Origin of the sequence: Gordonibacter sp. RACS_AR68 (assembly GCF_030418485.1) — a bacterium.
Classification (GTDB): domain Bacteria; phylum Actinomycetota; class Coriobacteriia; order Coriobacteriales; family Eggerthellaceae; genus Gordonibacter; species Gordonibacter urolithinfaciens.
On sequence record NZ_JAIPUP010000001.1, the window covers coordinates 634,388 to 862,320 of the forward strand.

189 protein-coding genes and 3 pseudogenes (2 of these 192 running past the window's edge) are annotated in these 227,933 nt (G+C 66.7%); 121 read left to right on the forward strand and 71 right to left on the reverse strand.

What is annotated here, in order from left to right; all coding sequences use genetic code 11:
* On the reverse strand, positions 1-31 hold the 5' end (the start) of the coding sequence (locus K9U15_RS02700; RefSeq protein ID WP_301155558.1) for a DUF4418 family protein. The gene continues 410 nt to the left of window position 1, outside the view; only the first 31 of its 441 coding nucleotides appear in the window; it begins with the start codon at positions 29-31; its stop codon lies off the left edge, out of view.
* 267 nt (positions 32-298) lie between these two features.
* Between K9U15_RS02700 and K9U15_RS02705 the strand changes: the two genes are divergently transcribed.
* The gene (locus K9U15_RS02705; protein ID WP_301155559.1) at positions 299-2,386 is read left to right on the forward strand and encodes a glutamine synthetase III; all 2,088 of its coding nucleotides are present in this window, start codon (positions 299-301) and stop codon (positions 2,384-2,386) included.
* A 196-nt stretch (positions 2,387-2,582) separates the two neighbouring features.
* On the opposite strand, the gene K9U15_RS02710 is transcribed toward K9U15_RS02705, so the two are convergent.
* Positions 2,583-2,963 carry a multidrug efflux SMR transporter gene (locus tag K9U15_RS02710; protein ID WP_123672766.1) on the reverse strand — a complete coding sequence of 127 codons (381 nt, stop codon included), beginning with the start codon at positions 2,961-2,963 and terminating at the stop codon, positions 2,583-2,585.
* A gap of 2 nt (positions 2,964-2,965) precedes the next feature.
* A complete protein-coding gene (locus K9U15_RS02715; protein WP_301155560.1) occupies positions 2,966-3,283 on the reverse strand; it encodes a multidrug efflux SMR transporter in 318 nt (105 codons plus the stop codon).
* 72 nt (positions 3,284-3,355) lie between these two features.
* Here K9U15_RS02715 and K9U15_RS02720 point away from each other — a divergent pair, with 72 nt between their 5' ends.
* On the forward strand, positions 3,356-4,150 hold the full coding sequence (locus K9U15_RS02720) for a MerR family DNA-binding transcriptional regulator (protein WP_087190213.1): 795 nt from the start codon (positions 3,356-3,358) through the stop codon (positions 4,148-4,150).
* Positions 4,151-4,234: 84 nt separating this feature from the next.
* On the opposite strand, the gene K9U15_RS02725 is transcribed toward K9U15_RS02720, so the two are convergent.
* Entirely contained in the window at positions 4,235-5,524 is a 1,290-nt protein-coding gene (locus K9U15_RS02725) for a cell wall metabolism sensor histidine kinase WalK (protein ID WP_301155561.1), read from the reverse strand.
* A complete protein-coding gene (locus K9U15_RS02730; RefSeq protein ID WP_301155562.1) occupies positions 5,518-6,222 on the reverse strand; it encodes a response regulator transcription factor in 705 nt (234 codons plus the stop codon). Before K9U15_RS02730 ends, K9U15_RS02725 begins: the two co-directional genes overlap by 7 nt.
* Before the next feature lie 159 nt (positions 6,223-6,381).
* Between K9U15_RS02730 and K9U15_RS02735 the strand changes: the two genes are divergently transcribed.
* From K9U15_RS02735 to K9U15_RS02760, 6 genes are all read left to right on the forward strand, one after another.
* Positions 6,382-7,311 (forward strand): polyphosphate polymerase domain-containing protein, encoded by a 930-nt coding sequence (locus K9U15_RS02735; RefSeq protein ID WP_301155563.1) that lies wholly within the window; start codon positions 6,382-6,384, stop codon positions 7,309-7,311.
* Entirely contained in the window at positions 7,304-7,999 is a 696-nt protein-coding gene (locus tag K9U15_RS02740; protein ID WP_301155564.1) for a DUF4956 domain-containing protein, read from the forward strand. Before K9U15_RS02735 ends, K9U15_RS02740 begins: the two co-directional genes overlap by 8 nt.
* A gap of 410 nt (positions 8,000-8,409) precedes the next feature.
* Positions 8,410-10,137, forward strand: coding sequence for a carbohydrate-binding domain-containing protein (locus tag K9U15_RS02745; RefSeq protein WP_301155565.1), 1,728 nt, complete (start codon positions 8,410-8,412; stop codon positions 10,135-10,137).
* Between the two features lie 260 nt (positions 10,138-10,397).
* Positions 10,398-11,321: a branched-chain amino acid transaminase gene (locus K9U15_RS02750; RefSeq protein WP_301155566.1), complete on the forward strand. Its 924-nt coding sequence runs from the start codon at positions 10,398-10,400 to the stop codon at positions 11,319-11,321.
* Positions 11,322-11,335: 14 nt separating this feature from the next.
* Positions 11,336-12,931, forward strand: a complete 1,596-nt coding sequence (cimA, locus tag K9U15_RS02755) for a citramalate synthase (RefSeq protein WP_301155567.1) — start codon at positions 11,336-11,338, stop codon at positions 12,929-12,931.
* A 166-nt stretch (positions 12,932-13,097) separates the two neighbouring features.
* Positions 13,098-13,400, forward strand: coding sequence for a YerC/YecD family TrpR-related protein (locus K9U15_RS02760; RefSeq protein ID WP_087190205.1), 303 nt, complete (start codon positions 13,098-13,100; stop codon positions 13,398-13,400).
* 9 nt (positions 13,401-13,409) lie between these two features.
* Here the strand turns inward: K9U15_RS02760 and K9U15_RS02765 are convergent, their stop codons facing one another.
* Entirely contained in the window at positions 13,410-14,372 is a 963-nt protein-coding gene (locus K9U15_RS02765; protein WP_301155568.1) for a hypothetical protein, read from the reverse strand.
* A gap of 223 nt (positions 14,373-14,595) precedes the next feature.
* Between K9U15_RS02765 and K9U15_RS02770 the strand changes: the two genes are divergently transcribed.
* The 8 genes from K9U15_RS02770 (at position 14,596) to K9U15_RS02805 (ending at position 22,610) form a co-directional block, all read left to right on the forward strand.
* Positions 14,596-15,558: a DUF5692 family protein gene (locus K9U15_RS02770; protein ID WP_301155569.1), complete on the forward strand. Its 963-nt coding sequence runs from the start codon at positions 14,596-14,598 to the stop codon at positions 15,556-15,558.
* Positions 15,559-15,657: 99 nt separating this feature from the next.
* Positions 15,658-16,380, forward strand: a complete 723-nt coding sequence (locus K9U15_RS02775; protein ID WP_367316871.1) for a TetR/AcrR family transcriptional regulator — start codon at positions 15,658-15,660, stop codon at positions 16,378-16,380.
* Between the two features lie 206 nt (positions 16,381-16,586).
* Positions 16,587-17,657: a C40 family peptidase gene (locus K9U15_RS02780; protein ID WP_301155571.1), complete on the forward strand. Its 1,071-nt coding sequence runs from the start codon at positions 16,587-16,589 to the stop codon at positions 17,655-17,657.
* 120 nt (positions 17,658-17,777) lie between these two features.
* The gene (locus tag K9U15_RS02785) at positions 17,778-18,338 is read left to right on the forward strand and encodes an NAD(P)H-dependent oxidoreductase (protein WP_301155572.1); all 561 of its coding nucleotides are present in this window, start codon (positions 17,778-17,780) and stop codon (positions 18,336-18,338) included.
* A gap of 1 nt (position 18,339) precedes the next feature.
* The gene (locus K9U15_RS02790; RefSeq protein ID WP_301155573.1) at positions 18,340-19,023 is read left to right on the forward strand and encodes an HD-GYP domain-containing protein; all 684 of its coding nucleotides are present in this window, start codon (positions 18,340-18,342) and stop codon (positions 19,021-19,023) included.
* Positions 18,977-19,711 carry an HD-GYP domain-containing protein gene (locus K9U15_RS02795; RefSeq protein ID WP_301155574.1) on the forward strand — a complete coding sequence of 245 codons (735 nt, stop codon included), beginning with the start codon at positions 18,977-18,979 and terminating at the stop codon, positions 19,709-19,711. The genes K9U15_RS02790 and K9U15_RS02795 overlap by 47 nt, the downstream gene beginning before the upstream one ends.
* Positions 19,712-19,777: 66 nt before the next feature.
* Positions 19,778-20,335: a cysteine hydrolase family protein gene (locus tag K9U15_RS02800; protein WP_087190200.1), complete on the forward strand. Its 558-nt coding sequence runs from the start codon at positions 19,778-19,780 to the stop codon at positions 20,333-20,335.
* Between the two features lie 127 nt (positions 20,336-20,462).
* Positions 20,463-22,610, forward strand: a complete 2,148-nt coding sequence (locus K9U15_RS02805; RefSeq protein ID WP_301155575.1) for a molybdopterin-dependent oxidoreductase — start codon at positions 20,463-20,465, stop codon at positions 22,608-22,610.
* A 116-nt stretch (positions 22,611-22,726) separates the two neighbouring features.
* Here K9U15_RS02805 and K9U15_RS02810 read toward each other — a convergent pair whose 3' ends face one another.
* The 3 genes from K9U15_RS02810 to K9U15_RS02820 all read right to left on the reverse strand — a co-directional run bounded on the left by K9U15_RS02810 (position 22,727) and on the right by K9U15_RS02820 (position 24,844).
* On the reverse strand, positions 22,727-23,398 hold the full coding sequence (locus K9U15_RS02810) for an NUDIX hydrolase (protein ID WP_123672730.1): 672 nt from the start codon (positions 23,396-23,398) through the stop codon (positions 22,727-22,729).
* Between the two features lie 129 nt (positions 23,399-23,527).
* Positions 23,528-24,277, reverse strand: a complete 750-nt coding sequence (locus K9U15_RS02815; RefSeq protein WP_123672728.1) for an NAD-dependent protein deacylase — start codon at positions 24,275-24,277, stop codon at positions 23,528-23,530.
* A 102-nt stretch (positions 24,278-24,379) separates the two neighbouring features.
* Positions 24,380-24,844, reverse strand: a complete 465-nt coding sequence (locus tag K9U15_RS02820) for an Hsp20/alpha crystallin family protein (protein ID WP_087190197.1) — start codon at positions 24,842-24,844, stop codon at positions 24,380-24,382.
* A 1,241-nt stretch (positions 24,845-26,085) separates the two neighbouring features.
* Between K9U15_RS02820 and K9U15_RS02825 the strand changes: the two genes are divergently transcribed.
* The 5 genes from K9U15_RS02825 to K9U15_RS02845 all read left to right on the forward strand — a co-directional run bounded on the left by K9U15_RS02825 (position 26,086) and on the right by K9U15_RS02845 (position 32,159).
* On the forward strand, positions 26,086-26,781 hold the full coding sequence (locus K9U15_RS02825; protein WP_301155576.1) for a cytochrome c3 family protein: 696 nt from the start codon (positions 26,086-26,088) through the stop codon (positions 26,779-26,781).
* Positions 26,774-28,513 (forward strand): FAD-binding protein, encoded by a 1,740-nt coding sequence (locus K9U15_RS02830; protein WP_301155577.1) that lies wholly within the window; start codon positions 26,774-26,776, stop codon positions 28,511-28,513. Before K9U15_RS02825 ends, K9U15_RS02830 begins: the two co-directional genes overlap by 8 nt.
* A gap of 257 nt (positions 28,514-28,770) precedes the next feature.
* Entirely contained in the window at positions 28,771-30,231 is a 1,461-nt protein-coding gene (locus K9U15_RS02835; RefSeq protein ID WP_301155578.1) for a LuxR family transcriptional regulator, read from the forward strand.
* Positions 30,228-30,746, forward strand: coding sequence for a metallophosphoesterase family protein (locus K9U15_RS02840; RefSeq protein ID WP_301155579.1), 519 nt, complete (start codon positions 30,228-30,230; stop codon positions 30,744-30,746). The genes K9U15_RS02835 and K9U15_RS02840 overlap by 4 nt, the downstream gene beginning before the upstream one ends.
* A 102-nt stretch (positions 30,747-30,848) precedes the next feature.
* Positions 30,849-32,159 (forward strand): hypothetical protein, encoded by a 1,311-nt coding sequence (locus tag K9U15_RS02845; protein ID WP_301155580.1) that lies wholly within the window; start codon positions 30,849-30,851, stop codon positions 32,157-32,159.
* A 146-nt stretch (positions 32,160-32,305) separates the two neighbouring features.
* Here K9U15_RS02845 and K9U15_RS02850 read toward each other — a convergent pair whose 3' ends face one another.
* Positions 32,306-32,878, reverse strand: coding sequence for a carbonic anhydrase (locus K9U15_RS02850; protein ID WP_123672720.1), 573 nt, complete (start codon positions 32,876-32,878; stop codon positions 32,306-32,308).
* A 321-nt stretch (positions 32,879-33,199) separates the two neighbouring features.
* On the reverse strand, positions 33,200-33,808 hold the full coding sequence (gene ngr, locus K9U15_RS02855) for a nigerythrin (protein ID WP_157004667.1): 609 nt from the start codon (positions 33,806-33,808) through the stop codon (positions 33,200-33,202).
* Positions 33,809-34,447: 639 nt separating this feature from the next.
* Here ngr and K9U15_RS02860 point away from each other — a divergent pair.
* The 3 genes from K9U15_RS02860 (at position 34,448) to K9U15_RS02870 (ending at position 38,950) form a co-directional block, all read left to right on the forward strand.
* Positions 34,448-35,938, forward strand: a complete 1,491-nt coding sequence (locus K9U15_RS02860) for an aminopeptidase (protein ID WP_301155581.1) — start codon at positions 34,448-34,450, stop codon at positions 35,936-35,938.
* 167 nt (positions 35,939-36,105) lie between these two features.
* Positions 36,106-37,497 carry a sodium-dependent transporter gene (locus K9U15_RS02865; RefSeq protein ID WP_301155582.1) on the forward strand — a complete coding sequence of 464 codons (1,392 nt, stop codon included), beginning with the start codon at positions 36,106-36,108 and terminating at the stop codon, positions 37,495-37,497.
* A gap of 88 nt (positions 37,498-37,585) precedes the next feature.
* Positions 37,586-38,950: an RNA-binding domain-containing protein gene (locus K9U15_RS02870; protein WP_301155583.1), complete on the forward strand. Its 1,365-nt coding sequence runs from the start codon at positions 37,586-37,588 to the stop codon at positions 38,948-38,950.
* A gap of 17 nt (positions 38,951-38,967) precedes the next feature.
* Here the strand turns inward: K9U15_RS02870 and K9U15_RS02875 are convergent, their stop codons facing one another.
* From K9U15_RS02875 to K9U15_RS02900, 7 genes are all read right to left on the reverse strand, one after another.
* The gene (locus tag K9U15_RS02875) at positions 38,968-39,987 is read right to left on the reverse strand and encodes a 4Fe-4S binding protein (protein ID WP_301155584.1); all 1,020 of its coding nucleotides are present in this window, start codon (positions 39,985-39,987) and stop codon (positions 38,968-38,970) included.
* Positions 39,988-40,172: 185 nt separating this feature from the next.
* Entirely contained in the window at positions 40,173-40,418 is a 246-nt protein-coding gene (locus tag K9U15_RS02880; protein WP_301155585.1) for a 4Fe-4S binding protein, read from the reverse strand.
* Entirely contained in the window at positions 40,415-40,753 is a 339-nt protein-coding gene (locus K9U15_RS14505) for a 4Fe-4S binding protein (RefSeq protein ID WP_367316861.1), read from the reverse strand. The genes K9U15_RS02880 and K9U15_RS14505 overlap by 4 nt, the downstream gene beginning before the upstream one ends.
* 150 nt (positions 40,754-40,903) lie before the next feature.
* Positions 40,904-41,710: a DmsC/YnfH family molybdoenzyme membrane anchor subunit gene (locus tag K9U15_RS02885; RefSeq protein ID WP_301155586.1), complete on the reverse strand. Its 807-nt coding sequence runs from the start codon at positions 41,708-41,710 to the stop codon at positions 40,904-40,906.
* On the reverse strand, positions 41,710-42,297 hold the full coding sequence (locus K9U15_RS02890) for a 4Fe-4S dicluster domain-containing protein (protein WP_301155587.1): 588 nt from the start codon (positions 42,295-42,297) through the stop codon (positions 41,710-41,712). Before K9U15_RS02890 ends, K9U15_RS02885 begins: the two co-directional genes overlap by 1 nt.
* Positions 42,297-45,116 (reverse strand): molybdopterin-dependent oxidoreductase, encoded by a 2,820-nt coding sequence (locus tag K9U15_RS02895; RefSeq protein ID WP_301155588.1) that lies wholly within the window; start codon positions 45,114-45,116, stop codon positions 42,297-42,299. Before K9U15_RS02895 ends, K9U15_RS02890 begins: the two co-directional genes overlap by 1 nt.
* 63 nt (positions 45,117-45,179) lie before the next feature.
* Complete coding sequence (locus tag K9U15_RS02900) at positions 45,180-45,854, reverse strand: hypothetical protein (protein WP_301155589.1); 675 nt, start codon at positions 45,852-45,854, stop codon at positions 45,180-45,182.
* Positions 45,855-46,088: 234 nt separating this feature from the next.
* Here K9U15_RS02900 and K9U15_RS02905 point away from each other — a divergent pair, with 234 nt between their 5' ends.
* The 3 genes from K9U15_RS02905 to K9U15_RS02915 all read left to right on the forward strand — a co-directional run bounded on the left by K9U15_RS02905 (position 46,089) and on the right by K9U15_RS02915 (position 50,236).
* A complete protein-coding gene (locus tag K9U15_RS02905; protein ID WP_301155590.1) occupies positions 46,089-46,832 on the forward strand; it encodes a molecular chaperone TorD family protein in 744 nt (247 codons plus the stop codon).
* A gap of 61 nt (positions 46,833-46,893) precedes the next feature.
* Positions 46,894-48,486, forward strand: a complete 1,593-nt coding sequence (locus K9U15_RS02910) for a LuxR C-terminal-related transcriptional regulator (protein ID WP_301155591.1) — start codon at positions 46,894-46,896, stop codon at positions 48,484-48,486.
* 229 nt (positions 48,487-48,715) lie between these two features.
* Positions 48,716-50,236, forward strand: a complete 1,521-nt coding sequence (locus K9U15_RS02915; protein WP_087190187.1) for an IMP dehydrogenase — start codon at positions 48,716-48,718, stop codon at positions 50,234-50,236.
* 134 nt (positions 50,237-50,370) lie between these two features.
* Here K9U15_RS02915 and K9U15_RS02920 read toward each other — a convergent pair whose 3' ends face one another.
* The gene (locus K9U15_RS02920) at positions 50,371-51,297 is read right to left on the reverse strand and encodes a LysR family transcriptional regulator (protein WP_096227374.1); all 927 of its coding nucleotides are present in this window, start codon (positions 51,295-51,297) and stop codon (positions 50,371-50,373) included.
* A 622-nt stretch (positions 51,298-51,919) separates the two neighbouring features.
* Here K9U15_RS02920 and K9U15_RS02925 point away from each other — a divergent pair.
* From K9U15_RS02925 to K9U15_RS02935, 3 genes are all read left to right on the forward strand, one after another.
* Positions 51,920-53,236: an MFS transporter gene (locus K9U15_RS02925; protein WP_301155592.1), complete on the forward strand. Its 1,317-nt coding sequence runs from the start codon at positions 51,920-51,922 to the stop codon at positions 53,234-53,236.
* Between the two features lie 315 nt (positions 53,237-53,551).
* Positions 53,552-54,889 (forward strand): phenylacetate--CoA ligase family protein, encoded by a 1,338-nt coding sequence (locus K9U15_RS02930; RefSeq protein WP_301155593.1) that lies wholly within the window; start codon positions 53,552-53,554, stop codon positions 54,887-54,889.
* A gap of 197 nt (positions 54,890-55,086) precedes the next feature.
* Positions 55,087-55,749, forward strand: coding sequence for a LysR family transcriptional regulator substrate-binding protein (locus K9U15_RS02935; protein ID WP_087190183.1), 663 nt, complete (start codon positions 55,087-55,089; stop codon positions 55,747-55,749).
* A gap of 75 nt (positions 55,750-55,824) precedes the next feature.
* On the opposite strand, the gene K9U15_RS02940 is transcribed toward K9U15_RS02935, so the two are convergent.
* Positions 55,825-57,702, reverse strand: coding sequence for a lipopolysaccharide biosynthesis protein (locus tag K9U15_RS02940; RefSeq protein WP_301155594.1), 1,878 nt, complete (start codon positions 57,700-57,702; stop codon positions 55,825-55,827).
* Between the two features lie 534 nt (positions 57,703-58,236).
* Here K9U15_RS02940 and K9U15_RS02945 point away from each other — a divergent pair.
* From K9U15_RS02945 to K9U15_RS02990, 10 genes are all read left to right on the forward strand, one after another.
* Positions 58,237-59,184, forward strand: coding sequence for a 2-oxoacid:acceptor oxidoreductase family protein (locus tag K9U15_RS02945; protein WP_123672700.1), 948 nt, complete (start codon positions 58,237-58,239; stop codon positions 59,182-59,184).
* Positions 59,181-60,389: a pyruvate ferredoxin oxidoreductase gene (gene porA / locus K9U15_RS02950; RefSeq protein WP_301155595.1), complete on the forward strand. Its 1,209-nt coding sequence runs from the start codon at positions 59,181-59,183 to the stop codon at positions 60,387-60,389. The genes K9U15_RS02945 and porA overlap by 4 nt, the downstream gene beginning before the upstream one ends.
* Before the next feature lie 2 nt (positions 60,390-60,391).
* Positions 60,392-61,312, forward strand: a complete 921-nt coding sequence (locus K9U15_RS02955; RefSeq protein WP_096227368.1) for a thiamine pyrophosphate-dependent enzyme — start codon at positions 60,392-60,394, stop codon at positions 61,310-61,312.
* Positions 61,313-61,352: 40 nt separating this feature from the next.
* Positions 61,353-62,117 (forward strand): peroxide stress protein YaaA, encoded by a 765-nt coding sequence (gene yaaA / locus K9U15_RS02960; RefSeq protein ID WP_301155596.1) that lies wholly within the window; start codon positions 61,353-61,355, stop codon positions 62,115-62,117.
* Between the two features lie 346 nt (positions 62,118-62,463).
* Entirely contained in the window at positions 62,464-63,582 is a 1,119-nt protein-coding gene (locus K9U15_RS02965; RefSeq protein WP_123672692.1) for a protein kinase, read from the forward strand.
* 86 nt (positions 63,583-63,668) lie between these two features.
* A complete protein-coding gene (locus K9U15_RS02970; protein ID WP_206613313.1) occupies positions 63,669-64,691 on the forward strand; it encodes an FHA domain-containing protein in 1,023 nt (340 codons plus the stop codon).
* Positions 64,692-64,905: 214 nt separating this feature from the next.
* On the forward strand, positions 64,906-67,479 hold the full coding sequence (gene leuS / locus K9U15_RS02975) for a leucine--tRNA ligase (protein ID WP_301155597.1): 2,574 nt from the start codon (positions 64,906-64,908) through the stop codon (positions 67,477-67,479).
* A gap of 653 nt (positions 67,480-68,132) precedes the next feature.
* A complete protein-coding gene (locus K9U15_RS02980) occupies positions 68,133-68,936 on the forward strand; it encodes a hypothetical protein (protein WP_301155598.1) in 804 nt (267 codons plus the stop codon).
* Positions 68,937-68,953: 17 nt separating this feature from the next.
* Positions 68,954-70,006: an NADH:flavin oxidoreductase gene (locus K9U15_RS02985; RefSeq protein WP_301155599.1), complete on the forward strand. Its 1,053-nt coding sequence runs from the start codon at positions 68,954-68,956 to the stop codon at positions 70,004-70,006.
* Between the two features lie 190 nt (positions 70,007-70,196).
* On the forward strand, positions 70,197-70,841 hold the full coding sequence (locus tag K9U15_RS02990) for a vancomycin high temperature exclusion protein (protein ID WP_087190174.1): 645 nt from the start codon (positions 70,197-70,199) through the stop codon (positions 70,839-70,841).
* A 98-nt stretch (positions 70,842-70,939) separates the two neighbouring features.
* On the opposite strand, the gene nrfD (K9U15_RS02995) is transcribed toward K9U15_RS02990, so the two are convergent.
* The 5 genes and pseudogenes from nrfD (K9U15_RS02995) to K9U15_RS03015 all read right to left on the reverse strand — a co-directional run bounded on the left by nrfD (K9U15_RS02995) (position 70,940) and on the right by K9U15_RS03015 (position 75,554).
* Positions 70,940-71,818: an NrfD/PsrC family molybdoenzyme membrane anchor subunit gene (gene nrfD / locus K9U15_RS02995; protein WP_301155600.1), complete on the reverse strand. Its 879-nt coding sequence runs from the start codon at positions 71,816-71,818 to the stop codon at positions 70,940-70,942.
* 5 nt (positions 71,819-71,823) lie between these two features.
* Positions 71,824-72,444, reverse strand: coding sequence for a 4Fe-4S dicluster domain-containing protein (locus K9U15_RS03000; protein WP_123672684.1), 621 nt, complete (start codon positions 72,442-72,444; stop codon positions 71,824-71,826).
* 14 nt (positions 72,445-72,458) lie between these two features.
* The gene (locus K9U15_RS03005) at positions 72,459-73,295 is read right to left on the reverse strand and encodes a molybdopterin dinucleotide binding domain-containing protein (protein ID WP_367316872.1); all 837 of its coding nucleotides are present in this window, start codon (positions 73,293-73,295) and stop codon (positions 72,459-72,461) included.
* A gap of 189 nt (positions 73,296-73,484) precedes the next feature.
* A pseudogene (locus K9U15_RS03010) lies at positions 73,485-74,732 on the reverse strand (molybdopterin-dependent oxidoreductase); the annotation flags it as partial.
* Between the two features lie 45 nt (positions 74,733-74,777).
* Entirely contained in the window at positions 74,778-75,554 is a 777-nt protein-coding gene (locus K9U15_RS03015) for a twin-arginine translocation signal domain-containing protein (RefSeq protein ID WP_087190170.1), read from the reverse strand.
* A gap of 273 nt (positions 75,555-75,827) precedes the next feature.
* Between K9U15_RS03015 and K9U15_RS03020 the strand changes: the two genes are divergently transcribed.
* Complete coding sequence (locus tag K9U15_RS03020; RefSeq protein WP_301155601.1) at positions 75,828-77,363, forward strand: helix-turn-helix transcriptional regulator; 1,536 nt, start codon at positions 75,828-75,830, stop codon at positions 77,361-77,363.
* Positions 77,364-77,366: 3 nt separating this feature from the next.
* Here K9U15_RS03020 and K9U15_RS03025 read toward each other — a convergent pair whose 3' ends face one another.
* Entirely contained in the window at positions 77,367-78,992 is a 1,626-nt protein-coding gene (locus tag K9U15_RS03025; RefSeq protein WP_301155678.1) for a helix-turn-helix transcriptional regulator, read from the reverse strand.
* A 211-nt stretch (positions 78,993-79,203) separates the two neighbouring features.
* Between K9U15_RS03025 and K9U15_RS03030 the strand changes: the two genes are divergently transcribed.
* The 11 genes from K9U15_RS03030 (at position 79,204) to K9U15_RS03080 (ending at position 94,398) form a co-directional block, all read left to right on the forward strand.
* Positions 79,204-79,998, forward strand: coding sequence for a molecular chaperone TorD family protein (locus K9U15_RS03030; RefSeq protein WP_301155602.1), 795 nt, complete (start codon positions 79,204-79,206; stop codon positions 79,996-79,998).
* 150 nt (positions 79,999-80,148) lie between these two features.
* On the forward strand, positions 80,149-82,350 hold the full coding sequence (locus tag K9U15_RS03035; protein WP_301155603.1) for a molybdopterin-dependent oxidoreductase: 2,202 nt from the start codon (positions 80,149-80,151) through the stop codon (positions 82,348-82,350).
* Position 82,351: 1 nt separating this feature from the next.
* Positions 82,352-82,888: a 4Fe-4S dicluster domain-containing protein gene (locus K9U15_RS03040; RefSeq protein ID WP_301155604.1), complete on the forward strand. Its 537-nt coding sequence runs from the start codon at positions 82,352-82,354 to the stop codon at positions 82,886-82,888.
* 7 nt (positions 82,889-82,895) lie between these two features.
* Positions 82,896-83,762: an NrfD/PsrC family molybdoenzyme membrane anchor subunit gene (gene nrfD / locus K9U15_RS03045; protein WP_301155605.1), complete on the forward strand. Its 867-nt coding sequence runs from the start codon at positions 82,896-82,898 to the stop codon at positions 83,760-83,762.
* A 147-nt stretch (positions 83,763-83,909) separates the two neighbouring features.
* Positions 83,910-84,557 (forward strand): 4Fe-4S dicluster domain-containing protein, encoded by a 648-nt coding sequence (locus K9U15_RS03050; protein ID WP_096227355.1) that lies wholly within the window; start codon positions 83,910-83,912, stop codon positions 84,555-84,557.
* Positions 84,558-84,629: 72 nt separating this feature from the next.
* Positions 84,630-86,075: an NrfD/PsrC family molybdoenzyme membrane anchor subunit gene (nrfD, locus tag K9U15_RS03055; RefSeq protein ID WP_301155606.1), complete on the forward strand. Its 1,446-nt coding sequence runs from the start codon at positions 84,630-84,632 to the stop codon at positions 86,073-86,075.
* A 223-nt stretch (positions 86,076-86,298) separates the two neighbouring features.
* Positions 86,299-89,388 carry a molybdopterin dinucleotide binding domain-containing protein gene (locus K9U15_RS03060; protein ID WP_301155607.1) on the forward strand — a complete coding sequence of 1,030 codons (3,090 nt, stop codon included), beginning with the start codon at positions 86,299-86,301 and terminating at the stop codon, positions 89,386-89,388.
* 508 nt (positions 89,389-89,896) lie between these two features.
* Positions 89,897-91,435, forward strand: coding sequence for an MDR family MFS transporter (locus tag K9U15_RS03065; RefSeq protein WP_301155608.1), 1,539 nt, complete (start codon positions 89,897-89,899; stop codon positions 91,433-91,435).
* A complete protein-coding gene (locus tag K9U15_RS03070) occupies positions 91,432-91,917 on the forward strand; it encodes an HPP family protein (RefSeq protein WP_123672671.1) in 486 nt (161 codons plus the stop codon). Before K9U15_RS03065 ends, K9U15_RS03070 begins: the two co-directional genes overlap by 4 nt.
* Before the next feature lie 442 nt (positions 91,918-92,359).
* On the forward strand, positions 92,360-93,160 hold the full coding sequence (dapB, locus tag K9U15_RS03075; protein WP_096227351.1) for a 4-hydroxy-tetrahydrodipicolinate reductase: 801 nt from the start codon (positions 92,360-92,362) through the stop codon (positions 93,158-93,160).
* Between the two features lie 233 nt (positions 93,161-93,393).
* Positions 93,394-94,398 (forward strand): DmsC/YnfH family molybdoenzyme membrane anchor subunit, encoded by a 1,005-nt coding sequence (locus K9U15_RS03080; protein ID WP_301155609.1) that lies wholly within the window; start codon positions 93,394-93,396, stop codon positions 94,396-94,398.
* Positions 94,399-94,891: 493 nt separating this feature from the next.
* Here the strand turns inward: K9U15_RS03080 and K9U15_RS03085 are convergent, their stop codons facing one another.
* Positions 94,892-96,469 carry a helix-turn-helix transcriptional regulator gene (locus tag K9U15_RS03085; protein WP_114568138.1) on the reverse strand — a complete coding sequence of 526 codons (1,578 nt, stop codon included), beginning with the start codon at positions 96,467-96,469 and terminating at the stop codon, positions 94,892-94,894.
* Between the two features lie 224 nt (positions 96,470-96,693).
* On the opposite strand from K9U15_RS03085, the gene K9U15_RS03090 reads away from it, so the two are divergent.
* From K9U15_RS03090 to K9U15_RS03115, 6 genes are all read left to right on the forward strand, one after another.
* Positions 96,694-97,278, forward strand: a complete 585-nt coding sequence (locus K9U15_RS03090) for a 4Fe-4S dicluster domain-containing protein (protein WP_301155610.1) — start codon at positions 96,694-96,696, stop codon at positions 97,276-97,278.
* A gap of 232 nt (positions 97,279-97,510) precedes the next feature.
* Positions 97,511-99,928, forward strand: a complete 2,418-nt coding sequence (locus K9U15_RS03095) for a DMSO/selenate family reductase complex A subunit (protein ID WP_301155611.1) — start codon at positions 97,511-97,513, stop codon at positions 99,926-99,928.
* Positions 99,929-99,953: 25 nt separating this feature from the next.
* Positions 99,954-100,574, forward strand: a complete 621-nt coding sequence (locus tag K9U15_RS03100; RefSeq protein WP_087190159.1) for a 4Fe-4S dicluster domain-containing protein — start codon at positions 99,954-99,956, stop codon at positions 100,572-100,574.
* A 1-nt stretch (position 100,575) separates the two neighbouring features.
* On the forward strand, positions 100,576-101,439 hold the full coding sequence (locus K9U15_RS03105) for a DmsC/YnfH family molybdoenzyme membrane anchor subunit (RefSeq protein WP_123672662.1): 864 nt from the start codon (positions 100,576-100,578) through the stop codon (positions 101,437-101,439).
* A 99-nt stretch (positions 101,440-101,538) separates the two neighbouring features.
* Complete coding sequence (gene dmsD / locus K9U15_RS03110) at positions 101,539-102,192, forward strand: Tat proofreading chaperone DmsD (RefSeq protein WP_123672661.1); 654 nt, start codon at positions 101,539-101,541, stop codon at positions 102,190-102,192.
* Positions 102,193-102,201: 9 nt separating this feature from the next.
* Positions 102,202-103,092, forward strand: coding sequence for a DmsC/YnfH family molybdoenzyme membrane anchor subunit (locus K9U15_RS03115; RefSeq protein WP_123672659.1), 891 nt, complete (start codon positions 102,202-102,204; stop codon positions 103,090-103,092).
* An 8-nt stretch (positions 103,093-103,100) separates the two neighbouring features.
* Here the strand turns inward: K9U15_RS03115 and K9U15_RS03120 are convergent, their stop codons facing one another.
* Both K9U15_RS03120 and K9U15_RS03125 read right to left on the reverse strand, forming a co-directional pair.
* Positions 103,101-107,348, reverse strand: coding sequence for an EAL domain-containing protein (locus K9U15_RS03120; protein ID WP_161959699.1), 4,248 nt, complete (start codon positions 107,346-107,348; stop codon positions 103,101-103,103).
* A 165-nt stretch (positions 107,349-107,513) separates the two neighbouring features.
* The gene (locus K9U15_RS03125) at positions 107,514-109,313 is read right to left on the reverse strand and encodes a bifunctional diguanylate cyclase/phosphodiesterase (protein WP_123672657.1); all 1,800 of its coding nucleotides are present in this window, start codon (positions 109,311-109,313) and stop codon (positions 107,514-107,516) included.
* A 148-nt stretch (positions 109,314-109,461) separates the two neighbouring features.
* Here K9U15_RS03125 and K9U15_RS03130 point away from each other — a divergent pair, with 148 nt between their 5' ends.
* Positions 109,462-110,811, forward strand: a complete 1,350-nt coding sequence (locus K9U15_RS03130) for a serine dehydratase subunit alpha family protein (RefSeq protein WP_096227342.1) — start codon at positions 109,462-109,464, stop codon at positions 110,809-110,811.
* 47 nt (positions 110,812-110,858) lie between these two features.
* Here K9U15_RS03130 and K9U15_RS03135 read toward each other — a convergent pair whose 3' ends face one another.
* Together K9U15_RS03135 and K9U15_RS03140 are read right to left on the reverse strand one after the other, a co-directional pair.
* Positions 110,859-112,115, reverse strand: coding sequence for a putative ABC transporter permease (locus tag K9U15_RS03135; protein ID WP_096227341.1), 1,257 nt, complete (start codon positions 112,113-112,115; stop codon positions 110,859-110,861).
* A gap of 174 nt (positions 112,116-112,289) precedes the next feature.
* Positions 112,290-113,732 (reverse strand): helix-turn-helix transcriptional regulator, encoded by a 1,443-nt coding sequence (locus K9U15_RS03140; protein WP_123672655.1) that lies wholly within the window; start codon positions 113,730-113,732, stop codon positions 112,290-112,292.
* A gap of 376 nt (positions 113,733-114,108) precedes the next feature.
* Between K9U15_RS03140 and K9U15_RS03145 the strand changes: the two genes are divergently transcribed.
* A complete protein-coding gene (locus K9U15_RS03145; protein ID WP_123672653.1) occupies positions 114,109-115,926 on the forward strand; it encodes an FAD-dependent oxidoreductase in 1,818 nt (605 codons plus the stop codon).
* Between the two features lie 96 nt (positions 115,927-116,022).
* Here the strand turns inward: K9U15_RS03145 and K9U15_RS03150 are convergent, their stop codons facing one another.
* The gene (locus K9U15_RS03150) at positions 116,023-116,217 is read right to left on the reverse strand and encodes a hypothetical protein (protein ID WP_087190151.1); all 195 of its coding nucleotides are present in this window, start codon (positions 116,215-116,217) and stop codon (positions 116,023-116,025) included.
* A 282-nt stretch (positions 116,218-116,499) separates the two neighbouring features.
* Here K9U15_RS03150 and K9U15_RS03155 point away from each other — a divergent pair, with 282 nt between their 5' ends.
* Positions 116,500-117,579 carry a hypothetical protein gene (locus tag K9U15_RS03155; RefSeq protein ID WP_123672651.1) on the forward strand — a complete coding sequence of 360 codons (1,080 nt, stop codon included), beginning with the start codon at positions 116,500-116,502 and terminating at the stop codon, positions 117,577-117,579.
* 65 nt (positions 117,580-117,644) lie between these two features.
* On the opposite strand, the gene K9U15_RS03160 is transcribed toward K9U15_RS03155, so the two are convergent.
* A complete protein-coding gene (locus tag K9U15_RS03160; RefSeq protein ID WP_123672649.1) occupies positions 117,645-118,439 on the reverse strand; it encodes a 4Fe-4S dicluster domain-containing protein in 795 nt (264 codons plus the stop codon).
* Between the two features lie 295 nt (positions 118,440-118,734).
* On the opposite strand from K9U15_RS03160, the gene K9U15_RS03165 reads away from it, so the two are divergent.
* On the forward strand, positions 118,735-119,436 hold the full coding sequence (locus K9U15_RS03165; protein WP_123672647.1) for a DNA-3-methyladenine glycosylase: 702 nt from the start codon (positions 118,735-118,737) through the stop codon (positions 119,434-119,436).
* A 556-nt stretch (positions 119,437-119,992) separates the two neighbouring features.
* The gene (locus tag K9U15_RS03170) at positions 119,993-120,787 is read left to right on the forward strand and encodes a ZIP family metal transporter (protein WP_087190147.1); all 795 of its coding nucleotides are present in this window, start codon (positions 119,993-119,995) and stop codon (positions 120,785-120,787) included.
* A 239-nt stretch (positions 120,788-121,026) separates the two neighbouring features.
* Here the strand turns inward: K9U15_RS03170 and K9U15_RS03175 are convergent, their stop codons facing one another.
* Positions 121,027-121,191 (reverse strand): hypothetical protein, encoded by a 165-nt coding sequence (locus K9U15_RS03175; protein WP_170162979.1) that lies wholly within the window; start codon positions 121,189-121,191, stop codon positions 121,027-121,029.
* A gap of 337 nt (positions 121,192-121,528) precedes the next feature.
* Here K9U15_RS03175 and K9U15_RS03180 point away from each other — a divergent pair, with 337 nt between their 5' ends.
* The 6 genes from K9U15_RS03180 (at position 121,529) to leuB (ending at position 127,915) form a co-directional block, all read left to right on the forward strand.
* Positions 121,529-122,704, forward strand: a complete 1,176-nt coding sequence (locus K9U15_RS03180; protein ID WP_123672645.1) for an iron-containing alcohol dehydrogenase — start codon at positions 121,529-121,531, stop codon at positions 122,702-122,704.
* A gap of 303 nt (positions 122,705-123,007) precedes the next feature.
* On the forward strand, positions 123,008-123,913 hold the full coding sequence (locus tag K9U15_RS03185) for a peptidoglycan-binding protein (protein ID WP_087190145.1): 906 nt from the start codon (positions 123,008-123,010) through the stop codon (positions 123,911-123,913).
* A 181-nt stretch (positions 123,914-124,094) separates the two neighbouring features.
* Complete coding sequence (locus K9U15_RS03190; protein ID WP_123672643.1) at positions 124,095-124,574, forward strand: spore coat protein SP96; 480 nt, start codon at positions 124,095-124,097, stop codon at positions 124,572-124,574.
* A gap of 172 nt (positions 124,575-124,746) precedes the next feature.
* Positions 124,747-126,015 carry a 3-isopropylmalate dehydratase large subunit gene (leuC, locus tag K9U15_RS03195; protein ID WP_123672640.1) on the forward strand — a complete coding sequence of 423 codons (1,269 nt, stop codon included), beginning with the start codon at positions 124,747-124,749 and terminating at the stop codon, positions 126,013-126,015.
* 14 nt (positions 126,016-126,029) lie between these two features.
* Entirely contained in the window at positions 126,030-126,524 is a 495-nt protein-coding gene (locus K9U15_RS03200) for a 3-isopropylmalate dehydratase small subunit (protein ID WP_096227331.1), read from the forward strand.
* Between the two features lie 281 nt (positions 126,525-126,805).
* Positions 126,806-127,915 carry a 3-isopropylmalate dehydrogenase gene (gene leuB, locus K9U15_RS03205; RefSeq protein WP_096227330.1) on the forward strand — a complete coding sequence of 370 codons (1,110 nt, stop codon included), beginning with the start codon at positions 126,806-126,808 and terminating at the stop codon, positions 127,913-127,915.
* A gap of 151 nt (positions 127,916-128,066) precedes the next feature.
* Here the strand turns inward: leuB and K9U15_RS03210 are convergent, their stop codons facing one another.
* Positions 128,067-129,041, reverse strand: a complete 975-nt coding sequence (locus K9U15_RS03210; protein ID WP_096227329.1) for a CPBP family intramembrane glutamic endopeptidase — start codon at positions 129,039-129,041, stop codon at positions 128,067-128,069.
* 193 nt (positions 129,042-129,234) lie between these two features.
* On the opposite strand from K9U15_RS03210, the gene K9U15_RS03215 reads away from it, so the two are divergent.
* From K9U15_RS03215 to K9U15_RS03235, 5 genes are read left to right on the forward strand one after another with little or no spacing between them, the layout of a single operon-like run.
* Positions 129,235-129,984, forward strand: coding sequence for an ABC transporter ATP-binding protein (locus K9U15_RS03215; RefSeq protein WP_096227328.1), 750 nt, complete (start codon positions 129,235-129,237; stop codon positions 129,982-129,984).
* A 13-nt stretch (positions 129,985-129,997) separates the two neighbouring features.
* Positions 129,998-131,587 (forward strand): hypothetical protein, encoded by a 1,590-nt coding sequence (locus tag K9U15_RS03220; RefSeq protein WP_096227327.1) that lies wholly within the window; start codon positions 129,998-130,000, stop codon positions 131,585-131,587.
* Between the two features lie 51 nt (positions 131,588-131,638).
* Positions 131,639-131,971: a DUF1648 domain-containing protein gene (locus K9U15_RS03225; protein ID WP_096227326.1), complete on the forward strand. Its 333-nt coding sequence runs from the start codon at positions 131,639-131,641 to the stop codon at positions 131,969-131,971.
* A gap of 16 nt (positions 131,972-131,987) precedes the next feature.
* Positions 131,988-132,491 (forward strand): GntR family transcriptional regulator, encoded by a 504-nt coding sequence (locus tag K9U15_RS03230; RefSeq protein ID WP_096227325.1) that lies wholly within the window; start codon positions 131,988-131,990, stop codon positions 132,489-132,491.
* 7 nt (positions 132,492-132,498) lie between these two features.
* Complete coding sequence (locus K9U15_RS03235; RefSeq protein WP_096227324.1) at positions 132,499-133,623, forward strand: DUF1648 domain-containing protein; 1,125 nt, start codon at positions 132,499-132,501, stop codon at positions 133,621-133,623.
* A 158-nt stretch (positions 133,624-133,781) separates the two neighbouring features.
* Here K9U15_RS03235 and K9U15_RS03240 read toward each other — a convergent pair whose 3' ends face one another.
* Positions 133,782-133,988, reverse strand: coding sequence for a hypothetical protein (locus tag K9U15_RS03240; RefSeq protein WP_194073869.1), 207 nt, complete (start codon positions 133,986-133,988; stop codon positions 133,782-133,784).
* 152 nt (positions 133,989-134,140) lie between these two features.
* Here K9U15_RS03240 and K9U15_RS03245 point away from each other — a divergent pair, with 152 nt between their 5' ends.
* A complete protein-coding gene (locus tag K9U15_RS03245) occupies positions 134,141-136,027 on the forward strand; it encodes an ATP-binding cassette domain-containing protein (RefSeq protein WP_123672636.1) in 1,887 nt (628 codons plus the stop codon).
* 1 nt (position 136,028) lies between these two features.
* A complete protein-coding gene (locus tag K9U15_RS03250) occupies positions 136,029-136,748 on the forward strand; it encodes a DUF6198 family protein (protein WP_096227321.1) in 720 nt (239 codons plus the stop codon).
* A gap of 89 nt (positions 136,749-136,837) precedes the next feature.
* Here K9U15_RS03250 and K9U15_RS03255 read toward each other — a convergent pair whose 3' ends face one another.
* The gene (locus tag K9U15_RS03255) at positions 136,838-137,992 is read right to left on the reverse strand and encodes a helix-turn-helix domain-containing protein (protein WP_096227320.1); all 1,155 of its coding nucleotides are present in this window, start codon (positions 137,990-137,992) and stop codon (positions 136,838-136,840) included.
* Between the two features lie 438 nt (positions 137,993-138,430).
* Here K9U15_RS03255 and K9U15_RS03260 point away from each other — a divergent pair, with 438 nt between their 5' ends.
* Both K9U15_RS03260 and K9U15_RS03265 read left to right on the forward strand, forming a co-directional pair.
* Positions 138,431-139,627 carry a winged helix DNA-binding domain-containing protein gene (locus K9U15_RS03260; protein ID WP_123672634.1) on the forward strand — a complete coding sequence of 399 codons (1,197 nt, stop codon included), beginning with the start codon at positions 138,431-138,433 and terminating at the stop codon, positions 139,625-139,627.
* A gap of 386 nt (positions 139,628-140,013) precedes the next feature.
* Entirely contained in the window at positions 140,014-140,805 is a 792-nt protein-coding gene (locus tag K9U15_RS03265) for a Cof-type HAD-IIB family hydrolase (RefSeq protein WP_096227318.1), read from the forward strand.
* Between the two features lie 218 nt (positions 140,806-141,023).
* Here the strand turns inward: K9U15_RS03265 and K9U15_RS03270 are convergent, their stop codons facing one another.
* From K9U15_RS03270 to K9U15_RS03280, 3 genes are all read right to left on the reverse strand, one after another.
* Entirely contained in the window at positions 141,024-142,484 is a 1,461-nt protein-coding gene (locus K9U15_RS03270) for a cation:dicarboxylase symporter family transporter (RefSeq protein WP_096227317.1), read from the reverse strand.
* Between the two features lie 112 nt (positions 142,485-142,596).
* Positions 142,597-143,250, reverse strand: coding sequence for a TetR/AcrR family transcriptional regulator (locus K9U15_RS03275; protein ID WP_096227316.1), 654 nt, complete (start codon positions 143,248-143,250; stop codon positions 142,597-142,599).
* Positions 143,247-143,717: a hypothetical protein gene (locus K9U15_RS03280; protein WP_123672630.1), complete on the reverse strand. Its 471-nt coding sequence runs from the start codon at positions 143,715-143,717 to the stop codon at positions 143,247-143,249. Before K9U15_RS03280 ends, K9U15_RS03275 begins: the two co-directional genes overlap by 4 nt.
* A 692-nt stretch (positions 143,718-144,409) precedes the next feature.
* Here K9U15_RS03280 and K9U15_RS03285 point away from each other — a divergent pair.
* Positions 144,410-145,780: an MATE family efflux transporter gene (locus K9U15_RS03285; RefSeq protein WP_096227314.1), complete on the forward strand. Its 1,371-nt coding sequence runs from the start codon at positions 144,410-144,412 to the stop codon at positions 145,778-145,780.
* 187 nt (positions 145,781-145,967) lie between these two features.
* Here the strand turns inward: K9U15_RS03285 and K9U15_RS03290 are convergent, their stop codons facing one another.
* Entirely contained in the window at positions 145,968-146,480 is a 513-nt protein-coding gene (locus K9U15_RS03290) for a nitroreductase family protein (protein WP_096227313.1), read from the reverse strand.
* A gap of 147 nt (positions 146,481-146,627) precedes the next feature.
* Between K9U15_RS03290 and K9U15_RS03295 the strand changes: the two genes are divergently transcribed.
* The 6 genes and pseudogenes from K9U15_RS03295 (at position 146,628) to K9U15_RS03320 (ending at position 150,690) form a co-directional block, all read left to right on the forward strand.
* On the forward strand, positions 146,628-146,984 hold the full coding sequence (locus K9U15_RS03295) for a helix-turn-helix domain-containing protein (protein WP_096227312.1): 357 nt from the start codon (positions 146,628-146,630) through the stop codon (positions 146,982-146,984).
* Between the two features lie 72 nt (positions 146,985-147,056).
* Entirely contained in the window at positions 147,057-147,788 is a 732-nt protein-coding gene (locus K9U15_RS03300; protein ID WP_096227311.1) for a response regulator transcription factor, read from the forward strand.
* 118 nt (positions 147,789-147,906) lie between these two features.
* Positions 147,907-148,887 (forward strand): ATP-binding cassette domain-containing protein, encoded by a 981-nt coding sequence (locus K9U15_RS03305; RefSeq protein WP_096227310.1) that lies wholly within the window; start codon positions 147,907-147,909, stop codon positions 148,885-148,887.
* Positions 148,880-149,791: a hypothetical protein gene (locus tag K9U15_RS03310; protein WP_123649910.1), complete on the forward strand. Its 912-nt coding sequence runs from the start codon at positions 148,880-148,882 to the stop codon at positions 149,789-149,791. The genes K9U15_RS03305 and K9U15_RS03310 overlap by 8 nt, the downstream gene beginning before the upstream one ends.
* Positions 149,792-150,097: 306 nt before the next feature.
* Positions 150,098-150,172, forward strand: a pseudogene (locus tag K9U15_RS03315) (hypothetical protein); the annotation flags it as partial.
* A 98-nt stretch (positions 150,173-150,270) separates the two neighbouring features.
* Entirely contained in the window at positions 150,271-150,690 is a 420-nt protein-coding gene (locus tag K9U15_RS03320; protein WP_301155679.1) for an ATP-binding protein, read from the forward strand.
* On the opposite strand, the gene K9U15_RS03325 is transcribed toward K9U15_RS03320, so the two are convergent.
* Together K9U15_RS03325 and K9U15_RS03330 are read right to left on the reverse strand one after the other, a co-directional pair.
* Complete coding sequence (locus K9U15_RS03325) at positions 150,687-151,076, reverse strand: MmcQ/YjbR family DNA-binding protein (RefSeq protein WP_096227307.1); 390 nt, start codon at positions 151,074-151,076, stop codon at positions 150,687-150,689. The genes K9U15_RS03320 and K9U15_RS03325 overlap by 4 nt on opposite strands.
* On the reverse strand, positions 151,073-152,257 hold the full coding sequence (locus K9U15_RS03330) for a M50 family metallopeptidase (RefSeq protein ID WP_123672626.1): 1,185 nt from the start codon (positions 152,255-152,257) through the stop codon (positions 151,073-151,075). The genes K9U15_RS03325 and K9U15_RS03330 overlap by 4 nt, the downstream gene beginning before the upstream one ends.
* Before the next feature lie 226 nt (positions 152,258-152,483).
* Here K9U15_RS03330 and K9U15_RS03335 point away from each other — a divergent pair, with 226 nt between their 5' ends.
* Complete coding sequence (locus K9U15_RS03335; RefSeq protein WP_096227305.1) at positions 152,484-153,161, forward strand: TetR/AcrR family transcriptional regulator; 678 nt, start codon at positions 152,484-152,486, stop codon at positions 153,159-153,161.
* A 320-nt stretch (positions 153,162-153,481) separates the two neighbouring features.
* Positions 153,482-154,783, forward strand: coding sequence for an MFS transporter (locus K9U15_RS03340; RefSeq protein ID WP_096227304.1), 1,302 nt, complete (start codon positions 153,482-153,484; stop codon positions 154,781-154,783).
* Here K9U15_RS03340 and K9U15_RS03345 read toward each other — a convergent pair.
* The 3 genes from K9U15_RS03345 to K9U15_RS03355 all read right to left on the reverse strand — a co-directional run bounded on the left by K9U15_RS03345 (position 154,780) and on the right by K9U15_RS03355 (position 157,865).
* Positions 154,780-155,103, reverse strand: coding sequence for a heavy metal-binding domain-containing protein (locus K9U15_RS03345; RefSeq protein ID WP_087190114.1), 324 nt, complete (start codon positions 155,101-155,103; stop codon positions 154,780-154,782). The two genes, K9U15_RS03340 and K9U15_RS03345, sit on opposite strands and share 4 nt — an antisense overlap.
* A gap of 115 nt (positions 155,104-155,218) precedes the next feature.
* The gene (locus K9U15_RS03350; protein WP_241557564.1) at positions 155,219-156,508 is read right to left on the reverse strand and encodes a glycoside hydrolase family 3 protein; all 1,290 of its coding nucleotides are present in this window, start codon (positions 156,506-156,508) and stop codon (positions 155,219-155,221) included.
* Positions 156,509-156,650: 142 nt separating this feature from the next.
* Positions 156,651-157,865: a diphosphate--fructose-6-phosphate 1-phosphotransferase gene (locus K9U15_RS03355; protein WP_096227303.1), complete on the reverse strand. Its 1,215-nt coding sequence runs from the start codon at positions 157,863-157,865 to the stop codon at positions 156,651-156,653.
* Between the two features lie 191 nt (positions 157,866-158,056).
* Here K9U15_RS03355 and K9U15_RS03360 point away from each other — a divergent pair, with 191 nt between their 5' ends.
* Both K9U15_RS03360 and K9U15_RS03365 read left to right on the forward strand, forming a co-directional pair.
* Entirely contained in the window at positions 158,057-158,644 is a 588-nt protein-coding gene (locus K9U15_RS03360) for a TetR/AcrR family transcriptional regulator (protein WP_157780547.1), read from the forward strand.
* A gap of 130 nt (positions 158,645-158,774) precedes the next feature.
* Positions 158,775-159,392 carry a class I SAM-dependent methyltransferase gene (locus tag K9U15_RS03365; RefSeq protein ID WP_224768090.1) on the forward strand — a complete coding sequence of 206 codons (618 nt, stop codon included), beginning with the start codon at positions 158,775-158,777 and terminating at the stop codon, positions 159,390-159,392.
* Between the two features lie 61 nt (positions 159,393-159,453).
* Here K9U15_RS03365 and K9U15_RS03370 read toward each other — a convergent pair whose 3' ends face one another.
* Positions 159,454-159,771 carry a hypothetical protein gene (locus tag K9U15_RS03370; protein ID WP_123649911.1) on the reverse strand — a complete coding sequence of 106 codons (318 nt, stop codon included), beginning with the start codon at positions 159,769-159,771 and terminating at the stop codon, positions 159,454-159,456.
* A gap of 241 nt (positions 159,772-160,012) precedes the next feature.
* Between K9U15_RS03370 and K9U15_RS03375 the strand changes: the two genes are divergently transcribed.
* Together K9U15_RS03375 and K9U15_RS03380 are read left to right on the forward strand one after the other, a co-directional pair.
* Positions 160,013-162,457, forward strand: a complete 2,445-nt coding sequence (locus K9U15_RS03375; RefSeq protein ID WP_096227300.1) for a ribonucleoside triphosphate reductase — start codon at positions 160,013-160,015, stop codon at positions 162,455-162,457.
* Between the two features lie 447 nt (positions 162,458-162,904).
* On the forward strand, positions 162,905-163,915 hold the full coding sequence (locus tag K9U15_RS03380; RefSeq protein ID WP_096227299.1) for a YhcG family protein: 1,011 nt from the start codon (positions 162,905-162,907) through the stop codon (positions 163,913-163,915).
* A gap of 58 nt (positions 163,916-163,973) precedes the next feature.
* Here K9U15_RS03380 and K9U15_RS03385 read toward each other — a convergent pair whose 3' ends face one another.
* The 7 genes from K9U15_RS03385 to K9U15_RS03415 all read right to left on the reverse strand — a co-directional run bounded on the left by K9U15_RS03385 (position 163,974) and on the right by K9U15_RS03415 (position 170,945).
* Positions 163,974-164,900 carry a hypothetical protein gene (locus K9U15_RS03385; protein ID WP_096227298.1) on the reverse strand — a complete coding sequence of 309 codons (927 nt, stop codon included), beginning with the start codon at positions 164,898-164,900 and terminating at the stop codon, positions 163,974-163,976.
* On the reverse strand, positions 164,884-165,477 hold the full coding sequence (locus K9U15_RS03390; RefSeq protein ID WP_123672624.1) for an RNA polymerase sigma factor: 594 nt from the start codon (positions 165,475-165,477) through the stop codon (positions 164,884-164,886). The genes K9U15_RS03385 and K9U15_RS03390 overlap by 17 nt, the downstream gene beginning before the upstream one ends.
* Positions 165,478-165,558: 81 nt before the next feature.
* Positions 165,559-166,260, reverse strand: coding sequence for an anaerobic ribonucleoside-triphosphate reductase activating protein (locus K9U15_RS03395; RefSeq protein WP_096227296.1), 702 nt, complete (start codon positions 166,258-166,260; stop codon positions 165,559-165,561).
* 108 nt (positions 166,261-166,368) lie between these two features.
* Positions 166,369-167,478 (reverse strand): hypothetical protein, encoded by a 1,110-nt coding sequence (locus K9U15_RS03400; RefSeq protein WP_096227295.1) that lies wholly within the window; start codon positions 167,476-167,478, stop codon positions 166,369-166,371.
* A gap of 49 nt (positions 167,479-167,527) precedes the next feature.
* On the reverse strand, positions 167,528-168,187 hold the full coding sequence (locus K9U15_RS03405) for an RNA polymerase sigma factor (protein ID WP_227115017.1): 660 nt from the start codon (positions 168,185-168,187) through the stop codon (positions 167,528-167,530).
* Positions 168,188-168,343: 156 nt separating this feature from the next.
* On the reverse strand, positions 168,344-170,263 hold the full coding sequence (locus tag K9U15_RS03410) for a hypothetical protein (protein WP_096227294.1): 1,920 nt from the start codon (positions 170,261-170,263) through the stop codon (positions 168,344-168,346).
* Positions 170,193-170,945, reverse strand: coding sequence for an RNA polymerase sigma factor (locus tag K9U15_RS03415; RefSeq protein WP_227115018.1), 753 nt, complete (start codon positions 170,943-170,945; stop codon positions 170,193-170,195). The genes K9U15_RS03410 and K9U15_RS03415 overlap by 71 nt, the downstream gene beginning before the upstream one ends.
* A gap of 297 nt (positions 170,946-171,242) precedes the next feature.
* On the opposite strand from K9U15_RS03415, the gene recJ reads away from it, so the two are divergent.
* From recJ to K9U15_RS03430, 3 genes are read left to right on the forward strand one after another with little or no spacing between them, the layout of a single operon-like run.
* Complete coding sequence (recJ, locus tag K9U15_RS03420; protein WP_096228596.1) at positions 171,243-174,617, forward strand: single-stranded-DNA-specific exonuclease RecJ; 3,375 nt, start codon at positions 171,243-171,245, stop codon at positions 174,615-174,617.
* A gap of 24 nt (positions 174,618-174,641) precedes the next feature.
* Entirely contained in the window at positions 174,642-177,050 is a 2,409-nt protein-coding gene (locus K9U15_RS03425) for a bifunctional (p)ppGpp synthetase/guanosine-3',5'-bis(diphosphate) 3'-pyrophosphohydrolase (protein ID WP_096227293.1), read from the forward strand.
* Between the two features lie 14 nt (positions 177,051-177,064).
* Entirely contained in the window at positions 177,065-177,724 is a 660-nt protein-coding gene (locus K9U15_RS03430) for an MBL fold metallo-hydrolase (RefSeq protein WP_096227292.1), read from the forward strand.
* 30 nt (positions 177,725-177,754) lie between these two features.
* Here K9U15_RS03430 and K9U15_RS03435 read toward each other — a convergent pair whose 3' ends face one another.
* Complete coding sequence (locus K9U15_RS03435) at positions 177,755-178,909, reverse strand: MFS transporter (protein WP_096227291.1); 1,155 nt, start codon at positions 178,907-178,909, stop codon at positions 177,755-177,757.
* 291 nt (positions 178,910-179,200) lie between these two features.
* Here K9U15_RS03435 and K9U15_RS03440 point away from each other — a divergent pair, with 291 nt between their 5' ends.
* Positions 179,201-180,253, forward strand: a complete 1,053-nt coding sequence (locus tag K9U15_RS03440) for an inorganic phosphate transporter (RefSeq protein ID WP_301155612.1) — start codon at positions 179,201-179,203, stop codon at positions 180,251-180,253.
* A gap of 12 nt (positions 180,254-180,265) precedes the next feature.
* Positions 180,266-180,895 carry a DUF47 domain-containing protein gene (locus K9U15_RS03445; RefSeq protein ID WP_096227290.1) on the forward strand — a complete coding sequence of 210 codons (630 nt, stop codon included), beginning with the start codon at positions 180,266-180,268 and terminating at the stop codon, positions 180,893-180,895.
* A gap of 306 nt (positions 180,896-181,201) precedes the next feature.
* On the opposite strand, the gene K9U15_RS03450 is transcribed toward K9U15_RS03445, so the two are convergent.
* Together K9U15_RS03450 and K9U15_RS03455 are read right to left on the reverse strand one after the other, a co-directional pair.
* Positions 181,202-182,170, reverse strand: a complete 969-nt coding sequence (locus K9U15_RS03450; RefSeq protein ID WP_096227289.1) for a TRIC cation channel family protein — start codon at positions 182,168-182,170, stop codon at positions 181,202-181,204.
* 6 nt (positions 182,171-182,176) lie between these two features.
* A complete protein-coding gene (locus K9U15_RS03455) occupies positions 182,177-183,235 on the reverse strand; it encodes a zinc dependent phospholipase C family protein (RefSeq protein WP_231897351.1) in 1,059 nt (352 codons plus the stop codon).
* Between the two features lie 168 nt (positions 183,236-183,403).
* Here K9U15_RS03455 and K9U15_RS03460 point away from each other — a divergent pair, with 168 nt between their 5' ends.
* From K9U15_RS03460 to K9U15_RS03495, 8 genes are all read left to right on the forward strand, one after another.
* On the forward strand, positions 183,404-184,630 hold the full coding sequence (locus K9U15_RS03460) for an MFS transporter (protein WP_087190096.1): 1,227 nt from the start codon (positions 183,404-183,406) through the stop codon (positions 184,628-184,630).
* Between the two features lie 215 nt (positions 184,631-184,845).
* Positions 184,846-185,031: a hypothetical protein gene (locus K9U15_RS03465; RefSeq protein ID WP_087190095.1), complete on the forward strand. Its 186-nt coding sequence runs from the start codon at positions 184,846-184,848 to the stop codon at positions 185,029-185,031.
* 189 nt (positions 185,032-185,220) lie between these two features.
* Positions 185,221-186,393 carry a PucR family transcriptional regulator gene (locus tag K9U15_RS03470; RefSeq protein WP_096227286.1) on the forward strand — a complete coding sequence of 391 codons (1,173 nt, stop codon included), beginning with the start codon at positions 185,221-185,223 and terminating at the stop codon, positions 186,391-186,393.
* A gap of 169 nt (positions 186,394-186,562) precedes the next feature.
* Positions 186,563-187,843, forward strand: coding sequence for an aspartate kinase (locus K9U15_RS03475; RefSeq protein WP_087190093.1), 1,281 nt, complete (start codon positions 186,563-186,565; stop codon positions 187,841-187,843).
* Positions 187,844-187,958: 115 nt separating this feature from the next.
* Positions 187,959-188,090: a hypothetical protein gene (locus tag K9U15_RS03480; RefSeq protein WP_264465274.1), complete on the forward strand. Its 132-nt coding sequence runs from the start codon at positions 187,959-187,961 to the stop codon at positions 188,088-188,090.
* Positions 188,091-188,225: 135 nt separating this feature from the next.
* Entirely contained in the window at positions 188,226-189,275 is a 1,050-nt protein-coding gene (locus K9U15_RS03485) for an aspartate-semialdehyde dehydrogenase (protein WP_096227285.1), read from the forward strand.
* Between the two features lie 243 nt (positions 189,276-189,518).
* The gene (locus tag K9U15_RS03490) at positions 189,519-190,904 is read left to right on the forward strand and encodes an ABC transporter substrate-binding protein (RefSeq protein ID WP_227115021.1); all 1,386 of its coding nucleotides are present in this window, start codon (positions 189,519-189,521) and stop codon (positions 190,902-190,904) included.
* Positions 190,901-193,177: an EAL domain-containing protein gene (locus K9U15_RS03495; RefSeq protein ID WP_123672615.1), complete on the forward strand. Its 2,277-nt coding sequence runs from the start codon at positions 190,901-190,903 to the stop codon at positions 193,175-193,177. The genes K9U15_RS03490 and K9U15_RS03495 overlap by 4 nt, the downstream gene beginning before the upstream one ends.
* Positions 193,178-193,219: 42 nt before the next feature.
* Here K9U15_RS03495 and K9U15_RS03500 read toward each other — a convergent pair whose 3' ends face one another.
* The 3 genes from K9U15_RS03500 to K9U15_RS03510 form a co-directional block, all read right to left on the reverse strand.
* Complete coding sequence (locus K9U15_RS03500; RefSeq protein ID WP_087190090.1) at positions 193,220-193,936, reverse strand: response regulator; 717 nt, start codon at positions 193,934-193,936, stop codon at positions 193,220-193,222.
* Entirely contained in the window at positions 193,933-196,830 is a 2,898-nt protein-coding gene (locus tag K9U15_RS03505) for a sensor histidine kinase KdpD (RefSeq protein WP_123672613.1), read from the reverse strand. Before K9U15_RS03505 ends, K9U15_RS03500 begins: the two co-directional genes overlap by 4 nt.
* Before the next feature lie 129 nt (positions 196,831-196,959).
* Positions 196,960-197,088 (reverse strand): hypothetical protein, encoded by a 129-nt coding sequence (locus K9U15_RS03510; protein ID WP_264465275.1) that lies wholly within the window; start codon positions 197,086-197,088, stop codon positions 196,960-196,962.
* A 150-nt stretch (positions 197,089-197,238) separates the two neighbouring features.
* On the opposite strand from K9U15_RS03510, the gene K9U15_RS03515 reads away from it, so the two are divergent.
* The 4 genes from K9U15_RS03515 to K9U15_RS03530 all read left to right on the forward strand — a co-directional run bounded on the left by K9U15_RS03515 (position 197,239) and on the right by K9U15_RS03530 (position 199,510).
* Complete coding sequence (locus K9U15_RS03515; protein ID WP_096228594.1) at positions 197,239-197,976, forward strand: TlyA family RNA methyltransferase; 738 nt, start codon at positions 197,239-197,241, stop codon at positions 197,974-197,976.
* A 211-nt stretch (positions 197,977-198,187) separates the two neighbouring features.
* Positions 198,188-198,553 (forward strand): YccF domain-containing protein, encoded by a 366-nt coding sequence (locus K9U15_RS03520; RefSeq protein ID WP_123674456.1) that lies wholly within the window; start codon positions 198,188-198,190, stop codon positions 198,551-198,553.
* Between the two features lie 184 nt (positions 198,554-198,737).
* On the forward strand, positions 198,738-199,058 hold the full coding sequence (locus tag K9U15_RS03525) for a type II toxin-antitoxin system RelB/DinJ family antitoxin (RefSeq protein ID WP_096227281.1): 321 nt from the start codon (positions 198,738-198,740) through the stop codon (positions 199,056-199,058).
* Positions 199,055-199,510, forward strand: coding sequence for a PIN domain-containing protein (locus tag K9U15_RS03530; protein WP_123674457.1), 456 nt, complete (start codon positions 199,055-199,057; stop codon positions 199,508-199,510). The genes K9U15_RS03525 and K9U15_RS03530 overlap by 4 nt, the downstream gene beginning before the upstream one ends.
* A gap of 115 nt (positions 199,511-199,625) precedes the next feature.
* Here K9U15_RS03530 and K9U15_RS03535 read toward each other — a convergent pair whose 3' ends face one another.
* Both K9U15_RS03535 and K9U15_RS03540 read right to left on the reverse strand, forming a co-directional pair.
* Positions 199,626-200,990 (reverse strand): PFL family protein, encoded by a 1,365-nt coding sequence (locus K9U15_RS03535; RefSeq protein ID WP_096228593.1) that lies wholly within the window; start codon positions 200,988-200,990, stop codon positions 199,626-199,628.
* Between the two features lie 268 nt (positions 200,991-201,258).
* Complete coding sequence (locus K9U15_RS03540) at positions 201,259-202,230, reverse strand: biotin--[acetyl-CoA-carboxylase] ligase (RefSeq protein WP_227115022.1); 972 nt, start codon at positions 202,228-202,230, stop codon at positions 201,259-201,261.
* 556 nt (positions 202,231-202,786) lie between these two features.
* Between K9U15_RS03540 and K9U15_RS03545 the strand changes: the two genes are divergently transcribed.
* From K9U15_RS03545 to K9U15_RS03555, 3 genes are all read left to right on the forward strand, one after another.
* Complete coding sequence (locus K9U15_RS03545; protein ID WP_227115023.1) at positions 202,787-203,506, forward strand: TetR/AcrR family transcriptional regulator; 720 nt, start codon at positions 202,787-202,789, stop codon at positions 203,504-203,506.
* A 33-nt stretch (positions 203,507-203,539) separates the two neighbouring features.
* Positions 203,540-208,393: a 2-hydroxyacyl-CoA dehydratase gene (locus K9U15_RS03550; RefSeq protein ID WP_301155613.1), complete on the forward strand. Its 4,854-nt coding sequence runs from the start codon at positions 203,540-203,542 to the stop codon at positions 208,391-208,393.
* 116 nt (positions 208,394-208,509) lie between these two features.
* Positions 208,510-208,980: a LytR C-terminal domain-containing protein gene (locus K9U15_RS03555; RefSeq protein ID WP_123649912.1), complete on the forward strand. Its 471-nt coding sequence runs from the start codon at positions 208,510-208,512 to the stop codon at positions 208,978-208,980.
* Positions 208,981-209,288: 308 nt separating this feature from the next.
* Here K9U15_RS03555 and K9U15_RS03560 read toward each other — a convergent pair whose 3' ends face one another.
* Positions 209,289-209,825: a TetR/AcrR family transcriptional regulator gene (locus tag K9U15_RS03560; protein ID WP_096228590.1), complete on the reverse strand. Its 537-nt coding sequence runs from the start codon at positions 209,823-209,825 to the stop codon at positions 209,289-209,291.
* A gap of 217 nt (positions 209,826-210,042) precedes the next feature.
* Between K9U15_RS03560 and K9U15_RS03565 the strand changes: the two genes are divergently transcribed.
* From K9U15_RS03565 to K9U15_RS03585, 5 genes and pseudogenes are all read left to right on the forward strand, one after another.
* A complete protein-coding gene (locus K9U15_RS03565) occupies positions 210,043-210,807 on the forward strand; it encodes an EFR1 family ferrodoxin (RefSeq protein WP_096227278.1) in 765 nt (254 codons plus the stop codon).
* A gap of 106 nt (positions 210,808-210,913) precedes the next feature.
* Entirely contained in the window at positions 210,914-211,690 is a 777-nt protein-coding gene (locus K9U15_RS03570; RefSeq protein ID WP_301155614.1) for a nitroreductase family protein, read from the forward strand.
* Between the two features lie 112 nt (positions 211,691-211,802).
* Entirely contained in the window at positions 211,803-212,354 is a 552-nt protein-coding gene (locus K9U15_RS03575) for a glutathione peroxidase (RefSeq protein WP_096227276.1), read from the forward strand.
* A 653-nt stretch (positions 212,355-213,007) separates the two neighbouring features.
* Positions 213,008-213,100 (forward strand): annotated as a pseudogene (locus K9U15_RS03580) (helix-turn-helix transcriptional regulator); the annotation flags it as partial.
* A 131-nt stretch (positions 213,101-213,231) separates the two neighbouring features.
* The gene (locus tag K9U15_RS03585; protein WP_301155615.1) at positions 213,232-213,636 is read left to right on the forward strand and encodes an alpha/beta fold hydrolase; all 405 of its coding nucleotides are present in this window, start codon (positions 213,232-213,234) and stop codon (positions 213,634-213,636) included.
* 39 nt (positions 213,637-213,675) lie between these two features.
* Here the strand turns inward: K9U15_RS03585 and K9U15_RS03590 are convergent, their stop codons facing one another.
* Positions 213,676-214,776, reverse strand: a complete 1,101-nt coding sequence (locus K9U15_RS03590) for a LysR family transcriptional regulator (RefSeq protein WP_301155616.1) — start codon at positions 214,774-214,776, stop codon at positions 213,676-213,678.
* Between the two features lie 341 nt (positions 214,777-215,117).
* On the opposite strand from K9U15_RS03590, the gene K9U15_RS03595 reads away from it, so the two are divergent.
* Together K9U15_RS03595 and K9U15_RS03600 are read left to right on the forward strand one after the other, a co-directional pair.
* Positions 215,118-216,899: an FAD-binding protein gene (locus tag K9U15_RS03595; protein WP_154270652.1), complete on the forward strand. Its 1,782-nt coding sequence runs from the start codon at positions 215,118-215,120 to the stop codon at positions 216,897-216,899.
* Positions 216,900-217,066: 167 nt separating this feature from the next.
* Entirely contained in the window at positions 217,067-217,672 is a 606-nt protein-coding gene (locus K9U15_RS03600) for a cytochrome c3 family protein (protein ID WP_301155617.1), read from the forward strand.
* A gap of 310 nt (positions 217,673-217,982) precedes the next feature.
* Here the strand turns inward: K9U15_RS03600 and K9U15_RS03605 are convergent, their stop codons facing one another.
* From K9U15_RS03605 to K9U15_RS03630, 6 genes are all read right to left on the reverse strand, one after another.
* Positions 217,983-218,435, reverse strand: coding sequence for a bifunctional autolysin (locus K9U15_RS03605; RefSeq protein ID WP_123674460.1), 453 nt, complete (start codon positions 218,433-218,435; stop codon positions 217,983-217,985).
* Positions 218,422-220,002, reverse strand: coding sequence for a chemotaxis protein CheA (locus tag K9U15_RS03610; protein WP_301155618.1), 1,581 nt, complete (start codon positions 220,000-220,002; stop codon positions 218,422-218,424). Before K9U15_RS03610 ends, K9U15_RS03605 begins: the two co-directional genes overlap by 14 nt.
* A complete protein-coding gene (locus K9U15_RS03615) occupies positions 219,999-220,604 on the reverse strand; it encodes a GGDEF domain-containing protein (protein ID WP_241557754.1) in 606 nt (201 codons plus the stop codon). Before K9U15_RS03615 ends, K9U15_RS03610 begins: the two co-directional genes overlap by 4 nt.
* 23 nt (positions 220,605-220,627) lie before the next feature.
* Positions 220,628-222,205, reverse strand: a complete 1,578-nt coding sequence (locus K9U15_RS03620) for a methyl-accepting chemotaxis protein (RefSeq protein WP_123674462.1) — start codon at positions 222,203-222,205, stop codon at positions 220,628-220,630.
* A complete protein-coding gene (locus K9U15_RS03625; protein ID WP_123674463.1) occupies positions 222,202-223,020 on the reverse strand; it encodes a protein-glutamate O-methyltransferase CheR in 819 nt (272 codons plus the stop codon). The genes K9U15_RS03620 and K9U15_RS03625 overlap by 4 nt, the downstream gene beginning before the upstream one ends.
* 150 nt (positions 223,021-223,170) lie before the next feature.
* Complete coding sequence (locus tag K9U15_RS03630) at positions 223,171-224,670, reverse strand: aldehyde dehydrogenase family protein (RefSeq protein WP_301155619.1); 1,500 nt, start codon at positions 224,668-224,670, stop codon at positions 223,171-223,173.
* A gap of 472 nt (positions 224,671-225,142) precedes the next feature.
* Between K9U15_RS03630 and K9U15_RS03635 the strand changes: the two genes are divergently transcribed.
* From K9U15_RS03635 to K9U15_RS03645, 3 genes are read left to right on the forward strand one after another with little or no spacing between them, the layout of a single operon-like run.
* Positions 225,143-225,268, forward strand: coding sequence for a hypothetical protein (locus K9U15_RS03635; RefSeq protein WP_264465277.1), 126 nt, complete (start codon positions 225,143-225,145; stop codon positions 225,266-225,268).
* 18 nt (positions 225,269-225,286) lie between these two features.
* Positions 225,287-226,141, forward strand: a complete 855-nt coding sequence (gene rsmI, locus K9U15_RS03640; protein ID WP_123674465.1) for a 16S rRNA (cytidine(1402)-2'-O)-methyltransferase — start codon at positions 225,287-225,289, stop codon at positions 226,139-226,141.
* A gap of 5 nt (positions 226,142-226,146) precedes the next feature.
* Positions 226,147-226,782: a M48 family metallopeptidase gene (locus K9U15_RS03645; protein WP_123674466.1), complete on the forward strand. Its 636-nt coding sequence runs from the start codon at positions 226,147-226,149 to the stop codon at positions 226,780-226,782.
* Here K9U15_RS03645 and K9U15_RS03650 read toward each other — a convergent pair.
* Positions 226,779-227,933: the 3' portion of a lipase family protein gene (locus tag K9U15_RS03650; RefSeq protein ID WP_123674467.1), read on the reverse strand. 207 nt of this gene lie beyond the right edge of the window; only the last 1,155 of its 1,362 coding nucleotides appear in the window; its start codon lies off the right edge, out of view; its stop codon occupies positions 226,779-226,781. The two genes, K9U15_RS03645 and K9U15_RS03650, sit on opposite strands and share 4 nt — an antisense overlap.

Below are 227,933 nucleotides of genomic sequence, written 5' to 3' on the forward strand. Positions count from 1 at the left end.
CTGCCAAGACCATCCATGCCCGCCTGCCCATGTCGCAGCCTCTCTTCCCTATTGGTTTCTAGCACTTATTATCATAGCGCAAGTAGTTGACTTGCGCTATTTGAAACGGGGAAGGGCGGAGGGAGGTGCCTGCCCCTCGAAACCTCTCCGAAACAATAAACCGTTAGTTTGATGACCGGATGCTGAAAGTGCGTTTCGCCTGCGAAGCATGGTATCGTATACGGCGATCGAATCCGCGCGCACGCGGCGCGACGGCTCCGGTGGACGCCGGGCCGGCAAGGTGAGGAGCGAAAGCCCTATGGCACGAGTTTCGGATACGTACGGCTCGATGGTGTTCAACGAGCACACGATGCAGGAGCGTCTGCCCTCGGCGACGTACAAGAGCCTGCTCAAAACCATGAAGCAAGGCGAGCCGCTGGAGATAGAGGTGGCCAACGTCGTGGCCCACGCCATGAAGGAGTGGGCCATCGAGAAGGGCGCCACGCACTTCACGCACTGGTTCCAGCCGCTCTCCGGCATCACGTCCGAGAAGCACGACAGCTTCCTCGACCCGGTGAGCGACGGCCGCGCCATCATGAGCTTCTCAGGCAAGGAGCTCATCTCGGGCGAGTCCGACGCGTCCAGCTTCCCCTCCGGCGGCCTGCGCGCCACGTTCGAGGCGCGCGGCTATACGGCGTGGGACCCCACGAGCTATGCGTTCGTGAAGGACGAGGTGCTGTGCATTCCCACCGCCTTCTGCTCCTACACCGGCGAGGCGCTCGACAAGAAGACGCCGCTTCTGCGATCCATGAGCGCCGTCGAGGAGCAGGCGAACCGCGTGCTCGCGCTGTTCGGCTGGGAGCCGCAGCGCGTCGTGCCCACGGTGGGCGCCGAGCAGGAGTACTTCCTCATCTCCGAGAAGGACTACGCCAAGCGCCAGGATCTCGTGATGTGCGGTCGCACGCTGTTCGGCTATGCCCCGTGCAAGGGCCAGGAGCTGGAGGAGCACTACTTCGGCGCCATCCGCCCCACGGTGAACGAGTTCATGAAGGAGCTCGACGACGAGCTATGGGCGCTCGGCGTGCCCGCGCGCACGAAGCACAACGAGGTGGCTCCTGCGCAGCACGAGCTGGCACCCATCTTCACGAACGCGAACCGCGGCGTGGACGAGAACCTGCTTACCATGGAGAAGATGCGTCTGCTGGCATCGCACTACGGCCTGGTGTGCCTGCTGCACGAGAAGCCGTTCGAGGGCATCAACGGCTCCGGCAAGCACAACAACTGGTCGCTGTCCGCCAGCAAGAACCTGTTCGACCCGGGCGAGAGCCCCATGGACAACCTGCGCTTCCTCGTGTTCCTCACCGCGGTGATCCAAGCGGTGGACGACTACCAGGAGCTGCTGCGCATGTCGGTGGCCTCCGCCGGCAACGACCATCGCCTCGGCGCCGACGAGGCGCCCCCGGCCATCGTGTCCATCTTCCTGGGCGACGAGCTGGATGCCATCGTGGACGCGCTCGTGGACGACCACGAGTACGAGAGCGCCGAGAAGGTGGCCATGGACCTGGGCGTGGACGTGCTGCCGAACTTCTTGAAGGACAACACCGACCGCAACCGCACCTCGCCGTTCGCATTCACGGGCAACAAGTTCGAGTTCCGCATGCCCGGCTCGAACGTGAACCTGTCCGATGCGAACATGATCCTGAACACCGCCGTGGCGAAGAGCTTCAAGGACTTCGCCGACGCCATGGAGGGCAAGGAGGGCGACGAGTTCGAGACGGCCACCATCGCCTACATCCGCAAGACGCTCAAGGCCCACCGCCGCATCATCTTCAACGGCAACGGCTATGCGGAAGAATGGGAGCGCGAGGCCGAGCGCCGCGGGCTGGCGAACCACCGCACCACGGCGGATGCGCTGCCGTGCTTCGTGGACCAGAAGAGCATCGCGCTGTTCGAGGAGCTCGGGGTGCTTTCCGAGGCCGAGGTGCGCAGCCGCTACGAGGTGAAGCTGGAGAAGTACAACAAGCTGCTGAACATAGAGGCCCGCACCATGAAGCGCATGGTGCGCCGCGCCTACCTTCCTGCCATCAACGGCTACGCCGCCGAGGTGGCGCGCGGCATCACGGCCGTCCGCGCTGCGGCCGCTGGTGCCGAGGTGGGCCAGCAGGAGGCCCTGCTGCACAAGCTGCTCGCTGGCGTGAAGGAGATCGACGCCCAGCTGCAGGCGCTCGACGCCGCGCACCACGCGGCTTTGGAGCTGGTCGACCAGCAGCAGCGCGCGAACAAGTACGCCCACGAGATCGTGCCCATCATGGAGAAGCTGCGTGCCGCCGTGGACGAGATGGAGATCGTCACCGACCGCGACCACTGGCCGGTGCCCACCTACAACGACATGCTGTTCTACGTGTAGAGTTCCGCGGGCCTACGGCCCGCGGAACGACTCGACGCTGCGAAGGGCCCTGGCACCGATCCTCGCCCCTTTTTCGCTTGCCCTCACGTGCAAAGCACGCTCGGCCGCGAAACGGGGCGATTATCGGCACCAGGGCCCTTTTCGCTGACTTGCTACGCCAACCTGGGTGGTAATTTTCGCGCTTCGCGCGAAGGCGCTAGACGCCGACGGTCTCCTTCGCTTCCGCTTCCTTCGATCCCTGGTTGAGCAGCACGATGCCGCCCACCACGAGGGCGAGGCCCAGGCAGGTGGCCCAGCCGAACGGGTCGCCGAACAGCGCGATGCCGATAACGGCCGTGCCCACGGTTCCCACGCCGCCCCAGATGCCGTAGGCCAGGCCCAGCGGCAGGTGCTTGAGCGTGAACGTGAGCAGGGCGAACGTTGCCAGATAGCACGCGGCGGTGGCCAGGGTGAACGGCAGCAGCGAGAAGCCCTCGGACAGCTTCATGAGAGTGGCGCCCGCCACCTCGAGGGCTATGGACGCGCCCAGCAGCGCGTAGGGGTTGATGCGGTCGATACGCTCGGCTATGGCGTTCATGGTTATGCTCCCATCTTCAACAACACGACTCCGGCGATGATGACGGCGATGCCGACCAGCTTCTTCGCGCCCAGGCCCTCGCCCCAGAACAGCGCGCCCACCACGGCGGTGAGCGCGATGCCGGCGCTCGTCCACACGGCGTACACGAACCCGAGCGGCAGGCTCTCCAGCGTTTGCGCCATCAGCGTGAACGCCGCCACGTAGCCCACCACGATGCCGATGATGGGAGCCTTCCTCGTGAAGCCCCGCGAGAGCTTCATCATCGAATCGCCGAACACCTCAAACGCCACGGCCACGCCGAGCAGCACATAGGGAACCATCCGATCCCCCTCCTTTCCTTTGGCTTGAGAAGAGCTTAAACTATCCCCTAAGGGTCGAGTCAAAGGAGAATCATGAGAAACAACCTGCTCTCCATCGGCGAGGTGGCGCGCATGAAGGGCGTGGGCATCAAGGCTCTTCGCTACTACGAGCGCATCGGCGTGCTGCTGCCTGCCCACGTGGACTCGCAGACGGGCTACCGGTACTACGCGCTCAGCCAGATGCCGGAGCTCGACGTGGTGGTGACGTGCGTGGAGCTGGGCCTTCCGCTCAAGGAGCTGCACCGCTACCGAACCGCGGAGGGCCGGCTCGACCTCGAGGCGCTGCTCGAGCGCGGCCGGACGCTCGCGCTGGAAAACCTGCGGCGCGCCGAGGGCATCATGATGCAGGTGGACGGGTACCGGCGCGAGGTCGACGTGCAGCGCCGGCTGCGCGAGGGGCCTTCGCCCTACGAGCGCGCGCTCGATGCGTGGACGGCTCTTTCCGTTACCTGGGAGGACCGCGCGTTCCATGCGAAGCGCTATGCGCAGGCGGCGACCGAGCTGTACGACCGGGCGGCGGCGGAGGGCCTCGTGCCGCTGTACCTGCAGGGTATGGCGCGGCTGCCCGCGGCCGACGGCGGGAATGCGTGGCACGTGGTTCTTGAGGTGGCTGCTCCCGCCGGGGGCGGCGCGTCGGAGGGTCTGCTGAGGATTCCCGGCGGCATGTTCGCAGGCGAGCGCGTAGAACGGGACGACTTCGAGGCCGCGTTCGCCGCGGCGTTCGCGGCCGCTGCCGACGTGCCGCCCGAGCGCGCCGTGCTCGCCCTCGACGTGTGGGACGACGAGCTGAGCCCCGACCGCTTCACGCTGGAGCTGCTGCGCGCATGAGCCCGTAGGTGCCTAGCTTCATTCGCCATCGAGGCCCTCTTCATTGGCGGCAATGGGAAAGTGCCGGCTATCGGACGGGCGCGCTCAGCTTCCCGCTATCGGCAGCGCGAGCGTGAACGTGGTGCCGCTCGCCTCGTCGCTGGCTGCGGAAAGCGTGCCGCCGTGCTCCTCGGCGATGCTGCGGGCGATGGCCAGCCCCAGGCCGAAGCCGCTGTCGTCGCGCGTGCGCGCCTTGTCGGCCCGATAGAAGCGGTCGAACACGTGGGCCAGGTCCTCGGGCGCGATGGCGAAGCCGGTGTTGCGCACCGCGAGCTCCACGTGGCGCACGGTTCGGCGTAGCTCGACATCCACGCGCCCGCCCCTGTCGGCGTATTTGCAGGCGTTGTCCAGCAGCGTGCCCGCGAGCTTGCGCAAAAGGGGCGCGTTGCCGCAGACGGCCACGCCGGGCTCCAGTTGGGAGCACAGCTCCACCTTGCGTTCGAACGCCACGGACTCGAACTGCAGCAGCTCGCTTTCCACAAGGTCGGCCAGGTCGAGCCTCTCCATGGGCGGCTTCGCCGCGCCCTCGTCCGTCTGGGCGAGCAGCAGCAGGTCGCTCACTAGGGTCTGCATCTGCTCGGCCTCATGCTGGGTGCTTTCCACCCACTGGCTTTGGCTGGCCACGCTGCGCTCGGGATGCTCAAGGAGAATGGACGTGTTCGCCAGGATTACCGTGAGCGGCGTCTTCAGGTCATGCGACGCGTCGGCCACGAACCGGCGTTGTTGGGCCCATGCCCTCTCTACCGGCCGCAGCGCCCAGCGCGAGAAGAACACGTTTATCACCAGGAACGTTGCGAGCGCTACCATGCCCACGCCGGCAAGCGTGAGGGCGAGCGCCTGCCAGCCGTTCGCCGCGCTCATGTCTGCGAACGCGAGATATGCGGTGCTGCCCGCCACGCGCTTCGCGTAGAACAACCCTAAACCGTCCAAGCTGCCGAACCCTTCGGGCACGTCGGCCAGCTGCTCGGCGGCCTGGGCCAGCACGTCGTCGGCGAGCGAGGCCGTCGTGCGCGCCTGCACGGCCGCGAGCGCTCCGTCGCTATCCATCGAGAACACGGCCACGGGAATGGAAGGGTCCGATCCGCCGCGCTTGCCGCCGATCTCGGGAGGTGCCGCCCCCTCGCGCGCTGCGTCGCCGGGCATCTGGCTGCCGAGCGGGCTCGCACCGACGTTCGCATCGCCCGCATGCGCCACGGCGGCGTCGAGCGCCTCATGAACGCGGGCGATGCTCTGCTGCTGGTCGATAACGCAGATAAACGTGAACACCACCGCCAACACCACGGCCACGGTGGCCATGTTGAGCGCGATGAACTTGAGGCGCAGCTTGCTTAGCATGACGGCCCGTCCTCTCCGTGCGGCGCCGCATCGGCGGAGAAGCGATAACCTGCGCGTCGCAGCGTCTCAATGCGGGCTGTCGATCCCAGGAACTTCATCTTCTTGCGCAGAAACGACACGTACGCCTCAACGTTGTTGTCCTCGGCGGTGGATTCGACGCCCCACACCTTCTCGATGAGCAGGTCTTTCGACACTACGGCTCCGGCGTTGGCCATGAGCACCTTCGCAAGGCAGAACTCCTTGTAGCTAAGGTGGATGGACTTCGCGCTGCACGTGAGGTCGTGGCTTTCCAGATTGAGCTCGAGGTCGCCCGCGGGCAGCTTCTCGAACAGCACCTCGCTCTGGCGCCGGGTGAGCGCGCGCAGGTGCGCGAGCAGCTCTGCAGGGGAGAAGGGCTTGGTCATGTAGTCGTCGGCGCCGCTGTCGAGGCCCGTGATCTTGTCGGGCACCGCGTCGCGTGCGGTGAGCAGCAGCACGGGCGTGCTCACGCCCGCGCGCCGCAGGTCGGCCGCTACGGAGAACCCGTCTTTCTTCGGCAGCATGACGTCCAGCACGATCACGTCGTACCTTCCGCTTTCGGCCCAGGCCAAGCCCGTTGCGCCGTCATGCACGACGTCGGTGCCATAGCCGTTCTCCTCTAGGATGTGCGCGAGCGCCCGCGCCAGCCGCACGTCGTCCTCGACGATGAGAATCTGCATGCCTGGAACCGCCTTCCTCGCACTGTGCACCTTCCATTGTATCGCCGATGCTGAAATCTCCCTGAAAGAACCGGGGGATTGCCGGATCAAGCGGCCTTTCAGGGTTCTTTCAGCGTGGACGGCTAGGATGGCCGGCATGCTTGAAGGAAAGGAACCCACATGACCGCATTCACTGACGTGTTCGAGCGGAAGGAAGTCAAGTATCGCCTGGATGCCCGCCAAGCCGAGACGATGCGCCGCGCGCTCGAGGGGCGCATGGCGCCTGACGTGTACGGCTGCACGACCGTGCGCAGCCTCTACCTCGACACGCCCGAGCGCGCCCTCATCGAGCGCTCGCTCGACAAGCCGCTGTACAAGGAGAAGCTGCGCCTGCGCTGCTACGGCACGCCCACGGACGACAGCCTCGTGTTCGTCGAGATCAAGAAGAAGTACAAGGGCATCGTGTACAAGCGCCGCGTGGGGTGCTCCTACGCGGCGGCGCGCGCCTTCCTGGGCGGCGTCTCGTATGAGGACGCATGCGCTTGCTTCCCCTTGGCCGACGCAGGCGCGGCTGCCGAGTCGTGCGCGCCGCGCAGCCTGCAGATCGCCGCGGAGATCGACCAGCTCCTTGTGCGCCATGCGCCCCTCGTGCCCTCCATGCTCATCAGGTGCGAACGCGTCGCCTACGCTCCGGTGCCCAAGCCGCCTGTCGACGTGACCTGCAACCTGCGCATCACGTTCGACGAGCGCATCGTCTACCGTGACCTGTTCGCTTCGGGCTCCTCCACAACCCCGCTCCTGCGCACGGGTGAGGCCGTCATGGAGGTCAAGGCCTCGGGCCCGTTCCCTTTGTGGCTCGTTAGGGCGCTCGGCGAGGGTCATGTCTACCCGACGTCGTTCTCCAAGTACGGCGCGGCATACCGTGCATGCGAGCCGATGCTTCGACCAGTGGCGGAAGCGCCCGAGGTCGAACGCAGGGGCACACGCACGTCGCAAGCAGCTGCTGACCAGCAAGCCGAGCGGTTCGCGGCGGCTCCTCGTAGCAGCCATCCGCGACGCTTCCGCGCGCCGGCCATGACCTCTGCGAAGAAGGGAGGCCGTTGTGCTTGATGCGGCTTTGACCTCGATATTCGGCTCGGCGGAATCGCTCGTGGCGGGCGTTTCCACCGTTGACTTCCTGCTGTGCTGCGCCGCGTCCATCGTGCTGGGCGCGGCGGTGGCCGCCATCTACATGTTCCGGCACACCTACTCGAAGAACTTCGTGGTGACGCTCGCGCTGCTCCCGCTCATCGTGCAGATGGTCATCACGCTGGTGAACGGCAACCTGGGCGCAGGCATCGCGGTGATGGGCGTGTTCAACCTCGTGCGCTTCCGCTCCATCCCCGGCAGCGCGAAGGACATCGGCAACGTGTTTTTGGCCATGGCCATCGGTTTGGCCACGGGCATGGGGTTCATCGCGCTGGCGGTGCTGTTCACCGTTATCGTGGGCATCGTGAACGTGGTGTACGTGCTCACGCCGTTCGGCAGGCAGAAGGCACCGGAGAAGATGCTCAAGATCACCATCCCCGAGGACCTGGAGTACGACGGCGTGTTCGACGGCGTGCTGGCGCGCTACACTGACGAGCACGAGCTGGTGGAGGTGCAGACCACCAACATGGGCAGCCTGTTCCTTCTCGAGTACGCGGTGAGGATGAAGGAGCCCGGCGCGGAGAAGCGCATGATCGACGAGGTGCGGTGCTTGAACGGCAACCTCAAGGTGGTGCTGGGGCGCGCGGCGGCTAGTAAGGAGGTGCTGTGATGAAAACTGCTTTGTTGAACTGTTTCCGTGGGCGGCGCGGGGCAACGCCCAGTCGCTCGGACAGTCCTCGCTGCGCTGCGGAACTCGCTTGGTGGGCGTTGCCCCGCGCCGCGGGTTGCGGCATCGCTGTTGTCTCGGCGTGTGCCTTGCTAGCCGGGTTGCTTGGGGGGTGTTCTGGTCCGGCGGTTTCTGAATCTGCTGGGTCTGATGTTGTTGCTTCGTCTTCCGCCTCTACCGAAGAGGCGTCTTTCGAGGAGGTCGCGGCTGCGTTCGTTGCTTCGGCGCTCGATCTGGGCTATTCCAATAGGGACAAGGACGCTTCTTACGACGAGGCTTCGGCCACGCGCATCGTGCTCGATGGGGCGTCGGCTGCGGTCGATGGCGGCGGGGCGTCGGTCGAGGGGTCTACGGTGACCATCTTGACCGAGGGCACGTACGTCGTGTCTGGCACACTTGACGACGGCCAGCTGGTGGTGGACGCTGCGGACACCGACAAGGTGCAGGTGGTGCTGGCGGGCGCGGCCATCCATAACGAGGATGGGCCGGCGGTGTACGTGAAGCAGTCGGACAAGTGCTTCGTCACGTTGGCGGACGGGACGACGAACACGCTCACCGACGGTGCGGAGTACGTGCTCGAAGACGGTACGGACGAGCCCTACGCCACTCTGTTCAGCCGCGACGATCTCACGATCAACGGGTCGGGCATGCTGACGGTGACGAGCGCGTACCGGCATGCGATCTGCTCGAAGGACGATTTGGTCATCACGGGCGGCACCTACGTGGTGGATGCGGTGGAGGATGCGCTGCGCGGGCGCGATTGCGTGAAGATCGCGGACGGCAATTTCACGCTCACGGCGGGCGGCGATGGCATCAAGTCGAACAACGACGGAGACGCCACTCGCGGCTTCGTCTCTATCGACGGCGGCACGTTCGCCATCGAGGCCGGCGACGACGGCATCCAAGCGCAGACGTACCTGCGCATAGCGGGCGGCGAGCTGGACATCGTGGCTGCCGACGACGCGCTGCATTCCGACCTTGAGGGCTTGCTTGCGGGCGGCTCGCTTGCCATCGAGGCCGGCGACGATGCGTTCCACGCCGAGACGAAGCTTGTCATCGACGACGGTACGGTGGACGTGACCGGCTGCTACGAGGGCTACGAGGCCGAGAAGATCTACGTGAACGGCGGCAGCACGCATATCGTCGCGGCCGACGACGCCGTGAACGCGTCTGCGGCCGACCTGACGGGCGACGAGGCGGATGCGACAACGACGGCGGCGACCGAGGCCGACGCGGCCGGTGCTGCGGCGGCAAGTGGCGCGGCACCCGAGGCAAAGCCCGGCGATGGCGGCGAGCCACCCGCGATGTCGGATGGCGCGATGCCCCAGGACGGCGCAGTGGCGTCCAGCGGCGGGGGCATGTCCATGGACGAGCGGCAGCAGAACGGCGGCATGCCGGACAACGCCTTCGCCGAGGCCGGCGCGCCCACCATGGGCGACGAGAACTGCCTCATCCAGATCAACGGCGGTTACACCGTGCTCGATTCCGCGGGCGACGGCATCGACAGCAACGGCTCCGTCGAAGTCACCGGCGGCGTGCTGCTGGTGAACGGGCCCACGAGCGGCGGCGACGGCGCGTTCGACTACGACCTTACGGCTACGGTGAGCGGCGGAACGGTGCTCATGGTGGGTTCCACCGGCATGGCGCAGAACTTCACGAACGGCACGCAGCCCTTTGCTTTCGCCACAGCCGGCGGCAACGCGGGCCAGAGCGTGGCGGTGACGGACGCCGACGGCACGGTGGTGGCCTCGCTCACGGCGGCGAAGCAGTTCGGCATGGTGCTGGCCTCGAGCCCCGCGCTTGAGGAGGGCGGCACCTGCTCGCTCGTCATCGGCGGCCAGGTGAACGGCGCGAACGCCGACGGCTACACCGACTCCGGCACCGTGTCCGGCGGCGCGGCCACCCAGGTACCGCCTCCACGACGGCTACCGGCGGCACGGGCGGACTCGGCATGGGCGGCGGCCCCATGGCCGCCGGACAAGGCGGGGACGTCCAGCGCGGCATGCGCAGGTAGCCTGCCGGCCGGCGGTAGGCTTGGTGACAACGTTCATCTCGAACAGGGTTCGGTAGGAAGCGGCTAGCTCCTGGGGCTGCCCAGCTCTTGGAGGCCTCGGCCGGCCTTTGCTTCCGTACGTCTGCTTTCGGTGCCGGTTTTCTGTCTCTTCGCCGGAAACCGCAACGCACTTTAGTCTATTGGAGTACAATGGGCGAACGATCAAGAACGATACCCGCACGTCAGACCGCATGGGCTCGTTCGTCCGCCCGATTGCCGGCACGACCGGGAACGGGGCGAACGATTGCATGCGGCGGCGTCCGAACCGAGGCGAGAAGGGACGCGATCATGGCCGACATCACCGAAGTGGACTACATCTGGAAGAACGGGGAGATGATCCCCTGGGCCGAGGCCACCACGCACATCTTGTCCCACTCGCTGCACTACGGCTCCGGCGTGTTCGAGGGCATCCGCTGCTACAAGAATCCCGAGAACGGCAAGAGCTACGTGTTCCGTCTGCGCGACCACATGGAGCGTCTGCACCGCAGCTGCAAGATCGCCTGCATCGAGCTGCCCTACACGGTGGACGAGCTGTGCGACGCCACCGTGGAGCTCATCCGCAAGAACAACCTGCCGTCGTGCTACATCCGCCCGCTCGTGTACCGCGGCTACGGCGTGATGGGCGTCGATCCCACCGGCTCGCCCACCGACGTGGCCATCGCCGTGTGGCCGTGGGAGAGCTATCTGGGTGCCGACGCGCTGGAGAACGGTGTGGCCGTGGGCGTGTCGTCGTGGCGCCAGCGCTCGAACAACGCCATCCCGCCCGCGGTGAAGAGCACGGCTTCCTACATGAACTCCATCCTGGCGAAGCTCGAGGCCAAGAAGCACGGCTATGCCGAGGCTATCATGCTGAACGAGGCGGGCCTCGTGTGCGAGGGCACCGGCGAGAACCTGTTCATCGTGCGCGACGGCGTGCTGTCCACGCCGCCCCTGTCCGATGGCCTGCTCGAGGGCATCACGCGCGACACGGTGCTGTGCCTGGCCGACGACTTGGAAATTCCCGCCATCGAGGAGAGCCTCACGCGCAGCGACCTCTACATTGCCGACGAGGTGTTCATGACCGGTTCCGCCGCCGAGCTCACGCCCATCGGCAGCGTCGACGGCCGCGAGATCGGCAAGCCGGGCGAGGTCACCCGCGCCCTGCAGGACCGCTACTTCGCCGTAGCCTACGGCCAGATCGACGACTACGCCGACTGGCTCGCGGAAGTATAAGCACGACAAAGGCCATGACCCAGAAGATTCTCACCTACGACAGCACGCTGCGCGACGGGGAGCAGAGCGAGGGCATCACGCTCTCGCTCGAGGACAAGCTGCGCATCGTGGAGAGGCTCGACGCATTCGGCGTCGACGCTATCGAGGGCGGCTTCCCGGCGTCGAACCCCAAGGACATCGCGTTCTTCGAGCGCGTGCAGGAGCTGCCGCTCAAGCACGCGCGCATCGCGGCGTTCGGCTCCACCTGCAAGAAGGGCGTGGCGGCGGCCGACGACCAGGGGTTGGCCGATCTCCTTGCCAGCGGCGCACCCATCGTAACTATCGTTGGCAAGACATGGGACGCGCAGGTCACGCGCGCATTGCTCACCACGCTCGACGAGAACCTGCGCATGATCCGCGATTCGGTGGCGCACCTCAAGCAGCAGGGCCGCGAGGTGGTGTTCGACGCCGAGCACTTCTTCGACGGCTACAAGGCCAACCCCGCCTACGCGCTTGCCTGCGTGCGTGCGGCGAGCGAGGCCGGGGCCGACTCCATCGACCTGTGCGAGACGAACGGCGGCGCGCTGCCACACGAGGTGGGAGAGATCGTGGCCGCCGTCGCGTGCGAGCTGCCGGGCCAGCGCATCGGCATCCACTGCCACAACGACTCGGGCTGCGCCGTGGCGAACACGCTGGCCGCCGTGCGCGCCGGGGCGACCCAGGTGCAGGGCACCGTCAACGGCTTCGGCGAACGCGTGGGCAACTGCGACTTGCTCACCACGATCGCCGACCTGGAGCTGAAGATGGGCTGCACCACTGTCGGCCCCGACAAGCTGCGCCAGCTGACCAGCGTGTCGCAGTTCGTGGCCGAGACGTGCAACATGGCCGTGCCCGCGCACCATCCCTACACGGGCGCGTCGGCGTTCGCGCACAAGGGCGGCCTGCACGCCAGCGCCATCGCGCGCTTCCCCGAGGCGTACGAGCACGCGCGCCCCGAGAGCGTGGGGAACGCCACGCGCATGCTGGTGAGCGAGCTGGCGGGCAAGGCGTCGCTCGTGGCGAAGGCCGCCAGCCTGGGCGTCGACCTGGCCGAGCATCCCGAGCAGGCGCAGGCCATCCTCGACGACATCAAGGCGCGCGAGGCGCAGGGCTACTCCTACGAGGTGGCCGACGGCTCGCTGGCCGTGCTCCTGCAGTGGCATCTGGGCACCTACCGGCCGCACTTCACGCTGGAGAGCTTCCGCGTTATCGTGGACGATCACGAGGACACCGGCGCCCGCGCGAAGGACGCCATGAGCGAGGCCACCATCAAGATACACGTGGGAGACGAGCGCTTCGTGGCCACGGGTGAGGGCACCGGTCCCGTGGGCGCGCTCGACAACGCGCTGCGCCTGGCCATCACGCAGTTCTTCCCCGAGGTGGCGGGCATGGAGCTGGTGGACTACAAGGTACGCATCCTCGACGAGAACGTGGGCACGGGCGCCATCACCCGCGTCGTCATCACCACGCGCGACGCCGACGGCACCTGGGGAACCATCGGCGTCTCCGAGAACATCATCGAGGCATCGTGGAACGCACTGGTCGACTCGATAGAGTACGGCCTTATGAGATGCAACGTTCCGCCGTCCTGACGGACGGCGGAACTGCCCGACGCTGCGGTCTCCCGCAGTGCCCCGTCTTGCCTCTTTTGCGCTTTCCCTCACGTGCGAAGCACGCTCGGCCGCGCAACGCGTCAATACGGGGTGCTGCGGGAGCCCTCGCTGACATTAGTGGACAGGTAAGGGAAAGTAGGTTGGCATGAGCGATCTCAGGACGCCGGAGGTGGAGGACCTGCTGCGCGTGTTCGCCGCGCTCGACGACGAGGACACCGTCTATACGCTGCTGGAGGACTTGTTCACTATCCGCGAGATCAAGGAGACGTCGCAGCGGCTGGCCGTGGCGCGCCTCCTCGATGCGGGCAAGTCCTACGCTGCCATCGAGGAGGCCACGGGCGCCTCGGCCACCACCATCGCGCGCGTGTCGAAATGCCTAAGCTACGGCTCCGGAGGCTACAACGCCGCCCTCAACGCCCTGGATGACGTGCGGGCCGCGAGCCGGTAGGCTCGCCCGTCACCCTGCGGCGGGCGCGGCGTCGTCGTCCGGGAGCGCGGGGGCCTGCGGCTTGCCCGCGGCCGGCGCCGGCAGCGCCACGGGGTCGCCAAACTCGTCGATCGTGCCGTTCGCGCGTCCCTCCAGGTAGATCGCGCGCGCCTTGCCGCGGCGGAACGACACGTCGGCGCGGCCCGTGTGCAGCTGGTAGCAGTACCAGAACACGAACGGGATGCCGATGATGCCGTTGAACAGGCCCCATCCTGCCATGAAGTCGGGGTTGAACCAGGCGGCGCTGTTCATGATGGTGGGGAAGAGCGCCGGGAAGCAGCTGCGCAGCAAGAGGTGCGCGCCCAGCGTGTAGATGCGCCCGGTGATGTAGAGCTCAGGCCGGCGCATGACGATGGGGTACAGCTCGGCCGCCGCCAGGATGCAGCAGGTCGAGGCGAAGAACTCGTGGCCCTCGGCGTACACGAAGCACGCGTTCCAGGTGGTGTACAGGAAGTTCCACATGGGCACGGTGTAGGACAGGATCTCGCCGTGGCTCGAGGTGTCGTACTTCCAGAACTTGTCGCCGAGGGGCATGGTGACGCACAGGATGAAGCCGGCGAGCGCGTTCATCATGTTGCCCATCTGCACGTCGCGCAGCGTGGCCTCGGCGATGTTGCAGAACACGATGCCGTACAGCGCCCAGCGCACCCAGCGCTTGCGCATGGTCCGCCAGAACGGCGTGTCCTTCTGCTCCACGGCGGCGATGCGCCCGAGGCCGGCGAAGATGAGCGGCAGGATGACGGAGAGGTTCTTGGCCCAGCGGAACCAGTCGTCGCCGGGAATGTTGGCTATCCACAGCGGAATGGTGACGAGCGACACCACCCACACCCACATTGACGTGCGGTAATGCCGTCGCATGAACTCGGTGAGCAGCATGAGCAGCACGGTGTACGCAACCATCGAGATCGGTGTGACCCACACAGGCACGGTCATGGCGAGGCCCCTTTCCCCCGGTGAAGCGGCTGCTGCCGTGGAACGGCATGCAATGCCGGCAACGTTGACGCCGCCAGTCTAGCATCGCCGGCCTCGCCGCTTCTTTCACAAACCGCCCGGCTGTGTGAAAGACTTCGCGTGGGTGGGCTCCGTATACTGCGGGCAGGCGCGCGGCGGGCGAGGGGTCCTTCCGCGCAGGGACTCGCAGAAGGGGGCGATCCTCATGGGCATTCTGTATCAGGCCGAAGATCCGCTGTACTGGGCCATCTGGCTGTTCATCCTGTTCGCGCTCATGGCGTTCAACGAGCTGGGTCGGGTGAAGCTGTGGGCGGGCATCGCGCTGTTCGCGGTGGTGCCGCTCGTGCTCACCGTGTTCGTGTGGCCCACCACGGCCGCGCCGGGCAACCCGTACGGCACGGGCACGTGGTTCAACTGGGTGAAGACGTACTCGGCGCTGGCGGGCTGCCTCGGCTTCATCGCGCTGCGCTTCGTGAAGTGGCGCGGGGCCGACGGCCGCACCCATCACCTGTACGAGAAGCGCTGGGCGCTCTGCTTCCCGCCGCTCATCTTGGCCGTCAACATCGCCGAGGCCGTGATCCGCGACTTCCAGGTGTTCAGCTTCGGCTTGTGGCAGGGCGGCATCGTCGAGAACCTGTGGACCATCTCCGGGCCGTGGAACATCATGAACGGCATCGCCGGCATCCTGAACATCGTCACCATCTGCGGCTGGTTCGGCATTTTCATCTCGAAGGACTCCGCGCGCGACATGATCTGGCCCGACATGATCTGGGCCTGGATCATCGCCTACGATTTGTGGAACTTCGCCTACACGTACAACTGCATCTCCGACCACTCCGCGTACTGCGGCCTGGCGCTCTTGCTGGCGTGCACCATCCCCACGTTCTTCATCAAGAGGGGCGCGTGGCTGCAGCACCGCGCGCAGACGCTCGGCCTGTGGATCATGTTCGTGATGACGGTGCCGCAGTTCGCCGACGTGCTGGCGCCCATCCCCACCACGCACAACCCTGCGGCGTTCTTCATGGTCAGCCTGCTGGCGCTCGCGTCGAACGTGGCGCTGGCCGCCTACCAGTTCCGTCGCATCCGCCAGCGCAAGCTCAACCCGCTCAAGGACGAGCTGTACGCCGACACCAAGGCCTACCAGCGGGTCGTGGAGGAGAACCGCTAGGCGCGCCCCATGACCGACGCCGGGCATCTCCCGTATAATGGACGCGAGCAGCACCGTCCTGCGCGCGTCCATGCGCGCTTCGCGGCGAGGGGAGATGCCATGCGGCTGGGCACGAGGCAGACCAGGTACGAGCCCGCGCGGCGCGAATGCGGGCGCGCCCTCACCGAGAGCCGCCGCCTCACCGGGCCGGCCGGCGACATCATGCTGGCGGCGCGCTCCCTGTTCGAGCGCCAAGGAGTGGCGAAGACCACGGTGAAGGACGTGGCCGCCGAGGCCGGCGTCACGCGCGAGCTCGTGTACTACTACTTCGAGAACAAGCAGGCCGTCATCGACGCCGTGCTGGACGACTACGTGGAAGACCTCGTGGAGAGCGTCATCGTGTGGAACGAGTCGCGCCGCTTCGGCGACACGCCGGGGTCGCTGCGCGCGTGCATCGCCACGTTTCGCCGCGCGCTCTACGACGCCGAGGGCAACCAGCGTCCCATGATAGGCGTGCTGGAGGAGCTGGGCGTGCGCGACGCGTTCGACGTGCGCGCCGTGCGCGAGACGGTGGACTGCATCAACGACAACATCGTGGCCGAGTACGCGGCGTACCACCAAGTGGAGATCGAGTTCGTGTACGAGATGTTCTGCGTGGTCATCTTCGGCCTGGTGGGCCTTGTGAAGATCAACCCCGCCATCTCCGACGAGGCGCTCATGAAGGTGGTGGAGCAGACGCTGCATTTGGATATGGAGCCGCTCGAGGCGCCCGAGGCGGGGGGAGCCGAGGGTGCGGGCGAGACTGCAAAGGCCGGCTACGCTGCGGGCGAAGCGCCCCGATGAGCGCCGGGCGCTCGGCGAAGAGAGATACACCACCCCAACCCACCTGCGGCTACGTGCGAAGCGTGAAGATTGGCGCGCGCGTTGCCGGAGCGTGTTATAGTCGTCACCGACGCGTTGACTGTGGAACGCCCGGCATTTATATGCTTTTGACCTCGCATTACACCGAACGAGGCGGCGTATCCCGGATCGCGAGGGAGGTTTGACGAATGAGCGAATCCGCGCGCGGCCTTGATCGCCGCACGTTTTTGACAGGCGCTGCCGCATTGGGCGCGGCCGCGCTTTTGAAGCCGGCTCTGGCATTCGCCGAGCCCACGGCCGCCGACAAGCTGGCCGAAGCCGACGCCGTCCGCGCGCGCATCGTGGACATGCAGGCGCAGCTGGATGTGGTCACGGAGCAGTATTACAAGGCGCTCGACGAGCACGCGGCCGCTCAGCAGGCCGTCGCCGACGCCCAGGCGCGCATAGACGAGGCGACCGCGCAGATCGCCGGATTGCAGGAGAAGCTGGGCTCCCGGGCCCGCAGCATGTACCGCACCGGGCAGTCCTCGGTGCTCGACTTCATCATGGGCGCCGCCACGTTCGAGGAGTTCGCCCAGAATTGGGATCTGCTGGAGAAGCTGAACGACAACGACGCCAGCCTCGTGCAGCAGACGAAGAACCTGCGCGCCGAGGTTGAGGCTGCCAAGGCAGAGCTTGAGCGTCAGGAGCAGATCGCAGCCGAGGCGGCTGCCGAGGCCCAGCGCATCAAGGAGGATGCCGAGCGCTCGGTGGCGGAGCTGCAGGCATTGCTCGCCCAGCTGGACGCCGAGGCCCAGGCGCTGCTTGCCCAGGAGCAGGAGGCGGCACGCCAGGCCGAGATCGCCGCGGCGCGCTCGCGTTCGTACGGCTACTCGGGCACGACGTCGCCCGTGCCATCCCAGGGCTCCGTGGTGGACTACGCGCTCTCGCGCATCGGCTGCCCCTACGTATGGGGCGCGGCCGGGCCGGATACGTTCGACTGCTCGGGCCTGGTTCGCTGGGCGTATTTGCAGGTGGGCATGTCTCTTCCGCACCAGACCGAGGCACTGTACAACGCGGCGAAGGCTCGCCTTCCCGTTTCCCAGGCGCAGCCCGGCGACGTGCTGTGGGTGGGCTACGGCGACGGGTACAACGGCCATGTGGGCATCGCCTGCAATGCGGGCGGCACCCACTACGTGCACGCTCCCACGTTCGGCGCCCGCGTGCGCGATACCGACGGCCTCGGCTGGGCCGGTTTCACCCACGCGCTGCGGTTTTAAGCCGCCGCTCGGCTTTACTCGCTTTTCGCATCGCCCGCACCCGCGCCGCTCTCGGTGCGGGTGCGCTATTATAGGACGAGCGCCCTCGAAGGCGCACGATGATATACCGAAGGAGCTTTCATGACTACGTTGTTCGTGAACGCCTGCATGCGCGGGGAGGATTCGCGCACGCTGGCGCTGTGCCGCGAGTATCTGCAGGGCAAGGAAGATGTTGTCGAGGTCGACTTGGCCGCGCTCGGCCTCAAGCCGTTCGATGCTCAGATGGTGGCCTACCGCACCGAGAAGCAGAAGGCGAAGGAATGGGGCGATCCCATCTTCGACCTGTCGCACCAGTTCGCCGAGGCCGACGAGATCGTCATCGGTGCGCCCTACTGGGACCTGTCGTTCCCGGCGGCGCTCAAGGTGTATATGGAGCACGTGAGCGTGTGCGACATCGCCTTCCACTACACCGAGGACGCCCGGTGCGAGGGCATCTGCAAGGCGGCCCGCCTCACCTATATCGCGTCGTGCGGCGGGTTCGTGGAGGGCGCGAACTTCGGCTACGAGTACTTCTGCGGCATTGCCAAGATGTTCGGCATTCCCGAGACGCGGTTCGTGGCCGCCGAGGGGTTGGATATCGTGGGCATCGATGTGGAGGCCCAGCTGGACAAGGCCCGCGCGCAGATAGCCGCGCTCGACTAGCATGTCCGCGGCCGCCCATGACGCCGAGGGCCTCGTGGCCCTTGTGCCCCCGCACCTCGACCATCCTGTCCGGTTGTCCGACTACCTTGGTGCAGCTGGCGCGACCGTGATGATTCAGCGGGCGCTCAACTGCGTGGATTCCCGGCTGGTGGATCACGGCCTGCGGGTGGGCGCGATCATGGACGCCATGCTCGAGGCGGCTGGGTGGGAGCCGGCAAGGCGTCGCGACGCGTGCCTCATGGCGCTCATGCACGACATCGGCGCCTACCGCACCGAGGAAATCGACCGGCTCGTGGAGTTCGAGACGGGCGCCGTGTGGGAGCATTCGTTCTATGGCTACCTGTTCTTCAAGGAGCTCTCGCCGTTGGCCGGCTACGCCGAGGTCGTGCTCTACCACCATATGCCCGATCGCCTGTTCGCCAGCCAAGACCCGGCGGTACGCTTTCTCGCGCAGGTGCTGCAGGTGGCCGACCGTGTGGACATGCTGCTGCTGGAGCATCCCCGGGCAGGCGCCGACGAGGTGGCGCATGCGCTGGAGAACGCCCCTGCAGGCCAGTTCTCGCGTGAAGCGACGGGCCCTGTTCCAGGAAGCGGAACGGAGCACAGGACTGCTCGGACGGCTGCACGGAGGTTTCGATGTGGAGGACGCGCTGCGCAAGGTGTCGGCCGCGGCCGATCCCGATGATGCCACGGCCTTCCTCGACATGCTCGTGCATGTCATCGACTTTCGCAGCCGCCACACCGTCACCCATACGGTGACCACGGCATGGACGGCCTACGAGATCGCCCGTCGTCTCATGGAGGACGAGGCCGAGAGGGGCCGCGTGTACTGCGCTGCACTGCTGCACGACGTGGGCAAGATTGGCATTCCCCTCGGCATTCTGGAAAAGCCGGGGCGCCTCGATGCCCGCGAGATGGCCGTCATGCGCACGCACGTGACCCTGACCGAGTCGATCCTGGCCGGCTGCGTGCCCCTCGACATCGCCGCTGCGGCGGCGCGGCACCACGAGAAGCTCGACGGTTCGGGTTATCCGCGCGGTTTAGAGGCTGCCGACCTGCAGATGGCGGACCGCATCATCGCGGTGGCCGATATCGTGAGCGCCCTCGTGGGAACCCGCAGCTACAAGGAGGCGTTCCCGAAAGAGCGGGTGCTGGAGGTGCTGGCCGACCAGCGCGACGGCGGGTTGATCGACGATTCGTGCGTGGCGGTGATGGAGCGCCATTACGACGAGGTCATGGCCGTGGTGCAGCGCGCATGCCTTCCCGTCACGGCGCTGTACGAGCGCGTGCAGCAGGAATACCGTTGGCTTTTGGAGCAGCTGGCGCGCCATGAGGCGGGGCCTTTGGCGGAGTCGGCCGCGCCGGTCGGCTGAACGGCGGGTACCCGTGTACCGCTTCAGGCCGATAATGACGGCCGGATGAAGGGGAGGAACAGGATCATGAAACGTTTGCTCGTGGTGGTGGACTATCAGAACGACTTTGTGGACGGGGCCTTGGGTTTTCCCGGTGCCGAGAAGCTGGAGAAGCCCATAGCCGACAAGATCGCCGCATACCGCGAGGCGGGCGACGAGGTGGCGTTCACCTTCGATACGCACCGTCGCAACTACCTTGACACGCAGGAGGGGAAGAACCTCCCCGTGGCGCACTGCGTGGAGGGCACGCCCGGCCACGACCTGTACGGCCAGGTTGCGGACTGCTTGCGCGATTCCGACACCGTGTTCTGCAAGCCGGCGTTCGGCTCGGCTGCATTTTTCGAGCGCTGCCGCCAGTCGCAGCGTGCTGCGGATGCGGTGGGCAAGCTTCCGTTCGCGAGCATCGAGATCGTGGGCCTGGTGTCCAACATCTGCATCATCTCCAACGCCATCCTGGCGAAGACCGCCTGCCCCGAGGTGCCCGTCATCGTGGACGCCGCCTGCACGGCCTCGTTCGACCCCGACCTGCACGAGAAAGCCCTCGACGTCATGGAGGGCCTGCAGATACAGGTGATCAACCGCTAGGATCTGCCGGGTAGCGAGCCGTGGACGTGGGCGATGCGGCGACGCATCCTTGCGCATGCGGCGTTGCGCGCGTATATTCTGCCTTGTCAGGGGAATCATGCCGGTGGGCGACGTGCGAGGGGGAACCATGGAGACGAAGTATTCGACCTGCGTGTTCTGCGACGGGGGCTGCCAAGTCAAGGGCGAGATCGACGGCGATCGGCTGCGCGTGCTGCCGGCCGACCCGGACTTTCCGGCCATCTGCCCGAAGGCGAACATGGTGGACGCGTACCGGCTGCATCCGGATCGCGTGACCGTGCCGCTGAAGAACGTGGGCGAGCGCGGTGAGCCGCAGTGGCAGGAGGTGTCGTGGGACCAGGCGCTCGACGAGATAGCCGCACGGCTGCAGGCGGTGGTGGGCGAGTACGGGCCCGAGGCCGTGGCGTTCGCGGAGATGCCGCTGAACACGGGCTTCGGCGGCATTACCCGCCGCTTTATGAACTGCCTGGGCACGCCGAACTACACGGCGCCGGTGGCGCTGTGCATGGGCAACACCGCGCAGGTCCACCGCGCTGTGTACGGTTGGTTCGCCGGCGCCGATTGGGAGCGGGCCGACTGCATCGTCTACTTCGGGCAGGATCGCGACGAGGAGCGCTGGCCCGGCGAGTACCTGGCGCTGAACGCGGCGCTCGAGCGCGGGGCAGTGCTCATCGAGGTCGATCCCCGCGAGACGGCCACGGCGAAGCGCGCGCATTACCAGCTGCGTATCCGCTACGGCACCGACGCGGCGCTCGCGCTGGGGTGGATCAACGTCGTCATCGCGGAGGGACTTTACGACCGCGCCTTCGCGGAGGGCTCGTGCATCGGTTTCGACGAGCTGGCCGCCCGTGCGGCGGAGTATCCGCCCGAGCGCGTGGCCGCCATCTGCGGCATCGAGGCCGACCTTATCCGCGAGACGGCGCGCGTGTACGCGCGGGCGCAGGCGGCCATCATCCCCTGGGGCGTGGTGGGCGACATGCAGCGCAACTCCACGTCGCTCCTGCAGGCGCAGTGCATCCTGCGCGCCCTCTGCGGGTTCGTGAACAAGAGCGAAATGGTGTGCGGGCCTTCCCTGGGCGGCGTGACGAACTCCCAGCTGGCCGCGTTCGATCTGCTCCCGCCCGAGAAGCGTGTCCTGCAGCTGGGGGCGGAGGCGCACCCGCTGCTCACGTTCAGGGCGTCGGAGCTCTACCGGCAGGCGAACGAGCGCGTGGGCATAACCTACGAACCAGACCTCATGGCCGAGGCGTGCTCCTGCGACCCCTCCGCGCTGTTCGCCGCCATGCGCGGCGAGGGGCCGTATCCGGTGAAGGCCGTGTTTTCCGTGGCGAACAACACGGTCATGAGCTATGCAGGCCAACAGGGCATCGTCGAGGGCTTCATGAACCAGGATCTCGTGGTGGCCTTCGAGCACTGGCTCACGCCCACGGCGCAGTTGGCCGACTACGTGCTGCCGGGCGACATGTGGGCCGAGCGCGACGTGCTGTCGCCGCAGTTCGAGGTGGCGCCGGCGTTCGTGTGCGAGCAGGCGTTCTGCGAGCCGGCAGGCTCGTGCAAGAGCTGGTACTACGTGGTGAAGGGGCTGGCCGACCGCCTGGGCTTTGCCGATCAATTCCCGTGGGAGGACGAGCACGAGCTGTACGATTGGCGCCTGGCGCCGCTCGGCTTGACCTGGGACGAGCTTGCCGTGCGCCAAGCGGTGGAAACGGAGGTGCCGGCCGCGGGACGGTTCGTCACGCCCTCCGGCAAGGTGGAGCTCGCCAGCTCCGTGCTGGCCGAGCTGGGCTTCGACCCGCTGCCTTTCTACGAGGAACCGTCCGACCCCGGCTGCGAGGCGGCGCCGGAGGGCGCGTACCCTTACGTGGCGTTCGCGGGCTTCCGCGAGCGGAAGTCGTACAACACGAATTTGCACCAGATGCCCGCGCTGCGCGCGCAGGAACCGGAACCGCGGTTCTTCATCAACCCGGCCGATGCTGCGGCCGAGGGTATCGGCGAGGGTGTATGGTGCTCGGTGGAGACGGCGTACGGGCAGGTGGAGCTGCTCTCCCACCTGGACGAGGCGCAGCCTGCGGGTACGCTGCGCGTGCCGCACGGCTGGTGGAAGCCTGAAACGGCCCCGGGCGTTGCGGCCGGCTTGAGCGGCGCCTGCCTCCACAACGACGGCATGCTGTTCCCCGACGCGGATTGGAACCTCGACCCCGCCCAGGGCGTTCCGAACCTGCGCGGCGGCATCCACGCCTGCGTGAGGGCGAGGTAGCGGGCGGGCGTCGCTCGCTACCTCGCCCCAGCTGCTCGAGCGCCCTGGCAGCGGCCACGCGCGGCGGTGTCCGCGAGCGGTGCGGCCGGGGCGCGCGGGGGTCGAAGGTTCGGCACCTAGCGGCGGCGCGCGAACGCTTCCAGCACGAGTTGCGCGCGGGTGCCGATGGGCGTGTCGTTCTCGGCGAGGAAGCGCGGGACGTCGGCGATGGGCAGCAGGAACGGCTCGATGAGCTCGGAGGGTTCGGGCTGGGCATCAGCCACGCGCTCCACCTGCGCGAACACCACCTGCACCGTCTCGTCGGTGAGGCCGGTGGACGAGAAGCCCGCCTGCGGCAGCGGGTCGAGCGCCGCGGCGCCCAGGTCGGCGCGCAGCGCATAGCCCGTCTCCTCGCGCAGCTCGCGGTCCACGGCTGCCGCAAGGTCCTCGCCGGGGTCCACGAGCCCGGCGGGAAACGCGATGCACCAGCTGTTCAGCGGGTAGCGGAACTCGCGTATGAGCAGCAGCCGGCCGTCTGGTGTCTGCGGAACGATGCACACGGCGTCGGATGCCGCGCTCTCGCCGCGCGCGTGCGCCTCCAGCTCGGCGCGGTACGCCTCCGGCCCCTTGCGCGAGGCGCTCTCGTACTCGTAGGCCGAGCCGTCGGGCATCGTGTACGTCAGCACGTACTTCTTTATCCAGCCGTCGGACACTTGGCGCAGGCCGGCGAGCGTGGGCGTGGGCGTGGCAGCGCTGGCGGCGGCATCGGCGGCGGGGACGGCAGGGGCTTTGCTGGCGGCTTCGGGCATAGGGTTGCTCCTTCTCGGTAGCTTGACGTGCCATCCCGCTCGTTTTTCCGGGAGCAGGCGCCGATGTTTCACGTGAAACATTCGTTCGCGTTGCTCGGCGGAGCGTGGGAGGACGGGTTGCGGTTGCGGCTAGAAGTCGAACGCGTCGCCCACGTTCGCGGCCAGGCAGAGGTCGGCCTGGCGGTCGCGCGGGGTGGGGGTGCGGTTCACGATGACCAGGTGGTCGCCCTGGAAGAAATCGATAAGGCCCGCTGCCGGGTACACGGAAAGCGACGTGCCCGCCACCACCAGGAGGTCGGCATGGGCGATGGCGTCGACGGATCCTTGGAGCGTGCGCTCGTCGAGCGCCTCCTCGTACAGCACGACGTCGGGTTTCACGATGCCGCCGCACGCGGGGCAGCGCGGCACGCCGTCAGCGGCCTCGTCGCGTAGGCGCAGCAGCTCGTCTACCGGGTATGCCGCGCCGCAATCCATGCAGAAGTTCCGCAGCACGCTGCCGTGCAGCTCCAGCACGCGCTCGCTGCCGGCCTTCTGGTGCAGGCCGTCGATGTTCTGCGTGACCACGGCGGACAGGGTTCCGGCCCGCTCCAGGTCCGCCAGCTTCCGGTGCGCGCGGTTGGGCTGGGCGTCCAGCGCGAGCATGCGGTCGCCGTAGAAGGCAAAGAACTCCGCCGGATGCGCGTCGAAAAAGCTGCGCGAGATCATCTGCTCGGGTGGATGGGGGTACTTCTGCGCGTACAGCCCGTCGGGGCTGCGGAAGTCGGGGATTCCGCTCTCGGTGGACACGCCCGCCCCGCCGAAGAACACCATGCGTCCCGGCTTCGTCTCGTCCACCCAGCGCCGGAACGCCTCGATCCCGCGCCGCGTCTCGTCGTCCATGGTTCCTCCTCGATAGTGCTGCGAATGGCTTGCGTCCCATCATAGCAGGAAGGCGACCTTGCGGTCGCCTTCCCTTGCGCACTGGCCGTGTACCTCGCAGAACTAGCCCTCGATGGCGATGGTCTTCTTCTCCTCGAGCTTCGGCTGCTCCTGCTTCTTCGGCACGGCGATCTTCAGCACGCCGTCCTCGAACTTCGCCTTGATGTCGTCTTCCTCCACGTCGTCGCCCACGTAGAACGTGCGGCTGCACTTGCCGCTGAAGCGCTCCTTGCGCACGTAGGTGCCTTCCTCGTCCTTGTCCTCGGACTCGCTCTGCGTCTGCGCGTTGATGGTAAGGTAGCCATCCTTGAGTTCGGCCTGCACGTCGTCCTTCTTGAAGCCCGGCAGGTCGATGGTCAGCTCGTAGCCGCCGTCCGTCTCCTTGATGTCGGTGCGCATGAGCGTGGGCGACATCTTCTGCATCGCCTGCATCGGGGCCGAGGCCGCGTTGAAGAACGCGTCGAACGGGTCGGTCATCAGCTCGCTCAGCAGGTTGCGGTTCCTCCGCATGGGTACCATCATGGCCATACTAATCACTCTCCTACGTGTCGTGCGAGGCTCGGGCTCCCTTCGGCGGCGCATCCGGCTTGTCGGTCGGGTGCCGGGTCGAATGAGAAAACCTAAGCCTCTATCTGTGCGGTTTTCTCTGTACGAGACTGTTATAAAACGTTGCATTAGCACTGTCAAGCAACGAGTGCTAAAAGTTACGGTTTCGTCAACTTCCGAGTGCGAAAGCGGAGATGCCCGCAACCCTCGCCCAGAGTATCCCCCGCCGCGCCTGCCTTCCCGCACGTCTATCTGGGGCCGCCAAAGCGAATACCCCTCGCCACATCCCTGTCATGCAGATGCTCCCTTGGGATGAAAGAGAAGGATAGGAGGCGGGGTTGCCGGTCGCGCTCGAGCAACGGCTGGCTCTCCTTGGACGGTTCGGGCTTCAGCGGGAATCGGCTGCCGAAGATGGATGTGAAATATGGGTATAGACGTGCCCAAGGCTTCGATATAAGTGGCACGCGCTTTGGTTTTTTGCTATCATGCAAGTCGAGCCGCAGGGAGCTGTTGACTCCCCACGGCTCTCGAATCGCTTCGGCGGTTTGGCTTTGGTTAGCGCTCCTTGTCCTTACGGACGGGGAGCCTTTCTATTATAGCCGCAGATAGATGCACTGCGCTGGCGATCAGCTCAAGGATTGCCGTAAGCAAAACCAAATCGGTCATGGTTGCCACCCCCTTCCCGTTTCGCCCTGCAAGAGGGGATAAGGTTGGAGAGGGATGTGGTACCGCGCCGCCTCTGCGCTCCGTTCCCCTATCCTACCGCCGCAACCTTGCCGGGCGACCGCAATATCGCCGTCGGGGAATCGCCCCGATCTTGCCCAATCCTTGTGTATCCGCCGTGCCGATCTTGCCGGTATCTTGCATATCCGCCATGCACACCTTGCCGTTATCTTGCACGCCTTTGGCGCAGTTGCCGCATGGAGCGTCGACACCCCTGCGGCCGTAGGCGAAACGAGGCCCCTCCGCCGCTGCGGCGGGTGGCTTCGGCCGTGCACCCCCCCCCGACAACGGGAGGCTTTGGCTGCGCTCTCTCCTCGGCAACGGGCGGCTGCTTCTTCGGAGGGTGGTTCCCCTCCGTGCCATTCCCTTTCCATTTAAACCTCTCACCAGCAAAAACGTAAAAATGCCCCCACGGGGGTAATGGTCGGTTGCTCCGCTGGCCTGCATGATGCGGCCGAAGGGTTTCACCGATCGAACCAGAGAAGGAGAAGGAGGAGGACATGGTCGACAAGGATAGCGCAGACGGCGCGATCGGGGCTCCGAGTGCCCCGGCTGCTCCCGGTGCCGACAGCGCCCCGGGCGCCTCGAGTGCCCCTGGCACCCCGGCAGCCGGTGCCTCGCAGGATGCCAACCCGGCTGCCCCCGCGCCGAAACGCGCGCGGCGCGGCGTCATCGTGGCGGGCGTCATCGTGGCGGTGGTGCTGGTAGCCGGCATTGGGGCGTGGGTGTGGCATGAGCAGCCCAGCTTCTGCAACGCCATCTGCCACAGCCCCATGGACAAGTACGTGGAGACGTACAGCGAGGGCGACCCGGGCAAGCTGGTCACGCAGCATGCGGCGGCCGGCGACACATGCCTGAGCTGCCACGAGGCCGAGTTCGCCACGCAGGTGTCCGAGGCAATGGCATGGGCGAGCGACAGCTATCCGATGGACGAGGCCACGGGCATGTTGGCCACGGGCAAGGAGTTCGCCTCCGAGGAGTTCTGCGCGCGCAGCGGCTGCCACAGCATGGACGAGGTGGTTGCAGGCACCTGGGGCTTCGAGGGCAACGACGAGAAGTACAACCCGCACTCCAGCCACCAGGACTACGCGCTTGAATGCGGCGACTGCCATAAGGTGCATGAGAAGAGCACGCTCGTGTGCAACGAATGCCATGCGCTGACCGCGCCCGAGGGATGGGAGGCTCCCAATGAGTAACGAGCGCAGCGGACTTTCGCGCCGCAGCTTCCTCAAGGGAGCGGGCATCACCGCGCTGGGCGCCGCCGCGGCGAGCGCGCTGGCCGGGTGCGGCAACGGCTACGCCGTCGATGCCGCCGCAGCCCCCGCTAACGCACGCGTCGGGGAGACGGGCACGCCAACCTGGCTGGGATCGGCGCCCGAGGTGCCCGAGGCCGATATCGCCGAGACGCTGGACGTGGAGGTGTTGGTGGTGGGCTGCCGCACCGGTGGGCTGCCGGCCATCATCTCCGCCGCCGAGAACGGCGCTCGCGTGCTGGGCATCGACCGCGTGTCCAAGGTGGCGAACCCGCGCGAGGACATCGGCGCCATCGACTCTGCTCTGCAGAAGGCGTCGTTCGCAGAGTATCCCCAGTTCGAGATCGACAAGATGGAGGCCGTGGAGGACATTGTCCGCTATGCCAACGGCTTCATCAACTACGACCTGGTGAAGCTGTGGGCGAACGAGTCCGGCCCCATGCTGGACTGGATCACCGGCATCGTGGAGCGCGACGGCCGCATGGTCATGAACTTCGAGGGCTCCATCGGCACGACGGGACAGGGCGCGCGCGACAAGGCGTGGGCCACCGGCCACAGTCCCGAAAAAACTGCCCTCTCGAAGGACGACAAGAGCTTCAGCTTCGGCGTGTCGCTCATGGAATACGCGCAGGAGAAGGGCGCCGAGTTCCGCTGGAACACCGAGCTGGTGAAGTGCGAGCAGGATGGCTCCGGCCGCGTGACCGGCGTGATCGCCCGTGATGTGAACGACCGCCACTACCTGCGCATCAACGCCAGCAAGGGCGTCATCCTATCCACGGGCGGCTACGGCAACAACCTGGAGATGATGGAGGCGCGCCAGCCGTGGAACCAGGCGCTGCGCATCGCGGCTCCCGGCAAGGGCGGCAACCCCACCGGCGACGGCATCAAGGCGGCTCTGTGGGCAGGCGGCCAGATGGACCCGCTCGGCGCGGCGTGCACGTTCAACCGTGCGTGCTGCAAGCCCGACCAGACGGCTGGCAACGGCACGGTGGGCGAGTGGTTCTGGTTCGGCGAGCAGCCGTTCATGAAGGTGAACCTGAACGGCAACCGCTTCTGCAACGAGTCCGGCCCCTACGACTACATGCTGCATTCGGCCTATATGCAGCCGCACCACACGTACTGCGACATCTGGGACGCGAATTACGCCGAGCAGGTGCGCCAGATGAACGAGGTGGGCTGCTGCCGCCTGTACCCGTTCGACAACGGCGCGCCGTCGAACCGCACCATCGAGTCCATGGCCTCCGAGTTCGAGAAGCTCATCGAGGCCGGTTACATCCAGCAGGCCGACACCATGGAGGAGCTGGCCGAGAAGCTGAACATCCCCGTGGAGAATACGGTGAAGTCGTGGCAGCGCTACAACCACCTTGCCGAGCAAGGGCGCGACGAGGACTACAACAAGGAGGCGTACCGCCTGATGAAGCTGGACACGCCGCCGTTCTACGGCGTGCGCACCGGCGCCTGGTTCCTGGCCACGCTCGACGGCGTGATGATCGACACGGATATGCATCCCGTGCGCGAAGACGGCACACCGGTGGAGGGCCTGTACCTGACCGGCGACTGCTCGGGCGGCTTTTTCAGCGTGAGCTATCCGAACCTGTTCACGGGCCTGGCCTGCGGTCGCACGATGACCTTCGGCCGCCGCGCCGGCATGCTGGCCGCCACCGGCCAGGCATAGAGCCTGCTGGCCGTGCCCGCCGGCAACCGCAGCCGGCCGGCCCCCCGCGGCTTCCGGGCGGCGCGCTTCCCTTCGCGCCGCCCGTGCCACCCGCCAACCCCTGCGGCAGGCTCGGACTCTTTCCCTCTTTCACCCGAGCCTGCCGCTTTCCCTCCCTTCGGCGACGCCCCGCCACTCCTCCGGGGCGTCGCCGTCTGCTGTGCCTTGCCGGCAGCTGCGCACCTGTTGGGGAAGCCGTGCATGCTACAATGGCGGACATGACCGCTTCCCCGGAACAAGCCCCCTCCCTGTTCGCCGCGCCGTTCTGGCGGGTGTGTGCGGCGCTTCTGTGCGTGCTGCTCACCACGTCGCTCATGAATGTGGTGGTGTTCCCGCGCTTTGACGCGGTGTTCACCTACGCTCGCGACGTGTCCGTGCTGGCCAATGCCGCTACGCTCATTGCGGTGGGCCTTGTGGCCACGTTCAGGCCGCCGCTTCTGCGCATGCGAGCGCTCACGGCGGGTTGCCTCGTGCTGCTTGCGGTGGGCTCGGCACTGCTGCCGGCAGGGCTGTACGCCGGCAGCGCGGTGGCGCTTACCGCCGCAGCTTGCGCGCTGTCCATCGGGCGTGGATGGGCCATCGTGATGGTGGGTGCGGCAGCCTCGCGCTTGGAGGTGCGCCAGGCGGGAGCTTGCATTGCGTTGGCGTTCGTCGCGGAATACGCGGTGACGGCCCTGGTGTGGGTGATTCCGGCGGGGGCGGGCACGGTGCTGTTCGCGCTGCTGCCCTTCGCCACGGTGGCCCTGGTGTGGCGCTTGGCGCAGCCCGTGCTTCAAGCTACGGAGTGTGGCGAGGCGCCGGCCGATTTCTCCGTCACCCAGCCCTCCACGTTTCTGCCGCTGGCCAGCCAATTGTTCGTGTGCCTGTTCCTGTTCCGCGTGGCGTTCGGCTACTCGTTGCGCTTCGGCGAGGTGGGCGGCGTGCCGGTATCCGACTTCCTGGGTATCGTTCCCGTGGCGACGGTGGCGCTGTATGTGCTGTTGTCGCGCCGAACGTTTCCGGCCGATCTGCTGGCGCAGGTTTCTGTGCTGCTGGTGGTGGCTGGGTTCCTGGTGGTGTCGGCCGGCGGCGCATACGCGGCTGTGGGAAGCGTGACGCTGCTCGCGGCCGGCAACGCGCTGTTCGACATGGTGGCGTGGCTCGTGCTCATTGCCGTGGCGGGGCGCAACCCGCGTGCGGCCGTGGCCACGTTCGCCTGGGGCCGCGGTGTGTCCGGGCTGGGTTCCACCGCGGGTGCAGCGCTGGGCGTGTGGTCGAACGACCTGTTCGGCACAGGGTCTCCGGCGGTCGATTTCGTCACGGGCACGCTGATCCTCGTGTTCGTGGGCTATGCGCTCATCGGGCTCAAGCACTTCAGCTTCGCCGAGACTATCGCGGGCGTCACGCCGGTGGACCAGGCGGTTGCGAAGTCGCCCGAGCAGGAGTTCGCGGAGCGTTGCCACACGCTGGCCGAGCGCTACGGCTTGAGCCCGCGCGAGCTGGAGGTATTCATGATGCTGGCGCGCGGGCGCGACCGCGCCTACATCCAAGAACAGCTGGTCGTGTCGCGCAACACCGTGAAGGCCCACGTCAAGCACGTGTACGCCAAGCTGGATATCCACACGCACCAGGATTTGATCGACCTGGTGGAGGAGGAGCGCGCCGAAAGCGGGCGCGCGTCGGAAAGGAGTGCGCTATGACCGTCATCGGCATCATCTCGGATACGCACGGACAGCTGCCGGAGGCGGCGTATGTGGCCTTGGCCGACAGCGACCACATCATCCACGCGGGCGACATCGGCAACCCGCCCATCCTCCGCGAGCTGGAAACGCTGGCGCCCGTGACGGCGGTGCTGGGGAACAACGACTTCGACGAGTACGGGCAGGCGGTCAGCCGTTTCGCGCATCCCGTCATCGACGGCGTGAGGTTCCTGGTGGCCCACTACCCGCGCGACGTGAAGATAAACTTCGCGGGCTCGGGGGCGCTCGCGCCGGGCGATCCCATTCCCCAGGTGTGCGTCCACGGGCATACGCACGTGCCCGAGATCGTCACCGGCCCCGAGGCACGGCCGGCCACGTACGTCGTGTGCCCCGGAGCCGCGTTCCGCCCGCGCGGCGGTTTTCCCCGCTGCATCGCCAAGATCGACGTGGCCGACGGCCGCGTGAACAGCGTGCGTGTGGAAGCGCTAACGGGCGAGGTGCTGCTGGAGGCGTGAGGCGGGCGGCGGGGAGCCGCTATAATAGGCTCCGAAAGGCATGCCGCACGATGGAAGGGCCGTGGCGGCGGAGCGCGAAACGCAACAACGAGAGGCGGCGGCATGGCGGAAGGGTACAGCGCGATTGCGCGCACGGTTGCTCATATTATGGAGGCGGACTACGCGGGACAGCCCGAGTGCGCCCCGTGCGGTGGAGCGTGGTCGTGGCTGGCCGCGCTCGCGGAGGCCGAAGCGGCGGGTGCGCTCGACGACGAGCTGTTCGTGCAAGGCGTGAGGCGCTACTTGGCAGGGTTCCAAGATCCAGGCCTGGCATTCGAGGCGTCTGCAAAGGCTGATTTTCGACCGACGACGTGCGGTTTCTCGGTGCGTCGCCATGGCGACGCACTCTACGTGACCGAGGTGCGCGAAGACGACCGCCTCGCGCCCGGCGACGCCGTGGGCCTGCTGGACGGTCGGACGCCGGACGAGCACTTGGCAAGCCTGCCGGGCAACCCCGTGAACGGCGACGATCCCGAGCGCCAGCTCTGGGACGAGGAAGTCGCGCGGTGCATGCGCGTGCTGGTGCGCCATGCCGACGGCGCCGAGGAGGACCTGCCGGTGGAGCGCTTCCCGCGCCCTGGTCTCGCGGCGAGCCTGCGGCCTCCGACCATCGAGCTGCATGAGGGCGCAGGACCGCACGGCAACGAGCGGGCGGTGGTCATCGCGGCGCACCACTTCGCGGACGCATCGGTGCTGCAGGCAATGCAGGGCCGTTTCGATGACATCCAGCGCGCCGACCGCGTGATCGTGGACATCCGCGATGCGGGGGAGGGCATGATCGGCAACGCGTTCGGCCTGATGGCGCTTTTCTTCGACCGAGAGGTCAACCTGAGGGACCTCATGGGCCAGCAGATCGTCTACACGCGCTACACCGAGCGCAACGCACGGTTGCGCGCACGTCAGCTCACGCGCCTGCTGGAAATGAGCGATGAGGCGGGGAGGGCCTGGGTGCAGGCCGAGATCGATCACGTGGCCGCCTGCGCAGGCCAAGGCTTCGTGAAGGAGGCGGAGCTCGAGGAGGACATGCTGTTCCCGCCGGCCCCCGCGGGGCAGAGGACGCTGCTGCTCACCGACGTGCGCACGAGCGGCCCGGCCGAGCGGCTGGCGGCCATCGCCCGACGCGCCGCCGCGCAGGGCTGCGGCAAGGTGCGCTCCGTGGGCCGTGCGACGCGGGGCAGCCTGGACTACGCGAACCTCGTAGTCGCGCCGCTCGATGAAAGGTTCTCGCTCGTGTATCCCATAGCCAAGACGGAGGCAGCCCACGAGGGCCGCGGCCTGCGGGGCCGGGGTCTCGCGCCTGACGTGCACGTGCCGTTCACGCCCGAGGAATGCACGCGTGACCTGGTGTTGGAGCAGGCGCTTGTCGAGCCGTAGGCCGAAGGGTAGGGAAACGCGAACGAACACGCGGGATGCGAACCGGCGGGCGGGATGCGAGCGGGCGTGCGACGCCGAGGGAGAGCGCGGTGAGATGGATACGGAAGGCGCACAAGCCGTTTGCCCAGGCTCCTCGCTTGTGTCTGCTACGCCACTGCCACCAGCTCGCCGGTGACGGAGTCCATCACGAAGCCGGCCACGCGCACGTGGGGCGGCATGACGGGATGGTTGCGGATGAGGTCGACGCTCTTGCGCACGGACTCCTCGGTGTCGCCGAAGCCGGCGAGCCAGCGGTCGAAGTCGATGCCGCAGTGGCGCGCGAACTCGATGCGCTGCTCCGATACGCCCAAGCGGCGCATGCTGTCGATCATGGCCGCCCCGCTCATATGCTGTGCCCCGCAGTTCGTGTGCGCCACGACCATGATATCCTCTACGCCCAGCTCGCACACGGCGATCAGCAGCGAGCGCATGACGCTGCCGAAGGGGTGCGCCACCTCGGCGCCGGCCACCTTGATGATCTTCGCATCGCCGTTCTTCAGCCCGAGCGCCGCCGCCAGAAGCTCGGTGAGCCGCGTGTCCATGCACGAGACCACGGCCAACTTCTTGTCGGGGTACTTGTCGGTCGCATAGCGCGCGAACTCGCCGCCTTCCACGAACGCCCGGTTGTGCGCGAGCACGCTGTCGATGGTCCCGCTCCCGGTTCCGTCCTCCTGGCCCATGATGCCGCCTTCCCTCCGTTTTTTCGGTCGCCTCCATGGTAGCCCATTTGCCGTGCGGCAAAAGAAGAACAGATGTTTCACGTGAAACATCTGGAAAGATGGCGGCGGAACACGGCCGAAAAGGTGCTTGCGACTTCGGGGATGCGACCTCGCGATCGGGACGATGGTGCGGAGGGGCCATTGTACGGGCAAGTTGCTCCCAGTAGGTACGAGGCTTAGCAGCGCTTGCAACTCCGCGCATACGAGAGCGACCGCCGGCAGGCGGTCGCTCTCGGGGAAATGTGCGCTCGGCGGGAAGGCGAGCGCGGTTGCTCGCGCGGCTTAGAACGCGGTGAACGTGGCCTTCGGGCAGAAGCAGATGGGGCACTTTTCGAAATCCTCGCCCTTGTGGATGTAGCCGCAGATGGGGCAGAGGTAGAACGCGTCGTCGTCGGCGGCGTCGAGGTCGTTGTACGCGGCCAGGTAGCGCTCGGCATGCACGGACTCGGCCAGCTTGGCGCGGGTGAACACCTGGACGGCCTTCGCATTGCCCTCTTCCTGGGCCTTCTTGATGAATGCCGGGTACATGTCGGACGTCTCGTAGATCTCGCCGCAGGCACCGGAGATGAGGTTCAGGTCCGTGGCCTCGCCAGAGCAGTCGGGGGCGGCGGGCTTCTCGAAGTCAGGCTCGATCTCGCTCACGAGGGCGTACTCGAGGCCGATGTGAATCTGCTCGGCGGCCGACGTGGCCTCGAACAGGCGAGCGATCTGGTCGTAGCCCTGCTCCTTGGCGGCCTTGGCGAAGGCGGCGTACTTGGCGGAGGCGCCGGTCTCGCCACCGATGGCGGCCTTCAGGTTGTCGAGCGTGGTGCCGACGGCGGTTTCGCTGCCGGTGGCGATGCTGAAGTTGTTGCAGTTGTCAGCGGTGGGAATCTGGGCGCGTACCTTCATAGGTGCATTCTCCTTCTCGTCTGTTCGTGCTCCCATTGTTTCTCTTAATGAGAATCAATCTCAATAAGCATCATACCGCGGACGAGAATGCGATGCAAGAGGATAATCGAATTCACCCGCGTCTCCTTGGAACATTCACAGTTTGACCCTGAGGAGGAGCGCGGGTGGGGTTGCGAGAGGGGGTGCGGAAAGGCGAGCGCGAGGGGACGGGCGTGGTGAGAGCGGGCGAAAGGAAACAGGTGCGGAAGGGTGGCTCGAGGAGGGAGCGCGAGGAGAAACGGGCGCGGGCTTAGGTTGCTCCGAGGAGGCGCCCTGCGGCTCCTTGCCTTCTTTCGGCACAATAATGACAGCTTTTATACCGGTAGCCCGTTGGAAACGGTTCTGTGGCACGTGATGGGATATAAACGCTAGGTGTTTTCCCTGTTCGTAGAGAACAGGTTTGATGGTCAGGCGATTGGCATGTCAAAAACCGGTGAAAACTGTGTTTGAAACGCCATATGGCGCGGCTTGGTACGTCGCGAAACAGACGGCGCCTTTCCTCTGCAAAGAAACGATGGCAATCGGCATTTCGGCGGTGCATTTGGCGGATAATAGGCGCGATCGAAGAAAACCGGCGCACCCGATGTGAAAGGAAGCAGCATGGAACATGACGTGGCATGGAAGAAGTACGACGAGGCCGACCTCGAGGCGCTCGAGCAGCTGGCGTCCGAGTACATCGACTTCATCTCGGACAACAAGACGGAGCGCGAGTGCGCCGCCGCCGCAATCGCGCTGGCCGAGGAGCGCGGCTACCGCTCGCTCGATGAGGCCGTGCGCGAGGGCCGCGCGCTGCGCGCCGGCGACAAGGTGTGGGCGCAGGCGCACGGCAAGGCGCTCATTTTGGCGCACCTGGGCTCGGTGCCGCTTGCGGAGGGCTTCAACATCCTGGGCGCGCACATCGACTCCCCGCGCCTCGACCTCAAGCAGAACCCGTTCTCGGAGAGCAACGGCCTGGCGCACCTCGACACGCACTATTACGGCGGCATCAAGAACTACCAGTGGGTCACGCTGCCGCTTGCGCTGCACGGCGTGATTGCCAAGACGGACGGCACGGTGGTCGAGGTGAACGTGGGAGAGGACGCGGGCGACCCCGTGTTCTGCGTGACCGACCTGCTCATCCACCTGGCGGGCAAGCAGATGGGCAAGAAGGCGAGCGAGGTCGTGGAAGGCGAGGACCTGGATATCCTGATAGGGAACCGCCCGCTGGTCATCGAGAAGGACGAGGCTGACGGCGCGGATGACGGAGATGCCGCCGCGGGCGCCGACCCCGCTGCCACTGAGGCCGACGCTGCCGACAGGCCGGTGTACGAGAAGCTGGCCGAGAAAGAGCCGGTGAAGGCGTTCGCGCTCAAGCTGCTGGCCGAGAAGTACGGCATTGCGGAAGAGGACTTCCTGTCGGCCGAGATCGAGGCCGTGCCGGCCGGGCGTGCCCGCGATCTCGGGTTCGACCGCAGCATGGTCATCGGCTACGGGCAGGACGACCGCGTGTGCGCTTACACGTCGCTCGCAGCGCAGCTTGCGCTAGCCGACGCCGCGCTGGAGAAGACCGGCATGTGCGTGCTGGTGGACAAGGAGGAGATCGGCAGCGTGGGCGCCACGGGCATGGCGTCGCAGTTCTTCGAGAACGCCGTTGCCGAGATCATGGAGCTGGCGGGCGAGGGCGGCCCGCTGCTGCTGCGCCGCGCGCTGGCGGCGTCGAGCATGCTGTCGTCCGACGTGTCCGCCGGCTTCGATCCCGCCTACGCCGCCGCGTTCGAGGCGAAGAACAGCGCGTATCTGGGCCGCGGCCTCGTGTTCAACAAGTACACGGGCTCGCGCGGCAAGAGCGGCTCCAACGACGCGAGCGCCGAGTACGTGGCGCGCATCCGCCGCGTCATGGGCGATGCGGGCGTGTCGTTCCAGACCGCCGAGCTGGGCAAGGTCGACGTGGGCGGCGGCGGAACCATCGCCTACATCCCCGCCAAGTACGGCATGGACGTCATCGACTCGGGCGTGCCGGTGCTGTCGATGCACGCCCCCTGGGAGGTCACGAGCAAAGCCGACATCTACGAGGCCTTCAAAGGCTACAAGGCGTTCCTGAAGAACGTGTAGGTTCGTTTGACGGCTTGGCATGCTGGCTTCCGCCCGCATGCCAAGCCGTTTGCTGTGTCCTCGGCTCGCGCGTTGGCCTGGCAGGCGTTTTCCGCTACACTTTCCCGGTTGCATTCGTGCGCTCGGCGAGGTGGAACCGCCGGGTGCTTTTCGATAAGCGAGGATTCATGGTTCGAGAAAAATTCGGCTCGCGTTTGGGGTTCATCCTGATCAGCGCGGGTTGTGCGATCGGGTTGGGCAACGTGTGGCGCTTCCCCTACATCGCCGGCGAGTACGGCGGGGCGGCGTTCGTGCTCATGTACCTGCTGTTCTTGGTGGTGTTCGCGCTGCCCATCCTGGTGATGGAGTTCGCGGTGGGGCGCGCCAGCCAGAAGGGCATCGCGCGCAGCTTCGACGAGTTGGAGTCGGCGGGCACGAAGTGGCGCCGTTTCAAGTGGCCGGCGCTCGCGGGCAACTACCTGCTCATGATGTTCTACACCACGGTGGCTGGCTGGATGATCGCGTTCATGCTGTTCAGCGGCGCGGGGACGTTCGAGGGCCTGGATGCGGGCGGCGTGGCGGGCGTGTTCGACGGCATGCTGGCCGACCCGGTGCAGATGGTCGCGTTCATGCTGGCCGTGGTGCTGATCGGCGTGCTGGTGACGCGCGCCGGCCTGCGCAACGGCGTGGAGCGCATCACGAAGGTGATGATGATCGCGCTGTTCGCCGTGCTCTCGGTGCTCGTGGTGCGGGCGGTCACGCTGCCGGGCGCGCAGGAGGGCCTCGCATTCTACCTCATGCCCGATTTCGGCAAGCTGTTCGCGGGAGGCTGGGGAACGTTCGCCGACGCCGTGTTCGCGGCCATGGGGCAGGCGTTCTTCACCGTGTCGGTGGGCGTGGGCTCCATGTCCATCTTCGGCAGCTATATCGACAAGCGCTACCGCCTCACGGGCGAGGCGCTGCGCATCGCGGGGCTCGACACGCTCGTGGCGTTCATGGCCGGCCTCATCATCTTCCCCGCGTGCTTCGCGTTCGGCGTGGAGCCGGGAAGCGGCCCGGGCCTCGTGTTCATCACGCTGCCGAGCGTGTTCTCGCAGATGCCGTTCGGGCAGCTGTGGGGAACGCTGTTCTTCCTGTTCATGAGCTTTGCGGCGCTCTCCACGGTCATCGCGGTGTTCGAGAACATCATGAGTTTCAGCATGGACGAGTGGGGCTGGTCGCGCAACAAGGCGTGCCTGGTGAACGGCGTGGCGCTGGCGCTGCTGTCGCTGCCGTGCGTGCTAGGGTTCAACGTGTGGGCGGGCGTGGAGGTGCCGGGCATCGGCAACATCCAGGCCATCGAGGACTTCCTCATGTCGAACAACGTGCTGCCGCTGGGCGCGCTCGTGTTCCTGCTGTTCTGCACCACGCGTCGCGGCTGGGGTTGGGACGCGTTTGTGCGCGAGGCCGACACGGGCGAAGGTGCGCGCTTCCCCCGCTGGGCGCGCGGCTACGTGCGCTTCGCGCTGCCGGCGCTCATCCTGGCCGTGTTCGTGGCGGGGTACGTGCCCATCGTGCAGGTGTGGCTGGGGATGGGGTAGAAGCGTGCTCTCTTGTCGATTCTAACCGATTCTCACCACTATGATGGTCAGAATCGGTTAGAATGATGAGAATCGACAAGCGGCAGTAATGGGAAGGGGCGTTCCTATGCACGAAGGCCCAATGCTCGAACTTAAAAGGGAATGGTCCGACGGCATCAAGAAGACTATTGTCGCCTTCGCCAACAGCGAGGGCGGAACGCTGCTCGTGGGCGTCGATGACGACGGCCGGGTCGTTGGCGTCGAAGACTGTGACCAGTGCATCGTTCGCGTCATGCAGGCTGCGGGGAACGCGGTCAAGCCGGACGTCACCATGTTCGTGCATGCGGAGGTGGAGGAGCGGGAGGGAAAGCCCCTTGTGCGCATCGAGGTTCGTCGTGGGACGGCGCGCCCCTACTACCTTGCCGAAAAGGGGATTCGTCCGGAAGGCGTGTACGTGAGACACGGCGCGCTTTCCGCTCCGGCGTCGGAGGCTGCCATCCTCGCCATGATAAAAGAAGCTGCCGGAGACTCGTACGAGAACGAGCGCTCGCTCGTGCAGGAGCTCACGTTCGAGACGGCTGAGCGGGCGTTTTGCGATGGTGGGGTGCCTTTCGAGGCGCGGCACATGCGGACGCTCGGTTTGACGGACGAAGACGGCCTGTTCACGAACCTTGCCTTGCTGCTGTCCGATCAGTGCCCGGCCACGGTGAAAGCGGCCGTGTTCCAGGGAACGGTCAAAGCCACGTTCTTGGATCGATTCGAGTTCGAGGGGTCGCTTTTTCGCCAGTTCGAAGAGGTGCTGCGCTTCGTGGACCGCTATAACGCCACGCGCTCGGAGATCGGGAGCGACCTGCGGCGCGTGGATGCGCGCGACTACCCTGAAGTGGCAGTGCGCGAGGCGCTGCTCAACATGTTCGTCCATCGGGAGTACGCAATCCCCGGACCGGCTTTGGTGAGCGTGTTCGACGACCGCGTCGAGTTCCTCAATATTGGGGGCCTTCGCCCCGGCATCACCGAAAACGATATGAGAACAGGGGTTTCCGTTTCGCGAAATCCTCGCTTGGCGAACGTGCTGTATCGCCTGAAATGGGTCGAAGCGTACGGGACGGGCGTGCAGAAGATCATGGGCAGCTACGCTAGCTCGGGGCAAACGCCGATCTTCGAGGTAAGCGACAATGCGCTCAAGGTGACGCTCCCCTCGATGCGGGAGGATCGCCACCCACCTGAAGCCGATCGATTTTCCGTGGCCGGGCCTTTCTTCGGCACATCGCCTTCTTCGCCCGATCCTGCGATCTCGCGCGTCGAATACGCCGTTGTGCAGCTTGCGAAAGAGCGCGGCGAGATCACTCGCAAAGACGTGGAGAACGAACTCGGTACCTCCCAATCGGCCGCCATCCGCCTGTTGTCTCGACTGCAGGAGCGCGGCTTGCTATCCCGCGTGGGCAAGGGGAAGAACACGGTGTACCTAGCGTAGCTGGACAGGAAGCGGGGTTACTTTCTTTTCGGCAGCAGTTTGATGTCGATAGCACCGGCAGGGCAGGCTTCCACGCAGGCTCCGCACTTCGAGCATTCGGGGATGCGGGGGCTATGGGGATCGACCTGCTCGGGACATGCGTCGACGCAAACGCGGCAATCCGTGCCAGACGTGCGCAGGCACGCCTCGCGGCGCACACGGGGGCGCAGCGTGCGGTTCGTGCTGGCGATGAGCGACACGAGGGCGCTCACGGGGCATATCTTCGCGCACCATGTGCGTAAGAACACCACCTCCAGCACGAGGATGGCAGGGAAGATGACGAGTCCCCATGACGTTTCGTTGAACTGGAACAGGTGCCAGAGCCCTATGAACGTGGCGAACGTAAGGCCGATGGGGCATACAAGGCAGAACACTGGGAAGCCCAATACGGCCGTGGCGCCCAGTGCGCCCATCAGCGTGGCGTGACGCGTGTCGAGGCGGATGCCGTCACGCTTTCCGCCCACCGGGTCGAGCGCGCAGGTGGGGCAGTGGCGGGCATCGGCGCTCGTGCAGGAGCAAACCTCGTGCGGGGCGCACGCACCTGTGATAGCGTCGGTTTTGCAGGCGCGAGCGCTTTCTGCAGCGGAGGTGATGGCGAGGGGCGAGCGCGGCGCGACGGCGGCATGGTCGTTCGCGTTCTTCGTCGCTGGGATCTCTTCGTCGGCCGGAGAATCGAGCGGTGCCTCGCCCGCCTCATTGCGGCGTGCGCTCGCGTCGGCCTTCGTCTTCGCTCTCTCCCGCAGCTTGAATAACCGCGAAAGCCAAGGGGCGGGGCAGATCCAAGCGCAGAAGGCTTTGCCGACTACCGCCACGGCCACCACCATGCTGACAAGCAGCAGCAACGGATGCAGCATGACCTCGCGTGCGCCCAGCATGGTTTCGAGGGCTCCCAGCGGGCAGAGCGCGGCGACCGCGTCCCATCCAAACGACGAGGGCGTGCCCGTGCCGGTTCGGAAGGCGAGTCCCACCGCCACGAGCGCTACGACGAGCGCGAACACCAGGGCTCGTGCCCTCTTGAAGGGGAGGGCACGAGCTTTCCTGCCTGTTTGCACGCGATTACCGCCTCCGGTTATTTCGCGTGTATCGGTTCGTTTTTCGGGCAAAGCGGCTGCCTTTTCCGCCGCGTCGTCTGAGGCACCGGTGGGGCTTTGCGTCGCCTCGGGCCGCTTTGCGAGGCTTTTCATCAGGCGCTCCTTTCCACGTTGATGCCGCGTTTGCTGCCGCCGGCAAACGACCGATACGTGTTCGAAGGGCAGCGGCATTCGCACACGCCGCATCCGTTGCAGCGGTCGGCGTCCACCACGGGGCGGCCGGAGGCGTCGGCTGACAGCGCATCGTAAGGGCAGGCGTCCACGCACGCGCGACAACTGCCCTGTATCCAGGCGATGCAGCGCTCCTTATCGATGACGGCCGTGCCGATGCGGTTCACGGCGGCGTCGACGCCCGCAACGGCCTCGGTGGGGCAACATCCTCGCAGCGGCCGCAGAAATCGCAGAGCCCTCGATGGAAGTCCATGATGGGCGTGCGCCAGTTCAGGAGGCCGTCCTCCAGAAGCCCAGTGCGGATGCATCTCTGCGGGCACACGGATTCGCAACGGCCGCACTTCAGGCAGAGGGCGCGAAAACGCCCCTCGTCCTGCGCGCTGGGCGGCCGCAGGGGGGTTGCGCCGCTGTCGAGTGTCGTGGCCGCCCCGCCCACGGCGAAGCTCGCGGCGACAAGCGCGCCGCCGGCGACGAGAGATCTGCGTGAGAGCGATAGGGACATGTCGAGGCTCCTTGGAGCGAGGGAGGTCGGAAGGGGAAGAAGGGGTGGTTAGGGCTCGTTGCGAGGCGTTGCCGGAGGGAGGGGAGGAGGGGGCAGCGCCCCGCAACGAGCCATCTCCCCGGCAACGCTCGCCGGGGAGATGCGGCTTTGCTAGATCAGACCGAAGAAGTCGTACAGGCCCGCGCCGATCACCCACATGGCGCAGCGGAAGGCCACGGAGCCGGCGAGCGCAGCCACAAGGGCCACTGCGCCTCCGGCAATTGCGCTGCCGGGCTTCTTCCACGCGAAGGCGCCGCAGGCAGCAGGTGCCGCGCCGCCGCACAGCGCGGCCGCGCCCATCAGCAGCGCAGCGTCGCCGGCGAACGCGCCGGACGCCGCGCCGTAGGCCAGCACCAGCACGAGCGCTGCGCAGCCTCCCGCCAGCGTCATGAGGCCCGCGAACGACACGGCCTCCTCATCGGCCTTCTGCACGGCGATCAACAGCAGCCAGGCCGTCGCACCCGAGGCCGCCGCCGTGCCCAGGTAGCCCAGCGGCAGCAGCTCGGTGTTCCAGGCGGCGATGGCAGGCATGAGGTAGCTCTGCCCCGCCATAAACGACATGAGCACACCGAGCGCCATGCCAATGACGGCCACCGCCTTGAGCGGCGTGCCCGTCAGGGAGCGCTTCAACATGACCAGAAACGCCACCAGCACGATGCACAGAAGGCCCACGAGCACGGCCTCGGTGAAGATGCCCGAAGTGGGATGCTGCAGCGCGCCCAGCATGCGGTCGGGATGCGACAGGTGCGTGACCGAGGCGCAACCGCCCACGACGGTCAGCGCGAGCGCCGCCACCGTGCCGGTGAACGCTCCCTTGTCGGTCTTACCCAGTAGCACGTTCAGCCCCACGAAGAAGAAGAGCCAGCCGCCCAACCCGGTGAGGGCGGTGAAAAGCACGAGTGACCATTGGATATCCATTAGTCGATCTCCTCCTTCCAGTCAGCGTACTTTGCCGACAGGATGTAGGCCGTCTGCGGTGCGTTGCCCACGTCCTTCAAGCGGTGCACCGCGTCCGCGCCGGCGGCGGCGAGCGCCTTCGACGCGTCGGAGGCCGGATCGTCCAAGTCGCCGTAGAAGCGCGCCGAGGCGCAGCAGGCGGCCACGCACTTCGGCTGCTCGCCCGCGCTGGTCAGCTGGCCGCACAGCGTGCACTTCTCCACCACGTTCTCGGACGGGCTCCACGAGCGCACCCCGTAGGGGCAGGCCATCATGCAGTACTTGCAGCCGATGCACTTCTCCTTGTCCACCAACACCACGTTTGTCTCGGGGTCGCGGTACGACGCGCCCGTGGGGCACACGTGCGTGCAGGGGGAGTCGGCGCACTGCTGGCACATGACCGGCAGGAAATACTGCTGCAGGCGCGGGTAGTCCCCGAACGGGCCCACCTGTACCACTTTGCTCCAGAACGAGCCCAGCTCAACCTCGTTCTCGTTCTTGCAGGCGATCTCGCAGCCGTGGCAGCCAATGCAGCGGTCGAGGTCGACGACGATTGCGTAATGCGACATTATGCGGCACCTCCTCCGGTGTTCTCAGACGGTTGCGGCAGCCAAGGCGCGAAGTCGGAAGGCTCGTACCACACGCCGTCAGGGCGCGTGGCCTTCTCGATCTTCACGTTGATGCCCCGCAGGGTGTACGTACCGAACTCGGGGTTGTAGTAGCCCGTGTTCTTCGTGAGTACGTTCATGTTGCACGTGGTCCAGCTCTTGCGCGGATCCTGCCCTTCTTCCAAGAACTCCGGGTTCCAGAAGCGCTCCATGTAGGCGCAGTCCTTCGCGACCCCTTCGGTGACATGGGCCACGCCGTAGATTCCGCCGGACACGATGCGCTGGCCCTCGGCCGTGAGCTCCTCGCCGGTATCCAGGTTGCTGAACACGTCCAGGCCGTCGGTGCGGGGCGACTTCACGTTCACCCAGTCGCCGCTGTCGATGCCGTGCTCGGCGGCGTACTCGGGGCTGATCCACACTTCGGGGGCGGGGTAGATCTCGCGCAGGTAGGGGTTGTTGCGCAGCGTGCCGTGGTGGAAGTAGGGAATGCGGCCCTCGGTGAGCACGAGCGGGTACTCGTCACCGTACTCCTGGATGTCCTCCGGTTCCCGGTAGTAGGGCATGGGCTCGTACTCCACGGAAGCGGGCGGCATCTCGAACTTCTCGGCTCCGTGGCGACCGATGTAGATCATCGTGTCGCCATAGGGGCCGCACTTGAGCGGGTTGTCCTTGATGTCGCCGGCGGCACAGCGGCCGAAGCCGGCGTAGGTCTTCCCGTCGGGCGCGAGGCCCTTGTACGTCTGCTCGTACGGCGCGTTCCAGTACTCTTCGGGTTCCACGTCGTTATACGGCGCCTTCGCAACCAGCTCGTCCCAAGTCATGCCCACGTTGGAGGCCACAAACTCATAGTACTCCTCGATGGTGTTCCAATACGTCGGCGTCATGCCGCACGCCTCGGGGTCGAACGCCTTCTGCATTCCCTCGTGACCCCGCTCGGCGAGCGCTTTCGCCAGCATGGACCAGATGAACGTCTCGTCGATGCATTCGAACAGGTTCGTCACCGGCTGGCGGAGCAGCACGGTATAAAGGCGTCCTTGGAGAAACGCCGTTTCCAGCCATTCTGCCGTGGGCAGCAGCAGGTCGGCGGCCTCGGTGCTGAACGACGTGGGGTACATATACATGTGCACGATGAGGTCCAGCTTGGGGAACGCGTCCACCCACGATGCGGAGTTGCCCAGCATGGCCATCTTGTTGCCCGAGCGTTCGATCCAGATGTGCGGCTGGTAGGGCTCGCCCGTGAGGATGGCGTTCAGGATCGTGGGGATATGGCTGTGCATCCAGCCGCCGAGGCCCTTGTGCTCCACGTAGCCCAGGCGGTTCGTGATGTTCTCGGGCGTTTGGAACTGGTAGGGGGCCGAGCCCATGAAACCGTCGGGGAACACGGTCGACTCGGCGGAGTGCGGGAAGTTGTTGGCGGTGCTGCCCGGCTTGTCGATGAAGCCCATCATGCAGTCGAGCGCTGCCGCGCCTATGGCGGCCTGCGTAGACTGCGGGTACTGGTCGGTGGCGACGCCCAGGCTGATGCCGCCCGAGGCGCACTCGGCATACAGGCGGATAGCGCGCTCCAGGTCGTCGGCGTCCACCTTGCAGATAGCAGCCACGTGCTCCAGCGTGTACTCCTGCGCCTGCTCCTGGTAGGCCGTGAATGCCGTCTTGGCCTTCACGGCGGTGCCGTCGGCTAGCACCACGTCGTACGTGCCGAACAGCGCGGGACGGTACGACGCCTCGTTTTCGGGAGCGAGCGCGAAGGCCTTCGTCACCTTACCGGTGGCCTCGTCGTAGTACACGTAGCCTTCGTTCTCGGCCGTGACGTCGGCGAACACCTTGCTCGCGCGCAGCAGCGCCCCGGCGGGGTCGTTCGGGTCCACGAGGAAGGGCAGGTTCGTCCACTTCGCGCAGAACTCCTGGTCGTAGAGCTTGTTCTCCATGAGATAGCGCATCCAGCCCAGCATCATGGCCACATCGGTGCCGGGTCGAATGGGCAGCCACACGTCGGCGCGCGCCGCATCGGGCGTGAAGCGCGGGTCGATGACCACCGTCTGCGTGCCGGCGGCGCGCAGCTCTACCACGGCGCGGCCGGCCGACGAGGGCGCGTGCTGCGCCGGGCCGGTGCCCCACATGACGTAGGTGTCGATGGAAACCTTCGGGTTGTAGAGCTCGGCGCAGCCCGAGTCGGCGATGGACGTGTCGCCCGTGCCGTTGATGAGCGGCATGGTGTAGCTGCGCGGCAGGTAGCACTGGGCGCAGCCCGGTTCGAACACGTTGCCGGCGCCCCAGAAGTTGCGAAAGCGTGGCGGGCTGAAGAACTGCGGATTGCCGCCGCCTCCCGTGGAGCACAGCAGGCCCTCGAGCCCCGTCTTCTCCTTCATGTCCATGAGCGCATCGGCGATGGTGTCGATGGCTTCTTCCCAGGTGATACGTTCCCACTGGTTGCCGCCGCGTTCGCCCACGCGCTTCATGGGGTATTTGTTGCGGTTGGGGTGGTAGAGCGCCTGGATGCCCGAAAGGCCCTTAGGACATACGCGTCCCTCCGACATGGGGTCGGCGGGGTCGCCTTCCAGCTTCACCACGCGCCCGTTCTGCACGTGCGCGATGACGCCGCAGTTCGATATGCAGGCGCGGCACGACGTGTGCACAACCTTGACCTCGTCTGCCGCATACGCCTTGTCGCTTTCCACCAGGTTGCTCACCGTGGCGACGCCGCTGCCCAAGGCGGCCGCGCCGGCGGCAAGCGCCGAGGCCTTCATGAAGCTGCGTCGGGTGAGGTTCGTACTCGACATGTTCCCTCCTTCTCGTTCTCTCGTCTTGCTTGCTATGGGCTGGGCCCTGCGGACCCTGCCTCGTCAAACCGAGGCCAGGAAGCGTTCCCCGGCCTTGGTGGTGACCCAGGCTCCGTCCCAGACCAAGCCGCCGGCCTCGTCTAAGCGGTCGATGAAGTAGGCCGCGTGCAGGCGCTGCCCGCCCGAACGGGTGCTCGGCTCAAGTGCGGGATGCCCGTCCAACAGCTGCTTCACGCTGTCGAGCGAGCGCGGCTTGCGGCAATGTTCCAGCAGGCGGACGAAGACGTCGCGCCGCTCGGGTACAGCGTTTGCGCAGGCAGCGATGCGATATGCGGGATCCAGCAGCGTAACGGCTGCGAGGCCGGCCGGCGTGGTCGCGACAGCATGCCGCGTCGCGAGCGCGGCTATGGCGTCGTCGTCGAGACCCTGGTCCACCAGCTCGGCCTTCAGCGTGCCGTCGAGCAAGACGCCGTTCTCGTCGTAGGCGGCGCGCGCGAGCCCGCCGCATGTCACGAGCTGTCGTACGAGTGCGAAGGGTTCTTGGAGGGCTTGTGCGCATTCGGGTTGCTGTTCGATGAAGCGCTCGGCCTCGAGCTCGTCGCGCTCCTCGCTGCAGAACGCGAGCGTCTTGTACAGCAGCTCGCGGTGGCGTGGGTGAAGGTAGATGCTGTCCACGATGCGCGCGACAGCTTCCTCGGCAGGCTGCCCGGCGGTCGGCTTCGGTGCGGTATCGTTCATGTCGGCCCTCCCTTTGCTCTCGCTATTTCGACCGCATTCAGGTTACGGTGCGATGGGGATCGGCCGCATCGTCAACGGCGTTCTAAATCACGGCGGTCGGGTACGGTTCCTAGTCAATCGGTGACTAGTCCCTGTGCGGGCGGCGGCCAAGATAGAACGCGACGGCCGATTCGCCTCCGCTGCGGCGGGGTTAGCATGAGCGACGTCGAAAACGCAAAGCGAAGGGAGAGGGCAATGGACGAGAACGCGCTGGAGGAGCTTCGCGCCGCCTCCGAGGCCCGTGCGGCGTTTTACCGCACGTTGGCGTCGCTGTACTTCAAGGAGCTGGACCAAGAGGGTATCGACCGCTTGGCGGAGGCCGATCTGGCAAGCGTCGAACTGGACGATGCGCTCATGCATGAGGGGTATGCCGATATGGCCGCCTATCTGGCACGTCGCGACCGCGGCACGCGTCAAGAGCTGGCAAGCGATTTCGCCGGGGCCATCCTGGGTGCCGGCTCGTACGAGGAGCGCCGCGCCACGCCCTATGAGAGCGTGTTCACCAGCGAGGGAGGCCTGCTCATGCAGGGGTCGCGCGACGACGTGTACCGCCTGCTGTGCGAGGCGCATCTTGCGGTGGACGAGGTGCTGCGTACGCCAGAGGACCACTTAAGCTTCGAATGCGAGTACCTGGCCGTGTGCGCCGAGCAGATGGCCGAGGCGTTGGCCCGAGGCGACGCTGCACGCGCTGCAGATCTGCTGAAGGCACAGCGGGCGTTCCATGCCGCGCATCTGCTCAATTGGGTCGATGCGTACTGCGATTGCCTGAACGGCTGTGCACGCACGCGGTTCTACCGGGGCGTGTCGAAGGTCACGCGCGGCTTCATCCATGCGGACGAGGCGTTCATGGCCGAGGCGGCAGCAGCGCTCGGAGAGGTTGCCGTTTCAGGAGGGGCCTGCGGCGAAGCCTGCGGGAAGGCGGCGGCTGCAGTGTGCTAGGATTGCGGCACGAAGTGCGTGGGGGCGCAGCAGGAGGGTCGCGTTCAAGGGGGAGGAAGCCATGCTGGAAAGAGAGGGGCAGGGCGAGCGGCGGCGTGGGGCTGCTGGATGTCTGGCGTTGCTCGACGACCGCCTGCCGCTGTTGAAGTTCTTCGGGTTCGGGTTCTGGGTCGCGTGGTTCGGTGTGGCCTATAAAAGTTCCGTATGGGTGAACGGTGTGGAGGCCACGGCCTCCGTCGTGTCGGATATGTTCTTCGCATCCACCGTCGCCCACGCCTGCACGCTGCTCGTGATGGCCCTGCTGTACCGCCGGGTCGCGGCGTTCGCGCAGCGGACGTGGTTCGTGGTGGGCGGCGGCTTCGTGGCGGCGCTCGGTTGCGTGCTCGTCATCTTGGCGGGTCCTGCGTTTGTGCCGTCGCGCGTGGTGTTCTCGGTAGGAAGCGTGCTTACGGGCGTTGGCACGGCCGCGCTCAGCCTGAACGCCGGGTTGCTGCTGTGCTCGGTACGCCCGCGCCGAGCGCTTAACATCATACTGTACTGCGAGCTGCTGGCGGCGCTCGTGCAGTTCATGGTGCTGAGTCTTCCGCAGCCGTGGAGCGGGGCGCTGTTCGTGTTGCTGCCGCTCGTCTCGGCCGCCTGCTTCACGGTGGGCTTGGCGAAGCGCGTCGTGCCGGCCGTGTCCGAGAGCCAGCGGCTCGCGCCGGCGCGCGCGTTTTACCGGTTCCTCGTGGTGGTGGGCATCTTGGGCATCGCGGCCAACTTCGGCAAGGGGGCCTACCAGGCGGTTGTTAGCCCTGCGCAGCTTGCCGGCGACGGCAGCGTTACGACGTTCGTCACGGCGCTGTGCCTGGCGGCGTTTGTGGTGGCGGCGGCGCTGAAGTCGCAGGATCTCAACTTCGGACACCTTTTTTATCCCATGGCGCTCGTCATCATCTTCTCGCTGCTGGTGCCTTACTTCTTTCCCGGCAATGCCAGCATGGGGGTGGTGCTGGCGGGAGTTGCCTTCGAGTTGTTCGACGTGCTCATGTGGTACCTCTTCTCGTACATCGTGTTCCAATCGAAGGCGTCGGCCGTGCTCGTGGTGGCCTTGGGGCGCGCCGTCATCGCGTTCGGCGTGACGGCAGGCAACGCGCTGGGCACGCTGTGCGCGACCGTGCAGGTGGATGCGCTGCCGGTGTCCACCGTAGTGTTCGTCATATTGTTCGTGGCGGCCGTGGCGGTGTTTTTCCTGTTCCCGGAGAAGCAGGTCGACCGGTTGCTGCTGCCCATTCCCGACGAGGACGAGCCGGATGCGTCCGGCGAAGCGCCGACTGCGAGCGAGGGTGCGATGGGCACGGGCGTGGCAGGCGCAAATGCAGATGGCGGCGGCACTGCGGCGGCGGACATCGATGGCGGCTCGCGTCACGGTCGTTGGAAGCGCGCGTGCCTGCGGTTGGGAGACGAGGCGCAGCTCACCGAGCGCGAGAAGGAGGTGCTGGTGCTGCTGGCGTGTGGAAGAGGCTCGCAGTCCATTTCCGACGAGCTTACCATCTCGCTGTATACGACCCGTGCCCACACGCGCAATATCTATGCCAAACTGGACGTCCACTCGCGCCAAGAGCTGGCCGATCGCGTGAGGGCCTACGCAAACAGCGGGGAGCTCGCAACGCCATGAGCGTCGCCCTGTGGGCCCTTGTCCTCTCGCTGCGGCTCGTCCTGCGCGAATATTTCTTCATATTCGGCGCTCTTGCCCTCGGTTGCCGTTCGACCGTGGCTATAATAGCGGGTAACACCTAAGCAACGGATGCTTGACGGGGTGTCGGCGGTATGTGCCGCGCGGCGCCGATCGCATCCGCGCCGCAACCCGCCCGCGCAGACCGCGCCGACCGCAGATGGAGGAGTTCATGGCCTACTATTTCGATGAGCCGTCCCGCACGTTCAACGAGTACCTGCTGGTACCCGGTTACTCGTCGGCAAAATGCATCCCGCAGGATGTGAGCCTGAAGACGCCGCTCGTGAAGTACCGCCGTGGCGAGGAGCCGGCCATCTCGCTGAACATCCCCATGGTGTCCGCCATCATGCAGGCCGTGTCCGACGACGGCATGGCCATCGCGCTGGCCACCGAGGGCGGCCTGTCGTTCATCTACGGCTCGCAGAGCATCGAGGACCAGGCGGCCATGGTCGCCCGCGTGAAGGACTACAAGGCCGGCTTCGTGACGAGCGATGCGAACCTCTCGCCCGAGATGACGCTTGCCGACGTGGTGGCCCTCAAGGACAAGCACGGCCACTCCACCATGCCCGTGACCGAGGACGGCACGGCGCACGGCAAGCTGGTGGGCGTGGTGACGGATCGCGACTACCGTCTGTCGCGCATGTCCATGGACGAGAAGGTGGCCAGCTTCATGACGCCGCGCGAGAACATGATCGTGGCGCCCATGGATACCAGCCTGAAGGTTGCCAACGACATCATCTGGGACAACAAGCTGAACTCGCTGCCCGTGGTGGATGACGAGGACCACTTGATGTACCTGGTGTTCCGCAAGGACTACGACTCGCACAAGTCCAATCCCAACGAGATGCTGGACGCGCACAAGCGCTACCAGGTGGGCGCGGGCATCAACACGCGCGACTACGCCGAGCGCGTGCCGGCGCTGGTGGAGGCCGGTGCCGACGTGCTGTGCATCGACTCGTCGGAGGGCTACTCGGATTGGCAGAAGTTCACGCTGGAATGGATTCGCGAGCATTACGGCGACTCCGTGAAGGTGGGCGCGGGCAACGTGGTGGACGCCGAGGGCTTCCGCTTCCTGGCCGATGCGGGCGCCGACTTCATCAAGATCGGCATCGGCGGCGGCTCCATCTGCATCACGCGCGAGCAGAAGGGCATCGGCCGCGGCCAGGCCACGGCCACCATCGAGGTGGCGAAGGCCCGCGACGAGTACTTCGAGGAGACGGGCGTCTACATTCCCATCTGCTCCGACGGCGGCATCGTGTACGACCATCACCTGACCCTGGCCCTGGCCATGGGCGCCGACTTCGTCATGCTGGGCCGCTACTTCGCCCGTTTCGACGAGAGCCCCACGAACAAGGTGAACATCAACGGCTCCTACATGAAGGAGTACTGGGGCGAAGGCTCCGCGCGTGCCCGCAACTGGCAGCGCTACGACCTGGGCGGCGACAAGAAGGGCATGTCGTTCGAGGAGGGCGTGGACTCGTACGTGCCCTACGCCGGCACGCTTAAGGACAATGTGGACCTGACGCTTTCCAAGGTGAAGTCCACCATGTGCAACTGCGGCGCGCTGACCATTCCCGAGCTGCAGCAGAAGGCGAAGCTCACCGTGGTGTCGTCCACGTCCATCGTCGAGGGCGGCGCCCACGACGTGGTGCTCAAGGACAAGACGCCCTATGTGAGCAGCTCTATCCACTAGGCGAGACCTTCCCCCCTCCGGGAAGTTCTGCACAACAGCGTGTGGCCCGCCGGCCTCGGTTCCCGACCGAACACGGCGGGCCACACGCGCTTCATGGGCTTTGCAGCTGCAGACCGGGCAGGCGCCGTGCTCCTCTACGCAGGGCGCGCCTCCACGCTCGGGTTCGCCTTGATGATGGCGTGCAGCTCGTCGATGTAGCGCAGCAGCAGGGGGCTCGGGCGGCGCTCGTTGTGCATGATATAGCCCACCTGCATGCGCTCGTCCACGTCGAGGGGGATGCTGGCGATGCCCGACTGCATTTCGGCCGACAGCACGCCCGTGGAGAGCGTGTAACCGTTGTGGCTGGTCAGCAGGTTCGTGAGCGTGCCGCGATCCGAGATGCGGATGTTGCGCGCATGGGGCAGGTATGAAAGCGGCTCCTCCGAGTAGTAGAACGAGTTCGCCGTGCCCTGCTCGAACGAGTAGCGCGGGAAGGGCTCCAAGTCCTCGGGCGCCAGCAGCTGCGCGCCCGCCAGCGGATGGTGCTCGCCTACGAACACGTGCACGTGCGCGTCGAACAGCGGGGCGTACGCCACGTCGGCGTCGGCGAAGGCCTTCTGCAGCACGCGCCGGTTGAAGCCGTCGGTGTAGAGCACGCCCACCTCGCTGCGGAACGTGCGCACGTCGTCGATGATCTCGCCGGTGCTGCTCTCGCGCAAGATGAACTCGTAGTCGTCTCCCTCGCATTGCTCCACGACGTTCACGAACGCCTGCACGCTGAACGCGTAGTGCTGCGTGGACACGGCCAGCCGCAGGTGCTTGTCCGTGCCGGTGGCGTAGCGCCGCTCCAGCATGTCGGCCTGCTCGATGACCTGATGCGCGTACCCCAGAAGCTCCGTGCCATCGTTCGTGAGCGTGACGCCGCGGTTGCTGCGCGTGAACACGGTGATGCCCAGCTCCTGCTCCAGCTCCTTGATGGCCGTGGACAGGTTCGATTGCGAGGCGTACAGGTTCTGCGCCGCCGCGTTGATGGAGCCGTACTCGGCAATGGCGATGAGGTAGCGAAGCTGCTGAAGGGTCATGGCGGGCTTCCTTTTCTTGTGGCGGTTGGCGACTCGGGGGAAGGCGTCCAGTCGCTCGGCAGTCCTGCTCGCTCGGACAGCCCACTGGGCTGTCCGGCTCGTGCGGAACTCGCTTGGTGGACGCCTTCCCCCGAGTCGCCTTCAACCTGAAGGAATGCTGCAGAAACGGGGGTTCAGCAGCTTGCGCTGGGGGTGAGAGGGTCAACCTGCGAGAGTTCTAATTCTAGCTTGTTATCTGATGAAGCGGTAGCGGGATTGAGGGTTTTTACGGTAGCTTAGGGGGAGCTCACGTGAAGTGGGCGCTTATGCCGTGCGGTTTCACTGGCTGTGAGTGCGCGAGATATGCGGCGCGCGGCTTGGCGATCGGCCTGGCGGCGGCGACCGCCGTGGCGTGGGCGCTCCATCAGGCCACGGCTTTGGCTCGCTTTTATTCTGTGTGCTCTCTAGCTACCCCTGTATGAAAGCGCGGTTTCTCACTCTGAACGCCATATGGCTCGGCGGAGAATTCGGTGACAATGCGAGGGAAGGATTGTCGCTCCGCGGCCGTTCGACGTTTTTCGTCGCGGTCGGGGCAAAGGGGGCCTGCAAGGGGCGGCGTCAACTCGCACGGAGGGGGAGCACTATGTCCGAAACGACGGTTGCCCGGGTCAAGTCCGAGCGCATGCGCACGCTGGCGTGCTCGACGTTCGCCTTGCTGTTCTTAGGGCTCATCTACGCGTTCTCCATGTTCGCAGCGCCCATGGGCGCCGCGTTCGAACTGGAGAAGGGGGCTGTCGGCCTCACGTTCAACATCATGATGATAGCGTTCTGCATCGGCGCCGTGATAGGCTCCCAAGTGGAGCGGCGGATCGGCGTGAAGGGGACCATCGTCATCGCGGCCGTGCTGTTCTTCGTCGGATTCGCGGGCACCGGGCTGTTCGCGAAGGGGAGCATTGCGGTGGTATACCTATGTTACGGCACGCTGGGCGGTTTGGGCGTGGGCATGGGGTACAACACCATCGTGTCCACGACGAACCTGTGGTTCCCTGACAAGGTGGGGTTCTCGTCGGGTGTGCTCATGATGGGGTTCGGCCTGGGGTCGCTCATCCTGGGGACGCTCTCGGTGAACCTCGTGCCGCTGTTCGGCCTGGGCCCTGTGTTCGTGGGCGTGGGCGCGGCCGGCGGCGTGGTGGCGGCAGCTGCGGCGCTTATGCTGCGCCGTCCGCCCGAGAACATCGTGGCGCTCATGGCGCCCGAGCAGGCGGCAGCCGGCGGTGCGGCGGGCGGGGATGGCGCCGACGAGCCGTTCCTGCTCAAGACGCCCATCCTGTACCTGTTCTGGATCTGGGCCGTTATCGTGGTGGCCATCGGCTTGGCCACTATCGGCAACTGTGCGGCCAACGCGCAGCTCGTGGGCATCGACGCCGCCTTCGCCACGCTGCTCGTGGGCCTGGTGTCCACCTGCAACGGCCTGGCGCGCGTGGTGGTGGGCATGATCTACGACCGCACGAACGTGAAGGTCACCATGTTCGTGGACGGCGCGGTGGCAGCTCTGGCCTGCGCCTGCATCATCGGCGCGTTCGCCACGGGCACCCCGGCGCTCTACATCGCCGGCGCGCTGTGCTGCGGCTTCGCCTACGGCGGCGAGCCGGTGGTGGCGTCGGCCTTCGCCCGCCAGCGCTACGGGTCGGCGAAGTACCCGCTCAACCTGTCCGCTATCAACACGTCCATCATCTACGGCTCGTTGCTCAGCATGGCCGCGCAGGCGCTGGCCGGCGGCGTGGACAGCCCGCTGGCCGTGTTCACCATCCTGGGCGTGCTCTCGGTAGTGGCGCTGGTAGACGTGCTGCCGTTCTCGAAGAAATGGGACGCCGACCTGCGGGCGCGGTGCGCGGGCGGATTGCGCCCGCAGGTCGGCGCAGACGCTGCGGCAGCGGAGGAGGCGCTGGGCGCGAAGTAGCTTGTGCTAAGCGAGCGCGGGCGATCGGATACGTTCACTTCCGCATCTTGCTAAGCTATCTGTTTTAGCGATAGCAAAGCATCAGAACATCGAATGGCTTAGAAGGTTGTATTCGCCGCCCGTTAGTGGTTTCATGCAATGTACTGCTTTTAACTGCGAGAGCCCAGATAGCGAACGAATGTTTCATGTGAAACGTTCGGCGCGGGCAGGCGGGCACGGAAACCCCAAGCGGGCGCTCGGCGTTCGGTCGTGCAGGCGTTGTCCGCCGCGGGCGTGCAAGCAGCGGAGGAAACGAGAACCGATCAAGGAGCAACCATGGCGAAGGACATCCCCGCATCCCAGAAATACTACGATCCGGAGATCGAATGCATGCCGCGGCCCGAGCTCGAGGCGCTGCAGCTGCAGCGCCTGAAGGACATGGTGGCCTACGCATACGAGAACACGGTGTACTACCGCCGAGCGTTCGACGAGGCCGGTGTGGCGCCGGGTGATATCGAAACGCTCGACGATATCGCCAAGTTCCCGTTCATCGACAAGAAGACGGAGCGCGAGACGCAGCACGTGGGAAGCTTCTTCGGCGAGATGTGCTCCGTACCTGAGGAGGAGGTCATCTTCATGGCCACCTCGTCCGGCTCCACGGGCGTTCCCACGGTGAGCCCCTTCACGCAGGAGGACTTCGACCTGTGGCAGGACACCGAGGCGCGCCTGTTCTGGCAGGCCGGCATGCGCCCGAACGACCGCTACGTGCACGCGCTCAACTTCGCGCTGTACGTGGGCGGCCCCGACGTTATCGGCGCGCAGCGCCTGGGCGCGCTGGCCATCTGGGTGGGCGCCGTGCCCTCGGACCGCCTGCTGTTCGTGCTGAAGCAGTACCAGCCCACCGTCATCTGGACGTCGCCATCCTACGCGTGGCACCTGGGCGAGGTGGCGAAGGAGAAGGGCTACGACCCGCGCACCGATTTCAACATCCACACCATCATCGTGGCCGGCGAGGCGGGCGGCTCCATCCCGTCTACGCGCGAGAGCATCGAGAGCCTCTGGGGCGCGAAGGTCGTGGACTTCTACGGCCTGTCCGACATCTACGGTGCCTGCGCCGCCGCGTGCGAGGCGCACGACGGCCTGCATATCGTGGAGGACCAGATACTCGTGGAGACGGTGGATCCGACAACCGGCGAGGTGCTGGCGCCGGGCGAGACGGGCGAGCTGGTGTACACCACGCTCATGAAGAAGGCGCGTCCCATGATCCGCTTCCGCACGGGCGACATCGGCTACGTGTCCACCGACACGTGCGAGTGCGGGCGCACGCTGGCGCGCATCCACGTGACCGGGCGCAAGGACGAGATGTTCATCGTGAGCGCCGTGAACGTGTTCCCCACCGACATCGAGTTTGTGGTGCGCGGGCTGGAGGGCCTGACCGGCGAGTATTCCATCCGCGTATACGAGAAGGACTTCACCTGCAAGTACGAGGTGTCCGTGGAGCGCGCGCTGGGCAGCGACGAGCCCTACGACGAGGTGGCGAAGCGCACCATGGCCGCCATCAAGGCCCACGTAGGCGTGCGCCCGCAGAAGGTTATCGTGTATGATGCGGGCAAGCTGGGCACGTCGTCCGAGCACAAGGCGTCGCGCTTCATCGACGAGCGCGGCTGCCAGTAGGTTCAGACGGCTTGTCAGCCGTCGGAACGGGCCGACGCTGCGGCTGCCCGTGGCACCGAATCTTCGCGCGTTGGCGAAGGCTCACGTACCGAAGTACGTTTCACCTTCGCCAACCCACGAATCTCCGGCACCACGGGCACCCTCGCTGACTGATTTTGGACCCGCGAGAAGGAAATCTTGTTGAAAGGATTCCACCTATGACCACCACCGAAACCACGTTCGCCGTCTCCGGCCAGCACTACCTGTTCAACGTGCAGACGTTCGCCCACACCGTGTTGGCGTTGGGCGGCGACTCCTTCGCCTATGCGCTGCGCGACCGCACGACCCAGGGCGTCATCGACGACGTCGCCAGCGGGAAGAGCGAGCTGGGCGTGCTGTTCCAGACCTCGGCCACGGCCGACGAGGTGAACGCTGCGCTCGACGCGGCGGGCCTCGAGTTCGTGGAGCTCATCCAGTCGGCGCCGCGCGTCGCGCTGCCGGCGAGCCACCCCATGGTGAACGCCGCGAGCCTCACGCTCGAGGACATGGAGGACTACCCGTACCTCTACTTCGAGCAGGACGAGGACTCCCCGGTCGCCTTCGCCGAGGAGGCACTGGCCGGCGTGCCGCGCGCCAAGTCCATCGCCTGCACCGACCGCGCCTCGCTCTCCGAGCTGATCGTGGCCCTGAACGGCTACACGGTGACGAGCGGTATCCTCGTAGGTATCTCCGACGGCGCCGGCTTGAACACCGTGCCCCTTGAAACCGACGTGCGGCTGCATTTGGGCTACGTCGTGCGCAAGGGTGGGCAGCTGGGCGAAGTGGGCCAACGCTTCGTGGACACCCTGAAGAAGAACCTGGAGAGGTACGCACGGTTTTAGGGTTCCGCCAAGTCATCACCGCCGAAGTTCGCGCGGAAGGGGTTTGCTGCACGCCGGCTGAAAACCGATCCTCGCCTACTGCGGCAGCGGGCTCTCGTCGTCGGGGGTGCCGGCCGCTCCGAGGACATCCGCCGCAGCTCCCTCCTCGGCGCGCGCCCGCGCCTTCGCGTGGGCGGCTGCGCGGGCGGGGGACATGCCGCGTGCGGTCTCGCCCTCGGCTTCCAGCTCGGCCTCGATCGCGCGCACGCGGGCCTTCTCGTGGGCGGCGGCGCGTGCGGTCGTGGAGCGTCCGTGCGCGCTCGGGCTGGGGGCTATGGCGCTGGCCTCGGTTTCCGTCTCCTTGGAGAAGCCCAGGCGGATGCTCACGTACTCGCTCACCAGCAGCACCAGCAGGATGCACATCACAATGAGGTAGCCGATGACCGCGCCCGGCAGCCCCGTGAAGTTCACCAGCAGAAGCGGCACGAACAGCGAGAATCCGAACGTGATGACGTAGAGCTTCGTCACGGCGCGCTGCCGCCTCAGCACGGTGATCACCTGGTACAGAAAATCGATGGCCGCCGTCACGCCGCCCGCGGCGATCATGATGAACAGGAGGCCGCGGAATTGCTCGAAGTCCAGCCCGTACAGGAAGCTCATGACGGGGATGCCGATCCATCCCATGACGAGGGCCGTCGCTCCCGTGTACGCCACGATGATCACCATGATAAGGACGATGATCAGGTCGAACTTTCGCCGCTTCTCGGGGTCGCTCCACGCCTCGGCCATGCGCACGAGCAGCGGCTTGTAGATGAGCCCGATGGTCAGCAGAATGCCCTGCGCCGGGAAGTACAGCGCGTTGAAGTACAGCTGGTTGTCGTAGGAGAGCACGCCCTCCATGACGAACTTCGGCATGTTGTCGATGAGCGCGTACAGGAACAGCGCCAGGAACAGCGGGAAGCACTGCTTGAATAGCCGCGCGACGCTGGAAGGGCTCACGCGGCGCGACTTCGGCGTTTCGAACAGGGCCAGCGGGAACGTGAGCACCACGAACGACAGGGCTGCGGCCATGGCCATGACAATGCAAGCCACCGGCAGGTTGCGAGTGATGAGCAGGCACAACGAGAACGCCACGAGCACCACTACCGAGCGGAACGCCTGTGAAGCGCCGGCCAGGTACAGCTTGTCCACCTGCTGCAGCCGCCCCTCGTACACGTCGGCCAGGCCGTCCACCATCTTGTACACGTACACACCTAGGCTGATGGTGAACATGTCCTGCGCGTACCCGCGTATCGAGCAGTACGCCACGCCCACCGCCACCATGAGGGCGCAGGTTATCCAGCGGTTCAGCTGGTAGTCCGAGAAGGAGTGCGCCTCGTCCAGGTCCGACACCTGGTAGGTGCGCACGCCGTAGTTGGCCAGGAACATGAGCAGCATGCCCGTGACGAACGCCATGGAGAACATGCCGGCCTGCTTCACGCCCACGAGCTGCGTGACCACCACGGTGAGCACGGGGAACACCATGCCCCACGCGCCGATGCCCAGGGAGTTCCATACGTAGTCGCGCGTGGTGCGGTGCGCGGCGTACTGCTCTTCCTGGGCGGCCAGCGAGCGCTCCGACACGGCGCCGAGCAACCGGTTGCACCAGTGGTTCACCGTGCGCGTGACGAAGTTCGGCTTGCGGGGCTTGCGTGCCTTGGCGTCGCGGGCTCCCCGTCCGGCTTGGTCGCGGTCGCTCTCGCCGCGCAGCACGTCGCCGGTTGTTTCGACGTGCCCTTCCTGCGCGCCGGGCCCGGGAGTGCGTCGGCCATGCTTGCCGCGAGGGCTCTGCGCGCCCTCGCCCGAGGGCGCCTGCTCGGCGTTGTTGGCGGTCGGCAGGACGCGCGTTTCGACCTCGCCGGAACCTGCGGGTTCCCGATGCGTCGCCGGGCGCTTCTTGCCAAACGTGGGGCGGTCCATCACGGTGCTCGCCAACTCCTTCGCGGTGCCTTCTCGTCGGTTCTCTCTCCGAGCATTATATAGTTCGTGCACGGCCGCGCCCCGAAGATTCATAGCAGCAGCAAACAGCGAGTTGAGGGCGGGCTTGCGGCGTTGAAAGGCGGTCGAGGAGGGGATGGAAGGGGGGCGGATATGGGCTGAAGCGCTTTTCGCCGGGAAGAGCCAAGAAAGGGCTGGTTTGGCAATCGTGGGCGCCTGTTTTTTGGGCTGTTGTGCTGCGTGCGACGCCGATGGCGACATATCGCCTGATCGCGCCTCGGCCTGTCGGGGAGCTTCCAGCGCTCGGATTGCCAAACCGGCCTTTTCTCGGCAGTATCGGCCGGGAAAGCGTCATCCGGGCGAGAAATGCATCCCTTCCGGCAAAGGACAGCGCGACGAAGCGGGCTGGCATGATGGGCGGATCGCTGCCCATTTGCTGAAGAATACGGGCAGGCCGGCCGCCGCGCCGCCGTCTCGGCACGGCCGCAGCGCTATACTGGCACGATCAAATGCAAGAGAACGGGAGACTGCATGATCGAGGTACTCTGGCACGGCCGCGGCGGGCAGGGCGCGTTCACGGCGGCGCGGCTTCTGGGCGCGGCGGCGTCGATGGCGGACGGAAGGCACGCGCTCGCGTTCCCCTCGTTCGGGCCCGAGCGGCGCGGCGCGCCCATGCGGGCGTTCACCAAGATGGGCGACGCGCCCATCGGCGACCGCAGCGCCGTCGCGCAGGCCGACTACGTGGTGTACCTGGACGACACGCTGCTCGGCGACGGGTGGGAGCGCGAGCTCAAGTCCGGCGGGCTGGTGTTGGCGAACAGCACGCGCACGTTCGACGACCCGCGCATCGTGGCTCTCGACGCCGACGGCATCTCGAGCGCGGTTCTGGGTAGGCCCATTCCCAACACGGTGTTCCTGGGCGCGTTGGCCGCGCTCTGCGATCGGGTGGATTTGGCCGACGTGGAGGAGGCCGTCCGCCAATACATGCCTGCGAAGCTGCATGCGAAGAACATCGAGATCGTGCGGGCGGCATGGGAAGCCGTCTCCCGCCGCGACGAAGGCGGTTCGGCTCGTTGCCCTGAGCGGACGGAGCAGGTCGAAGAATCCTCTGCGGCGTCGGCGGAAAATGCAACGACGGCGCTCCAGCGCCCTGCGTCCTGCATCCCCACGCTGCGCTCCGGCGTGCTCGACCCTACCGAGTTCGCGCATTCCACGTGCTTCGAAGGCGGCTACCTCACGGTGAAGAACGCGGGCTGGCGCAACATCCGACCTGTGATCGACCCGGCCGCCTGCACGGGCTGCCTCCAGTGCTACCTCTACTGTCCTGACGGCACGGTCTTCAAAGTGCCCGACCCCGCTCCCGGCGGCGCCCCCGTCGCCATCGACTACGACTTCTGCAAGGGCTGCGGCGTGTGCGCGAAGGCGTGCCGGTTCGGTGCCATCACGATGATCCCCGAAAGCGAGGCGGATGCCCGATGAAGCGGTTCCTTTCCGGCGACGAGGCCCTTGCCGAGGGCGTGCGGCTGGCGCGCCCGCAGGTGATCAGCGCGTATCCCATCACGCCGCAGACGGTGGTGGTGGAGCGCTTGAGCGAGATGGTGGAGGACGGCTCGCTCGCCGCCGAGTACGTGCACGTGGAAAGCGAGCATTCGGCGCTCTCGTGCGCCATCGGCGCGTCGGCCACGGGCGCGCGCACGTTCACGGCCACGTCGAGCCAGGGCCTGCTGTACATGGCCGAGTGCCTGACCTACGCGTCGGGCGGCCGGTTCCCCATCGTCATGATGAACGCGAACCGCGCGACCGCCCTGCCGTGGAACATCTACGGCGACCAGCGCGACTCGCTCTCGCTTCTGGACCACGGCTGGATCCAAGTGTATGCCGAGAACAACCAGGAGGCGCTCGACCTGGCCCTCATGGCCTACGCCGTGGCCGAGGACCCTGCCGTGCGCACGCCGGTGATGGTGAACCTCGACGGCTTCGCGCTCACGCACACCTACGAGACGGTGGACGTGCCCACCTCCGAGCAGGCCGACGCGTTCCTGCCGCCCTACGACGGCGCGGGCAACAGCTTCGACTTCGAGAACCCGGTGAGCATCGGCTTCTCGGCGGGGCCGGACTACGACCGTTACTTCAAGTACTGGGAGCACCACGACATGCGGGAGGCCGCGCCGCGCGCCATCAAGGAAGCGGAGGCGCGCTTCGCCGAGGTGTTCGGGCGGCGCTACACCGGCATGATCGAGTGCGTGGACTGCGACGACGCCGACGTGGTGTTGGTGACGCTCGGGTCGGTGGCGGGCCTCGTACGCGGCGTGGTTGCCAAGCTGCGCGCGCAGGGCGTGCGCGCCGGCATGCTGCGCATCCGCTATCTGCGCCCCATGCCGAGCGTGCTCATTGCCACCGCGCTCGCCGGCGCGAAGGCCGTGGGCGTGCTGGAGAAGGACGTCTCGTTCGGCGCTGAGGGCACGGTGTACACCAACGTGAACTCGGCGCTGCAGCAGGCGGGAGTGCGCGTTCCCTCGTACAACTTCATCGGCGGCCTGGGCGGCGACGACATCTCGGAAGCCCAGGTTGAAGGAATGTTCCGCGCCCTCGCGCAGGCGGCCGAGGGCACGGCCGACCTGCCGCATGTGTCGTTCTTGGGGATCGACTCGCCGGCGGATGCCGTCTCGGAAGGAGGCCGATAGCCATGGCCGTCACTGCCAAGAACATGACCGACGACGAGCTGTTCTTCGGGCACAAGGCGTGCGCGGGCTGCGGCGGCTCGCTCGCCCTGCGCGCGGCGCTCAAAGTGCTGGGGCCGAACGCCGTGGCCGCGCTGCCCGCGGGCTGCATGAGCGCCGTCGGGTTCAATTTCCCGCAGCTCGCCTTCGCCAACAACGCGATGATCACGCCCTTCGCCGCCACGGCCAGCGTGCTCACCGGCATCGAGGCTGGCCTGCGCGCGCAGGGCAAGAAGCCCGACGACTGCACGGTGGTGGGCTTCGCCGGCGACGGCGGCACGGCCGACATCGGGCTGCAGGCGCTCTCGGGCGCCATCGACCGCAACGACGACGTGCTCTATATCTGCTACGACAACGAGGCGTACATGAACACGGGCATCCAGAAGAGCTCGCTCACCCCGTTCGGCGCCAAGACCACCACCACGCCGGCCGGCTCGAACGTGCACGGATGCCTCACGCAGAAGAAGAACCTGTTCGAGATCGTGGCGGCGCACGGCATCCCCTACGCTGCCACGGCAAGCGTCGGCTACCTGAACGACTTCATCCGCAAGGTGGAGCGGGCGCGCGACATCCGCGGCACCCGCTACATCCACGTGATTGCCCCGTGCCCCACCGGCTGGGGCTGCGGCGTGGACGAGATGGCGGACATCGCGAAGGATATCGTGGACACGGGGCTCTGGTACCTCGCCGAATACGAGGGAGAGCAGGTGTCCGGCCAGCCCGGAGGCCGCTTCCGCCTGAACCGCGACCCCAAGCAGTTCGCCAGCGTCGAGGCCTACCTGCGCCGCCAAGGCCGTTTCCGCGCGCTTTCGGACGACGAGATGGCCGCCGTCGAAGCCGCCCGCGACGCGAAGTGGGAGGTCATGCGGAGGGAGTGGCGCGACTGACGCCCGAATCGTGCAGCGGAAACAACGAAAGGGAGGAGCCATGCGCTTCATCGTTTCGCCGGCCAAGAAGATGAACGTGGTAGACGACGCCTTTGCGTGGCACGGTCTGCCTCGGTTTATCGACGATGCGGAGCAGTTGCTCGAAGCGTTGCGCTCGCTGTCGTACGGCGAGGCGAAGGCGCTCTGGGGATGCAGCGATATGCTGGCGGAGCTCAACTTCGAGCGGGTGCGCACCATGGACCTGCGGGCCGAGGGCGCGCTGACACCGGCGGTGGTCGCCTACGAGGGCATCCAGTACCAGCACCTAGCGCCGCGCGTCATGAACGAGGCGCAGCTGGCCTACGTGCAGGAGCAGCTGCGCATCCTCTCGGGCTTCTACGGGATGCTGCACCCCCTTGACGGCGTGGTGCCGTACCGCCTGGAAATGCAGGCGAAGCTAGCTGCAGGCGGCGCGCCTGACCTCTACGCCTTCTGGGGCGACCGTCTCTATCGCGCGCTTGCCGACGAGGCCGACATCATCGTGAACCTCGCATCCGTCGAATACGCCAAGGCCGTCCTCCCGCACGCCAAAATCGCGGGCGCGCGGGCGCCGCGCATCGTGACCTGCCTGTTCGGCACCGTCGACACGCAAGGCCGCCTCAAGCAGCGTGCCACCGCCGCCAAGGCCGCTCGCGGCTCGATGGTGCGCTGGTGCGCCGAGCGCAACGTCCAATGCCCCGAGGACCTGCGCGCCTTCGATCAGCTCGGCCACGTCTACGACGGGGCCCGCTCCACCGACGACTGTTTCGTGTTCGTGCAAGGTTGAGCTTGCGGGGCTCTTCCTTGGCTTCGCTAGGCTGTTCCCAGCGAACTTCATTTCGCCGGAAAGTGTCTCCGCGCGATTCCATTTGAATCCTTCGTCGGCGTTAGCACCGACGCTCCGTAAAGTTGCGCAACCCGTACAGGCGCCTCAACAGGCTATAGTGCGATAAAGGAAGGCTCCCGAAAACCAAACGGCCCGCATGGTCGACCATAACTCCAGAGCAACCTAAAGCGGTTCACGTGCGACCGCCTGCGTTAGCGCCCCTTGCTAGAGACGAGCCTGCGTAAGGGCCCTGTACGGAGCACGCGTCTTGACGGCTGATGGCGCGTCGGCGAAATGGAGGGTGGGTATGCATGTCCATTCTGCGCATCATCTCGATACCCCCGCCGTGCCCCAGCCTTTCCTGTCGATCGAGCTCGTGTCGAGAAGCAGCCGTTCAAGCGTGCATGTATGCCGCTTCTCGGACATGCTTCAGAGCCGCGCCTACTGCCTGAAAACACTGCGAGCGGACGGCCGCTACTTGGAGCATCAGAGAAGCCTTCTCGCGCGGTTGGTTGCGGGGTCGCGTAAAGCCGCGTCAGAGGAGAGAGGAGCTGGCGCGGTAGCGAGCAGGCGCGCGGCGAACGGAGAAACTGCTAGCGGCGACACCGAAGAAAGAGGAGTGACGGCATTCGGTGCACGCTTCGCTGCGACCGGGGTGCTTCGCGACTCGCGCTTGCGCCCTTCCCACGGGAAGTGGCTCTACTTGGTTTCTGCCTGGGCTGAAGGCGCTCCTCTTTCTCGCATTATTACGCAGCGTGCTCGCGAGCGTCGGCCGCTTCTTCTGGCGGACTCGTTGTCGCTGCTGCTCGCAGTGGCGACCGACCTGCACGATCTGGGACGCTGCGGGGGCTCCGGCGCCGCCCTCATCCATCAAGATCTCAAGCCCTCGAACATCATCGTATCGTCTTCTCCCGTCGAGCGAGCTACCGTCATCGATCTTGATACGGCCTTCTTTCTGGGCGAGCCGACGGACGCCGTGCCCTGCGGCTCATATGGCTACACGGCTCCGGAGGGTATCATGCGCACGCCCGGATGGGAAAACGAGAACCTGGACGTGTTCTCTTTCGGCATTGTGGCGCACGAAGTGCTCACGGGTCGCTGGCCGTATCCCTTTCCGCCGCGCCTGCGTGACGACCTCTCTTTCTGGTCGGCGTACTTCCGCGGGGGAGGCGTTCCGCGCGTCGATCCCTGCCTGCCCGATGATGTGCGCCAACTGGTTCGGTCGTGCGTTGCGCTCGATCCGGGCCTGCGTCCGAGCTCGTCCGAACTGATCGAGCAGGTGGGTCGGTTGGCGGCTCTTTATGCTGGTTCCGGCGCGTCTTGCCCCCTTGCCGCTGCCGCCGCACCGCTTCCTACGCCCGCGTCGACTGCCTTTCCCCTGCTTGATTTACCGCCCGATGAGCCAAGCAATAGTGTTGCGCAATAGGCCGACCTCGCCAAGACGAATAACCTAATAACGATTTACCGGTGCAAACGTATGCTTGACAAAGCAGTTGAGATAAAGGGGACAAGGTGCGGCTGACGACGAACACCGAACAGGCACGGTCATTCGACGTGTCGGGCGAGGATCGGGGATGGCACACGGCGTTGTACTATTTTGCCGAGCATATCCGATCGCTCTCGCGCGGCCGGGTGAACCACAAGGTCCTCTATTCCTACCTTGGGACGAACGGCCACTACATCAACCATGACAATCCCACCATCAGGAAGCGCACCGCGGCGGTGCTGTCGCGACTCGTCCACTCGCGACGCTATGTGGAGGACTTCCGTGCCAGCTACGAGAGAAACCCGCAGGTGTTCGACGATGCGGCGCGGCTGCTGAGCGCCGATCTCTGCAATGGCGCCGATTGCACTGTCGGGGACCTTGTCTTTTACTTCTGCGGTCCCTTGTGGACCGACGTGCAGCGCGGGTTGGAGCATGAGCGCGAGGACGGGCGTGTGGAGCTGCGTCTCGATCGCATCGCGAACGAGATGAACTCGCTGTTCGTTTGGTGCGAACAGCAGCCTGCTGTGCGTAGCGAAGACCTGCTGGTTGTGCTCGCATCCTCTTACTTCCACCTCATGACGTTCGGCCATTTGGACGAGCGCTTCGTGTGCGAGCTGGCCGATGAGACGCCTCTCACCATCCCAGATGGCAAGGCCAACGACCCGGATCGAGCCGTTCGGCGCGAAGGCTGTGCCTGCCTCGTCAAGTACGCGTGCGACGAGCCTGATGCCTTGAGCAACTGGTGGACAGTCGCATCCGACCGCCCGTTCTCCATCGGCCGTTACACCGATTGCGACATCATCGAGACGGATCCCTGCGTTTCGCGTCGGCATTGTCGTATCGTAGGGGAGGGTGGAAGATGGCTTCTGGAGGACCAAGGCTCGGTCCATGGGAGCCGCATTCTGCGCGAGGGCCGCGTTGTGTACGACAGCGCTCGCGACGGTGCCGAGCCGTTCGAGCTCGAGTTCGGCGACCACCTTGTGCTGGCCGGTGCATCTTCGTACTGGTTCGGAGCCCTGCTCGCCGATGATCGCCACGCGCGGCGCTGATCAAGGTTCCTGCGATCCCCAATCTACTCGGAACCCGGGACTTTGCCCGGCCTGATCGGCTCGAATTTGCGTGGAGGACTCCCGGTGCGGGGGAAAATCACTATAATGGGAGCATTCGCGAATCGAGCCCCCTGCGCGGACGCGCGCGGGCGGCATCGCCTTGCCGTGGCGCTCCCGTCCGACAGGGCGAGACCTGACGAGGAAAGACACCGCCATGAAACCTTACAACCCGCATGAGATCGAGCCCCGCTGGCAGAAGGCGTGGGCCGACGCCGACCTGTACAAAGTGACCGAGGACGCCTCCAAGCCGAAGCGTTACGTGCTCGAGATGTTCCCGTACCCCTCGGGCGACATCCACATGGGGCACGTGCGCAACTACACCATCGGCGACGTCATCGCGCGCTACTCCAAGATGCGCGGCTTCGACGTGCTGCACCCCATGGGCTGGGATGCGTTCGGCCTGCCGGCGGAGAACGCGGCCATCAAGCACCACAGCCATCCGGCGAAGTGGACCTACCAGAACATCGACACGCAGAAGGCGTCGTTCAAGCGCATGGGCTTCAGCTACGACTGGGACCGCACCGTGGTGGCGTGCGACCCCGAGTACTACCGCTGGGGCCAGTGGATCTTCCTCAAGATGTGGGAGAAGGGCCTGGTTGAGCGCCGCAACAGCCCGGTGAACTGGTGCCCCAACTGCGAGACGGTGCTCGCGAACGAGCAGGTCACCGAAGGCGAGTGCTGGCGCTGCCACGGCGCGGTGGAGAAGCGCGACCTCACGCAGTGGTACCTCAAGATCACCGACTACGCCCAGGAGCTGCTGGACGACCTGGACCAGCTGGACGGCTGGCCCGAGCGCGTCAAGCAGATGCAGGCGAACTGGATCGGCCGCTCCGAGGGCGCCGAGGTCACGTTCACGCTGTGCGGGCCCGACGGCGAAGCGCCCGCCGAGCCGACCGAGGACGACCTCATCACCGTGTTCACCACGCGTCCCGACACGCTGTTCGGCTGCTCGTTCTTCCTGCTGGCCCCCGAGTACAAGGGCCTCATGGACCTCGTGGCCGGCACCGAGTACGAGGCCGGCGTGCGCGAGGTGGTGGAGCAGGCCGCCAAGGTGAGCGCTGTGGAGCGCGCCCAGGGCGACCGCGAGAAGCACGGCGCGTTCACCGGGCGCTACATGGTGAATCCCATCAACGGCGAGAAGGTGCCCGTGTGGGTGGCCGACTACATCGTGAGCGACTACGGCACCGGCGCGGTCATGGCCGTGCCGTGCGGCGACCAGCGCGACTTCGAGTTCGCGCGCAAGTACGACCTGCCCATCATCCCCATCATCTTGGGCGAGGACGACCCGCTGTACCCTGAGCTCGACGGCGTGCAGGAGCGCCGCGTGACGTCGGTGGACTGGGACCATGCCTACGACGCCGAGGGCATCCTCGTGCAGTCCGGCACGTACACCGGCATGACAGGCGGCAAGCACAGCCCGGCCGTGGACGCCATCATCGCCGACCTCGAGGCGGCCGGCCGCGGGCGACGCAAGGTGGAGTTCCGCCTGCGCGACTGGCTTATCAGCCGCCAGCGCTACTGGGGCAACCCCATCCCGGCCGTCCACTGCCCGGAGTGCGGCCTGGTGCCCGTGCCCGAGAGCGACCTGCCGGTGCGCCTGCCCGAGGACATCGATCTGGCCGCAGGCGAGACGCTGGCCACGCACGAGGCGTTCGTGAACACCACCTGCCCCGTGTGCGGCGGCCCGGCCAAGCGCGAGACGGACACCATGGACACGTTCACGTGTTCCAGCTGGTACTACCTGCGCTACACCGACCCGCACAACGACCAGCTGCCGTTCGCGCCCGAGAAGGCGAACCGCTGGCTGCCGGTGGACCAGTACATCGGCGGCATCGAGCACGCCATCCTGCACCTCCTGTACAGCCGCTTCTTCACCAAGGTGCTGCGCGATCTGGGCATGGTGGATTTCGACGAGCCGTTCGCGAACCTGCTGTGCCAGGGCATGGTGAAGGACGAGCACGGCGAGACCATGAGCAAGTCGAAGGGCAACGTCATCGCCCCCGAGGACATGATCGCCGAGTACGGCGCGGACGCCGTGCGTGCGTACATCCTGTTCATGGCCCCGCCCGACAAGGACCTGCTGTGGGACGAGGGCGGCTTGGCCGGCATCTACAAGTTCATGAACCGCGCGTGGCGCATCGTGTGCGATCTGGCGGGCCAGGCCGGCGACGAGTCGCTCTACCAGCCGGGCGCGAGCGAGGCCGAGGGCGTCGAGGCGCTCAAGACCCTCGTGCGCGAGCGGCATCGCGTGGCGGGCAAGGTGGTCGACGACTTCGACCGCAACAACTTCAACACCGCCATCGCCGCCATCATGGAGTTGTGCAACGCGGCGGGCGACTACCTGCGCAAGTGCTCGCCCGACGAGCGTGCGGCCTGCGAGGGCTCCCGCGCCGTCGACCCCGAGGTGGCCGAGGTCATCGTGAAGCTCATGGCCCCCATCGCACCGCACTGGGCCGAGGAGCTGTGGCACGATGTGCTGGGCCGCGAGGGCTCCGTGCACGTGCAGCCGTGGCCGGAGTTCGACCCCGAGAAGGCCAAGGCTGACGAGGTGGAGCTGGCCGTGCAGGTGAACGGCAAGGTGAAGGCCAAGATCACGGTGGCTGCGGATGCTGCGGAGGACGACGTGAAGGCCGCCGGCCTGGCCGCCGCGGAGAAGGCGCTCGAGGGCAAGGACGTGAAGAAGGTCGTCGTCGTCCCCGGCCGTTTGGTGAACATCGTGGCGAAGTAGCGGGTATCCCGCTTCAGATTCTAGCTTCAAGAGGGCATACCGGGTATCCGGGATGCCCTCTTGTCATTTCGGCTTGCGGGCTTGCGCCGTGGGCTGCGCCCGGAAGCCGAAAGTGATTCATGGGGTCCGTCGGAGATGATCCTCGGTTCGTGAAGCCCCTACTGTTGCAGCGGATCGTGGCTTTCGGTGCATTCGGCGGCTGCGGGTCTCGGGTTGCGGTGCCTTCGATGGCTAATATGACGTCTCGGTTCTCGGCATCCCCCTTGCCGGAGGCGGCGTTCCGGTTCGCAAGTTCCTGGTTTTGGCAAGAATTTTGAGGTAGGGCACACGCATTCGCGTATGTTTCGCTGACTGCCTCTTTGACAGTGATCTGAACAGGGAATTTCTGGCGCCCCTATTTGCGAAGCGGTCGCGTTCCACACAGTTTTGTGCCCTACCTCGAATTTTTAGCCAAAAGAGCGTATCATGGGCGCATGGACATCGTTGTCGGATACGAATCGGCCCTCGAGTATTGGCGGGTCGTCGGACCGCGCCTCCTTCCCGGGCGCAGGGATCGCCGCGCGGCGACAAGGCGTGCTCATGTGGCGATAACCTCTCGGGAAAGGCCCAGCCTTAACGGGGGAAACCGCCGACCGGCAGGGTGTCGCCTACCCGTGCAGACGCTCGTCGGCAATGCGGAGACGCGCACGAGAACTCCGAGCGTCGTCAGCCACACGTGGGCCGAACTGCCCGACGGGTCGGTTGCCGATGCGGGGATGGGGTTTCTGGTGAGCACGCCCGAGTTCTGCTTCCTGCAGCTGGCAAGCCGGCTCTCTCTCGCGCACCTGATGCAGGTGGGGTTCGAGCTTTGCGGCACCTATGCCCTCGCGGAGGACGGCCCTGCGAAGCAACGCAAGGAACCCCTCACGTCGGTGGGCGAACTCAAGTCGTTCATTGAATCGGCCCCGAACGCATATGGACGCGCGAAGGCTCTGCGTGCGGTCCGCTACCTGATGGACGGCTCTGCCTCGCCTATGGAAACCGTGCTCGCCATGCTGCTGTGTCTACCGTACAAGCTGGGAGGATACGCTATTCCGCGGCCCGCGCTCAACTATCGGGTGGATGTTCCACCCAGCATGCGGAAGCTGGCTGACCGCTCGTTCTGCGTATGCGATCTCTGCTGGCCGGCAGCCAAGCTGTCCGTGGAGTACGACAGCAAGCGGTACCATACGGACCCCGAGCGCCAAGACAGCGACGCGCGTCGTCGCAACATGCTCATTGCTTTAGGGTATACCGTGGTCACGGCATCGTGGAACCAGGTGACGGATGGCGGTGCATTCAACCGTCTTGCACAGCAGGTCGCGAAGCAGACGGGCAAGCGGCTGCGGTACGTGGATCCGGCCTTTACGCGCAAGCACATCGCCTTGCGCGACGAACTGCTAGAATCGTTGCATCGATCCGCAGAAGACGGGTTATAGGAGAGGCGGGAGGCATTATGGGCACGCTGTTCGAGGAGATGTGCATCGGGAGCCTGCAGGCGAGGAACCGTTTGGTACGGGCGGCAACCTACGAGGGGCTGGCTACCGATGACGGGCACCTCACGCCGGAGCTGGCGGCGGTCTGCGAGGAGATGGCGGCCGGCGGGGCGGGCACCGTCATCTTGGGGTACGCGTACGTGACGCCCGACGAGCAGCCGAACCCGCGCATGTTGGGAATCTACGACGACTCGTTCGTGCCCGAATACCGCGAGCTGGTGGAGCGTCTCCGCGCCCGCGGCGCGCGTGTCGTGTCGCAGATCGTGTACGGCGGCTCCGCGACCAAGCTCGATCCCCCGAGCGCGTGCATCCTGGGCCCGTCGGCCGTGCCCAACCCTAAAACGGGCATCGTTCCCGTCGAGGCCTCCGCGCGCGACATCCGCCTGCTCGTGGAGGCGTTCGCCGCCGCCGGCCGCCGCGCGCGCGATGCGGGGTTCGACGGGGTGGAGCTGCATGCCGCCCATGGCTATCTGCTGAGCCAGTTCTTGAACCCGCTGCTGAATAGGCGTGCAGACGAGTACGGGGGCTCCGTCGAGAACCGCGCGCGCATTGCCGTGGAGGCGCTCGCGGCCATCCGGCGGGAGGTGGGAGCAGAATACCCCGTGCTCGTGAAGCTGAACAGCTCGGACGGGGTCGAAGGAGGCCTGACCGAGGACGACAGCCTTCGGGTGGCGCAGCTGCTGGTGGAAGCCGGCGCATCGGCTATCGAGGTGAGTGGGAATTGGCGCACCTGCCGTGCGCGTGACTTCGGTGGCGAGCCGTTCTTCGCCGCCTACGCGCTCCGGCTGGCGCGCGCCGTGCCGGTTCCGGTGATACTCACGGGCGGTAACCGCCGCGTCGAGGCGATGGAACGCCTGGCCGACGAGGGCATCGCCGGGTTCGGCCTGTGCCGCCCGCTCATCTGCGAGCCCGACCTGCCGATGCGCTGGGCGGCCGACCCGCAGGTCGTGCCGCGCTGCGTCTCGTGCAACGGCTGCAGCGCCACGCCGGGCCACCGGTGCGTGCTGCGCTAGCTGGCGACAGCGGGGCGCAGCCGAATGCCGTAGCGAGCTGCTGCCGGCATCGAGACATCGGTTCAACCGTTGTTTGTGGACAAGTCCGTGAGATTCGATGGCGGCCGTGTTGCGGCAGTCTATCGCCTGCGTGCGTTTGCTATCATCAAACCTTATGACACGTAACAAGAAACATGGATGGTTGAGGCGTATGGTCGGGTTCGTGATCGGGTGCGCGGTCGTTGCGACGTTGGTCGTCGCGGGAACGAACCTCGCCACGGTCGCTACGACGAGGGATGCCATCGTCGACACCGAGACGGCTGCGACCTTCGGCGCCGACGCCGTCGTGGTGCTGGGCGCCTCCGTGTTCGCTGACGGCACGCCGTCGGGCATCCTGCAGGACCGTCTGGACGATGGCATCGCTCTGTACCGCGCGGGCGCCGCGCCCAAGATGATCATGAGCGGCGACAATTCCACGGTGTCGTACAACGAGGTGAAGGCCATGAAGGACTACGCCATCGCCCAGGGCGTGCCCAGCGAGGACATCTTCTGCGACCACGCCGGCTTCTCCACTTACGAGAGCATGTACCGGGCCAAGCACGTGTTCGGTGCGGAGCGCATCGTGGTGGCCACGCAGACCTACCACCTGTACCGCGCCCTCTACTCCGCCCAAGGTCTCGGCCTCCAGGCCGTGGGCGTGCCGAGCGACTACCACGCCTACAGCAAGCAGACCCAGTACGACCTGCGCGAGATCCCCGCGCGCACGAAGGACTTCTTCAAGACGCTGTTCAAGGCCCCTTCGACGTTCGTGGGCGACCCCATCAGCCTGAACCAGTCGGGCGACGTGACGGACTAGCGGGTTAAGAGCGCCAAAGACAGCGTCCGCAGCCGCCGCGGGAGGGAGAAGCCGGCGGCTGCGGACGTGTCGAGCGAAAAGCTCGCCAGATCGGCGTGCTAGAACAGCACCACCGGCACGGCGGCCATGATAACCAAGTAGCGCAGCAGGAAGCCGCCCACCAGCACGCCCGCCTCGCCGGTCACGGCAAGGCCCGTGGCGCCTGCGCCGTCTGCGGCCTTCCTGGCCTTCGATGTCCGGTAGAGCTCCAGGCAGAAGGGCAGCGCCAGCCCTATCAGGACGAGTCCCAGCCAGAACGGCACGGCGTACGCGCCGAACGCAAGGCTGGCGACCGAGGCTGCCGCGGCAAGCGCCGCGCTGCCGCCCGTGCCGGCCACAACACCCAGCAGCGCAGCGATCAGCACGGCCTCCGCTACGGGAAGCACGAGCCCCGTCTTCCTTAGGAAGCCAAGGGACTCCAAGCCCTCCGCCTTCATGAGATGCGCGACCAGGAGCACGGCCGCGAAACCGGTCGACGCGGCCGACACCAGGAACAGCAGCGGCAGCACGACGGGGTTCCACAGCGGGAAGCCAGGAGCGTCGCCCAGCAGCATGCCGGTGTACACGGCCACGGCCACGGCGCACACGAGCCCCACGACGTCAAGTGCCTTGGGCGTGCTCTTCTTCACGAGCATGACCACCAACGCGATCACGCTCACCGCCATGAACGCGATGAGGATGACCACGCCCCACGCCATGATGGACGAGAAGTTGCCCAGCAGTCCGAAGAAGCGCAGCGGGTTCATGAGCCCTGCCTTGGCGTCCACCATGAGAAGCACCGTGCCCACGCCCACCGCAATGGGCGCGATGACGTAGCCGATGGTGCGCAGCTTAACGGCGTCGGGCTTGACGAAGCCCACGAGCGCGGCGAACGCGAACGCGCCAGCGCCCAATCCTGCCAGGAACAAATACGTTGCGATGATTCCATCCCATACCATGCTGATCACCTCTCGTACGGCTTGACGACGTTGCCGCCGCGGTGGATGGCGGACACGACGGGCATCTCGCTTATCTCAGAGAGGCCGATGTAGTGCAGCGACGGGTCCAGTCCCAGGTCGGCATGGAGCACGTCGGTGTCCGAGGCGGCGATTTTCTTGGCGATGTCGCTTTCGGGGTCGTTAAGGTCGCCGAAATAGCGCGCCCTGGTTATGCAGGTGCCCACGCAGGCCGGCAAGAGGCCATGGGTGGTACGATGGTGGCAGAACGTGCACTTGCCCACCTCGCCGGTCTCGTCGTCGACCCAGCGAGCCTGGTAGGGGCATGCGGCCATGCAGTATTTGCAGCCGATGCACTTCTCGGGGTCCGTCATGACCACGCCCTCGTCGGTGCGGTAGGAAGCCCCGGTGGGGCACACCTTCACGCAGGGGGCGGAGGCGCAGTGGTTGCACTGCTTGGGCACGTTGGCGCGGCGCACGATGCCGCCGTCGTCCACGTCCCAGCTCTCGACCCAGGTGTTGAACTTGGCCAAAGGCACCGCGTTCTCCTGCTTGCAGGCCACGGTGCACGCGTTGCAGCCCACGCAGAGGGACAAGTCGATCAGCATGCCGAAACGTTTCTCACTCATTGCTCACCCCTCCTTTATGCTTTCTCGATCTTGTACACGCCGCCGGAACGTGCTGGCGATGCCGCCTCGGGGTCGACGTACGGATAAGGATCCTCGACGGTAGGATCGAGGATGGTTTGCAGGTGGACGCCCGCGCCGATGGCCGGGTCTCCCGGTCGGCTTTCCCCGCCCTCGATCAAGACGTCTTGGGCTCCATAGCCGATGTGACCGTAGCCGTAGGCCACGCCGAACGTGCCGCGCGCGATGCCGGCGCGCACCATGGCCTCGCCCTCCATCACGTCGCCCGTCGGATTCGTGATGCGGATGGCATCGCCGTCCTCGATGCCCAGATCGGCCGCGTCGTCCAGGTTGAGCTCCAGGTAGTTGTGGGCGCACAGGTCCCGCATGATAGGACTGTTCGCCAAGAACGTGATGGAGCGGAAGCGCGGCTTGTAGTTCGTGGAGCGGAACGGCCATTCGCTCTCCGGGTACTTCTCGGCCAGCGGCGTGAGGTCGGCCAGCAGCTCGGGGGTGGAGCTAAGGGTGCCCGGCAGCTGCTTGCCGGAGAACGGGTTCGCATCCGTGGCCTTGCGCTCGCTGTAGAAGATGGTGAGGTGGTCCTTCATGTAGGCGGAACGTCCGCCTTCGCCCGTGCTCTCCTCGACAGGCCAGAAGCGCCCGCCGCGCGACAGCACGTTGAGCACCTTGGGCCATTCCTCGGCCGTGACGGCCTTCTCCCAAGCTGCGGGCAGCTCGTCGAGCGCCTGAGCCTTCACGTCCTCGCCGGAGACGTCGGCCACCGGCTCGGTGTCGTAGGCCAGGTTCGCCACGGCCTTCAGGAAGAAGTCGCAGGCGTCGTTCAGCGGCCACATCTTCCCGTCGGCGCCCTCGATGGCGTCCTCGCCGAAACCGGGCACGCCGCATTCCTTCGCCACGTCGACGATGAAGGCCTCGTAGCTGGCGTAGCGCCCGTCGTCCAGCTGGACGGTCTCAGGGGTCTTGGCCGGCCAGCGCACCGCGTTGCCCTTGCCCTTCCAGTAGCCCTCCTGCGTGACCACGCCGAAGCTCTCGAAGGGGTTCGTGTCGGGCACGAGGTAGTCGGCCAGGCTGGCGTGCTCGCCCACCACCACGTCGCACGCGATGTGCAGCGGTATGATGGCCGGGTCCTTCAGCCGGTCGATGATGGCGTCGCGCATGGCGCCCGAGGACGCCTGGAGCGTGTCGGTCATCCACGAAACCAAGATCTTGGCTTGGTAGGGATAGGCCATGGCGGCCGAGACGAGCGCCTGGTTGTCCGAGCCGCTCGGATGGCTGTACCACGGCAGCCGTGCCTTCGGATCCTTTTCGCCGGCGGCGACGCGGTTCTTGTACTCGTCGGTCTTGTCGAACGTCTTGCCGGTGCGCGAGATGTACGTGGCGTTCTTGGCCGAGACGCCCGGCTTGCCCTTGACGGTTGCCAGCTTGTACTGCGTTCCGTCCGCCGAGGTCTTGGCTGACACGCGGCGCGACATGGTGCCGCCCACCATCTGGTTCGATCCTACCATGGCGTTAAGGAACAGGTAGGCTGCCAGGCCGTTCACGCCGGTGGCGTTGGCCGTCGAACCCAGGCCCGCTGCGGACGATTTCACGCCGTGCGAGGCGAATTCCCTGGCCACGTTGGCGATGGTATCGGCGGGCACGCCGGTGATCTCGGCATACTCGTCGAGGGTGTTCGCAAAGGCCTCGTCCTTGAGGAAGAGGTAGCTTGCCCGCACCTTGATGCCGTTGACCTCTCCTTCGAACTCGATGTCGCCGGCGGTGGCCTGCGTGTGCACGGCAGGCTGGCCGGTGGAGGGGTCGACAACCACGTAGTACGTTGGCTTGGTCGTTGCCTTCGGATCGGCCTCGGGCTCTTCGAGGCCCGCGTCGGCCGGGCGCATCATCTTGCGGAAGTTGGGATGGCCCTCGTCATCGATGACCAGGTAGGAAGCGCTCGTGTAGGAGGCGTAGCCCCCGGCCACGGCAGCCTTCTGGTTTGGAAACGACAGGTAGACGGTGTCGTTCGCGTCGTTCTCCATCATCCAGCGGATCATGCCGAGCGCCAGCGCGCCGTTTGTTGCCGTCTTGATGGGATGCCAGGTGATGTTCTTGTCGAGGGGGTTGCAGCAGCCATTGCCCAAGACCGGGTCGAACACGTCGAGCTTGCAGGTGCCCCGATGCACATTCTCAAGCGTGCGCTTGGCTATGCCTTGGAAGCTCTTGCCGTTGGAGCCGGGCTGGGTGCCCAGCCATAGCACGTACTCCGCGTCCTCGATATCGGGCTGGACGCTGGCGGACGAAACCTGAAAGTGCGAACTCGCACTTGCGGAGCCGCCTCAAGTGGAGCCGTGGCCGTACTGGTTGATGGTGCCGAAGTTGCTGGAGAAACGCGTGCCGATGGTGGTGCGGCCATCACCACGCCCTCCCAGGAACACCACCTGGTTCGATATGGGGCCCAGATCGGGCTGATCGGGGTTCATGGGCTTCTCCGTGTCGTGGAGCGCCTTGAAGCCCTCGATATCCTGGTTCTCGCCGATGTCGGCGAACAGCTTGCCGCCTTCCGTGACCTCCGTGATGAGTTGGTCCCACGTAATGGGCCTCCACTTGCCCTCGCCGCGCTTGCCCGCGCGCTTCAGCGGCACGGTCACGCGGTCGGGCTGCGAGTAGCCGTCCTGGGTTCCCTGCCCGCGGCCGCATACCGTGGCGCGCACGATGTTCCCCTTGCCATGGGCGAAGCTCATGGTGCGGTACGCTTCCTCGAGGGGATCCTCGAAGTTCAGGTACGGATACGCGCAGCTGGGATGGTACGGGTTGCCGCCAACCGACAGCAGGCGGCCCGATGCGCGATCGAGCTTCAGCCGGTTGCCGCACGAGCTGTAGCAGCCGAGGCACGCGCTGTTGCGCACGATGACGTCCTCGTTGACGGTCACGTCCCCCGTCTTCGGGTCGATGGTGGCCTCGACGGGGTTCCCATGCTTCTGCTCGGGAAACGCGGTCTCGTCGGCGAACGCCCTTCGGTCAGGGGCTGCAAGGCCCGCGCCGGCGACCGACAGCGCTCCCAGGCCGCCAGCGGCTTTCAGGAAACTCCGTCGATCGAGGTTGATCGTTGCCATAACTCCCTCCTTCTCCTCCTTCGGTTCGCCGGCTGCTATGCGGCCGGCGCCCCCATCTTGCGCTGCTCGCGAGCCGTCGCCATCCCCACGTTGCCGTGAATGTTGCCGGGAGGGGTTCCCCGAACATGGTCACAATGTGACTATTTCGCTGAAAGCGCAGGTGGAAGGGTTGGGCACGCCACCCACAAACAAGGGGTATTGCGTTACCATTTCCCTGGAGGGAGGGGGATCGTGGAAGCTGATCCCCGAACGTGCGTAACAGGGGGCGATCAGATGGCTCGGTATCTGGCAAGCTGCATGGCGACGTATCGGAAGCAAGCGCTCGGGCTCGGGCTCTTCCTGGCATGGAACTACTATTCGTTCTTCTCGTGCGGGCTCGTGCCCGTCACTCGCATCATCAGGAGCAGCGAGCGCGTATGGATGTGGGTGGGCTTGCTCGTGGCGCTTGCCTCGGTGGTGCTGCTTCTGGTCTCGGCGCGCACGTCGTTGGTAGAAAGGCGGTGGTTCGGCGTGGCGGCCGCCGCCTTCTCGACGGCAGGCACCGTTATCGTGTGGATGGGGTTCGTGGAGGCCGGCACCTACGAGGCGCCTTCGGCGGTGGGCGGTATGCTGGCCGGCGTGGGCTTCGCCATGATGGCTATGGTCTGGGGCCACCGTATGAGCGGGTACAACGAGGCGGCCATCGAGTTCTCGGTGCCCGCCTTGTTCATCGTGTCGTTCCTGGTATACTTTGCGCTCCTGGCGCTCAAGGGGCCGGCGTCTTTCGTGGTCGACGCGCTCCTGCCCGTTGCATCCATGTACTTCGCATTTCGCTCGGTGGACTGGGGGGACGAGGAGGCCGTTCAGCCCTGCGTAGACGGCAGGCGCATGGGCGGCAAGGAGCTTGGGTTCGCGCTCGCCGCCATCGCGACGCTCTGCCTGCTGTTCGGCATGCTGTGGTTCCAGTTTTCGTACTTCCGTCTGCTTTCCACGCCGAACGTCATCGGCGACCGGTTCTTGCACTATCTGGTGCCGTTCTCGTGCTCGTCGGTGTTGTCCATTGTGGCGCTCGTGTTCTGCCTCCAGCTTTCACGATACTTGAACTTCACGCTCATGTTCCGCTGGGGCCTCCCGCTGCTCCTGCTCGGCTACGTGCTGTTGTTCCGTGACTACGATGATCCCGTGCAGCGGATCGTGGCGTACACGGCGAACTTCATCGGCATGTTCGGGGTGCAGTTCACGTTGTGGATCGCGACGCCGAAATACGTGCGGCGCTCGGGCCTGCCGTCGTCCGTGCTGTTCGGCGGGCTCATGGCGGCCGAAGGGGTGGGTATCTACTTGGGAACATGGTACGGGCTTTCGGTGATCGACGGCGTGACGGCGGCGAACGTGATGAGCGAGACGCTGCTGTTCTTCGTGGGCGTGCTGCTCGTGGCCATGGTGGTGGGATTCAACCCGCGGTGGTCGTTCTTCCGCACCAAAGGGCGGTGGGTGTCGGGCGAAACGGGGGATGCGGGCGGCAAGAACGGCGGAGCGTATGCCGACTCGGCCGCCGACGACATCGCGCACCTGTTCGTGAAGCAGGCAGGGGAGCTGCAGCGCAGGTACGGCCTGTCGAGTCGCGAGACCGAGGTGGCGGCCTTGCTGCTGGCCGGGCGCAGTCGCCCCTACATTCGCGACGAGCTGGTCATCTCGCTCAACACGGTGCATTCGCATGTCAGCAACATCTATGCAAAGTGCGGCGTGCACTCGCAGCGGGAGTTCATGGACTTGCTCGCCGCACCGCGCGAGGGCGCAGCCGGCGCAAGGCGCGACGAGGTGGAGGGATAGGGGTCAGCCGTACCGCTCGATCAAATCGATGACCTGCTGCTTGGAGTGGAGGTCGGTCTTTTCCAGGATGCGGCGGATATGGGTGCGTACGGTGCTCTCGGATACGAAGAGGGCTTCGGCGATCACCTTGGCCGAGCGGCCGCGGGCCAGGAAGGGCAGCACCTCGGCCTCGCGGCGGGTGAGGCCGTAGTCCTCGGCGATGGCGGCGTAGAGGGCCTGCTCGGCATCCTCGCCGGCCGCCGGGGCGGGGGTCGCGGGTGCGGCGGGTAACGGTGCCGGTGCTGCGGAAGGGGCCGCAGCTGGCACGGAGGGCGCGTGAGCGGCCGCCGTGGCGGGCGCCGCAGGCGCTGAGGCGGCCGCGGCGTCTGCGGGAGCGGTGGCGGCGGGCGCGGGCGCCCCTCCGACCTTAGGCGGAACTGCCACCCCGTCCAAATACGCATCGCCTTGGCCCTTGCCGCCGCCTGCGGCCAGGCGGCGTTTGCGGCGCAGCATGTTGAACAGCCCCAACATGACCAGCACGTACAGCGCGCCGATGGACACGCCCACGATGAGCGCCGACGGCTTGCCCGGCACGAGCGTGATGAGGAACCCGATGCCCATTCCCACCAGGCGCAGCAGCACGGACAGCGAGCGCACGATGCCGCCCACGATGTAGCCCGACACGGCGAAGTCGTAGGAGCAGGCCGCCACGAGCGACCAGATGATAACGTCGAACAGCCCGTAGCTGGCGCTCATGATGATGTTGAGCGCCACGGGGTTCGTCTCCCAGAAGAACGGCAGCACGGCGAACAGCACCACGATCACCGGCACGATGATGCGGTACGCCAGGTCCAGGTTGATGCGCGTGCGCGCGTACAGCACGAGCCCCACGAGCGCCGCAGCCACCACGAGGTTGGCCACGAGCGGGCTAAGGTGCGCCTCGTTCACGGACCCCACCGAAAACACGGTGAGCTCCCACACGAAGCCGAACAGGCACGAGAGCACCAAGCTGGCCACTATCAACCCCAGCAACGAACCCAGGGCGGCAAGCGAGCGGCGTGTTCCGCCCGAGGGTGCGGCGCGCCCGTCCGGCTGCTCCGCTCGGCACCGCAGCAGGCATGCGTACGAAGCCAAGGGCAGCGGCAGCATAAGCACGATGGCAGGCACGCCCAGGTTCTCGCTCAAGAGCGACACGGCCAGGAACAGCGCAGCGGTGAGCAGGAACGTCACCGGAAGGTAGAACGACGTGCGCGCGGGATGCATGCGTCCGTAGCAGTCGGCCCAGCTTCCCCAGAACAAGCCGTAGCCCACGCCCGCCACCACGGCCCCGCCCAAAAGCAGCGGCAGCAGCGCGCCGCCTCCTGCGCGCCCGGCGGCGAGCACCAGCAGCAGGCCGGCAACCACGAGCACGGGCAGGGGCCAGATGGGCAGGCGGTCGATGCGCACGGGGTCGTTCTCGACCCAGGCGGCCACCGCCAGCATGGTGGTCATGTTGGCCACGAACGACACGATGACCACCAGCGACTCGTATTCCGGCGTGTTGGCGGCACCCGACAGCAGGATGGAGCTGCGGAACGTGAGCATGCTGCAGGCCCAGAAGAAACCCATACCCAGATGGTGCAGGCGCATCGTCTTCCACACCATGCGCATGCTGCGCCGATCGCGTGCGACGGACACCGGATCCCCTATCTCGTGTGGTGCCGCAGGGGTGACGAGTGCGTAACGCCTCCGCTCCGCCCGTTTCGGCACGCTGCTTTCAACAAAGCGTTTAACAGGGGAAAGGGGCAAATCATCAATTATTGATGACAACCGTTTCCCGCCTCGCGCCTACGATGGGGCCACCGAGGAAAGGATGCCCGCCGTGGACGCGACTTCGAACGTAGTCACAATATTATCGCTCATTGCGCCTTTGTTTTCCGTTCTGACCGAAGCGGAATACGGCGACGTATCCAAAATCGCCATGCAGCCGGAGATGCGCGCGGCGGTAGCGGCGTTGGCCGAAGAGGCGGCCCGAACGGCTCCCTGCACGGGCGAGGACGGACCGGCGCGCACGGGTTCCGATGCGGCGTGCTCCGGCGGAGGGGCCGCGGGCGGCCTTTCCGCATGCGCTGCCGCGCTGCCCTCGTGGGAGGTGCGCTCGACGTTGCAGAACGAGGTGCTCCTGCCCGGCATGCCGCTGGCGGCGCTGCCGGTGGAGTCGCTCTACAAGCCGTGGTCGTCCGCGCCGGAGAATGCCTTCGGCGCCCAGCGCGGCCTGTACCTGGGCGATGCGGCGCGCCATCTGCAAAGCGTGTACGCGACGCTCCAGATAGAGGTTCCCGCGCGCTTCGCCGCCACGCCCGACCACTTGGCGCTCACGCTCGACTTGCTGGCCCTGTTTCTGCAGAACGGCAATGCCCAGGCGGCGGCCGATGTCGTCCGCGACCACCTGGACTGGCTGGACGACTACGACGCGGCCCTGGCCTGCAGTGCCGAAGGGGCCGCCCGCTCCGAGCGGCTCGACGGCGCGCGTCGCGCGGCGCTCGCAGAGGGAATCGTCCACCTGCGCGCCCTCGTCGCGTTGGCGGGCCGTGCCGCGCGGGCGGCACAACCGGGGCTTTCCGCGCAAGCCGCGCCGGGGGAGATGCAGCCAGCGGCCTGCGCGGCTACCGGCTAGATGGCGTGCGCAGCGCACGGCATCCGACAGCTATTCCGGCTCCGCCGACGGCACGGCTGCAACCGCACCTGCAACTGCAACGCCGCCCTGTCGACAGAGCCTGAACGAACCAAGACGACCGAACAGCACGAAACGAAAGGGAGGAACGGGATGTTCGAAGACGTTTCAAGGCGAACGTTTCTGAAGGGGACGGCCGCCACAGCCGCCCTCGCCGCCGCGGGCTCGCTCTCGCTCGGCGCCTGGCGCGCCGAGGCGCAGGCCGACGAGGCCGGCGGCGCGACAGCCGGCGAGACAAGGCAGGCGCCGTCGCTCTGCAACGGGTGCTCCAGCAAGTGCGGCCTCGTGGCCACCACGGTGGGCGGCAGGCTGTACACGCTCAAGGGCAGCGAGGTGCACCCCTACTCGAAGGGACGCATCTGCGGCCGCGGCCACGGCCTGGCCCAGCTGGCGTACTCCGACGAGCGCGTCACGCAACCGCTGCGCCGCAAGGACAACGGCGAGTTCGAGCCCATCGACTGGGACACGGCTTTCAGGGAAATCGGCGAGAAGGTGCAGGCCATCATCGCGAAAGACGGCCCCGAATCGCTCGCCATCATCCAGGACCCGCGCCCGTCGGGCAAGTACTACTCCAAGCGCTTCATGCATGCGCTGGGCTCCCCGAACGTGTACGCGCACTCCTCGTCGTGCAACCTGTCGAAGGAGAGCGCCTACATGCAGACCATGGGCGCGTCGAACTACTCCACCGACTTCGGCAACGCGAAGATGGTCATGTTCATCGGCCGCAGCTACGGCGACGGCATCCGCCCCTCGTCCGTGCAGAGCCTCGCGTCCGCCAAGGAGGCCGGAACGCGCATCGTGAGCGTTGACCCGCGCCTCAACAACTCCGGCATCTTCTCCAGCGACTGGGTGCCCATCAACCCGGGCACCGACCTGGCGTTCATCCTGGCGCTCTGCAACGTGCTCATCGAGGAGGACCTCTACGACCACGACTTCGTGGAGCAGAGCACCGCGGGCTTCGACGAGTTCGCCGCCCAGGTGAAGGAATACACGCCCGCGTGGGCCGCCAAGATAACCGATGTTCCCGCCGAGCGCATCCAAGAGCTGGCACGCGCGATGGCGAAGGCCGCTCCCGCCGCCTCCATCGAGGCGGGCTGGCGCGCCGTCATCGGCTGCTCGTACCAGAACTCGTTCGAGACGGCCCGCGCCGCCTCGGCCGTGAATGCGCTGCTGGGCTCCTACGGGGCGAAGGGCGGCGCGCTGCTCACGTCGTCGCCGAAGGCCGGCGCGCTGTCCGACGCCCGCTTCGCCGACCCGCCGAAGCCCGCGGCCAAGCGCGTGGGCAACAAGGAGTACCCGCTGGCCCTCGACAGTGCCGGTACGAACCTCGCCGCGCTCAAGGCGGCGCTCGATGGAACCATCAAGGGCCTCTTCTTCTACAACTCCAACGCTGCGAAGGGCTACGCGCAGCCGAAGAGGTGGACGGAAGCGCTGCAGAAGACCGACCTGGCCGTGACCATCGACGTGCAGATGTCGGAGACGGCGCTGCAGTCCGACTACGTGCTGCCCGAAGTCACGTACCTGGAGCGCCTGGAGCTGCCCGAGTGGATCGGCGGCAAGAAGCACTTCGTGGGCATGCGCACCGCAGCCATCGATAAGGTGCTGCCGGACGCCAAGACCTGCGACGAGATATTCAACGGCCTGGCCGAGGCCTGCGGCGTGGGCGAGTACTTCCAGTTCACGGCCGAGGACCTGGCCGCCGCCCAGCTGGCAACCGTGGGCGTGGATATCGACACCATGAAGAAGGAAGGCGTGGTGGAGCTGCCCGACCCCCGCTTCCAGTACGGCACGCCGAAGTTCAAGACGCCGTCGGGCAAGTTCGAGTTCTCCTCCGAGGCCGTGGGCGCCGCGGGCCTGAACCCGGTCATCAGCTGGATCCCGCGCAAGGTCATGCCGAAGGACGGCGAGTTCTATATCGTGGGAGGCAAGCAGGGCATCCACTCCCACACCATGACGCAGAACATCGCCTGCCTGAATGCCATCTCGCGCGAGTACCACATGGAGCGCCTCTGGATATCCGCCCAGGACGCCGAGAAGCTGGGCGTGCAGACGGGCGACACGGTGGAGGTGGCGTCGAGCGAGCACACCGGCCAGGTGGAGGCCCGCGTGACGCAGCGCCTGAAGCCCGGCGTGGTGTTCCTGCCCACGCACTACGGCGGCGATTCGCCGGCCCAGACGCGCGCGTACCGCTACGGCATCGCGCTCACGGATTTCATCCCGTTCGACATGGAACCGGGCGTGGGCTCCATGATGAGCCAGGAGGTTGCGGTTACGGTGAAGAAGGTGGAGGCATAACATGGCACGCTACGGAATGCTTATCAACACGAAGAAGTGCGTGGGCTGCTTCGCCTGCCGCCTGGCCTGCCAGGCGAAGAACCACCTGGAACCCACCGAGGCGTTCATCAAGTTCCACGAGATTGAGACGGGCGAGTTCCCGAACGTGTACAACGAGATCGTGCCCACCCAGTGTCAGCACTGCGAGGACGCGCCCTGCGCGGCCGTGTGCCCCACGCATGCCACGTATGTCACGGACTCCGGCGTGGTGCTGGTGGACCCCGAGAAGTGCATCGGCTGCAAGTACTGCATGGCCGCGTGCCCTTACCAGGCCCGCATCGTGCAGGAGTCGACCGGCGTGGTGGAGAAGTGCCGCTTCTGCTGGGAAAACGGTGAGCCGGGCAACCCGCCCGCCTGCGTGGGGACGTGCATATCCGGGGCGCGCGTGTTCGGCGACCTGGACGACCCCGAGAGCGACATCTCGCAGGCTATCGCGCAGTACCATGCGCAACCGCTCGCAAGCAACCTGACCGCTTCCAAGATCTACTACGTGAGGTGATGAAACCATGGTTTGGGGACCTTTGATCGCATGGTATCTGTTTCTGGCCGGCGCCTCGGCCGGAGCGTTTCTGACGGCCGCGTTCGTAGAGGCCAAGTATCCCGACAGCAACAAGATGCGCATCGCCGGTCGTATCATCGCGCCCGTGTTCTTAGGGCTCGGCCTGCTCATGCTCATGATCGACGCCGAAGCCGGCCTGCACAACCCGCTGCGCTTCTTCTGGCTCGTGTCGAACCCCGGCTCCGTCATGACGCTGGGCGTGTACTTCATCTGCGTCTATATGCCGGTAGCCTTGGCGGCGGCCGTGCTCGAGATACTGAAGAAGAAGGTGCCGAAGTGGCTCACGTGGATCGGCATCGTGTTCGCGTTCGCTGTGGCGGCCTACACCGGCTTCCTGCTGGGCGTTGTGAAGGCGTACCCGTTGTGGAACAACGCCATCCTGCCCATCCTGTTCGTGGTGTCGGCGCTGTCGGCGGGCCTCGCGGCCACGTCGCTTGTGGGCCTCGTCACCGATCGCGAGCGCTTCGAGCACATGTGGCTCATCAAGAAGTCGCACGTCATCCTCTCGGCTATTGAGATGGTGGTGTTGTTCACCATGCTCGTCATCGTGAGCGCCGGCAGCTTCGAGGGTGCGGCATCGGTGCACTCCCTGATAGCGGGGCAGTATGCTCCGGCGTTCTGGGGCGGTATCGTCGTCTTGGGCTTGATGGCGCCGTTCTGCATCGAGGGCTATCCGGTGTTCATTGCGAAGCGGGTGGAAACGTCTACCACGTCGCTGGTGGTGAGCCTCATCGGTGAGGCGGGCGTGCTCGTGGGCGGTTTCCTTCTGCGCCTGCTGGTCATCTTGGCGGCGTTGCCGGTGCTGTTCCTCTGACCTTTCTCGGCCTCGGCCCGCATTCCCCTCGGCAGCCGATGGCCGTTACCGCAGGCGGTCTCCTTCCCCCTGGGACCGCCTGTTCTCCTTTGGAGCACCGCGGCCCTCTCGGGTCGTGGTGCTCCCCGTTAGGAAAGTAGGTGCCGCATGGAAGATTCCTCCCGCCCGCATTGGGGCATGGTCATCGATCTGGCGAAATGCGTCGGGTGCGACTCGTGCACCGTGGCGTGCAAGGCCGAGAACCGCACGCCGCCCGGCGTTACGTACAACGTGGTGCTCGAGCAGGAGACGGGGACGTTCCCCAACGTGCGCATACAGGCGGTGCCGCGCCCGTGCATGCAGTGCGAGAACCCGGCGTGCGTGTCGGTGTGTCCCGTGCAGGCCACGTACCGCGGTGAGGACGGCATCGTGGTCATCGACGCCGATCGCTGCATCGGCTGCAAGTACTGTATCGCCGCCTGCCCCTACGGCGCACGGTCGGCCGACGAAGGCTCGTCGTACGCCGTCGAGATGCAGGCGGCCGACCAGGTGACCGCGCCCGAGTACGGCGTGGATCGTGGGGCGCGCGGGAAGTATCGCGGTACGTACGGCACGGTGCGCAAATGCACGTTCTGTGCGCACCGTATCGCCGAGGGCGAGGCGCCTGCGTGCTGCGAGACGTGCATCGGCGACGCGCGGTACTTCGGCGACTTGAACGACCCGGCGTCGAAGGTGGCGCAGCTGGCGGCCTCTCCGCGGGCGTTCCGCCTGCGCGAAGAGCTGGGTACGAACCCGTCCGTCTACTACCTGAAATGATCGAGGTGAAGAGCTATGACATCGAGCGCTGAGCGAAAGGCGCGAAAAGCGCGGGGTTCACGCGAGCCGCGGTTGCAGGCTTACGCGTTGCCGGCGGCGTTCTCGCGCCGCGCGACGGTAGGTTGGGCCGTTATCGTGGGCGTGCTGTTGGCAGCGGGCGCGTACTTCATGTTCGACCGGCTGGCGAACGGCCTGGGCATGGCCGGGGCCACGAACGCCGTGCCCTGGGGTTTGTGGGTGGTGGTGTACATCTGGTTCTCGGGGCTGGCGGGCGGTTTGTACCTGCTGTCGGCTTTGGTGTACCTGCTGAGGCTGCCGTGCTTCGCGCCCATCGTGCGCCTGTCGCTGGGCTTGAGCATGGTGTCGCTTGTGGTGTCGATGATCTTCATCGGCATCGACTTGGGCGCCATCCGGCACTCGCTGGGCACGCTGCTGTTCTTCCACTGGTCGTCGCCGCTGGCTTGGGAGATCAAGGCGTACGTGTTCTTCATGGTGATCGCCATCGTGCAGTTCGCGTTGGTGCTGCTGAACGACAAGCGCACGGCCGAGGCTGCGGCGGGCGGCGACGGGGTCGCGGACGCGCCGGGCGCGGGAGCGTTAGGTGCGGAGTTGTCGGGTGTGAAAGCATCGGCGGCGGGCGCGACGAGCCCCGACGTGCTCAGGCGGCGGGGCAACGTGAACTTGGCCATCCGCGTGTTGGCCGGCGTGGGCGTGGCCACCTCGTTTGTGGGGCCTCCGGGCGGCACGGGCATGTTCTTTGCCGCGGTGAAAACCCGCGGGCTGTGGGAGGGCGGCATCACGTCGGTGCTGTTCTACGTCATGGCTATCGTGACGGCGGCCGCGTTTCTGGTCGTTGCGTACCGGTTGCTGGCACGCTTGCGCGGGGCGCAGCCGGACGGCGGCGTGCTCGTGGGGTTGAACCGCGTGCTGGCCGCGTCGTTGTTTGCGCTGGCGTTCTGCATATTCTTCCAAGTGGCGCCGGCGCTGCTGTCGGGAGACCCGGCGGTGGCTGCCCCCGTACAGGCAATGGTGGCAGGTCCTTTGGCGCCGCTGTTCTGGCTGGGTGAGATCGGGCTGGGCCTCGTGGCGCCAGCGGTGCTGCTGGCGGTGGGCGCGGCGCGCTCGCGCGGCGCTCGTGATGGCGGCGCCGTTGGGGCCGATCGCGGCAGTGCTGGCGGCGCGTGGGCCGTGGCTGCCGCGCTGGCGGCTCTGGCGGGCGTGCTGGCGTTGCGCTATGTGCTGGTGGTGGCCGGGTTTTCGGTGCCGCTCTTGGCTGGTATGCCCACGCCGGTCTATGTGCCGAGCCTCGGCGAGGTGATGGTGGCGCTGTATGTGCTGGGGCTGGCTGTGGGTTGCTACGGCTTGGCAGTAAGGTTGCTGCCGCTCGAGCGCATGGGTGCGAGTGAGGGAGAAGTTTGGCTGGAGAGCGCGTATACAAAGGCGGTGCCCGATGCGGATGCGTCATCGTGCGGCGAAGGCTCGAGGGCTAAGGAGGTGCGCGATGGAAGCGCAGCGTAACGACGGCCGGTCGAAGGAAACATGCGGTGTCGGCGCGGAATACGCGCCAACGGTAGCAACGCCGTCTGCGTGCTCTTGTGCGAGCGGTATGATCGAGCCGAATTCCGCAAGCGTGTTCGGCACGCCGTCGCGGCGCGCGGTTGTGGGTGCGGGCTGCGCGGTGGCGTTAGGCGCTTTGGCGGCAGGAACCGGATTGGGGGCTTATATGGCAAGCGACGATCCTATGACCGACACACCACATGGACGAGGCACCGCCACCGGCGCGTACGCGGCCGACGACGTGATCCTGTCGATGTGCAACAACTGCAACACGTACTGCACCATCAAGGTGCGCGTGTGCGATGCGGCCGACGGCCCGCAGGCCAACGAGGGGGCCACGGCGCTCGTGCGCAAGATCGCGGGCAACCCGTACTCGCCGCTCAACTCGCAGCCCTACGCGCCCGTGCCTTATGGCACGCGGCCCGAGGAGGCGCTCGCTCCCGGCGACGGCATGGCGCGCGAGGGCCGCGCGACCAATGGCGGCATGATCTGCCTCAAAGGCCAGTCGGGCGTCCAGCTCGTGCACGATCGGTTCCGCATCACCCGTCCGTTGCGCCGTGTGGGCGCGCGCGGAAGCGACGAGTGGGAAACAGTGGACTGGGACACGGCGCTCGACGAGATCGTGCACGGCTCGCCGACCCTCGGCACGCCCGGTATTGCGGAATGGTACGCCTGGGCGCCGAAGAAGCAGGTGGAGGCCGAAGTCGCGCTTGTGGAGTCCGGCGAGATGACCCAGGACGCGTTCGACGTGAAGTGGGCCGACATCCTCATCGACACGTCGCACCCCGACCTGGGCCCGAAGTCCAACCTGTTCTGCTCGGCCGGCGGCGATCGCATGTTCCTCATCGGCGACCGCCTCACGCAGCAGGGGTTCGGCTCGGTCAACAACTTCAACCACGGCGGCGTATGCGGCATGACCGGCGTCATGGCCAACGTGCGCACGCACCCCACGACGAACCACAAGCGCATGTACGCCGACATCGACCACTGCGAATGCCTCATCATCTGGGGCACCGAGCCCATGACGGCGAACAAGGGGCCGTCGTGGCTGGCACCGCGCCTGTCCGTCGCGCGCGAGCGCGGCATGAAGCTGTACGTGGTGGACCCGCGCCAGGGCCGCAGCGCGTCGAAGGCCGACGTGTGGCTGCCCGTGGTGCCCGGCAAGGATGCCGAGCTGGCCTTCGCCCTGATGGCGTGGATCGTCGCCAACGAGCGCTACGACGCCCGGTATCTGGCGGCGCCCGGCAAGAGGGCGGCCGCGGCGCTCGGCGAGCCCACGTGGTCGGACGCGACGCACCTCGTGGCGGTCGATCTGCCGAACCGCCCCGTCGTCACCGCGAAGCTGCTCGGGTGTGCCGGAGAAGCCGGCGCCGACGGCCAGCCGCTGGCCGAGGACGCGCGGTTCGTGCTCGTCGACGGCGAGCTGACCGCCGCCGACGCCGTGGAGGGCGCGGCCGATCTGCTGGCGGACGCCCAGGTGGAGGTCAAGGGCGCGCCGACGCGCGTGAAAAGCGTGTTCCAGCTTTTGAAGGAGCGCATCGAGGAGCGGACGCTCGAGGAGTACGCCGCCGACGCGGGCATCGAGCCCGCCGTGGTGGAGGAGGTTGCGCGCGAGTTCACGAGCCACGGCAAGCGCGCCTGCGTCATGAGCTACCGCGGCCCGGCCATGCACGCCAACGGGTTCGACGCGGTACGCGCGGTGGGCTACCTCAACTTCCTCATCGGCAACCACGATTGGAAGGGCGGCCATATTGCTGCCGCCGCCAAGTTCGCCCCGTTCACGGGCCGCTACGACCTGCAGACGGTACCGGACGCGCACGCGGGCTGGGGCATTCCCATCACGCGCCAGAAGACGGAGTACGAGAAGACCAGCTACTTCAAGCAGGACGGCTACCCGGCACCCCGGCCATGGTACCCTCTGCCGGGAAACCTGTCGCACGAGATCGTCCCGACGCTGCGCGCCGGCTACGTGTACGACCACCTGGGCGCGCTGTTCATCCACCGCCACTCGCTCGTGGATTCCACGTCGGGCGGCGACCGCCTGGTCGACGTGCTGGGCGACCCGGCCAAGATCAACCTGCTCGTGTCGTTCGACGTGGAGATAGGCGACACGTCGCGCTACGCCGACTTCGTGCTGCCCGACAAGGTGTACCTCGAGCGGTTCAGCCAGGAGAGCATCTATCCCAACCAGCCCTACCAGCTCATCCAGCTGGGGCAGCCGGCCGTGCGGGCGTACGAGGGCCCGCGCTCGGTGGAGGACGTGTACCTGGACCTCATGGCGCGCCTCAACCTGCCGGGCGTGGGCGAGGGCGCGGTGCCGGTGGGCAAGGACGGCGCGGGTGGCACGGCGGCGCTGTCGAACGAGTACGACTACTGGCTGAAGATGGCCGCGAACATCGCGTACGCCGGCGAGCAGCCGGTGCCCGACGCCGATGCCGACGAGCTGGCCCTGTTCGAGCGCGCTCGCACCCGCGCGCTGGGCGGTGCCTTCGACCTCGCGACGTGGAAGGCCGCGGTCACGGAAGAGGAGTGGCCGAAGGTGGTGTACGTCCTCAACCGCGGCGGGCGCTTCGCGTCGGCCGACCCGACGAAGGGAGACGGTTACGAGGGCGACCTCATCAAGACGCGCTACGCCGGGCTGTGCGCGTTCTACGATCCGAAGACGGCTTCGTTGAAAGACGCGCTGACCGGCGAGAACTTCGACGGCCTGGCCCATGCGGCGCCCGTCGCCTTCGCCGATGGCACGCCGATGGAGCGCCCCTCCGAGCGCCCGCTCGCGTTCATCAACTGGAAGGCCCGCACGAACGGCACGCACCGCACCATCGCCTCGTCGTGGCTGCGCGAGCTGACCACCGAGAATTTCGTGTGGATGGCGCCGGCCGATGCCGCCGAGCGCGGGTTGGCGAACGGCGACGCCGTGGAGATCGTGGGACCCGAGGGCGTGCTGGCCGGGCATGTGCGCGTGACCGAGGGCATCCGTCCCGGCGTGGTGGGCGCAAACTACTCGTTCGGACATGCGGGCTACGCCGCGCGTCCGATCGTCATCGACGGCGAGTCGGTGGGCCCGGCGCCCGACTACTTGGAAGAGGAGGGCGTCCTCGATGGCAACGAGCCCGGCAAGCAGAAGACCGGCCTGGCCGGAGGACGCGGGCGCGGGTTCTGCATGAACGAGCTGCTGCCTGAGGAAAAGCTCGCCGGTGGAGGCGGCGTCTGCGACCCCATCGGGGGCGGCGCCGCGCAATTCGACCTCTGGGTGGACGTGCGGAAAGCGTAGAAGCGCCTTCTGCCCGATGGCGCTGGGCGGGTCGTGCGATCGATGCGGCTCGCTCCGCGCCCCGCGCCGGATAGGGCCCGGGTCGCGGCGGTTTTCCGTCGAAACCTGCCACGAACCTTCGGCTCCGATGCCCTGCTTTGCGGATCGTTGCCGTTTTTGCCGGACCTGTGGAAATCGCTTGAAGCGGGCTGCTTTCTCGAAGATACGGGGGTTTCGGCTTCCGGTATACTTGCCCGCTATGAAATCGCTTCTGAACCTATACGAACGCTACGCCAGCCTCGCCCAGCTTTCGCGGCGCCGCTCGCGCACGGCCGCGTTCCGCGCGCATGGCGAAGTGGACTACGGCGTGTGGCAGGGTTGGCGCTGAACGAGCCCCCTTTGGGTGATGCGCGTCCGCTGACGCGTCCCCGGCAGCTTTCATTCCCCTCGAAATCCCATACTCGACGATCGACCGCCGCTTCGGCGCGGCTTGGTCTTCGACGCGTTCGCAAAGGAAGTTGATGCGCTCTTGAACGAGCAACAATTGATAGCCCAGCAGCACAAGGTGACCCGCAAGGAGATCACCGTCATCGGCATCGTGCTGGCCGGTGCGTTCCTTGCCATCCTGAACCAGACCGTCCTGTCGCCCGCGTTGCCGAAGCTGATGGACGCGTTTTCCATCTCGGCCGGCACTGCGCAGTGGGTGACGTCCATCTACATGCTGGTCAACGGCATCATGGTGCCTATCACCGGGTTCCTCATCGACCGTTTCTCCACGCGAAAGCTGTTCTTCGTCTCGCTCGTCTCGTTCATCGTGGGCACGGCGCTGTGCGCAGCGGCCCCCTCGTTCGAGCTCCTCATCGTGGGCCGCGTGCTGCAGGCGGCCGGCGCAGGCGTGCAGCTTCCGCTCGTGGGCGTGGTGCCCATGCTCATCTTCCCGCCCGAGAAGCGCGGCACGGCCATGGGCATGGCCGGTATCGTGATGAGCTGCGCGCCGGCGGCCGGCCCCGTGCTGGCCGGCGGCATCATCGACGCGTGGGGTTGGCGCATGATGTTCTGGGCGATGATCCCACTGGCCATCCTCGTGCTGGTGGTGAGCTTCTTCCTGCTCACGAACGTGGGCGAGCTCAAGCGCCCGCACCTCGACGTGCCGTCCATCATCCTGTCCACGTTCGCGTTCGGCGGGCTGCTGTACGGCTTCTCCAGCGCCAGTACGCTGGGTTGGAGCAACGCCGTGGTCATCGGCAGCATCGTGGTAGGCGTGATCGCGCTCGCGTGGTTCATCCATCGCCAGCTGCACATCGACGAGCCGCTGCTGCAACTGCGCGCCCTCAAGACGCCCACGTTCGCGTACTCGGCCGTCATCGTGACGGTGGTCAACTCGGCGCTGGCCGTGGGCAGCGTCATCCTGCCCATCTACCTGCAGAACGTTTTGGGGCTGACGGCGTTCGAAACCGGCATCCTCATGACGCCCGGCGCCGTGGCCACCATTTTCCTCAGCCCTATCAGCGGCATGCTGTTCGACAGGTTCGGCCCGCGCGTCATCGCCATCGTGGGCCTGACGGGGCTCGCCGGCTCGCTGGCGGCGCTGTCCTTCGTCGACGACAAGACGACGGTCGCGTACCTCGTGGTGTTCTACGTCATCCAATCCTCGGGGCTGACGCTGGCGAACATGCCGGTGACCACCTGGGGCATCAACGCGCTGCCGAACGACATGATCGCGCACGGCAACGCCATCAGCAACACGGGTCGCCAGGTGGGCGGCGCGGTGAGCACGGCGCTCATCGTGACGGTGATGACCATGGTGACCGCGGCAAACGCCGAGGCCGGCCCCGTGGCGTCCACGGCGGCGGGCATCGACGTGGCGTACGGCATCTCCGCGGCGGTGGCGGCGGTCGCGCTGATCATCGCCATCTTGAAGGTGCGCAACGTGAAGAAGCACACCGCTACCGCGCCGGCGCCGCAAGTTGGGGCGTCCGGGAAGACGGAGGCCGAGGCGCCTGTGAAGGCGACGGTCGCCGTTGCGGCCGCGTGCATGGAGGAAGCGACGGAAGGGGCGGGACGATGAACCGCACGATAGGCGACATCATGGAGCGGGACGTGTACACGTGCCGCTACGACCAGAACCTCGGCGAGATCGTGGCCCTGTTCAACGACCTGGGCACGAGCGGCCTCGCCGTCATCGACGAGGACCGGCACGTGGTGGGGTTCATCAGCGACGGCGACATCATGAAGGCGGTGGCCGCGCAGAAGACGCGCTCCATCTTCGGCGGCGGCTACGCCAACATGGTGCTGTACGACAACGAGTCCTTCGAGGAGAAGGCCCGCGCGCTCAAGCACCGCAACGTCATGGAGCTGGCCGTGCAGAAGGTGCTGTGCGCAACGGCTGACCAAACCGCGGGCGAGATCGCCGACGTGCTGGCGAAGAAGAAGTTCAAGAAGGTGCCGGTCATCGACGAGGATGGCAAGCTCATCGGCGTGGTGCGCCGCGCCACCATCACGCGCTACCTGTTCGACGTGCTGTTCGGCGAGGAGAGCGCTGGGGAATAGGGCCGCAGGGACGGGCTTGACCCGGCGGCGATAGGGCCGAAGCCTGGGGCGATAGGGCCGCAGCTCGGGGCGATAGGGCAGTCGCTGTTCGGGGCGGCACCGTGGCAATCGCGCGGGGCCAATTCCCGATGGCTGTGCTCGTTGGTCGCTAAAAGTCCTTCCGGTGCACACTATTCACCAGTTTTATACCGTTTTCCGGTCTCAAGGCAGGAGATAGGGCGAGCTTTAAGGAATGGGTCGGGAAAGTACCTGATGGCGAAACTGCGGAAAGCGGGTAGCGCCCAAATTTTGCAATAATCGGTGATTAGTGTGCACCGGAAGGCGACCGGACCCAACCTTTGTTGACTCGCCATAGGTCATTTGCCGCTCGCACCGCTTATACTTGCGAAAATGGGCAGCGTGCCAATTGGCGATGCGGCCACGCGGTTGGAAGGAGCGCGGTATGAAGGTGATCGTCGTCGGATGCCATGGGCAGATGGGCCAGCCCATCTGCCGGTTCGTGGACGAGCGCGAGGGCATGGAGCTCGTTGGCGGCGTGGGGCCCGCAGGGCGCGACTACATCGGCCGCGACCTCGGCCAGGTGGCAGGCCTCGGGCGCGACTTGGGTATCCCCGTGGTGGACGACCTCGCGTCGATCATCGGCGAGTGCGACGCGCTCATCGACGTGTCCAGCGTGGAGCAATGTCTTGAAACGCTCGACCTGGCCGTCGAGCACGGGAAGGCTCTCGTCACCGCCAGCACCGGCTTCACGCCCGAGCAGTTCGAGCGCTTCGAGGCGGCGGGCGCGCGTATCCCCGTCATCTTCAAATGCAACACCTCCAAGATGGTGAACGTCATGCTCGCGCTCGTGGAGACGGCCGCGCGCGCTCTTGCGGACGAGTGCGACATCGAGATCATCGACCAGCACGACCGCGACAAGCTGGACGCGCCCAGCGGCACCGCCGTCATCATCGGCACCATGATCGCCGAGCTCAAGGGCACCACGCTGGACGATCTGGCCGAATACGGCCGCGGCGGCCACGGCGCGCGCAAGCCCGGCGGCGTGGGCTTCCACTCGCTGCGCGCCGGCGACATCACGAGCGACCACAAGGTGTACTTCGGCGGCCTGGGCGAGCGCCTGGAGATCACGCACTACTCCTACAGCGACGACTGCTTCGCCCGCGGCGCCGTCGATTGCGCCCAGTTCCTCGACGGCAAGCCCGCCGGCGTCTACTCTATCCAGGACGTCTTCGGGCTGCGCTAAATGCCTCTCGAAAACCGGAAGATCCTTTGGCGCCCCTCTCCGGGGCGCCCGCATGCGCTGAACCGCTTCTTCAAATGGGAGCCGCGAAGGCTCGCATCGCGGGAGCGCTTCGGCCCGGCAACGCCTTAGAGGAATCGGCGGGGACCTCGGAGCCACCTCCGCCGGGGCGCCTACGATAGCCGCGGATAATGACGGCATTCGAAGGAGCCTAGCGCTTCAAGGAGGTTGGTTCTATGGATCTGGTGTATCTGCAACTGCCGCTCGTGTTCTTCACGGCGGCCGCGCCCATGGCCTCGGGCGCGTTCATCGGCTTGGCCATTGCATTCCTCACGACGCGCTTCTCGGCGGAGACCTTGCGGCGCATCGACCGCTGGACGTTTTTTCCCCTGGTCATCCTGGCAGTGGGTGTGATCGCGGCCGTCGCGTTCATGAACACGCCGCAAAGCGCGCTTCTGGTTATCCAAGGGATAGATCCCGGGGCGTTCGGGTTCGCGGTGTTCATGGCCGTGGCGTTCGCCGTCGTGGCGTTGGTGTACTGGGTCGTGGCCATGGTCGGCCGGCTGTCCGACGGCGCGCGCAAGGCGTTCGCCACGGTGGTGGCCGTGCTGGCGGTGGTGTACTCGGTGGCCATCGGCGTGGCCTACATGATGTCGGACGTCCCGCTGTGGGCCTCGGTCATCGTGCCCCTCGGGTTCGCCGGCTTCAGCCTGGCAAGCGGTGTGCCGCTGGGAATGCTCGTGCTCGCTGCTTCGAGGGCCCTTCCCGAGGCGCGCGAGACGCGCTTCGGCACGGCAGCGCTCGTCACGGCGCTCGTGGGCGCGGTGGTGTCCATCTTCTCCGTCACGGTACAGCTCATGAACGCCCAAGCCACGGTGGCTGCGATCTTCCCCGGCGCCGATGCCTTGCCAGGCGCATGGGTGTACCTTATCGTGTCCATCGCCGGTTTCGTGGTGGCGCTCGCCTGCATGCGCGGAGCGTTGAGCGGGCCGCTCTCGGGCCGCTCCGCGGCACCCCTCGGCAGCACTGCGGGCGCTGCGGCCATGCCGTGGAACAGCGTCGATTCGGCAGCTGCCAGCCCGGCGGCCGAGGGCAACGTGGTCCCGGACCTCGAGGCGCGCTATCGCAGGCAGGCTGCGACCGATGCGACCAAGGCCGTTCCCTACCTGGTCCTGGGCAACGTGGCGGTGCTGGCCGCGCTCGTTGCCGCCCGCGTGCTGTTCTACGCCATGCAGTTCTAAAGGCGCAGCGTTCGTCGGGACCGTGCCGAAAGTCGCGAGATCGAGGCTCGCTTGGGCTCGCTAGGGTTCCGCACAGGCTCTGCCTTCGTTCAACCCGTGAAAGACGAATGAGACCGCCCCGCTGCTCGCGGGGCGGTTCCTTATGGAGGGCAGTGTCAAAGCCCCAATACACGAGAAAAGCGCTCTCCCGAATCACCGTTTCGATCGCTCTGAAGTGTTTTTATTGGGTTGGGGACCTGCTCCCGTGGCGTTCCAAGGCTTTAGATTGTGTTTGCCCAGTTCGGCGTAAACGGATTGCCCTCATCGAATCCGAGCGAGCTTCAAAGCGGCCAAAACGGTGACTCGGAGGGTCGAAATTCCGTAGAAGGGAAGAGCGAAGACCGCCCCCGGGCGCATCTGGCTGGAGCGACGCGGCCGCGAGTCGAAAGAAGGCGAGGGAAGAAGCTTCTGCGTAGCAGGCTGTACGGTCGGCGCAGGCGCCCTGCGAACTGCCCTAGTCCCCCAGCTCGCTCGGGTCGAACGAGTCGATGAGGTCCAAAAGCTCCTGCTTCTTGTGGATGTCCAGCTTGGTGTAGATGCGCTTGGAGTGCGTGCGGATGGTGTTCTCGGACACCACGAGGTCCTCGGCGATGCGGGCGACGGTATTGCCGCGCGCGATGAGCTCCATGACCTCGGTCTCGCGTGCGCTCAGGCGGTAGTGCTGGCGCAGCAGCTCGGCCTGCTTCGAGATGCGGTCCTGGTAGAAGGGCTCGCTTGCCACGGGCGTACGCTTCGCCTTCGCGACGGGGGCTGCCTTCGCAGCGGGCGCGGCCTTGGCAGCGGGCCGCGCCGCCTCGCCGGCGGGTCGCAGCGCCACCAGCTCGATGCTCTCCGCGTCGCTGCCGCGTGCGAATATCCGGCGGAACCCGCCCTGTCCCACGAAGTACATGAGCCCCAGCAGGTACACGGCCACCAGCGCCACCACGGCCACCGGCTCGATGCCGGTGACGGAGATCTGCTCGGCGAACGACCCGCCGATGAACCCCACGTCGTGCAGCGCGTACACCACGCCGCCGAAGAACCCGTACACGAACACGGGGTTGATGCCGCGGTCGCGCGATGCCTGCGCGCACTGTATCATCATGAGCACGATGGCCACGCTGTACACGGCGTACAGGATGGCCGCGAGCCACTGCGCATACGCCACCATGAGGAACGGCAGCAGCAGAAACGACGTGATGACGAACGGGAACACCACGCGGTAGGCGCCCACCACGTTCATGCGCAGGTTCTTGAACTGCCACAGCACCAGCACCGTGACCGCCGCCACGAGCGAGCCGGCCATGGACAGCACGTTCACCAGCGCTCCCACCTGCGGTTCGCCGATGGCCAACGAGCGCATGATGCCCGTGCAGAACCCGAGCGCTCCCACGCAGAACGCGCTGCGCCAGTAGTCGCGCACCACGGTGCGGTACACGTGCGGGTGGTCGCGCGGCACGTCTTCGAACATGGGCTGGTCGCGGTCGATCTCGCGGCTTTTCAAAACAATGGCCAGGCCGAACAGCGGCAGGAACACAAGCGGTATGAGGTAGGCCGTCACCGCCTGCGGTATGAGGTACAGCGCGAAGTACATGACGGCCGCATAGGCCGTGCCCACGATGAGGTCGCGGTTGCCGTGGTCGGCATCGAAGCTGGCGAACAGCCGCTGCCACAGCATGAAGAACCCGGCCGAACCCAGTCCCAGCAGGCCGCCGCCTACCACCACGAGCGGAAGGGCCCAGGCGTCCAGGTAGATGGCCGCAATGAGGCAGCACCAGCCAAGGAAGTAAGGCGCGGCGGCCAGCATGACCATGAAGCGCCGCGTGGGCCCGGGCAGGAAGTACACGCCGAAGGCGCTGGCGAAGTAGCTCGCCGAGAACACGAGCGATTGCGCCAGGAAGAACCAGAACACGATCTCGGGCGTCTGGAACTCCAAGGGCAGGAACGGAAACACGCCTCCCCATACGCCGGCGGCATTGATGGCCAGGAACAGCGCGTAGCCGAGCGACGTGACGTTCGGCTTCAGTATGCGGATGACGGCTGCTGGCTGCAAAGGGCTCCCCCCGGGTTTCATCGGACATGCGACGAGAGACAGGAGTGCAGTATAGCCGATTGGGCTCGCCCGTGCCTGCCGCAGGGCCGGGGCACGCGTTACGCCGGGGCAACGGGGCGCCCACGGTTCGTTGAATGCTCTGGTGATCGGCACCGTTGCAGAAGCGGTGCCCGATACCATGACGTGATGGGTTGTGGAGCGGAGGGGATGATGAAAGGAACAACGTGCCCTATGGATTTCACGTCGACGCCGTGCGCTGCGTCGGATGCCGCGCCTGCGTCGATGCCTGTTGCGCGCAGTGCCGCGTGCCGGACGAGCTATCCTGCCGCACCGTGACCTCCTACGAAGGCGGCGTTTGGGAGGAGGCGCCCGACGGCACCTGCTCGCTCACCTTGTTTGCGTACTTCATCTCGGTAAGCTGCCTGCACTGCGCCCGCCCTGCCTGCATGGCTGCTTGCACGGAGGAGGCGTTGCGCAAGCAGCCGGGTACCGGCCTTATGAGCGTGGTGACCGCCCTCTGCACCGGGTGCGGGGACTGCGCCCGGGCGTGCCCCTACGGTGTGGTGAAGATCGACCCGCGCCATGGCGTGGCCGTCATCTGCGATGCCTGCGCCGCCGTCGTAGAGGCGGGCAAGCAGCCCGCTTGCGTGGAAGCCTGTCCCGAAGACGCGCTCCATTTCGGCGAGATGCGCGACCTCCGCGCCTCCTATGGCGAGCTGGCGAGCATCCCGCCGCTGCCTCCTGCGGACGCCACGTACCCCAGCCTGGTGCTCACGGCGCCGCCGGCACTGTTGAGCGCCCTGCGCTGACGGTTGGGGCGGCGGCGGGGAGCGCTGTCACATACACCCTCACATGCAGGCAGTTGACCTGCGAATACTCAAAGTTCCCACATTTTATGTGACACGCGTTTTCTCCGATAAGGGTATGGTAGGCCCCGTTATGGAGCCGTTTCCGTCTTGGGGGGAACCCGAAAGGCGGACCGGCAAGGCGTCCGGCGCGGGAGGCGCGGGACGCATCGAGGACTACCGAAGGGGGAGTGTCATGTCAGACATCATGCCGAGTCTGAGCCGCCGTACGTTCATGAAGACGACCGGTGCGCTCGGTGCGCTGGCAGCCGTGGGCGGCAGCGTGGCCGCCACGAACACGCTCTTCGGGGCGGGCGTGCCGCAAGCGCATGCCGCCGCCGCCGAGGAGACCGTCACGTGGGGCCACTGCGCCATCAACTGCCCGGGCCGCTGCAGCCTGAAGTTCCACGTGCAGGATGACGAAGTGGTGTGGGTGGATACCTACACGAGCAAGGACGCGGGCTTCGACGACCCGCAGCCGCGCGCCTGCCTGCGCGGCCGCAGCTACCGTCGCTGGCTTGCCAGCCCCGACCGCATCAACTACCCCATGAAGCGCGTGGGGAAGCGCGGCGAGGGCAAGTACGAGCAGATCAGCTGGGACGAGGCCATCGACCTTGCAGCCACGAAGCTCAAGGAGGTCATCGACAAGTACGGCAACGAGGCCGTGTACGTGCCCTACGCCACCGGCGTGTCGGCCACCACGTCGCGTCCGTTCAACCGCTTCCTGAACCTCGTGGGCGGCTACCTGAACTTCTACAACAGCTACTCCACGGCGCAGATCTCCTGCATCACGCCCTACATGTACGGCTCCAAGGGCAACGGCGGCAGCTCGTTCAAGACGGCGGAGGACGCCAAGCTCGTGCTCATCTTCGGCTCCAGCCCCACCGAGACGCGCCAGGGCGGCCTGACCACGCACTACGACTGGGTGCACCTGCGCGAGCGCACGGGCGCGAAGATCTACATGATCGACTACCGTATGAACGACTCCATCTCGGGCCATTCCGAGCAGTGGCTGCCCATCAACCCGGGCACCGATGCGGCGCTCGTGGCCGGCATCGCCCACTACCTTATCAAGAACGACCTGGTGGACCTGGACTTCCTGCACACGTACTGCCAGGGCTACGACGAGGAGACCATGCCCGAGGCCTATAAGGGCAAAAACCTGTCCTACTACGCCTACATCATGGGCGAGGGCTACGACAAGGTGGAGAAGACGCCCGAGTGGGCTGCCAAGATCACCGGCATCCCGGCCGAGCGCATCGAGGAGCTGGCCGAGGAGATCGGCACGACGAAGCCCCTTTACGTGAACCAGGGCTGGGGCCCGCAGCGCCGCAGCAACGGCGAGTGGACGGCCTGGGCCATCATGGCGCTGCCCTGCCTGGTGGGTCAGATCGGCCTGCCTGGCACGAACAACGGCACCCGCGAGGACCGCACGAGCCCGGCGAGCGTGTCCATGGACGCCGGCAAGAACCCGGTGAAGACCTCCATCCCGTGCTTCCTGTTCACCGATGCCATCGACCATGGCACCGAGATGACGGCGAAGAACGCCGGCGTGAAGAACGCCGACGCGCTCAAGGTGAACATCAAGTACATGATCAACTACGCCGGCAACTGCCTGACCAACCAGCACTCCGACATCAACAAGGCGCACGACGTCCTGGCCGACGAGAGCAAGTGCGAGTTCATCCTGGGCATCGACACGGTCATGTGCGACTCGCTGAAGTACTCCGACGTCATCCTGCCCGACCTGTTCCGCTTCGAGCAGACCTCGCAGATCTCCACCGGCTCCGACACGGGCTACATGATCACGGGCACGGCCTGCACGTCGCCCAAGTTCGAGCGCAAGACCGCCTACGAGATGGCCACGCTCATGGCCGAGAAGTTCGGCGTGGCCGACGAGTTCACCGAGGGCAAGACCGAGGAAGAGCGCATCAAGGAGCAGTACGAGAAGGCGCGCGAGAAGAGCCCGAAGCTTCCCACTTGGGATGAGGCCGTGGAGATGGGCGTATACATCGAGGAGCACGCGCCGGTGGTGTCCATGAAGAAGTTCCGCGACGACCCGGTGGCGAACAAGCTGGACACGCCGTCCGGCAAGATCGAGATCTTCTCCGAGAAGCTGCTCAAGTTCACCGAGGGCTGGGAGCTCGAGGCCGACGACACGCTGCCCGGTCTGGACACCATGCCGCCGATCCCCGTGTACCTGCCCGAGTGGTACGGCGTGGAGAACACGACCGACGAGTACCCGCTCGCGCTGTCCGGCTTCCACTACCGCGGCCGCATCCACAGCTCGTGGGGCTTCATGCCCGAGCTCAAGGAGGTCAACCCGCAGGAAGCCTGGATCAACCCGGTGGACGCGGAGCCCCGCGGCATCGAGCAGGGCGACACGGTGCGCGTGAAGAACGAGTTCGGCGAGATCGAGCTGTTGGCCAAGGTCACGCCCCGCGTGGTTCCCGGCACGGTGGCGGTTTCCCAGGGCGCGTGGCACGACGCCGACATGGCGGGCGACCGCGTGGACAAGGGCGGCAGCATCAACACGCTCACGACCCAGCGTCCCTCGCCCCTGTCGAAGGGCAACCCGCAGCACACGAACATCTGCGAAGTCGTGAAGGCATAGCGGCGAGGAAAGGAGAGGATAGATCATGACGCATTACGCATTTTCTTTCGACGGCACTCGCTGCACCGGTTGCAAGACCTGCGAGATGGCCTGCAAGGATTACAAGGATCTTGACCTGGGCGTCGCGTACCGCAAAGTGTACGAGGTGACGAGCGGCGAGACGGTGAGGGACGCCAACGGCTGCTTCACCTCCACGTGCACGAGCTACCCGCTGTCGCTGTCGTGCAACCACTGCGACGACCCGGCGTGCACGAAGGTGTGCCCCACGGGCGCCATGCACAAGGATGCGGAGACGGGCCTCGTGTCCGTGGACGCCGACAAGTGCGTGGGCTGCGGCTACTGCCACATGGCCTGCCCGTACAACGCGCCGAAGGTGGACCGCTCCAAGGGCCACTCCGTGAAGTGCGACGGCTGCGCCGAGCGCGTGGCGGCCGGCGAGAAGCCGGTGTGCGTGGAGGCCTGCCCGGCCCGCGCGCTCGACTTCGGCACGGTGGAGGAGATGTCCAAGGTGGGCGAGCGCGGCAACATCGCGCCGCTGCCCGAGCCGCACTACACGAACCCGAACCTGTACATCAAGCCTTCCGCGGACGCCAAGCCTGCCGGCAGCGCCGACGGCAAGGTCGTCAACCCCCTGGAGGTGATGTAGCATGGAGGCCGCATTCGCCGAACTGCCTCTGGCGCTGTTCACGACCCTGGCCCCGATGGGCGCCGGCGCCTTCATCGCGCTCGCGCTGGCCTTCTTCACCACGACGTTCACCGACGACCAGGTGAAGAAGATCGACCGCATGACGCTCATCCCGTTCGTCGTGGTGCTCGTGGGCTTTGCCGCCTCGTTCTTCCACCTGGCCTCTCCGCTGCACGCGGCGGGCGTGTTCGCCGGCATCGGCTCCTCGCCGCTGTCGAACGAGATCCTCGTGGGCTCGCTGTTCGTGGTGCTGGCCCTGGTGTACGTGATCCTGGCACTGGCCGGCAAGCTCTCCGGCGGCGCGCGCAAGGGCTTCGTGGCCGTGGTGGCCGTGGCCGCCGCCGTGTTCGCCTGCTTCACCGGCATGGCCTACATGATGGAGACCATCGCCTCGTGGAACTCGCCGCTCGTGGTGGTGCAGCTGCTGGGCTTCGCCCTGCTGGGCGGTATGCCGCTGGGCACGCTGGTGCTGGGCCTTGCCGGCGCGCTCCCCGATGCGCTTAAGGGCTCGTTCAAGACGGCCGGCATCGTGGTGGCCGCAGCCGGCGCGGTGCTCGCCATCGGCGGGTTCTGCGTCCAGGTCATGGGCGTGGGCGGCATGGAGAACGCCCTCGTGTCCGGTGCCGACCTCGTGGCAGACGTCACCATCTACCTTGCGGTGGCCGCCGCCAGCCTCGTGCTGGCGGCGGCGGGCACCGTGGCAGCGCTTCTGGGCAAGAGCCCGGTGGCGATGGCCGGTTTCGGAGCGGTCATGGCCGTGATCGGCATCTTCGTCGCCCGCCTCGTGTTCTATGCCGTGCAGCTTTCCGTGGGCCTGAGCTTCTAGGGAAGGCGCGCCGGCACGGTTCCGAAACGAATACTTTGACGGAGGCAAGGTACGCTACAATGTGGCGTACCTTGCTGGTTTCGACGGAGGGGACGAACTATGGACGAGAACATGCAGGACGGCCGGGACATGCTCGAGGGCATCGCCTTCGTGGGCGAGACGCTGGGGCCGTTCTTCCTGCAGGACCCGAAGACGGGCGAGGCCGGCGCAGCGTTCCAGGCGCTGGCAGCGCTCGACGTGGATGCAGCCGCCGCGGAGTGGCCGTTCGCGGAAGAGGCCGAGGCGCATGGCGACCTGGCGCTCATGAAAGAGGGGCTTGCGCGCGGTGTCGAGGACGACGACCTGGTGTGGGAGTACCGCCGCCTGTTCGTGGGCCCGGCGCCGAAGCCGGCACCGCCGTGGGGTTCGGTGTACACCGACCGCGAGTGCGTCGTGTTCGGCGAGAGCACGCTCGCGCTGCGCGCCTGGATGCGCGCGCAGGGTATCGAGCGGCTCGTGGACGACAAGACCCCCGAGGACCACATCGGCCTCATGCTCGTGCTCATGGCGTGGATAGCCCGCAACCGTCCCGAGGCGTTGGACGACTTCCTGCGCCTGCACCTGCTGCCGTGGTCGTCGCACTTCCTGGACGAGCTGGCCGAGGCCGCGGAGCAGCCGTTCTACGAGGGACTAGCGCGCCTGGCGAAGGCGAGCCTCGAGGGCATCCAGTCCGAGCGCGCCCTCGACGTGGCCTACCCGCGGTTCTACCGCTAGGAGGGGGCCATGCTGTCGGGGATGGGCACGGCGCTGGGCGAGATAACGCTCGTCCTGTTCACGACGCTCGCACCGTCGGGCGTCGTCGCGTTCATCCTCATGGGCCTGCCGCTTCTTCGGACGGGCATGCCGGCCGACGCGCGGCAGCGCATCAACCAGTTTCTAAGCATACCGCTGGTCACCACCATGGTGGGGCTCGTGGCCTCGGCCACCCATTTGGGCAATCCGGCGAACGCTCTCTACGTGTTCCTGGGAGTGGGCCGCAGCCCGCTTTCCACCGAGGTGTTCTGCGCCGTGGTGTTCTTGGCTCTGGCAGGGGTTTACTGGCTCTACTCGTTCGCCGAGCAGCCGCGCGTCGGGCTGCAGCGCCCCTGGATGGCGCTGGCCATGGCGGCGGGCATCGTGTTCGTCACGTCCGTGGCCTTCGCCTACAGCGCCGAGACCATCGTGTCGTGGTACACGGTGTACGTGCCGCTGAACCTGTGGCTGAACGCGCTGGTGGGCGGTCCGGTTCTTGCGCTCGTGGGCCTGCGCGCCGCGCGTTGGGAGCCGGCGTGCGGCCGTTTCGGGCGCACGCTGCTGGCGCTGTCGGCGGCGGCCCTTGCCGCGAACCTCGTGTCGTTCGGGCTGCAGAGCGCCGACTTGCCGCGCATTGCGAACGCGTTCCTCGCCGCCTCGGACCTCGTGCCGTACTACGGTCTCATGATCGCCGCGTTCGGCGTGCTGGCGCTCGCGGGCATCGGCCTTGACGCGCAGGTCTTGCTAAACCGCGCGCTCGAGGGCCGGCGCTCCCTGGGCGTCGGCCGCGCCAGCGCGGCGTGCGTGCTCGTGCTGGCCGGCATCTTCGTCATGCGCTTCGCGTTCTACATGATGCACCTGACGGTGGGGCTGGGCGTGTAGGCCCAGGCTCAATCGGCGAGGGGCGACGGGATGCCGGGCTCGTAGAAGCAGAAGTGCGCCTTGCCCATCGACTTCGCCCGGTACAGCGCCGCGTCGGCGCGGTCGTACACCGTTTTGAACTCCGTGCCCTGCTTGGGCACGAGCACGACGCCGGCCGAGGCGGACACCTCGATGGTGGTGCCGCCCCTCACCTTGGTCGTCCACGGCTTGCCGCACAGCGTGCCCACGCGCCGCGCCAGGCTGGCCCGCGTGATGTCGTCGCAGTACACGATGAACTCGTCGCCGCCCCAACGGCACACCAGGTCGTTCTTTCGGAACGCGCTGCGCAGGTGCCGGCCCACGTCGGCCAGCGCCGTGTCGCCGGACAGGTGACCGTGGCGGTCGTTGACCAGCTTGAAGTCGTCCAAGTCGATGATGACGAACGCGCCCGCGGTGCCCTTGCGCAGCGTCTTCGCCAGGGCTTCCGGCAGCAGCGCCGCGCCGGTCTGGCGGTTCAGCAGCCCCGTGAGCGCATCGTGGCGAGCCTTGTCCTCCAGATCGAGCTCACGGCGCTTGCGCCGGTCGATGTCGGTCACGGAAAGGTAGGCGTACACGTCGCCGCCCGCCTCGATGCGGATAAGGCGGTAGCCCAGCTCCATCCAGCGCTCGCCCCGCTCGTCCTCCTGGCGGTACTCCAGCGAGTCGAACAGCACCCCGTCTTCGAAGCGTGCGAGCATGGCATCGAAGTCGAGGAACGACTTGACCGCCTCCGCGTCCTTCACGGTGCGCACCGTGCGCCCGATGCGCTCGGCCGGCGTGGTGTCCGTCCAGTCCTCCAGCACGGCGCCCACCGCCCGCCTCCACGCCCGGCGGTCCGACGCGTCCAGGAAGCTGTGCGTGCGCAGGTTGACGCACCAGTGGTCCACGGCCCGGCCCTTCAGCATCTCGAACAAATCGCTTTCCGTGTCGGGGCCGCTCTGGGCGACGTTCTCGATATAGCCGATCACGCGCACGGGCCTGCCGGTGCCGTCGGGCACGGCCTCGCAGGTTACGCGCAGCCGGGTTGGGTCGCCGTCCTCGGCCAGCGCCTCTATCTCGCGGACGGGCACGCCGTCGTGCAGGGCCTCGCGCGCCAGGCGCCTGAGCATGCGTCCCGCCCGGTCGGCGGTCGCAGCGCCCTGCTCGGGGGCAAAGCGGTCCGCGGAGGCCAGCAGCGCCGCCAACCCGTCGGACGAGAGGTTCTGGAACGTCAGGCGGTCGTGCTCCACGTCGTATATCCACACGTTCAGGCTGGCCTGGAGGATGATACGGTGCAGCATCTCGTCGTCCAGGGCCAGTTCCTGCTGCATGCGCACGGAGTCGTCGATGTCGAGGCAGACGCTGGCGATGGCCAGGCGACCGTTCTTCGTTCGGACGACCCTTCCGTGGTCGGCCACCCAGAACCAGGACCCGTCCTTGCGGGGCATGCGGTACTGGGTGGTGTAGTCGAGGCCCTCGTAGTAGTCCGGCCCGATGTCCTCCATGACGTGCGGCAGGTCGTCGGGATGGATGGAGTTGCCCACCTTGCCGTCGAGCGCCTCGATGAGCTCCGCCGACGTGTCGTAGCCCGCCATGCGGGCTATCTCCTCGTTGGCGAACAGGATGGGGAAGCCCTCCTCGCAGTAGCCCCCTATGAGGCCGCCCGGCACGTTTTCCAGGAATATCTGGGCTGCCACCTGGCGATTTTCGGACGACATGTCGTCGAGCGCCCTTTCGGCGGACGGCAGGCCCAGCACGTCGTTCAGCGCGGTTTGCGAAGAGCGCAGCTCCAGCTCCTGCTCCTTCTGGCCCGTCACGTCCGAAAGCGAGGCGAAGAAGATGCTGCGGTCCTGCTCGCGTCTGAGGAAGAACACCTTCATGTGCAGCCACATGAGGTCCCCGCACAGGCGGTAGCGGCGGATCGTTCCCTCGGAGCCCGACACGGGGTGCTGCTCGGCCTGCTCGAACAGGCTCATGACGAGGCCCCGGTCGTCGGGGTGCACCTGGCGGAAGATGTACCGCTGGCGCTCGTGCAGGTCGACGGCGTTGCAACCGGTCACGCGATAGTACGAGTTGTTCACCTGCAGCAGCTCGAAGCGGTCGGGGTAGACGGCGTACACGGCCATGCCGCCGATGAGGTTGTCGACGAGGGTTCTGCTCGTCTCGTTCTCGTTCAGCAGGGCGTCCATGTCGATAAGCTCCATCATGGGCGCGAGCACGCCGCGGAAGTCCACGGCGTCGGGCTGGGCGAGCAGGGCCTCAAGATGCTCGGTGTCCATGGGGCGGTGGAAGTAGTAGCCCTGGGCGTAGTCGCAGCCGATGTCCTGCAGAAAACCCACCTGTTCCTTCGTCTCGGCGCCTTCGGCGATGATGCGCAGGTCCATGAGGCGGGCCATGGACACGACGGCCTCGAGGATGCTCTCGCTGCGTCGCGTGTTGTCGTTGCGGTTCAGGAAGCCCATGTCGATCTTGAGTATGTCGACGGTGATGTCCTTCAGCATGTTGAGCGATGAGTAGCCGCTGCCGAAGTCGTCCATGAGGATGGTGAAGCCGAGCGCTTTCAGCCTGCTCACCGCCTCGGCCATCTTTCGGTCCTCGGCATAGGCGCTTTCGGTGATCTCCAGCTCCAGCAGGCTGTGGTCGAGGCCGTACGTGCCCACCAGGCCCTCAAGCGTGTCCACCACGTCGATGGCGTACAGGTCGGCCCTCGAGATGTTCACGGACACGGGGATGGGCCGGCAGCCGCGGTCGATCCACGAGCGCAGGTGCCGACACACCTCGTCCCATACGTACAGGTCGAGGCTGGCTATGAACCCGCTGCGCTCGAGCACGGGGATGAAGGCTCCCGGCATGACCACCCCGCGCTCCGGGTGCTGCCAGCGCACGAGCGCCTCGAGGCCCACGATGCGCCCCGTGCGGGTGCTGCACTGGGGCTGCCAGTACGGCACGAACTCGCGGTTCTTCAGCGCCTGCTTCACCTCCAGCAGCAGCTTCGCCTCGTTCTTCAGCTCTTCGGACATGGATTCCTCGTACCAGGCCACGCGCTTGGCGTACGTGTTCTTGACGGTGGCCATGGCCAGCATGGCGTGGTCGCAGGCGGTGCTGATGGAGCGTCCCGCTTCCTCGACGGAGCACACGCCGATGGCGGGGCGGAACCCGATGGCGTCCTCGGAGTCGAAGGGAGGCAGCTTCAGCTGGCGGTCGACGGCGTCCTCGGTTATGGTGCCGTGGGGCAGTACGAGCGCGAAGTCGTCGCCGCCCAGGTAGCCCGCCACGCCCTCGTAGCGCTCGGCCAGGTTGGAGAGGCGATTGGCTATGGCGCGCAGCATCTCGTCGCCGGCCTCGCGACCGTGCCACTCGTTGAACAGCTTGAAGTGCTCGATGTCCAGGTAGATCGCCTCGTGGCAGCGCTCGGGGTGCGCTTCGAGCAGCGCGCTGGCCTTCGCGTAGAACGTGGCGGCGTTGTAGATGCCGGTGAGCTGGTCACGTTCGCGAAGCTGCCTTATCTGGGCGTTCTCGGCGTGCTCCTCGCGGGCGCGCACCTCGGCGTCGATGTCGGCGATGAAGCACATGACCACGGTCTCGCCGCCCTCGCCGCGCTTCACCGGCACGACGGTCTGCGCCACCCACCCCCAGCTGCCGTTGCACCGCAGCTTGCGGAACTCGCCGCGCAGCGCGCCGTCCTCCTCCTCGATACGCTCGAGCAGGGTGTCGAAGTCCCAGAACCGCTGGAACCGCTCGCGGTCCTCGGGATTGATCATGTTCCTCAACACGTCGTCGAACATGGCGCCGAGCTCTCCCGAGAGCGGCGGCATGGCGTACTTGCCGGGCTCGTGGTACAGCACCTTGTACGTGTCGCCCGTCACGTTGATCTCGAACAGCTCGTCGTAGGACGACGGCTCCCTCAGCGTGGAGAACAGGCTGCGGCTCCGGTCGTCAACGGGCCGGCCCGAGAACAGCACGCAGGGGCCGCGGTCGAACCAGTCAACCTCGAGGCACGTGATCTCGTACCACCTATCGCGCCGCGCGCTGAAGATGACGGTCTGGGTGGCGTCCCCGCTGTTGCTCTCGTGCCCGTGCCAGGGGCAGTCATCGCAGGGCTCGCTTGCGCCGCGGAACGCCTCGTAGCAGATGGAGCCCACCTGGCCGCGGGGGAAGGCACGGTGCGCTGCCTGGTCCATGTACACGACGCGATGGTCGCGGTCGATGACGTACGTGTGCCGGTGCGTCGAAGGGTTCCCCGAAGCGTCGTCGCCCATGTACCTGCTCCTAACCGAGGTGGCCGATCTCCCGAAGCCGGACTGGGTGCTGCGGGGAGAACAGCTCCCATTGTATCCGGTTGTACGGTGCGTCGCCTGAGAAAAGGTGCATGGCTATGAAAATAGTCGGGTATCGCCGTGCCCGGTCAACGCGCGGTTCGGCCCTCAAAGTCCGTAGCGGGTGCGGAACTCCCCCTCCGGCAGGGGCTTGGAGAACACGTAGCCCTGGGCCACCGGGCAGCCCAGCTCTCTCAGCATGGAGGCCTGCTCCTCCGTTTCCACGCCTTCGCACACGGTGACCAGCCCGAGGTCGCCGGCCATGTCCAGCACGCCCTTCAGCACGGAGCGCGATCGGCTCGGGTCGGTGTTCTCGGAGAGGAAGCCGCGGTCGATCTTGAGCACGTCGATGGGCAGTTTGCGCAGCAGGTTGAGCGACGAGTAGCCGGTACCGAAGTCGTCCATGGCCAGGCGGAAGCCCATGGCCTTGAGCGTCTCGAGCTTGTTGATGACCGCGTCCTCGTCCATGACGAACGCGCTTTCGGTGACTTCGACCTCGATGGCCTCGTGGGGGATGCGGGCGCTGTCCACCACGTGCAGCAGGCGCTCGATGAAGCCCTCGCGCATGATGGTGACACGGGAGAAGTTCACGGACACCACGAGCGCTTCGCCGGTGCCGGGTACGGTCATCGGATAGGTTTGGCACACGCGCTTGAGCATGTAGAAGTCGAGCTGCACGATGAACCCGTTCTTCTCGAAGAGGGGGATGAACGAGTCGGGCGGGAGGAAGCCCAGCTTGGGCGAATTCCAGCGCACAAGCGCCTCCGCCCCGGCGAGCGCGCCGTCGGCCAGATGGTTCTTCGGCTGCAGGTACAGCTGGAACTCGCGGTTCGCCAGCGCCTCGTCCTCGTGCTGCTCGATGCGGTTCTTAAGCTCCACGGCGTTGCGGAACACCTGGTCGTAGCGCGAGATGCCCTCCTTGTCGGGCGACTCCTTCATCACGGCTATGGCGTTGCTCACCAGGAGCGGGATGCTGTCGCTGGGCTGCTCGACCTCGCACACGCCGCAGCCGAAAGAGAGGATGCCCGTGAAGTGAAGGTCGGGGGTGGCGCGCAGCTTCGCCTCGATGTGCCCGTGCAGCTTCTCGATGCGCTGCGGGTCGTTGCGCAGCAGCAGCACGAAGTGGTCCGCGTTGCCGTGCGTCGCCAGCTCGTCGCGCCGGCAGGCATTGTCCAGCAGGCGGGCCAACGTCAGGATGAGCTTGTCGCCGGACTCGTAGCCGTACGTCTCGTTGATGTAGCGGAAGTTCAGCACGTTCGTGTACGCCACCAGGTACGTGCCCCCGGGGGCGCTGGACACGAGCTGCTGCCCCTGCTCCTCGAAGGCCAGCATGTTCTTGCGCTTCGTGAGCGGGTCGGTGAAGTAGGCGGTCTTGAGCTTCGAGATGCGGTCGTTGCGCATGAACAGCATGATGGTGGCGGCGGTGAGGAACAGCACGGTGCAGATGGCGCCCGTCACGAGGAAGTCTCGCTCGGCGCGCTTCTGGGCGGAGAGCACCATGGCGTCGGCCAGGGTGAAGTGCGTCTCGCTCAGGTCCAGCAGCCGCTCGGCGGATCCCTCCCCGCGGTGCAGGGCATCGATCTCGTCCTCGATGAGCTTCCATTGCGAGTCGACGGCGGCCAGGTTGTCCATGAACTCGTAGGTTTCGGGGCCCTTGTACAGGCGGTTTTCCTCGTTCTCGGCCAGTTTCTCCAGCAGCGAGGTCACGCGCTGCTCGGTGGACGGCGCCGGCCGGCCGGCCAGCTCCATCTTCACCACGCGCTGCGTGCCGCCGCGCACGACGCCCGAGTCGTTGATGATGCCGGCGAAGTCGCGCACCTGCGCGAGGGTGAACATGAGTATGGCTACGCCCAGCACCCAGAAGGCGATGACGATAAACCCCTTGCCCAGCCTACTCCGCTTCTTCAAGCGGACCTCCTTGTTGTTCAGCGCGCGAGCGCAATTGCATCATATTATAGCGACGGCTCCCGGTGTTGCCGGCATCAATTTGACGTTAAGCGCCCAGCGGGGGTCGCGTGCTATCATGGGGGAATCGTAACCGGCGGGAAGGCGGATCATGGAGCGGACCGACGAGCGCTACGGCGCCTACGTTTCCATTTTGGAAGAAGAGCTTATCGCGGCGATGGGGTGCACGGAGCCTATCGCCATCGCGCTGGCGGCGGCGAGGGCGCGCGAGCTGCTGGGAGCCGAGCCGACCCGCGTGCACGTGGCGGCCAGCGGCAGCATCATCAAGAACGCGAAGAGCGTGGTGGTGCCCCATACGGGCGGCTTGAAGGGCATCGAGGCCGCGGCGGCAGCCGGCATCGTGGCGGGGGAGGCCGGCCGCAGCCTGGAGGTGATCGCCGACGTGTCGCCGGCCGACGTGGAGGAGGTCGTCGCCTATCTGGGGCGCACGCCCATCGCGGTGGAGCGCGCCGACTCGGGCCTCGACTTCGACATCGTCGTGCGCGCGTTCGCCGCGGAGGCTGCCGACGGCGCCGGGGCCGCGGGCGGCGGCGCGGGCGCCGGGGCCGCGGCGGGCGGTCCGGCGCGCAGCGCGCTCGTGCGCATCGCCGACTTCCACACGAACATCGTGCGCGAGGAGCGCGACGGCGAGGTGCTGCGCGATGCCGCGCCTGCGTCGGAGGGCGGCGCGGCCGAGGGCATGACCGACCGCGGCCTGCTTTCGATGGCCGGTATCTGGGACTTCGCCATGACCGTGGACGTGGACGACGTGCGCGAGCTGCTCGACCGGCAGATCGCCTGCAACGGCGCCGTGGCCGACGAGGGGCTGGCCGGCGACTGGGGCGCGAACATCGGCAGCGTCATGCTGGGCGCCTACGGCGACGACGTGAAGGTGCGCGCCTGCGCGTGCGCCGCAGCGGCGTCCGACGCGCGCATGAGCGGCTGCGAGCTGCCGGTGGTCATCAACTCGGGCAGCGGCAACCAGGGCATCACCGTGTCGGTGCCGCTCATCGTGTACGCGCGCGAGCTGGGGTCGAGCGACGAGCAGCTCTACCGTGCGCTGGTGCTCTCGAACCTCGTGGCCATCCATCAGAAGACGGGCATCGGCCGGCTGTCGGCGTTCTGCGGCGCGGTGTGCGCGGGCGCGGCGGCGGGCGCCGGCATCGCGTATCTGGACGGCGGCGGCTACAAGGAGGCCTGCCACGCCGTGGTGAACGCGCTGTCCATCGTGGCGGGCATGGTGTGCGACGGCGCGAAGCCCTCGTGCGCCGGCAAGATAGCCTTCTCGGTGAACGCCGGCATCCTCGGCTACGTGATGTACCGCGACGGCCAGCAGTTCTACGGCGGCGACGGCATCGTGAAGAAGGGCGTGGAGAACACCATCGACAGCATCGCCCGCCTCGGCCGCGACGGCATGCGCGCCACCAACGACGAGATCATCAGGATCATGCTGGGCTCGTAGGGGAGGGGAAGGGGGCGGAATCACGCCCCCTTCCCGAGAGATCCGGCCTAGTTCGCGCGCGTGGCGTTGGAGGGGTCTATCGACATGCTCTGGAAGCGCTCCTGCATGTACTCGTTGTCGAAGTTGCGGTCGAAGAACTGGGCCATGGCGGTCTCGGAGGGCTTGCCGGCCATGCGCTGGTACCAGCAGTCCAGCGACAGCAAGGTCATGGCGCCGTCCACGATCATGAGTGCCGCGCACACCGTGGTGAGGGCGTAGCGCCAGTTCCAGGGTATGAGGTTCACCAGCTTCAGCATCCAGGGCAGGCACAGCTTGATCCACACCACGCCCAGCACGCCCCACATGGCCATGAACATGCCGTTGGTGCGCCCGTCGATGGACAGGAACGTGCCCGAGTAGTCCCAGGCCACGATGCCGAACGCGAACTGCATGAACCAGCTGGTCAGATACTCGAACGCCCCGCCGATGACGGCGCTCACCAGGAAGATGAGGATGACGTTCTTGTCGTGGAAGCGGTTCAGCGCCACGGTCATGAGCACGGCGCCGAATCCGTAGATGGGCGAGAACGGCCCGAATAGCAAGCCGGCGCGGTCCTGGTAGTGGCCGGGATCGACCACGGCGAAGTGGTACACCGTCTCGATGATCAGCCCCAGCACGCAGCACACCGTGAAAATCCAGAACAGGTTGAAGAAGTTGAGCGCGATGAACCCCTTGCCCGTCTCGTCGCGTCCGAGCGTGCCGTCCTCGGCGTCCTCGCGCGTCTCCATGTCGCGTAGCTTGCGCTGGAGCTCGCGCTCGTCGGCGAGCGACGGGTCCAGGTAGCTGGTCAGCACCACGAGGAACACGATGAAGGCCACGAAGAACAGCACGGTGCCGTCCAGGCCGAACAGCATGATGTCGCACAGGATGCCGGCCACCATGAGGCCGGTGAGCAGCTCGGCGGTCTGCGCCGCAAAGCGTCGCTTGTCGCGCAGCAGGCGGATGCCGAACACGATGAACGCCACGGTGAGCAGGGCCAGGATGGCTAGCAGCGCGAAGAACAGCACCGTGGACGCCGTCGAGTCGTCTGCGAGCGCGCCCTCGCGGAACGCGATCACCATGGCCACGATGACGAACCCGATCATGGGCAGGATGGCGACGCCCGCCACGATGCACAGGATGGCGAACACTTTGAGCGGCAGGGGAATCTTCTTCTTGAGCGTTGCCGCCGCCTCGGCTTCCTGGGACGTCAGCGCCTCTATCTCGGCTTCGAGCTCGGCATCCGTCTCGGCGTTGCTTCGCTCGTCGCGGTGGTTGTGCATCATCGGTACCTCTCGTGCCCATGCCGGCGCGCGCCGCGCCGGCCGTGTCCAGCTTGCAGGCACCCACGATACCATAACCCGATGGGCGGACGGTTACGGGGCGGATGATGCGCATCGCGCGCCCATGAGCGTGCAGGTCGAGGTGGCTGTGTCCGGCAGGTTCCGGCGCGGCGTCGCTCAGGCGTTGCGCGCTTCGGCCTCTATCAGGTCGATGAGGCTCTGCTGGGAGTGCACGTCCACCTTGCGGTAAATGCTTTTCACGTGGCTCTTCACCGTCTCGTCGCCGATGACCAGCTCCTCGCTGATGTAGGCGCGGTTACGGCCCTTCGCCAGCAGGAAGAGCACCTCTATCTCGCGCGGCGACAGGCGGCAGCGCCGGGCGATGCGCGTGCCGGCCTTCTCGAAGTCGGTGGCGGCATCGGCCTCCTCCATGGGCTTCACGTAGCCCCAGCCCGTGCTGGCCTGCCCGCTGCCCAGCGCGAACAGCGCGATGATGAGGATGGCGAAGATGATTCCCGCCGAGAGCATGGCCATCCCCAGGTCGGTGTTCACCACGCTCACGGCCAGCGCCGCGGCGATCGACCCGGCGAACTGGCCGAGCTGGATGGAAAGAAGGCCCCAACCCGCTATCCAGCCCGCCGGCACGCCGCGCGAGGCCAGCACGGGCCAGAGCGCCCACAGCACGATGTAGAAGTACTGGTAGCCCGCCTGGTGCACCGCCGTGCCGATGACGTTCCACGGTTCGTGCAGCGGCAGGAACAGGAAACCCGCCGCCATGAGCGGCAGGGCCACCTGGTACGTCAGGTGGTCGAAGTCCATCTTCGCCCAGCTCATGGTTGCGAAGATGGCCACGGACCCGCCGACGATGGCCGCGATGTTCAGCAGGTCGCGCACGGCCAGCCAATCGCTCTCCACCGGCGCCATGAGGCCTTTCATCGCGCCGAACGACACGCCGAAAAACAGCGCCACGGTCACGAGCCGCAGCGGTGGGCGCGCCTTCACCCGCACGTTGCGCTCGCGCCGCGGCAGGCGGGGCACGCTGCGCTTGTAGTGCAGGAAGCAGCCCATGCTCGCCGCCGGCAGTAGGGCTACGGCCAGCTGCGCTGCGTCGACGGGCAGCAGCCGGATGGCGAAGTACGCGACGGCGGCGATGAGCAGGGCGACCACGGAGTAGTTCACGGTGCGCTTCGATCCGAGCGAGGCGAACAGCTCGGCCCACAGCATCACCACGATGGCGCTGCCCACTCCCGTGACCAGCGCGCCTGCCAGATAGACCGGCGCGGCGGCCCCGCCGGTTGCTACGAGCACCGGGTGCGAGAGGGCGAGCGTGCCGATGGCGGTGAGCGCGCCACCCGCGTGGGGCAGCCAGCGCACATCGGCCAGCGGGTTGCGGAAGTACGACAGCATGAGCAGAAACGCGATGGTCACGACGTTCGCCAGCAGCGAGACCACCCACAGCGGCTCGAGCGCGAGCGGGCCGGCAAGGCCGCTGAAGACGTCGAGCAGCGTTCCCTCGCCGTAGAACAGCGAGCTCCAGAACACGCACCATATCCAGATCCAATGCGCCGCGAACCCCAGCAGATCGGGCGTGCGCCACAGCTCGTCCTTGAACGACGGCATCGCCGCTCCCTCCCGTAGCGGGCCGCGAAGCGCCGGAGCGCGGCGCGGCTGATCTCCCCGTGCTCATTATAGCGCCTAGGTCGCGTGCCGCGCCCTGCTCGCAGGCTGACCGTCCGGCTTGTATGCCTCTGGCCCGTGGCGTTGTTCCGGGCCTCGCGAGCGCGCAGCGCCCGCCGCGCGCAGGGTAGCCTGACCGGACGCGTGCGGGCATCCCCCCGGCAGGGGGAAATGCACGTGGGGAGGCATTTCCCCCTGCCTGCGGGTTGATGACGGGCAGTGTCGGCTTTAAGGTGAGCCTGCGGGCAGCGGCAACGCTGCGCTCCGGTGCGCAAAAGGGGCGCGCCGGGTTCGCGAGTCGAATCAAGGAGGGATTCTCATGGAGGAAGAGAAGGGCATGGGGAAGAGGGGCCTGTCGCGTCGCGCGTTCTTGGGCCTGGGCGGCACGGCGCTCGCCGGTGCGGCCATGGCCGGCATGGCCGGCTGCGCGCCCCAGTCGAAGTCCGACGCCAAGGCCGACGCCGCCGCGGGCGGCGAGGGCGGCATCCCGGTGGCGGAGAGCGGCGCCTCGGCCGGCCCCGACGTGGCCGGCAAGCACAGCTGGGAGATAGCGCCCGAGCCCATCGCCAAGGACAAGATCAAGGGCACGGAGGAGTGCGACGTGCTCGTCATAGGCGCGGGCCTCGCGGGCTGCTGCGCCTCCATCTCGGCGCTCGAGAAGGGCGCGAAGGTCATCACCATCGACAAGAACCCCGAGACCGTGGTGGCGCGCGGCGTGCACATCGCCGGCTTCCACACCAAGGTCCAGCAGAAGCTGGCCGGCGAGGGCCTCGTGGAGGAGCCCGACTACAACAACGTCGTTCGCCGCTGGATCAACTGGGCGCAGGGCCGCGTGAAGGAGCCGCTGCTGTGGGAGTTCGCGCACAAGAGCGGCGCGTGCTTCGACTGGCTGTACGACCTGGCCACGAAGAAGGGCCTCGAGGCGCTGTTGTGGGACGGCTACTACAAGGGCCCCGACTACACCGAGTACCCGGTCACGCACATCTTCTACCAGGCCGACAAGTACGAGGAGACCGTGAACTTCACGTTCTACCAGGGCTCGGGCGTGGGCGACGTGTACGGCAACGCGGTGCTGGTGCCGGCGCTGTACGAGACCATCGCCGACATGGGCGGCGAGATCCGTTGGGAGACGAAGAGCGAGCAGCTCGTGCGCGACGGCGACGGCCCCGTGACGGGCGCTGTCGTTTCCACCGGCAAGGACGAGTACACGCAGATCAACGCCAAGTCGGTCATCATCGCCTCCGGCGACTACGCGGCCGACAACGAGATGTTCCAGTACTACTCGCCCATGACGGCCTACGCCATGGACGGCCGCTTCTACAACCCGCCCGACTGCGACACCGGCGACATGCACAAGCAGGCCATCTGGGCCGGCGGCGCCATGCAGAAGTCCGAGCCGCACGCGGCGGTCATGCACCTGGACTTCGGCGCGGCCAGCTACGGCTTCCTCCATGTGAACTGGGAGGGCAAGCGCTTCAAGAACGAGGACGTGAACACCCAGTCCAAGAGCGTGACGAAGGCCCTGCAGACGAAGAAGGACGCCTGGACCATCTACGATTCCCACGGCCTGGAGCAGGTGAAGGCCCAGATGGACGCCGGCTTGGGCGGCGGTTTGCAGTGGGGCCAGCTCACCCAGCCCGTGGGCGGCGAGTACAACCTGGAGGCGCAGAAGAAGGTGCTGGAAGGCGAGCTGGAGAGCGGCCAGACGGTCGAGGCGAACACGCTCGAGGAGCTGGCGGAGAAGATGGGCGTGCCGCCCGAGAACCTCGTGGCCACGGTCGACCGCTACAACGAGCTGTGCGATCTGGGCCGTGACCTGGACTTCGGCAAGCGCCCCGAGGTCATGGGCAAGGTCGTCGACCCGCCGTTCTACGCCGGCAAGCTGGTTGCCAGCATGCTCACCATGTGCGGCGGCCTGCGCACGAACCTGGACGCCCAGGTGCTCGACGCCGAGGACCAGCCCATCGAGGGCCTGTACGTGTGCGGCTCTGCCGCCGGCGAGTTCTTCGGCGCGGGAGACTATCCCACCTACGTGCCGGGCATCGGCCACGGACGCTGCGTGACGTTCGGCCGCATCGCGGGCATCAACGCCGCGGGCGGCAACGCCGACGAGGAGATCCCGAGCCTCGACCTCTAGCCATGGGGCAGGCGAGCGGGCGTCGTGCCCGCTCGCCGCTCCTTTTCCGGGCCGCCGATCCTCTCCCTCCCGATCGGCGGCCCTTTTTTGCACGACCTAGCGACCGTATGGATCCCACCCGCCGGGCGGCGTGACCTTCTCGGCCTGCACCACCGCCGAGGCGTACTGGATGCGGGCGACCAGATCGTGCTCCGTCTCCGACACGGACTCGTAGTCGTCGCGCGAGCGGAAGAGGGCGTACACGCCCTCCATGAGCGCTCCGATGGTGATGTTCTCCTCGCCGTCGTGCATGGGAATCCCCCGTCCCTCGCCGACGCTCCCCAAGGATCGCCGACGCCGTAGTGTGCCAACCGTTCCAGTATAGCCGATATGTAACCTGCTGAATACGTTGACGCTTATAGCGGCCGTCTGCCGCGCACCCCGTTCGACGGTTTGCCTGCGGGTGATGGGAGCGCAACGGTTGCGTCACGCTCGCGATCCACCCGTTCGGCGGCCTACGGCCGGGGCGACAATGCAGCGGATACCGAACCATCCCGCGGGCGCGCCCGTCCGCGGTCGACGAAAGGAACCGCCATGCCCGCATCGATCCACCCCGAACTGAAACTGAACATCGTGCTCGACGAGGAGAGCTTCCAGGGCGATGCCGACTCCGAGATCGAGCGTCGCTTCACAGCCGTCGCACCTACGGAGGTCGTTCGGGCCGAGAAGGGCTCGCAGCGCGCGAACGTCATCGAGTTCGACGTTGGGATGAACGCGGTGGACGAGGATGCGGAGGACCCGCTGTGGGAAGGCGCGCTCACCACGTGGCTCGACGAGGAGTTCGCCGAGACGTCGGCTCTGGTGGCGCGCGAGAACGACGCCCGCCGCAACAACGGCGACCCCGTGCTGCCCTTCTCGTGGGCCGAGGTGCGCTTCGGCACGGGCCCGGCCATCGCCGTGCGCATGGTGGAATCGTCCATACCGGAGGCGGCTGCCGGCTACGTGGGGCGGGCACGCACCCTGCTGCGCGCGGGTGCCCTGGGCGCGGATCCCATCGAGGTGATCCGCATTCCCGCCTGCGCGAGCATCGCGGCCCAGCGGCAGGCCGGCGCGCAGCAGGGCGACGCAGGGGCGGGCGCCGCTGCCGACGGTGCGGGCACGACGGCGGCCGTGCGCGCAATCGGCAAGGAGGAGCGTGGCTCGTCCTCGGCCTCGGACATCATCGCGGCCGTGACGGAGGCCGCCGGCATCGACGACGAGGCGCAAAGCGGCTGGACCGCTGCCGACCCCGATGGCGAGAACGCGTGGGAGGGTTCTGCGCGCGAGACCGAGGAGCCTACGCGCGCCGAGCTGGACGACGCCCTGGCCGAGGCCGAGGCGGCGCTGCGCCGTGGCGACGACCCGGCCGACGCATCGGCCGAGGATGCGGCGGTGGATGCCGAGGAGAGCGCGCCGCCGGCCTCGGTCGTCACCGACGAGCCCGCGCACGGTGGCGACGCGGTCTCCAGCAGGCAAGGCGGCGACGATACCGAGGTGGACACGTCAGGCGAGGGCTGCGCGCTCTCCGACGAGGACGTGCCCCGCTCGCTCGACTACCGCATCTGGAACGTGGCCTACGCCGACGGCACGTCCGTGCGCTTCGACTCCGTGCTGGGAGAGGCCATCCTGGACTAGCGGGCAGGGACAGGAGGGACAGGGTAAGGTTGTCTTGCCCCGTCCCTCCTGTCCACCTAGCTTCCCTACAGGAACAGCTCCGGCTCCTTGCGCTCCATGCAGTTGCCCTCGAGCATGGCCACGATGGCCGCCGCCTGCTCGCCCTCGAAGCGCTTCGCGCCCTGCGGGCACCCCTTGACGCAGGCGTTGCACTGCAGGCAGCCATCCGCGACTTTGGCAGGGTCGTCGGCGTCGATGATGCCCATGGGGCACAGCTTCACGCAGATGCCGCACTTCGTGCAGGCGTCCGTGGTAGCGGGGCGCGCGCCCGTGTCGGGCATGCCGTCGCGGTAGGGGCGGTTGCCCTTGATGGCGGGCGTTTCGGTTGCGCCCTGCTCGATGAGGGCGGCCACGTCGTGACCGAACTGCGCGGCTACGGCCAGGTCGTCCGCGTCGGGGCGGCCGGCGCCCACGCGCGGCGCCATGGAGTGTTCGCCGATGAACGCGCCGGCGGCGATGACCTTGAAGCCGCGCTCGCCCAGCAGGTCGGCGGCCTCCAGCAGCGCGTCATCGTAGTGGCGGTTGCCGTACACGCCCACGACCACGGCCTTCGCTCCGTCGCCCTCGAACTGGTCGATGCAGTCCATGAGCACGGCGGGGACGCGCCCGCTGTACACGGGGAAGGCGAACAGGAACACGTCGTTCTCCTGGCCGCCGGCGCGCACGGGACGGCTCTTCGGCTTCGTCAGGTTGATGGCGATGCTCGTGAGGTCGCGGTCGGCCGCGATGGCGTCGGCCACCTCGTAGGCGATTTTCTGAGTCGCCTTCGTCGGGCTGAAGTACACGTTGTAGATCGAGTTGCGAACCGGATGGTCCTTCATGGTTTCCCCCTCATACACCTCTCTGCTTTTGCTGCTGTCGGCGCAGCGGCCTTGCGGACCCGCTGCACTGCGTGTCCGATGGTACCCCTTTCGGCGCCGTCTGGCTATGGCCGGTGCGGCGTTTTGTCCGGCGACCGTTGCCCCTGCGCATCGGTCGGGTCCTGTCAACGTCCTGCGTCCGCCTTCGCGGGCGCCTTGCGCGCCAGGGCCGGTTATACTGGTGCCGAAGGCGGGGCCGTGCGGGGCCCGCGCGTCCTCGGCGCCGGTGCGCCGTTCCCGGCGGAGAGGAGCCCCCATGGGAGAGCAGCGTTATTTCGAGTACGACGAGCAGGCGATCGCTTACCTGAAAGCGCGCGACGAGCGGCTGGCCGAGGCCATCGACGCTATCGGGCCGGTGCGCCGCGAGGTGACGCCCGACTTGTTCGCGGCGCTGGTCAACTGCATCGTGGGCCAGCAGATATCCACGAAGGCGCAGGTCACCATCTGGAGGCGCCTGACCGGTGCGTTCGGCGACATCACGCCCGAGGCCATGGCCGCCTGCCCTGACGACGAATTGCAGCAGTTCGGCCTGTCGTTTCGGAAGGTGGGCTACATCAAGGGCGCGGCCGAGCGCGTGGTAGCCGGCGAGCTGGATCTGAAGGGGCTGGCCGACCTGCCGGACGAAGAGGTGTGCCGCCGGCTGTCGGCGCTGCCGGGCATCGGCGTGTGGACGGCCGAGATGCTCATGACGTTCTCGATGCAACGGCCCGACATCATGAGCTACGGCGACCTGGCCATTCTGCGCGGCCTGCGCATGCTGCACCACCATCGCCGTATCACGCCCGAGCTGTTCGCGAAGTACCGCCGCCGCTACTCGCCGTACGGCTCCGTGGCGAGCCTCTACCTGTGGGAGATCGCCGGCGGCGCCGTTCCCGGCCTGCGCGATTGGGCGCCGAAGGGCGGCGGGGCGAAGCGCCCTCGGCCGGGCGGGGCGAAAGGCGGGTCGCGGGGGGACTAAACGGGCGGTTGACGATCGTAACGGTTTCATTGCTCACGTGCACAAAAGAAGCCGAAAGGGTTCAGTTTGCAGGGAAAAGAGCCTATAATCCGGCTTGTCCGACAGTAGAACCAAACGCAATGGTAAGCGGAAAAGACTATCTTCGCCAAGTACAGTCTCGTGATGATTGCGGCGCCGCAGAGCGGCAGGGCTTGTGGGTGAGCTACGTTGAGGATACGCCAAGCACGCTGTCGGCATTCCTTTCGATGAGGCCGGGGTTCCCCCGGCCTCATTGTGCTCACCGGCGGCCAGCCGCTCGCGGCGCCTGCGTTTGCGTCGGGCCGCTCACCTGCGGCGCTCGAACTCGCCACGGCCAATTCATTCGCGATGCCCGCGGAGGCCTCAAGGAGCAAGCCCCGCCCCCCCCAAGAGGCGCACAACGTGCGGGGCAGCTCGGTAACGCTGGGAAAATGCGGACGCTTAAGCCGACGAAAAGGCTTACACTTGATGCCTCGAAGATGAAGGCGCCTGCCGCTGCGCTCCTGCGGCGGGCGAGCGATACGATAGGAGGGCGCTCATGCAAACCGCGCTTCTCTGGGCTGCGTCGGGCACCGGGTTCACGTTCCTGATGACCACGCTGGGCGCGGCCTCGGTGTTCCTGTTCCGCAAGCGCAACAGCATGGCTATCCAGCGGGCGTTTCTGGGGTTCGCGGCCGGCGTCATGATCGCGGCATCGGTGTGGTCGCTGCTCATCCCCGCCATCGAGCGGGCCGAGGAGGCGGGCCAGGTGGGTTGGATTCCCGCGGCGGGCGGGTTCGTCATCGGCGTGGCGTTCCTCATGGTGCTGCACCAGCTGCTGCCTCACCTGCATCCGGGCGAGAGCAAGCCCGAGGGCCTGCCGAGCAAGTGGGATCGGCCCACGCTGCTGTTCACGGCCGTGACGCTGCACAACATTCCCGAGGGCATGAGCGTGGGCCTGCTGTTCGCCATGGCAGCGCAGAACGGCGGCGACCCGGCCATGTTCGGCATGGCGGTGGCGCTGGCCATCGGCATCGGCATCCAGAATATCCCCGAGGGCGCCGCCGTGGCGCTGCCCATGCTGCAGGAGGGTATGAGCGCACCGAAAGCGTTCGGGCTGGGGGCGTTGTCGGGCCTGGCCGAGCCTGTGTTCGGCATCCTGGTGGTGCTGTTCGCAGGCCTCATATCGCCGTACATGCCGTGGATGCTGGCGTTCTCGGCCGGCGCCATGATGTACGTGGTGGTGGAGGAGCTGATCCCCGAGGCGCACCTGGGCGAGCATTCGAACGTGGGCACGCTGGGCGTCATGGCGGGGTTTTTGGTCATGATGGTGCTGGACGTGGCGCTGGGGTAGGCGGGCCTGCCGCTTGACTGCACTCCGGCGGGGAGGTGCAGCCGACCCCGGCGCATTTCGGCGAAAGCCCCGGCGGTGTTCCGGCGGCTCCCGGCAACACCTCGTTGGCGCTCTTGTGGAGAACCGCTATAAGCGGCATCGGCTCCTTCCGCGCAGCGTTTTCGTTTGCTATAATGCAGGCGAGCCGCAGGGAGCTGCTAACTCCCCACGGCTCTCGGATCGTCTTGGCGGTTCGGATGCTATGTGCTGTGCCCCGGATCGTCCTTGTTGGACGACCGGGGCAAATCTTTCGACACGAGCTTGACGACAAGCCCGGCCGCCCCGAGCAGCACGTTCAACAGCGCAACGTGCAGCCCGAGAACCTGCAAGATCACTCCGGTAAGGGCAAGCAGCATATCATCCATAGAGGGTCACCCCCCTTCCAAAATCGGAAATGGGTGTGAGGGGTGTCGGTCCTCCCCGCCTGGACGAATCCGTGTGGCCATCTTAGCTCCGCAACCTTGCCGCCCGACCGTAATTCGACCGTTGCGGAACCGCGCCGACCTTGCGCGTTCATCGCATTCCGGCCGTGCGAACCTTGCGGGGATCTTGCGACGTTTCAGCACGCTCCCATCGTGTTTTCACCGTTTCCGCTTGCCTGCCGTCGTCCGGCCCTGCTTCCGGCGAACGCGGCGCATGCCGGGGCGGGGGAGCGGTATACTGGTTGGCCAACGACGAAGGCTTGCGGAAAGGACTGCTGCCATGGAGGATTTCGAGTTCGTATCGCCCACGCATTTCGTGTTCGGCCGCGGGGCGGAAGAGCAGGTGGGCCCGAAGCTGGCCGGGCGCGGCGCGCGCAAGGCGCTCGTGCACTTCGGCGGGCAGAGCGCGGTTGCCAGCGGCCTCATCGACCGCGTGAAGGCGTCGCTCGACGCGGCCGGCATCGAACATGTGGAGCTGGGCGGCGTGCGGCCGAACCCGGAGATCGGCCTGTCGCGCGAGGGCATTGCGCTGTGCAAGGAGCACGGCATCGACTGGGTGCTGGCCGTGGGCGGCGGCTCGGTTATCGACTCGGCGAAGGCCATCGCCGTGGGCGCGCACTACGACGGCGACGTGTGGGACTTCTTCGAGACGAAGCAGCAGACGGACGACGTGCTGCCCATCGCGGTGGTGCTCACCATCCCGGCCGCCGGCAGCGAGGCGTCGAAGAACACGGTGATGAGCAACGACGAGCTGGGCCTGAAGTCGGGCTACCCGAACAACGCGCAGCGCCCGAAACTCGCGTTCATGAACCCCGAGCTCACGTTCACCTTGCCGGAGTACCAGACGGCGGCCGGCCTCACCGACATGTTCTGCCACCTGCTGGAGCGGTTCTTCGACGATGTGGGCGCCGTGCCCGTGACGGACAACCTGTGCCTCTCGCTCATGAAGACGGTGCGCGCCGAGGCGCCGCGCGTCATGGTGGAGCCCGATAACTACGATGCGCGCGCGAACGTCATGTGGGCGGGCATGCTGTGCCATCAGGGCCTCGCGGGCGTCGGCCGCCACGAGGACTGGGCCACGCACGGACTGGAGCACGAGCTGTCCGCCCTGAACCCGGGCATCACGCACGGCGCGGGCCTGGCCGTGATGTTCCCGGCGTGGATGGAGTTCGTCTACGACGCGAACCCGGCGCGCTTCGCCTATTACGGCCGCGAGGTGTTCGGCCTGGCGCCCACGGGAGACTTGGAGGCCGACGCGCTGTCGGCCATCGACGAGACGCGCGGTTTCTTCGCCTCGCTCGGCATGCCGGTGACGCTCGACGAGCTGGGCGTGGGCGAGGACGACATCGAGCGCATGATCCCCACGCTCAAGGAGAACAAGGGCGAGCCCTTCGGCAGCTTCAAGAAGCTCACCATGGATGATGCTCGCGAGATCTATCGAATCGCACTGGCCTGACGGCCAGCGCGATCGCCGACGCTGCGGCCGGCCGTGGTGCCCGATCTCGCGGCGATGCCGGAGACTCGCGTAATCCTACCCGGCTTTGCCGTGTAGGATGCGCCGGCTCGGGCGCACAGGCAGGTGGCGAACAAGCCGGGGGCTTGTTCGCCACCTCCGCCATCCCCACGATCTCGGGCACTACGGCAGGCCTTGCTGACTTACTGCGCCAACCAGGACGTTGCCGCTTCAACCTGCTAGCCGCTCTGTTCCTTTGGTGAAACCCCTGGAGTGGATGCCGGGGGGCGGGCGGCCTGCGGTACCATGGCCTCCATGGAAACCATCAAGCGACATGACACCGGTGCTGCCGTCGAGGACGTGCAGCAGCGCCTGGCCACCATCGGCCTGCTCGACCAGGCCGCCGTCGACGGCTCGTTCGGCGAGCAGACCGCCGCCGCCGTGCGGGCGTTCTGCATCCAGGCGGGCCTGCCCGCGGGCGAGGACGTGACCGGCAAGGTGTGGTCGACGCTCGTGGACGCCTCGTACTTCCTGGGCGACCGAACGCTGTACCTGCGCATGCCCCACTTCCACGGCCACGACGTGGAGGAGCTGCAGCAGGCGCTCGGCGCGCTCGGGTTCGCTTGCGGGGCGAACGACGGCATCTTCGGCGCGTACACGGAGCTCGCGCTGCGCAAGTTCCAGCTGAACCTGGGCTTGCCGTCCGACGGCATCGCCGGCGCGTACACGTACGCGGCCATACGCAACCTCCACCATTCCTGGGAGGGCAAGGAAGCCGTGCACGAGGCCGTGCACCTGGGCTTCGCGCGCGCGGCCGACGTGCTGGAGGGCAACGCTCTGTGCCTGTTCGGCACGCACGAGTTCACGCGCAGCGTGGCGTCGCGCATGTCGAACCTCGCGCTGGCCACCAGCCCCGCGTCCAAGATCGTGAGCGCTGACTCGCTGCTGGTGAAGCCCGACCAGGAGATGCTGCTCGTGCACATCGTGCTGGCCGAGGAGGCCACGGCCGAGGCCGTGCCGCGCGTGAGCTTCGACGACGAGGCCACGCTGCCCCTGCGCTTGGAGACGGCCATCGGCGTGGCCGACGCCGCCGCCCCGTCGCGCATCGCCGTGGAGCTGCCCGGCACCATGTGGGAGGACGCCGGCGAGGGCCGTTCCGCCCAGCACTTCGCCATCACCCTGCTCGACGCCCTCTGCTCCGCGCTCTCGTAGGTTCCGTCGGCCTGCCGGCCGCCGGAACTCCTCGACCGGCTCGGCAGCGCTTCCGCGCGCTCCTACACCAGATGGAGTAGTCAACGTGTCAGTTCGATGACGGATTTGCCGGTCGAAGCGGGGGTGCGCTAGGGGCCTTTTATACTTGCTGGCAAGCAACTTCGATGAAAGCAGGTTCATTATGGCCGACGATACGAACAACACCGAGCAGGGCATCCCCACGCCTCCTTCGTGCGACGCCCCGGAAGCCCCGTCCCAACCCGTTCCTCCCGCGCAGCCGCAGCAGCCGCCGATGGGCCAGCAGATGCCGCCGCAGCAGCCCTACCAGGCTCCGCAGCCCGGGTATCAGCCACAGCCGCAGCCGATGTACATGCCGGCGCCGCTCATGCAGCTTACTGGTGGCATGAAGTTCGGCTGGTTCGTGGTGGGCGCCCTCATGGGCATCCCGGGCATCGTCATCTCGTGGCTCGTGAACGTGGACAAGCTGCCGCAGGTAAAGAGCGAGGCCCTGAAGTGGACCATCATCGGCTTCGTGGTGTGGATCGTGCTGGGCATCCTCATCAGCCTGGCGATCGGCGGCATGATCACGGCGCTGGTTGCGGGGGCCATGGGCTCGGCCGGTTCCTACGGCTACGATTACGGCTACCACGGCTCCTGGTAAGCCGGCCTGAAAGGGCGCCGTTCCGGCGAAACATGAAAAATCGCTTCACAACGAAGGGCCCTTCGGGGCTCTTCTCTTTTGCACGCTAAAGCGAGTGCTACAATGGTGGGCGTTTTCCACCTGCCCGCCCCGCGCGGGCTCGCACGGCCCACCGCAAACCAAGGAGCAACCCATGCCACGTCCCATGACCATGGCGGAGAAGATCCTCGCCGCCCATGCGGGGCTCGACGAAGTGGAGCCGGGTCAGCTGATCGAATGCGATCTCGACCTCGTGCTGTCCAACGACGTTACCGCCCCCATCGCCGTCAAAGAATTCCGCAAGATTGGCGTTGAGAAGGTGTTCGATCCCACGAAGATCGCGCTCGTGCCCGACCATTACGTCCCCAACAAGGACATCAAGAGCGCCGAGCAGGCCAAGATCGTGCGCGACTTCGCGCGCGAGCAGGGCATCACCCACTACTACGAGGTGGGCTGCATGGGCGTCGAGCATGCGCTGCTTCCCGAGCAGGGCGTCGTCGGCGCGGGCGACCTCATCATCGGCGCCGACAGCCACACCTGCACCTACGGCGCGCTGGGCGCGTTCGCCACGGGCGTGGGCTCCACCGACGCCGGCGTGGGCTACGCCACCGGCAAGGCGTGGTTCAAGGTTCCCGAGTCGCTGCTGTTCAAGATCGAGGGCGAGCTCGCCCCCGGCGTCACCGGCAAGGACGTCATCCTGCACATCATCGGCATGATCGGCGTGGACGGCGCGCTCTACCAGGCCATGGAGTTCACCGGCAGCGCCATTCGGAACATGGGCATGGACGAGCGCATGAGCATCTCGAACATGGCCATCGAGGCGGGCGGCAAGGCCGGCCTCATCGAGGTCGACGACGTGACGCGCGCCTACCTGGACGGCCGCACCGAGCGCCCCTACACCGAGTACCACTCCGACCCGGACGCCCAGTACGCGAAGGTGTACGAGATCGACGCCGCCTCCATCGTGCCCACCGTGTCGTTCCCGCACCTGCCGTCGAACACGCGCCCGGCCGCCGAGGCGCGCGACGTACGTATCGACCAGGCCGTCATCGGCAGCTGCACGAACGGCCGCATCGTCGACATGCGCCAGGCCGCCGATGTGCTGCGCGGGCGCACCGTCCATCCCGACGTGCGCTGCATCGTGATCCCCGCCACGCAGGCCGTGTACCGCCAGTGCATGGAGGAAGGCCTCATGGACGTGTTCCTCGACGCGAACTGCGCCGTGTCCACGCCCACGTGCGGCCCCTGCTTGGGCGGCTACATGGGCATCCTCGCCGCCGGCGAGCGTGCCATCGCCACGACGAACCGCAACTTCGTCGGCCGCATGGGCGATCCCACGAGCGAGGTCTACCTGTCCTCGCCGGCCATCGCTGCGGCGAGCGCGGTGCTCGGCCACATCGGCCTGCCGGAAGATTTGGACTAGGAGGGACTGCGACCATGCAATTCAAAGGAACCGCGCACCGCTATGGGCGCGACATCGACACCGACGTCATCATCCCTGCTCGCTATCTGACCACGTCCGATCCGGCCGAGCTCGCGAAGCACTGCCTCGAGGACCTCGACACGTCGTTCATCGAGCGCGTGCAACCCGGCGACATCATCGTGGCCGACGAGAACTTCGGCTGCGGCTCGTCGCGCGAGCACGCGCCCATCGCCATCAAGGCGGCCGGCGTCGACGTGGTCATCGCCAAGAGCTTCGCGCGCATCTTCTACCGCAACTCCATCAACACGGGCCTCGCCATCATGGAGTGCCCCGAAGCGGTGGACGCCATCAGCCAGGGCGACGTGGTGAACGTGGACGCCGACGCGGGCGTCATCGTGAACGAGACGACGGGCCAGACCTTCGAGGCCCAGCCGTTCCCCCCGTTCATCCGCGAGATCATCGAAGCCGGCGGCCTGATCAACCGCACGAAGGCGAAGCTGGGGAAGTAGATTCGCATGCAATGCCCGTTCGCTTTGCTTTGCGTAAGGAGAATGGCGGATATTTGAGCAGAAATCACCAGATTGTTGCACATTTTTGCATCTGACGGTGTTTCTTCTCAGCCACTCGCCAAAGATGAGAGCATTTTCGCAGGTCGCTACAAGCTGATTGTGCGAGATGCTCTCGAAGCTGCAACAAACTGGTGATTTTTGTGCAATCGCGGCCCCTTTGCCATGCCCTAAGGGGTCACCGAGGTGCTTTTGCTGAAAACCTATATCCGAAAGAAGATGTCATGACCAAGAACTACCAAATTTGCCTGCTTCCCGGCGACGGCATCGGCCCCGAGATCATCGCCGAGGGCGTCAAGGTGCTCGACGCGGTGGGCGCGAAGTACGATACGGCGTTCGCCTACACCGAGGCGCTGCTGGGCGGGTGCGCCATCGATGCGACAGGCACCGCGCTGCCGGACGAGACGCTGCGCGCGGCCGAAGCCTCCGACGCCGTGCTGCTGGCGGCTGTCGGCGGCCCGAAGTGGGACACCACGGATCCGGCGAAGCCGCGTCCTGAGCAGGGTCTGCTGGGCATCCGCAAGGCGCTGGGCCTGTACACGAACCTGCGCCCCGTGCAGATCTTCGCCGCGCTGGCCGATGCATCCACGCTCAAGCCCGAGATCGTGGACGGCGTGGACATGATGATCGTGCGCGAGCTGACCGGCGGGTTGTACTTCGGCCGCCGCGAGCGCTTCTACGACGAGGAGTGCTGCGGAACGGACGGCACCGCCGGCCAGCGCGCCTACGACACGCTCGAGTACCGCGAGTACGAGGTGGAGCGCATCGCGCGCCAAGCCTTCGAGGCCGCGCGCAAACGCCGCAACAAGGTGACGAGCGTCGACAAGGCGAACGTGCTGGAGACGAGCCGCATGTGGCGCGAGATCGTGCACCGCATCGGCGCGGAGGAGTACCCCGACGTGGAGTTGGAGGACCTGCTCGTGGACAACACGGCCATGCAGCTCATCAACCGCCCGGCCGACTTCGACGTGGTGGTGACCGAGAACATGTTCGGCGACATCCTCTCCGACGAAGCCGCGCAGATCACCGGCTCGCTCGGCATGCTGGCCAGCGCCAGCCTCGGCGACGGCACCGCGCTCTACGAGCCCAGCCACGGCAGCGCGCCCGACATCGCGGGGAAGGGCATCGCGAACCCGCTCGCGCAGATTTTGTCCGTCGAGATGATGCTGCGCTACAGCTTCGACATGGGCGAGGCCGCCGACGACATCCGCCGCGCGGTGACCGCCGTGCTCGACGAGGGCTGGCGCACCGGCGACATCAAGGGACCCGACACACCGGCCGACAAGATGGTCGGCACCGTCGCCATGGGCGACCTCGTGGTGGAGCGCCTGTAGACGGAACGCGGCCCGGCAGATCGGCAGGTTTGGCGGTGCAGCAGGCATGGACAGGGCGGGGCCCGATCTGGCGGCAGATCGGGCCCCGTTTTTCGTTATGCCAGGGTCGGATGTTTCACGTAAAACATCCGTTCGTGTGCTAGCCGTTGGGCTACGCCTTAGGAGCGCGAGCCAGGTCGGCCTTCGTCACGTCATCGGGCAGTCCCGCCTTCGGCATGTCGAGCGTGCCCTCCTTTTCGCGACGATGCAGGTCGCGCAGCATGAAGGCCGCCACGACGACGAAGGCGCTGCCGCCGATGATGCCGACGGGCAGGGGGCCGACGAAGGGGTTGCCGCCCGTCACCGAGAACAACAGCGCCGCGCTCACGAAGCCGTTGATTGCTCCGTGGCCGATGGCCGCCGCCAGGCAGCTGCCCGTGCGCACGGTGACGTACGTGAGGAAGATGCCGACGACGATGCAGAACAGGCACATGGCCGCTATGCCGCCGATGGGCCAGGTGGGATAGCCGGTGCCGTAGTTATGCCCGATGATGGTGAGCGGTGCGTGCCAGAGCCCCCAGATGACGCCCGTGACCAGCAGCGTGGGGACGATGCGCAGATGCGTGGACACCTTCGGCACGAGGTAGCCGCGCCATCCCCATTCCTCGCCGAACGTCGTGAAGATGTTGAGCACGGGCGCCAGGAAGATGGCGAATGGCAGCTGAGCGAGCAGCATCATGGTGACGGTGTCGGCAGGCAGCTCGGCGCCGGTCGCCGCTGCCTGTTGCTGCGTCGAGGCGACGAAGGCGCCCATGGAGGGGTCGAAATCCTGCGGGAACACGAGGAAGTACACGGCTGCGCCGATGACGGACAAAATGGCCGGCCCGAACCAGGCGACGGCGAACCATGGTAGCGACTTCTTGAACCCGCGCGGTTTGACGACGCTGTTCTTGAACCCCTCCCGTGTGACGAGGCGCGTTACGAGCACACCGATGGCGGGGAAGAACATGGCCGCCCCGGTGACGAACTGCGCCGCGACTGGCGGGATGCCGGTGAGCGCCCCCGACGACGCCGGGTACACCACCCCGAACTCGTACGCCCACGTCAAGGCGAAGGTGACCGCCAGAAAAATCGCTATGCGCCTCATGGTCGTGCTCCTCTTCTCTCTTCATCGCCGGGTGCTTCACGCGAAATATCAGTTCGGGCAAACGGATTTCGCGTGAAGCACCCGGCGTGCGAGCGCCTGCTTCCGTGCAATCGATCGCAAATACGTCCCTTGCATCTTTGTTCCATCTGTTATAGCATAAATATAACAAGCAGGCAAGGGAAGGAAAATCGGCATGGCATCTCCGGTATTGTCAGTCAACCATGTGGTGAAGAAGTTCGGTGCGAAGCGCGCGGTGGACGACGTGACCCTCGACGTCATGCCGGGGGACATCTTCGGCTTCGTCGGTCACAACGGCGCAGGCAAAACCACGCTCATCCGCGCCATCGTGGGCGTCACGGGCTTCGACGAGGGCGACATCCGCATTGCCGGGCAATCGGTGCGCACCGACGCGCTCGCTTGCAAGCGCGTCACGGCCTATGTGCCCGACAACCCCGACATCTACGAGTTCCTCACGGGCATCCAGTACCTGAACTATATCTCGGACATCTTCCAGGTGCCCGCCGACGTGCGCGAGGCCCGCATTCGGCAGTGTGCCGATCGCCTGGGCCTCACCTCCGCATTGGGCGACCTTGTGTCCTCGTACTCGCACGGCATGCGCCAGAAGCTCGTGCTCATCGGCGCACTCGTGCACGAGCCGACGCTGCTTGTGCTGGACGAACCGTTCGTCGGCCTCGATCCCGAGGCGTCCTTCCAGGTGAAGGAGATGCTCCGCGAGCTGGCCGACGGAGGCGCGGCCGTGTTCTTCTCGAGCCACGTGCTGGAAGTGGTGGAGAAGCTCTGCGACAAGGTGGCCATCATCAAGCAGGGGCAGTTGCGGGCGTGCGGTCGCACGGCCGAGGTCGTGGGCGATGAGAGCCTGGAAGACGTGTTCCTCGACATGGTCGACCGCAGTGAGGCCGCTTCGGCCGCCGGCGCGCGGTAGGGGGGCGGTAAGCATGCGCTCGTTCATCCTTCTGCTGAAAATCCAGCTGTTGGGGCTTTTCGGCATCAACAAGACGCTGCACGCCGACCCGGCTAAGGCGAGGCGCACCTTGGCGCTCGCTGCGTTGGCCGTGGCGGCCATCGTGCTATTCGCCGCGGCGTACTCGTCGGGCGTCGCGCAGACGCTCGTGCAGATGGGGCTGCCCGAGGCCATCCCGCTTGTCGCGGTGCTCGTGGGCGCCGTTGCCGGCGCGGTGGCGGCGTTCCTCAAGACGAACGGCGTGCTGTTCAGCTTCAAGGACTACGATCTGGTGATGTCGCTGCCGGTGCCCACCTCGTCGGTGGTGCTCTCGCGCATCGTGTCGCTGTACGCCATGAGCTTGGCGTTCGGTCTGCTTGCGATGGTTCCGGCGTTCGCCGTGTACGCGGCGAACGCAAGCGTGACCGCGGCGGGCGTCGCGTGCATGGCGCTTTCGGTGGTGCTGGCGCCACTGCTTCCGCTGGCCGCGGCCATCGTGCTGGCGGTGCTCATCGCAGCGGTGTCGGCGCACTTCAAGCATGCGAACGTCGTGGTGATCGTGCTTACTCTGGCGGCCACGCTCATCGCGGTGTTCGGATCACTGGCGTTCTCGTCGCAGGCCGACGACATGGCGGCCATGACGGCGCTTGGCACCGAGCTCGTGGCCCAGCTTGCTGCCGCATTTCCTCCGGCGGCATGGGCGACGGCCGGCATCGTGGAGGGCGATCTCGAGCAGTTCCTGGCGTTCGCCGCCGTGAACCTCGTGGCGGCGTGCGCGGTGCTCGCGCTCGTCGTACGCCTGTTCGTGCCGGTAAACTCGATGCTCATGTCGTCGCGCCCTCGCGGGACGTTCTCTTTCGACGGCAAGGGTGCTGCGGCGGCGAAGGCGGGCTCCCCGCTGCGGGCCCTCATGGCGAAGGAGGTGCGCCTTCTCGTGGCCACGCCCATCTACTTCATGAACGCCTGCATCGGCTATGTGCTCGTGCTGGTGGCGGCCATCGCCGTGGCGGCGGGGACGCTCACGGGCGCGCTTTCGCTCGACCTGCTGCCGCCCGAGCTGGCCCCTGTCATCGGGCTCGTGCTCCCGTGGGGCCTGGCGTTCTTCTGCAGCATCTCGTCCACCACGGCCGCGTCGGTGTCGCTTGAGGGCTCTTCGCGCTGGCTCATGCTGACGGCGCCCGTGCCGCCGTCGACCGTGCTGTGGTCGAAAGCGGCGGTGAACCTGGCGATCGGCCTGCCGTTTTTGCTGGTGTCGGCCGTGCTCGTGGCGGTTTCGCTGCCGCTCGACGCGCTGTCCGTCGCCGCGCTGTTCGCGGTGCCGTCGGCATCGTGCCTGCTGGCCACGAGCTTGGGCCTGGCCATGGATGCCCGTCGGCCGCGCTACGACTGGACCACCGTGTACGAGCCGGTGAAGCGCGGCATGCCGGTGTTCGTGGTTGTCTTCGCCGGCATGGGCCTCGTGGCGGTGGGCATGGCGGCGGCGTTGTTCCTGGGCCAGGCGGGATCGCTGCTGGCGGCGTGCGCGGTGGCTGCGGTGTCGGCCGCGCTCTACCGCAGCACGGCGAAACGCGGGCTTTCCGCGTGAATCGGCGCAGGAGGCGGAAGCATCATCGAAGAGAGGGCGAAAGGCGGTATCATGGGAGCAAGGGAAAACGGGACGCGCAATCGGGGCACGGTGCTCGAAGGACGCAGCGGGCTCGTGGCGGCAATCGCGCTGGGAATCGCGGCAGTCGCGTTGGCCGTAGCCCAGTGGGTGCTGCTGCCTGAACAGGTGGCGACGCACTTCGGCATCACGGGAGACGTGAACGGTTGGTCGCCGAAGTGGTTCCCCGTCCTGCTTTCGGCGGGCCTGGGGCTGTTCGGCTCGGTGTGGCTGGGCGTTTCGCGCGAGAAGCTGGGACTGCTGTTGGCCGGCATCGGCGTGCTTATCGGGGTCATCGACCTTGCGGTGAACGGGATGCTGATGTAGCGAAGGAGGGAGCCGTATGATCATCCGCATAGACCAGAAGGCGGAGGAGCCGCTGTACCTGCAGATTCGCAGCCAGATCATCGCGGCCATCGCGCGCGGCGAGCTGGTTCCCGGCGCCGCGCTGCCATCCGTGCGGTCGCTCGCCAGCGACTTGGGAATCAACCTGCACACGGTGAACAAGGCTTACGCCGTGCTGCGCGACGAGGGCTACGTGCTCATGCGCGGCCGCAGCGGCGCCTACATCGCCGACCCCTGCGAGGACGATCGGGCCGACCGCGCGCAGATCGAGCTGGCGAAGATGGAGGACAGCCTGTTCGAGCTCGCGCTCGCACACCGGGCGCGCGGCGGCACGCGCGGCGAGTTCCTGGAATGCGCGAGCGCCCAGGCTGCCCGCGCCTATGCCGCCCTCGAGCGCGCCGATGCCGACCCCGTGCCATCCACCCAGGCTGCGCGGGCGGCCGGAGCCGGCAGGCTCCCCATCGAGGCCGGCTTCGCCCCTGCTTGCGGAAAGGACGCGTGACGCGGCAATGGAGGGAAACGCAACCGAGTTCGCTGCGACGATGCTCGCCTTCACCGTCGCGCTCGTGCCCTTGACGGGCATCATGACCATCGTAACGCCGTTCCTCATGAGGCGCGGCGAGGTGTTCGCCGTCACCGTGCCCGACACGGCGGCGCACGACCCCTACCTGCGTCGGCTCAAGCGGTGCTACGCCCTGATCATGTCCGCTCTTACCGCCGTGCTCACCGCGGTAGGCGCTTTCGGGGCGTTCACGGGCGATGCCGGTTTGGCGTTGGCCGTGCTGTGCGTGGGCATGCTGCTGCTGTGCGTCGGAAGCTATGGCCTCATGCTGTATTTCCGGGCGAAGGTGCAGTCCTACAAGAAGGAGCAGGGCTGGCAGGCCAGCGCACGTGAGTCGGTGGCCGTGGTGGGCGACGCGCCCGTGCCGCGCGCGGTCTCGCTCAAGTGGAATTTGCTGTACCTGCCCGTCATTGCCGTGACGCTGGCCATCGGCGCCGTCGGGTACGCGCAGATGCCCGACTTGATCCCGCAGCACATGAACTTTCAGGGCGAGGTGACGGAGTACATGGAGAAAACCCCGTTCACCATACTGGTTCCTGCGCTCATCGTGGCGTTCGTGGCGGCCTGCATGGCGTTTGCGCACTGGACCATCCTGCGCTCGAAGAGGCCGTCGAACCCGTCCGCACCTGCCACCTCGGCGCTGGCCTACGGCATGTTCGCGCGCGCCCAGAGCATCTTGCTGGTGGCAGGCGGCCTGGCTCTCAGCCTGCTGGGCCCCGTCATGGAGCTTTCGTTCATTGGCGTGATAGGGTTGGGGCAGGCAGGCGTGTTCGTGGTGGCCTTGGCGCTGGTGATAGTGGTGGGCTCCATCGTTATCAGCCTGGTTTACGGCCAGGGGGGCTCTCGCGTGTTCTCGCGCATGGCCGCTTCCGAAAGGCTGCTGGCCGACGACGACGAACACTGGAAGCTGGGCGTGTTCTACTACAATCCCGACGACGCCAGCCTGTTTCTGCCCGAGCGCTTCGGCATCGGTTGGACCATGAACTGGGCCCGTCCTGCTGTCTGGGCTATCATGCTTGCCGGTCTCGTGCTCACGGTGGCTTTCGTGGTGGTCGTGATGATGCTGATGTAAGGAGGCGCGGAAGGTCGGTTGGAAGAGGAAGGTCCTTTCGGACGGGTTGAACCTCGCTCTTGAGGGCGGCAACGCGTCGAATGCGGGAACCAGGCGCCTTGGCTCGAAAAGCGCCGAAAGCCCTCATCGCCGACGACGGCGTTCCCCGCCTGGTATTCCTACAGGTTGTCTTCCAGATCCATCTGCATGAGGGCCACGTTCTCGCGCAAGCGCTTGTACGAGGCGCGGGGTAACGATCCGTCCTCGTACCTCGACTGGATGGCCTCGAGTTCGAGCCGCAGGTTCTCGCGCTTGATGTCCGCCGCTTTGTCCACGGAGGTGGCGATTGCGGTGATGGAAGGGTTCGCGGCACGTGCCGTCTGCACGAGGCGCTGATATAAATGTTCGGGCTCGTTTTTATTGTAACGTAACCGTTCGTTGACGCCGCCGGCGTACGTGCAGTTTTGCGAATGGGAACGCCGTACCCGCGCAGTTTCGCTATCATGGGAGCGAACGTGCGAATGCGAAGGATGGATACATGGCGTTTCTGCTGGGTTGCGAGAAGGTGCGGGTGGAATTCCCCACGAAGACGGTGTTCGACAGCGTGTCGCTGGGCGTGGAGGAGGACGACCGCATTGGCATTGTGGGCCGCAACGGCGACGGGAAGTCCACGCTGCTGAACTTGCTGGCCGGCACGCTGGAGCCCGACGACGGACGCGTGCTGAAGAACGGCACGGTGCACGTGGGCGTGCTGGGGCAGGCCGACGCGCTGTCCGACGACGACACCGTCGAGCGCGCCGTGGTGGGCGACCTGCCGGAGTACCAGTGGGCAGGCGACGCGCGCATTCGCGACATCATCGCGGGGCTGGCCTCCGACATTCCGTGGGACGCGCGCGTGGGCACGCTGTCCGGCGGGCAGCGCCGCCGGGTGGACCTTGCGCGGCTGCTCATCGGCGACTGGGATGTGCTGGCGCTCGACGAGCCCACGAACCACCTGGACGTGCGCGCCATCACGTGGCTGGCCGGACACCTGAAAACGCGTTGGCGCGCGGGGCAGGGTGCACTGCTGGTGGTGACTCACGACCGCTGGTTCCTCGACGAGGTGTGCACGCGCATGTGGGAGGTGCACGACCGCGTGGTCGACCCGTTCGAGGGCGGCTTCTCGGCCTACATCATGCAGCGCGTGGAGCGCGACCGTTTGGCGGCGCTGGCCGAGCAGAAGCGTCAGAACGACCTGCGCCGCGAGCTGGCCTGGCTCTCGCGCGGGGCGCGGGCGCGCGCGACAAAGCCGAAGTTCCACGTGGCCCTGGCCCAGGAGCTCATCGCCGATGTTCCGCCTCTGCGCAACGAGCTGGAGCTCAAGCGCATGGCCATGGCGCGCCTGGGCAAGCAGGTGGTGGACCTGGAGCACGTGACCGTGCGCTTCGACGGCGGGGACGGCTCCGGCCGTACCGTGCTGGACGACGTGGACTGGATCATCGGCCCCGGCGACCGCTACGGCATCGTCGGCGAGAACGGCGCGGGCAAAACAACGCTTCTGCGGGTGGTCCAAGGTTTGCAGAAGCCCAGCGCCGGCCTGGTGAAGATAGGTAAAACGGTGCGCTTCGCCGTGCTGTCGCAGCATTTGGACGACCTGGCGCGCTTCGGCGACGACCGCGTGCGGCAGGTGGTGGGTCGCTACAGCCGCCGCACCATGCTCGACGGCAAGGAGATGACGCCGGGCCAGCTGCTGGAGAAGCTGGGCTTCACGCGCGCCGACCTGAACGAGCCCGTGAGCGATCTGTCGGGCGGCCAGAAGCGCCGGCTGGCGCTCATGCTCATCCTGCTGGACGAGCCGAACGTGCTCATCCTCGACGAGCCGGGCAACGACCTGGACACCGACATGCTGGCCTCGGTGGAGGACCTGCTGGACGGCTGGCCGGGCACGCTGCTGCTGGTCACGCACGACCGCTACCTCATGGAACGCGTGACCGACCACCAGTTCGCCCTGCTGGACGGCAAGCTGCGCCACCTCCCCGGCGGCGTGGACGAGTACCTGCGGCTGACGGAGCGCGCGACCGGTGCCGCCCAGGGTGCCCAAAGCGGCCGCGCATCCGGTGCCCTTTCCTCTCGGGCGGCCGACCGCGCCGCAGGCCAAAGCCCCCATCGCGCCGCCGATCAGGGTGACTCCGAAGTCGAAGGCGCCTCCGGGCCCCGTCTCACCGGCGGCGAGATCCGCACGCTGCGCAAGCTCATGCAGTCGAACGAGCGCAAGATGGAGACGCTCAACGGCAAGATAGAGGACGTGCGCGCCCAGATGGCCGCCGCCGACCCGAGCGACTTCGCTGCCCTCGGCGATTTCCAAGCGCAGATCAACGACTTGCAATCCCAAGTGGACGCCCTTGAGGAAGAGTGGCTCGAAGCCGCCGAGAAGCTGGGCGAGTAGCATGCCCTCGGAAGCCGTGCGCGCCGCCGACGAGCTGGCTGGCAAGCCTGCGGGCGAAGCGGCCGCTTCGCCGTCGCTCGTGCTTCCGGCCGAGCTGGCGTGGGCGGTCTACTTCCTGATCATCCCTCTGGGCGTGGCTGCCATGGCGCATGCCGACGTGGGCCTCGTGCCGGCCGCCGCGCTGCCGTTCGCACTCAACGCCATAGCGCCCCAGGTGAGCTACGGCGTGTGGTACGTCGTATTCCAGATAGGGCTCGTTGCCATCCTGTGCGCCGTTAGGCGAACGCTCGACTGGCGCTACCTCGTGTCGTTTCTGGTCTGCGCCGTGGGCGGGGCGCTCATCGACTTCAACGGGTCGTGGATGAACGACCTGTTCCCGATAGAGTCGCTTGCGCTGTCGTGCCTGTGGTTCGTCGGCGGTTTCGCCGTCGTGGCCGTGACCGTGTACTTCTGCACGCGCTGCCAGCTGCCCGTCATGCCCATCGACACGTTTCCGCGCGACCTGTGCGCGGCCATCGGCCAGCCTTACGCCCGCGTGAAGGTATGGTTCGACGTCGTGACGCTGCTCGCAACCTGCGCTATCGGCCTTGTCGGCGGCGGCGCGCTGTTCGGCATCAACGTGGGCACGGTCGTGTCCGCCCTGCTCATGGGCCGATCGATCGGCCTTGTCCAACGCATCATGGACAAGCGCGTGGCCTATCGCAAGCACCTGCCGCTCTAGGGAGGGGGAGGCGGAAAGGCGCGGGCGGTGCTGCGGGACGGCGCCGCATTCCTTCCGTCCATAACGGCGCTCGCCTTCTAAGGCGGGCGTTACTTCCACGTGGGCTGGTCGGGGGAGCCTTCCGGCTGCTCGGGACCGCGCGCCCAGGGGTCTTCCTTGGCGTCGGCCTGCGCGTACTTCAACCAGGCGTCCTCCTGCTTCGCCTCGGCGATCCAGTCGTCCTGCGACTTGCCCAGCACGCTGCCCACCATCCATACGATGCCGCAGAGGATGCCGCCAACCACGAACGCGATCCAGCTGATGGCGAACCCACCCTGACCGGCGCGGATGGCGTCCTTCAGTGCGTGCTTGTCGATTCCGTCCCAGCCGCCCACCTGGTCGAACAGCGGCACGAAGCCCCACACCAGGAACACGATCAGCGCGAGCAGCATGATACAGCCGCAGATCACGCCCATGACGCGTTCGGCGCGCACCTGCTCGGGCGACTTCACCACGGCGGTGGGCGGCAGATCGGCGCCGAGGTTCTGTCGGTGGGCGATGTAGGTGAGCTCGGACAGCTCGTACTTCGACTTCTGCATCGTAGCCCAGATGAGCGTGCCCACGGCGACGGCAAGGACGAACATGAACGGCGCGACGATCAGTTCGTCCAAACGGACGCCGCGCACGAGATCGAGCGAACTGTCCTCAGGCGAGAGGCCGATGAGCATGATCACGTCGAGCAGGATGAGTCCCACGCCGCCGGCGATGAGCACGGGGAAGCGGCGGCTGAAGCGCTCGAGCACGTCGGCGGCGTAGCGCGGCTCGATGGAGGGGTTGCGGCGCTTGAACTCGCCGTGGTTGAGGCTGCCCACGATGAGGACGACCACGCCCACCACCACGAACGACAGGAACGCGACGGTCGATATGTTGCTCGGCCATCCGAGGGCATCCAGGAGCACCTGCACCCCTACGCCCACGAGGATGCACGCCACGCCGAGCGCGATGGACAGGTCGAAGCGGTTCATGTGGCGGTCGTAGCGCTCGGTGTCGTTCTCCTTGGTCACGTGCACGCTGCCGCGCATGAGGTCGTCGAGGCTGGTGTGGAACAGGTCGCACAGCGCCAGCAGCTTGTCCATCTCGGGGTAGTTCGTTCCGGCCTCCCACTTGGACACGGTCTGGCGCGACACGCCCAGCTGCTCGGCAAGGCCCTCCTGCGTCACGCCGTAATGCTGGCGCAGGTAGACGAGGTTGTCGGCGAAGCTCATGGTAGGTTCCTTTCGTTGTTGGTAGGTATCATACCCGAACGGTGCGGCAGCGAAGCTGTGGTGCGCGATCTCGCCGCCTCGGGCAGCGTGCGAGCGACGGGCCCGTTTGGATTCGTCGTTCGCACGCTGCCCGAGGCGGGCGAATGTGCCAGCCCCTCGTGGCAAAATTGGCTGGCCCGCGTTCCCCCCGCACTCCCTTTCGGTGCTTCTATCATGCGGTTGCAGGGCCGCCCGCTCCACCACTTTGATGGTGCGTTTTGCTTTTTTTCGCGCACGCTGAGGTTGCGGAAGCTATGACCTGGGGTTATACGTAGCTTGTCGTGGCGCTTTCGTTCGGCGGCAAGAGTTCGGCGACGTATTCTGCCGCCACAGGAGGTACCCTATTTGGTATGGTGCGTGAAACGGACGGCAAAAGAGAGCCGCGAAAGGGATGGTCGCATGGCAAAGTCGGAGCCGAGCATGGAGCTGAACGTGGAGCAGGTGCGGAACTTCAGGCTGCACGCGCACCATCTGGACACGTTCTACGCTAAGGCCGACGTGCTTGCAGCGGTCGGCGCCTGCGGCATGCAGAACACGCCGCCCGGTGCGTGGGAGGCTGCGCTCTTCAACCGCGTGCCCGCGTGCAAGGCGGCCGATCGCGACCGCCTGCTGCTGGAGGAGCGCTCGCTCGTACAGGCGTGGAGTTTTCGCGGCACGCCCGTCGTGTTCCCGGCGGCCGACAGCGCCGCGTTCCTGTCGGCGCTTGCGGCGGAGGGCGAAGAACCCTGGATCTACACGCGGGGCATCGGGCTGGCGCTCGACTTTCTGGGCGTGGGGTTCGACGAGCTGCTGGTCTTGCTGGAGCAGGTCATGCCACAGCTGGACGGGCGGACGGTGACCGGCAAGACATCGCTCGACCAAACGCTGGCCGCGTGGATGGAGCCGCTACTGCCCGCGCAGAAACGCTCCTTGTGGAACGAGCTGTCGATGTACGGCAGCCCTGACAAGCAGACGGTGGGCGGCGCAGCGGTGTCGTTCCTGCTGCGGCCCTGCTCCTTCAAGGGCCTGGTGGTGTTCGGCGCGCGCGAGGGGGCCAGCCCCACGTTCACGTCGTACCGCACTTGGCTCGGCCGCCTCTTGGCGCCCGACGCGGACGCGTCCCGCAAACTCGTGCGGAAGTTCGTTCACTGCTACGGGCCGACCACGGCCGACCGGCTGGCCGCGTGGCTGGGATGCTCTGGCGCTCAGGCGCGGCGGCTATGGAAGACGGCCGCCGACGAGATGGAGCCGGTCACGTTTTTGGGCAAGAAGGCTTACGTGCTGTCCGCCGACCGGGAGCGCCTGCTCGCGCCGCAGCCGCTTGAGCGCGAGCTGCTGCTGCTAGCCGCGCACGACCCCTACCTCGACCAGCGCGACCGCGTCGTCCTGCAGTCGGACAAAGCGCTGCAACGTCGGATATGGCGCACGGTGGCCAATCCGGGCGCTATCGTACATTGCGGCGAGGTGGTGGGTACGTGGACCGGCACGAAGAAGGGCGCCGGCCTGGAGGTGGAGGCGAACTGGTGGTCCGACGCCGTCGACGGCCGGCAGGTGCGCGCCCTCGCCGAACAGCACGCCGCCTTCCGCGGTCTGGAGCTCACGGCGTTCGAAGGGTAACCCCCGGCCGTTCATTTGAAAGGGGAGTTTCGTTTACGGTGGATAGCGCAGCTGCACTTTCATAAGAACGGCACCGCGGAAGGATGCTTGAGCGATCTTTGGTGCGGTGCCTCATGTTGCAGAGGGGCTTTTGTCCTTCTAGTTGTCGGCTTGTTCAAAATCCTGCAAAGTCTCGGTGGAGAAACGGTGCCAAGCGGAAGCGGGCCGTACAATGGCCGAGAAAGCGGAAGCGGCGCGGCGTTCATTGGATGGTGGCGGGATGTGCAGCGGGCAGTGGTGGGATTCCGGCGGTGAATTCCTGCGATGGCTCGTTCCGGCGACTGCCGACTCAGGCGGCGGCAACCCTTCGCCCTTCGCATGGCCGCACCTCAACAAAGGAGGTTCCCATGCTCAAGCTCATCGCCAGCGATATGGACGGCACCATGCTCGACGCGAACGAGTGCGTGCCCGACGGCACGTACGAGCTCATCCTGCGCCTGCGGGAGAGGGGCGTGCGGTTCGCGGCCACGTCGGGGCGGCGCTTCGACACGCTGTGCGAGCTGTTCGAGCCCATCGTGGACTGCATGGACTTCGTGGCGTCGAACGGCGCGCAGGTCATCGTGGAGGGCGAGCTGGTGGACCTCGAGGTATTCTCGCATGCGGCCGTGAAGCGGCTGGCGCGCGTGGTGGATATGTTCGACACCATGCACCTGGCGCTGTTCGACGAGACGCGCAGCTACCTCCTGGACGATGAGGCGCGCTTCGAGCGCGAGGTGGACAAGAACCTGCCGAACCCCGTGCGCGTGTATGCGGTGCCGTCGCCCCAGGTGAACATCTTGAAGGCATCGGTGTACTGCGACGAGGACGTTATGGATATGGCCTACATCCTCACGCGCGAGCTGGACGACGACTTCGTGTTCGCGCCGTCTGGCCGCAAGTGGATCGACGTCATGCAGCGCGGCGTGAGCAAGGCCACCGGCGTGAGCCAGGTGCTGGACGCCCACGGTATCCGGGCCGACGAGATGACGGCGTTCGGAGACTCCATGAACGACTACGAGATCCTGCGCATGGCCGGGACGAGCGTGGCCATGGGTAACGCGCGCTACGCCATCAAGCAGATAGCCGATAAGGTCATCGGCACGAACGTGGACCACGGCGTGCAGGCCGAGCTGCGCCGCGTGCTGGAGGGGCTGGGCTAGGCTGCCAGGTTGGACGGCCAGTGCCGCAAGCCGGATCCCCGTTCGATTGAATGTGGCAGAAAATTTGACCTAGGGCAGAGATTCAGGCGATTTGGATGAGGCCAGGGGTTCCTTCGCCGCCATAATCCCAGTTCGGATTTTTCGACGAGAACTTCGTCGTGCCCTACCTCGATATTCTTGCCAAATTCTGCAGTCTGGAGGAAAGCGGGGGCAATCCCCTACATCCCCGCATGCCCCTCGCCGCTCACGCGCGCCTCGGGGTCGCGCAGCACGGCGCGGTCGAGGCCGCCCACCGCGTTCGACGCGGTGACGCCCGCCACCATGGAGTCGCTCACGTTGAGCGCGGTGCGGCCCATGTCGATGAGCGGCTCGACCGAGGCCAGCAGGCCCACGATCTCGATGGGCAGCCCCATGGTGCCCAGCACGATGAGCGAGGCGAACGTCGCGCCGCCGCCCACGCCCGCCACGCCCAGCGAGCTGATCACCACCACGGCCACGAGCCCCGCGACGAACGTGGGCGAGAACACGTCGATGCCCACCGTGGGCGCGATGATGGTGGCCAGCATGGCGGGGTAGATGCCCGCGCACCCGTTCTGCCCGATGGACATGCCGAAGCTGGCGGCGAAGTTTGCCGTGGCCTCGTCCACGCCCAGGGCGCGCGTCTGCGTCTCGATGTTCAGCGGCACGGCGCCTGCGCTCGACCGCGCCACGAACGCGAAGCTGAGCACGGGGAACGCCTTTCGCATGTAGGCGAGCGGGCTCACACGGTTCGCCAGCAGGATGAGGCAGTGCACCAGGAACATGAACGCGAGCGCCCCGTAGGACACGGCCACGAACTTGCCCAGGTCGAGGATGGCCGCGTAGTCGCTCGTGGCCATGACGTGCGCGATGAGCGCCAGCACGCCGTAGGGCGTGAGCGCGAGCACCATGGACACGATACGCATGACGATGCCATACAGGCTGTCGATGAGCTGCCGGAAGAACGCGGCCTGCTCGCACGCGGCGGCGGTGGCGGCAGGGGGGACGTCGGCTGCGCCCTCGCCGCGGGCGCGCAGCTTGAGGTAGGCGATCCCTGTGATGGCGGCGAAGATGACCACGGCGATGGTGGACGTGGCGCGGCTTCCGGCCAGGTCGGCGAACACGTTCACGGGGATGAACGACAGGATCATCTGCGGCAGCGTGAGGTTCGCCACCTGCTGCTGGTCGGCCTGCAGGGCCTCGAGGCTCGCGGCGCTCGAGCCGGCGCCTGCGTCGGTGAAGCTCGCGCCCGCCAGGCCGGAGAGCACGACGGCCGCCCACCCCGTGAGCGCCGCCACGGCCACGGTGCCCAGGAGCACCGCCAGCACCACGGCGCTGATGCGGCCGAGGTTCTCCGTCACCTTGGTGCGGGTGAACGCGCCCACGATGGCCACGAACACGAGCGGCATCACGAGCATCTTCAAAAGCGCGATGTAGCCTTGGCCCACCACGGCCATCCAGTCGAGCGCCATGGAGGCGGCGTCGCTGCCGCGACCGAGCGCCAGCTGGATGCCCGCCCCTAACAGGATGCCTAGTCCCAGCGCCGTGAACACCCGCGGCGTGAAGCCGATGCCGCGCCGCTTCATTAGCCAGAGCGCCCCCAGCAGGACGGTGAACACGGCCAGGACGGCGAGGACGGGAAGCAGGGTTTCGAGCGGCATGGGCGATCAGCTTTCTGGACGGCAGCGCCCTCCAGTATGCCGCGCGCGCGAAGCCGTCCTGCCCTCCGCCGGCAACCGTCTCGCGCCCGTTGCCGAACCGATTGCTCCCCGCCTATTCGGGCCCTTCCGCGTTCGGGGCGCACGCGTGGCGTTCGCCGAAGCGGATCACATGCTGTCGTGCGAGATCGACCAGGCGCTCGCGGGCGGCCGCGTCGGTCGCGCCGTCGGCAGCTTGGATGAGCATCATGAGCGGCGCGAAGAACTCAAGCGCCAGCATTTTCGGGTCGTCGCGCACGAAAGCGCCCGATTCCACCATGGATGCGAACAACGTCTCCTGCCACGCGAGCGGCGCCTCGATGAAGTAGCGGCGGTACAGTGCGCCCAGCTCGGGCGTGCGATATTGCTCTACGGTGAGCATCTGCCGGAACAACGTGGCGAACTCGTCCTCGGTCCAGTAGCGAAACATCCCCTCGCCGAGGTCCGCCATCTGTGCGACCGGGGTAACCGCGTAGTCGCGCACCTGCTCGTCGACGCTGCCCTCCGGGAGCCCGATGGCGGCGGATGCCAGCTCGTATCGCTCGTCCATGCGCCTGACGAGCGCGTCCAGTATGGCCTGCTTGCAGGCGAAGTGCTTGTAGACCGACGCCGGCTGGATGCCGACGGCGGCTGCGATCTCGCGCATCCCGGTCGCCTCGAACCCCGCGCGGGCGAACAGGCGCAGCGATGCCTGCAGGATGTCCTCCTTGGTGTTGCGGCGGGGCGTCATGCGATGTCCTCCCCGGTGCGGAGCGCGTGCCAGCTCGCGGCCGTCTGCAGCACGCCGAGCGCCAGGTAGAATGCGGAGATGCCGTTCGGCATGAAGGCGAGCTCGAACGCGGTCCAGGCGATGAGCAGGACGCCTGCCGCGATTCCCCACCTATACGACGCCGCCCGCTTCCCGCGGAAGCGCAAAGCGAGCGCGACGATATTCGGCGCGCCGTTCACCAGTGCGAGCGCCACTCCCGGCCACAACCACGTGGCGATGAGCGGCTCGGGCAAGGGCAGGACGCCCAGGAACTCGATGGGCATGACGTCGTTCCAGCTGACGGACATGGCGACGAGCCCGCTTACCGCCATGAACCCTCCGCACACGACGGAGCATATCCCGTCGAACCAGTTCATGAACAGCGCGAACCCGCGCGAGACCCTTGCGAGGGGATGCGGCCTTCGATCCTGCCGAGCCGTCGTCGTCATGGTGCTCTCTTTCTCTCGTAAAGCTAACGAACGTTAGCCAATGGAAGCAATTTAGCAAACGATCGTTAGCTTTTCAAGCCCGGAGACGACGCTCTCCTTCCATGCGGTGGACGAAGCCAGGTATCTATGACAACAAATGAAAGAAACAGTTCGCGATAAATCGAGCGGGGGCGGCGTGGCGAAAAGCAGGTAGTCGCTCGAAAGCAAGATGCACGTGTGTCGCGCCACCAAGAGCATGACACAGCAGGAGCTTGCCGACATACTGCAAACTCGCTCAATCATCGTGCTGTTTTTGTCATGCTTCATATATCGCGCAGCACGGTCTTCGCCTGGGCGGCCTCCATCGCGGGGTGGGGGTCGCACGTGGTTGACGCGACCCGGCTGGCGCGGTATGCTGGCCGGCGTTGCAACCACCTCGTTGGGGGAACCAATGATACTTTGCAGGGCTGCCGCTCTGTGCGTGATCGCCGATGAAGCATCGCACGGAGCAGGGACGGACAGGACCATCGGCATCGGGAGGCGCGCTGCCTAAGGGCACGCCTTGTCGTCGATGCCGGGATGCCGGGAACCTTGAGCGCCGCGGATGGCTTCGTCCGCGGCGCTTTTTCATGCGCTGGGCGCATCGCGTGGCTGCGGCCGTCGCGAGCCCCTGCCTCCTTCCGTTTTCGCATTCCGATCCTCCGAGGTGACCTATGGCTTTTTCTTCATCGACCGTTTCCTTCTCCGAGGGGCCGCTGTTCCGGCAGCTGCTCTCGTTTGCCTTGCCGCTCATGGCGGTGAACATCTTGCAGTACGTGTACCAGGCCGTCGACATGGCGGTGGTCGGCCAGGTGGTGGGCGACGTGGGGCTCGTGTCCATGAGCAACGCGGTGAACGCCGTGTTCCTGGTGAACGCGTTCGTCATCGGCCTTTCGGCCGGAGGCGGCGTGGTGGTGGCGCGCGCGGTGGGCGCGGGCGACGTGGGCGCGCAGCGACGGGCCTACGCGGCCACGCTCCTGGTGGCATTGCTGGCATCTGCGGGCATCGCTGCGGCCGGCACGCTGCTCGCGCGGCCGGCGTTCACGGCGAACGCGGTGCCCGCGGCGGCGCTCGACGGGGCCGTGGCCTACACGACCGTGCTCTGTTGCGGCGCGGTCGGGCCGTTCCTCATGAACGCCGCGGCCGCGTTCCTCAAAGCGCAGGGCGACGCGTGGACGCCGCTTCTGCTGGTGGGTGCGGCGACGTTCGTGAACGTGGCGCTCGACCTGGTGCTCGTGGGCCCGGCCGGCCTGGGCGTGCCGGGCGCGGCGGTGGCCACCGTGGCGGCGCAGGGGCTCTCGGCGCTGCTCGCGCTCGCGCTGGTGCGGCGGCGCTTCGCGGCGGGGCGCGTGCTTGGGAGCAACGTTCTCGCGGGCGGCTTCGCTGCCGACGTGCGCGCGGTGCTTTCGGTCGGCGTGCCCTCCGCCGTGCAGATGGCGGTGGTGAACCTGTCGTACGCGCTGGTCACCGGCATGCTCAACCGCTATGGCGTGGACGTTGCCGCAGCGGCGGGCGTGGGGCTGCAAATAAGCACCATCGCGGGGCTGCCCTGCTGGGCCATCGGCCAGGCCATCACCACGGCGTCCGCGCAGTGCGCCGGCGCCGGCGAGCTCGCGCGCGCCCGCGACGTCGCGCGGCTGGGAGCGCGCTTCAACATCGGCGTCACGCTGGGCATCCAGGTGCTCATCCAGCTGCTCGCGCCGGCCATCGTGGGGCTCTACGGCCTCACGCAGGGCGCGCCGTTCGACATCGCCGTGCTCTACCTGCGCATCACGTGCAGTGTGAACGGCCTGTTCTACGCGGCCATGTACAGCTTCGACTCGTTCGCTCTCGGGGCCGGCTCGCCGCGGCTCGTGCTGGCGAACTCGCTCATCGACGCGTTCGCCGTGCGCTTCGGCCTGGCGTTTTTGCTCTCGGGCGCGCTCGGCTTCGGCTACGTGGGCATTTTCGTGGCGCAGGCGGCCTCGCCCGTGATTCCCGCGATCATCGGCGGCGTCTACCTGCGCCGCTGGTCGCGCTCGCGCGGTGTGCTGCGGGAAAGATAGGGGGATGTGGCAAAACGGAACGCATATGCACCCGAAATAGCCCTTCCAAAAGCCTGCGAAGCCGGCTCATCGAAAGAAACGCCTGATGGCGCTATCCAGCGCGTTCGATAACGAGTGCATATGACCGCCAAATTGCCAATCCAGCCAGGAAGTCGCGCACGTGCAGGGCACGGGGACGGCGCGCAGCCTACGCCTTCGTCACCAGCTCTTGCACGGGGATGCGCTCGACCGCGTGACGTTCGGGGCTCTTCCATTCGTCGGCGGCGTGGCCCACGGCCAGTATGTTCACCGGCACGAGCGAGGCGGGCAGGTTGAACGCCTCGCGCACGCCGGCGGGGTCGAACGCGCAGATCCACACGCTGCCGAGGCCCAGGTCTGTGGCCTCGATCATCATGTGGTCGCAGGTGATGGAGGCGTCGATGGCGGTGGAGACCATGCCGTCGACGGGGCGCTTCCAAGCGCGCTCGGCATCTGCGCACACGATGAACGCGAGCGGCGCGCCGTAAAGGTTCGCGTACCTTCCGAGATTCGCGAGCCCTTCCGCGCTTTCCACCTGGATGAGGCGCACGGGCTGGCGATTCGCGGCGCTCGGCGCGACGTGGGCCGCCTCCACGATGGCGGCGATCTTGTCCGGTTCCACGGGGTCGGGATCGTAGGCGCGGATAGAGCAGCGCTTCTTGGCAAGGTTGGTAAACGACATGGGATGCTCCTTCTCTCGGACGGGTTCGTTTCTCCTTTCATGATAGAAGCCGCTACCGGACAAGCAAGTAGGCACTATTTTGGAATATACTACCGAAAAGGAAAGCAAGGGTTTGCCGCCGAAGGCCCGCCGCAAAGGAGCGCTGCCATGAAAACCTGCCCAGATGCCTACCATTGCCCCGTCGAAGCGACCATCGACATCGTGGGCGGCAAGCACAAGGTGCTGATACTCTGGCACCTGAGCAAGCACGGCGTGCTGCGCTTCGGCGAGCTGCAGCGGCTCATGCCCCAGGCCACGCCCAAGATGCTCACCCAGCAGCTTCGCGAGTTGGAAGCCGACGGCATGCTCCACCGCGAGCTGTACCATCAGGTGCCGCCCAAGACGGAGTACTCGCTCACCGAGCGCGGCCGCAGCTTCACTCCGGTGCTGAACGCCATGTGCAAATGGGGTGGCGAGGTGCTCGACGAGATGGGCGTGGAGGCGAGGGGAAAAGGCGTTGAATAGGCAGCTCAAACCATGGGAAAAGATGCGGAATAGCCGAATACTTCTTTGGAAAAGGTGCAGAAGGAGGCGAGCATGACGGATGCGACAGCCAGCGCCACCGTGCTCATAGTGGAGGACGACGCCCACATCAGCGGCATCGTGGCCGACCACTTGGGGCATGCGGGGTACGCCTGCACGCAGGCGTTCTCGGGAACGGAGGCGCGGCTCGTGCTGGAGGCGGCGGACGCGCGCGGCGAGCGGTTCGACGTGGTGGTGTGCGACCTCATGCTGCCCGGCCTTCCCGGCGAGGACATCGTGCGGCTCATCCGCTCTGCCGACGCCCATACGCCCATCGTCGTGACATCGGCGCGCACGAGCGCCACCGACAAGGTGGACCTCCTCAAGCTGGGCGCCGACGACTACCTGGCCAAGCCCTTCGACCTGGACGAGCTGCTCGCACGCATCGAGGTGCAGCTGCGCCACCGCGGCCGCGTCCCTGCGTCGCAGCCCGGCGGCGACGTGCTGCGCGTGGGCGCATGGGCCGTCGACCGCGCCGCGCGCACGCTCGCGGTGGACGGCGCGGACGTGCCCCTCACGCGCACCGAGTTCAACATCGTGGAGCTTCTGGCGCTGCATCCGAAGAAGGTGTACACGAAGCAGGAGCTGTTCGAGCTGGCCTGGGGCGAACCCTACGCCGCCGAGGACAGCACGGTGAGCGTGCACGTGTCCAACATCCGCGCCAAGCTCAAGCCCACCGGTACCGACGGCTACCTCCGCACCGTGTGGGGCCTCGGGTTCAAGCTGGCGGTCGACGAGGGCGCATGACCTGCGCGGAAAGGAGCGTCCCGCATCTTCAAGCTTTCTTAAAGGTTGGTTCATCCTTCCTGAAACCCTGTTCCGTAAGCTGGAAGCATGTTGAGAAGGCGAAGGGAAAGGGGCGTTCATGAACGTCGTTGAGACGCGGGGGCTGACGAAGTCCTACCGCGGCAAGCGCGCGGTCGACCGGCTCGACCTGCATGTGGCGCAGGGGGACATCTACGGGTTCGTCGGGAAGAACGGGGCGGGGAAGTCCACCGTCATGAAGATGGTGTGCGGGCTGGCAGCGCCCACCGAGGGCGAGATCGAGCTGTTCGGCGGGCGCGCCGGCGCCGTCGTTCGCGGCGAAGCCGTGCGGCCTGCGGGAACGTCGCGCGTGGGCGCCCTCATCGAGGCGCCGGGCATCGCCCCCAACCTGACGGCCTACGAGAACCTCATGGCGAAGGCCCTGGCCTTGGGCGTGGTCGACGCGTCGGCGCGCTGCCGCGAGGCGCTTGCGCTCGTGGGCCTCGAGGGCGTGGGCAGGAAGAAGGCGAAGGGCTTCTCGCTCGGCATGAAGCAGCGGCTGGGCCTGGCGCTCGCGCTCGTGGGCTCGCCCGACCTGCTGCTGCTCGACGAGCCGTTCAACGGCCTGGACCCCGAGGGCACGCGCGCCATGCGAAACCTCATCGTGCGGCTGAACCAGACGCTCGGCGTGACCGTGGTCATCAGCTCGCACGTGCTGGACCAGCTCGACCGCGTGGCCACGCGCTTCGGCATCATCGCCGAAGGCCGCATGGTGCGCGAGATGACCGCCGAGCAGGTGCAGGCCGAGTGCGGCGACAGCCTGCGCGTGCGCACGGCCGACCCGGCCCGCGCGCTCGCGTTGATGGAGGAGGCGTTTCCCCAGGCAACGCTGCGCGCACTGCCCGATGAGTCCCTCTCCGTCGCGGGCGACTACGACGCGACGGCCGTGTCGCGCTTTCTCCACGACGCCGACCAGACGGTGCTGGAGATGAGCCCGGTGCGCCGGGATATCGAGGACTACTTCGTGGAGCTCATGGAAGGCGGCGCGCAGGGGGCTGCGCGCGCCGCGTCGTGCGAGGAAGGCGGTGCGCGCCATGTTTAACCTGTTGAAATCCGATGTCTACCGGCTCGTGCACGGCAAGATGCTGTGGGTGGGCCTGGCCTTCCTCGCGCTCGTCGTGGTGGGGGCAGCCGGGCTCGTCTGGTTCGCCACCACGCCCGAGTTCGCCCAGATGGTGAACGAGCAGGCGCAGGAGGAGGCGCGCCAGAGCGGCGCGACCGTCACGCTCACCACGCCCAACGGCGCCGACCTCGACGCAGCCGAAGTGCGGATGCTCAATGAGAAGGTCATCGGCAGCCGCACCTACTCGTACGGCAACACGTTCATGGTGGGATTCCTCGGGCTGATCCTCGCGGTGCTGGCGGCGCTGCTGGCCTCGTCCGACTTCGACACGGGATTCGCGAAGAACGTGCTCGCGGGGCGCGGCGACCGTCGGGCGTACTTTGCGGAGAAGCTCGTGCTGATCGCGGTCTTGTGCGGGGTTTTCCTGTTGGCGGGCATGCTCCTGTCGGATGCGGTGTACGCGGTCCTCGGGTTCTCCTACGAGCGCACGGAGACGGTGGGCGAGTATTGGAGCTGGGCGGTGCTGTCGTGGCTCGTCCTGACGGCGTACGCGTTCCTCGGCGCGCTCATCGCGTGGGCGACGCGCAGCAAGACGGTCGGCGTCGTGTTCGCGGCGCTCGTGCCCACGGGCTTCCTCGAATCGATGGTATTGGGGGCGGCCGCGGTGCTCGCGCCGGCCATGCCGCTGGTGGGCGACGCGGTGCAATGGCTGCCGTTGTCCGTGCAGCAGCGGCTGGCGGCGGGAGGCACGGGCCTGTTCGAGGCGGGCGCGTCCGCCGTGGCCGGGCTTCCCGCGGCGGCGCAGGCGCTTATCGTGTTCGGAGCGATCGCAGCCGTGTGCGCGGCGCTGTCGCTCACGGCGTGCCGGCGCAGGGACGTGTAGGGCAAGGAGGGCGTTCGGATGGCGTATGTGCTGGTGGGGCTTGCGTGCTTGGCCGTCGGGGCGGGCGCGGCGGCGCTCCTCTTCCGCCGGGAGCTGCGCCGCATGGCGCGCTTCCTGCGCGGGCGCGACGCGCGCAGCAACGCGCGCATGACGGTGGAGGCGCCCGGGCGGGCGTTCGCCGAGCTGGCCGAGGCGGTGAACGCCCAGTTGGACGCCGCGCAGCGGGAGCGGCTCGAGGGGCAGCGCCGCCAGCAGGAGTTCCAGCGCGACCTGTCCAGCCTCTCGCACGACATCCGCACGCCGCTCATGGGCGCGAAGGGGTACCTGCGCCTCGCGCAGGACGAGGGCGACGACGCCGGGCGCGCCCGCCGGTTGGCCGCCGCCGAGGCGCGGCTCGACGACATGGGCGCGCTCCTCGACCAGCTGTTCGCGCCTACGCGCAGGCGAACGACCCCGACCTCGCGCTCGACCTGCGTCCCATGGCCGTGCTGCCGGCGCTGGCCGATGTGCTGGTGGGGCAGTTCCCCGCGTTCGAGCGGCGCGGATGGGAGCCGCGCGTGGACTTCGAGGACGAGGGGCTTTCCGTGGATGCCGATGCCGAGGCCCTCGCGCGCATCTTCGAGAACCTCGTGGGCAACGCGCTGCGCCACGGTTCGGGGCCGCTTGCGGTGGAGCAGCGCGGAGCCTGCGTGGCATTCGCGAACGAGGTTCCCGACCCCGCCGCCTTCGATCCCGAGCGCCTGTTCGAGCGCTTCTACCGGGCCGACGCCGCCCGCAGCGAGGTCGGGAGCGGCCTCGGCCTGGCCGTGTCCGCCAGCCTCGCCGCAGCCATGAGCATGCGCCTGTCCGCGCGCCTGGACGGAAACGTGCTGGTCGTGGAGCTGGCGCTGCCGGGTTAGGACTGTCCTTCAGCTATCTCTCGCTGCATCTTCTTCGTCAGCTTGGCGAACACGAGGTTGTAGGAGTGGCCGCACAGCTCGCGCAGAAGGTCTTCGGGCACGTCGCCGTCGAGGTCGACGGAGATCCAATGACGCTTGTCGGCGTAGAAGCCGGGGAGGATGTCGTCGGGATGCTCGGCGCGCAGCTGCTCGGCCCAGGCGGGGTCGCACTTAAGCGACACGAGGCGGCGGCCGGCGTATTCATGGTGCTGCGGGCCCGGCTGCATGGTGGCGGCGAACATCTTGCCGCCCACCTGATAGCGCTGCCATTCCCATTCCACCTTGTAGTCCGTCGTCGCGCCGGGCAGGCCCAGCAGGTAGGCGTCCAGCCATTCGTGCGCGGTCATCGTTGCGCTCCTTCCTCGGTTACGTCGGTTGCGTGCGCGGCTCGCTCGCGAAAGCGGACGTCGGCCGCGTCCATCAGCTCGCGCTCGCCCTCGATCTCGCTCGGGTAGGGGTAGCGCGCCGCTGCGCGGTCGAACTCCTCGCGAATGCGCCGCGCCGCTTCCTCGTCGCAGTTGGCGAGGAGCGCTTGGGCGTAGCGCGTGCGCAACACGGAGGGGAAGCTGCTCATGGCCTTCATGAGCTTGCGGGCGTCGGCGTCGAGGACGCGCTCGGCTTCCTCTGCGCGGCTCTCGCCCATGAGCTCGCAGTACGCGAGGTCCACCTTCAACAGCGAGCGATGCAGGCCGAGCATGCCTGTCTTGCGTTTTAGCAGGTCGCGAATGGCGTCTGCGGACTCGGAGGTGCGGCCCTCGTCCAGCAGCCGGTTGCAGGCGAGCACCGCCACGGACGCGATGAGGGGGTTGCGTAGGCGCTCGGCATCGGCTGGCACGGCGAACCAGGCGGCGGGCATGTCCTTCACGCGCAGGTCGTCCGCCTGGGCCTCGCCCACCTTGAGGATGGTCCAGAACGCCCGCAGCGCATCCGGCGATTCGCCTGCCGAGCGCAGGTTCTTGCCGTCGTTGTTCACGCCGCCGACGGTGAGCGGCAGGCCGTTCGTCAACGCGAACACGAAGCCGACGAGGGCGAGGAACGCGAAGAAGATCGCCGCGAGCCTCTGCGGCAGTGCGAAGGCGAGGGCTGCCGCTACCAAGGAGACCAGGGTGTTCGCCAGCACGCCGCCCAGGTTGTAGAGCCGGTAGGGGATGCGCCCGTCAACGAGGTCGGGCGGCCCCATGAGGCATTGCCCGCCTGTCCCTTGAATGGAGAGCCGCTTGAGGCACAGCCGTCCGTCTTGCTCGACCAGCATGAGGCTGCCCACGCGAAACGAGCGGAACCGGTAGCCGGTCGCCAGCCCGAGCACGAGGTGCCCCGCCTCGTGGACGACGACCTGCAAAATGCAGGCAACGACCAAGAGCGCGACGGCCGCGACGAGCCAGGCGACGGTGCCGAGCGGATCGCCCTCGCCGCTGCTCATGGCGTGCCCGATGAGGTAGCCGCCCACGGCGCCGGCCGCCATGAACAGCACGATGGCAAGCGCCTTCGCTCCCCACTGACGCTTCCGTTCGCTTCGCTTTGCCGTCACGCCCCCTGCCTTCCTTCGCCGCTTGTCCAAAGCCGCCTCCCAGTATCTCACATCGCTGCGAAGTTCGCCCTTGCTCCCTAGGCTCCAGTGTCGTAAGATACATACCGTCGGTATGTTTTAGGAAAACGACGCATTGGTTTTCGGCACGAAGGGAGCGATGCGGCGCGGGTTCCACTCGGATGCTTCACATTGAACATCCGTTCGTTCTATCGAAGAGGAGATATTCATGGCGCGCAACAAGTACCCTGAGGAGACGGTGAGCCGCATCCTCGATGCGGCCATGTGCCTGTTCCGCGAGAAGGGCTTCGAGCACACCACCATCCAAGACATCGTCGATCAGCTCGACGTGACGAAGGGGGCGGTGTACCACCACTTCAAATCGAAGGAGGACATCCTCAACGCCGCCATCGACCGCGAGAGCGAGCCGCTCATGCGGCTGCTGGTGGAGATCCGCGACGATCCGCGCATGACCGGCCTCGAGAAGATGCAGGCGCTGTTCGAGGCCTCGATGGAGGGCCCGCAGCTGCCCCTGAGCGCCGAGGTGGCTATCGCGCCCGACCCGGTGCGCAACAGTCGCTTTTTGGGCATGCAGTACCAGTCGATCATCAACGAGGTGGCTCCGCAATTCGTGGAGCCCATCATCCGCGAGGGCATGGCCGACGGCACCATCCGCACGGAGTATCCGCAGGAGATGGCCGAGGTCATCCTCATGCTGGCGAACCTGTGGGTGAGCCCCGCGTTCCGCCTGACCGACGCCGAGCAGATGCGCCGCCGCATGGACTACTACGTGGAGCTGCTGCACCTCATGGGCCTCGACGTGCAGCCCGGCCGCATCGCCGGCATGCTCGAGGAGTTCCGCGACGGCTACGAGCGCAATTTGCAGGAGAAAGGGGAGCGCGCATGATTGTTTGAGTGCTGGATCGGCCGTGGTGGTTGGGGTGCTCTGTTTTTTCGGCTGCGGTTGCGTCGTGCGTCTCTGCTTGGGTAGCGCCTTGTCGCCCGACTGCGGTTGCACCTCGTCCGCTGCTCGATGTTTCACGTGAAACATTTGTACTGAAAAAGCAGGTGCAGAATGGAGAGGGCTCCCCGCGGCCGCTGCGCGCCGCTGCATACCGTGGTACGCTGCCGCGCGTTTCTCGTCATCGCTGGATCGCTGCCTCGACTCAGCATCTTTTTTAACCAAGATACATACCAACCGAAGGTATGAAAAAAAGGAAAGAACCTGTGGACAAGCTTTTGAACCGGTCGTTCGTCTCGATCGTGATCGTGCAAATAGCCTCGCTGTTCGGCGACGCGGTGCTGCGGTTCGCGCTGCCGCTCTACGTGCTGAACGTGACGGGCTCCGCGGCGCTCATGGGGGCGGTGTCGGCGGCGGCATGGCTGCCGTACCTCGTGCTCACGCCCATCGGGGGCGTGGCGGCCGACCGCGTGAACAAGCGGCGCATCATGGCCGCGCTCGACACGCTGCTGGCGCTCACGTGCGCGGCGTTCCTCGCGCTCGACGGCACCGTGGACCTCGTGGGCCTGTGCATTTGCGCGCTCATCGTGCTGTACGCCGCGCAGAGCGTGTACCAGCCCACGGTGCAGGCGGCGGTTCCCTTCGTGGCGCCGCGCGAGGGCATCGTGCGCGCCACGGCCATCGTGAGCCAGATCAGCGCGCTGTCGGGTTTGGTGGGCCCCGTGATAGGCGGGCTCGTGTTCGGGCTGTTCGGCATCGAGCCGGTGGTGGCGGTGGCGGGAGCGGCCTTCGCCGTGTCGGCCGTGCTCATCGTGTGCGTGGTGCGCATCCCCTTCCAGCGCGCCGAGCGCAGCCAAGGCGTCCTGCGCATGGTGGCGGGCGACATCGCCGAGAGCTTCGCCTTCCTGCGCGGCGAGCGGCCGGTCATCCTCAAGACCATCCTGCTGGTGGCGGGCATCAACCTGACGCTGTCGGCGTTCATCATCATCGGCGCGCCGGTCACCGTGACGCAGATACTCGGGCTGCCGAACCAGTTCATGGGCTTCGCGGAAGGCGCGCTCGCGCTTGGCGGCCTGACCGGCGGCATCCTGGTTGGCGTGCTGGCGAAGCGCCTGACCTTGCGCCAAGCGCCCGTGTTCCTGTTCGTGGCGGCCGTTGCGCTCCTGCCCATCGCCGTGGTGCTGGGCGCTCCGTTGGACCCGCTCGTCGCCTACGGGGTGCTGGTGGCAAGCCTGTTCGTCTGCATGGCCTGCGCTACCATGTTCAGCATCCAGGGCATCTCGTTCATCCAGCTGGAAACGCCCGCGCACCTGGTGGGGAAGGTGATCGCGCTGGCCATGTCCTTGGCGAACTGCGCGCAGCCGGTGGGGCAGCTGGTGTACGGGGGGCTGTTCGACGCGCTTCGGGGCAACCTGGTGCCGGTGGCGCTGGGCACGGTCGCGGCCGCGCTCGTCATCGCGGCGCTCACGAGGCGCGTGCTCAAGCGCGGCTTGCCGGCGGAGGCGGGGGCGGCAAGCGGAGCTCCCGCCCCCGCGTCTGCCTTGGAGGCTCCCGAAGCGGGCGCCTAGGCCTGCTCGAGCGTGACGGCGGTACCGGACGCCGTCACCATGAGCATGTTGCCCTGGCCGAGCACCTCGTAGTCGATGTCCACGCCTACCACGGCGTGCGCGCCCAGGGCGGCGGCGCGCTGCTCCAGCTCGGCGAGCGCCTCGGAGCGCGCCTGCGTGAGCTCCTGCTCGTAGCCCTCGCTGCGACCGCCCACGATGTTGCGGATGCCCGCGCCGAAGTCGCGCAGGAAGTTGACGCCGGTGATGACTTCGCCGAACACGATGCCGTAGTAGCCGCTCACGCGGTAGCCGTCGACGGCGGGGGTGGTGGTGACGATCATGGTGCTTCCTTTCAGGTGGGTGAAACGAAGGGACGGGGTTATTGTCTCATTTCCCAGCAGGCTGCGACCCCCGGAGCGTGCGAGAACGAGAGAATCACCGCACGCTTCCCTTGCCTCACTCGCCGGCCAGCGCGAGCTTGGCCTTCACGATGCGCAAAACCGACTGGTCGATGCGTTCCTCGGAGAGGGAGCCCTCGCTCACGGCGTCGAGCACGCCCTGGTAGGCGGCGGCGAAGTCCTCCGGCATGAGCACGAGGTCCGCGCCGGCCTCGAGCGCCGCGACGCCCGCCTGGTTGGGGGTGCAGAAGTCGCCGACCGCGCCCATGGAGAGCGAGTCGGTGATGACGAGGCCTTGAAAGCCCAGCTCCCCGCGCAGGAGGTCGGTGACGGCCGCGGGGTTGAGCGAGGCGGGCACGTCGCTGCCGAACGCGTTCGGGGCGGTGAGGTGGCCCACCATGACCATCGGCACGCCGGCGTCGATGGCGGCCTTGAAGGGCGCGAGCTCCCAATCGCGCAGCTCGTCGAGCGTCTTCTCGCTGACGATGGCGCCCTCGTGGCTGTCTCCCATCACGCCGCCGATGCCGGGGAAGTGCTTGGCGCTGCAGAGCACGCCCGCCTCCGCAAAGCCCTCCACCTGCGCGGACACCATGCTGCCAACGATCGCGGGGTCGGTCCCGAACGAGCGCAGCGCCATGACGTCCGTGGAGGGGTCGCCGCAGACGTCGGAGTCGGGCGCGAAGTCGAGGTTGAAGCCGAGGTCGCTCAGGTAGCCGCCGATGCGCGCGGCAACGGCCTTGGCCTGCGCCGTGTCGCCCGCCGCGCCCACGTCGGCCATGTTCCCCTCGTTGGGGATGTCGAAGCCGGGGTTGCCGCCGATGCGGCTCACGGTGCCGCCCTCCTCGTCCACGCCGACGAACAGCGGCAGCCCGCACGCGCCCTGCGCGAAGGCCTGGGAGTTCGCGATCATTTCGCGCGTCTGGTCGGCTGAGAGCAGGTTCTTCTGGAAGTACACGAGGCCGCCCACAGGGTAGGCGGCGAGCGCCTGCTGCGTGGCAGATCCGGCCTGCGTGGCGGTGTCCACCCCGGTGATGGCCTCGGGCGTGACCACGAACAGCTGCGCGACCTTCTGCTCGAGCGTGAGGGAAGCCGCATTCTCGGCGGTGCGCTCGTCGAGCGTGGGGACGGCCGCGGGCTTGGGCGCGGACGGCGCGGGCGTGGGCGTGGGCGCAGGCTCGGCGGGCTGCGACTCGCGCTCGTCGCGCACGCCGCCGAACTCGCTCTCCGGCGACTCCGGCGCGTCGGTCGCCGCAGGCGCGGAGCACCCGGCGGCGCAGCAGAGCATCATCAAGGCGAGCGCCGCGGCGGCCGCCTTCTTCCGCATGGTTCCTCGTTCCATCAGGCTCATCACGCCCCTCCTTCGCAATCGGCGAGAGCGCGAACAAGTATAGGCGCGCGACGGGGCCCGCTCGCGCAGGCCCCGCAGCTTCACGTGAAAGTTGAGCGTCCGATCTCCGAGGCCCCGGCTCCTCCGTTGCGCCGGCCGCCGCCTAGCGCCGGTTGAACGGCACGATGGTGGCGGGGATGCCGCCGTCCATCACCACGCGCGGCTCGCCCTTGATGAGCGGGCGGAAGTAGTCCAGCGCCTCCGGCGCGATGCCCTGGTAGTCCGGCAGGATCCACTCGGCGGGGAAGCGCCGCACGAAGTTGGCGAACTCGGAGGCCGGCGCCGCGAAGAACTTCGCGTTGTAGAGCCCCTCCGCAGCCGCCGCCTCGTCGCGGCGCACGCCCACCACCTGGCCGGTGAACGCAGGGTCGGCGCTGCGCATGTGGGCGCTCAGCCCCAGCTCCCATGCCTCGGTGCGGTCGACGATGCTCTGCGCGAAGTTGCTGGAGCGCGCCGCGCGCGAGAGGTCCTGCACGATGCCGCGCGGCACGATGCCCGCGTCCACGATCATCTGCTTGATGGTGGCTGCGGCACCGCCCAGCACGGCGTGCGCGAACCCGTCGTCGGCCGCGTTGCCGGCGGAGAGGTACGCACCGTCCGCGTAGTGAGCGCCCTCGGACGTGACGATGTAGCACTTGCCCGTCTCGTCGAACTTTCGGCGCACCTCTGCCAGGAACGCCTCGCGGTCGAAGTCCACCTCCGGCAGCACGAGCAAATCCACGTCGCCGGTGACGCAGCAGCTCGCGGCGAGCCAGCCCGCGTCGCGGCCCATCACCTCGAGCACGAACACCTCGGGGCGCGTGTACGCGTCGTAATCCAGCCGCGTGGCGTGCGTGATCTCGCAGGCCACCTTCGCCGCGCTCGGAAAGCCGGGGCAGTGGTCCACCGGCACGAGGTCGTTGTCCACCGTCTTGGGGATGCCGATGAACCGCTTGCCCGGCGCGTTGTCGTGCGCCCATTCGGCTAGCGCGTCCACGGTGTCCATGGAGTCGTTGCCGCCGATGTAGAACATCGTCGTGATGTCGTGCGCGTCCATGACCTCAACAAGGCGATGGTAGTCGGCGTCGTTGCCGCGCTTGAGCTTGTAGCGGCACGTGCCGAGCGCCGACGACGGCGTCTGCTGCAAGAGCTCGATGTCGCGGCCGGTGAGGTCGGTGAGGTCGTAGAGCTTCCCGTCCAGCGTGCCCTCGATGCCGTAGAGGCCGCCGAACACGCGGTCGTACAGGGGGTTCAGCTGGTTGGCGCGCACGACGCCGGCCAGGCTGGAGTTGATGACGGCGGTGGGCCCGCCGGATTGCGCGACGAGGCAGTTGGCCATGATGCGCTCCTGTTCTCTTCGGTAGTTGCCGAGTATCGCGCGACGAGGCCAGTTCGTCAACGCCTCGCAACCTTGGCCTCGCGAAAGGCCACGCGAAATCTGCAACGGACTTGATGACTGAACAATATTCATTGACGCTTGTTCAATAAAGCGGTACGATGGCGGGGAGGCGAGCGAAAGGAGGGGCGCGTATGGTGCGCATCGTGAAGGCACCGGACGACCGCAGGCGCGAGATTCTCGACACGGCCATGGACCTGTTCGCGGAGAAGGGGCTCGAGGGCGTGTCCATGCGGGACATCGCCCGGCGCATGGGCACTGCGCCGGGGCTCGTGTACCACTACTTCGACTCGAAGCGGAAGCTGCTCGACGAGGCCATGGAGCGGTACGTGGAGGAGTGCACCGAAGGGCTCGTGAACCTCTTGCGCTCCACCGACCTGGGATTCCGCGAGAAGGTGGACGCGCTCTACGACGACATCGGCGACGAGCGGCTCCAACGCCACAGCGATTTCTTCCACCGGCAGGGCAACGAGGGCTTCCATCGCCAGCTGTCCCTGCGGCTGTGCGAGCACGTGCAACCGCACATGGCGGCGGCTCTCGAGCAGGCGCGCCGCAGCGAGGGCCTCATCGTGCGCGACCCCGAGACGCTGGCGAGCTTCCTTCTGCACGGCCACATCGGCATCCTCTCCGCGCACGGGGACGCGGACGCGCAGACGGTCGCCCGCCTGCGGGAGTACGCGCACGTGCTGATCGACTCGCAGACGGAGCGCCCGGAAGCCTGAAAACCGTACGAATGTTTCAGGTGAACATCGGGGCCGTCGCCCGTGCGACGCAACCCGATCAAGCCCGGTGCAGAGCCGGGCTTCTTTCGACACTGGGATTGAATTTTGTTCAATGAAAGGATGGGGCGCCATGGACCAGCTCAAAGAGAAGTCGCGGAAGGCCTTCGACGCGCAGGCGGCAGACTACGACCGCACCGAAAAGGGAGCCCATGCGCGCCGGCTCTACCCGCATGTGCTCGCGGCGCTCGATGGCGTGCGGGAAGGCGAGCTGCTCGACGTGGGGTGCGGCACGGGCGCGCTCGCGCGGCTCGTGCTGGAGCAGGGGCCGAAGCGCCGGGTGACCGGTGTCGACCTCGCGCCCGGCATGGTGGCGCATGCTCGCGCGAGCTTGGCCGCTTTCGGCGATCGCGCGCGCATCGCGGAAGCCGACAGCGAGCGGCTGCCGTTCCACGAGGAGTCGTTCGACGCAGCGTACTGCAACGACTCATTCCACCACTACCCGGATCCCGGGAAGGCGGTGTTCGAGATCTGGCGGGTGATGCGCCCCGGGGGCCTGCTCGTGGTGGGCGACTGCACCCTGCCCGCGCCGGTGCGGGCCGTCATGAACGCATCGCTGCGCTTCTCGTCCGAGGGCGACGTGCACATCTACTCGAAGGGCGAGTACGAGCGCATCCTCGGGCGGTGGTTCTCCTCCGTGGCGTGGCGGCGCGTCGAAGGCTCGGCGTGTCTCGTGGAGGCGCGCAAGTAGAGCCGCTTCTTCGGCGTCCGCGTCATTCCACGCCTCGCAGCTCGGCTCAGGGGGTGATGGGTCATGGCGGGTCCTTTCGCTGGCACGGAGCGGGGACGGCGGGGACGTTGTGGGGGATGGCGAAGGCGCCGGGACGCCGTTCGAGCGCGCGACCGCGGAAGAACAGCACGAGCGCGTCGACGACGTCCGCGAAGAAGAACGTCTGCAGGACGATGTGCGCCGCGCATTCGCCGGTTGAGATGCGCCTGCTTCCGCGCCATTCTGCCGGCTTCCGCCCGCCGAATTCCACGAGAAACAGATAGCCGCAGGTGGCCTTTTCCGCACCTTGCTCACGGGGTGCGGAGGGAGGTTTGTTCTGTTGCCGCAGGTCGCCTTTCATAGAGCTTACCGGGATGCTCGTATAAAACCCCAGATGGCAAAACATACCATATCTAGTTGGTTCACCTCTTTGGAACTTCAACATATGGGTGACAGAAGTTGACGAGGAGGCGCGACGCTGGTAGGGTGTGGGCTACCGATTCCCGACCGATCGCAAACCCCATCTGCGCCTGCCGGCGCCATGCTGCACGCGGTCGACCAATCGTAGAAGCAACGCGGAAGCAAGCGAAAAAGGAGCGACCATGTACGAGGTTCAGAAGCGCGACGGCAAGATCGCGGAATTCGACATCGCCAAGATTTCAAGCGCCATCGCCAAGGCGTTCGACGCCTTGGGCAAGCAGTACCATCCGTCGACCATCGACCTCCTGGCCCTCAACGTGACCGCCCATTTCGAACCGAAGATCAGGGACGGCATCGTCAGCGTAGAGGACGTGCAGGACAGCGTGGAGGAGGTGCTCTCCACAGCCGGCTACGCCGATGTGGCGAAGTCCTACATCCTGTACCGCAAGCAGCGCGAGAAGGTGCGCAACGCTAACGCGACGCTGCTGGACTACAAGGACCTTGTGGACCAGTACGTCAAAGTGGAGGACTGGCGCGTGAAGGAGAACTCCACGGTCACGTACTCCGTGGGCGGCCTCATCCTGTCGAACTCCGGCGCCATCACGGCGAACTACTGGCTCTCCGAGATCTACGACGACGAGGTGGCGAAGGCGCACCGCGACGCCGACATCCACCTGCACGATCTGTCCATGCTCACGGGCTACTGCGCGGGCTGGTCGCTCAAGCAGCTCATCCAGGAGGGGCTCGGCGGCGTGCCCGGCAAGATCACGTCGAAGCCGGCGAGCCACCTGTCGAGCCTCTGCAACCAGATGGTGAACTTCCTCGGCATCATGCAGAACGAGTGGGCCGGCGCGCAGGCGTTCAGCAGTTTCGACACCTACCTCGCGCCGTTCGTGAAGGCGGACGGCCTGTCCTACGAGGAGACGAAGCAGTGCGTCGAGTCGTTCGTGTTCGGCGTGAACACGCCGTCGCGCTGGGGCACGCAGGCGCCGTTCAGCAACATCACGCTCGACTGGGTGTGCCCGGCCGACCTGCGCGACCAGCCGGCCATCGTGGGCGGACGCGAGCAGGGCTTCACCTACGGCGACTGCCAGGCCGAGATGGACATGGTGAACAAGGCGTTTATCGAGATCATGATCGAGGGCGATGCGAACGGCCGCGGCTTCCAGTACCCCATCCCCACCTATTCCATCACGCGCGACTTCGACTGGAGCGAGACGGAGAACAACCGCTTGCTGTTCGAGATGACCAGCAAGTACGGTACCCCCTACTTCTCCAACTACATCAACTCCGACATGGAGCCCTCCGACGTGCGCTCCATGTGCTGCCGCCTGCGCCTCGACCTGCGCGAGCTGCGCAAGAAGTCGGGCGGGTTCTTCGGAAGCGGCGAGTCCACGGGCTCCATCGGCGTCGTGACCATCAACATGCCGCGCATCGCCTACCAGGCGGTGGACGAGGCCGACTTCTACCGACGCCTCGACCACCTCATGGACGTGTCCGCGCGCTCGCTCCACACGAAGCGCGAGGTCATCACGAAGCTGCTCGACGCGGGCCTCTACCCGTACACGAAGCGCTACCTGGGCACGTTCGAGAACCACTTCTCCACGATCGGTCTCGTGGGCATGAACGAGGCGTGCCTGAACGCCAGCTGGCTGCGCGCCGATATGACGCAGGAGGCGGCGCAGGCGTTCACGAAGGACGTGCTCAACCACATGCGCGCCCGCCTGGCCGACTACCAGGAGGAGTACGGCGACCTGTACAACCTCGAGGCCACGCCGGCCGAGAGCACCACGTACCGCTTCGCCAAGCACGACAAGGAGCAGTTCCCGGACATCATCTCGGCCAACGACCAGGGCAAGCCGTACTACACGAACTCCTCGCATTTGCCGGTGGGCTTCACCGACGACATCTTCAGCGCGCTCGACGTGCAGGACGAGCTGCAGACGCTCTACACGTCCGGCACCGTGTTCCATGCGTTCTTGGGCGAGAAGCTGCCCGACTGGAAGGCGGCCGCCACGCTCGTGCGCAAGATCGCCGAGAACTACAAGCTGCCGTATTACACCATGTCGCCCACGTACTCCGTGTGCAAGAACCACGGCTACATCGCCGGCGAGGTGTACGAGTGCCCGTGCTGCCACGAGGAGACCGAGGTGTACTCGCGCATCACCGGCTACTATCGCCCGGTGAAGAACTGGAACGACGGCAAGTCTCAGGAGTTCGCCGACCGCGTGGAGTACGACCTGGGGCATTCGCATCTGACGCGCGAAGGCGCCGTGGCCGTGACGGCGGCAGCCGAGACCGCCGGCCAGGCCGGCTCGCACGTGACGGTTTCGGGCATCGAAGAGCCGGCGACCGCGCCCGAGCACAGTGCGCTGCCTGCTGGTTTGTACCTGGTAGCAACGCGCACGTGCCCGAACTGCAAGTTCGCGGCGGCCGAGATGGATGCCGCCGGCATCGCCTACGAGGAGCTGTTGGCCGAGGAGAACGTGGAGCTGGCGCAGCGCTATCGCATCATGCAGGCGCCGACGCTGCTCGAGGTGGGTGCGGACGGTACCGTGGAGGTGACGGCCGGCGCGGCGGCGGTGTTCCAGAAGGTCAACGCGATGCGCGCCCAAGTGGTGGCGTAAGGCGCCGAGCAAGCAAGCAGGTTGAGGGCCGGGTCGATGCGATCCGGCCCTTTTTGATGGAGGGAGAAGTTCGCTACACCGTGTGTAGCGAATTCGGAACACGCTGAGTTCCGAATTGTGCGCACAGCGTGCGCACAATTCTCAAACTCGAGGAGAGGGTTCTTTGCATGTTGTGTACCGAATTCGGCACTCAGCGAGGGCTGAATTCTAAATGAACAAAATTAACGTACAAACGTTCCTTTTATGTGGTAGAATAGCTTCAGAAACGAGCCAGTGCAAGCGCATCCCGAATCCGCTCGTCGTCGGGATGCCCATAGATGGCGGTGGGTTCCGCGCCGCCCGTACCACGCTTGCAAGATCCTCGAAGCCAACGGAATGCCCTTCGCGCCGCCGCGCTTGCGCGCGCATGCGCGGCGGCGCGCCGGAAGGGGACGAGAGGAGCGAGGCATGGACGATCCGATGGCGAGGAAAGACGCGGCAGTGTACGACTCGGTGCGCGGCACGCTCGAGGCGGCGCGGAAGAAGGCCGCGGTTGCCGTGAACGATGCTATGGTGGAGGCGTACTGGGAGATCGGCCGTCAGATCGTGGAGGCGCAGGGCGACCGTGCCGAGTACGGCAAGCATCTCATGGAGTACCTGTCCGAACGTCTGACGAAGGAGTTCGGACGGGCGTACACCAAGCGGAACCTTCACTACATGCGGCAGTTTTACTTGGCGTTTCCAATTGTGAACACACTGTGTTCACAATTGAGCTGGTCTCACTACCGCCTGCTCATGCGCGTGGAGGACGAGAGGAAGCGCCTGTTCTACATGCGCGAAGCGGTCGATCAGCGCTGGACGGTGCGCCAGCTCGATCGCGAGATCCACTCCTTCTATTACGAACGCCTCTTGGCGACGCGCGAGGAGGGGCGCGAGTCCGTCCGGCAGGAGGTCAAAGTGCTCGAGCCGCCCACCAAGGCTGACGGCCTGCTCAAGGACCCCTACGTGCTCGATTTCCTCGACATGGGCGGCCGCACCGACTACCGCGAGGACGATTTGGAGCAGGCGCTCATGGACCGGCTGCAGGAGTTCCTCCTAGAGCTCGGCAGGGGCTTCGCATTCGTCGCGCGCCAGCAGCGCATCGCCGCGGAGACGGAGAGCTACTACGTCGACCTCGTGTTCTACCACTGCATCCTGAAATGCTACGTCCTCATAGACCTCAAGACGGGCAAGATCACGCCGCAGGATGTCGGTCAGATGGACTTCTACGTGCGCCTGTACGACGACCGCTGCACGCAACCGGACGACAACCCCACTATCGGCATCATCCTCTGCGCGACGAAGGACGCAACCGTGGCACGCTACTCGGCCCTCGCCGATGACAAAGGCCTGTTCGCGTCGCGCTACACGCTGTGCCTCCCCACCGAGGAGGAGCTAGCGCGTGCCCTCGAGCCCACAAGCGCGTTGTTCCTCGAGTAGGGTGCGGGAGACGGTATGAACGGCCTGCTCCTGCGCCCGGCGCCTTCGCTTCGGCTGTCTAGTTGCCGGTTATTTCGGTGAAGGTAAAGCTGGTCGGGTTGCCCAGGTCGGGGGCTTCTATGAGATACGACTTGGTTTGGGTCGAGCCGTCGGCGAACGTGGCCGTCGCGCTGAGTACCGAGCCTGTCAGCTCGCGTGCGGCCCCTTCTTCGACGGCGGCATCCAGTTGTGCGGAAGCCTCGTATGAGTGACCCTCGGCCATCAGGCGGCGATACGCTTCGAGGCCCGATTCCGAAAGGGGGAACCCAACATATATTTCAACGATGCGCGTGTTGTCGATCGATTCTTGGTGGCTGAAGTCGAACGTGGCGGTCTTAGGATAATGGTATACATGGACGCCCTCCGCTCGCTGCTCCTGCGTGACGGTTGTGTCGATGATCTCGAAATAGCTGCGTTCTCCCTCGATCTCGTAGGTTATGGTCTCGATGTTGTTTCCGGTGCAGCGTATGTTGAAATGATACTTGTACCCGGCCCATTCGTAGCTCCAGAACGAGTCGTCGGCAGGGTTGTACCACGGCCCGCTGTAGCCTCCGCCGCCTTTGAATTGGCTCGTATCGAGCTCCAATGAGTTCTCTTTCGCTACGGGTTCTTTTGCAGCGTTCTCGTCCGGCGACGGGGGCTCTGCCATGAGGTCGTTGACGATGCCGAACCCGCCCGGCGAGTTGAGGGCGAGCGCGGTCGTGCCCGCACCGAGCAGCAAGGCAGCGCAGGCGGCTATGACGAGGATCCTGGTCCGATGATGCCTGAAAAACACAGACGGGCGGCTGGGGCCCTTTCCCGTTGCTGCGGTGCTCGCACCGCCACGACGCGCGCGGGCTTCCTTGAGGACGGCTTCTCTCAACTGCTCGGGAGCACGCAAATCGCTCATCATGGCTTGGTAGTCGTCGAGGGTGGGAGGTTGAGGACGGTTATGCTGTTCGGCCATGGTCCGGCTCCTTTCTCGACACGGTGCTGCCAGCTTGCTCAAGCTGCTCGTCCAGCAACGTTGTCCGAAGGCGCTCGCGCGCCCGGTGGAGGCGGGTGCGGACGGTGCTCGGCTTGCAGCCTGCAATGCGGGCGATCTCCTCGGTCGAATAGCCTTCTGCGTAGTGCAGGTGAACGGTGGTGCGCAGGTCGGGCGGCAACGCGCCGACAACTTCCCAGATATCCGCCCGGAAGGCATCGGGCGCGGGAATGTCGATGTGCTCCTGCTCCAACCCGCCGGTGCGGCGGTTCCAGCTCAGCCGCGCGATATCGTGGCAGCGGTTGATGGTGACGCGCAGCAGCCACGCCTTCAGGTGTTCGTCGCTCTCGAAGGCGGCCGTGTGCTCCAGCAGGCGCATGAACACGTCTTGGTACACGTCGTCGGCGTCGCTCGGCGAACCCGTCTGCGCGAGCGCCACTCGATACACCGTGTCGCCCCACGCATCCATGGCGCGTTTCAGGAACGCGTCCGAACGAAGCGGGCAAGGGTTGTCGGCCGCATCGGTACGGCCCGTTTTGCGCTTAAACGGAATGTGCATGCATTCACCTCTCTGCAGACAATACGGGAGAGGCGTCCCGATTGTTCCGAAGAAAGGCAAAAATTCGTCGCGTGCGCTCTTCTACACGCCGCGCAGCTGGGTGTTGGGGATGGCTTTGCGCAGTTCGGGAAGGAGGGCCTCGAGGTCGTCGGGGTTCCAGGCGTGCAGGGCGCCGGGGCCGGCAAGTACGGTGTCGGCGTCGACGAAGCTCTGCAGGTGCCAGGCATGGGCGCCGGCGATCCAGCGGGAGAGCGCCACAAGGTCGGCCGCCCCGTGCAGCTCGCGCGTGACGGTGGTGCGGAACTCGTAGGGCACCGCGTCGGCGAGCAGGTAATCGACCGATGCGGCGACGGGCGCCGGGTCGAAGCCGGGTACGCCGACGGTTTCCGCGTAGCGCTCGGGCGCGTTCTTCACGTCCAGCGCCACATAGTCCACGAGCCCGCTTTCGACGAGCTCGCGCAGCCGGTCGGGAAAGCTGCCGTTCGTGTCCAGCTTCACCGCGAAGCCCGCGCCTTTGATGCGGGCGCAGAAATCGGCCAGCTCGGGCTGGAGCAGCGGCTCGCCGCCGGTGATGCACACGCCGTCGAGCAGGCCGTGCCGCTTGTCTAGGAACGCGAAGAACTCCTCGACCGGCGTATCGCCGGTTGCATCGCCCGCGCCCAGCACGAGCGCGGCGTTGTGGCAGAAGGGGCAGCGGAAGTTGCATCCCGGGAGGAAAACGGTGGCCGCAGTGTGCTCGGGGAAGTCCAACAATGTCAGCTTCTGCAATCCGGCTATTCTCATGGGTCGGCTCCTTGGACAAGAGAACGGGAGCCCGAACACCGTTCGGGCTCCCGACATCATAGGACGCACGGCCGCATTCCGCAAACGCGGCCCGGTTGGACGCGCCGTCTAACCGGTCACTTCCTCGAGCGTGTAGAGGACGGGACGGTTCGGCTCGGCAGCACCATCGGTGGAGAAGCGGTCTGCAAGGTACGCGGAGTACGCCTGTTCGAAGTCGTCCACGGGGACAAGCCGGTAGGTTTTGGTTGCGGTTGTTCCGTCGTTGAACGTGGCGGTGATGGCGATCTTGGCCTGCGAGATTATCTCGGCATCATGCTGGCCGAGCACAAGCTCGAATTTGTCAGACGCCTCGTTCCATGCGGCGATTTCCTCTTCGGTCATGTTGTCGCGCGGAACCCGAGGCTGGGCGGTGCTGGCTTGGAGCTCGTCCCACGCCTGCCTGTCGCTGCCCTCGAGCACGTAGCTCAGGCAGATTTCATGGTGTACGCGATCGATGGCGCTCATGTCCTGGTCGTGGTAATCGACGGTGAACGTACTGTCTTGGTCTGCGGTTGCCACGGCGCTTCCCACCTCGGGTTCGCCGTTCGATTCAAGGTACTCGCTCGTCAGCTGCCAGTTGTTGAAGGAGACCCCTTCGCCCTGAAGCTCGTAGGTAATGGAGGCGATGTTCTCGCCCGAGCAGGTGAGGTTCAGGTTGTAGGCGCGCGATGCCACGATAGGGCCCGGATACGAACCAGTTTCGGCATCGAAGAGGGGTCCGGTCGACGCGCGCATGAGCATGAAATCCTGGGAGCTCAACGTAACCGGCCCGTTCGCCGGCGTCCCGCCCTCGTCGGCGAAGGCGGCCAGCTGGAACGAGTTGGCGACTGCCGGGACGTCGTCGTTCCCAACCAGGCCGGGCAGTCCCAGCGCGATGGCCGTGCCGCCCAGGCCCAGGGCTAGCACGGTGCAGGCGGCTAGGGCGAAGCCCTTCATGCGGCTGCGCTTCACGGAGAACACGGGAGTTGCAGGCGCCTCGCGTGTCGGAGTGGGAGCGCTCGGCTGCGGCGTGCGGGTTGCGTTGGCCGCACGGGCGCTGCAGCTTGCCGCTGCGGCTGATTCGACCTTATCGGCAGCCAGCCGGGCGCGGGCCTGTTCGAGCACCTGGTCGGGCAGGTGGGCAGGCACATGGGTGTCGTGCATCATGGACTGGTAGCGGTCCAAGGGGTCGGTACTCATAGGGTGCCTCCTTTCAAGGGGAGGATGGAGTGGTCAGTCGGGGGGGGGGCTATTCGGCGGTCAGCGCTGCGGCGTTGGGCGGCCGCGGCAGGGTGGGCGTGCCGCTGGTCGCGGACGCGTTTCCGCTGTTCGGGAGCGTTGCGGGCGCGCCTTCGGCAGCGTCGGCCTCCATCAGCTCCCTGATGCGCGCCCGGGCGCGGAACAGCCAGGTGCGTGCCGTCGCGGGCCGGCAATCCAGTGCGCTCGCTATCTCCTCGGTCGAGTAGCCCTCCACGTAGTGCAGGTGCACGGCCGTGCGCTGCTGCTCGGGCAGCTGGCCCACGGCGTCCCAGACGGCGGCGTCCTCGTCGTCGCGCGCGGGGGAGTCGGGCGCGTCCCATTCGGGGTCGAGCGCGACTGTGCGGCGCTTCCAGCCCGACCGTGCCAGGTCGCGGCACCGGTTCACGGTCACGCGCAGCAGCCATGCCTTCAGATGCTCAGGGCTCTCGAAAGCCGTGCCGCTGTCCAGCAGCCGCAGGAACACGTCTTGGTACACGTCCTCCGCGTCGGCGCGCGATCTGGTCTGGCCGAGCGCCAGCCGGTATACCGCATCGCCCCAATCGGCCATGGCCTGCCTGAGGAACGCCTCGGGATGCGGGTTCGCCCCGCTTTGCCGCAGCGCCGCGGGCTCTCGCAACGCCCCGTCTTCCGCTCGTTCATGATTCGGCATGGTTTCACCTCCTTGAAGAAGCATACGATCAAGAAGGAGGGAATGTTTCAGAGAAAGGAAAAGCCGCACTAAAAAGAACGCCGCACCCCATAACGGGGAGCGGCGTTCGCGAGAAGGGGAGGGGCGAGGCCCCTCCCCATTGAGAACGGCCGGTGCCTATCCGAGTGCTCCGATGCGGAAGGCCAGCACGCCGGGCATGTCTTCGTGGCCGTAGTACACGAACGAGAATCCGGGGTTGGCCAGCATCTCATCGCTGATCACATACAGCACCGATACCTCGCGCGTCTCGCCAGGTTCCATCATCTGGAAGTAGTAGTGCGATTCCCAGGCGGGTCCATCGTGGCCGCTGCGCCAGATCGCCTCGGAGAGCATGTCTCTCCCGGAAGTGTACCGATTGCCGCCGTCCGGCTGGAGCGTGACGAAGAACCCTTGGGTCAGGAACACGTCGGCCTGCTCGCTGGAGTTGTTCGTCACCGTCTTTGTGATCAGCACGTACGAGAAGCCGGGCGACAGCGTTCCGTCGGCCGCGATGGAGAACTTCCCACGCACATCGATGCTGCCGGTCTCCTCGTCGCGCCGGCCGCCGCTGCCTTCGTAGTACAGGATGAGGTCCTCCACCGCCACGCCCTCGGGCAACCCGTCCAGGCGTTCGACGCGCTCGAACGTGGTCGTGGTGTCTGCCTCGTGGTACGGCTGCATGGACGCGAGGTCGGCGACGTTGCCCTTCTCGATGGTCGGGCCCGGCGGCACGTTGGACTTGCTGTTGGATGCATCGCCATCGGGCGAGGTCTCGGGCGGCAGTTCGAGCTCTCGCGGCTGCGTGAGCGGTTCGGTGAGGAAGGGGTACGACGCCTCGCCGCAGGGGAACGGCTCGTCCGTCTCGCTCGCGACCGTGCCGTACAGCGTGTGGATGGAGGCGATGCCCTGGTTGTAGGCCTCCCAGAACTCGTCCGTGGTCTTCTTCGCCTCGGTGGTGATCTGGGGCACCAGCTCCAGCACGTGGTTCACCCCGTCGGCGGTCTCGATGATGTTGGCTTTGAAATCGGCGGCGTGCAGGTCTACCACCTGCGTGGCCGTGCGGCCGTCCGTGAACGTGACGGTGATGGTGAGCTGTGCGCCGTCGAGCGTGTCGAGGGCGGCGTTCATGCTGGCCAGCCCGTCAAGCTCCCCGCGATCGTTCTCAACGGCATCGAACGGCTCGTTCGTCCACAGCCCGAAGCGGTACTCGCTTGCGCTCGCTTCGGGCGCGTCCATGGCGGAGGTGTCGACCGTGGACCCGAGCCGCTGGTAAAGGTTGGACTTGCCCGTTCTGCTGGGGTCATTGCGGTCTTTCCCCACGTTTTCGTCGCCGGGTTCGATGGTGCCGTAATACAGAACGCCGGCCACGTAGTCGTACTTTCCCAGCAGCTCTCCCTGCCCGATCTTATAGGGTTTCCAACTGTTGACTTCCTTTACAAACTCCGGGTCGTTCTCGCGCGACCATACCTTGCTCGTCACCCGGTACAGCTCGCCGCGCGACACGTTCGCCTGGACGCGGGCGATGTTGTCGCCCTCCACGCTGAACACGCAGCCGGTGTAGAAGCCCTCGTTGGCGTACTCGTCGCCTTCGGGCGGGATCATGCGCTGCGTCTCCGTCTCGCAGTTAAAGACGATGGTGCCGTTCGAGCCGGTGGGGAACAGGGTGTCGTCAACCGCGCCGTAGGCCTTCACGGCGAACGCGGTGGGGGATATCCCCGCAGGCAGGGAACCGCTTCCCTGCGGCCACGCGAGCGAGATGCCCACGACCGCCGCGAGTGCGGCCAGGCAGGCGGCCAGGGCGAGCCTGCGGATCGCGGGCCGTTTGGCGCGCGGACGAGCGCTGGGCTTGCGGGCGGATCCGCTGTGCGAAGATGCGCCCGGGCCCGCGCACGGCCGCGCCTCGTTGCAAGCTGCGCCGCTGCCTGCGGGCACCTTCCCGGTTGCGCCTGCGGCCCGTCGTTCGGCCGCCGCCTTCTTCAGCACTTCGTCACGCAGGCGGTCGGAGGTTCTCACCTCCTGCATCTTCGCAGCATAATCGTTGAAGGGGTCCTGGCTCATGGTCGGCCTCCTTTCCGGAAGACGGGGAATCGGTGGTTGCGGGGCGCGCGGGCCGGGTGCTTGCGAACGTGCTGCGGGCGGGGCGCGAAAAAGCGGAGCCGTCGTCCGCGAGCGATGCGCCTGCAGGTTGGCAGGGCGCAGGGCGGCCTGCGAGGTCCGCGGTCTCGAGGGCGGCCTTCAGGTGCTTGCGGGCGCGGTGAAGGCGCGTGCGCGCCGTGGAGGGGCGGCATCCCACGAGGGCGGCCGCCTCGTCGGTGGAATAGCCCTCCACGTAGTGCAGGTGCACCACGGCGCGCAGGTCGGGCGGGAGGGCGCCGATGGCGTTCCAGATGTCGGATTCCAGCAGGTCGGGAGCCTCGACGGCCAGGGCCGCATGGCGTTCTGCAAGCGGCTCGTTGCGGCGTTTCCATCCCGAGCGCCCGATGTCGCGGCAACGGTTGATGGTCACGCGCAGCAGCCACGCCTTCAGGTGCTCGTCGTCGTTGAACGCCGTGCGGTCCTTGAGCAGGCGGACGAACACGTCTTGGAACACGTCCTCGGCATCGGAGGCGTCGCGCAGCTGGCTCAGCGCCAGCCGCAGCACCGTGTCGCCCCAGCGGTGCATGGCATCCTCGAGGAACGCATCGGGGCGCAGGCCGTCGGCGTCCGCCGAGTCGTGGCTGCAGGGGATATGTTCGGGCATGGGTTTCACCTCCTCGACCATAACACGAACGAAGCGCCGCGATTGTTCGCGGTGGGGAAAATCGTGTCGGCGCACCCTCCGCGGGCAGACGCCGATCGTGCAGATGCGGTCGCGACCGCCCGGCGGCAGCGGGGGCACCCTCGGCGAGAACAACCGTCGCCCGTCGGCCGAGGGCGCCCTCTCGAACGCCCTCCGTTTTCTTCTCGTGCACGCTTCGTTCCCTGCGGTGACAGCTCGCGCCGATTGTGGGACAATGGGGCGTGAAATATTACTCTTCGCATGTGAGGTATGAGCGCCATGTCTGCCCAGTTCAACATCAAAGCGGCCGACCCCGCCGCCGTCTCGCGCATCGAGCGCGGGCTGGGGCTTCCGCGTTTCGTGGCCGCGACGCTCGTCGCGCGCGGCATCTCCGAGCCTTCCGAGGTCCGCGCCTTCCTGGAGCCCTCGCTCGATCGCGACTGGCTCGATCCCTACACCATACCCGGCCTGTCCGAGGTGGCGGACGCGTTGGAGCAGGTCATGCGCGCCGACGGCCGCATCCTCGTGTTCGGCGACTTCGACCTCGACGGCATCTCGGCCACGTCCGTGCTCACGCGCGGCCTGCGTGCGCTCGGCGCCCACGCCGACCCGTTCATCCCGCGGCGCTTCGAGGAGGGTTACGGCCTGACCGAGGCCGCCTTCGCGCGCGCCCGCACGCTCAACCCCGACTTCATCGTCACGGTGGACTGCGGCATCGCCTGCAAGGCGGAGGCGGCCGCCATCGTGGCCGCCGGCGTGGGCCTGGCCGTCACCGACCACCACGAGCCGGTCGACCTCGTGCCCGAGGACGTGCCCGTGGCCGACCCGAAGTGCGACGAGAACTGCGAGAGCGCCATCCTGGCCGGCGTGGGCGTGGCCTTGAAGCTCGTGCAGGTGCTGGGCGGCCGCTTCGGCTACCCACACCTGTGGCGAAGCTACACCGACCTGGCCACGCTCGGCACGGTGGCCGACCTCATGCCCATGCGCGGCGAGAACCGCGCGCTCGTGTCCGACGGCATCCGCCGCATGAACAGCGCCCCGCGCCCCTGCATCGCGGCGCTGCTGGGCTCGAGCGGCGCGGCCGACAAGCCCGTCTCCGCCACGAACCTCAGCTTCTCGCTCATTCCGCGCCTCAACGCCGCCGGACGCATGGGCGACGCGCAGCTGGCGCTCGACCTGCTCATGACCGACGACTTCGACGCCGCCTGCCGTCTGGCGGCCGAGCTCGAGGCCGTGAACGACCAGCGCCGCACCATCGAGGCCGAGCTCTCCGAGATAGCGAAGGCCCAGGCTGCCGACGTCTACCGTGGCCAGCGCGCGCTCGTGGTGTCGGGGGACGGCTGGCACGAGGGCGTGAAGGGCATCGTGGCCAGCCGCCTGGTGAACACCTACGGCGTGCCCAGCCTGCTGTTCACCATAACCGGCGACGAGGCGCGCGGCTCGGGCCGCAGCGTGGGCCAGGTGAACCTGTTCAAGGCCGTGGAGGCCGCATCCGACCTGGTCACGCGTTTTGGCGGGCATGAGGCCGCCGTGGGCGTCACCCTGCCCACGGCCAACCTGCCGGAGTTCGAGCGCCGCCTGTGCGCCTACATGGACGAGCTGCCCGAGGGCGCGTTCCACCCGCTCATCGAGATCGACGCCTGCGTCGCGCTCGGCGAGCTCACGCTGGAGAACGTGGAGAAGCTGGACACGCTCGCCCCCTTCGGCCAGGAGAACCCCGTGCCGTGCTTCCTCGCGCGCGACGTCACCCTCGCGAACTGCCGCGCGGTGGGCGCGGAGAAGAACCACTTCTCGTGCGCGCTTTCCGACGGACGCAACACGGTGGCCGGCATCATGTTCCACTGCACGGACATCGAGGCGCTCATGCACACCGACAGCGTGGTCAACGCCGCGTTCGAGGTGCAGATAGACGAATGGCGCGGCCGCCGCTCGGTGAAGGCCATGCTGCAGTCGCTCGCCCCCGCGCGCACATGCTGCGCGCTCGAGGCGTGCCTCGACCCGGTGGAGCGCTCGTTCGTGGCCGACCTGTACGCCACGAGCGATGCGGAGCTCTGCGCCGACGTGGCCCACAACCCCGAGGACATCGAGGCCTACGAGGCGGCCCGCGCCGCGCGGCGCGCCGAGTGGGAGCGCCGTGCGCACGAGGACCCGGCGGGCCTCGAGGCCGACATCGTGCGGGCCATCATCGGGGACGGCTCGCTCCATGCGTCGCAGCGCACCGTGCTCGACTGCCTGGACGCGGGCCGCTCGGTGCTGGCCGTCATGGCCACGGGGCGCGGCAAGTCGCTCCTGTTCCAGGTGCATGCGGCCGAGCGCGCCCTGCGCGAGGGCACGGCCAGCCTGTTCGTGTACCCGCTGCGCGCGCTGATCGCCGACCAGGCGTTCCACCTGAACGAGGCGCTGGAGCCCTTCGGCATCGCCGTGGCGGTGCTCACGGGCGAGAGCACGCCCGAGGAGCGCCGCCAGACGTTCGCGGGGCTTGCGGACGGCTCGGTGGACATCGTGCTCACCACGCCCGAGTTCCTGGGCTACCACGCCGGGGAGTTCGCGCGCCCGGGCCGCGTGGGCTTCGTGGTGGTGGACGAGGCGCACCACATCGGCCTGGCCCGCGCGGGACAGCGCCCCGCCTATGCCGCCATCGGGCAGGCCGTGGAGCAGCTGGCCGCCGGCGTCCGCACGGCGGGCCGCCCCGCGCCCACGGTGCTCGCGCTCACCGCCACGGCCGACGACGGCATAGCCGACGCCATCCGAGGCGCCCTGCCGCTCGACGAGCTCGTGCTCGACGAGACGGAACGCGCGAACCTGGGCGTGGACGACCGGCGCAACCTGAAGAACCGCGACGACTACCTGGCGAACCTCGTGGCCGGCGGCGAGAAGACGGTCGTGTACGTGAACTCGCGCGAGCAGTCGGTGGCCGTGGCGCGCACTCTGCGCAAGCGCGTGCCGCAGATGGCGCCGCTCATCGGCTTCTACAACGCGGGCCTCACGCGTGCCGAGCGCGCACGGGTGGAGCAGCTGTTCCGCACCGATGCGCTCAAGGTGCTCGTGGCCACGTCCGCCTTCGGCGAGGGCGTGAACATACCAAACATCCGGCACGTGGTGCTGTACCACCTGCCGTACAACGAGGTGGAGTTCAACCAGATGAGCGGCCGTGCCGGCCGCGACGGCGCCGCCGCGCAGGTGCACCTGCTGTTCGGTCGCGGCGATGCGTGCGTGAACGAGCAGGTGCTGCGCGACATGACGCCCGACCACGACTGCCTGGCCCAGGTGTACCGCCGCCTGCGCGCGCTGCAGCGCGATCACGGCGACGGGTTCTTCACGCTGGGCAACGTGGATTTGGCCAAGCTCGCCAGCGAGGGCGGGCACGCCGTGAGCTCCCAGTCGGCGGCATGCGGCGTGGCCGTGTTCCGCGAGCTGGGGCTCATCGAAACGCACACGGCCTACGCGTCGGGCGAGATCACCCGCTCCATCCGTGTGGTGGACACCGCCAGCAAGGTGGAGCTCACCGACAGCGTGCGCTACCGCGAGGGCTTGGGCGAGCGCGCTATATTCAGCGCGTTCCGCGACTGGGCGATGGGCACCGACGCAGCCAGCCTGCACGTGCGTGTCTCGCGCCCCATCCTGCCGGGCTCCGCGCCGCGTGGAACGCGCTAGGACGAGGAAAGGAGGCGCACCGTTATGGGCAAAGCCGATCACAAGCGCGAAGAGCTGCTGGGGGAGCCGCTCGAACAGGCGTCGCATAAGCAGACGGTCGAGGACGACCTCTTGGGCCGCCCCCACGTGGCCCAGAAGGCGTTCGCCTCCGAAGGGCGCGCCGACGCGCGCAACCCGCACCGCACGGAGACGCCCGAGGAGCGCTTCGCCGAGCTCCAGCGGCTCACGTCCGCCTACCTCTCCGAGCCCGATCAGGCGCTGCTCGCCAAGGCGTTCCAGTTCGCCAGCGAGGCGCACGAGGGCCAGTGCCGCAAGAGCGGCGAGCCGTTCGTGGCGCACCCCGTGGAGGTGGCCATCATCCTGGCGGACCTGCGCATGGACGTGGAAACGCTCTGCGCGGCGCTCTTGCACGACACCGTCGAGGACACGTGCGTCACCACCGAGCAGGTGGCCGTCGAGTTCAACGAGCAGGTGGCCCAGCTGGTGGAGGGCGTGACGAAGATCACGCGCATCGAGGTGGAGAGCCTGTCCGACGAGCAGGCCGCCACCATCCGCAAGATGTTCGTGGCCATGAGCAAGGACATCCGCGTCATCGTCATCAAGCTGGCCGACCGCCTGCACAACATGCGCACCCTGGGCGCCCTGCGCGAGGACCGCCGCATCTTCAAGGCGCGCGAGACGCTGGAGATCTACGCGCCCATCGCGCACCGGCTGGGCATCAACAACATCAAGTGGGAGCTTGAGGACCTGTCGTTCTACTACCTGGAGCCGAACAAGTACAAGCAGGTCAGCCGCATGGTCACGGAGAGCCGCGCCGAGCGCGAGGGCTACCTGGACCAGATCATCGGCATCCTGCACGACGAGATGGAGAAGGTGGGCATCCAGGCCCAGATCATGGGCCGCCCGAAGCACCTCTACTCCATCTACCAGAAGATGACGCAGAAGGGCAAGGGCTTCTCCGAGATCTACGACCTCATTGCCGTGCGCATCATCGTGCCGTCGGTGAAGGACTGCTACTCGGCCCTCGGCGCGGTCCATACGCTGTGGCACCCGATGCCCGGCCGTTTCAAAGACTACATCGCCATGCCGAAGTACAACATGTACCAGAGCCTGCACACTACGGTCATCGGCCCGGCGGGACGCCCGCTCGAGGTGCAGATCCGCACCGAGGACATGCACCGCCAGAGCGAGTACGGCGTGGCCGCGCACTGGCGCTACAAGGAGAAGGGCGGCAAGAGCGGCGATGCCATCGACCAGCAGCTGGCGTGGCTCCGCCAGATGGTCGACTGGCAGGACGAGACGCAGGACTCGCGCGAGTTCCTGAAAGACCTGAAAGTGGATCTGGCGCCGTCCGAGGTGTTCGTGTTCACGCCGAAGGGCGAGGCCATGAGCCTGCGCGCCGGCTCAACGCCGGTTGATTTCGCCTACGCCATCCACACCGAGGTGGGCAACCACTGCGTGGGCGCGAAGGTGAACGGCGCCATCGTGCCGCTCACCTACGAGCTGCAGCTGGGCGACCGCGTGGAGATCCTCACGCAGAAGAGCGCGAGCCCTTCGCGCGACTGGCTGAACCTGGTGAAGACGCCGAGCGCACGCAGCAAGATACGCTCGTACTTCAGCAAGGTGAGCCGCGGCGACGATCTGCAGAACGGCCGCGACAAGCTCACGCGCGAGATGCGCAAGCATGGCCTGGGCATCTCCAGCGCGCAGTCCATGCGCGCGGTGAAGTCGGTGTCGGAGCATCTGGGCTACAACGATCCCGACGACATGCTCGTGAACATCGGCACGGGTAAGGAGAGCGCCCAGCACGTGGCGAACCGCCTGCTCAAGATACTGGTGGACAAGGGCAACGAGGCGGCCGAGACGGTGGGCCTGGGTGCGGGCGACATGTCCACGGGCAAGCTGCCGCCCATGCTCACCAGCGTGAAGCGCCCGAAAAAGCACGAGGCCCACAGCTCCAACGGCGTGGTGGTGAAGGGCATCGACGACGTGCTGGTGCGCCTGTCCCGGTGCTGCAACCCGGTGCCGGGCGACGAGATCCTCGGGTTCGTCACGCGCGGCCGTGGCGTGTCGGTGCACCGCGCAGACTGCCCGAACGCGCAGGACCTCATGACGGAACCCGAGCGCATCATCGAGGTGTCGTGGGAGAACGAGCCGTCGAAGAGCACGTCGTACCAGATCGAGGTGTTCGTGGAGGCGCTCGACCGCATGAACCTGCTGCGCGACGTGGCCGTGACGCTGTCCGAGGTGGGTGCGAACGTGCTGTCGTCGTCCACCACGTCGCATCGCGACGGCATGGCCGAGATGCGCTTTTTGTTCCAGGTTTCGGACATCAAGCACATCGACCTCATCCTGAGCAAGCTGCGCGGCATCGAGGGCGTGTTCGATGCCCGCCGCATGCTCCCCGGCGAGAGCGGCAAGAAGAAGAAATAGGGAAGGAACACCCCATGGCTTACCAGGCAAAAGGAACGTGCGTGTCGGTGGAGTACCTCGTGCTCGGCATGCTTGAGAACAACGTGTACCTCATCTCGGACGGGGAGTCCACCTTGGTGGTCGACCCCTCCTGCAAGGCGGATGCCATCCTGGAGGCGCTCGACGGCCGCAAGGTGGACGCCATCGTGCTCACGCACCGGCATTTCGACCATGTGGGCGCGGCGCGTGCCCTGCGCGAGAAGACGGGCGCACCCGTCATCGCCTCCGCCGTCGACGCCCCGGTGATCTCGGGCGACGAGGAGCTGCCGCGGGACGACCGGCCTTTCGAGACTTGCCCGGTCGACCTCACCGTGAAGGATGGCGACAAGGTCCAGGTGGGCGGCATGGCGTGGAAGGTCATCGCGACGCCCGGCCATACGAAGGGGGGCATCTGCCTGTACCTCGACCCGGAATGCACCGGGAACCCGGCCGCCGCTCCCGTGCTCGTGTCGGGCGACACGCTGTTCTGCGGTACGGTCGGCCGCACCGATTTCATCGGCGGCAGCATGGACGACATGCGCCGCTCCCTGAAGCGCCTGGCCCAGCTGCCCGACGATACGGTCGTCCTTCCCGGCCACAACGCCCTCACCACCATCGGCGCCGAGCGCGGCCGAGTGTTCAAGCTGTACGCGTAAGGCGGCCGCAAGGCGGCGCCGCGTGGGCGCCTAGCTCGCCTGCGCCCGTTCCTTCCTCCCCATCCAGGCTGCCACACCCAGGCATGCGATGCAGAACGCCGCGAACAGGGCCAGCCCCGGCACGTTCGAGCCGAAGACGGCCGTGCTCGCGGCCAGCACGAGCGGGGGAAAGAAGCCGCCCAGGCCTCCCCACATGGACACCAGGCCGTTCACCGGGCCGGCTTGTCCCAGGAAGTACGTGGGCACCAGCTTGAACACCGCGCCGTTGCCGATGCCGCATGCCGCGCTGATCAGATAGATGCCCGCCAGGTACACGGGCAGGCCAGGTGCCAGCGCCAGCGCCGCGGCGCCCACCGCGAGCGCAGCGAACACGACCGCCAGAAGCCGTAAGCAGTCATACCGGTCGGCCAGCCAGCCGCCCAAGACGCGCAAGGTTGCGGCCGCCACGATGAATGCGCTGGTGAGCATGCCTGCCGTCACGCCGTCCAGCCCATAGTGCGTCACAAGGAAGTTCGGCAGGTACACGGTGAGCGCCACGAACGCCCCGAACGTCACGAAGTAGAACAGCGACAGGGCCCACAGGCGCCCATCGCGCCACACGGTTTTGATCTGGGCCACGATGGGCGTCCTCACGCGCGGCTCGGCGCGGTCGCCCAGCACGAGGTTCACCGCTATGGCCGCCACGAGCAGCACCAGGTACAGCTTCACGGCCACACGCCAGTCCCAGGCCGCCGCCGCGAGGGGTGCGAGCCACGTGGTAAGCGCCGTGCCCATGTTGCCGAACCCGTACACTCCGTTCACGAAACCGTGACGCTCGCGCGGGTAGTATTTCGGCAGCGACGTCACGCCCACGGAGAACACGGAGCCGCCTATGCCCAGGAACACCCCGCCGGTGATGAGCGCCTCGTACGTGGTGGCCTCGCTGATGAGCCACACGGGGAGGAGCAGGCAGACGAAGCTGGCCAGGAACACCGTGCGTGCACCCAGCCGGTTCGTCAGGTAGCCCAACGGCACGCGCAGCACCGAGCCCAGGATCACGGGGACGGCCGTGACGAGCGCCACCCGATCAGGCGGAATGGCAATGTCCTGCAAGATGTACGGCAGCAGCGACGACAGGATCACCCACACCATGAAGCCCACGATGAGGTCGCCCGTCTGCAGCGGCAGCTGTATGCTCTTCTTCATGCGTTTGCTCCCCTCGAGCAAAGATGTCCCCCTCGTGCCGCCGGAGGCATCGGCCTCCCTGCGCGGCCCTCGCCTCCAATCCATAGCGGCATGCTTATATATTAGCAGTCGGCGCACGCGGCCCTTTGCCGAATGCCCGGTATTTTCTTTTCGTATGGGCCCCTTTACGCGAATTTTACCAAACGGTTCGTCCGTCGACGTAAAAAGCAGGTTGCTCCCCTAGCTCTTTGTTAGATTTACGTTAAACTGATGAGCTGCTGGCCTTTTTGCTGTTTTGTCGAGAGGGAACCTGTGACCATAGAGTGGGCTACGTTCATTGCCGAGCTCGCCTCCAACCCGGTGCTGGTGGCCGTGACGCTGCTCAATATCGGCGTCATCGTCGTCAACGGCGCCACCGACGCCCCCAACGCCATTGCCACGGTCGTCTCGACGCGGGCCATGAAGCCCAAGCTAGCCATCCTCATGGCGGCGGTCTGCAACTTCCTGGGCCTGCTGCTCGTCTCGCTCGTCACGTCCGCCGTCGCGCACACCATCTTCAACATGGTGGATTTCGGCGGCAACTCCCAACAGGCGCTCATCGCGCTTACGGCCGCCATGATCGCCATCATCGTGTGGGGTGCGGCGGCCTGGTGGTTCGGCATTCCCACGAGCCAGTCGCATTCGCTCATCGCCGGCCTCACGGGTGCGGCCATCGCGCTGCAGGGCGGCTTCGGCGCCATCAACGGCGGCGAGTGGATGAAGGTGGTGTACGGCATCCTGCTGTCCACGCTGCTGGGGTTCTTCCTGGGTTGGGCCAATTCCAAGATCGTCGGCCGCGTGTGCCGCAACATGGACCGCAAGCGCACGACGAAGGTGTTCCGCTGGGCCCAGGTGGCCTCGGGCGCGGGCGTGGCGTTCATGCACGGCGCCCAGGACGGGCAGAAGTTCATGAGCATCTTCGTGCTGGCCATCACGCTGGCCACGGGCGTGGGCCAGGCCGACCAGATGGTCCTGCCCATTTGGCTCATGTTCTTCTGCGCGCTGAACATGGGCATCGGCACGGCTGTGGGAGGCGAGCGCATCATCAAGAGCGTCGGCCTCGACATGGTGAAGCTGGAGCCGTTCCAAGGGTTCGCGGCCAGCGCCGCCACGTTCTTCTGCCTCATGCTGTCCACGTTCGCCGGCTTGCCGGTTTCCACGACGCACACGAACACCACGGCCATCATGGGCGTGGGCGCCGCCAAGCGCAAGAGCGCCGTGAAATGGGGCATCGCCGTCGATATGATGAAGACGTGGGTGCTCACGTTCCCCGGATGCGGCCTGCTCGGGTTCGCATTCGCCCACTTGTTCCTGTTCTTCTCGTAAAAGGAGAGTTCAATGTCCAAGAAGCACAAGTTCGATTACTTCGACGCCTTTGAAAAGCAGTCCGCGATGGCCGTGAAGGAGGCCGAGCTGCTTATCGAGGCTATCGAGAACTTCACCGAGGCCGAGGACCTGCGCGGTATCATGGAGCGCGCGCACGAGCTCGAGCACGAGGGCGACGAGGTCAACCACGCCATCTTCAAGACGGTGGCCACCGACTTCATCACGCCCATCGAGCGCGAGGACATCATCGAGCTGTCGCAGTACCTCGACAACATCATCGACTACATCGAGGACGTCATGCAGCGCTTCTACATGTACGACGTCCACTTCATGCACCACGATGCCGAAGAGTTCGCCTGCCTTATCAAGAAGAGCTGCGAGGCGCTCGACAAGGCCATGGTGGACTTCCGCAACTTCAAGAAGTCGAAGACGTTCAAGCAGCTCATCGTGGACGTGAACACCTACGAGGAAGAGGCCGACCGGCTGTACCTCAAGGTCATCCGCAAGCTGCACACCGAGGACAACGACAACCCCATGCGCGTGCTGGTGTGGTCGCAGATCTTCGACCGCATGGAGAAGTGCTGCGACGCCTGCGAGCACGTGGCCGACACCATGAGCACCATCCTGCTGAAGAACGTATAGCGTTTCGCGGGCCTTCCGGCCCGCGAAACCCCTGCCGACGCTGCGGAGCCCCCTGGCACCCGAGCTTGTCACGATCCCGTAGGTTCGCGTACCGCAGTACGCTTCACCTCCGCGATCCTGCCAATCTCGGGTGCCAGGGGGCTCCTCGCTGACTTACTACGCCAACCTGGGCGGCTGTTATGCGCCCTCCGGGCGCATGGGCGGGTCGCTTCGCTTCCGCCCGCCAACCTGGGCGGTTGTTCTCGCGCTTCGCGCGAGGCGCAGGTCGCTTCGCCCCTGCGCGGAGGCTCCTCGGCTGACCGCTCCTTACGAGCGCGGCTCGAACGGGTCGCGGGGCTCGTCGTCCTCGCCGCCCATGATGCGGCGCAGCTCCTCGCGGTCCACGTGGATACGGTCGCTCGGGTCGCTGGGCGCGGCGTCGGTCGGAGCTGCCTGCGAGGACGCGGGTGCGTCGGGTCGCTCGTCGTCCTCGGTCCCGCGCATCTCCACCGGCGGCAGGGGCGACGTGCTGCCGGGCGCGCGCCACAGCCAGCGCAGGCGCTCGTAGGCGCGGCGCCGCTCGCGCTCGCGCTCCACCTTGCCCTTGGGCGGGCGCACGCGCCGCGCCACCGATTTCACCGGGCGGGCCACGGCGCTCGTCACCACGTCCGTGTAGTCCTTGGGCGGCGTGGTCTTCCAGCCGAAGAACAGCGACGCGTAGCGCAGCCCCAGCACGATGGCCACGCAGGCGTAGGGCGCGTACTGGTCCAGCACGTGGTTCTGCGCCATGAGCGCGTACACCGTGGAGCCGATGAGCGCGGCCGAGCCGTACATGGCGCCGGCCTGGAACGCCTCCGGCTCGCGGTTCATGAACACGTCGCGCAGGATGCCGCCGCCCACGGCGGTCACGGTGCCCAGGATGATGGAGGGCACGACGTCGAGCCCGGCCGACAGGCCCTTGCCCACGCTGATCACGGCCCACAGCGCTACCGAGAGGTTGTCCAGCAGCGCCACCACCGGGTCCAGGTACGTGGCCAGCTTGCCGAAGTAGAACACGATGACGCCTGCTCCCGCGCAAGCCAGCAGCAGCTCTGGTTTCTGGAATGCGTAGATGCCGTAGTTCTGCATGAGCAGATCGCGCATGATGCCGCCCGCCAGGCCGGCGGTGAGCGCGATGCACACCACGCCGAAGATGTCGTAGCGGGCGCGCACGGCGCTCATGGCGCCCGACAAGCCGCCCGTCAGCGCGGCGGCCAGCTCCAGCCAGAACGGGATGGTGAGGACGACTTCCAGCATGGCGCGCTAGGCGCCGCGGGGGGCGGGGGAGTTCGAGGCGGCCGCGTTGCGGCCAGAGGGCTCCGTTGCGTTCGCCGTCTCGCCCTCTGCGCCGTGCGCCGTGCCGCCGTCCTCCACCGACACGAGCGTGGCCACCACGGGTCGGCCCGAGAAGTCCAGCTCGCCGGTCAGGGCGCGCGCGGCCCCCAGGTCGAAGTCGTCGCGGTCGAAGGCGTCGATGTTCTCCTCGGCCTTCTCGAGCGCCCGGCCGTACAGGTCCCAGAAGCTCGCCGTGCTCACCTCGCCCGTGTACGGGTTCTCCCAGGCCTCGTGGGCGCGGTTGTCGTAGATGCTCTCGGTGAGCGCCACGGGACGATGGCTCATGGACTGGTAGAACGAGTAAGGGCGCACGAGCCCCTCGATGCGTCCCAGCAGCGCACGCTTGGCGCCGGTCTTGGAGTAGAACAGCCGTTGCACGCGGCGGAAGTTGCGCACCGACCGCGCGAACAGGTCGCGCGGCACGATGCGCCCGTACACCGTGAGCGCTGCGTAGGAGTACATCTTCGACACCGCGCCCAGCACGAAGTCGCTGGCCTGCAGGATCTCGCGCCACGGCTGGAACGTTGCCACCGTCTCGCCGCGCTTCTCGAACAGCACGAGCTCGTCCAGCTCGCTTTCGATGACGGCGTGCACCTCATGGGCGTCGTCGCGCGAGAGGCCCGGTTCGCCGGCATCGGTGAGCAGGTACTCGTGGAAGAACACGAGCGGGTGCATGGTGGAATCCAGCGTGTAGTGGCACAGGAAGCCGAACGCGTAGGCGCGCCCGACGGGCAGTTCGTCGTCATCGAGGATGCCGAGGGAGTCTTTGAATGCCTTGATGAGCTCGCTCGGCTTCTCGCTGTGCATCACGTTGCCCAAGCGGTTGTGCTCGTGCAGGCGCGGGTCGGCCACCGCGTAGAACAGGGGGTCCGGACCTTGGTTGCCCAGCAGGAACGCCTCGGCCTCGTCGCGGGTTCCGCCGACGTTGCGGAAGATATGGTCGTAGACGTCTTGGCCGAAGAAGTCGTGCGTGATGAGAGCGGGCATGGCGCGGTACCCCGTTTCTGACGTGAAATTTACCCGTGTCGCTTAGCGCTATCATATACAATGAGGCGGTGCTTGTTAACCGTCGGTTTCCCAGTTGTGAAGAACGTTTCCGGCTGAACGGCGGTGGCGAGGCGCGCGGGGGCGCGCGGGACGAGAGGAAGGCGCACCATGGCGCGAGCGAAGTTGACGAGGCAGGAACGCAGCTGGGTTCTGTACGACGTGGGAAACTCGGCGTTCGTGCTGCTGGCCACGGCCCTTATTCCGGTGTACTTCGCCTCGATCGCCGAGGAAGGCTCATCGGTGGTGGTGGCCTGGGGCTACGCCGAGACGGTGGCGTCGCTCATCCTGGCCCTGCTCATGCCCGTCCTGGGCAGCCTCGCCGATCTCAAGGGCAACAAGAAGAAGTTCTTCGTCGGCACGGTGGGCACGGGCGCCATCGCGCTGGCGGCCCTTGGCATTCCCACGGCTGCCATGGCGTTCCTCGTGCTGTATGTGATCGCGTCCATCATGCTGAACGGCTCCATGGTGTTCTACGACGCGTTCCTTGTAGATGCCACCTGCGACGAGCGCTACGACGAGGTGTCGTCGCAGGGCTACGCATGGGGTTACATCGGCTCGTGCGTGCCGTTCATCGCATGCTTGGCCGTGGTGTTGGGTGGGCCGTCTATCGGCATCCCCATGGATATCGGTATGAAGATAGCGTTTCTCATCACGGCTGCGTGGTGGGTGGCGTTTAGCATCCCGCTCATTCGCGACGTGCACCAGACGCACTACAAGGAGCGCGCCGAGCACCTGATCCGCGACACGTTCGGCGGCCTGTGGAAGACGGTGAAGCGCATCTTCAAGGATCGGCGGCTGCGCTTGTTCATGCTGGCGTTCTTCTGCTACATCGACGGCGTGCACACCATCATCAAGATGTCCACGAGCTACGGCACCGATCTGGGGATCGATGCGACGCAGCTCGTGCTGGCGCTGCTGGTGACGCAGTTCGTGGCGTTCCCGTCGGCCATCGCCTACGGGCGATTGTCCGGCAGGTTCGGTACGAAGCGCATGCTGCTCGTGGCCATCGGCGCGTACTTCTGCATCACGCTGTTCGCGGCGTTCTTCCTGCGCGAGGCGTTCGAGTTCTGGATCCTCGCCATCTGCGTGGGCCTGTTCCAGGGCGGCATCCAGGCGCTCTCGCGCAGCGAGTTCGGCAAGCTCATTCCCAAGGAGCACGCCAACGAGTACTACGGCTTCTTCGACATCTTCGGCAAGTACGCCGCCGTCATGGGCACGTTTCTGGTGAGCGTGTTCACGCAGCTCACCGGCAACTCGTCCATGGGCGTGCTGTCCATTGCCGTGCTGTTCGTGGTGGGCTTCGTGCTGCTGTGGCGGATGCCGGAGAGGGAATAGGGAGGCTGCGGCGCGAGCGCACCGTCGGTCGGGGCGGGGCGCGGATGCCGCTGGCCGGCAGCTCCGTTATCGTCAACCGGGAAAGCAAGGCCTTTTGCCCCCGTTTTGTCCAATGGCACAAAACGGGGGCTTGCGATTGTCCCGCTTGTCCAAAAGAGGGCGGGGGCGTGCAGGATATCCTCTTGGTACGAGAATTCGATCGAGAGGAGCATCCCATGTTGGAGAAGTTGGACGAGCAGGCCACGTCGGCCCTGCTCTCGCTGGATTCTGGAGACTTGGCGTACTGCCTGAAGCTGACGAAGCGCTTCGAGCAAATGGGCGTGAGCCCCCAGCATGCCAGCAACGCGCTCTGCACGCTGGTGGATAACGGCAACTTGGAAGATCTTTACCAGGCTGGATAGACGGTGCTTACCTTGCGGAGCGCTGGCCGGCCTGCAAAATGCCGGCCGGCAACGGTGCCTGCTGGCGCATATGGTTGGCGCGCGGTCCCGCTGCCGTCGGGGTGCATCGCCCTGCCCGTAGGACGGCGCACCCCGACGGCAGCGACGCATTTGGTGTAGTATGGGCCCATCGTCGAGAGGGGTTCAGGTGTGATAACCGTTGCGGACATCATCGCGTTGCCGGCGTTCGAGCGAATCGAGCTGGCGGCTCCGTGCGCGGGGGCGGGTGCGCGCGAGGTGCGCAACGTGGGTATTCTGGATCTCGCACCAGACGAGCAGGCGTATGCCGATTACCTGCCAGGCGAGTTCATCGCGTCGAACCTCGGTTTCGCACGCGACGATGCGGCGCTTGCCGAGGCTTCGCTTCTCACGCTCATAAAGAGAAACGTGGCGGCGGTGGCCGTTAAGAACGGGCACCACCCTCATCTGAGCGAGGCGGTGCGCGCGGCCAGCACGTCGGCTGGCGTTCCGCTGTACCTCTACGACGGAGCCTACCACGAGGTTCTGGCCTATCAAGCGCTCGATCTCATTCGCCGCGACGGCGAGGAGTCGGACAAGGGGCGTTTGGTGGATGCGCTTCTGGCAGCTCGCGATAGCCAGGGCACGCGCGCCAAGCTCTATCAGCTCACCGGAGCCATGGGCGCCACGCTGCAGTGCCTCGCCGTGGCGCCGCGCAACGCCGACGAATGCTCGCTGTACGCCGCGCTCGATGCGCTTGCGGAGGTGCTGCGCGCGTTCAAGGCCGATTGGGCCAGCGTGGACACGGTGTTCGCCTGCCGCTACCACGACCTCCTGCTTGCGTTCGTGTCCTATGCGCAGCCTCCGGCCTCCGTTCGCGCGGCTTCCGAGGCCGACTTGGTGGCGCGCATCCAGGGCATCGGCCCTCTGTGGCTCGGGGTGGGGGAGGAGGGTCCCTTGTCCGACGGCGACCTGAGCGTGCGCGAGGCCCTGGCCGCGCTCAAGACCGCTCGCATCGAGGCCGATGCGGTGGTGTGCTGGGCCGACCTGCATCACGACGCCTTCCGCGCCGCGGCGGCCGCCAGCCGCCTTTTCGGCCGCACCGCCGCGTTTCATCGCGCTCTGCTGGAGGAATACGACGCGGAAAACGATGCCGAGCTGGCCCCCACGGCCGAAGCCCTCGCCCGCGCCTACGGCGACGTGCGCGCGGCCGCCGAGCAGCTGCACCAGCATCCCAACACCGTGCGCTACCGCCTGCGCAAGGCGAAGGCCGTCCTCGGCATGCCCGACGCCCCGGACCGCGAGTTCGCCTTCCTGCTGGGCCTTATCTTCCTCGACCGCACGAATCCGCTGCTCGGGCGCTGACGCCCGACAGGTCGGGCGCATGCATCCCCACCGGATAGCATCTTCGTTCCCAGTTCCGCCTTTCGCTTTCCCCGTGAAAAAACGCCTGCTCGCGGGTGTTCGGTGCGCGTGGAGGCCGGCTCTTTGGTATAGTGGAGAGCCAACTGGGCCAATGACGAGAAAGAACGCCATGTCGCTAATCGTAGCAAAATTCGGGGGAACCTCAGTTGCCTCGCCTGAACGCATCCAGATGGTTGCGAAGAAGGTCATCGCGAAGAAGCAGGCCGGCCACGACGTGGTGGCCGTGGTGTCCGCCATGGGCAAGACCACCGACGAGCTGGTGGGCCTCGCCCGCGCACTCAACCAAGATCCGCCCGCCCGCGAGATGGACCGGCTGCTTTCCACCGGCGAGCAGGTGTCCATGACGCTTCTGGCCATGGCCATCGAGGCGCGCGGCTACAAGTCCATGAGCTTCACGGGCCGCCAGGCCGGCATCGAGACCGACGGCATGCACGCGAAGGCCAAGATCGTGAAGGTGCACAACGAGCGCATCATGGAGGCCATCGCCGCCGGCGCCATCCCCGTGGTGGCAGGTTTCCAGGGCATCGACGCGAACGGCGACATCACCACGCTCGGCCGCGGGGGCTCCGACACGACGGCCGTGGCCGTTGCCTGGGGCATCGGCGCGGACGTATGCGAGATCTACTCCGATGTGGACGGCGTGTACACGGCCGACCCGCGCGTGTGCCCGCGCGCCAAGAAGCTCGACGCCGTGTCCTACGACGACATGCTGGAGCTGTCCGGCTCGGGCGCGGGCGTGCTGCAGATGCGCGCCGTGGAGTTCGCGCGCAAGTACGACGTGGTCATCCATTCCCGCTCGGCGTTCTCCGAGGCCGAGGGCACCTACATCAAGGAGGAAACCGACATGATGGAAGAAGCCGTCATCACCGGCATCGCGCACGACACGTCCGAGGTGAAGGTGACCATCCGCGGCGTGCCCGACATGACGGGCGTGGCGGCGAAGGTGTTCAGCGCGCTGGCCGGGAACAACGTGCGCGTGGACATGATCATCCAGAACATCTCGGAGGACGGCTTCACGGACATCAGCTTCACGTGCGCCGGCGCCGACCTGGCGCTCGCACGCGAGACCATCGAGCGCATCCTGCCCGACATCAGCGCCCGCGAGTTCGACGTAGACGAGGACATCGCGAAGGTGAGCCTCGTGGGCACGGGCATGAAGTCGTCGCCCGGCGTGGCGGCGCGCGCGTTCACGACGCTGGGGGAGAACCAGATCAACATCCTGGCCATCTCCACGTCGCCCATCCGTCTGTCCGTGGTGGTGGACGGCTCGCAGGCCGCCGAGGCCGTGCGCTGCCTGCACACGGCGTTCGACCTGGACAGCGACAGCGTATTCGAGGAGACGCAGCTTTCCGCCGAGGAGATCGCCGCGAAGATGAACAAGGGGAGGTAGGGGAATGGGCGATGCATCCGTAAAGGCATTGTATATCATGCTATGATGGAAAGGGTCAGCGGACGTAAGTCCTGAGCGTCGGGCGGCACCTTCTTTTAGAAAGGAGGTGATTCGCTTGGGTGTCACGCTTGCATTCCTACAGCTTGCAGCTTCGGCTGTTGCGCTGGCGACTGCGGTCGTCGGGCTGCTGCGGGAGGCGATGGCGCTCGCCAAGGCGCTGATGGCGCACCAAAAAGATGACCGCTAGCAGGAACTAGCGGTCATGCTCCCTTAGCGGTGCCGCCTGGTTCCTACCTCAGGCAGTCCGCTGACTTCTGCAGTATAACCGCAACGAGGGTGTTTTTGCAAACGGTTCGGGGCTTGTGCAGCAAAGGAGCAAAAAATGGTTTGGACGAAGGAAATGCCGGCGAATCCGGTGGTGGCGGTGGCGGGAGCTACGGGAGCCGTGGGCAGCGAGTTCCTGAAGGTGCTGCACGACCTGGACTTTCCGGCGAGCGAGGTGCGGGCGCTGGCGTCGGCGCGTTCGGCGGGCAGGAAGTTGCCGTTCGCGGGCTGCGGGCAGGTGCCGGCGGGCGAGCTCACGGTGCAGGAGATGTGCCCGGAGTCGTTCGAGGGCGTTGACATCGCGCTGTTCAGCTGCGGCGCGGGCGTGTCGAAGGAGCTGCGCGAGGCCGTGACGGCCGCCGGCGCGGTCATGATCGACAACTCGAGCGCGTTCCGCATGGACGAGGACGTGCCGCTGGTGGTGCCCGAGGTGAACCCGGGCGACGTGGCCTGGCACAACGGCGTCATCGCGAACCCGAACTGCTCCACCATCCAGATGGTGGTGGCGCTGAAGCCGCTCTACGACCTCTCTCCCATCACGCGCGTGGTGGTGTCCACCTACCAGGCGGCCAGCGGCGGCGGCGCGCCGGCCATGGCCGAGCTGTACGACCAGACCAAGGCGTTCCTCGACGGCACGCCGGAGGACGAGCTGGAGGTGAAGGTGTTCCAGCACCGCATCGCGTTCAACTGCATCCCGCACATCGACGTGTTCCTGGACGACGATTCCACCAAGGAAGAGTGGAAGATGGTCGTGGAGACGAAGAAGATCATGGGCGACCAGGGCATCAAGGTGGCCGCCACCTGCGTGCGCGTGCCCGTGCTGCGCTGCCATGCGGAGTCGGTGAACGTGGAGTTCGCCGGCGACGTGGGCGTGGAGGCCGCGCGGGCCGCCCTCGCGGCGACCGACGGCATCACGGTCATGGACGACTGCGCCACGAACACCTATCCCATGCCGGGCATCCTGGCCGGCACCGACGACACCTACGTCGGCCGCCTGCGCCGCGACGACACGGTGGAGCACGGGCTGGCCATGTGGGTGGTGGCCGACCAGATCCGCAAGGGCGCCGCGCTCAACGCCGTGCAGATCGCCCAGCTGCTGCTGCCGTAGGGCAGCGCTCGCCTGCGTCCGCCCAGCGGAGCCGGCCCGCCATGCGGCCCGGCTCCGTTCTTCGCGGAACCTTCGCGCCCTGGAGGCGCCTTCACCGCTTCCGAACGCACCGCGCGGGGCGGCGACGTTCAACTTAGGCTCGAATCGCACGCACGCCGATCGCATGCAGTCGTGTTCTGCGTGCGCGGCGGGCTATTTTGCGCTACCATATCAGGCAGATGCCGTTTGGCGAAAGACGGGGATTTGACGCATACACCGAGCAACGAACACGGAACCTTGCCCTCGCAGGGCACCGCCTTCCGCGCGGAAGCGCCCGCCGAGACCGGCTCTGCCTTGCCGCTCACGCGCCGCCGCTTCCTGGCCGTGTCGGCTGTCGGATTGGCGACGGCCTTCTCCCCCTTCGCGCTTCCCGGCTGCTCCACCAGCAAGAACATAGTCGTCGGCGAGACGGCCGACGTGGAGGTCGACACCCGGCTCACGTTCTTCGGCTTCAAGTACGAGTCCATCAACGTCATGGCCATCGAGGACATCCTGCGCGACTTCATGGATGCCCATCCGAACGTGTCCGTGTCCTACGAGGGTATCAAGAGCAGGCCTTATTACGAGGCGCTTGTGAAGCGCCTCGATTCCGGCACCGGCGACGACGTGTTCATGATCGACCATGACACGGCGCTGTCGTTCGAGAAGAAGGGCTACCTGGCCGACTTGGCCGGCCTGCCCACCATCTCCACGTTCAGCAGGCTGGCCTTTGACCAGATGGATGCCGAGGGCACTATCCTGTACGTGCCGACGTCCATCTCCGCGTTCGGCCTGTACTGCAACACCGGCCTGCTGGCCGCGCACGGCATCGACGCGCCGCGCACGCTGGCGGAGTTCGAGCGCGCCTGCGACGCGTTCCTCGCCGAAGGCGTCACGCCGCTCGTGGCGAACAACGACATCTCGCTCAAGACGCTCGCCATCGCGCGGGGCATGGCGGAGGTGTACGCCGCCGACAACGTACGCGAGCGCGTCGCCGCCCTGAGCGCCGATCCCGATGCGCTGGCCGCGCAGCTGCGCCCCGGCCTGGAGCTGGTGGAGCGCATCGTTAAGCGCGGCTACGTGGACGCGGGCATGGCCCTGGAAACGGAGAAGACCTCCGACGACCTGGACCAGTTCGCCACCGGCAGCTACCCGTTCATGCTCACGGGCGCCTGGGCCTCGGTGCGCGTGCACGACATGGCGCCGGACCTGGCGTACGAGGTGCATCCCTATCCGGTCCTCGAAGACCGGCCCGTGCTCGTGGTCAACGTCGACACGCGGGTGAGCGTGAACGCGAACGGCGCCCATGTCGAAGAGGCCAAGGGGTTCGCGGCCTTCCTCACCCAGCCGTCCGCCATCGAGCGCTTCGCGAACAGCCAGTGCTCGTTCAGCCCGCTGGAGGGCAACGCCGCCCCCGACGACGCCTCGCTGCAGCCGCTGGCCGGGGCGTTCGCCGCGGGCGCGGTCGTGGGCTCGGACGACAACATCCTCCTGCCCGTCTGGGGCGCGCTGCGCCAGAGCGTGGCGTCCCTGCTCGAAGGCGCGACGGCCGCCCAAGCCGAGGATCAGCTGCGCAGCCTGCTGGCCGAGGGGGCGGATGCGTCCTCATGAAGTCGCGCAAGACGCTCATCTCGATCCTCGTGGCGGCGGCGTCCGTGGCCGTGATCGCCGGCACGGTGCTGTTCGCGCGCTTCGTGCAGGACTCGCTGTGGGAGAAGTCCGTGACCGACGTGCTGGAGGTGACGGCGCAAGGTCAGCATGCGCTCGACACGTTCTTCGAGAAGGACCTGGACACGCTCGACTTGTTCGCCGCCGAGCTTTCCGTGCAGCGCCACGATGACGAGGACCGCTTGATCGAGAAGCTGGCGCTGTTCGGGATGGACGACGACGGCACGGTGTACGTGTGCGTCGACCTGGGCACGGGCGCGGTGTACCGCACGGACAACGCCAACGCGGCGAGGCTCACGGACGAGCAGATGGCCTCGACCGCCGCGGCCGCCGATCGGGGCGTGATGGAGCCGTTTTTGGACGAGCGCACGGGCGGCAACATGATAGGCGTGTACGAGCGCTTCACGTTCTCCGACGGCACGCCGGGCATCGTGCGCAAGGCGCGCCCGCTCGGCGACGTGGAGGAACGGTTCTCGCTGTCGTTCTACAACGACAGCGGCTTCTCGTACGTGGTGAACGACGAGGGCGAAGTGGTCATGCGCTCGCAGCACCGCGATAGCAACCGCACGTTCTCCAGCATCTACGACATCGTGGGCTTCGAGGGCAACGACCAGGCGGACGTGGACTCGTTCCGCGCTGCGCTCAAGCAGAACGCGCGCGGCGTGGCGCTGTTCTCGTACCGGGGCGATGAGTACGTGTTCTGCTACACGCCGCTGGAGGGCACGGACGGCTGGGACGTGGTGTCCATCATCCCGAACGACGTGGTCATGGAGCAGGCCAACGCCATCATCAACGCCACGCTGCTTTTGTGCCTGGTCATCATCGTGGGGCTGGGCATCGTGCTGGCGGTGTACTGGCGCGGCAGCCGCGCGCACCGCAGGGAGATCGAGCACATGGCGTTCTACGACGGCCTCACCGGGCTGTTCAGCGCCGACAAGTTCGCGCTGGAGGGCGACGTGCGGCTGGCGGAGCGCGCGAGGGCCGACAGGGCCGGCGGGGGCGCAGGGGGCGACATGGCCGCGGCGTGCATCGACATAGACAACTTCAAGCTCATCAACGATGTGGACGGGTACGCGCGGGGCGACGAGGTGCTGCGGGAGCTCGCCGCCATCCTGCGCGAGGAGGCGGGGAAGGACGGCATCGCGGCGCGCCTGTCGGCCGACTACTTCCAGCTGCTGGTCCCGTACGCGCGTTGCGAGGACGCGCTGGACGTTTGCAAGCGCATAGCCGAACGGGCGCGTGACATCGTGGGCAACGGGAAGCCGCTTGCCCTGCACATCGGCCTGTGCTGCTCGGAGGACGCGCCCGAGGCGCGCGACGCGAACGAGCTCACCGACCGCGCGCGCATCGCCCAGGTCGAATCGCGCAAGCGCGGCGAGACGCCGTGCGCCTACAGCAAGCCCATGCGCGACGCGCTCCTGCGCCGGGCCGACCTGGAGCGCTCGATGGAGGGCGCGCTGGAGCACGGCGAGTTCTTCCACCTCGTGCAGCCGAAGTACGACGTGACGGGCACGCGCGTGCTGGGCGGAGAGGCGCTCGTGCGCTGGAGCCGCCCCGACGAGGGCATCGTGGGCCCCGACGAGTTCATCCCGCTGTTCGAGCAGAACGGTTTCATCCTGCGGCTCGACGAGTTCGTGTTCGAGAGCGTGTGCCGCGACCTGCGCGCACGCCTGGATGCCGGGCTGCCCGTGGTGCCGATCTCGGTGAACGTGTCCCGCCTGCACCTGCACCGCCCCGACTTCCTGTCCACGTACGTGCGCATCAAGGACGAGCACGGCATCCCCGACGGGCTGTGCGAGCTGGAGCTGACGGAGAGCATCGTCATCGAGGACCTGCACGGCATGTTCGACATCATGGACGGCATGCGCCGCGCCGGGTTCCGCTGCGCCATCGACGACTTCGGCTCGGGCCAGTCGTCGCTCAACGTGCTGAAGGACCTGCCCGCCGACGTGCTGAAGCTCGACCGCGACTTCCTGCTGGAAGGATCGCTTCCCGGCACGGAGGAAACGGTGGTGCGCACGGTCATCACCATGGCCAAGGAGCTGCGCATGGACACGGTCATGGAGGGCGTGGAAACGCCGAAGCAGCTGGCGTTCCTGCGCACGACGGCGTGCGACATGGTGCAGGGCTTCGTGTTCTCGCGCCCCGTGCCCCCCGAGGAGTTCTACCGGCTGCTGGACACGGTCGCACCGGACGAGGGTGCGCCCCGAGACTGACCGTCGACAAGCTTCCCCGTGCTCTTCGGCGGTGAAAGGGTGCTACTTCCGCAGCATGCGGTAGCCGATGCCCACATGGGTTTGGAGGTAGGCGGGGTGGGCCGGGTCGCGCTCTATCTTCTTGCGCAGGGTGGCCATGAACACGCGCAGCGACGGCAGGTCGCTGGCCAGGGCGTTGCCCCACACCTCCTTCAGGATGGCGTTGTGCGTGAGCACCTTGCCGGTGTTGCGGGCCAAAAGCGCCAGCAGCTTGTACTCGATGGGGGTGAGATGAACCTCTTCGCCGGCGAGGGTGACGGTGCGGGCGGCGTAGTCGATGCGCAGGTCGCCGTTCTCGTAGACGGGGCCGTCCCGGTCGGCGCCGGCATCCGCCGCCAAGCGCCGCGTGGCCACGCGCAGCCGCGCCAGCAGCTCCTCCACCGAGAACGGCTTGATGAGGTAGTCGTCGGCGCCGGCGTCCAGCGCGGCCACCTTGTCGGCGTCCTCGGTGCGTGCGGACACCACGATGATGGGGGTGTGCGACCACGTGCGCACCTGGCGGATGAGGTCGATGCCGTCGGCGTCTGGCAGCCCCAGGTCGAGGATGATCACGTCGGGGTTCTTCGTGGTGGCCTCCAGCAGGGCCGCTCCTCCCGTGCTCGCTTCGAGCAGGCGGTAGCCCTGCACCTTGAGCGCCGTGGCGATGAGGCTCTTCACGGCGCTGTCATCCTCCACTATGAGGATGGTGAAGGCTCCGCGGCCTTCGGCTGCGTCGGTCATGCGCCTCCTCCTTCGTCGTCCGGGGTGCGGGTCGTCTCGGGCGGCCTCGCGGCATCCGCTGCGGGACGGCCCTCTGTCGCGGCCGTCGCACGTTGCTCGGCCTCCGCGTGGTTCGCCTCGTATTCTACCGCAGGCAGCGTGAACGTGATGACGGTGCCCGGACGGTCGGGAGAGGTGCGCTCGCTCTCGGGGAGCGCGTCGACGGCGATGGTGCCCCCGTGTATCTCCACGATGGACTTGCACAGGGCCAGGCCGAGGCCCATGCCGCGTCGCGCGTCGCTGCCCACGTTCTTCCCCTTGTAGAACATCGTGAATATCTCGGTGCGGTCGGCCGGCGCGATGCCGGGGCCGTCGTCGGCCACGGACACGGCCACGAGCCCCGCAGTGCCCGGGCGCTGCCCGCGGCCTGCGCGCCGCGCCGATACGGTGATGCGCGAGCCTTCCGGCGTGTAGGTGACGGCGTTGTTCACCAGGTTGATGATGACCTGCATGATAAGGCGCCCGTCCATCTGGGCCATGAGCAGCGGGTCGTCCACCTGCACGCGCAATTCGTGCAGCGCGGCCTTGCGGTTCAGGTGGTGAAACGCCTCGCGGATCACGTCCTCCACCAGCTCCGGCTCGGTTTTGAGCGCCATGGTGCCGTTGTCCAGCCGCGTGACCACCAGCAGGTTCTCCACGAGGTTCACGAGCCACAGCGCATCCTCGTAGATGTCGGTGTAGATGGCGCGCTTCTTGTCGTCCGTGAGCGCATCGGCACTCGACAGCAAAATAGACGCATCGCCGGAGATGCTGGTGAGCGGCGTGCGCAGGTCGTGCGAGATGCTGCGCAGCAGGTTCGCGCGCAGGCTCTCCTGCTCGGCCTGCAGGCGGATGCGGTGCGCGTCCTCGGCCGAGCGCTCGCGCTCCACGGCCTGGCCGCACTCGTCCAGCATGACCAGCAGCAGGTTCTTCTCGAACGCGTCCAGGTCCTCGTCGGCCAGCACGATACCGGCCACGCCCACCACGGTGTCCTTGCCGCGTATGGGCAGGTAGAGGCATCGCGCGTTCATGAGCGTGCCCGTTCCCGTGCCGGCGCGCTTGTTGTTGCCGGCCACCCAGGCGGCCACGGCGCGCTCGTCGTCGCTCACCAGCGACGTCATGGTCACGTCCTCGTCGGGGTTGCCCGAGGAGAACAGGCTGGGGTCGAGCAGCCGGCCGCTGGGGGATACCTGGTAGATGACGACGGTGGTGCGCAGCAGCTTGATGACCTGCTCGGCCGTGGTGGACAGGATGCTGTCCACGCCGTTGGCCTCCTGCAGGCGGTGTTCCGTTTCCAGCAGCACCTCGGTGCGGTAGGCCTTGCGGGCGTTCACCAGGGCTTCGCGGCGCGTGCGGATGGTGAGCGACGACACCACCATGGACGTGACGAACAAAAACGCGAATGTGAACGGGTAGTTCAGGCCGTAAGCTGTCAGGGTGAAGCGCGGCGTTTGGAAGAAGTAGTTGAACAGGATGACGGCCAGCGGCGAGGCCAGGATACTGTAGAAGAAGCTGTCGGCCTTGAGCGAACCCAGCAGCACCGCCACCAGGTAGACGGCCAGGATGGTGCTGCCGGCGAGCCCGGCCTCGTGGAACGCGAGCCCGAGCACCGTGGCGCCCAGCAGGGCCAGGAACGCGGCGGCGAAGTCGGTGCGCGTGGGCTTGAAGCGCGTGGCCAGGCGCGGGCCGGACGTGGGGCGGGCCTCGTGGCGGTCGGCGATGACCACGACGTCGGCCGTGCAGGACAGCTTCGCCAGGCGACTTCCCACGGACTCGCGCGGGAATAGGTTGGGCAGTGCGCGCTTGCGCTGGTTCTCGGACGAGCCGATGACGATTTTCGAGATGGTGCCCGAGAGCGCGTACTGGGCGATCTGGAGAGCCAGATCACCGCCGTAAACAGTCACGACGTGCGCGCCCAGCTCCTCGGCCAGCTCCACGTTCGCATGCAGCGCCCGGGCGTCTTCCTCGGAGAGCTTCTGGTCGTCGGCGGGCTCCATCACCAGCGCCGTGAGCGTGCCGCGGTAGGCGGCGGCCAGGCGCGCCGCGGCGCGAATGACGGTGGCATTGCCGGCAGAGGGGCTCACGTGCACGAGCACGTCGTCTCCGGCGTCGCCCGCTGCGCGCCCCAGACCGCGCTCGAGGTTGCGGTTCAGGCGGTCGGCCGTGCGGCGCAGCGCCAGCTCGCGCAGGTAGGCGAGGTTCTTCTTTGAGAAGAAGTTCGCGAGCGCCGTCTCGGCGCGCTCGGCGCCGTAGATCTTGCCGCCCTCCAGACGTTCAAGGAGGTCGTCGGGATCCAGGTCCACCAGCTCCACCGACGAGGCGTAGTCGAAGATGCGGTCGGGGATGCGCTCCTGCACCACCACCTCGGTGGTGGCGGACACCTTGTCGTTCAGGCTTTCCAGGTGCTGCACGTTCACGGTGGTGAACACGTCGATGCCCGCGTGCAACAGCTCCTCTACGTCGCGGTAGCGTTTGGCGTGGCGGCTGCCGGGGGCGTTCGTGTGGGCCAGCTCGTCCACGAGGATGAGGCCGGGCTTGCGCGCGAGCGCTGCGTCCACGTCGAACTCGCGCAGCGAGATGCCCTTGTACGGCATCTTGCGTACGGGCAGTTGCTCGAGGCCGTCCAGCAGGGCGAGCGTGTCGGGGCGCGTATGCGGCTCGATGTAGCCCACCACCACGTCGCGTCCGTGGTCCTTCGCCACATGGGCCGCCTCCAACATGGCGTAGGTCTTGCCCACGCCGGCTGCGTAGCCGAAGAATATCTTGAGGCGACCGCGCTGCTCGTTATCGCATGCATATGCGCCCGCATCTGCCGAGATGGCCCGCAGCAGTTTGTCGGGGTTCGGCCGAATCGGTTCTGTCGAGGATGTCTCCATAGCGGGCCCATCATACGACAGTGCCTATGAGCGCGGCATTAAGGTCATGGTTCTGGCATTAAGAAAGCATGAAGATCGTGCGGTAGCGCGCTTCGGGCGGCGCGCCGCTCTGCTGCAGCACGCCGCCCGCTACCAGGGAAGCCTGATGCGCCATGTGCGGCCGGCGCGCTCGACCAACAGCAGGAACGAGACGAACGCTCCCGCTCCCGCAAGCGCTGCAATGCCCAGCAGCGCGAAGAGCAGATCCAGTGCCGACATCGCGAACTCCTTTCCCCAGTGCGCGCGTACAGCTTAGCCAAGGGGGCGTTAAGGCGCGTTGAAGAAGCTGGCGCCGGCGATTAAGATCGCGTTAAGGAGCGCTGTGTGCCCGTCCGCGACGGGGCGGCCGCATGCGCTATACTGATGCCCATGAAGAAGACGAGACTCGATACGCTGCTCGTTGAGCAGGGCTATTTCCCCGATGCGGATGCCGCGCTGCGCGCTGTGCTGGCGCACGAGGTGAAGGTGGACGACGTGTACGCCTCGAGCGCTGCCCTGAAGGTGGCGCCCGATGCCGAGATCGTGGTGCGAGGGCGGCGGCGGTTCGTGTCGCGTGGCGGCCACAAGCTGCAGGGCGCGCTCGACGCGTACGGGCAGGATGTGTCCGGCTTGCGCTGCATCGACATCGGCTCGTCCACGGGCGGCTTCACCGACTGCCTGCTGCAGGCCGGGGCGGCCAGCGTGGCCTGCGTCGACGTTAACTACGGACAGCTGGCGTGGTCGCTTAGGCAGGATGCGCGCGTGACCGTGTTCGAGCGCACGAACATCAAGCTGGCCGACCCCGCCGCGCTCGGCGCGCCGTTCGACGTGCTCGTGGCCGACTTGAGCTTCATCGGCCTGGCGCAGCTCGCGCCCGTGTTCGCGCGGCTCTCCCGGGAGGGGAGCGTGTTCTTGGGACTGGTGAAGCCGCAGTTCGAGTCGCGCCCCGGCGAGACGGAGGGCGGCGTGGTGCGCGACGAGGCCGTGCGCGGGCGCGTGGTCGAGGAGGTGCGCGCGGCCCTGGAGGACGCCGGTTTCCGCACGACCGGCGTGGTGGAGTCGCCCATCACCGGCCCCGAGGGCAACGTGGAGTACCTTGTGCGCGCAGTGTACAAGAGGAGCGCCTGACCGCCCCGCACCCCCGCACCCCCGCACCCCGCACCCCGCACCCCGCACCCCGCACCCCGCACCCCGCACCCCGCACCCCGCACCCCGCACCCCGCACCCCGCACCCCGCACCCCGCACCCTCGTGCTCATTGCTTATGAAGCGGTAACGGTTTCCCCTTCGGGCGCCCTGGTGTGCCATACTCGCTGGACGACAGGGGGAAAGGACAAGATATGAGCGTGCTCGGCAATATACTGTGGTTCGTCTTCGCGGGGTTTTGGCAGGGTGTGAGCTGGATCCTCGTCGGCGCACTGTGGTGCATCACCATCGTGGGTATCCCGGTGGGCACGCAGTGCTTCAAGATGGCCGGGCTCGCGTTCTTCCCGTTCGGCAAGGAGGTCGAGTACGGCGGCGGAGCCGGCTCCGCCATCCTCAACGTGCTCTGGTTCGTTTTCGGCGGCGTCTTCCTCGCCCTCGAGGCCCTGATCAACGGCGTGCTGCTCTGTATCACCATCATCGGCATCCCCTTCGGCCTCCAATGCTTCAAGCAGGCGAAGCTCGCGCTGCTGCCCTTCGGCGCCGTCGTGCGGGGAAAGTAGCGCGCCCGCTCATCGTCCCCGCTCCTCTTCCCCTCTTGCTTTTTGGCACTGCGTCTTTGCTCTCTGCCGTCCGCTCCCTGCTTTCTTTCCGCCGGCTTCTTGCGCTGCCGCATTGATTCCGAAATTGTCTTGCCTGCATTCCTGCCGTCCGTTATAATGTTGTACGTACAACAAAGGAGGTAGCATGGCCGACGCAATGGTGACGGCGCGCATGTCGTCGGAGAAAAAAGAGGCGGGCAACCGCATACTCGAGCAGATGGGCACGAACGCCTCGCAAGCGGTGAACCGTCTGTACGACTACGTGATAGAGAAGCGCGAGCTGCCGTTTTTCGATCGGGAAGAAAGGAGGCACTATACGCAGGAGGAAATCGCCGAAGCGATCGCCTGGGTCGACGGCCTTTCCCAGAAAAGGACCACGGGACGCTTTTCAGATATGACCGTTAAGGAGGCAAAACGGGAGCGCTTGATTGCCAAGGGGCTCATGCAGCCAGGTGGCGATCGATGAGGCTTTTCGTCGACACGAATATTGTCTTAGACTACCTCGACGAACGCCCCGGATACGTCGGGCCCGCCCGCAAGCTCATGATTCTGGGCTTCTTGCATGAGTTCGATCTGTGGATGAGCGCCTCCCAAACAACGGATCTGTTCTATTTGCTCACAAACGGAGGTCGAGCTTCCGAGGCAACGGAAGTAAAGAGAACCATGCAACGCGCCCGACAATTCATCCGAGTTTGTTCTCTCAACGAGGCCGATGTCGATGCTGCGCTCGACTCGACGTGGAACGACTTCGAGGATGCGTGCGTTTACCAGTGCGCGCTCAAGCTGAAGGCGGACGCCATCATCACGCGCAATCGGAAAGACTTCGAGAAATCATCCATCAGGGTATTAGATTGCGAGGAGCTGTTCGATTACCTAGCGGAAGAGAAAGGGCTCGTCTACGAAGAAATACCGTTCTGAAGGCTCCGCTCCTGGGCCGTGCACCTAAGGGTTGTCATACCGCAATGGTCATGGTGCAATGCTGGGAGGCGATCCGCGGTTGTCGCCTCCCAAGAAACAGGGAACCGGTTACGCCCTAGTTCTTCAGCGAGTTGAGCGGCGCGGGCATGCGGCCGCCGCGGTGGGCGAACACGCTGCCGGCGTATTGGTTGACCGGCATGACCGGCGCGTAGCCCAGCAGGCCGCCGAAGTCGAGGCGGTCGCCCACGGTCTTGCCGATGGCGGGGATGAGGCGCACGGCGGTGGTCTTGCAGTTGATCATGCCGATGGCGCACTCGTCGGCGATGATGCCGAAGATGGTCTCCACGGACGTGTCGCCGGGCACGGCGATCATGTCCAGGCCCACCGAGCACACGCAGGTCATGGCCTCCAGCTTCTCGAGCGACAGGGCGCCGTCCTCGGCCGCGCGGATCATGCCGGCGTCCTCGGACACGGGGATGAACGCGCCCGACAATCCGCCGACGGACGACGACGCCATGACGCCGCCCTTCTTCACCGCGTCGTTGAGCATGGCGAGCGCCGCCGTGGTGCCGGGGCCGCCGCACTGGCCCACGCCGATGGCCTCGAGGATCTCGGCCACCGAGTCGCCCTCGGCCGGCGTCGGCGCGAGCGACAGGTCGAGGATGCCCTGCTGCACGCCCAGGCGCCTCGACGCCTCGCGGGCCATGAGCTCGCCGGCGCGCGTGATCTTGAACGCCGTGGCCTTGATGGCCTCGGCCACGCTCGTGAGGTCGGCGTCCTTCGGCAGGTCGGCCAGCACGGCGCGCACCACACCGGGGCCCGACACGCCCACGTTCACCACCGCATCGGCCTCGCCCGAGCCGTGGAACGCGCCGGCCATGAAGGGGTTGTCCTCCACGGCGTTGCAGAACACCACCAGCTTGCCCGCGCCGATGCACTGGCGGTCGGCCGTGGCCTCGGCCGTCGCCTTGACGATGCCCGCCATCTTGAGCACGGCGTCCATGTTGATGCCCGCGCGCGTGGAGCCCACGTTCACACTCGAGCACACGTTGTCGGTGACGGAGAGCGCGTGAGGGATGGAGTCCATGAGCTTGTGGTCGGCGGCTGACGCACCTTTGTGCACGAGCGCGCTGAAGCCGCCCACGAAGTCCACGCCCACCTCCTTCCCGGCGCGGTCCATAGCCACGGCGATAGGCGTGAGGTCGGTCGCGTCGGTGGCGGCGCAGATCTCGGCGATGGGCGTGACGGAGATGCGCTTGTTCACGATGGGGATGCCGTACTCGCGCTCCAGCTGCTCGGCCGTGGGCACGAGGCGCTCGGCGGCCGTGGTCATGCGGTCGTACACCTTGCGCGCCATGACGTCGATATCGGAGTCCGTGCAACCTCGCAGGTTCAGCCCCAGCGTGATGGTGCGGATGTCGAGGTGCTGCTTGCTCACCATGGCAAGCGTTTCGGCGATTTCGGCAGGCGTGATCTGCATGGCCCCGTCCTTCTCTTTGGCGTGCTCGGAATGCGTGTCGAACCAGTCTAGCAAACCGCGCGTGCGGCGGCGGCACCGTTCGTTCGATTCCGAGGTTTCTTCTCACGAGGAATGCGAAAAAAGAACGGACGTCTCATATGGAACTTCGCAGCGAGATTGCAGGAGCCGGTGATGGGGCGGCGAAGGCGCAACGGGCGCGCGTCGGCTCGACGCGAGAGAGGGGGTCGGGGGCGGGTGCGAAAAGAGGGGAAGGCTGGGCGGAAGGAGGCTAGGCGGGGCCGGTGCTCACCTCGCCGTAGGGCAGCTCGCGGCGCGTCTTGTCGGGCAGCTCCACCACCAGCTTGAAGTCCTCGGTCAGGTCGACGGCGCGGGCACGCACGCGCGAGCCGTTGCGCGCCACGACGATGGGCTGGCCCAGAAGGAAGCACCGACGGCGGTACTCGTCGTAGAACGAGCGGTGGGGAAGGCTCTCGTAGAGGCTCCAAAAGCGCGCCAGCATCTCGGCGGCCAGCCGGCTGCGCAGCGCGCCGACGGCCTCTTCGCACACGGCACCGGCCACGTCGGCGATCTCGCTGGGGAAACCGGAGGCAGGCACCCGCACGTTCACGCCCATGCCGAGCACGGCGTGCTCGAAGCGTCCCGACTCCATGTCCACTACGCCCTCGGTGAGGATGCCTGCCACCTTGCGGCCACGGCAGAAGATGTCGTTCACCCACTTGATGAGGGCCTCCTCGCCGGTGACGGCCTCGATGGCCTGCGCGCACGCCACGGCAGCCGCGCAGGTGAGGTACTGGGCGGCGTCGGCCTGCAGCCGGGGGCGCAGCACCACGCTCAGGTACACGCCCGCGCCGGCGGGGGAGTAGAACGTCTTGCCCAGCCGCCCCCGTCCGGCCGTCTGTTCCTCGGCCACCACGACCACGCCCTCGGGCGCGCCCTCGAGCGCCCGGCGCCGCGCTTCGGCGTTTGTGGAGTCCACGCTCTTGCGCACCGTTATATCGAACGGATGCCCGTCCGGGAGGAACCGCTCGATGCTGGCCGGCGACAGCAGGTCGTTCTCCTGCGCCAAGCGATATCCCCGGTTCGTGGCCGCCTCAACAACGTACCCTTCCGCCCGCAGCACCTCAACGGCCTTCCATACCGCGTTGCGGGTCACCCCCAGCTCCTCTGCCAGCCATGCTCCCGACACATGCCGGTCCCGCTGGCACTCCAGCATCCGCAGTACGAGCTCTTTGGTTCCCATCGCGCGCCTCCCTCGTTCGTCCGCTTCCATCCTAGAAGTGCGGTTCCCTCGCTGTCAACGTGAATGATAAAGAAAGGTGACAATGAGAAGCGCGCAACCGCTCTTTTATGAGATACGAATCGAAAAATGGAACGGATGTTTCACGTGAAACATCAGGCTTATGCTCTGCGCAATGAAAGATTCGCGCGGAGTCCGGCCTTCTATTCGTGGGATGAAGCGTTTATGCGGAACGAAAAATTCATGTCCCGAAAAAGCAGATGCAGAAGCAGATGCATAAGCAGATGCAGAAGGGGAGGGGGCTCTGCGCATCGGCTTCGCCGGCGGTCTTTTCCAGCAGCTTTTTCCGGTTGATTTTTCGTCTGCCGGCTTGGGGTCTCCGGCTACGGTCGGATTTGGGTGGGGAAAGTCCGGGAATCGGGGAGCGGCGTTGAAATTCTGCGGTTATCCTCGTACAATGGACGCTATTGAACAAGTTGTCTATTATTGGCCGAAATGTTCAAAAGCGTGTAATTCGCCTGTTCGACCTGCCGGTATCGGTAAAAACGAAGGGAGCCGCATGACGACGGCTGTTGCTGGAAAAATGGCTCGGGGCACCGCGAAATCGCTTGTACCGGTCGCGGTCGCACCCGTTCCCGCTGATGCGAAGTCGGACGATGGCGCCCGTTCCGTTCCCGCGTGCTGCGAGGACCGGCGGATCACGCGGTCGAAGCGGGCGCTGCGCGACGCGCTCATCGAGCTCATGGAGGAGCGCGGCTTCGACGGCTTCACGGTGAACGACCTGTGCGTCCGGGCCGACCTGAACCGCGGGACGTTCTACAACCATTACCACGACAAGGAGGCGCTGCTCGCCGCGTTCGAGGGCGAGATCATGCACGACCTCGAGCGCTTCCAAGTCCAGATGCAGGACCTTACGGTGCGCAGCCTTATGACGTACCGTGCGCGCAAAAAGCCACTGCCATTCCTCGTGGAGCTATTCGACTACCTGCGCGAGCAGGGCGACTTCCTGCACGCGGTGCTCGGCCCCGGTGGCGATGTGCGCTTCGGCCCGCGCCTGCGCGACTCGGTGTGCACCAACCTCGTGCAGTCCATCCTGCACGAGCGCTACCGCAATGATCCCTCGCCGTTCGTCGGCTACTACGTGGCGTTCTTCGCCTCGGCGTACCTGGGCGTGATCGAGCGGTGGATCGAGACGGGTATGCAGGAGAGCTCGGAGGAGATGGCGTTGATCGCCATGCGGCTGTTCTTCATCAAGCCGGGCGAATCGATCAAACTGTAGCGCCTCGAAGCGCAAGCCGAGGAGGCGGACTCTGTGAAGGAACCTATGAAGGAGAGCGTCATGGCGAACGAGCCCATGGACACCAACGAAGAGCGGGCAGGGCGCGTGGAGGCCCGGAACGAGGCTGCCGGCCAAGGGTTGGCGGGTGGAGACGGCGCGGAAGGGCCGGCTGTGACGGCGGCTGAAGGCGCTGCCGTGGAGCCCGTCCCGCTGCATATCGGCATCGACGTGGGGTCCACCACGGTGAAGCTGGCCATCCTCGATGCGGCGAACGACGTGAAGTTCTCCGTCTATCGCCGCCATCACGCCGACGTGCGCGCCACCATCGTGGAAGTGCTCTCGGAGGCCGCAGCCGACTTCGGCGACAAGCGCATGACCATCGCCATCACGGGCTCGGGCGGCCTGCTGCTCGCCCAGTGGCTGGGCATCGAGTTCGTGCAGGAGGTCATCGCCAGCAAGACGGCGGTGGAAACCTTCATCCCCGCCACCGACGTGGCCATCGAGCTGGGCGGCGAGGATGCGAAGATCATCTACTTCGACCAGGGCATCGAACAGCGCATGAACGGCACGTGCGCCGGCGGCACGGGCGCCTTCATCGACCAGATGGCCGCGCTCTTGAACACCGACGCCGGCGGCCTGAACGTGCTGGCGCAGGGCGCGACCACGTTGTATCCCATCGCCAGCCGTTGCGGCGTGTTCGCGAAGACCGACGTGCAGCCGCTCATCAACGAGGGCGCGCGCAAGGAGGACATCGCCGCGTCCATCTTCCAGTCGGTGGTGACGCAGACCATCAGCGGCCTGGCGTGCGGCCGCCCCATCCGCGGCCACGTGGCCTTCCTCGGCGGCCCGCTGCAGTACCTCCCCGAGCTGCGCAAGCGCTTCTACGAGACGCTGGAGCTGGACGACGAGCACATCGTCGTGCCCGACAACGCCCACCTGTTCGTGGCCAGCGGCTGCGCCATCGCGGGCGCGGCCAGCGAGACGACGCGTGCCGAGCTTCTGGGCGACGTGCTCGACCGCCTGAAGAGCCTCGGCGACATCCAAGGCTCCGAGGTGGTGCGCCTGCCCCCGCTGTTCGCCAGCGATGAGGAGTACGCCCAGTTCAAAGCTCGCCACGACGGCGAATGCGTGCGTCGCGGCAGCCTCATGGACTACGAGGGCACGGCCTACCTTGGCATCGACGCCGGCTCCACCACGTTCAAGGCCGCGCTCATCGGCGAGGACGGCGCGCTTCTGTGGTCGCATTACGCCAGCAACAAGGGCGACGTGCTGGGCTGCGCCCGCACGGCGCTCACGAACCTATACAACGCCATGCCGGTGAACGCAGACACCGGCGAGCCGCTCGTGCGCATCGGCCACGCCACGGTGACGGGCTACGGCGAGCACCTGCTGCTCGAGGCGCTGCGCGTGGACTCCGGCGAGATCGAGACGGTGGCGCACCTGCGCGGTGCGCAGGAGATGCTGCCGGGCGTGGAGTTCATCCTGGACATCGGCGGCCAGGACATGAAGTGCCTGCGCGTGAAGGACGGCGTCATCGACCACATCATGCTCAACGAGGCGTGCAGCTCGGGCTGCGGCAGCTTCATCGAGAGCTTCGCCACGGGCCTCAACCTGGACGTGGCCGAGTTCGCGCAGACGGCCGTGAGCGCCGAGCGCCCTGTCGACCTGGGCAGCCGCTGCACCGTGTTCATGAACAGCCGCGTGAAGCAGGCGCAGAAGGAAGGCGCCACCGTGGGCGACATCGCCGCGGGCCTTGCCATCTCCGTCATCAAGAACGCGCTGTTCAAGGTCATAAAGATCCGCGACCCGCACGACGTGGGCACGAAGGTCATCGTGCAGGGCGGCACGTTCCTGAACGACGCCGTGCTGCGCGCGTTCGAGCAGCTGTCCGAGGTCCAGGCCGTGCGCCCCGACATCGCCGGCAACATGGGCGCGTTCGGCGCCGCGTTGCTCGCCCGCGACCGCTGCCACGAGGCCATGGCGCTCGAGGCGCGCAAGGCAAAGGCGGGGGCGGCGTGGAGCTCCGAGAACGACGAGCTGGCCGCGCCCGCCGCGGTGTGCTCGACCCTGCTCTCGCTCGAGCAGCTGGCGGCCCTCTCTCCCACGCACAAGACCGTGCGCTGCAAGGCGTGCGAGAACCACTGCCTGCTCACCGTCAACGACTTCGGCGTGGACGAGGCCACGGGCAAGCACCGCCGCTTCATCACGGGCAACCGCTGCGAGAAGGGCGCGGGCACGTTCGACGAGGCCAAGGCCGCCGTGCCGAACCTCTACGAGTACAAGAGCCAGCGCCTGTTCGGCTACGAGCCGCTGCCCGCCGACCGGGCGACGCGCGGCAGCGTGGGCATCCCGCGCGCGCTCAACCAGTACGAGAACTACCCGTTCTGGTTCACGTTCTTCACGAAGCTGGGCTTCCGCGTGGTGCTGTCCGACCCGTCCACGAAGAAGACCTACGAGGCCGGCATCGAGTCCATGCCGTCCGAGAGCGTGTGCTACCCGGCCAAGCTTTCCCATGGCCACATCATGAACCTGCTGGACAAGCATCCCGACTTCATCTGGTTCCCGTGCAGCAAGTGGGAGCGCCAGGAGGACGAGGGCGCGGGCAACCACTTCAACTGTCCCATCGTGGCCAGCTACCCCGAGGCGCTGCGCCTCAACATCGACGAGCTGCGCACGTCCGATGTGAAGCTGCTCACCCCATGGCTGCCCTACGACCAGAAGGAGCACCTCAAGAAGCGCCTGTTCGTGGAGCTGGTGGAGGCGCACCCCGAGCTCATGGGCACGGCGGGCGCGCCGACGCAGGCCGAGGTGGACGCCGCCGTGGATGCCGCGTGGGCCGAGGACGAGGCCTTCAAGCGCGACATCCGCGCGAAGGGCGAGGAGACGCTCGCCTGGATGGAGGCCACGGGCACGCACGGCATCGTGCTGGCGGGCCGTCCCTACCACAACGACCCGGAGATCAACCACGCCATTCCCGAGCTCTTGACCAGCTTCGGCCTGGCCGTGCTCACCGAGGACTCCATCGCGCACCTCGGCACGCTCGAGCGCCCCATCCGCCTCGTGGACCAGTGGATGTACCATACGCGGCTGTACGCGGCGGCGAAGGTGGCCACCGAGCGGCGCGACCTCGACCTCGTGCAGCTGAACAGCTTCGGCTGCGGGCTCGACGCGCTCACCACCGACCAGGTGCAGGAGATCCTCGAGCGCGCGGGCAAGGTGTACACCGTGCTGAAGATCGACGAGGTGTCGAACCTGGGAGCGGCGCGCATCCGCGTGCGCTCGCTCTTGGCGGCGCTCAAGGACCAGGCCGACGAGCGGGCCGACGCCGAGCGCATGCCGCGCGGCTGCCCGGCGCTCAGCATCGACCCCGAGAAGTTTGCCGCCACGCGCGAAGCTGCCGTCCAGGCAAAGTCCGGCCAGGCCGAGGCCGTAATCGCACGCGAGCTGACCGGCGCAACCCCCGAGACGTTCACCCAAAAGGCGGCGCCCGAGGTCATCGCGCGCTTCAGGCAGCGCGAGGGCGCCACCACCGAGTTCCCGCGCGCGGTGTTCACCGAGGAGATGAAGGAGGCCGGCTACACCATCCTGTGCCCGCAGATGGCGCCCATCCACTTCGAGCTGCTGGTGAAGATCTTCCACCGCAACGGCTACAACCTGGAGCTGCTGCCGTCGGTGGACCACGGCGCGGTGGACGCGGGCCTCAAGTACGTGAACAACGACATATGCTACCCGTCCATCCTGGTCACCGGCCAGATCATGGAGGCCGTCATGTCGGGGCGCTACGACACCGACAAGCTGGCCGTCATCATCACGCAGACGGGCGGCGGTTGCCGCGCCACGAACTACATCTCGCTCATCCGCAAGGCGCTCGCGGCCGTGGGCCTGCCGCACATTCCGGTGATCGCGCTGTCGTTCAAGGACCTGGGCGAGAGCAACCCGGGCTTCAAGGTGACGCCGAGCATGCTCCTGCAGGCCGCGTACTCCATCTTCTACGGCGACCTGCTCATGATGGCGCTGTACCGCACGCGCCCCTACGAGGCGGAGCCGGGCAGCGCGAACCGCCTGTTCGACCACTGGATGTCCGTGTGCCAGGGTCAGCTCATGCGCGGACTCAAGCGCCGCGAGTTCAAGGACACGGTGCGCCGCATCGTGGAGGACTTCGACACGCTGCCGCTGGTCGGCGAGGGCACGAAGCCGCGCGTGGGCGTGGTGGGCGAGATCCTCGTGAAGTTCCACCCCACGGCGAACAACCAGATCGTGGACGTCATCGAGCGCGAGGGCTGCGAGGCCGTGGTGCCGGGGCTGGCCGAGTTCTTCCTGTTCGGCATCGCGGGCGGCATCTTCCAGAAAGATCCGCTCGGGCGTTCGGCGAAGGGGGCGCTGGGAAGCCGCATCGGGCTCTGGGCCATCGCGAAGCTGCGCGCGCCCGTGACGAAGGCGCTTGCGGCTTCGAGCCGCTTCGAGCCGCCGGCCGACATCTACGAGCTGGCCGAGTACGCCAGCGAGATCCTCAGCCTGTGCAACTCGATGGGCGAGGGGTGGCTGCTCACGGCCGAGATGGTGGAGCTCATCCGCACCGGCGCGCCCAACGTGGTGTGCACGCAGCCGTTCGCGTGCCTGCCGAACCACGTGGTGGGCAAGGCCGTCATCAAGGAGCTGCGCCGCCGCTACCCGGACAGCAACATCGTTGCGGTTGACTACGATCCCGGCGCGTCGGAGGTGAACCAGCTCAACCGCATCAAGCTCATGATCAGCGTGGCGAAGGCGAACCTGGCCGACAAGGAGGCCGAGGCGAAGGCGGCGCGCGACCGGTTCGTGGACGCCGCCCGCCCGCATGCAACCCAAGAGGACGCCGGCGAGCTGGAGATCGAGACCGAGAAAGCGTAGCGCCGAGGGGCCGCCGCCGAAACGCCGCGGCCCATTCGCCGAATTCGGGGGGGGGGGGCTTCATGCACCGAATCCTGTATACTCGGGAGAAAAGCTTCGCGAGGAAGGCGGCGCGTATGCGGAGGATCGAAGCGTTGGCGGCCATGGCAGCATGCGCATGCCTGTGCGCGGCGCTTTCTGGATGCGCCGTGAAGGAGCCTGCGGCCCAGGAGGAGGCGGATCCGGCTCCGCAGGCGGCCGTTCAGCCGACCCCCGATTTCAAGGAGTCCGCGTCCGGCGACCCTCGGCTGCGCGAGGGCAAGGAGGAGGTTACTGTGCTCGTGCTCAACGCGAGCAGCGCGGAGGGAGCGGCGCGCAAGGCTGCCGAGAAAATCGAGGCGCTCGGCTTCGAGCACGTCACGACTGGCAACGCCTCGTACTATCAGACCGGGAACCGGGTTTCGTATCACCACGAGGAGCATCGCGCGGAGGTGGACGAGGTCGCGGCGCTGTTCGACTCGCTTCCGCCCTACGATCCCTATTGCTACGAAGATGCGAAGAGCGGCGGCTGGAGCATGGACTACGACATTCTCGTCATGGTGGGTTGACCGTCAGCTGCGGACGACACGGTCAACTGTTCTCAGGGAAGAGAACCGTCGGCGCAAAGCGTCACTATTGTCGCCGTGCGGGCGCGCAGCCGGTGCGGAGGGACTTCGCGGATTCGCAGGCTTCCAGTCACCGTTTTGACAGCTGTGAAGCTTTTCGGCGGGAAGCAGGCGTTTGGCGCTCTTCACGACCTGCGTAAACGCGGAGAAGACGACTGCCTGGCTGCCGAAATCGAGCTCCAAGTGAACGAAAAGACTTCAGAGCGGTTAAAACGGTGACTTCGAGCCCCGCTTTTCGCGTAGCGACTTTGTCAGCTGTGGCGAACAACTCCGTCTACTAGCCCCATGAACGTGTCGGCCATCGTCTCGGGCGATTCCTTCGCGCCGCTCTCGAGCCAGCAGAGCAACACGTTGTAGAACGCGCCCGCGTAGAAGTACACCTCGTAGCGCGCGGGCGAGCTCAGGGGCATGTCGCCCCACGCGGCTATCTCGCAGTCGGTGACGAGGTCGAGCAGCGACGTGGCGGCCTTCGCGCGGTGGAAGGCCAGCACGAGCTTCGCGTTCTCCCGGTAGAAGCGGAACTTGTACTCCACGAGCGCGCGGTCGCGGAAGCCCTCGCGGCCCTCCGGCTTGCCCGCATGGTAGCGCTCGGTGACCTGGCGGATACCGTAGTCCACCAGCTCCTCCACCGAGGAGAAGTTGCGGTAGAACGAAGCGCGCGCCACGCCGGCCTGCTCCACGAGCTCGGTGACCGTCACCTTCGACCAGTCCTTGCGGCCGGCGAACTCCACGAGCGCGGCCAGCAGCCGGTCCTTCACCTGCTGGTTCGCGAGCTTCCGCTTGTCCATGAGGCACATCCCCCCGTTTTGTCCCGTCGCGGCAGTTGACGGCATCGCACAACATGATACAAAATGTATCACATCAGGTAGAGCGGGGCAATGGTTCTTCCCGATGCGCGTTGTCGCCCGAAAAACGCGGTTTTCGTTTCAAAATCGTGCTTTTCGGGCGACAACAGGGCTTAGCGAGCCGCATGCGAAGAACCGGTCAAAAGAAGGGGAAGACGCCATGATCCTGTACTTCAGCGGCACGGGCAACAGCCGGTGGGCGGCGCGGCGGCTCGCCGACGCCTTGGGCGACGCCGAGGTCGTGTCCATCAACGACGCCTTGAAAGCGGGCGAGGCGCCCGCGCTGCGCTCGGAGCGTCCGATAGCGGTGGTGGCGCCGACGTACGCGTGGCGCCTGCCGCGCGTGGTGGACGCGTGGCTGCGCCGCGTGAGCTTCGAGGACAACCGCGACGTCTACTTCGTGTTGACCTGCGGCGGCGGCGTGGGCAACGCGGCGAAGTACGCGCGAAGGCTCTGCCGGGTGGCGGGCCTGCGCTTTCGCGGCTTGGCCGAGGTGGTCATGCCGGAGAACTACGTCGCGCTCTACGACGTGCCCGACGAGGAGGAATGCCGCAAGCTGTTGGCGCGGACGGGGGAGCGCCTCGACCAGCTCGCGGCGCTCGTGCAGGCGGGCGTGCCGTTTCCCGAGGCGCCCCCGAACATGAAGGCGCGCTTCCGCAGCGGCCCGGTGAACGCCGCGTTCTACCCGGCGCTCGTGCACGACAAGGCGTTCGCCGCCTCGGACGCGTGCACGTCGTGCGGCCTGTGCGCCGCGCGCTGCCCGCTGAACAACATCGTGCTCGAAGGGGGCCGGCCCGTCTGGAAGGGCGAGTGCACGCACTGCATGGCCTGCATCGGCGGCTGCCCGACCGAGGCCATCGAGTACGGCGAGAAGTCGAAGGGCCGCCGCCGCTACTACCTGGAAGAGGGCGCGGTCGCCTCGTAGGGCAAGAGTCTGCCCTTGCCGTTCAACAGGTAAGACGTTTCCGGTCGACGGCAAGGGCAGAGCCCATGCCCTACGGGCTAGCCTGCCGATCCAGAAAGGAGCCCCCATGCGCTTCCCTCACGAGATAGCGATCGATCCTGCACGCTGCATCGGCTGCGGGCTGTGCCGCGACGACTGCCCGGCGAGCAACCTCTCCGTCACGGGTGGGAAGGCGGCGCCGCTCACGCAGGCCTGCATCATGTGCGCGCACTGCGTGGCCGTCTGCCCGACGAATGCGGTTTCCATCAGCGGCTTCGACGAGGAGCCGCGCCCGCTCGACGGAGCGGAGGCGCTCGAGCCCGCCCGGCTGCTCGCTGCCATCGGCGCGCGTCGCAGCATGAGGCGCTTCGCCGAAGGGCCCGTGTCCGACGAGGCGATCGCCGACATCGTGGAGGCCGGCCGCCTCACGCCCACGGGCAAAAACGCCCAGGACGTCTCCTACATCGTGCTGCGCGAGCGCCTCGACCGCTGCGAGCAGCTGGCCGTGCGTCTGTTCCGCCGCATCCTGCCTCTCGCCCGCCTCGTGGACGCCACGGCGCGCCGCACGGAGGTTGACGAGCATTTCTTCTTCAAAGGCGCGCCGGCCGTGATCGTGGTGGTGGCGAAGGACCAGGTGAACGGCGCGCTCGCCGCTTCTAACATGGAGCTTGCGGCCCAGGCGCACGGCCTTGGCGTGCTCTACAGCGGCTTCTTCGCCTTGGCGGCCAAGCTCTCGCCCGCGCTGCGCCGCGAGCTCGGACTCGCGCGCGGACAGAAGGTGGTCGCGGCGCTCGTGGTGGGCCACCCCGCCGTGACGTACCGCCGCACCGCCCCGAAGGAGCCTGCGGACGTGCGCTTCCTGTGAGAGCGTGCCGCATGCGGCGGTTCCGTGTCCGTTCCGTAAATTGTTATCAAAAAAGTATCATTTTGCGGTAGCATGAGGCCCGAACAAAAGCCGCCGTCTGAAAGAAGGAACCATGGCCTCCCTCTACGATTTCACCGTCAAGAACCAGCAGGGCGAGGACGTCTCGCTCGCCGACTACCAGGGGCGCGTGCTGCTCATCGTGAACACCGCCACGGAATGCGGGTTCACGCCCACCTACGCCCAGCTCGAGGAGCTGTACCGCAGCCTGCACGAGCGCGGCCTCGACATCCTCGACTTCCCGTGCGACCAGTTCGGCCACCAGGCGCCGGGCACGGACGAGGAGATCGCGCAGTTCTGCACCTCGCGCTTCGGCGTGACGTTCCCGCAGTTCTCGAAGATCGAGGTCAACGGCCAGGACGCCGACCCGCTGTTCGCCTACTTGCAGCAGCAGAAAGGCTTCGAGGGCTTCGACGAGGGCCACGAGCTCACCCCGATCCTCGAGGACCTGCTGGCAAAGGCCGACCCCGACTACGCCTCCAAGCCCGATATCAAGTGGAACTTCACGAAGTTCCTCGTCGACCGCGCGGGCAACGTCGTTCGCCGCTTCGAGCCCACGGCCAGTACCCCCGACGTCGTGTCCCCCGCCGTGGAGGAGCTGCTGTAGCCTCCGCCGCCAACGCCTGCGCCAACTTCGCTGCCGCATCGCATTCGATGCGGCAGTTTTTATCCGAACGAATATTCTAACTCCCCCTTTGACGCACAGCTCGGCAGCTTGCCGATGGAGGCTTCCGCGTCGATCGGCCCGGATCCGCATGCGGCCCGCTGCCCGGTCGGCCGCCGGCGCCCCTCTTCGCGTTTTCTGCCCCTCCGAGTCACAGTTTTGACCGCTCTGAAGCCCGCGCGGGCGGCCTGGCGGGAGCCCGCTTCGCGCCACCTGGGCGAACGGCCTCGGCCGGCCGCCGCTCGGGCGTCCAGGCGGCCCGCAGGGCGTCAAAAGGCTTCAGAGCGGTCAAAACTGTGACTCGGAGGGCCCGAAACCCGAAGGGCCCCTCCCCTTTGGCGCACGGCCCGCCCGTCCGGGCGCCCGATTCGCGCGCGGCGCCTTCCGAATCGGGCGATTGCACGCCAAAGGGGGAGTCGGAACGGATGGTTCACGTGAAACATCGAGGCTCGATGCGGCCCCTGCAACCTCTTCGCGACAAACCGCGTGCGATCTGCCATCATCGGGTGGTGGAAAGGCGGCGGCATCAGGCGTATCGTGTTGTGGCGAGGAGTAGGAAAAACATGATCGGTTCGAACATTCAGAGCAGGCGCAAAATGACGGGCCTCACGCAGGAGCAGCTGGCCGAGCGCTTGGGCGTGGCGCGGCAGACCGTGGCGAAGTGGGAGGCGGGCGATTCCGTTCCCGATCTCGCGCACGCGGGCGCGCTGGTCGAGGCGCTCGACGTGTCGCTCGACGCGCTCGTGGGCTTTGACCCGCAGGGCACGATGCTGCCCATGCCGCCGCGCAGCACTCCTACCTGTTCGGCCTGTTCGGCGGCTTGCAGTCCAAGATCGCGGAGTGGACGGCGGCCGAGCGCGCCGCGAACCCCGACGCGCACCTCACGCTGGCCTGGGTGCCGCACGACTGGGTGCGCGGCCTGTACTTCTACGACGACTTCGACGTGCGGTTCGCCGAGACGTTCCACGACGGCTCGTGGTTCGCAGGCGTCGACCAGGCCGACCTGCTCTCCCGCATCGCCTGTCCCACCGTCTACCTCAAGGCGAAGACGAACTACGGCGAGGACGGCCTTTTGCTGGCAGCCAATTCCGACGAGGACGCCGCGCGCGTGCAAGAGCTCGTCGGCGCCTGCGAGACGATCGTCGTCGAGTCGGGCCACGACATCCACTACGATCAACCAGAGGCGTTTGTGGAGGCCATGGACAGAGTGGCCGGAAATAACTGATCGAACGGCGCCGCGTGGCGGGAGCCTGTGGGCGCGAGGCTACGCGGGGCAAGCGCCCGGCTCCGACAGCAGTTCGAGGAAGCAGGCGAGGGCGGTGGCATGCGAGGCTCCGCCGCTGCCGGCAGCGGCGGGCCGCGCGCCGGCATCCGGGCGTCGGCCTGCGACGCGCGCCTGCGCGGGGTCGCGAACGGGGCCTTCGTCCCGGTAGAGCGCGTGCCAGCTCAGCTGCAACCCGTCGGCGGCAGCCGAGGGCACGAGGGCCATACGCTCTTCCAGCCGGTGTGCGAGGGAATCGTCCGATGCAAGGTCGTCCTCGGACAATAGGTGGATGCCGTCGCCGTGGCCCATCAGGTAGAGCTCCTCGTAGCGGGAGCAGGGCAGCAGCTTGACGGCCGGCCGGAAGCCGCGGCTTCGGCAGGCGGCGGCGAACGTGTCCCTCAACGGCTTGCAGGCCTTGTGCGCGAACAGGAGGAACGTCTCGTGGCGCAGGGATGCGAGCTCCGCTTCCGGCAGTCCCGCCGCCTCTCGCGGCAGGCCGAACACCAACCGGCTCCCCGGTCGCGAGATCGCCGCCATTCCCACGCCGGCAGGGGGCTTGAAGGCCGGGGCACCTGCGTCCGGCGTGGCCACCCGGCCGTCCTGCCCGTCCTCGCTGACGCTTCCCGCCCCGCAAGGACGAGCCTCTTTCACCAACTGCACGAACGCCACGTCGCAAAGGTCCTCGGCCACCGCCTCTCCCGGCGTCTTTCCCGCGGGCGGTGCCACGTACTCCACGATGGTGCGCGGATGTGCGCGTACCGTTCCGTCCGCTGCGGCCGCGAGTCGTGCGGACAGCGGCCTGAGCGCGGGCGTGTCGTGGATGCGGATGCGCGCGGGCGCCACACGGCGCAATTCTGCCAGCTCGTCCTGCATGCCGGTGTAGAGGTCGTCCATGCGCAGGGCGGTTTGGAGCACCGTGTCGCCTGCCGGCGTCAGCCTCACGGGCAAGATGTCGGCCACCAGCTTCACGTTCAGCTCCTTCTCCAGCGCACCCACGTGGCGGCTTAGCGTGGGCTGTGACAGGTTGAGGGCCTTGGCCGCGGCAGAGTAGCTGCCTTGCAGCACGACTTCGGCGAACTCGCGAAAGACGTTGATGTCCATGCTCCCCTCCTGTGGCACGGGGTTCCACTCGTCCTTTCCATCGTACCACGAATTGACGCTTATAGCGGTCATTCCGACGGCGAACATGCTTTGCCGGAGGGGAAGGCCGCCGCCCGGCCATCTTGCCGCCGAAGCCCCGCCCGTGCCCTTGCGTTTTCCGCATACCGGTATGCAGGTTTTACCCGCATGTGGGCCGAAGCGCATGGCCCCATCCGATACTCGCATTTTATCTATGCAGGTCAGCCCTCGTATACTGCAATCGCAGACTCCTTTTGCGGAGCATAGCGCGCAACTTCACGGGGAGTCGCATGCTCGAGACGAAACGGAGGAAGGGGAGCATCATGGCGCAGGAAAAGGGCGTTTCACGTCGGGACTTCTTCAAGGGGGCCGGCGTCGCCGCGGCGGGGGCCGCCATGGCGACGGCGGGCTTGGGCCTCGCGGGGTGCGCGGGCGGCGGGGGAGCATCGGCCGACGCGGAGCAGTGGGACCAGGAGGCAGAGGTCGTCATCGTCGGCTACGGCGGAGCGGGTGCGTGCGCGGCCATCGCGGCGGCCGACGCGGGCGCCAAGGTGCTCGTGCTGGAGAAGAACGCCGAGGACAAGCACCTGTGCAACACCGTCATGTCGGGCGGCATCTACCACTCTCCGGACCCCGACGGCGACAAGGAGGCCCTGAAACAGTACCTCAAGGCCATGTTCAGCGGCGAGAACCTGGACACGAAGGCCGAGGGCGAGCAGTCGCCCCTGTTCGTCGATGACATCGTGGAGAAGTTCGCCGAGTACTCGCCGAAGAACGTCGAGTTCATGCAGAGCCTCGACCCCGACTACAAGGTCATCGAGCGCGGTGGCGCGGCGTTCCCCGACTTCCCCGGCGCGAAGGAGAGCGGCTACAAGAGCTACAACTCCACGTACGGCAAGTCGGCCACCGGGCCGGACTATCCCACGCTCGACCTGCCCAAGGAGGACACGGCCGCCGGCCTGGCGTTCTTCAACTGCCTGAAGACCGGCATCGCCGCCCGCGCCGACAACATCACCATAGCCTACGAGACGCCGGGCAAGAGCCTGATCATGGACGACGAGGGCGCCGTCATCGGCGTGGTTGCCACGCAGGGCGACAAGGACATCCGCGTGAAGGCCGGCAAGGGCGTTATCCTGACCACCGGCGGCTACGAGTACAACGAGGAGATGCGCCGCGCGTTTTTAGAGGGCCAGGGCATCACGGGCTGGGCGTTCTACGGCACGCTGTCGAACACGGGCGACGGCATCCGCATGGGCTGCGAGGCGGGCGCTCAGCTGGCGAAGGTGGGCAAGGCCGCGTCGCGCCTGATCTGGTCGTGCCCGGACGTGCAGGTGGGCTCCATGAACGTGGGCTCGATCACGGACTCCGTGGGCGGAGCCGGCACCATCGTCGTGAACTCCGAGGGCAGGCGCTTCATGGACGAGACGCTCATCACGAAGGACCCGAGCCGCTACTTCTCGTACAAGAACGCCGTGCACATGGACATCGTCACGCTGGAGTTCCCGAACACCCCGGCCTACATGATTATCGACGAGACGAAGCGCAAGGCGGGCCCGCTGGTGAACACCACGCTCTCCACCTGCGGATTCGGCATCATCGATTGGGATAAGGACAATCAGAACGCCATCGACAACGGCTGGCTCATCAAGGCGGATTCCATCGAGGAGCTGGCGCAGAAGATTCGCGACACGCACGAGCTGAACGAGGGCCGCATGGATCCGGCCGTGCTCGCCGCCACCATGGAGCAGTACCAGAAGATGGTGGACACGGGCATCGACGAGGAGTTCGGCCGCACGAGCGCCACGAAGAACGCGCTCACCGGCGAGGTGGTCGACCCCGGCTTCCAGGCCATCAGCACACCGCCGTTCTACGCCATGCCGCTCGTGGCGGGCGGCCCGAACACGAAGGGCGGCCTGCAGGCCGACGGCGACCGGCGCGTCATCGACTGGAACAACGAGCCCATCCCGCGCCTGTACACGGCCGGCGAGATTTCCTCGTGCTTCAAGTTCGTGTACCAGGGCGGCGGCAACGTGACCGAGTGCATCGTGTGCGGCCGTATTGCCGGCGAGAACGCGGCGGCCGAAACGGCTTGGGACGCGAAGTAGCCTGAAGCGCCCGCGGCGCGGCGGGTCGGCCTGCGGGCGGGCCGTGCCAGCGCCCGCCCGGCGCCGTTTGGCGCCGGGCTTCCGTACCGGATCCATGCCACCGGCGGGGATACCCTCCCTCCCCATTCCCCGCCGCGTGGCTGGCTCACCATCGAGGGAGATAACCCATGAGAAACGTGAAGGCCGGCATCGCGTCGGCCGTGTGCGCTGTGTGCCTGCTGGCGGCCGTTGCGGCCGGGGCGGGCTGCGCGCCGAAGGCCCACGAGGGCCCGCTGGCGAAGGATGCCTCCATAACCGTCGACTTCACGTGGTCGGCCGACGCCAACTGCGCGACCTGCCATGCGACGGAGGACGGGTCGCTGGAGGGCATGCCGTGCTACGGGGCCCTTTCCGCCGCCGGAGGGAACACCTGCTCCGTGTGCCATGCCGACGAGGCCGGCCTGGAGAAGGCCCACGAGGGCGCCACGCCCGACCGCGCGAAGGAGCGCGCCACGAGGTTGCGCGACACCGCCATCGACGAGCAGGCATGCTTCGCCTGCCACGGCAGCTACGAGGAGCTGGCGGCCAAGACGGCCGACTCGGCCGTGCTGACCGATGCCAAGGGCACCGTCGTGAACCCGCACGCCCGCCCCGCGGGCGAGGGCCATGCCGGCCAGACGTGCGCCGACTGCCACGCGCTACACTCCGGCGAGCCCGTGCAGGAGACGGCGCCCGAGTTCTGCATCAGCTGCCACCATACGAACGACTACCAGTGCCACACCTGCCACCAATAGGAAAGCGAGCCTTCCGCATGCGCCTCTGCGCGGCTGCGGGCGCAGCAAGCCCCATTTTTGACTGCGGCGCTCGATGGCGCTAGAAACGTCGCGGTGCCCGATGGGCCGAATGCACGCCGGCGTCCGGCCGCGCTCTGGTACCGGCAACGGTTCTATGGCCGTTTCGCAAAACGTTAGCAAAACGGTATTATTTGGGGGCACGATGGATACCGACTTGAAAAGGGCCGGCCGCGCGACTTCCTTGCGGCGTTCGTCGAGGTCTTGGACGGGCGGTCGTAAGGTGCGGTCGGCAGACGCCGCAACGCCGCCGTCAGCGGGCGGCGAGCAGCGTGCCCACGATGGCGTCAATGTCGAGCACTGGCAAAGTCTCGGCATCGAAGCCCTGCGGGAAGCGCGTCTTCAGCGGCGCGTGCTTCGTCTCGTCCAGGTTCACCACGCACGGCGTGCCGACGAACCTCAGCCCGAGCAGGTTATCGCCGCTCCGCACGATCACGATGTAGGACGATTCCTCGTCGGCGGCGCCACCGGTGTCGAGCACCGGCACAAGCTCGTAGCCGCGTGGGAGCACGCCGCTGAACTCATGGGGAAGGAAGGCCAGGGATCTGATCTCGCTGGCTGGCACCACCTCTTCGATTGAGGTGAACGCGATGGCCATGTTGCCGCTCTCCGTGGGAATGACGAGCGCGTTCGAACGTCGGAGATCCTGCTCGTTCCCGCTGATAAGCTTCTCTATCCATCGCAGGCGCTGCTCACGATCGCGCACGGGAGCCCTCCTCCTTAAAAACCGCGTTCAACAGGCGGCGAATGCTTATCACGGCGCAGGGTGCGCCGTCTTTGAGGCGCGAGTAGCCGAAGCAGCCCGCCCTGCGCAGGGTGCCGTGGTCGAGCAGCGGGGGCAGCTTGCTTACGGAGATGCGCTCGTAGCCGTCCACGGCGTCCACGGCAAGACAGCGCAGCTCTCCCAGTGCTTCGAGGAACAAGGCGAATGCGGGACTTTCCGCCTCCAACGGCGAACCTGAATCGGGCCCGTTCAGCAAATCCGCGCGTCTGCCGTCTTCGCCTATATAGAAGACGGAGCTTGCTCGCATACGGCTTTCAGATCGAGCCTCCCGCCCGTCCTCGTCCCTCCCGATCCGCTCGGCGCGATATGCCTCGAAGTGCCCGATCTGCTGGGCGGGCAAGGCGAAGCGCATCGACCCTGTGCGCAGAAGGGCCGCCTCCATGATGGTGAACGGCACGGGGAAGTGAAGCGCTATCTCCAGCGTGCCGTGGTCGGTGTTGCGCACCTCGCCGCGGCCGCCTATGTGCTGCAGGGTAGAACCGATTTCATTGAACTGGGAAAACATACTCGAAACAGGGTTTTCGACAGCCGCGACGAAGCCGGGGAGCAACAGAAGGGCGCCTATCTCCTCCTCGGTGTAGGTTTCGAGCGGTCGCGTCAGCAGCCCACGCTCCAAAGCCTGCTTGCCGATGATGCGAGAGTCGAACGGCCTTCCGTCGTGCTCGATCCGGCAGACCACTTCCGAGCCATCGCTTTCCAAGCGCAGGCGCAGCGTTGCGCGCGGGGGCTTGCCTGCCGCCATGCGGTGCTCGGGCTGCTCGATGCCGTCACGGAGGCACGACCGTATGACGCGCTTGATAATCTCCTTCATCGAGGCCAGTACCGATCGATCGAGCGCTATATGGCCGTCTACGATATCGAGGTCGACAAGCACGCCGAAACGGCGGCCGTAGTCGGCGACGAGGGTTTTGAGCGACGGGGCCATACGATCGAAGGGCTCGATGCGGGAACGCGCGACGGCTGTTCTCAGTTCGTCCACCACCTGGGCATGCGAGAAGACAATGCTGCTCAGCTCGCGGTCTTGCGGCTGGTTCTCGGCATGTTCGTGCAGCTTGCGGTGCACTTCCTCGAACTTTGCGAGGAGGTTCGTGAGATCGCCGCCTCCTCCGTCCAGCTTGCCTTCGTCGGCAAAGGTGGAAGGCGATGCGAACGCGGAATCCTCTATTCCGTCGGCTTCCAGGTCCTCCTTCTCGTAAGCCGGCAGGGAAGCGTGGTCCTCGACAAGGGTGCAGTGATCCACGAAGAACGAGCTTTTTATGGTCAGCAGCACCTGCTCCGGGGTGGGCGAGCTGAAGCGCAGGTACAGCCCATGGTCTCGCGGGAAAGCAATGGTGGACCGGTCGCTTTTCACGGAATGCGGATGGCAGGAGAGATTGTCGCAGAGCGGCGCGATGCGGCGCATAACCAGCGACGCGCGCGTGTTCTCAAGCCCGCAATTGGGTTTGAGAACGACCCGCACCGTGAGCTCCTCGTGCCTAACCGCCTTCATCTCTGCTCGCTTGACGCTTCGGGCTGCGCGAATGTGCAGCGGTTCTTCCCGGTTTCCTTGCCGTGGTATAGCGCGCGGTCGACGAGCACGAAGTTCTCGGCGAACGTGAGATCCGGATCGAAAGAGCTCAGGCCGAACGTGAGCGTGCAGGAGAATTCGCCTGCACCGTCGTCGATGCGGTATGCGGCCACTTCCTCGCGCATGCGGTTGCATAGGCGCAGCGCTTCGTGCTCGGGCATCGAGGACAGGACGATGAGCAGCTCCTCACCGCCCCAGCGGATGACGGGGTGGTTGCCGGCCAGGTCGTCGAGGATGTCGGCGATGCACACGATGGCGATGTCGCCCGACTGGTGGCCGCGCACGTCGTTGATGGCTTTGAAGTCGTCGATGTCGCAGAGGGCGAGCACGATATTGGACTCGTCCCCGGTTTCCCGCATCTTCTGCTCAAGATAGTCCGTGAGGTAATGGCGGCTGAACAGGCCGGTCAGCTGATCGCGGAAGGCCAGGCCGCGCATGGTGTCCAGCTGCTCCCGCAGCGCAGCGTTCGCCGCACGCAGGCTCAGGAACTCGGCGCGCTCCGGTTCCGCGAAAAAACTCGGCAAGGGGCTTTTGGCGGCTTGGTTGGTCACCGCGCATCGCCGTCTTCCCTGTTTGCGGTTTCCTCGAGCGTGAAGCGGTTGATGAGGTGCTTGAGGTTGCGAGCTTGCTCGGCCAGTTCCTCGCCGATGACGGCGCTCTCCTCCGAGGCCGCAGAGTTCTCCTGTACCACGTCGGACAGGCTGTCCATGCTCTCCTGTATCTGGGATACGGCTTCCAGCTGCTGTGCGGATGCTCGCGCGATAGCGGACATCATCTCTTTGACGCCTTCCGTGGCGGCTACGGCGCTCTCCATGCTCGTCGAGGTCACCCTGATGAGCGCGCTGCCGTTTTCCACGCTCGAGGTGGCGCGCACGGCCAGCTCGTCGGCTGCGCGCGATGCCTCGCTTACCTGGGTGGCCAAGCGACGGATCTCCTCGGCCACGATGGAGAACCCGCGGCCGGCTTCGCCTGCGCGCGCCGCCTCTACCGAGGCGTTGAGGGCGAGGATGTTCGTCTGGAACGAGATGTCTTCAATGGTGTTCGCCAGTTGCGAGATGCTGCGGGTGCTCACTTTGATGTCGGCGATGACTTCCACGGCTCGGGATATCTGGTCGTTGCTGTGCTCGACGGCGGACAGTACGTCTGCCGTGTTCTCGTTGGCTATGAGCACGCTCTCGTTGTTCTCCTCCACCACCTGGGTGATGTCCTGCACGCTGGTGGCCAGCTCCTCAATGCTCATAGCCTGCTCGGCCGATCCCTGCGCGACCGTTTGCGAGCCGTCGGACATCTGGGACGACGAGCGCTCCACCTGCTCCACCGTTTCCTTCAACTGCTCGACCATCAGGCGCAGCGCCGCCACCGTCTTGTTCATGGACGCGGCGAGCGCCCCCAGCTCGTTGTTGGAGCTCGGGTTGACGTGCACCGAGAGGTCGCCCTCGGCCACGCGCTTCGCCATGCCCTCGATCTCTTCCACCGGCACGGCGATGGCATGGGAGATGCGGCGCCAGAGAACGACGACCAGTCCGATTGTGATAAGGCCGATCAGCACGATGATGGCCGAAGTTGCGATTTCCACATAGGTGGTTTCCTGGGAATAGTCGACCGCCTTCTGCTCGGCGGCGTCGACGATATCGTCGGCCAGGCCGAGGGTGGCATTCTTCTGGGGCAGGTAGCTCTGCTGGAAGAGCGTGTTGGCCTGGTCGATGTCGCCCGCACGTATCTCGTCCACCACCTTGTTGCGCACGGACAAGAGGCTCTCGCTTGCCATGGCGAACTGGTTGAGCACGTCCAGGTCCGTTTTGAAGTTCGTCGCGACGGCGTTGTACTCGGCCTCGCGCTCGATGGCCAGCTGCTCGATGTCGGCGATCAGTTGCTCCCTTTCCATGGGATCCTCCGAGACGAGGCACTGTTTGAGGTAGATCGATATCTGCTCGATGGTGTTGCGCAGCGATATGGCGCTCTTGGACACCTGATAGGGTTGCTCGTAGAATGCGGTGGTCATTGCCGAGTTCTGGTGGACACCGAAGATCGACACGCAGATGGAGACCGCGAACAGCGCGATGATGGTGACGTACGACATCATGAGGATGCGGCCGATGCTCGCGTTTTTGAAGGACTGCTTCATGAGATGATCGCTTCCGGTTGCTTTTGGTATACGGAGTCTTTTTGATAGGCGAACTTGGCTCGGCTGCGGATGATTTCCGAATGGCCGAGGATGAGGTAACCTGAAACGGCGAGGTGGCGGTGCAGGTTGTCGAGCACCTTCTCGCGCGTTTCCCTGTCGAAGTAGATGATGACGTTGCGGCACATGATGAGGTCGTAACGGCGTCGCAGCGCGTCGGGGTCGTTGAGATTCGCCTGGGCGAACGTCACGCGACGGCGTACGGGGCCGGTTACCGTGTAGTTGCCGTCGTTGTGCGTGAAGTAGGACGACAGCCAGCGTGGTGGAACTTTCTCCACGTGGGCAGGTTGGTAGGTTGCCCGACGCGCCTTCTCGATGGCTTTCCCGGAGATGTCGATGCCGGTTATGCGCACAGGGGGCAGGTTGCGTCCGCGGCCGTAGTCCTCCGCGATCATGGAGGTGGTGTAGCATTCCTCGCCGGTGGAGCAGCCCGCGCATAGGATGTTCCAGGTGCGGCGCGGTCGCGAGGCTTCCAGCTCGGGAAACGCCGTGGTGCGCAGGAAGTCGAACTGCCTGCTCTCGCGCAGGAAGTAGGTGTAGTGGGTCGTGACGAGGTCGATGAAGCGGGCGTTGACTTCGTTGTCGGTTCCCGCTTCCACTGCGTCGAGGTACGAGGAGAACGTGGAAAACCCAAAACGCTCCCGCTCGCGCGAGAGCCGGCAATCGAGCAGCACCCGTTTTGATCGCATGTTCAGTCCGATGGTGCAGGACAGGTACGTGCAAACTCGATCGAACTCTTTGTCGGTTAAGTGGTCCAAGTGCCATTCCGTTGGGTGGATACGTGCTCTTACAGCTTAGCATGCGATGTAAAGGGGTGCTAGGATTAACCAACGGCGATGGCGAAATAACGCCCGGAATACTGGAAAAGCCCGGTCACCCTGCAAGGTGGCCGGGCTGGGAGGATTGGATCAGAACGGGTAGGGATGCGGGGCGTGCTGAACGCTCGTCCAGTGGGTCCTCGTCATCTCCTCCAAGATCCAGCGGCCGTTGAAGCGGCCCAGGCCGGAGTTCTTCTCGCCGCCGAAGGGCACGTGCTGCTCGTCGGCCACGGTCATGTCGTTCACGTGCGTCATGCCCGCGTCGATCTTCAGGGCGAACGCGGTGGCGCGCTCCACGTCGCGACCGACGACGGCGGACGACAGGCCGTAGTCGCTCATGTTGGCGAACCGGAGCGCCTCGTCCTCGCCGTGCGCCACGATGATGGGCGCCAGCGGCCCGAAGCTCTCCTGCATCGCGATGTCCCAGGTGGGATCGACATCCCCGAACACGACGGGCGGCATGACCAGGCCTTCGGGCTCGCCGTCAAGCAGCACGCGGGCGCCCTGGTCCTTAGCGCGCTGCACCTTCCTCACCAAGCCCGCAAGCTGGGACTGGTTGATAATGGGGCCGATATCGGTGGCCGGGTCCAACGGGTCGCCGCACACGAGCTTGGACGCGCGGTCGACGAAGCGCTCGGTGAACTCGTCGGCCAGGCTCGCGTCCACGATGATGCGGTTCGTGCTCATGCAAATCTGCCCCTGGTGCAGGAAGCGGCCGATGATGGCAATGTCCACGGCCTGCTGCACGTCGGCGTCGTCCAGCACGACGAGCGGGCAGTTGCCTCCCAGTTCCAGCGCCACGCGCTTGAGCAGCTTGCCGCCGGCCGTCTTCGCGCCGATGCCGCGCCCCACGGCGGTGGAGCCGGTGAACGAGATGAGCTTCGGCACGGGATGCTCCACGAAGTAGTCGCCTATCTCGCTTCCGCGCCCGATGAGCACCGACAGCAGGCCCTCGGGCAGCCCCGCCTCCTCGTAGATCTTCGCCAACAGGATGCCGCCCGTGACGGGCGTGTCGCTGGCCGGCTTCAAAACGACGGCGTTTCCGCAGGCCAGTGCCGTGGCGACGGAGCGGTTGGACAGGTTCATGGGGAAGTTCCACGGGCTGATGACGCCCACCACGCCCAGCGGTTGGCGGTACACGCGGTTCTCCTTGCGCGGCGTGTCGGAGGGGAAGATATCGCCGTGCATGCGGTAGGGGAAGCTCGCGGCCTCCTCGGTAATGTTGCGCGCGGCGCCCACCTCGAACTCCGCCTTGGCGCGGATGCTGCCGGACTCGCGCTGGATCCAGCCGATCAGCTCGTCGTGGCGCGCGTCGAAGATGTCCACGGCGCGGCGCAGCACGGCGGCGCGCTCGGCGGGCAAGGCGGCGGCCCATTCGCGTTGGGCGCGCTCGGCGGCGGCGTAGGCCTCGTCCACGTCGGCGCGGTTCGCCAGCACGTGGGTGGAGAGTACCTCCTGGCTGTAGGGGTTCACGTCTTGGGCGGACTCGCCGCTCGCGCCGTCGCGCCAGGCTCCGGCTATGTAGAGCCGGTCGAGGCCATCGTAGGGCTGGGGGATTGCGGGGGACGATGCGTTCGGGGAAGGTGCCATGGCGTTCTCCTGTTCTCGGAGCGCGGCGGGATCGGGTTGTGCCGTCGCGCGCGGGCCAATCCGTTCAGTATAGGAGCCTGCGAGCAGGAGGCATCTATCTGCGGCGAACGGTTGATTGGCGGAAAACCGGTGATCACCGGTGAGAGAGGTTATGCTTGCGTGGTCGCAGGGCCTGGCGAGCGGGCCGTGACGGCGGGGTACGGCGTGCCGGCTGTTGCCGCAGGGGATTAGGGAGGGCGCGCGGGCACGCGGGCGAGCGCGATCGCGCGGCGAGCGGACATGCGGGGCTTGCAGCCCAGCGGCCCCCGTGCCCCACCGTTTCGGGCCGCCTGCGCGGCCGTGGTCGTGGTGGTTTGGCGGACGTGGCCGCTGGGCGGCGGACGCATGCTGGGCGCGCGGACCGAAGTGTGCGATTATGAAAGCACACAGCGGCGCAGCTGCGCGGACGACGCGGCGGAAAGGAGCGGACGGCATGGGATGCATGGGGAGCTTGGCCTGCACAGGGGACGGCCCGCTGCCGTTCATCGTGGCCGGCGTGGTGCTGGTGGCGGCGGCGGTGCTGGTGGTGGCGTTCGTGCTCATGCGGCGCAACCGCTAGCGGGGGCGGGGAGCAACCATGGACGGGAAGCTGGTCATCTGCCCCACACCGCTTGGGAACCTTGGCGACATGACCGAGCGCGCGCTGGCGGCGCTGCGCGCGGCCGACGTCGTGTGCGCCGAGGACACGCGCGTGACGGGGCGGTTGCTGGCGGCGTACGGCATAGAAAAGCGGCTGGAGCGTTTGGACGAGGCCCTGATCGGCGGGCGCGGCGCGGGCATCGTGCAGCGCGTGCTAGACGGCGAGACCGTCGCTTACTGCTCTGACGCGGGCATGCCCGGCGTGTCGGACCCGGGGCTGCGCCTCGTGCGCGCGGCCCGCGAGGCGGGCGCTGCCGTGGAGGTGCTGCCGGGTCCCACGGCCGCCGCGACGGCCTACGTGGCCAGTGGCTGCGACAATCCCCGCTTCTACTTCGGCGGCTTCTTCCCGCGCAAGGACGCCGAGAGGGCCGCGCTGCTGGACGGCCTGCGCGCGCTCGATGCGGCGCTCGTGTTCTACGAGAGCCCGAACCGCCTTGCCTCGGCGCTCGCCGCGCTGGCCGCCGCGCTGCCGCAGCGCGAGGCCGCCGTGTGCCGCGAGCTCACGAAGCTGCACGAGGAGGTGGTGCGCGGGCCGCTGCCCGATTTGCGCGACGAGTTCGCGGAACGAACGGGCGCGGGAGGGCGCGGCGTGAAGGGCGAGATCGTCATCGTGGTGGATGGCCCGAACGCCGCCGAGGGCGCGGCTGCCGCCGAGGGTGCCCAGCAGGCCGCCGCCGTGCGCGCCGCCGAGCTGAAGGCGGCAGGCGCCCGCAACAAGGACATCGCCCGCGCGCTGGCCGACGAGTTCGGCATCGCGCGCAACGCGGCGTATGACCTGGCTCTCAAGGCGTGAGCGGCATGGCAGGGCGCGGTGCGGGCCGCACGGGGGCGCAGGCTCCCGCGCGTTCGGGACGGGCGGCGGCCAAGCGCCGGGGTGCGACCGCGGCGCCGGCGCCGACGGTCCTTGTGGTGGACGGGCTGCCCGTGCGGCTCGCGCGCAAGCGCATCAAGAACGTGAACCTGCGCGTGAAGGCCGACGGCCAGGTGGAGGTATCGGCCCCGCTGCATGCCACCGACGCGTTCGTGGCGTCGTTCGTGCGCGAGAAGCGCCCCTGGATCGAGGCGAAGCGTGCCGAGATGGCCGCCTCGCCGCGGGCGGAGGCCGCGGCGGCATCGCCCGAGGAGGTGGCCGCATGGCGCGCCGTGGTGGAGGCATGCGTGCCGCCGCTCGTGGCCGCTTGGGAGCCCATCATGGGCGTGAGGGCGGGGCGGCTCGCCTACCGCAACATGACCAGCCGCTGGGGCAGCTGCCAGCCGGCTACCGGGCGCATCTGCATCAATGTCCGTCTGGCGCTCTACCCGCCCGAGTGCCTGGAGTACGTGGTGGTTCACGAGCTGTGTCACCTGCGGGAGCGCGGCCACGGCCAGCGTTTCAAGGATCTCATGGACACCTATATGCCCGATTGGCGCGAGCGCCGCGCGAAGCTGCGCTAGGCCCGCTGCGTGAACGAGAGCGCCCGTGCATCGACCGCCTGCATCCAGGCGATGTACGTGTCGGGGCAATGGGACGTGAACGCCAGCCCCAGGTCCACCTCCAGCAGCTCCCGCACGGCCGTGAAAATGCCGAAGGGGTTCAGCAGGCTCTCCAACGTGGGGAGGCTTTGCGAAGCCTGGGCGTCGAACGAGTCGAGCCGTTCCAGCGCGTCGGGGCTGTAGGAGTCCAGCAGTCCCGTGTTCGCCTGGTACGCCTGCTGCATGAGGGCGAGCGACGACGCGAAGCGGGTGCTGGCATAGCCCGGCAGCTCAACAGTGGTGCCGTAGCGCCCGTAGCCCCAGGCGGGGAGCGGCAGTTGCGGCACGAGGTCCGAGGGGTTCACGATGTTGAAGATGCCCGCGTACGCGTCGTCGCCCCGGTTTGCGGACTTCGTGGGGCACGGTGCGGCGAACGTGTAGGCGTAGATGGCGTCGGCCGACGCCAGGGCACCGGGTCCGTCCGCCCGGTCGATGAGGTCGGCAGCCAGCAGGTTGGCGATGGCACCGCCGCGGCTGTGGCCGGTCACGAGGATGCGCGTACGTGCCGGGTCTGCGCCGATTTCATCCAGGTAGCGCTCGAGCGCCTGCGCGACCTCCTGTTCGGCCGTCTTGAAACCGCGATGGTCGGCGTCGGGCGATGCCGCATCCGGCAGGTTGAAGTTGCTGACCCATTCCGCGCCGTAGCTTCCGCGTATGCCCACGAACACGAGGGTTTCAGGCGAGCTGCCCGTCACCGGGCTGCTTGAGGAGGAGCCGCCCGCAGCGGCGTCGCCGTGGCGGGCGGTCTCGATCCTGCGGTTGGCGAACGTGTAGGCGGCCACGTCGTGCGAGCCGTTGACAAGCGCGGCCAACTGGTCGAGCACGGCGCTGCGCAACTCGTAGGAATCGGTGCGCACCTGGGAGAACCCGAGCGCGCTCAGGGCCCGCTCGGCATAGGGGATGCGGTCGCCGCTGCCGGAATAGAAGTGCGATTCGGAGTTGCATACGGCGCTGAGCACCGCGCAGTTCGTGGCAATGCCGTGGTGGTAGCGGCGGGAATCGCCGGCGAACCAGGCGTCGTCCAGCTCGACGCTCGTGGACGTGCGGCCCGACGGGTTGCCCGGATCGTGCGC

What these genes read in the sequence shown, in the direction of transcription:
- K9U15_RS02705 (WP_301155559.1), top strand. Translation starts at nt 299, where the DNA reads ATGGCACGAGTTTCGGATACGTACGGCTCGATGGTGTTCAACGAGCAC.
- K9U15_RS02710 (WP_123672766.1), bottom strand. Translation starts at nt 2,963, where the DNA reads ATGAACGCCATAGCCGAGCGTATCGACCGCATCAACCCCTACGCGCTG.
- K9U15_RS02715 (WP_301155560.1), bottom strand. Translation starts at nt 3,283, where the DNA reads ATGGTTCCCTATGTGCTGCTCGGCGTGGCCGTGGCGTTTGAGGTGTTC.
- K9U15_RS02720 (WP_087190213.1), top strand. Translation starts at nt 3,356, where the DNA reads ATGAGAAACAACCTGCTCTCCATCGGCGAGGTGGCGCGCATGAAGGGC.
- K9U15_RS02725 (WP_301155561.1), bottom strand. Translation starts at nt 5,524, where the DNA reads ATGCTAAGCAAGCTGCGCCTCAAGTTCATCGCGCTCAACATGGCCACC.
- K9U15_RS02730 (WP_301155562.1), bottom strand. Translation starts at nt 6,222, where the DNA reads ATGCAGATTCTCATCGTCGAGGACGACGTGCGGCTGGCGCGGGCGCTC.
- K9U15_RS02735 (WP_301155563.1), top strand. Translation starts at nt 6,382, where the DNA reads ATGACCGCATTCACTGACGTGTTCGAGCGGAAGGAAGTCAAGTATCGC.
- K9U15_RS02750 (WP_301155566.1), top strand. Translation starts at nt 10,398, where the DNA reads ATGGCCGACATCACCGAAGTGGACTACATCTGGAAGAACGGGGAGATG.
- cimA (WP_301155567.1), top strand. Translation starts at nt 11,336, where the DNA reads ATGACCCAGAAGATTCTCACCTACGACAGCACGCTGCGCGACGGGGAG.
- K9U15_RS02760 (WP_087190205.1), top strand. Translation starts at nt 13,098, where the DNA reads ATGAGCGATCTCAGGACGCCGGAGGTGGAGGACCTGCTGCGCGTGTTC.
- K9U15_RS02765 (WP_301155568.1), bottom strand. Translation starts at nt 14,372, where the DNA reads ATGACCGTGCCTGTGTGGGTCACACCGATCTCGATGGTTGCGTACACC.
- K9U15_RS02770 (WP_301155569.1), top strand. Translation starts at nt 14,596, where the DNA reads ATGGGCATTCTGTATCAGGCCGAAGATCCGCTGTACTGGGCCATCTGG.
- K9U15_RS02775 (WP_367316871.1), top strand. Translation starts at nt 15,658, where the DNA reads ATGCGGCTGGGCACGAGGCAGACCAGGTACGAGCCCGCGCGGCGCGAA.
- K9U15_RS02780 (WP_301155571.1), top strand. Translation starts at nt 16,587, where the DNA reads ATGAGCGAATCCGCGCGCGGCCTTGATCGCCGCACGTTTTTGACAGGC.
- K9U15_RS02785 (WP_301155572.1), top strand. Translation starts at nt 17,778, where the DNA reads ATGACTACGTTGTTCGTGAACGCCTGCATGCGCGGGGAGGATTCGCGC.
- K9U15_RS02790 (WP_301155573.1), top strand. Translation starts at nt 18,340, where the DNA reads ATGTCCGCGGCCGCCCATGACGCCGAGGGCCTCGTGGCCCTTGTGCCC.
- K9U15_RS02800 (WP_087190200.1), top strand. Translation starts at nt 19,778, where the DNA reads ATGAAACGTTTGCTCGTGGTGGTGGACTATCAGAACGACTTTGTGGAC.
- K9U15_RS02805 (WP_301155575.1), top strand. Translation starts at nt 20,463, where the DNA reads ATGGAGACGAAGTATTCGACCTGCGTGTTCTGCGACGGGGGCTGCCAA.
- K9U15_RS02810 (WP_123672730.1), bottom strand. Translation starts at nt 23,398, where the DNA reads ATGCCCGAAGCCGCCAGCAAAGCCCCTGCCGTCCCCGCCGCCGATGCC.
- K9U15_RS02815 (WP_123672728.1), bottom strand. Translation starts at nt 24,277, where the DNA reads ATGGACGACGAGACGCGGCGCGGGATCGAGGCGTTCCGGCGCTGGGTG.
- K9U15_RS02820 (WP_087190197.1), bottom strand. Translation starts at nt 24,844, where the DNA reads ATGGCCATGATGGTACCCATGCGGAGGAACCGCAACCTGCTGAGCGAG.
- K9U15_RS02825 (WP_301155576.1), top strand. Translation starts at nt 26,086, where the DNA reads ATGGTCGACAAGGATAGCGCAGACGGCGCGATCGGGGCTCCGAGTGCC.
- K9U15_RS02830 (WP_301155577.1), top strand. Translation starts at nt 26,774, where the DNA reads ATGAGTAACGAGCGCAGCGGACTTTCGCGCCGCAGCTTCCTCAAGGGA.
- K9U15_RS02835 (WP_301155578.1), top strand. Translation starts at nt 28,771, where the DNA reads ATGACCGCTTCCCCGGAACAAGCCCCCTCCCTGTTCGCCGCGCCGTTC.
- K9U15_RS02840 (WP_301155579.1), top strand. Translation starts at nt 30,228, where the DNA reads ATGACCGTCATCGGCATCATCTCGGATACGCACGGACAGCTGCCGGAG.
- K9U15_RS02845 (WP_301155580.1), top strand. Translation starts at nt 30,849, where the DNA reads ATGGCGGAAGGGTACAGCGCGATTGCGCGCACGGTTGCTCATATTATG.
- K9U15_RS02850 (WP_123672720.1), bottom strand. Translation starts at nt 32,878, where the DNA reads ATGGGCCAGGAGGACGGAACCGGGAGCGGGACCATCGACAGCGTGCTC.
- ngr (WP_157004667.1), bottom strand. Translation starts at nt 33,808, where the DNA reads ATGAAGGTACGCGCCCAGATTCCCACCGCTGACAACTGCAACAACTTC.
- K9U15_RS02860 (WP_301155581.1), top strand. Translation starts at nt 34,448, where the DNA reads ATGGAACATGACGTGGCATGGAAGAAGTACGACGAGGCCGACCTCGAG.
- K9U15_RS02865 (WP_301155582.1), top strand. Translation starts at nt 36,106, where the DNA reads ATGGTTCGAGAAAAATTCGGCTCGCGTTTGGGGTTCATCCTGATCAGC.
- K9U15_RS02870 (WP_301155583.1), top strand. Translation starts at nt 37,586, where the DNA reads ATGGGAAGGGGCGTTCCTATGCACGAAGGCCCAATGCTCGAACTTAAA.
- K9U15_RS14505 (WP_367316861.1), bottom strand. Translation starts at nt 40,753, where the DNA reads ATGTCCCTATCGCTCTCACGCAGATCTCTCGTCGCCGGCGGCGCGCTT.
- K9U15_RS02885 (WP_301155586.1), bottom strand. Translation starts at nt 41,710, where the DNA reads ATGGATATCCAATGGTCACTCGTGCTTTTCACCGCCCTCACCGGGTTG.
- K9U15_RS02890 (WP_301155587.1), bottom strand. Translation starts at nt 42,297, where the DNA reads ATGTCGCATTACGCAATCGTCGTCGACCTCGACCGCTGCATTGGCTGC.
- K9U15_RS02895 (WP_301155588.1), bottom strand. Translation starts at nt 45,116, where the DNA reads ATGTCGAGTACGAACCTCACCCGACGCAGCTTCATGAAGGCCTCGGCG.
- K9U15_RS02900 (WP_301155589.1), bottom strand. Translation starts at nt 45,854, where the DNA reads ATGAACGATACCGCACCGAAGCCGACCGCCGGGCAGCCTGCCGAGGAA.
- K9U15_RS02905 (WP_301155590.1), top strand. Translation starts at nt 46,089, where the DNA reads ATGGACGAGAACGCGCTGGAGGAGCTTCGCGCCGCCTCCGAGGCCCGT.
- K9U15_RS02910 (WP_301155591.1), top strand. Translation starts at nt 46,894, where the DNA reads ATGCTGGAAAGAGAGGGGCAGGGCGAGCGGCGGCGTGGGGCTGCTGGA.
- K9U15_RS02915 (WP_087190187.1), top strand. Translation starts at nt 48,716, where the DNA reads ATGGCCTACTATTTCGATGAGCCGTCCCGCACGTTCAACGAGTACCTG.
- K9U15_RS02920 (WP_096227374.1), bottom strand. Translation starts at nt 51,297, where the DNA reads ATGACCCTTCAGCAGCTTCGCTACCTCATCGCCATTGCCGAGTACGGC.
- K9U15_RS02925 (WP_301155592.1), top strand. Translation starts at nt 51,920, where the DNA reads ATGTCCGAAACGACGGTTGCCCGGGTCAAGTCCGAGCGCATGCGCACG.
- K9U15_RS02930 (WP_301155593.1), top strand. Translation starts at nt 53,552, where the DNA reads ATGGCGAAGGACATCCCCGCATCCCAGAAATACTACGATCCGGAGATC.
- K9U15_RS02935 (WP_087190183.1), top strand. Translation starts at nt 55,087, where the DNA reads ATGACCACCACCGAAACCACGTTCGCCGTCTCCGGCCAGCACTACCTG.
- K9U15_RS02945 (WP_123672700.1), top strand. Translation starts at nt 58,237, where the DNA reads ATGATCGAGGTACTCTGGCACGGCCGCGGCGGGCAGGGCGCGTTCACG.
- porA (WP_301155595.1), top strand. Translation starts at nt 59,181, where the DNA reads ATGAAGCGGTTCCTTTCCGGCGACGAGGCCCTTGCCGAGGGCGTGCGG.
- K9U15_RS02955 (WP_096227368.1), top strand. Translation starts at nt 60,392, where the DNA reads ATGGCCGTCACTGCCAAGAACATGACCGACGACGAGCTGTTCTTCGGG.
- yaaA (WP_301155596.1), top strand. Translation starts at nt 61,353, where the DNA reads ATGCGCTTCATCGTTTCGCCGGCCAAGAAGATGAACGTGGTAGACGAC.
- K9U15_RS02965 (WP_123672692.1), top strand. Translation starts at nt 62,464, where the DNA reads ATGCATGTCCATTCTGCGCATCATCTCGATACCCCCGCCGTGCCCCAG.
- leuS (WP_301155597.1), top strand. Translation starts at nt 64,906, where the DNA reads ATGAAACCTTACAACCCGCATGAGATCGAGCCCCGCTGGCAGAAGGCG.
- K9U15_RS02985 (WP_301155599.1), top strand. Translation starts at nt 68,954, where the DNA reads ATGGGCACGCTGTTCGAGGAGATGTGCATCGGGAGCCTGCAGGCGAGG.
- K9U15_RS02990 (WP_087190174.1), top strand. Translation starts at nt 70,197, where the DNA reads ATGGTCGGGTTCGTGATCGGGTGCGCGGTCGTTGCGACGTTGGTCGTC.
- nrfD (WP_301155600.1), bottom strand. Translation starts at nt 71,818, where the DNA reads ATGGTATGGGATGGAATCATCGCAACGTATTTGTTCCTGGCAGGATTG.
- K9U15_RS03000 (WP_123672684.1), bottom strand. Translation starts at nt 72,444, where the DNA reads ATGAGTGAGAAACGTTTCGGCATGCTGATCGACTTGTCCCTCTGCGTG.
- K9U15_RS03005 (WP_367316872.1), bottom strand. Translation starts at nt 73,295, where the DNA reads ATGTGGCCGCTGAACGACGCCTGCGACTTCTTCCTGAAGGCCGTGGCG.
- K9U15_RS03015 (WP_087190170.1), bottom strand. Translation starts at nt 75,554, where the DNA reads ATGGCAACGATCAACCTCGATCGACGGAGTTTCCTGAAAGCCGCTGGC.
- K9U15_RS03020 (WP_301155601.1), top strand. Translation starts at nt 75,828, where the DNA reads ATGGCTCGGTATCTGGCAAGCTGCATGGCGACGTATCGGAAGCAAGCG.
- K9U15_RS03025 (WP_301155678.1), bottom strand. Translation starts at nt 78,992, where the DNA reads ATGCGCATGGTGTGGAAGACGATGCGCCTGCACCATCTGGGTATGGGT.
- K9U15_RS03035 (WP_301155603.1), top strand. Translation starts at nt 80,149, where the DNA reads ATGTTCGAAGACGTTTCAAGGCGAACGTTTCTGAAGGGGACGGCCGCC.
- K9U15_RS03040 (WP_301155604.1), top strand. Translation starts at nt 82,352, where the DNA reads ATGGCACGCTACGGAATGCTTATCAACACGAAGAAGTGCGTGGGCTGC.
- nrfD (WP_301155605.1), top strand. Translation starts at nt 82,896, where the DNA reads ATGGTTTGGGGACCTTTGATCGCATGGTATCTGTTTCTGGCCGGCGCC.
- K9U15_RS03050 (WP_096227355.1), top strand. Translation starts at nt 83,910, where the DNA reads ATGGAAGATTCCTCCCGCCCGCATTGGGGCATGGTCATCGATCTGGCG.
- K9U15_RS03060 (WP_301155607.1), top strand. Translation starts at nt 86,299, where the DNA reads ATGACCGACACACCACATGGACGAGGCACCGCCACCGGCGCGTACGCG.
- K9U15_RS03070 (WP_123672671.1), top strand. Translation starts at nt 91,432, where the DNA reads ATGAACCGCACGATAGGCGACATCATGGAGCGGGACGTGTACACGTGC.
- dapB (WP_096227351.1), top strand. Translation starts at nt 92,360, where the DNA reads ATGAAGGTGATCGTCGTCGGATGCCATGGGCAGATGGGCCAGCCCATC.
- K9U15_RS03080 (WP_301155609.1), top strand. Translation starts at nt 93,394, where the DNA reads ATGGATCTGGTGTATCTGCAACTGCCGCTCGTGTTCTTCACGGCGGCC.
- K9U15_RS03095 (WP_301155611.1), top strand. Translation starts at nt 97,511, where the DNA reads ATGTCAGACATCATGCCGAGTCTGAGCCGCCGTACGTTCATGAAGACG.
- K9U15_RS03100 (WP_087190159.1), top strand. Translation starts at nt 99,954, where the DNA reads ATGACGCATTACGCATTTTCTTTCGACGGCACTCGCTGCACCGGTTGC.
- K9U15_RS03105 (WP_123672662.1), top strand. Translation starts at nt 100,576, where the DNA reads ATGGAGGCCGCATTCGCCGAACTGCCTCTGGCGCTGTTCACGACCCTG.
- dmsD (WP_123672661.1), top strand. Translation starts at nt 101,539, where the DNA reads ATGGACGAGAACATGCAGGACGGCCGGGACATGCTCGAGGGCATCGCC.
- K9U15_RS03115 (WP_123672659.1), top strand. Translation starts at nt 102,202, where the DNA reads ATGCTGTCGGGGATGGGCACGGCGCTGGGCGAGATAACGCTCGTCCTG.
- K9U15_RS03120 (WP_161959699.1), bottom strand. Translation starts at nt 107,348, where the DNA reads ATGGGCGACGACGCTTCGGGGAACCCTTCGACGCACCGGCACACGTAC.
- K9U15_RS03130 (WP_096227342.1), top strand. Translation starts at nt 109,462, where the DNA reads ATGGAGCGGACCGACGAGCGCTACGGCGCCTACGTTTCCATTTTGGAA.
- K9U15_RS03135 (WP_096227341.1), bottom strand. Translation starts at nt 112,115, where the DNA reads ATGATGCACAACCACCGCGACGAGCGAAGCAACGCCGAGACGGATGCC.
- K9U15_RS03140 (WP_123672655.1), bottom strand. Translation starts at nt 113,732, where the DNA reads ATGCCGTCGTTCAAGGACGAGCTGTGGCGCACGCCCGATCTGCTGGGG.
- K9U15_RS03145 (WP_123672653.1), top strand. Translation starts at nt 114,109, where the DNA reads ATGGAGGAAGAGAAGGGCATGGGGAAGAGGGGCCTGTCGCGTCGCGCG.
- K9U15_RS03150 (WP_087190151.1), bottom strand. Translation starts at nt 116,217, where the DNA reads ATGCACGACGGCGAGGAGAACATCACCATCGGAGCGCTCATGGAGGGC.
- K9U15_RS03155 (WP_123672651.1), top strand. Translation starts at nt 116,500, where the DNA reads ATGCCCGCATCGATCCACCCCGAACTGAAACTGAACATCGTGCTCGAC.
- K9U15_RS03160 (WP_123672649.1), bottom strand. Translation starts at nt 118,439, where the DNA reads ATGAAGGACCATCCGGTTCGCAACTCGATCTACAACGTGTACTTCAGC.
- K9U15_RS03165 (WP_123672647.1), top strand. Translation starts at nt 118,735, where the DNA reads ATGGGAGAGCAGCGTTATTTCGAGTACGACGAGCAGGCGATCGCTTAC.
- K9U15_RS03170 (WP_087190147.1), top strand. Translation starts at nt 119,993, where the DNA reads ATGCAAACCGCGCTTCTCTGGGCTGCGTCGGGCACCGGGTTCACGTTC.
- K9U15_RS03175 (WP_170162979.1), bottom strand. Translation starts at nt 121,191, where the DNA reads ATGGATGATATGCTGCTTGCCCTTACCGGAGTGATCTTGCAGGTTCTC.
- K9U15_RS03180 (WP_123672645.1), top strand. Translation starts at nt 121,529, where the DNA reads ATGGAGGATTTCGAGTTCGTATCGCCCACGCATTTCGTGTTCGGCCGC.
- K9U15_RS03185 (WP_087190145.1), top strand. Translation starts at nt 123,008, where the DNA reads ATGGCCTCCATGGAAACCATCAAGCGACATGACACCGGTGCTGCCGTC.
- K9U15_RS03190 (WP_123672643.1), top strand. Translation starts at nt 124,095, where the DNA reads ATGGCCGACGATACGAACAACACCGAGCAGGGCATCCCCACGCCTCCT.
- leuC (WP_123672640.1), top strand. Translation starts at nt 124,747, where the DNA reads ATGCCACGTCCCATGACCATGGCGGAGAAGATCCTCGCCGCCCATGCG.
- K9U15_RS03200 (WP_096227331.1), top strand. Translation starts at nt 126,030, where the DNA reads ATGCAATTCAAAGGAACCGCGCACCGCTATGGGCGCGACATCGACACC.
- leuB (WP_096227330.1), top strand. Translation starts at nt 126,806, where the DNA reads ATGACCAAGAACTACCAAATTTGCCTGCTTCCCGGCGACGGCATCGGC.
- K9U15_RS03210 (WP_096227329.1), bottom strand. Translation starts at nt 129,041, where the DNA reads ATGAGGCGCATAGCGATTTTTCTGGCGGTCACCTTCGCCTTGACGTGG.
- K9U15_RS03215 (WP_096227328.1), top strand. Translation starts at nt 129,235, where the DNA reads ATGGCATCTCCGGTATTGTCAGTCAACCATGTGGTGAAGAAGTTCGGT.
- K9U15_RS03220 (WP_096227327.1), top strand. Translation starts at nt 129,998, where the DNA reads ATGCGCTCGTTCATCCTTCTGCTGAAAATCCAGCTGTTGGGGCTTTTC.
- K9U15_RS03225 (WP_096227326.1), top strand. Translation starts at nt 131,639, where the DNA reads ATGGGAGCAAGGGAAAACGGGACGCGCAATCGGGGCACGGTGCTCGAA.
- K9U15_RS03230 (WP_096227325.1), top strand. Translation starts at nt 131,988, where the DNA reads ATGATCATCCGCATAGACCAGAAGGCGGAGGAGCCGCTGTACCTGCAG.
- K9U15_RS03235 (WP_096227324.1), top strand. Translation starts at nt 132,499, where the DNA reads ATGGAGGGAAACGCAACCGAGTTCGCTGCGACGATGCTCGCCTTCACC.
- K9U15_RS03245 (WP_123672636.1), top strand. Translation starts at nt 134,141, where the DNA reads ATGGCGTTTCTGCTGGGTTGCGAGAAGGTGCGGGTGGAATTCCCCACG.
- K9U15_RS03250 (WP_096227321.1), top strand. Translation starts at nt 136,029, where the DNA reads ATGCCCTCGGAAGCCGTGCGCGCCGCCGACGAGCTGGCTGGCAAGCCT.
- K9U15_RS03255 (WP_096227320.1), bottom strand. Translation starts at nt 137,992, where the DNA reads ATGAGCTTCGCCGACAACCTCGTCTACCTGCGCCAGCATTACGGCGTG.
- K9U15_RS03260 (WP_123672634.1), top strand. Translation starts at nt 138,431, where the DNA reads ATGGCAAAGTCGGAGCCGAGCATGGAGCTGAACGTGGAGCAGGTGCGG.
- K9U15_RS03265 (WP_096227318.1), top strand. Translation starts at nt 140,014, where the DNA reads ATGCTCAAGCTCATCGCCAGCGATATGGACGGCACCATGCTCGACGCG.
- K9U15_RS03270 (WP_096227317.1), bottom strand. Translation starts at nt 142,484, where the DNA reads ATGCCGCTCGAAACCCTGCTTCCCGTCCTCGCCGTCCTGGCCGTGTTC.
- K9U15_RS03275 (WP_096227316.1), bottom strand. Translation starts at nt 143,250, where the DNA reads ATGACGCCCCGCCGCAACACCAAGGAGGACATCCTGCAGGCATCGCTG.
- K9U15_RS03280 (WP_123672630.1), bottom strand. Translation starts at nt 143,717, where the DNA reads ATGACGACGACGGCTCGGCAGGATCGAAGGCCGCATCCCCTCGCAAGG.
- K9U15_RS03285 (WP_096227314.1), top strand. Translation starts at nt 144,410, where the DNA reads ATGGCTTTTTCTTCATCGACCGTTTCCTTCTCCGAGGGGCCGCTGTTC.
- K9U15_RS03290 (WP_096227313.1), bottom strand. Translation starts at nt 146,480, where the DNA reads ATGTCGTTTACCAACCTTGCCAAGAAGCGCTGCTCTATCCGCGCCTAC.
- K9U15_RS03295 (WP_096227312.1), top strand. Translation starts at nt 146,628, where the DNA reads ATGAAAACCTGCCCAGATGCCTACCATTGCCCCGTCGAAGCGACCATC.
- K9U15_RS03300 (WP_096227311.1), top strand. Translation starts at nt 147,057, where the DNA reads ATGACGGATGCGACAGCCAGCGCCACCGTGCTCATAGTGGAGGACGAC.
- K9U15_RS03305 (WP_096227310.1), top strand. Translation starts at nt 147,907, where the DNA reads ATGAACGTCGTTGAGACGCGGGGGCTGACGAAGTCCTACCGCGGCAAG.
- K9U15_RS03310 (WP_123649910.1), top strand. Translation starts at nt 148,880, where the DNA reads ATGTTTAACCTGTTGAAATCCGATGTCTACCGGCTCGTGCACGGCAAG.
- K9U15_RS03320 (WP_301155679.1), top strand. Translation starts at nt 150,271, where the DNA reads ATGGCCGTGCTGCCGGCGCTGGCCGATGTGCTGGTGGGGCAGTTCCCC.
- K9U15_RS03325 (WP_096227307.1), bottom strand. Translation starts at nt 151,076, where the DNA reads ATGACCGCGCACGAATGGCTGGACGCCTACCTGCTGGGCCTGCCCGGC.
- K9U15_RS03335 (WP_096227305.1), top strand. Translation starts at nt 152,484, where the DNA reads ATGGCGCGCAACAAGTACCCTGAGGAGACGGTGAGCCGCATCCTCGAT.
- K9U15_RS03345 (WP_087190114.1), bottom strand. Translation starts at nt 155,103, where the DNA reads ATGATCGTCACCACCACCCCCGCCGTCGACGGCTACCGCGTGAGCGGC.
- K9U15_RS03350 (WP_241557564.1), bottom strand. Translation starts at nt 156,508, where the DNA reads ATGAGCCTGATGGAACGAGGAACCATGCGGAAGAAGGCGGCCGCCGCG.
- K9U15_RS03355 (WP_096227303.1), bottom strand. Translation starts at nt 157,865, where the DNA reads ATGGCCAACTGCCTCGTCGCGCAATCCGGCGGGCCCACCGCCGTCATC.
- K9U15_RS03360 (WP_157780547.1), top strand. Translation starts at nt 158,057, where the DNA reads ATGGTGCGCATCGTGAAGGCACCGGACGACCGCAGGCGCGAGATTCTC.
- K9U15_RS03365 (WP_224768090.1), top strand. Translation starts at nt 158,775, where the DNA reads ATGGACCAGCTCAAAGAGAAGTCGCGGAAGGCCTTCGACGCGCAGGCG.
- K9U15_RS03370 (WP_123649911.1), bottom strand. Translation starts at nt 159,771, where the DNA reads ATGAAAGGCGACCTGCGGCAACAGAACAAACCTCCCTCCGCACCCCGT.
- K9U15_RS03375 (WP_096227300.1), top strand. Translation starts at nt 160,013, where the DNA reads ATGTACGAGGTTCAGAAGCGCGACGGCAAGATCGCGGAATTCGACATC.
- K9U15_RS03380 (WP_096227299.1), top strand. Translation starts at nt 162,905, where the DNA reads ATGGACGATCCGATGGCGAGGAAAGACGCGGCAGTGTACGACTCGGTG.
- K9U15_RS03385 (WP_096227298.1), bottom strand. Translation starts at nt 164,900, where the DNA reads ATGGCCGAACAGCATAACCGTCCTCAACCTCCCACCCTCGACGACTAC.
- K9U15_RS03390 (WP_123672624.1), bottom strand. Translation starts at nt 165,477, where the DNA reads ATGCACATTCCGTTTAAGCGCAAAACGGGCCGTACCGATGCGGCCGAC.
- K9U15_RS03395 (WP_096227296.1), bottom strand. Translation starts at nt 166,260, where the DNA reads ATGAGAATAGCCGGATTGCAGAAGCTGACATTGTTGGACTTCCCCGAG.
- K9U15_RS03400 (WP_096227295.1), bottom strand. Translation starts at nt 167,478, where the DNA reads ATGAGTACCGACCCCTTGGACCGCTACCAGTCCATGATGCACGACACC.
- K9U15_RS03405 (WP_227115017.1), bottom strand. Translation starts at nt 168,187, where the DNA reads ATGCCGAATCATGAACGAGCGGAAGACGGGGCGTTGCGAGAGCCCGCG.
- K9U15_RS03410 (WP_096227294.1), bottom strand. Translation starts at nt 170,263, where the DNA reads ATGAGCCAGGACCCCTTCAACGATTATGCTGCGAAGATGCAGGAGGTG.
- K9U15_RS03415 (WP_227115018.1), bottom strand. Translation starts at nt 170,945, where the DNA reads ATGCCCGAACATATCCCCTGCAGCCACGACTCGGCGGACGCCGACGGC.
- recJ (WP_096228596.1), top strand. Translation starts at nt 171,243, where the DNA reads ATGTCTGCCCAGTTCAACATCAAAGCGGCCGACCCCGCCGCCGTCTCG.
- K9U15_RS03425 (WP_096227293.1), top strand. Translation starts at nt 174,642, where the DNA reads ATGGGCAAAGCCGATCACAAGCGCGAAGAGCTGCTGGGGGAGCCGCTC.
- K9U15_RS03430 (WP_096227292.1), top strand. Translation starts at nt 177,065, where the DNA reads ATGGCTTACCAGGCAAAAGGAACGTGCGTGTCGGTGGAGTACCTCGTG.
- K9U15_RS03435 (WP_096227291.1), bottom strand. Translation starts at nt 178,909, where the DNA reads ATGAAGAAGAGCATACAGCTGCCGCTGCAGACGGGCGACCTCATCGTG.
- K9U15_RS03445 (WP_096227290.1), top strand. Translation starts at nt 180,266, where the DNA reads ATGTCCAAGAAGCACAAGTTCGATTACTTCGACGCCTTTGAAAAGCAG.
- K9U15_RS03450 (WP_096227289.1), bottom strand. Translation starts at nt 182,170, where the DNA reads ATGCTGGAAGTCGTCCTCACCATCCCGTTCTGGCTGGAGCTGGCCGCC.
- K9U15_RS03455 (WP_231897351.1), bottom strand. Translation starts at nt 183,235, where the DNA reads ATGCCCGCTCTCATCACGCACGACTTCTTCGGCCAAGACGTCTACGAC.
- K9U15_RS03460 (WP_087190096.1), top strand. Translation starts at nt 183,404, where the DNA reads ATGGCGCGAGCGAAGTTGACGAGGCAGGAACGCAGCTGGGTTCTGTAC.
- K9U15_RS03465 (WP_087190095.1), top strand. Translation starts at nt 184,846, where the DNA reads ATGTTGGAGAAGTTGGACGAGCAGGCCACGTCGGCCCTGCTCTCGCTG.
- K9U15_RS03475 (WP_087190093.1), top strand. Translation starts at nt 186,563, where the DNA reads ATGTCGCTAATCGTAGCAAAATTCGGGGGAACCTCAGTTGCCTCGCCT.
- K9U15_RS03485 (WP_096227285.1), top strand. Translation starts at nt 188,226, where the DNA reads ATGGTTTGGACGAAGGAAATGCCGGCGAATCCGGTGGTGGCGGTGGCG.
- K9U15_RS03495 (WP_123672615.1), top strand. Translation starts at nt 190,901, where the DNA reads ATGAAGTCGCGCAAGACGCTCATCTCGATCCTCGTGGCGGCGGCGTCC.
- K9U15_RS03500 (WP_087190090.1), bottom strand. Translation starts at nt 193,936, where the DNA reads ATGACCGACGCAGCCGAAGGCCGCGGAGCCTTCACCATCCTCATAGTG.
- K9U15_RS03505 (WP_123672613.1), bottom strand. Translation starts at nt 196,830, where the DNA reads ATGGAGACATCCTCGACAGAACCGATTCGGCCGAACCCCGACAAACTG.
- K9U15_RS03510 (WP_264465275.1), bottom strand. Translation starts at nt 197,088, where the DNA reads ATGTCGGCACTGGATCTGCTCTTCGCGCTGCTGGGCATTGCAGCGCTT.
- K9U15_RS03515 (WP_096228594.1), top strand. Translation starts at nt 197,239, where the DNA reads ATGAAGAAGACGAGACTCGATACGCTGCTCGTTGAGCAGGGCTATTTC.
- K9U15_RS03520 (WP_123674456.1), top strand. Translation starts at nt 198,188, where the DNA reads ATGAGCGTGCTCGGCAATATACTGTGGTTCGTCTTCGCGGGGTTTTGG.
- K9U15_RS03525 (WP_096227281.1), top strand. Translation starts at nt 198,738, where the DNA reads ATGGCCGACGCAATGGTGACGGCGCGCATGTCGTCGGAGAAAAAAGAG.
- K9U15_RS03530 (WP_123674457.1), top strand. Translation starts at nt 199,055, where the DNA reads ATGAGGCTTTTCGTCGACACGAATATTGTCTTAGACTACCTCGACGAA.
- K9U15_RS03535 (WP_096228593.1), bottom strand. Translation starts at nt 200,990, where the DNA reads ATGCAGATCACGCCTGCCGAAATCGCCGAAACGCTTGCCATGGTGAGC.
- K9U15_RS03540 (WP_227115022.1), bottom strand. Translation starts at nt 202,230, where the DNA reads ATGGGAACCAAAGAGCTCGTACTGCGGATGCTGGAGTGCCAGCGGGAC.
- K9U15_RS03545 (WP_227115023.1), top strand. Translation starts at nt 202,787, where the DNA reads ATGACGACGGCTGTTGCTGGAAAAATGGCTCGGGGCACCGCGAAATCG.
- K9U15_RS03555 (WP_123649912.1), top strand. Translation starts at nt 208,510, where the DNA reads ATGCGGAGGATCGAAGCGTTGGCGGCCATGGCAGCATGCGCATGCCTG.
- K9U15_RS03560 (WP_096228590.1), bottom strand. Translation starts at nt 209,825, where the DNA reads ATGGACAAGCGGAAGCTCGCGAACCAGCAGGTGAAGGACCGGCTGCTG.
- K9U15_RS03565 (WP_096227278.1), top strand. Translation starts at nt 210,043, where the DNA reads ATGATCCTGTACTTCAGCGGCACGGGCAACAGCCGGTGGGCGGCGCGG.
- K9U15_RS03570 (WP_301155614.1), top strand. Translation starts at nt 210,914, where the DNA reads ATGCGCTTCCCTCACGAGATAGCGATCGATCCTGCACGCTGCATCGGC.
- K9U15_RS03575 (WP_096227276.1), top strand. Translation starts at nt 211,803, where the DNA reads ATGGCCTCCCTCTACGATTTCACCGTCAAGAACCAGCAGGGCGAGGAC.
- K9U15_RS03590 (WP_301155616.1), bottom strand. Translation starts at nt 214,776, where the DNA reads ATGGACATCAACGTCTTTCGCGAGTTCGCCGAAGTCGTGCTGCAAGGC.
- K9U15_RS03595 (WP_154270652.1), top strand. Translation starts at nt 215,118, where the DNA reads ATGGCGCAGGAAAAGGGCGTTTCACGTCGGGACTTCTTCAAGGGGGCC.
- K9U15_RS03600 (WP_301155617.1), top strand. Translation starts at nt 217,067, where the DNA reads ATGAGAAACGTGAAGGCCGGCATCGCGTCGGCCGTGTGCGCTGTGTGC.
- K9U15_RS03610 (WP_301155618.1), bottom strand. Translation starts at nt 220,002, where the DNA reads ATGAAGGCGGTTAGGCACGAGGAGCTCACGGTGCGGGTCGTTCTCAAA.
- K9U15_RS03620 (WP_123674462.1), bottom strand. Translation starts at nt 222,205, where the DNA reads ATGAAGCAGTCCTTCAAAAACGCGAGCATCGGCCGCATCCTCATGATG.
- K9U15_RS03630 (WP_301155619.1), bottom strand. Translation starts at nt 224,670, where the DNA reads ATGGCACCTTCCCCGAACGCATCGTCCCCCGCAATCCCCCAGCCCTAC.
- K9U15_RS03635 (WP_264465277.1), top strand. Translation starts at nt 225,143, where the DNA reads ATGGGATGCATGGGGAGCTTGGCCTGCACAGGGGACGGCCCGCTGCCG.
- rsmI (WP_123674465.1), top strand. Translation starts at nt 225,287, where the DNA reads ATGGACGGGAAGCTGGTCATCTGCCCCACACCGCTTGGGAACCTTGGC.
- K9U15_RS03645 (WP_123674466.1), top strand. Translation starts at nt 226,147, where the DNA reads ATGGCAGGGCGCGGTGCGGGCCGCACGGGGGCGCAGGCTCCCGCGCGT.